The organism is Enterococcus faecalis (genome assembly GCF_029024925.1).
Taxonomy (GTDB): Bacteria; Bacillota; Bacilli; order Lactobacillales; family Enterococcaceae; genus Enterococcus; species Enterococcus faecalis.
In genome coordinates, this window is sequence record NZ_CP118962.1 from 2640117 (window position 1) to 2812500 (window position 172384).

The 172384-nt window shown below is 39.8% G+C and carries 157 protein-coding genes and 1 riboswitch (1 of these 158 running past the window's edge); of the genes, 31 read left to right on the forward strand and 126 right to left on the reverse strand.

Annotated elements, in window-relative coordinates:
• The 18 genes from PYW42_RS13070 to PYW42_RS13155 all read right to left on the reverse strand — a co-directional run.
• Nucleotides 1-716, reverse strand: the 5' portion of a protein-coding gene (locus PYW42_RS13070) for a Cof-type HAD-IIB family hydrolase (RefSeq protein ID WP_002354948.1). Its footprint begins 112 nt before the window's first position; the window shows 716 of its 828 coding nt (coding positions 1-716); the start codon lies at nucleotides 714-716; its stop codon lies off the left edge, out of view.
• 24 nt (nucleotides 717-740) lie between these two features.
• Nucleotides 741-4319 (reverse strand): chromosome segregation protein SMC, encoded by a 3579-nt coding sequence (gene smc, locus PYW42_RS13075; RefSeq protein ID WP_002389495.1) that lies wholly within the window; start codon nucleotides 4317-4319, stop codon nucleotides 741-743.
• A 20-nt stretch (nucleotides 4320-4339) separates the two neighbouring features.
• The gene (gene rnc / locus PYW42_RS13080; RefSeq protein WP_002354946.1) at nucleotides 4340-5032 is read right to left on the reverse strand and encodes a ribonuclease III; all 693 of its coding nucleotides are present in this window, start codon (nucleotides 5030-5032) and stop codon (nucleotides 4340-4342) included.
• 329 nt (nucleotides 5033-5361) lie between these two features.
• Entirely contained in the window at nucleotides 5362-7140 is a 1779-nt protein-coding gene (opp2A, locus tag PYW42_RS13085; protein WP_002389449.1) for an oligopeptide ABC transporter substrate-binding protein Opp2A, read from the reverse strand.
• Between the two features lie 28 nt (nucleotides 7141-7168).
• Entirely contained in the window at nucleotides 7169-8092 is a 924-nt protein-coding gene (gene opp2C, locus PYW42_RS13090) for an oligopeptide ABC transporter permease Opp2C (protein ID WP_002365358.1), read from the reverse strand.
• A gap of 27 nt (nucleotides 8093-8119) precedes the next feature.
• Nucleotides 8120-9082: an oligopeptide ABC transporter permease Opp2B gene (gene opp2B, locus PYW42_RS13095; RefSeq protein WP_002354943.1), complete on the reverse strand. Its 963-nt coding sequence runs from the start codon at nucleotides 9080-9082 to the stop codon at nucleotides 8120-8122.
• Entirely contained in the window at nucleotides 9082-10026 is a 945-nt protein-coding gene (gene opp2F / locus PYW42_RS13100; protein WP_002354942.1) for an oligopeptide ABC transporter ATP-binding protein Opp2F, read from the reverse strand. Before opp2F ends, opp2B begins: the two co-directional genes overlap by 1 nt.
• Nucleotides 10026-11066, reverse strand: coding sequence for an oligopeptide ABC transporter ATP-binding protein Opp2D (gene opp2D / locus PYW42_RS13105; protein WP_002367425.1), 1041 nt, complete (start codon nucleotides 11064-11066; stop codon nucleotides 10026-10028). The genes opp2F and opp2D overlap by 1 nt, the downstream gene beginning before the upstream one ends.
• Before the next feature lie 263 nt (nucleotides 11067-11329).
• Nucleotides 11330-11569: an acyl carrier protein gene (acpP, locus tag PYW42_RS13110; protein ID WP_002354939.1), complete on the reverse strand. Its 240-nt coding sequence runs from the start codon at nucleotides 11567-11569 to the stop codon at nucleotides 11330-11332.
• A gap of 136 nt (nucleotides 11570-11705) precedes the next feature.
• Nucleotides 11706-12707 (reverse strand): phosphate acyltransferase PlsX, encoded by a 1002-nt coding sequence (gene plsX / locus PYW42_RS13115; RefSeq protein ID WP_002389456.1) that lies wholly within the window; start codon nucleotides 12705-12707, stop codon nucleotides 11706-11708.
• 102 nt (nucleotides 12708-12809) lie between these two features.
• Complete coding sequence (recG, locus tag PYW42_RS13120) at nucleotides 12810-14846, reverse strand: ATP-dependent DNA helicase RecG (RefSeq protein WP_002359051.1); 2037 nt, start codon at nucleotides 14844-14846, stop codon at nucleotides 12810-12812.
• Between the two features lie 115 nt (nucleotides 14847-14961).
• Nucleotides 14962-16638 carry a DAK2 domain-containing protein gene (locus tag PYW42_RS13125; RefSeq protein WP_002359050.1) on the reverse strand — a complete coding sequence of 559 codons (1677 nt, stop codon included), beginning with the start codon at nucleotides 16636-16638 and terminating at the stop codon, nucleotides 14962-14964.
• Nucleotides 16639-16720: 82 nt separating this feature from the next.
• Entirely contained in the window at nucleotides 16721-17083 is a 363-nt protein-coding gene (locus PYW42_RS13130) for an Asp23/Gls24 family envelope stress response protein (protein ID WP_002354933.1), read from the reverse strand.
• A gap of 211 nt (nucleotides 17084-17294) precedes the next feature.
• The gene (locus PYW42_RS13135) at nucleotides 17295-18014 is read right to left on the reverse strand and encodes a LytR/AlgR family response regulator transcription factor (RefSeq protein ID WP_002388606.1); all 720 of its coding nucleotides are present in this window, start codon (nucleotides 18012-18014) and stop codon (nucleotides 17295-17297) included.
• Nucleotide 18015: 1 nt separating this feature from the next.
• Nucleotides 18016-19221 (reverse strand): sensor histidine kinase, encoded by a 1206-nt coding sequence (locus PYW42_RS13140; RefSeq protein WP_002389402.1) that lies wholly within the window; start codon nucleotides 19219-19221, stop codon nucleotides 18016-18018.
• Between the two features lie 73 nt (nucleotides 19222-19294).
• Nucleotides 19295-20254 (reverse strand): IS30-like element IS1062 family transposase, encoded by a 960-nt coding sequence (locus PYW42_RS13145; protein ID WP_010709049.1) that lies wholly within the window; start codon nucleotides 20252-20254, stop codon nucleotides 19295-19297.
• 383 nt (nucleotides 20255-20637) lie between these two features.
• Entirely contained in the window at nucleotides 20638-21879 is a 1242-nt protein-coding gene (locus PYW42_RS13150; protein WP_002411269.1) for an ABC transporter permease, read from the reverse strand.
• A complete protein-coding gene (locus PYW42_RS13155) occupies nucleotides 21872-22780 on the reverse strand; it encodes an ABC transporter ATP-binding protein (protein ID WP_002411268.1) in 909 nt (302 codons plus the stop codon). The genes PYW42_RS13150 and PYW42_RS13155 overlap by 8 nt, the downstream gene beginning before the upstream one ends.
• 266 nt (nucleotides 22781-23046) lie before the next feature.
• Between PYW42_RS13155 and rpmB the strand changes: the two genes are divergently transcribed.
• Nucleotides 23047-23235 (forward strand): 50S ribosomal protein L28, encoded by a 189-nt coding sequence (gene rpmB / locus PYW42_RS13160; protein WP_002354928.1) that lies wholly within the window; start codon nucleotides 23047-23049, stop codon nucleotides 23233-23235.
• Between the two features lie 102 nt (nucleotides 23236-23337).
• On the opposite strand, the gene PYW42_RS13165 is transcribed toward rpmB, so the two are convergent.
• From PYW42_RS13165 to gmk, 11 genes are all read right to left on the reverse strand, one after another.
• Nucleotides 23338-23982 (reverse strand): thiamine diphosphokinase, encoded by a 645-nt coding sequence (locus PYW42_RS13165; protein ID WP_002361010.1) that lies wholly within the window; start codon nucleotides 23980-23982, stop codon nucleotides 23338-23340.
• The gene (rpe, locus tag PYW42_RS13170) at nucleotides 23979-24632 is read right to left on the reverse strand and encodes a ribulose-phosphate 3-epimerase (RefSeq protein WP_002354925.1); all 654 of its coding nucleotides are present in this window, start codon (nucleotides 24630-24632) and stop codon (nucleotides 23979-23981) included. The genes PYW42_RS13165 and rpe overlap by 4 nt, the downstream gene beginning before the upstream one ends.
• A gap of 23 nt (nucleotides 24633-24655) precedes the next feature.
• The gene (gene rsgA, locus PYW42_RS13175) at nucleotides 24656-25549 is read right to left on the reverse strand and encodes a ribosome small subunit-dependent GTPase A (protein ID WP_002411267.1); all 894 of its coding nucleotides are present in this window, start codon (nucleotides 25547-25549) and stop codon (nucleotides 24656-24658) included.
• A 248-nt stretch (nucleotides 25550-25797) separates the two neighbouring features.
• Nucleotides 25798-27954 (reverse strand): serine/threonine protein kinase IreK, encoded by a 2157-nt coding sequence (ireK, locus tag PYW42_RS13180; RefSeq protein ID WP_002365367.1) that lies wholly within the window; start codon nucleotides 27952-27954, stop codon nucleotides 25798-25800.
• On the reverse strand, nucleotides 27951-28700 hold the full coding sequence (locus PYW42_RS13185; protein WP_002354922.1) for a Stp1/IreP family PP2C-type Ser/Thr phosphatase: 750 nt from the start codon (nucleotides 28698-28700) through the stop codon (nucleotides 27951-27953). Before PYW42_RS13185 ends, ireK begins: the two co-directional genes overlap by 4 nt.
• A gap of 1 nt (nucleotide 28701) precedes the next feature.
• Complete coding sequence (gene rsmB / locus PYW42_RS13190; protein WP_002389414.1) at nucleotides 28702-30081, reverse strand: 16S rRNA (cytosine(967)-C(5))-methyltransferase RsmB; 1380 nt, start codon at nucleotides 30079-30081, stop codon at nucleotides 28702-28704.
• Between the two features lie 5 nt (nucleotides 30082-30086).
• Nucleotides 30087-31028: a methionyl-tRNA formyltransferase gene (fmt, locus tag PYW42_RS13195; RefSeq protein WP_002365369.1), complete on the reverse strand. Its 942-nt coding sequence runs from the start codon at nucleotides 31026-31028 to the stop codon at nucleotides 30087-30089.
• Entirely contained in the window at nucleotides 31021-31515 is a 495-nt protein-coding gene (gene def / locus PYW42_RS13200) for a peptide deformylase (protein WP_002389420.1), read from the reverse strand. The genes fmt and def overlap by 8 nt, the downstream gene beginning before the upstream one ends.
• 26 nt (nucleotides 31516-31541) lie before the next feature.
• Complete coding sequence (gene priA / locus PYW42_RS13205) at nucleotides 31542-33974, reverse strand: primosomal protein N' (RefSeq protein WP_002389455.1); 2433 nt, start codon at nucleotides 33972-33974, stop codon at nucleotides 31542-31544.
• A gap of 154 nt (nucleotides 33975-34128) precedes the next feature.
• The gene (gene rpoZ / locus PYW42_RS13210) at nucleotides 34129-34431 is read right to left on the reverse strand and encodes a DNA-directed RNA polymerase subunit omega (RefSeq protein ID WP_002354916.1); all 303 of its coding nucleotides are present in this window, start codon (nucleotides 34429-34431) and stop codon (nucleotides 34129-34131) included.
• 4 nt (nucleotides 34432-34435) lie between these two features.
• Entirely contained in the window at nucleotides 34436-35050 is a 615-nt protein-coding gene (gmk, locus tag PYW42_RS13215) for a guanylate kinase (RefSeq protein ID WP_002354915.1), read from the reverse strand.
• A gap of 223 nt (nucleotides 35051-35273) precedes the next feature.
• On the opposite strand from gmk, the gene PYW42_RS13220 reads away from it, so the two are divergent.
• Nucleotides 35274-36755 (forward strand): DUF1958 domain-containing protein, encoded by a 1482-nt coding sequence (locus PYW42_RS13220; protein WP_002389422.1) that lies wholly within the window; start codon nucleotides 35274-35276, stop codon nucleotides 36753-36755.
• Nucleotides 36756-36800: 45 nt separating this feature from the next.
• On the opposite strand, the gene PYW42_RS13225 is transcribed toward PYW42_RS13220, so the two are convergent.
• The 13 genes from PYW42_RS13225 to gnd all read right to left on the reverse strand — a co-directional run bounded on the left by PYW42_RS13225 (nucleotide 36801) and on the right by gnd (nucleotide 46866).
• Nucleotides 36801-37106 (reverse strand): hypothetical protein, encoded by a 306-nt coding sequence (locus PYW42_RS13225; RefSeq protein WP_002383233.1) that lies wholly within the window; start codon nucleotides 37104-37106, stop codon nucleotides 36801-36803.
• Between the two features lie 55 nt (nucleotides 37107-37161).
• Nucleotides 37162-38046: a YicC/YloC family endoribonuclease gene (locus PYW42_RS13230; RefSeq protein WP_002365374.1), complete on the reverse strand. Its 885-nt coding sequence runs from the start codon at nucleotides 38044-38046 to the stop codon at nucleotides 37162-37164.
• Nucleotides 38047-38062: 16 nt separating this feature from the next.
• Nucleotides 38063-38281: a YdbC family protein gene (locus tag PYW42_RS13235; RefSeq protein WP_002381076.1), complete on the reverse strand. Its 219-nt coding sequence runs from the start codon at nucleotides 38279-38281 to the stop codon at nucleotides 38063-38065.
• A gap of 175 nt (nucleotides 38282-38456) precedes the next feature.
• The gene (locus PYW42_RS13240; RefSeq protein ID WP_002354908.1) at nucleotides 38457-38927 is read right to left on the reverse strand and encodes an ASCH domain-containing protein; all 471 of its coding nucleotides are present in this window, start codon (nucleotides 38925-38927) and stop codon (nucleotides 38457-38459) included.
• Between the two features lie 313 nt (nucleotides 38928-39240).
• On the reverse strand, nucleotides 39241-39894 hold the full coding sequence (locus tag PYW42_RS13245) for a bifunctional 4-hydroxy-2-oxoglutarate aldolase/2-dehydro-3-deoxy-phosphogluconate aldolase (RefSeq protein ID WP_002354907.1): 654 nt from the start codon (nucleotides 39892-39894) through the stop codon (nucleotides 39241-39243).
• Nucleotides 39895-39898: 4 nt separating this feature from the next.
• Nucleotides 39899-40972 carry a mannonate dehydratase gene (gene uxuA, locus PYW42_RS13250; protein ID WP_002388613.1) on the reverse strand — a complete coding sequence of 358 codons (1074 nt, stop codon included), beginning with the start codon at nucleotides 40970-40972 and terminating at the stop codon, nucleotides 39899-39901.
• A 23-nt stretch (nucleotides 40973-40995) separates the two neighbouring features.
• The gene (locus PYW42_RS13255; RefSeq protein WP_002354905.1) at nucleotides 40996-41448 is read right to left on the reverse strand and encodes a PTS sugar transporter subunit IIA; all 453 of its coding nucleotides are present in this window, start codon (nucleotides 41446-41448) and stop codon (nucleotides 40996-40998) included.
• A gap of 77 nt (nucleotides 41449-41525) precedes the next feature.
• Nucleotides 41526-42032, reverse strand: coding sequence for a PTS system mannose/fructose/N-acetylgalactosamine-transporter subunit IIB (locus PYW42_RS13260; protein WP_002354904.1), 507 nt, complete (start codon nucleotides 42030-42032; stop codon nucleotides 41526-41528).
• A gap of 21 nt (nucleotides 42033-42053) precedes the next feature.
• Nucleotides 42054-42926, reverse strand: a complete 873-nt coding sequence (locus PYW42_RS13265; RefSeq protein ID WP_002354903.1) for a PTS system mannose/fructose/sorbose family transporter subunit IID — start codon at nucleotides 42924-42926, stop codon at nucleotides 42054-42056.
• Between the two features lie 20 nt (nucleotides 42927-42946).
• On the reverse strand, nucleotides 42947-43783 hold the full coding sequence (locus PYW42_RS13270; protein ID WP_002354902.1) for a PTS mannose/fructose/sorbose/N-acetylgalactosamine transporter subunit IIC: 837 nt from the start codon (nucleotides 43781-43783) through the stop codon (nucleotides 42947-42949).
• 12 nt (nucleotides 43784-43795) lie between these two features.
• Complete coding sequence (locus PYW42_RS13275; RefSeq protein WP_010816200.1) at nucleotides 43796-44902, reverse strand: iron-containing alcohol dehydrogenase family protein; 1107 nt, start codon at nucleotides 44900-44902, stop codon at nucleotides 43796-43798.
• A gap of 14 nt (nucleotides 44903-44916) precedes the next feature.
• Nucleotides 44917-45918, reverse strand: coding sequence for a D-isomer specific 2-hydroxyacid dehydrogenase family protein (locus tag PYW42_RS13280; protein WP_002389426.1), 1002 nt, complete (start codon nucleotides 45916-45918; stop codon nucleotides 44917-44919).
• 12 nt (nucleotides 45919-45930) lie between these two features.
• Nucleotides 45931-46866, reverse strand: coding sequence for a phosphogluconate dehydrogenase (NAD(+)-dependent, decarboxylating) (gene gnd / locus PYW42_RS13285; protein WP_002411265.1), 936 nt, complete (start codon nucleotides 46864-46866; stop codon nucleotides 45931-45933).
• 375 nt (nucleotides 46867-47241) lie between these two features.
• Here gnd and PYW42_RS13290 point away from each other — a divergent pair, with 375 nt between their 5' ends.
• The gene (locus tag PYW42_RS13290) at nucleotides 47242-48129 is read left to right on the forward strand and encodes a MurR/RpiR family transcriptional regulator (protein ID WP_002411264.1); all 888 of its coding nucleotides are present in this window, start codon (nucleotides 47242-47244) and stop codon (nucleotides 48127-48129) included.
• A 257-nt stretch (nucleotides 48130-48386) separates the two neighbouring features.
• Here PYW42_RS13290 and PYW42_RS13295 read toward each other — a convergent pair whose 3' ends face one another.
• The 7 genes from PYW42_RS13295 to yfmF form a co-directional block, all read right to left on the reverse strand.
• Complete coding sequence (locus tag PYW42_RS13295; RefSeq protein WP_010709044.1) at nucleotides 48387-50171, reverse strand: ABC transporter ATP-binding protein; 1785 nt, start codon at nucleotides 50169-50171, stop codon at nucleotides 48387-48389.
• Nucleotides 50171-50770 (reverse strand): MarR family winged helix-turn-helix transcriptional regulator, encoded by a 600-nt coding sequence (locus PYW42_RS13300; protein ID WP_002359022.1) that lies wholly within the window; start codon nucleotides 50768-50770, stop codon nucleotides 50171-50173. The genes PYW42_RS13295 and PYW42_RS13300 overlap by 1 nt, the downstream gene beginning before the upstream one ends.
• Before the next feature lie 246 nt (nucleotides 50771-51016).
• The gene (gene pgsA, locus PYW42_RS13305) at nucleotides 51017-51595 is read right to left on the reverse strand and encodes a CDP-diacylglycerol--glycerol-3-phosphate 3-phosphatidyltransferase (protein ID WP_002365382.1); all 579 of its coding nucleotides are present in this window, start codon (nucleotides 51593-51595) and stop codon (nucleotides 51017-51019) included.
• Between the two features lie 98 nt (nucleotides 51596-51693).
• Nucleotides 51694-51906, reverse strand: coding sequence for a hypothetical protein (locus PYW42_RS13310; protein WP_002359021.1), 213 nt, complete (start codon nucleotides 51904-51906; stop codon nucleotides 51694-51696).
• Nucleotides 51907-52030: 124 nt separating this feature from the next.
• A complete protein-coding gene (locus PYW42_RS13315; protein WP_002359020.1) occupies nucleotides 52031-52897 on the reverse strand; it encodes a RodZ domain-containing protein in 867 nt (288 codons plus the stop codon).
• 167 nt (nucleotides 52898-53064) lie between these two features.
• On the reverse strand, nucleotides 53065-54369 hold the full coding sequence (gene yfmH, locus PYW42_RS13320; protein WP_002411262.1) for an EF-P 5-aminopentanol modification-associated protein YfmH: 1305 nt from the start codon (nucleotides 54367-54369) through the stop codon (nucleotides 53065-53067).
• Nucleotides 54362-55630, reverse strand: a complete 1269-nt coding sequence (gene yfmF / locus PYW42_RS13325; RefSeq protein ID WP_002389502.1) for an EF-P 5-aminopentanol modification-associated protein YfmF — start codon at nucleotides 55628-55630, stop codon at nucleotides 54362-54364. The genes yfmH and yfmF overlap by 8 nt, the downstream gene beginning before the upstream one ends.
• A gap of 208 nt (nucleotides 55631-55838) precedes the next feature.
• Here yfmF and mscL point away from each other — a divergent pair, with 208 nt between their 5' ends.
• Nucleotides 55839-56291, forward strand: coding sequence for a large conductance mechanosensitive channel protein MscL (gene mscL / locus PYW42_RS13330; protein WP_002411261.1), 453 nt, complete (start codon nucleotides 55839-55841; stop codon nucleotides 56289-56291).
• Between the two features lie 40 nt (nucleotides 56292-56331).
• Here the strand turns inward: mscL and PYW42_RS13335 are convergent, their stop codons facing one another.
• The 3 genes from PYW42_RS13335 to treR form a co-directional block, all read right to left on the reverse strand.
• A complete protein-coding gene (locus PYW42_RS13335; RefSeq protein ID WP_002389463.1) occupies nucleotides 56332-57048 on the reverse strand; it encodes a WxL domain-containing protein in 717 nt (238 codons plus the stop codon).
• Between the two features lie 95 nt (nucleotides 57049-57143).
• On the reverse strand, nucleotides 57144-57854 hold the full coding sequence (locus PYW42_RS13340) for a WxL domain-containing protein (protein WP_002389427.1): 711 nt from the start codon (nucleotides 57852-57854) through the stop codon (nucleotides 57144-57146).
• Between the two features lie 395 nt (nucleotides 57855-58249).
• On the reverse strand, nucleotides 58250-58963 hold the full coding sequence (treR, locus tag PYW42_RS13345; protein WP_002354877.1) for a trehalose operon repressor: 714 nt from the start codon (nucleotides 58961-58963) through the stop codon (nucleotides 58250-58252).
• Between the two features lie 261 nt (nucleotides 58964-59224).
• Here treR and PYW42_RS13350 point away from each other — a divergent pair, with 261 nt between their 5' ends.
• The 3 genes from PYW42_RS13350 (at nucleotide 59225) to PYW42_RS13360 (ending at nucleotide 63647) form a co-directional block, all read left to right on the forward strand.
• Nucleotides 59225-61969 (forward strand): glycoside hydrolase family 65 protein, encoded by a 2745-nt coding sequence (locus PYW42_RS13350; RefSeq protein WP_025189146.1) that lies wholly within the window; start codon nucleotides 59225-59227, stop codon nucleotides 61967-61969.
• A gap of 14 nt (nucleotides 61970-61983) precedes the next feature.
• Nucleotides 61984-62634 (forward strand): beta-phosphoglucomutase, encoded by a 651-nt coding sequence (gene pgmB / locus PYW42_RS13355; RefSeq protein WP_002389419.1) that lies wholly within the window; start codon nucleotides 61984-61986, stop codon nucleotides 62632-62634.
• A gap of 419 nt (nucleotides 62635-63053) precedes the next feature.
• The gene (locus tag PYW42_RS13360) at nucleotides 63054-63647 is read left to right on the forward strand and encodes a PBECR4 domain-containing protein (protein ID WP_002389391.1); all 594 of its coding nucleotides are present in this window, start codon (nucleotides 63054-63056) and stop codon (nucleotides 63645-63647) included.
• A 239-nt stretch (nucleotides 63648-63886) separates the two neighbouring features.
• On the opposite strand, the gene pepG1 (PYW42_RS13365) is transcribed toward PYW42_RS13360, so the two are convergent.
• From pepG1 (PYW42_RS13365) to PYW42_RS13415, 11 genes are all read right to left on the reverse strand, one after another.
• The gene (gene pepG1, locus PYW42_RS13365) at nucleotides 63887-64030 is read right to left on the reverse strand and encodes a type I toxin-antitoxin system toxin PepG1 (protein WP_002367458.1); all 144 of its coding nucleotides are present in this window, start codon (nucleotides 64028-64030) and stop codon (nucleotides 63887-63889) included.
• Between the two features lie 231 nt (nucleotides 64031-64261).
• On the reverse strand, nucleotides 64262-65233 hold the full coding sequence (locus PYW42_RS13370; protein ID WP_002381060.1) for a ribose-phosphate diphosphokinase: 972 nt from the start codon (nucleotides 65231-65233) through the stop codon (nucleotides 64262-64264).
• Nucleotides 65234-65407: 174 nt separating this feature from the next.
• On the reverse strand, nucleotides 65408-65845 hold the full coding sequence (msrB, locus tag PYW42_RS13375) for a peptide-methionine (R)-S-oxide reductase MsrB (RefSeq protein ID WP_002389480.1): 438 nt from the start codon (nucleotides 65843-65845) through the stop codon (nucleotides 65408-65410).
• 132 nt (nucleotides 65846-65977) lie between these two features.
• A complete protein-coding gene (locus PYW42_RS13380; RefSeq protein ID WP_002354869.1) occupies nucleotides 65978-66532 on the reverse strand; it encodes a Maf family protein in 555 nt (184 codons plus the stop codon).
• Between the two features lie 24 nt (nucleotides 66533-66556).
• The gene (mutL, locus tag PYW42_RS13385; RefSeq protein WP_002389406.1) at nucleotides 66557-68689 is read right to left on the reverse strand and encodes a DNA mismatch repair endonuclease MutL; all 2133 of its coding nucleotides are present in this window, start codon (nucleotides 68687-68689) and stop codon (nucleotides 66557-66559) included.
• Between the two features lie 31 nt (nucleotides 68690-68720).
• On the reverse strand, nucleotides 68721-71297 hold the full coding sequence (gene mutS, locus PYW42_RS13390) for a DNA mismatch repair protein MutS (RefSeq protein ID WP_010816203.1): 2577 nt from the start codon (nucleotides 71295-71297) through the stop codon (nucleotides 68721-68723).
• Nucleotides 71298-71684 (reverse strand): YlbF/YmcA family competence regulator, encoded by a 387-nt coding sequence (locus PYW42_RS13395; RefSeq protein WP_002359008.1) that lies wholly within the window; start codon nucleotides 71682-71684, stop codon nucleotides 71298-71300. It abuts the gene before it with no gap.
• A gap of 73 nt (nucleotides 71685-71757) precedes the next feature.
• Nucleotides 71758-72555: a TIGR00282 family metallophosphoesterase gene (locus tag PYW42_RS13400; RefSeq protein ID WP_002354864.1), complete on the reverse strand. Its 798-nt coding sequence runs from the start codon at nucleotides 72553-72555 to the stop codon at nucleotides 71758-71760.
• 159 nt (nucleotides 72556-72714) lie between these two features.
• Nucleotides 72715-74271: a ribonuclease Y gene (gene rny, locus PYW42_RS13405; protein WP_002354863.1), complete on the reverse strand. Its 1557-nt coding sequence runs from the start codon at nucleotides 74269-74271 to the stop codon at nucleotides 72715-72717.
• A 396-nt stretch (nucleotides 74272-74667) separates the two neighbouring features.
• On the reverse strand, nucleotides 74668-75714 hold the full coding sequence (gene recA, locus PYW42_RS13410) for a recombinase RecA (protein WP_002354860.1): 1047 nt from the start codon (nucleotides 75712-75714) through the stop codon (nucleotides 74668-74670).
• Between the two features lie 113 nt (nucleotides 75715-75827).
• Nucleotides 75828-77072 carry a competence/damage-inducible protein A gene (locus PYW42_RS13415; protein ID WP_010709042.1) on the reverse strand — a complete coding sequence of 415 codons (1245 nt, stop codon included), beginning with the start codon at nucleotides 77070-77072 and terminating at the stop codon, nucleotides 75828-75830.
• Between the two features lie 191 nt (nucleotides 77073-77263).
• Here PYW42_RS13415 and PYW42_RS13420 point away from each other — a divergent pair, with 191 nt between their 5' ends.
• Entirely contained in the window at nucleotides 77264-78469 is a 1206-nt protein-coding gene (locus PYW42_RS13420; protein WP_002389434.1) for a sunset domain-containing protein, read from the forward strand.
• A gap of 78 nt (nucleotides 78470-78547) precedes the next feature.
• On the opposite strand, the gene PYW42_RS13425 is transcribed toward PYW42_RS13420, so the two are convergent.
• The 3 genes from PYW42_RS13425 to PYW42_RS13435 form a co-directional block, all read right to left on the reverse strand.
• Complete coding sequence (locus tag PYW42_RS13425; protein WP_002411256.1) at nucleotides 78548-79177, reverse strand: NAD(P)-dependent oxidoreductase; 630 nt, start codon at nucleotides 79175-79177, stop codon at nucleotides 78548-78550.
• A 58-nt stretch (nucleotides 79178-79235) separates the two neighbouring features.
• A complete protein-coding gene (locus PYW42_RS13430; RefSeq protein WP_002383201.1) occupies nucleotides 79236-79661 on the reverse strand; it encodes an Rrf2 family transcriptional regulator in 426 nt (141 codons plus the stop codon).
• A gap of 88 nt (nucleotides 79662-79749) precedes the next feature.
• Nucleotides 79750-80133: a YccF domain-containing protein gene (locus PYW42_RS13435; RefSeq protein WP_002389390.1), complete on the reverse strand. Its 384-nt coding sequence runs from the start codon at nucleotides 80131-80133 to the stop codon at nucleotides 79750-79752.
• Between the two features lie 163 nt (nucleotides 80134-80296).
• Here PYW42_RS13435 and PYW42_RS13440 point away from each other — a divergent pair, with 163 nt between their 5' ends.
• Nucleotides 80297-81088, forward strand: a complete 792-nt coding sequence (locus tag PYW42_RS13440) for a hypothetical protein (protein ID WP_002411254.1) — start codon at nucleotides 80297-80299, stop codon at nucleotides 81086-81088.
• 53 nt (nucleotides 81089-81141) lie between these two features.
• On the opposite strand, the gene PYW42_RS13445 is transcribed toward PYW42_RS13440, so the two are convergent.
• The 12 genes from PYW42_RS13445 to PYW42_RS13500 form a co-directional block, all read right to left on the reverse strand.
• Nucleotides 81142-82278, reverse strand: coding sequence for an ArgE/DapE family deacylase (locus PYW42_RS13445; protein WP_002367472.1), 1137 nt, complete (start codon nucleotides 82276-82278; stop codon nucleotides 81142-81144).
• A 129-nt stretch (nucleotides 82279-82407) separates the two neighbouring features.
• Complete coding sequence (gene rsiV / locus PYW42_RS13450) at nucleotides 82408-83292, reverse strand: anti-sigma-V factor RsiV (protein ID WP_002370130.1); 885 nt, start codon at nucleotides 83290-83292, stop codon at nucleotides 82408-82410.
• Nucleotides 83293-83316: 24 nt separating this feature from the next.
• Nucleotides 83317-83814 carry an RNA polymerase sigma factor gene (locus PYW42_RS13455; protein ID WP_002354845.1) on the reverse strand — a complete coding sequence of 166 codons (498 nt, stop codon included), beginning with the start codon at nucleotides 83812-83814 and terminating at the stop codon, nucleotides 83317-83319.
• A gap of 120 nt (nucleotides 83815-83934) precedes the next feature.
• Nucleotides 83935-85395: a helix-turn-helix domain-containing protein gene (locus tag PYW42_RS13460; RefSeq protein WP_172457947.1), complete on the reverse strand. Its 1461-nt coding sequence runs from the start codon at nucleotides 85393-85395 to the stop codon at nucleotides 83935-83937.
• A complete protein-coding gene (locus tag PYW42_RS13465) occupies nucleotides 85370-85855 on the reverse strand; it encodes a hypothetical protein (RefSeq protein WP_002354843.1) in 486 nt (161 codons plus the stop codon). The genes PYW42_RS13460 and PYW42_RS13465 overlap by 26 nt, the downstream gene beginning before the upstream one ends.
• Before the next feature lie 101 nt (nucleotides 85856-85956).
• Nucleotides 85957-87039: a DUF916 and DUF3324 domain-containing protein gene (locus PYW42_RS13470; RefSeq protein ID WP_002358992.1), complete on the reverse strand. Its 1083-nt coding sequence runs from the start codon at nucleotides 87037-87039 to the stop codon at nucleotides 85957-85959.
• A 105-nt stretch (nucleotides 87040-87144) separates the two neighbouring features.
• Nucleotides 87145-87903: a WxL domain-containing protein gene (locus tag PYW42_RS13475; protein ID WP_002383195.1), complete on the reverse strand. Its 759-nt coding sequence runs from the start codon at nucleotides 87901-87903 to the stop codon at nucleotides 87145-87147.
• Nucleotides 87904-88704, reverse strand: coding sequence for a WxL domain-containing protein (locus PYW42_RS13480; RefSeq protein ID WP_002385162.1), 801 nt, complete (start codon nucleotides 88702-88704; stop codon nucleotides 87904-87906).
• A gap of 4 nt (nucleotides 88705-88708) precedes the next feature.
• Nucleotides 88709-89413 carry a WxL domain-containing protein gene (locus PYW42_RS13485; protein ID WP_029676861.1) on the reverse strand — a complete coding sequence of 235 codons (705 nt, stop codon included), beginning with the start codon at nucleotides 89411-89413 and terminating at the stop codon, nucleotides 88709-88711.
• Between the two features lie 11 nt (nucleotides 89414-89424).
• Nucleotides 89425-89799, reverse strand: a complete 375-nt coding sequence (locus tag PYW42_RS13490; protein WP_010816207.1) for an LPXTG cell wall anchor domain-containing protein — start codon at nucleotides 89797-89799, stop codon at nucleotides 89425-89427.
• A gap of 19 nt (nucleotides 89800-89818) precedes the next feature.
• Nucleotides 89819-94678, reverse strand: coding sequence for a WxL domain-containing protein (locus PYW42_RS13495; protein ID WP_002389407.1), 4860 nt, complete (start codon nucleotides 94676-94678; stop codon nucleotides 89819-89821).
• 366 nt (nucleotides 94679-95044) lie between these two features.
• Complete coding sequence (locus PYW42_RS13500; protein WP_002370135.1) at nucleotides 95045-96058, reverse strand: alpha/beta hydrolase; 1014 nt, start codon at nucleotides 96056-96058, stop codon at nucleotides 95045-95047.
• Between the two features lie 165 nt (nucleotides 96059-96223).
• Between PYW42_RS13500 and PYW42_RS13505 the strand changes: the two genes are divergently transcribed.
• Nucleotides 96224-96769 (forward strand): cysteine hydrolase family protein, encoded by a 546-nt coding sequence (locus PYW42_RS13505; RefSeq protein WP_002389413.1) that lies wholly within the window; start codon nucleotides 96224-96226, stop codon nucleotides 96767-96769.
• A gap of 205 nt (nucleotides 96770-96974) precedes the next feature.
• Here PYW42_RS13505 and lrgB read toward each other — a convergent pair whose 3' ends face one another.
• The 8 genes from lrgB to PYW42_RS13545 all read right to left on the reverse strand — a co-directional run bounded on the left by lrgB (nucleotide 96975) and on the right by PYW42_RS13545 (nucleotide 103777).
• Nucleotides 96975-97658 (reverse strand): antiholin-like protein LrgB, encoded by a 684-nt coding sequence (lrgB, locus tag PYW42_RS13510; protein ID WP_002365411.1) that lies wholly within the window; start codon nucleotides 97656-97658, stop codon nucleotides 96975-96977.
• Entirely contained in the window at nucleotides 97655-98074 is a 420-nt protein-coding gene (gene lrgA / locus PYW42_RS13515; RefSeq protein ID WP_002354829.1) for an antiholin-like murein hydrolase modulator LrgA, read from the reverse strand. The genes lrgB and lrgA overlap by 4 nt, the downstream gene beginning before the upstream one ends.
• A gap of 151 nt (nucleotides 98075-98225) precedes the next feature.
• The gene (locus tag PYW42_RS13520) at nucleotides 98226-98954 is read right to left on the reverse strand and encodes a LytR/AlgR family response regulator transcription factor (RefSeq protein ID WP_002354828.1); all 729 of its coding nucleotides are present in this window, start codon (nucleotides 98952-98954) and stop codon (nucleotides 98226-98228) included.
• Nucleotides 98935-100704, reverse strand: coding sequence for a sensor histidine kinase (locus PYW42_RS13525; protein WP_010816209.1), 1770 nt, complete (start codon nucleotides 100702-100704; stop codon nucleotides 98935-98937). Before PYW42_RS13525 ends, PYW42_RS13520 begins: the two co-directional genes overlap by 20 nt.
• Before the next feature lie 91 nt (nucleotides 100705-100795).
• Nucleotides 100796-101614, reverse strand: coding sequence for a MetQ/NlpA family ABC transporter substrate-binding protein (locus tag PYW42_RS13530; protein WP_002354826.1), 819 nt, complete (start codon nucleotides 101612-101614; stop codon nucleotides 100796-100798).
• Between the two features lie 12 nt (nucleotides 101615-101626).
• The gene (locus tag PYW42_RS13535; protein WP_002354825.1) at nucleotides 101627-102298 is read right to left on the reverse strand and encodes a methionine ABC transporter permease; all 672 of its coding nucleotides are present in this window, start codon (nucleotides 102296-102298) and stop codon (nucleotides 101627-101629) included.
• Nucleotides 102295-103017: a methionine ABC transporter ATP-binding protein gene (locus PYW42_RS13540; RefSeq protein ID WP_002354824.1), complete on the reverse strand. Its 723-nt coding sequence runs from the start codon at nucleotides 103015-103017 to the stop codon at nucleotides 102295-102297. The genes PYW42_RS13535 and PYW42_RS13540 overlap by 4 nt, the downstream gene beginning before the upstream one ends.
• Before the next feature lie 361 nt (nucleotides 103018-103378).
• Nucleotides 103379-103777 carry an OsmC family protein gene (locus PYW42_RS13545; RefSeq protein WP_002401676.1) on the reverse strand — a complete coding sequence of 133 codons (399 nt, stop codon included), beginning with the start codon at nucleotides 103775-103777 and terminating at the stop codon, nucleotides 103379-103381.
• Nucleotides 103778-103977: 200 nt separating this feature from the next.
• On the opposite strand from PYW42_RS13545, the gene rpsN reads away from it, so the two are divergent.
• The 5 genes from rpsN to PYW42_RS13570 all read left to right on the forward strand — a co-directional run bounded on the left by rpsN (nucleotide 103978) and on the right by PYW42_RS13570 (nucleotide 107210).
• Entirely contained in the window at nucleotides 103978-104247 is a 270-nt protein-coding gene (rpsN, locus tag PYW42_RS13550) for a 30S ribosomal protein S14 (RefSeq protein WP_002354822.1), read from the forward strand.
• A 110-nt stretch (nucleotides 104248-104357) separates the two neighbouring features.
• Nucleotides 104358-104507: a 50S ribosomal protein L33 gene (gene rpmG / locus PYW42_RS13555; protein WP_002354818.1), complete on the forward strand. Its 150-nt coding sequence runs from the start codon at nucleotides 104358-104360 to the stop codon at nucleotides 104505-104507.
• Between the two features lie 15 nt (nucleotides 104508-104522).
• Entirely contained in the window at nucleotides 104523-105497 is a 975-nt protein-coding gene (locus tag PYW42_RS13560) for a CobW family GTP-binding protein (RefSeq protein ID WP_002387409.1), read from the forward strand.
• Nucleotides 105498-105531: 34 nt separating this feature from the next.
• Nucleotides 105532-105654: a putative metal homeostasis protein gene (locus PYW42_RS13565; protein ID WP_002411249.1), complete on the forward strand. Its 123-nt coding sequence runs from the start codon at nucleotides 105532-105534 to the stop codon at nucleotides 105652-105654.
• Nucleotides 105655-105674: 20 nt separating this feature from the next.
• Complete coding sequence (locus PYW42_RS13570; protein WP_002411248.1) at nucleotides 105675-107210, forward strand: metal ABC transporter solute-binding protein, Zn/Mn family; 1536 nt, start codon at nucleotides 105675-105677, stop codon at nucleotides 107208-107210.
• A 199-nt stretch (nucleotides 107211-107409) separates the two neighbouring features.
• Here the strand turns inward: PYW42_RS13570 and PYW42_RS13575 are convergent, their stop codons facing one another.
• The 3 genes from PYW42_RS13575 to PYW42_RS13585 all read right to left on the reverse strand — a co-directional run bounded on the left by PYW42_RS13575 (nucleotide 107410) and on the right by PYW42_RS13585 (nucleotide 110270).
• On the reverse strand, nucleotides 107410-108384 hold the full coding sequence (locus PYW42_RS13575; RefSeq protein ID WP_002413934.1) for a tRNA dihydrouridine synthase: 975 nt from the start codon (nucleotides 108382-108384) through the stop codon (nucleotides 107410-107412).
• Between the two features lie 187 nt (nucleotides 108385-108571).
• On the reverse strand, nucleotides 108572-109342 hold the full coding sequence (locus tag PYW42_RS13580) for an ABC transporter permease (protein ID WP_002354811.1): 771 nt from the start codon (nucleotides 109340-109342) through the stop codon (nucleotides 108572-108574).
• Nucleotides 109335-110270, reverse strand: a complete 936-nt coding sequence (locus tag PYW42_RS13585) for an ABC transporter ATP-binding protein (protein WP_002354809.1) — start codon at nucleotides 110268-110270, stop codon at nucleotides 109335-109337. The genes PYW42_RS13580 and PYW42_RS13585 overlap by 8 nt, the downstream gene beginning before the upstream one ends.
• 257 nt (nucleotides 110271-110527) lie before the next feature.
• On the opposite strand from PYW42_RS13585, the gene PYW42_RS13590 reads away from it, so the two are divergent.
• The 5 genes from PYW42_RS13590 (at nucleotide 110528) to PYW42_RS13610 (ending at nucleotide 115782) form a co-directional block, all read left to right on the forward strand.
• Nucleotides 110528-110947, forward strand: coding sequence for a PTS sugar transporter subunit IIA (locus tag PYW42_RS13590; RefSeq protein ID WP_002411247.1), 420 nt, complete (start codon nucleotides 110528-110530; stop codon nucleotides 110945-110947).
• 12 nt (nucleotides 110948-110959) lie between these two features.
• On the forward strand, nucleotides 110960-111451 hold the full coding sequence (locus PYW42_RS13595) for a PTS system mannose/fructose/N-acetylgalactosamine-transporter subunit IIB (protein ID WP_002354800.1): 492 nt from the start codon (nucleotides 110960-110962) through the stop codon (nucleotides 111449-111451).
• A 24-nt stretch (nucleotides 111452-111475) separates the two neighbouring features.
• On the forward strand, nucleotides 111476-112291 hold the full coding sequence (locus PYW42_RS13600; RefSeq protein WP_002365419.1) for a PTS mannose/fructose/sorbose/N-acetylgalactosamine transporter subunit IIC: 816 nt from the start codon (nucleotides 111476-111478) through the stop codon (nucleotides 112289-112291).
• Nucleotides 112288-113115: a PTS system mannose/fructose/sorbose family transporter subunit IID gene (locus tag PYW42_RS13605; protein ID WP_002360964.1), complete on the forward strand. Its 828-nt coding sequence runs from the start codon at nucleotides 112288-112290 to the stop codon at nucleotides 113113-113115. The genes PYW42_RS13600 and PYW42_RS13605 overlap by 4 nt, the downstream gene beginning before the upstream one ends.
• A 147-nt stretch (nucleotides 113116-113262) precedes the next feature.
• A complete protein-coding gene (locus PYW42_RS13610; protein ID WP_275063414.1) occupies nucleotides 113263-115782 on the forward strand; it encodes a sigma 54-interacting transcriptional regulator in 2520 nt (839 codons plus the stop codon).
• A gap of 191 nt (nucleotides 115783-115973) precedes the next feature.
• Here PYW42_RS13610 and PYW42_RS13615 read toward each other — a convergent pair whose 3' ends face one another.
• From PYW42_RS13615 to PYW42_RS13640, 6 genes are all read right to left on the reverse strand, one after another.
• A complete protein-coding gene (locus PYW42_RS13615) occupies nucleotides 115974-117143 on the reverse strand; it encodes a hypothetical protein (RefSeq protein WP_010816210.1) in 1170 nt (389 codons plus the stop codon).
• Nucleotides 117144-118136: 993 nt separating this feature from the next.
• Nucleotides 118137-118529 (reverse strand): 30S ribosomal protein S9, encoded by a 393-nt coding sequence (rpsI, locus tag PYW42_RS13620; protein WP_002354786.1) that lies wholly within the window; start codon nucleotides 118527-118529, stop codon nucleotides 118137-118139.
• A gap of 13 nt (nucleotides 118530-118542) precedes the next feature.
• A complete protein-coding gene (gene rplM / locus PYW42_RS13625; protein WP_048670019.1) occupies nucleotides 118543-118971 on the reverse strand; it encodes a 50S ribosomal protein L13 in 429 nt (142 codons plus the stop codon).
• Between the two features lie 236 nt (nucleotides 118972-119207).
• Entirely contained in the window at nucleotides 119208-119675 is a 468-nt protein-coding gene (locus PYW42_RS13630) for a Dps family protein (RefSeq protein ID WP_002354782.1), read from the reverse strand.
• A 127-nt stretch (nucleotides 119676-119802) separates the two neighbouring features.
• A complete protein-coding gene (locus tag PYW42_RS13635) occupies nucleotides 119803-120522 on the reverse strand; it encodes a DUF5105 domain-containing protein (RefSeq protein WP_002389476.1) in 720 nt (239 codons plus the stop codon).
• A gap of 83 nt (nucleotides 120523-120605) precedes the next feature.
• On the reverse strand, nucleotides 120606-122126 hold the full coding sequence (locus PYW42_RS13640) for a gluconokinase (RefSeq protein WP_002368499.1): 1521 nt from the start codon (nucleotides 122124-122126) through the stop codon (nucleotides 120606-120608).
• A 108-nt stretch (nucleotides 122127-122234) separates the two neighbouring features.
• Between PYW42_RS13640 and PYW42_RS13645 the strand changes: the two genes are divergently transcribed.
• Entirely contained in the window at nucleotides 122235-122927 is a 693-nt protein-coding gene (locus PYW42_RS13645) for a prepilin peptidase (RefSeq protein WP_002389394.1), read from the forward strand.
• A gap of 48 nt (nucleotides 122928-122975) precedes the next feature.
• Here the strand turns inward: PYW42_RS13645 and rpoC are convergent, their stop codons facing one another.
• The 6 genes from rpoC to PYW42_RS13675 form a co-directional block, all read right to left on the reverse strand.
• Nucleotides 122976-126629 (reverse strand): DNA-directed RNA polymerase subunit beta', encoded by a 3654-nt coding sequence (gene rpoC / locus PYW42_RS13650; RefSeq protein ID WP_002354777.1) that lies wholly within the window; start codon nucleotides 126627-126629, stop codon nucleotides 122976-122978.
• A gap of 166 nt (nucleotides 126630-126795) precedes the next feature.
• Nucleotides 126796-130410: a DNA-directed RNA polymerase subunit beta gene (gene rpoB, locus PYW42_RS13655; RefSeq protein ID WP_002389470.1), complete on the reverse strand. Its 3615-nt coding sequence runs from the start codon at nucleotides 130408-130410 to the stop codon at nucleotides 126796-126798.
• A 370-nt stretch (nucleotides 130411-130780) separates the two neighbouring features.
• On the reverse strand, nucleotides 130781-131122 hold the full coding sequence (locus PYW42_RS13660) for a type II toxin-antitoxin system PemK/MazF family toxin (RefSeq protein WP_002360937.1): 342 nt from the start codon (nucleotides 131120-131122) through the stop codon (nucleotides 130781-130783).
• Nucleotides 131122-131352, reverse strand: coding sequence for a type II toxin-antitoxin system PemI/MazE family antitoxin (mazE, locus tag PYW42_RS13665; protein WP_002367500.1), 231 nt, complete (start codon nucleotides 131350-131352; stop codon nucleotides 131122-131124). Before mazE ends, PYW42_RS13660 begins: the two co-directional genes overlap by 1 nt.
• A 54-nt stretch (nucleotides 131353-131406) precedes the next feature.
• On the reverse strand, nucleotides 131407-131586 hold the full coding sequence (locus tag PYW42_RS13670) for a hypothetical protein (protein ID WP_111997057.1): 180 nt from the start codon (nucleotides 131584-131586) through the stop codon (nucleotides 131407-131409).
• Between the two features lie 179 nt (nucleotides 131587-131765).
• Nucleotides 131766-131981: a zinc ribbon domain-containing protein gene (locus PYW42_RS13675; protein ID WP_002354768.1), complete on the reverse strand. Its 216-nt coding sequence runs from the start codon at nucleotides 131979-131981 to the stop codon at nucleotides 131766-131768.
• 138 nt (nucleotides 131982-132119) lie between these two features.
• Here PYW42_RS13675 and PYW42_RS13680 point away from each other — a divergent pair, with 138 nt between their 5' ends.
• On the forward strand, nucleotides 132120-133112 hold the full coding sequence (locus tag PYW42_RS13680) for a biotin--[acetyl-CoA-carboxylase] ligase (RefSeq protein ID WP_002389493.1): 993 nt from the start codon (nucleotides 132120-132122) through the stop codon (nucleotides 133110-133112).
• A 263-nt stretch (nucleotides 133113-133375) separates the two neighbouring features.
• On the opposite strand, the gene PYW42_RS13685 is transcribed toward PYW42_RS13680, so the two are convergent.
• Nucleotides 133376-134014 carry a lytic polysaccharide monooxygenase gene (locus PYW42_RS13685; RefSeq protein ID WP_002378863.1) on the reverse strand — a complete coding sequence of 213 codons (639 nt, stop codon included), beginning with the start codon at nucleotides 134012-134014 and terminating at the stop codon, nucleotides 133376-133378.
• Nucleotides 134015-134441: 427 nt separating this feature from the next.
• A riboswitch (M-box (ykoK) riboswitch) is annotated at nucleotides 134442-134608 on the forward strand.
• Nucleotides 134609-134699: 91 nt separating this feature from the next.
• On the opposite strand from PYW42_RS13685, the gene PYW42_RS13690 reads away from it, so the two are divergent.
• The 4 genes from PYW42_RS13690 to PYW42_RS13705 all read left to right on the forward strand — a co-directional run bounded on the left by PYW42_RS13690 (nucleotide 134700) and on the right by PYW42_RS13705 (nucleotide 137427).
• Complete coding sequence (locus PYW42_RS13690) at nucleotides 134700-136316, forward strand: phosphatase PAP2/LCP family protein (RefSeq protein WP_002389442.1); 1617 nt, start codon at nucleotides 134700-134702, stop codon at nucleotides 136314-136316.
• A gap of 334 nt (nucleotides 136317-136650) precedes the next feature.
• Entirely contained in the window at nucleotides 136651-136794 is a 144-nt protein-coding gene (gene pepG1, locus PYW42_RS13695; protein WP_002389461.1) for a type I toxin-antitoxin system toxin PepG1, read from the forward strand.
• 124 nt (nucleotides 136795-136918) lie between these two features.
• Complete coding sequence (locus tag PYW42_RS13700) at nucleotides 136919-137053, forward strand: putative holin-like toxin (RefSeq protein WP_153829595.1); 135 nt, start codon at nucleotides 136919-136921, stop codon at nucleotides 137051-137053.
• 230 nt (nucleotides 137054-137283) lie between these two features.
• Nucleotides 137284-137427: a putative holin-like toxin gene (locus PYW42_RS13705; RefSeq protein ID WP_002381035.1), complete on the forward strand. Its 144-nt coding sequence runs from the start codon at nucleotides 137284-137286 to the stop codon at nucleotides 137425-137427.
• A 194-nt stretch (nucleotides 137428-137621) separates the two neighbouring features.
• Here the strand turns inward: PYW42_RS13705 and PYW42_RS13710 are convergent, their stop codons facing one another.
• The 5 genes from PYW42_RS13710 to pplA all read right to left on the reverse strand — a co-directional run bounded on the left by PYW42_RS13710 (nucleotide 137622) and on the right by pplA (nucleotide 145397).
• Nucleotides 137622-141449, reverse strand: coding sequence for a WxL domain-containing protein (locus PYW42_RS13710; RefSeq protein ID WP_010816211.1), 3828 nt, complete (start codon nucleotides 141447-141449; stop codon nucleotides 137622-137624).
• Nucleotides 141436-141798, reverse strand: coding sequence for an LPXTG cell wall anchor domain-containing protein (locus tag PYW42_RS13715; protein ID WP_002378868.1), 363 nt, complete (start codon nucleotides 141796-141798; stop codon nucleotides 141436-141438). The genes PYW42_RS13710 and PYW42_RS13715 overlap by 14 nt, the downstream gene beginning before the upstream one ends.
• A gap of 386 nt (nucleotides 141799-142184) precedes the next feature.
• Nucleotides 142185-143132: a 1,4-dihydroxy-2-naphthoate polyprenyltransferase gene (menA, locus tag PYW42_RS13720; RefSeq protein WP_002358958.1), complete on the reverse strand. Its 948-nt coding sequence runs from the start codon at nucleotides 143130-143132 to the stop codon at nucleotides 142185-142187.
• A gap of 13 nt (nucleotides 143133-143145) precedes the next feature.
• Complete coding sequence (locus PYW42_RS13725; RefSeq protein ID WP_002354751.1) at nucleotides 143146-144213, reverse strand: FAD:protein FMN transferase; 1068 nt, start codon at nucleotides 144211-144213, stop codon at nucleotides 143146-143148.
• 254 nt (nucleotides 144214-144467) lie between these two features.
• Complete coding sequence (gene pplA / locus PYW42_RS13730; protein WP_002389443.1) at nucleotides 144468-145397, reverse strand: extracellular electron transfer flavoprotein PplA; 930 nt, start codon at nucleotides 145395-145397, stop codon at nucleotides 144468-144470.
• Between the two features lie 277 nt (nucleotides 145398-145674).
• On the opposite strand from pplA, the gene PYW42_RS13735 reads away from it, so the two are divergent.
• From PYW42_RS13735 to PYW42_RS13750, 4 genes are all read left to right on the forward strand, one after another.
• Nucleotides 145675-147621, forward strand: a complete 1947-nt coding sequence (locus PYW42_RS13735) for an NAD(P)/FAD-dependent oxidoreductase (protein WP_002354747.1) — start codon at nucleotides 145675-145677, stop codon at nucleotides 147619-147621.
• Between the two features lie 581 nt (nucleotides 147622-148202).
• Nucleotides 148203-148625 carry a NusG domain II-containing protein gene (locus PYW42_RS13740; protein WP_002354745.1) on the forward strand — a complete coding sequence of 141 codons (423 nt, stop codon included), beginning with the start codon at nucleotides 148203-148205 and terminating at the stop codon, nucleotides 148623-148625.
• Nucleotides 148626-148636: 11 nt separating this feature from the next.
• Nucleotides 148637-149194 (forward strand): Gx transporter family protein, encoded by a 558-nt coding sequence (locus PYW42_RS13745; protein ID WP_002354743.1) that lies wholly within the window; start codon nucleotides 148637-148639, stop codon nucleotides 149192-149194.
• Between the two features lie 37 nt (nucleotides 149195-149231).
• Nucleotides 149232-150218 (forward strand): polyprenyl synthetase family protein, encoded by a 987-nt coding sequence (locus PYW42_RS13750; RefSeq protein WP_002358954.1) that lies wholly within the window; start codon nucleotides 149232-149234, stop codon nucleotides 150216-150218.
• A 914-nt stretch (nucleotides 150219-151132) separates the two neighbouring features.
• Here the strand turns inward: PYW42_RS13750 and folP are convergent.
• From folP to folB, 5 genes are read right to left on the reverse strand one after another with little or no spacing between them, the layout of a single operon-like run.
• Nucleotides 151133-151924, reverse strand: a complete 792-nt coding sequence (folP, locus tag PYW42_RS13755) for a dihydropteroate synthase (RefSeq protein ID WP_002387594.1) — start codon at nucleotides 151922-151924, stop codon at nucleotides 151133-151135.
• Nucleotides 151917-152510 (reverse strand): non-canonical purine NTP pyrophosphatase, encoded by a 594-nt coding sequence (locus tag PYW42_RS13760; RefSeq protein ID WP_002386218.1) that lies wholly within the window; start codon nucleotides 152508-152510, stop codon nucleotides 151917-151919. Before PYW42_RS13760 ends, folP begins: the two co-directional genes overlap by 8 nt.
• Nucleotides 152511-152513: 3 nt before the next feature.
• Nucleotides 152514-153083 (reverse strand): GTP cyclohydrolase I FolE, encoded by a 570-nt coding sequence (folE, locus tag PYW42_RS13765; RefSeq protein WP_002381007.1) that lies wholly within the window; start codon nucleotides 153081-153083, stop codon nucleotides 152514-152516.
• Nucleotides 153077-153562, reverse strand: coding sequence for a 2-amino-4-hydroxy-6-hydroxymethyldihydropteridine diphosphokinase (folK, locus tag PYW42_RS13770; RefSeq protein ID WP_002389504.1), 486 nt, complete (start codon nucleotides 153560-153562; stop codon nucleotides 153077-153079). Before folK ends, folE begins: the two co-directional genes overlap by 7 nt.
• Nucleotides 153563-153925, reverse strand: a complete 363-nt coding sequence (gene folB / locus PYW42_RS13775) for a dihydroneopterin aldolase (RefSeq protein WP_002354733.1) — start codon at nucleotides 153923-153925, stop codon at nucleotides 153563-153565. It lies immediately after the preceding gene.
• A 177-nt stretch (nucleotides 153926-154102) separates the two neighbouring features.
• Between folB and PYW42_RS13780 the strand changes: the two genes are divergently transcribed.
• Nucleotides 154103-154876 carry a helix-turn-helix domain-containing protein gene (locus PYW42_RS13780; protein WP_002389465.1) on the forward strand — a complete coding sequence of 258 codons (774 nt, stop codon included), beginning with the start codon at nucleotides 154103-154105 and terminating at the stop codon, nucleotides 154874-154876.
• A 114-nt stretch (nucleotides 154877-154990) separates the two neighbouring features.
• Here PYW42_RS13780 and gor read toward each other — a convergent pair whose 3' ends face one another.
• The 14 genes from gor to PYW42_RS13850 all read right to left on the reverse strand — a co-directional run bounded on the left by gor (nucleotide 154991) and on the right by PYW42_RS13850 (nucleotide 172278).
• Nucleotides 154991-156340, reverse strand: coding sequence for a glutathione-disulfide reductase (gene gor / locus PYW42_RS13785; RefSeq protein WP_002381009.1), 1350 nt, complete (start codon nucleotides 156338-156340; stop codon nucleotides 154991-154993).
• 86 nt (nucleotides 156341-156426) lie between these two features.
• A complete protein-coding gene (locus PYW42_RS13790) occupies nucleotides 156427-156825 on the reverse strand; it encodes a hypothetical protein (protein ID WP_002411275.1) in 399 nt (132 codons plus the stop codon).
• 68 nt (nucleotides 156826-156893) lie between these two features.
• Nucleotides 156894-158447 carry a hydantoinase/oxoprolinase N-terminal domain-containing protein gene (locus tag PYW42_RS13795; protein WP_002389418.1) on the reverse strand — a complete coding sequence of 518 codons (1554 nt, stop codon included), beginning with the start codon at nucleotides 158445-158447 and terminating at the stop codon, nucleotides 156894-156896.
• Nucleotides 158448-159542, reverse strand: a complete 1095-nt coding sequence (locus tag PYW42_RS13800; RefSeq protein ID WP_002354727.1) for a DUF917 domain-containing protein — start codon at nucleotides 159540-159542, stop codon at nucleotides 158448-158450.
• A 19-nt stretch (nucleotides 159543-159561) separates the two neighbouring features.
• Nucleotides 159562-160836, reverse strand: coding sequence for a cytosine permease (locus tag PYW42_RS13805; protein WP_025187654.1), 1275 nt, complete (start codon nucleotides 160834-160836; stop codon nucleotides 159562-159564).
• Between the two features lie 35 nt (nucleotides 160837-160871).
• Nucleotides 160872-161051 (reverse strand): hypothetical protein, encoded by a 180-nt coding sequence (locus PYW42_RS13810; RefSeq protein ID WP_223302471.1) that lies wholly within the window; start codon nucleotides 161049-161051, stop codon nucleotides 160872-160874.
• A 331-nt stretch (nucleotides 161052-161382) separates the two neighbouring features.
• Nucleotides 161383-162945 carry a PucR family transcriptional regulator gene (locus PYW42_RS13815; RefSeq protein ID WP_002354724.1) on the reverse strand — a complete coding sequence of 521 codons (1563 nt, stop codon included), beginning with the start codon at nucleotides 162943-162945 and terminating at the stop codon, nucleotides 161383-161385.
• Nucleotides 162946-162968: 23 nt separating this feature from the next.
• Entirely contained in the window at nucleotides 162969-164216 is a 1248-nt protein-coding gene (locus tag PYW42_RS13820; protein ID WP_002368523.1) for a peptidase U32 family protein, read from the reverse strand.
• A gap of 27 nt (nucleotides 164217-164243) precedes the next feature.
• On the reverse strand, nucleotides 164244-165164 hold the full coding sequence (locus PYW42_RS13825) for a peptidase U32 family protein (protein ID WP_002354722.1): 921 nt from the start codon (nucleotides 165162-165164) through the stop codon (nucleotides 164244-164246).
• 181 nt (nucleotides 165165-165345) lie between these two features.
• Entirely contained in the window at nucleotides 165346-166380 is a 1035-nt protein-coding gene (locus PYW42_RS13830; protein ID WP_002389464.1) for an FUSC family protein, read from the reverse strand.
• A gap of 214 nt (nucleotides 166381-166594) precedes the next feature.
• Nucleotides 166595-169090 (reverse strand): ATP-dependent Clp protease ATP-binding subunit, encoded by a 2496-nt coding sequence (locus tag PYW42_RS13835; RefSeq protein WP_002389412.1) that lies wholly within the window; start codon nucleotides 169088-169090, stop codon nucleotides 166595-166597.
• A gap of 2 nt (nucleotides 169091-169092) precedes the next feature.
• On the reverse strand, nucleotides 169093-169560 hold the full coding sequence (locus tag PYW42_RS13840; protein ID WP_002354715.1) for a CtsR family transcriptional regulator: 468 nt from the start codon (nucleotides 169558-169560) through the stop codon (nucleotides 169093-169095).
• A 203-nt stretch (nucleotides 169561-169763) separates the two neighbouring features.
• Complete coding sequence (locus tag PYW42_RS13845) at nucleotides 169764-170993, reverse strand: aminotransferase class I/II-fold pyridoxal phosphate-dependent enzyme (RefSeq protein WP_002411310.1); 1230 nt, start codon at nucleotides 170991-170993, stop codon at nucleotides 169764-169766.
• Nucleotides 170971-172278: a PTS sugar transporter subunit IIC gene (locus tag PYW42_RS13850; RefSeq protein ID WP_002389441.1), complete on the reverse strand. Its 1308-nt coding sequence runs from the start codon at nucleotides 172276-172278 to the stop codon at nucleotides 170971-170973. Before PYW42_RS13850 ends, PYW42_RS13845 begins: the two co-directional genes overlap by 23 nt.
• Between the last annotated feature and the right edge of the window lie 106 nt (nucleotides 172279-172384).

The window sequence follows — 172384 nt, forward strand, 5'->3', positions numbered from 1 at the left end:
GCATTTGCCATGGCGACACCTAAGCCAGCGTATTCGATCATCGGTAAATCATTTTCTTCGTCCCCTAGGGTCATGATTTCTTCTGCACGGATTCCTAAATCTTTGGCTAACAAGGAAATACCATAGGCTTTCGTAATCCCTTTTGGCATAAATTCTAATAAGTTATTTCGCGTTTTAATAATTTCAAAACGCTCATAAAAAGAGGCTGGAATTTCCTTGATGCGTTCATTTAAATACGCTTCATCAATCGCAACAACAACTTTATTATAAATTCGATTCGGGGTTAACTCTTCTAATTTGTAGGACTCAAAGGTTAATAATTTGTTTAGAGAACTATAAATTGAAGGATAATTAGGTGCAGAAGGCAATTGCATCACGACCTCATCGGATAAGACATCAAACGGCATGTTGAGTGTGGTTGCTAATTGGTACAGCTCATGAATCGCTTCCAAGGGCATCAATGTTTTCTCAATAATGGCCCCTGTATCATTTTTTTGAACCAATCCGCCGTTAAAAGTAATGCTATAATCGCCTTCCTCTTGTAAACCTAATTCTTCTAAGTAAGGACCAATAGCTGCCAAAGGTCGACCTGTGCAGATAACAACTTTCACGCCTGCTTGTTTCGCAGCCATCAGTGCTTGTTTATTCCGTAAAGAAATCTCTTTTTGGCTATTTAATAATGTTCCATCTAAATCAATAGCAACTAATTTTATCAAACGTTCGCTCCTCCTTGCTTCTGGCTAATTGCTTTTTTCAATTGCGCCACCTTCTTTGACCTCTTCCAAGCGAACTGAAACGATTTTTGAAACCCCAGATTCTTGCATAGTCACGCCATATAAAACATCTGCGGCTTCCATTGTCCCTTTACGATGTGTCACCACGATAAACTGTGTGCCATCTTCAAATTCGCTTAAATAATGACCAAAACGAGCAACGTTGGCTTCATCTAAAGCTGCTTCTACTTCATCTAAAATACAGAACGGAACTGGTCGAACACGAATAATTGAAAAGAGTAATGCAATCGCCGTTAATGCCCGTTCGCCTCCAGACAACAAGCTTAAATGTTGTAATTTTTTCCCTGGTGGTTGCGCCTCAATCTCAATCCCTGTATTCAAGAGATCCTCTGGGTTGGTTAGCACCAGCTCTGCCCGTCCGCCACCAAACATATTAGGAAATACCACTTTGAACTGGCCACGAATTGCTTCAAAGACTTCTTTAAACCGTTCTTTCACTTCTTGGTCCATTTCATCCATGGTTTCAAATAATTGTTCTTTCGCATTTAATAAATCATCTCGTTGACTGACTAAAAATTGATGGCGCTCATCGACTTGTTCAAATTGCTCGATGGCACTTAAGTTAACAGGTCCTAACCGCTCAATTTCTTGTTTTAGGCGTTTCACTGTTTGCTGTGCTTGCGCTAAATCATCGATTGGGAAATACGCTTCATAGGCAGCTTCAAAGGTTAAGCTGTATTCTTCCTGTAAGTAACTTAATGAGCTATCTAATTGCATTTCTGCACGATTTTTTAGGACTTCAATTTGTGTTTTATCTGCTAAATACTGTTGTTGGCGTTTGTTTTCTTCCGCTAATTTTGTATCTAACTCGTCTACTTCTTCTTGCAACGCTTGTCGTTGACTACGTGCCGTTTGTAAAGAGGTTTGCAACGCTGTTTGTTTCTCCGCTAATTGAGCGACTTGTGCCGCTAAGCCTTCTTCGGTTAACTGGTGATCGCTAGAATGGCTACTTAATTGTTGTAGCTGTTGACGGATGGCCGTTTCTCGAATCAACAATTCGTCCAATTGTTCTTGTTTGTCTTGCTTTTGACGAGCAAAATGGGCACATTGTTCCGCCGCTACTGCTTGTTCTGCTTGAACTGTCGTCAAGCGTTCTTGCGCTTGGGCTTTAAAGGTTTCCATTTGGCTAGCTTCTTGTTCCACTTGTTTCATTTCAGCATCTAAACGTTCTTTCGTTGCCGTTAAGTTTGCTTGTTGCTCTGTCAATGTGGCTTTTTTCGTTTGATATTCGGTTAAGAATTGATGCAATTCCCGTGATTCATATTCAAACAGACGTTTTTCTTTTGTTAAACGAGTAATCGTTTCTGTTTGATTGGCTAATTTATTGTCAATTTCTTGTTGTTTTAAGCGATTTTGTTCACCAGCAGAGCGCAACATTTCTGCACGTTCCGTGGCTGTTTTCACTTCTTGCGAGAGTGCTTGGACTTCTTGTTCTACACTTCTTAGTTGTGTTTCTAATTGAGTCATTTGTTCAGTAATTGTTTGAAGTTCTTGCGCTTGTGAAAATAGGCTTCCTTGGTTGCCACGTTTATTGGCTCCCCCAGTCATCGAACCGCCAGGATTCATCACATCGCCTTCCAATGAGACAACGCGATATTGGTAATTGACTAATTTTGCTAACTGGTTGGCACTCGTTAAATCTGCCGCTAAAATCGTGACGCCTAAGAGATTTTGAATAACGGTTTGTACTTGTTCTGGATAACGAACTAATTCACTGGCAATCCCCACGAAGCCCGGTGCACCAGCCAAACGATTCTGAACCATCGCCGATACAGAGCGTGGCTTAATGGTAGTCAATGGTAAAAAGGTTGCTCGGCCACTGTGTTGTTGTTTTAAGAAGGTGATGCCTGCTCGACCATCTTTCTCATTTTCCACAACAATATGTTGCGCCGCACCACCTAAGGCCGTTTCAATCGCCAACGTATATTCTTTAGGCACTTCAATTAACTCAGCCACTGCGCCAACAATCCCAGTTAGTTGGTTTTTGTGACGCAATACAGCTTTCACGCCTTGATAGAAGCCAGCGTAATTTTCTTGAATTTCTTGCAAACTTTTTTGGCGTGCCTTCGCTTGTTGCACTTGATTCATCGCTTGGTACATATCGTTTTGACGCTGTGCTAATCGTTCACGTTTGGCTTCAAGCGTTGCTTTCAACGCAGTGTATTCTTCCAGCTGTTCTTGTAAGCCTTGTTTTGCGACTTTTTGCTCTTTTTCTAGCGTTTCTTTCATTGCAAGAGCTTCAACCATCTGTTCTTCTAGCGCTTCGTGTTTTGCTAGCGATTGTTGATTTTTAGCTGTTTCTTGTTGATATTGTCGTTCTAAATATTTTAAGTCATTGGCTGTATTGGCTTGTTCTTGCATGACTTCCACATACTGACTGCGCAATTCTTCCATTAATTCTTTAGAAGACTTACTATATTTTTCCACATCTTTCGTTGCCAAAGCCAATGCTTCTTTTAACGTCTGACGTTGTGCCGTTTTTTCTGCGATTGCTGTTTCCAGCGTCTGCAATTCTTCTCGATAACGAACAATTTTTTCGGCCGTTTCTGCCAACGTCTCTTCGTATTCGCTTGCCGTTTGGGAGGTGTGTTTGGAACGTTCAATTAAAACATTTTTTTGTCCTTCTGCTTGTTTCAACGCTTCTGTCACTTGTAATAATTGTTGTTGTTCCGTTTCAATTTGTTCATCTAAACGATTGCGCTTGCTTCGTAAACGTACCAATTTGCCTTCTAGGTCATGGACTTGTTTACTTGCGCTAGCTAACTTTTCTTCAATGGCTGTTAATTCTTGCGTTTTCGTTTCCCAAATAGCTTTTGCTTCTTGAATTTCGGTCACAGTTAAATTGACATCAATTTCGGTAAGTTCTTCTTTCAAAGCTAAATACTTTTTGGCCGCATCTGCTTGGGCGGCTAGAGGAACTAATTGGTCTTCCAACTCGTAAATGATATCTTGGACACGGCTTAAGTTGTCCTCGGTTTCGAAAAGCTTTTGTTCAGCTTTTTTCTTTCGTTGTTTGTATTTTAAAACGCCCGCTGCTTCTTCAAAAATCCCTCGACGGTCTTCAGGTTTACTATTAAAAATCGCTTCAACTTTCCCTTGCGAAATAATTGAAAAAGATTCTTTGCCTAACCCTGAATCCATAAATAAATCTTGAATATCTTTTAAACGGCACGCTTGTTTATTAATAAAAAAGTCACTTTCGCCCGTTCGTTTTAAACGACGGGTGACACTAATCTCACTATAATCCAATGCTAAATAATGGTCGCTGTTGTCTAACGTCACGGTAACTTCCGCAATATTTAGCGGCTTACGACCTTCCGAACCGGCAAAGATAATGTCGTTCATTTTGCCACCGCGAAGGTTTTTCGCAGATTGTTCACCTAATACCCAACGAACGGCTTCCGTGATATTACTTTTCCCACTTCCATTCGGACCAACCACTGCTGTCACATCATCTTCAAATTCAATAATGGTTTTATCTGCAAATGATTTAAATCCTGTAATTTCAATTCGTTTTAAATACACGAATATTGCTCCTTCCAGCCTTACTGAGGAATACTTTTCAGTGCCCGCTCAGCGGCATCCTGTTCAGCTAACTTCTTCGATTTTCCTTGGCCTAACCCAATGAGTTCACCATTCATGTAAACTTCAGTGAAAAAGGTGCGGTCATGAGCAGGGCCTTCTTCTTTAATTAAGCGATATTCAATTGAAACATCGCCTTTGCGTTGTAAAACTTCTTGTAATTGTGTTTTGTGATCCATCTCATGTGAAAAAGCACCGGCATCAATTTTCGGAAAAATAACGTCTTCAATAAATTTCTTGGCTGCGCCAACTTTTTGGTCTAAGTAGAGGGCACCTAAAAAGGCTTCAAATAAGTCACATAATAATGATGCACGTGTTCGTCCGCCCGATGCTTCTTCTCCTTTACCTAATAAAATGTAGTTGTCGAAGTGACATTCTTTCGCAAATTTGGCTAAACTATCTTCCCGAACGATGGCTGCGCGCATCTTCGTTAATTTTCCTTCTGGAAGTTCTGGGAATTTTAAATACAAATATTGTGAAACAATTAATTCTAAAACTGCATCTCCTAAAAATTCAAGACGTTCATTATCGGATAATTTTAAATAGCGATGCTCATTCACATAGGATGAATGAGTAAAAGCTTGCTCTAATAGATTGACATCATGGAAAACAATGCCGTAACGTTCTTTTAACTCTGTTGTTAACTGATTGTCCATTCTCCACATTCCTTTACATTTATTTACACCTTGTTTCATTATACTTTTTTTTTCACTTTTTTTAAATGGTTCTATTCAGAAAAAGCCTGTTATTCACTGTGTTCTCATTATTTTTTAGAAAAAAATAAATAAATAGAGCTGCGACTGAGATAAAAGCGTTTGTTTACGTAAGAGATAGAAAGAGCGTGGGACAAAAATCACTTTGGATTTTTGCGCCACGCTCAAAAACTGATAAACGGCGGGAACAGAAGCAACTCCTTCTTATTTCTCGGAGTTAAACACTTCTGTCCCGACCTCGTTCTATCTCTATTAAATCAGCGGAACGTTGTTTAACGTTTTTCCGCAGTGACACCCACCGTTGCCCATGGATTATCTTTCGTATCAACTGCCCAAGTAAAGTCAACTACACGGTCGTTGACAGGCAAGACTTCATTTCTGTAAAGCGTTGGGATTACAAATGCTTCATCAATGGCATACTCTTGCCAATCATAGAAGGCTTTTTTACGTTTTTCTTCATCAAATGATGCTTTTGAATCAATCGCATCAAGTAATTTAGTATTTTCTTCTGACTCAAAACGTGGGTAGTTAAAGGCTGAGTTAGGTCCATATAAACCAGTTGGTGATGGATCTGAACCGGTACTCCATGCCGCTTGATAAATGTCCACTTCTGGATCATCATTTTTCAATTTGTCATAGAAAGCTTGGAAATCAATCAAGCGTCCTGTTGTATACGTAACCTTCAAGCCAATTTCTTTCCATTGTTGGACATAGTAATCAGCAAGTGGTTGTGCAGTTTCGCCGCCTGACATTGAAGCAAACTTGATTTCTAGTGGTTTGCCTTCTTTGTCTTCGCGAATGCCATCGCCGTCTACGTCTTTATAACCAGCATCATCTAATAATTTTTTCGCTTTGTCTAAATCAAGCGTATAGCCTTTCGCTTCGCTATCATGCAAGCTCTTGAAGACTGGTGGAATTAACGTTGTCGCATTTGTCCGTAAACCGTTGTAGAATTTTTGACCAACTGCATCATTGTCAATTGCATAGCCCATGGCTTGACGTAAGCTTTTATCTGCCATTTTAGCTTTTGGATTGTATTTCACTGTATTTGTTTCTTTGTCAAATGTACCCATTTTAAAGCCAATATACGTATAGGCTTGTTCGGGACGTCCTAAGATTTGATAACCTTCTGTATCTTTGTAAGTTGGATACGTATCTGTTGGCATTGAAAATGCCATATCATATTGCTTCGCTTTCATCGCTTCTACAATGCTCGCAGAAGGAACAGATTTGAACACTAATTTATCTAATTTAGGTTTGCCACCATAGTAATACTCATTTGGTAAATATTCAACAGATTCCCCTGTTACAATATTGCTCATATAGTACGGTCCAAAAGTGACTGGATTTTTACGAACACCATCACTAGACTCCATTTCTTTGACACTTACACCTTCAAAGGTATGCTTCGGTAAGGCAGAAGACCAAATACCTCCACCTAATTGTTGCATGCCTGGGTGAACTTCTTTATAAGAAATTTTAACTTCTTTATCATTGATTTTTTCTATGCCAGAAATGGTTGGTGATTTACCAGCATGATAGTCTTCCATACCAACAATATTCGTAAAGTTATCGTCATAACGAATTCCTGTATAGTCTTTATGACCAATGACTTCATAAGAGAAAATCACGTCATCGGCTGTCACATCTTTACCATCAGACCATTTTAAATTATCCCGTAATTTAATAGTAGCTGTGTTGGCATCCTCGTCTAATATCAAATTTGCAGCGCCGCCATCAACGATTTTGAAGTCCGCATCATTGTTAAATAGCGATTGTGCTGCAGGGTCCATATAGGTCGAATCATACGCATCTTGTGAAAATTCTCGTTGGAATAACCCTTGGAATTGTGTATCCATAACTACAGCGACATCTAATGTCCCGCCATCAATTGCTTTTTTATCATTTTTAACAGCGATTGGCATTTTTGAAATGTCTTCTGTTTCCGTTGCTTTATTGCCCCCGCCTTTATTGCCGCCACCACATGCAGCTAACCCGAATACTAACACAGAAGCTAACGTGATTGCACCTAAAATCCGTTTCTTGTTCATCTCTTTTCCTCCCTCATTTTTTGGCTAATTAGCCTAATCGTTGTCGTGCATCTGCTGAGCGCTTAAATGCTTGTCCAACATAGTTTATACTTAACATCAAGACTAAAATTAGAATTGATGCAGGTAACCAAACCCATTGTTTATTGACTAATACATCCCCACTGCTGGCGTAGCCAATTAAGGTTCCTAAACTTGGGACACTTTGTGGTAACCCGAAGCCTAAGAAAGTTAACGTTGTTTCGATCCCGATATTGGCCGCAAAATTAATCGTTAAGTTCGTAATAATTAATGAACTTAAATTCGGCATAATTTCTCGAAACATAATTTTAAAATCGCTTGTTCCCATTGTCTTAGAGGCACTAACGTAATCTCGGCGCCCTTCAGATAACGTTTTACTGCGGAACAACCGCGCTTTTCCAACCCAATAAAACGCACACATAATCCAAATAAAGGACCAGATACTATATTTAGGAATCACGGAAACGAACACAATAATAATTAACATAATTGGCAAAATCATAATAAAATCCACGATACGCATCAAAATATTATCAATCATACCTCCATAATAACCGGAAATAATCCCTAAACCGACCCCGATAATAGACGTAATAATCGTAATGGCAAAACCGATTAAAATCGAGTTCCTAGCCCCGATAATCAATTGTCCTAAAACATCACGCCCCCCTTCATCGGCACCTAAAATGAACTTGGTGCCATTCATTGTAACGGTACCTGGTTCCGCATATTTATCTAAAATACTTACATGCATAACGGCACTTTGGTCTAACACTAACGAACCGATAAAAACGGCTAATAAGATAATGACCAAAAGGATTAAAGAAAACATCGCCATTTTTTCTTTGACGAATTCTCGCGCAATCATCCGAAAGCCCATTGGTGGAATACTTTCTTGTAAGACTTCTTCTCTTTTTTCTTCTGTCAATTCCATTTTTATCACCCTTTCTTCGTGTTTTTTCTACTGAATTCGAATTCTTGGATCAACAATACTCATTACAATATCAGAAATTAAGGTTCCGATAAGGGTTGCCAATCCCAAAATCAACACGAGAGCGGTAATAACGGAATAGTCACGTTGAATGATACTATCAATAAATAATTTTCCAATTCCTGGGAAAGCAAAAATCTTTTCAATAACGACTGATCCGGCAATCAAAGCAGTAATTTCATAACCTAATTGAGAGGCAATTGGTAATGCTGCATTTCTAAAAATGTGTCGATTAAAAATTTTATTCGTTGGCACTCCTTTTGAACGAGCAGTACGAACAAAGTCCATGTTTTTAACATCAATCACTTCACTGCGCAAATATTGAATAGTGACCGCTGTCCCTAGCAACGCTTGAGTGACTCCTGGTAAAATTAAATGCTTCAGTTTATCTAAATAATACGGCCACGTTCCCTCAGCCAAACCAACAGTCACGGTTCCACTCGTTGGGAACCAGTCTAAGCGATACCCAAAAATAAAGAGCATAATCAAGGCAAAGATGAATAATGGCACGGCAAAACTGAAGAAGTTGTAGATAACCACCATTTTGTCAAACCATGAATTTTGGTAACGGCCAGCAATTAAACCGAAAGGAATGGCGATTAAATACGTGATTATGACTGATACAGCAGCCAATGCAATCGTATTCCCTACCCGACCAGCAATGAGCGTGGATACAGGTAATTTAAAGATAAAACTATGCCCAAAATCTCCATGTAAGGCATTGCCAATCCAACGGAAATATTGTTCGTACCAAGGATCATTTAACCCGGCAGCTTCGCGCATGGCTTCAATCACTTTCGGGTCTTGGTTCGGATTAATCAATCCTGTAAACGGATCACCTGGCATCATTTTAGCCAACAGGAAAATCAAGACACTTAAAATAATCACTTGCGGAATCATCAATAACAAACGGCGTAAAATTGTTTTCCACATTATTCAGCACCTCCATTTTTTAACGCTACTTGGTGGGTTGGACTAATCGCATGTAAGTTATAAACCCGCCCATTTTCATCATAATAGTCTTTATGATTTTCCCGATACTCTTGCTCAACTCTTCTTCGTTCTTCTTTGTGAGCTTCTCGGTTCGCTACGTCAATTTTAGGAATTGCTGAAAGTAAGCGTTTGGTATAAATGTGTTGTGGATTAGTGTAAATATCTTGGCGTGTACCGATTTCTACAAAACGGCCTTTGTACATAATGGCAATGTTGTCACACATATGTTTAACTACGCCCAAATCATGGGAAATAAATAAGTAACTTAACCCATATTCCTGTTGAATGTTTTTCATAAAATTCAATACCTGTGCTTGCACAGATAAGTCCAGTGCTGAAACAGGTTCATCTGCAATAATTAATTTGGGGCTGGTAGCCACCGCTCGGGCGACGCCTAAACGTTGGCGTTGTCCACCAGAAAATTCATGAGGATATTTGTACAACGCATCTTCTGGCATCCCCACAATATCCAACAAACTTTTGACTTTTTTCTTTTCTTCTTGGTCACTTAACCGTTCAAAATTTCGAATTGGTTCGGCGATAATATCTAGTACTCGTTTTTTAGGGTTTAAACTTGACATCGAATCTTGGAAAATCATTTGGACATCTTTGTTGTATCCGATCGCTTTTCGACTTCGCGGCTTGGTTACATCTTGTCCTTGATAAATAATTTCACCATTTGTAATTTTTTCTAAACCAATAATTGCTTTTCCTGTCGTTGATTTTCCAGAACCCGATTCACCAACTAACCCATACGTTTTACCTTGTTCAATCATGAAATCCACACCATCAACCGCCAAAACATGATCAGTGATTCGATTGAAGAAGCCGCTGCGAATTGGATAATGAACTTTTAAATCTTTAATTTGAATAATTTCTGTCATTACGCTTCCCCTTCCCCGTCTCTAAAATGAAAATGTTTATAACATGTACAACGAACATAATGATTCGGTGCAACTTCATGTAATGTTGGATTTTCTTCATGTTCCGATGCATCAATCCAAGGAATTCGTGGGGCAAACCGACAACCTTTTCTAGGTAATTTGGTTAACGAAGGAACAATCCCTTCAATCACATGAAGTTCTTCTTCATCGGAATTCTCTTGGGGAATGGACTGAAGTAAGGAACGTGTATATGGATGTTTTGGATGACTAAACAATTCTTCAGCAGTGGCTACTTCTACAAACTGACCCGCATACATAACCGCTACACGATCAGCCATTTCCGCAACTACACCTAAGTCATGGGTAATTAAAATAATGCCACTCCCTGTTTCTTCTTGTAAATCTTTTAACAAATCGAGAATTTGTGCCTGAATGGTAACGTCTAAGGCCGTTGTTGGTTCATCTGCAATTAAAATCGGTGGTTTACACGCGATTGCAATGGCGATAATCACCCGTTGACGCATGCCGCCAGACAATTCATGAGGATACTGTTTCCCGACACGCTCTGGGTTGGGAATCCCCACTTGATCTAACAGTTCAATGGCCCGTGCTTGTTTTTGTTGTGCGGTCATTTTGGTATGATACGTGAGACTTTCTTTAATTTGGTCTTCAATTCGCATGAGCGGATTCAGTGCAGACAACGGATCTTGGAAAATCATCCCAATATCGTTTCCTCTGACTTTGTTGTACAATGTTTCATTAAACGTAGTTAAGTTTAAATTGTTGTATAAAATTTCCCCAGTAATTTTGGTATGATTGGGATCATGTAAGCCCATAATCGTTGTTGCTAAGGTACTTTTTCCACAACCAGATTCTCCGACGATTGCCAGAATCTCATTTTTCTTCAATTCAAATGAAACATCATCGACGGCATTATAATAATCATCTTTGATTCTAAATGCTGTTTCTAATCCTGAAACCTCTAGTAATTGTTCATTTCCTTGCATCCATACGCACCCCTTACGTCCTTTCAAAAACATTATATAAATTAACTAATATTTAATGATAGCACTTTCTAATTTTTATCAATGTTAATTTACAGCTCATTGTTTTTTCATAATTTTATAGAATTATTCCATAAAAAGCAAGATAAAATAACTTTTTTCGCAGTTATTTTTTTACATGTATGATTTTTTTTACAAAAATATGTGTAAAAATAGCCTTATTGCTTAATAAAATAACCATTATGTACGCAAAAAAAGTCGATCAACAGGAATGTTAATCGACTTTGTCTTATTATTTTTTATGAATTACTCACAATATAATCTACAGCGGCACCAACTGTTTCAATTTTTTCTGCATCTTCATCTGAAATCTCTGTTCCAAATTCATCTTCAAGTTCTAAAACAAACTCCATTACGCTAATTGAGTCAGCGTTCAAATCATCTTTAATGTTTAATTGATCTGTTACTTGATCCGCTTCAATATCAAAGTGGTTTGAGATAATCTTCGCTACTTTTTGAAGTACTTCTTCACGAGTCAACTGTATTCACCTCCACTGCTTTTGAAAAAAGGTTCTTTCTTTTACTAAAACGCTAAGATACATTGTACTCACAATTTGGGTATTTGTCCATCTTTTTTTCATTTGAGTAACAAACTGATGTCAAGACAATTGCAAATTACTCTGCTTTGCCTTCATAATATTCCACTAATTGTGGGACAACTTGGGTTTCTAACATTGTATGAATTTGACGAATGGTGTAGCGGACGGCATCAGGACCCGTGGCCCCATGCGTTTTAATGACTGGCGCTTTTAAGCCAAATAAAACCGCTCCCCCATGTTTTGAGTAGTCCATTTCGTCTTTCATGCCACGCAACGCATTCTTTAATAATAAGGCGCCCATTTTTCCTTTGACACCTTCAGAAAGAATCGCTGTTTTCAGCAAGCTCATCATGTTCATAGCTGTGCCTTCGATGGATTTTAAAACGGCATTTCCTGTGAAGCCATCTGTCACCACCACGTCAGCTACGCCATTTAATAATTCTCGTGCTTCAACGTTTCCGACAAAATTAATCGTTTCATCTGCTGCTAACAATTCGAAGGCTTTTTTCGTTAATTCACTGCCCTTTGTTTCCTCAGTTCCATTATTTAATAGACCGACACGAGGATTCTGAACGTTCCGAACTTTTTCAGCATAGAATGAACCTAAAACGGCATACTGAACCAAATGTTCTGGTTTATTGTCTGCATTGGCTCCTAAATCTAACATGTCAAACCCTTTGTCTGGTTCTCCCATGACAGGTAAAGTTGACATCAAACCGGGACGTTCCACATTTTTGATGCGGCCGACAATGAACAGACCCGCTGCTAATAGCGCTCCGGTGTTGCCTGCAGAAAAAATCGCATCGGCTTCCCCATTTTTAACTGCTTGCGCTGCTAAAACCATGGAAGCCGTTTTCTTACGACGGATTGCTTTAACTGGCTCATCGTCACTAGCAATTTTTTCATTGGTATGAATAATCGTAATGTTTTTTTCATCGGTGATGTATTTTTTTATTTCGGCTTCTTTTCCATATAATTGAAATTCAATGTCTGGGAAGTCTTGTTTGGCTAGCATAACCCCTTCAACAATTGCTTGTGGGGCGTTATCTCCACCCATTGCATCTACAGCAATTTTCATGAGTGATTCCCTCCTACTTTTTTGTTTCCTAACAAGTATAACATATTTTTTTCAAAGAAATACGCATTGGCTTTTACTTTCTGGCTTCAAAAATTACCTCTTCTAATCGAAAAATTGGGCCGCCTCATCTTGGGGTTTCACTCGATTGGCTAAGCCTTGATAAGCAGGATATTGCCACCATTCTTTCACTTGCCATAGGGCACTTGCTTCTTGGCGCGCAACTTCTAAAATGTTAAAGTCCGTCACGATATCTCCTACCGCAAATTGAGGCACTCCTGATTGCCGTGCACCGAACACTTCCCCAGGTCCGCGAAGTTCCAAATCACGCTCACTCAAGACAAAACCATTGGTGGTTTCTGTCATGATTTTCATACGCTCAACGCCCATTTCATTTTTCGGATTGGCCACTAAAATACAATAAGATGCACTGGAGCCACGCCCCACACGGCCCCGTAACTGATGTAACTGTGCTAACCCAAACCGGTCCGCATCCATAATTAACATCACTGTGGCATTTGGTACATTCACGCCAACTTCAATAACGGTGGTAGAAACCAATAATTGCAGCTGATTGTCTTTGAACTCCTGCATAATGTCATCTTTTTCTTGGTTTTTCATTTTACCATGTAGTAATCCCACTTGATATCTTGGGGAATAAAAGCTTTGCATATGTTCAAAAATTTCTGTTGCGTTTTTCACATCTAAGGCTTCTGATTCTTCAATCAATGGACAAATAATATAGGCTTGATGTCCTCGAGCCAGTTCTTTTTCCATCCATTCTAAAACAGTATCTAACTGCGGCGGCCGAATCCAACGTGTTTCGATTGGAATCCGTCCAGCTGGCATTTCATCAATGATTGATACATCCATTTCGCCATAGGCTGTAATGGCCAGCGTTCGAGGAATCGGCGTGGCCGTCATAAATAGAACATCTGGTTTTAAGCCTTTTTCTCTTAATATTTTTCTCTGATTCACACCAAAACGATGTTGCTCATCGGTGATTACCAAACCTAATTGATGGAAACTGACATCTTGTTGTATCAAAGCATGGGTCCCTACCACAATGTCAATCTCGCCATTGGCCAGTTCTTCGAGAATTAGACGACGTTCTTTCGTTTTGGTGGAACCTGTTAATAAGGCCGTTCGCACTTCTAATGGATCAAACAACTGCTGTAAGCTTTCCATGTGTTGCTGCGCTAAAATTTCAGTCGGAACCATTAACGCCCCTTGAAAGCCAGCGGTCATGGTGGCGTATAGCGCAATCGCAGCCACTACCGTTTTCCCACTCCCCACGTCACCTTGAAGCAATCGTTGCATATGCTTCGGACTTCGCAAGTCTCGACAAATTTCATTGGTCACTTTTTTTTGGGCGCCTGTCAATTCAAAAGGCAGTCCTTGGGTGAACGTTTTTAAGCGATCCACGTCATATTGAATAGCTAAACCATTTTTTTCCGCTTTTTCTTGTTTCTTCAATCCTTGCATTTTAAGTTGGAAAAGGAAAAACTCTTCAAAGACTACTCGTCGTTTAGCTTGATGGCTTTCTTCTGGATTACTGGGAAAATGCATCGCCCACATTGCTTCTTTTCTAGGCATCAAGCGGTACTTTTCTAATAAATCATTCGGTAAAATCTCTTCAACCAGTGAACCATACTCTTCAAAAGCAGTGCGGATTAACTGAACCAACGTGCTTTGTCGGACTTTTTTATTCACATGATAAATGGGGGCGAAATCTTCATTGTCTCCTTTAGAAGCTAAGATTTTCATGCCATTTAATGATTTTCTCTTGGCATCCCATTTGCCATAAACAGCAATTTCTTCGGAAAGAACTACTTTGTCTTTTAAAAAAGGTTGGTTGAAGAAGGAAACATTAATGACCGCATGTTCCTGCATCATTCGAAACGTTAACCGGCTCTTCTTATAACCGTACCGACTAACGACTGCTTCCGAAACCACTAGCCCTTTTAGCGTAACTTTTTCCTGATCCTGAATCTCGCTTAAATCCTTTTCTTGGATATCATCGTAGCGGAAGGGATAATACGTCAATAAGTCTTCAATTGTAGCAATCCCCAGTTCTTGTAAATTTTCAGCACGTTTTGGGCCAACACCGGGCAATACGCTGACTAAATCTGTGATGTCCATAAAATCCCCTCCTCATTAATATACGCAAAAAAATGGATCATTCATTAAATAGGCTGGTTCATTAGCCCTAACTAATGAACCAGCCTATTCGTTTTTATTTTTTCATCACGAAAACCTATTCTGCTGAGAATAAGTATGGATACACAGGTTGTCCACCTTCATGAAGTTCTGTTTCTAATTCATCGTTTTCAGAAACTAAAATAGCGATTAGCTTTTCAGCTTCTTCAACCGAACCATCTTCGCCGACAATAATTGTCACGATTTCAGTGTCTTCATCAATCATGCGGTTCAACGTGTCTAATGATGCATTAAAACGATCTGCTTCAGAAACGACGATTTTACCATCAATCATTCCTAAGAAGTCATCTTTTTTAATTTCAACGTCATCAATGGTTGTGTCACGAACAGCTGTGGTTACTTGACCACTCACAACGCTGTCTAACATTTCCGTCATACTTGCTTTGTTTTCTTCTAATGATTGTTGATCATTGAAAGCTAACATTGCTGTCATTCCTTGAGAAATGGTTTTAGATGGAACAACCGCTACTGGTACATCGGCAACTTCTGCTGCTTGATCAGCTGCCATAAAGATGTTTTTGTTATTTGGTAAGATAATGACTTGCTCTGCATTCACTTCTTTGACTGCTTTTAAAATATCTTCCGTACTTGGGTTCATTGTTTGGCCACCACTAATAATGTAGCTTGCACCTAAACTTCGGAATAATTTTTGAACGCCTTCACCGGCTGCAATAGCAATCACAGCAAACGGTACGCGAACTTTTTCAGTCAACGCTTCTTGCTGAGCATCGCGTTCAACTAACGTTTCATGTTGTAAACGCATATTGTCTACTTTTATTTTTACTAACGAACCAAATTTTTGGCCGTAGTTCATCACTTCACCTGGATGCTCAGTGTGTACGTGAACTTTGATAATTTCGTCATCGTTAACGACTAATAGAGAATCGCCTAGTTCATTTAAGTAGTTTCTGAATGTTTCATAATCAAAAGCGCTGTCCACGGTTGGGCCTTCGCCGATACGAACCATAATTTCTGTACAATAGCCAAATTTAATGTCTTCTGTCGCAACGTGGCCACTAACACCACGGTGATGTTCAGCATTAACCATTTCGTCCATTTCGGCAGGACTTGGTTCATACGTTTCAGTTGGTAAAAATTCACCACTAAGCGCTTCTAAAAATCCTTCATAGATAAATAGTAGTCCTTGACCCCCACTATCTACAACGCCGACTTCTTTTAGGACAGGTAATAAATCAGGTGTTTTCGCTAAGGCACGTTTAGCACCTGCTACAACAGCTGTCATAACTTCGATACAGTCATCTGTTTCTTTCGCTTTACGTTCGCCAGAACGCGCCGCTTCACGAGAAACAGTTAAGATTGTTCCTTCAACGGGTTTCATCACTGCTTTATACGCTGTTTCTACACCATGTGTAAATGCAGCGGCCAAGTCTTTGGCATTTAATGTTGTAACCTCAGGAATTTGTTTTGAGAAGCCGCGGAATAATTGAGATAAAATAACCCCAGAATTTCCACGAGCACCCATTAATAACCCTTTGGATAACGCACCTGCTAATTCTCCTACTTTTTCAGAGCGAGAATCGGCCACAGCCTTTGCACCACTGGTCATTGATAAGTTCATATTTGTTCCTGTATCACCATCGGGTACAGGGAAAACGTTTAATGAGTTGACATATTCTGCATTTGTGTGCAGACGAGTCGCACCTGCCTGGACCATTTCCTGGAACTGACCTGCGCTGATTTCTGTTACATTCACCTAAAAAATCCTCCTTCAGATTTACCGCTAACGGCAACACACGACTTCCTTGTGCAATTGCATCGTTGACAGTACACTACCTCTAATCCGGTAATACACGAACTCCTTGAACAAAAACGTTAACTGAATTCGCAGTGACACCTAATAATGTTTCAAGATTATATTTTACTTTTTCTTGGACGTTACGAGAAACTTCAGAAATTTTTGTACCATAACTAACAATCGTGTAGACATCCACTGCGATTCCGTTGTCTTCTTGACGAACAACGACACCACGTGAGTAATTCTCACGACGTAAAATATCGTTTAAGTTATCTTTAATTTGATTTTTGCTTGCCATTCCGACAATTCCGTAAATATCTGTCGCAGCTCCGCCAACTACTGTAGCGATCACATCATTGGTAATCTCAATGGTACCTGCGGGTGTTTGAATTTTTACAGCCATTGATGAAAGCCTCCTTATAAGAGCACATTCGCCCTATTTTCTTCCATAACATTTTATCATATCCAGCCTTTAATTAAAAGGAAGTTCGTCAGATATTATAGACCCTTCCTCATAATTACCAACATTTGTACAATTTACAACGTTTGTCGTGCATTGTCAATGCAGAAAAAGACAAGATTCGACTTGGTTCATTGAATCTTGTCTGCTGATTTTAGAGGTTTTTCATGGCTCTCACTGAGACTAAACATCTTTCTCCATTACTCATTTCGACAATCCGTTCGCTTTTTATAACTTTACTTATATGCTTGCGGTTGATTAAATATGATTTGTGACAACGATAAAAGTCATTAGACTGTTCTTCAATCTCCTTTAAGGAACCATAAAATTCAATTTCTCCGTTTTCAAGATGTAAAACAATTTTATGCGATACGGAAGAAGATTCAAAAAAAATGATTGTTGTCATATCTACAGACCGAATGGTATCGCCGTCCTTAAATTTAAATAATTTTTTTGTATCTCCACGTTCACTAGTTATACGTTCATGAGCCAATTGAATATTTTCACAGATTTTCTGCTGTAGATGTTCTTTGTTGTCTTTAATGATATAGTCCAGCGCTTCCACTTTATACGTAAACGTCAGATAGGACAGTTCCCCATGTGTTGTGACAAAAACGATTTTACCTAAATTATCGTAGTCTCTGATTTTAGCTGCTAAGGTTAATCCTGACATTTCATGTTGTAAATCAACATCTAGAAAATATAACCCAATTATTCTAGACTGACTTTTGACAAATTCAAGTACTTCTAACGGATTTCCTGTTGAAAAAACCAGTTCCATATCAAGACTTTCCATCATTATGTAATTTTTAACATAGGTTTCCAACATTTGTCGTTGTCGCCAATCATCTTCGCAAATAATAATAGAAATCACCTTATTCGCACCTCCTATTGTTTTCAATCGTCAATTTTTGAGTAAACCATCCATCACTGATGGATGTAGCTAGTTGAACATTATTTAGGGATTGAAGCAATTCTTGAACATTACTCAATCCCATTCCTCTATCAGTGCCCTTTAATGAAAAACCGCGTTGCTTAAGTAGATGGAATTTTGGTAAATTTTTCCTACATGAATTTTGGATAATAATATGTACAGCAGAGGCATCTTTATATACAGCGATTACAAGCTTACCCTCACCTAAAAATTCGATTTCTTCTATAGAGTTATCTAAAAAAACACCTAGTATTCTAACCAAAGAAATTGAATCAATGGCTAATTCTTCAATTGGTTCAGTCACTTCTAACTGTACATCCATTCCTTTTTCTTGCGTTGAAATCAACTTAGACACAAGGAGACTTTTAACTTCTCTTACTCGAATGTTTCCAATCGCTTCTAACTTGAACCCATTTTGGTCAATGCATTTTGATGCTTTCTTTATTTTACTGAAATAATAGTCATTAAGACTCTCGTAATCTCCACTTACAATAAAATCTTCTAATGAATTTAGGATATTTTTATAATCATGCCGAAACTTCCGAATCTCCTTGAATTGTTTCTCCATTGCCTCCATATATCTCTGATTTTCTAAATATTCTGTTTCCTTCTGTTGAATATCATATTTATTTTTGAGCGAACTAAGATACACAATAAAAGAAATTAATGAAACGACTAAATAGAGCGTGAGAAAGATTGAATTTACTACAATTATTTCCTTGTTATTCCCCAAATATTTTCCTAAAATCAGGCTGGTATAGTAGATAATCATTGTGCCGATTCCTATCAAATTAAAAAGCAGAAGACACTCATTGATAATAGAAAACTTTTTTTCTAGTTTTTTTATCCCCTTTATCATTAATATCGTCAGAATTACTGATAGTGCTAGCCGAAATGTACTATGTAAAAACATGGTTAAATTACTTGAAAAAATTAGTTCTGTGCCAAATATTTTTTCCTTTATAAAGGATACAAACTGACCACTTATAGCTGAAATAATGACGATATAAGAATTTATACCTAAAACTTTAATAAGGCTTTTAGAGATAAAAAAATAACCTAAAATTATTATACTCAAATAAATCCAAGCAAATCCATACATTCCTATAGCAGAAATTATTTTGCCATTCAAAATTGCGATAACCATCAATCCGAAAATACTATGTAAAGTAATTTTTTTATTAAGCTTTACTACTTTTGACTTTAGATAATATTAATTGTCAAATTAAGTTAGACAATTCCTCTTTGCATATGTGACTCAAGAATACTTCTATTGGTGTTTTATAGTTTAATGATTTTCGAGGGATATTATTTCTTTTCGATGCAATAGATTGGATAAAAGATTCATCAACTTCGTTGAAGTCCATTTGCTTTGGTAAACCATCTTTACGTAATAAACCATTAGAGTTTTCATTTAAACCTCTTTGTGATGGTGTACCAGGATCTGCAAAATAGATATCAATATCATTGATATTACTGATTGATTTCCAATTTGAAAATTCCTTTCCACAATCAAAAGTCATTGATTTGAATAGATGCTTAGGTACAGATTGCATCCATTGGTTCAAACGATTTTCAATATCTATAGCTCGTCTGCCTTCTGGCTGAAGAGTGATGATTACTTTAGATAATCGCTCAACGAGGGTAATAACAGCACTTTTGTGCTTTTTACCTACAATAGTATCCCCTTCAAGGTGGCCAAATTCTTGATTGAATTTAGAATAATCATTTCCTCTGTCACGAAGTGATCGACGAAAAGATTGTTTTCCCCGAGTTTCTTTGTGTCCGTTGGCTTTACGTTTTCCTTTCATAGGTAGGTGAGTCACTTCAAATACGCCTTGTTTAAACATACGATAAAGTGTACGCATAGAACAAGAAATAGAAAACTCTGCACGGCCAACAATCACATCAGGTGTCCAACCTTGAACAACCCTCTTTTGAATATATTCTGTTTGTTCATCTGATAAGACAATAGGACGTCTGCCACAGCGAGTTTTATTCTTCTTGTATTGATTGAAATAATCTAGAGCATTGTGCCCTGTTTTGAAAAATTGGTAAACTTTATGAATCGTTTGTCTAGATCTATTCAATAGTACTGCGGTTTTGGCTACAAATTGATGATTATTATAATACGCCTCTATCATTGCAAGTTCATTTGATGTAAGATGGGTATAGGTCATTTGTCTTCACTCCTTATAATTCTTTTGCGGGAACTATCTTGAGTGTAGCACAAATGACTTTTTTATTTGTCTAGCTTAATTTTACAATCGGCGTAATTAAAGAACACTTGAACCACTGCCGTGATATTACTTAGAATAAAAACAAACCTCGCCAAATTAAAACCTCCTTATATTTCAGTTAATAAAAAAAGTATATACTCTAATAAAAGACAATTCAAGCTTTCTTTACAAGTGAAACTGAGAAAAAGTAGATTTCGGTGCCCGACTATTACGCTATAAACAAAAATTGTACACTCGCTATACTGAGTGTACAATTTCAATTACTTTTTTATTTATCAAAATAAATGTTTTATACATGAGAGTTGCGACAAGATTTTTTATACTCATCTAACATAATATTTCCCAGATTTAAACGCTTTTTTGAAAACATTTATAAGTTTATCTCCACTATAAATAAATACGCCCCCTTGATAAACACTTTTGCCTAGAAACGCTAAAATCATAGTAAAGACCAGATTAATTCCCATCGCTACTGCAAAAGTATTTAACGATGCATCCCCCAGCATATAACGTGCGTACATGACTATCGGTGATAGATACGGTATATAAGATGAAATGATAGTCGCTTGGTTACTTCCTAATCCAGTTGCAAGAATCATTACCATAAACATCGCAATAAATAAAGGAATAATCAAAATATACATCAACTGTTGAACTTCCTGAACAGAGGAAACAACAGAACCTAAAATAGCAGCCGTAACAGAATATAGCAAATAACCTAAAACGAAACATATGACAGCTAAGATGATTGCTTGACTATTTTTGCCTTCACTCAAAAAGTCAAATACTCCTGTACTATCTCCAAAAATTCCATAAGATGCATACGCAGCCCCAAAAATTGCTGCTGCTTGCGTTACCCCAACTAGCCCAATGCCAACAATTTTACCAATTAAATGCTGAACTGGTGTAATTGTTGTGAGTAAAATTTCCATAACTCTTGAACTCTTTTCCACCGCAATGTCTTGAGCAACCATTGTAGAAAAGAGCATAACTGCAATGTAGAGAATAAAGCCAACAATATAAACTAGTATTAATGTTTGAACCGAATTATCTTGATTTCCAGCTAAAGATTCTAAGGATAAACGTGTGCTTTCATTCAAAAACTGTTGTTGCGTCGCATCAATATTTAATTGATTTAATTTAATCGATTGATTTACAGTGGTTACAAGACTTTGTAATTGTTCAGACACATTATATTGGAGAGCTCCTTCGTAATAAATTTTTACTTTGTATAGACCAGCGCTATTCTTTTCAATTTTCAAAATGGTTTTACTCGCTCTATCTTTCAGCTCTTTCTCAGCATCTGATAACTTTTGACCGCCGTCAACAAAGTTCAGATTGGTACCTTTACCAACTTCTTTCAGCATAGTAACAGTCTCTTGATTATTTGAAACAACAAGGATGGTTTCTTTACTTGGTTCCTCTTTTTTTAGAATCCCTTCATAATTCATTCCCAAAAATGTCCCTACCATCAAAACCAACAGTATAATAACAAACACTTTTGACACGACTTTTTGTTTGTATGTTTCTAAAGCAATCGTCACTATATTTTTCACTTTACTCACCCACTCTTTCTAGAAAAATATCATTTAACGAAATTGGCTCAATTCTGAATTGCTGAATATTTTCTGATTGAAAAATAAATTTTTGAATTTTCTTCGCAGTACATTCATCTTTTACATAAAAAGAAATAACACCATTTTCTTCTTTATACGATTCTATTTCAAAATCTTGTTTTAATATTTCTCTGTCAAAATCAGCCTGAACAATCACTTTTCTTTTATCCGTTTCATCTTTGATTTCTTTTAAATTTCCTTCTAAAAGAACCTCACCCTTTTTCATCATACAAATGTTTTCACAGATTTCTTCTACGTTTGCCATTTGATGAGAGCTGAAAATTATCGTAGCACTATTTTCCTTCAAAAAAAGAATTGCTTCTTTTAGTTGATTCGCATTAATCGGGTCTAGCCCAGAGAATGGTTCATCCAAAATGACAAGCTTGGGTCCATGAATGATCGATGCAATAAATTGAATCTTTTGTTGATTCCCTTTTGACAATTCACTAATTTTTCGATCTACGTTCTTTTGTATCTTAAAAAAATCCAGCCAAAAGAGGATACTTTTTTCAATTTCTTTCTTTTTCATTTTACGGAGCTTCCCAAAGAAAGTTAATTGTTGTCTCACCGTTCTTTTCGGATATAGGCCACGCTCTTCTGGAAGATAACCGACCTCTTTAGCATCAAAGCGATCAACTTTACGTCCCTGCCATGTTATTTCCCCTTCATCAGGAGAGTAGATGCCTAAAATATGGCGGAAAATAGTAGTTTTACCTGCACCGTTTGCGCCTAAGAAGCCGTAAATTTCGCCTTCTGGAATAGTCAAATTGATTCCTTTAATAATTTCCTGCTCATTCATTTTCTTTTTCAACTTTTTAATTTCTAAGCTCATATTTTCCTCCTTTTTCATTTATCTAAGTACTTTAATTATATTAATCAAACACGGACCACTACATTTTTTTCTTGAACTCTTAAATTTTCATCTTTATCGTCTTACGTTTGTGCATGGATTTCTTAAGTATTTAAAAACAGACAATGAAAAACTATCACCTGACAAGCTACTTTTGTTGTTAGTCACTAAAAATATTCTTGCAAATCAGTGCCTAATATGATAAATTAAGTTAGTATGAGCTGAATATTATCGCTCCAAGATCAAGGCAAAGGAGGAAACTTAAAATGGCAAAAGTATGTTACTTCACTGGTCGTAAGACTTCAAGTGGTAATAACCGTTCACATGCGATGAACTCAACAAAACGCACTGTGAAACCTAACTTACAAAAAGTTCGCGTATTAATCGATGGTAAACCTAAAAAAGTTTGGGTGTCAACTCGTGCTTTGAAATCTGGTAAAATCGAACGTGTTTAATAAACTTAAATAAGCAAAGCTGGACGTTCGTTGTTCGGCTTTTTTTATTGCAAAAAAAAAGAAGTTGGACCTTCATCACTTTGATGAAGGTCCAACTTCTTTTTACTTGTCTTTACTTTGAATAACTGCAATCATCCCTGCATCGAAGGAAAAAGCAGCGGCTTCTTCGATAAATTCATTACTTGCATACGATGTTGGGTAAGGAACATCTTGATTGGTTAATAAATATTTACTGCGTCGTAGCGTCAAGTTTTCTACAGGCGTCAAACAGCAGTATGCCAGATATTCTTTATCTGGCTCTTTTGGTACGATATACGAACCAGGGGCGTAATACTGGATGCTATTTTGACGATCGCATAGACGGATTTGGCGAAGTACGCCTTGAAATCGTGGTTCAAAGGGTAACCAAAGATTGGCTAACAGGTGGTCAATTCTGCCCCCTGTCGCACCGATAATCGTCATCTCTGCTTGTGGAAATCGTTGTAAAGCTTCTTGAAGCGCTAATTGTGTATCTGTATCATCTTTTTCAGCAGGTGCTTGAATGAGTGTTTCGGCAGTTTCTTGGACAAAATGGTATTCTTCTCGTGATAATGAATCAAAATCGCCCACCGCTAATTGTAACGGTAAATCGGCCTCTAATAAATGGAGACAGCCGCGATCAATACCTACGAAATAATCATACGTAGCTGGTTCAATGGTTGGCCAATCACTTGGATTGCCCCCAGCTACCAGTAAGACACGACTCATTTGTCTAGCACTGCTCTCAGTGCATCGATTCGTTCTTGAGGATTTTCAGCATTATAAATGTAGGAGCCTGCAACAAACACTTCCGCACCGGCTTCTTTGCAGCGTGCGGCAGTTTCAGGAACAATCCCGCCATCGACTTCAATTTCATAGGTGTATCCTTTTGTTTCTTTCCATTCTTTTAATTGAGCAATTTTTTCTAGTGAGTTTTCAATAAATGATTGTCCGCCAAAGCCTGGATTGACAGTCATTACCAAGACTTGATCTGCCAAATCTAATACATTTTCGATCATCGAAAGTGGTGTCCCAGGATTGATGGTTACGCCAGCTTTCACACCCGCATTTTTAATCATTTGTAAGGCACGATGAATATGGGGTGTTGCTTCTTGATGGACGGTAATAATATCCGCACCGGCTTCCGCAAAGGCATTGATATAATTTTCAGGTTGTACAATCATCAAATGAACATCCAATGGTAGTTTTGTCACTGGACGAATCGCTGAAACGATATTCGGTCCTAAGGTAATGTTGGGCACAAATTGACCGTCCATGACATCAACATGAATATAATCTGCTCCTAATTCTTCTACTAAACGGATATCTCTTTCTAAATTGGCAAAATCGGCACTTAAAATGGATGGTGCTAGTTTCATTTGGCTCGCTCCCTTTATATTTGCTATGATTTTTTCTTATAAACAGGTCGTCGATTCTTGATTTCCATTAAAAACTGTAAATAATTTTCGTAACGACTCGTCGCAATGGTTCCCGCTTCCACTTGACGTTTCACTTCACAATCAGGTTCTTTGTGGTGCATACATTCACGAAACTTACAGTGAGAGGCCGCGGCAACAAATTCAGGAAATTGCTTTGGTAATTCCACTGCTTCCATCTCCAAGAAATCGATGGCACTAAATCCTGGTGTATCAGCAACCAAACCGTCGTATAACGGAATCAATTCCACGTGACGGGTCGTATGTTTGCCCCGTCCTAAAGATTGGGAAATTTCCGCAGTTGCTAGTTGTAATTCTGGTGAAATTTGATTCAACAATGTTGATTTTCCAGCGCCTGATTGTCCCATAAAAACAGTCAACCGTTCTGGGAAAAAGCGTTCTAATTCTTTGGTGGCTTCTACGTCTTCCGAAGCGATTACCGCATAACCTAACGCTTCATAAATCTGTTTAATTTCAGTGACTTCTTGACGTTGCGGCTCATCTAATAGATCAACTTTCGTTAAATAAATAACTGGTTCTATATCCTTATACTCTAAGCTGACTAAGAAACGATCCAACAAATTAAACGAAAAATTTGGCGAAACCATACTCATGACAACCACACCTAGATCCACATTTGCAACAGGCGGGCGCACTAATTCATTTCGTCTTGGTAAAATTTCCAACACATAACCATCTGTTAAATTATCGCTTTCAAAAAGTACTTCATCTCCCACGAGTGGCGTAATTTTTCGATTACGAAAATTCCCTCGCGCTCTTGTTTGATATGTTTCTCCATCTGCGTATACATAATAAAAACCGCTTAACGCTTTTCTGATTTGACCTTTCAGATAAACCACTCCTAACTACTTTCGAATATACAGGATAGTGGCAGAGAAATCAAGGGAGCCTCTCGATTCTATTAATTAAAAAGAGCCTAGGACATAAGTCGAAATGACTTACCTTCCTAGACTTAAATCTTAAGATAAACGGTGGGACAGGAGCAGCTTCTTCTTATTGCTGAGAAACACTATTTGAAAAGCAAATAGATGTTAAACAGTACCTACTTGGTTCTTGAAGCTAAACACTCCTGTCCCAACCTCTTGTCTTAATTACTCGTACTACTTTCACTAGTGGTGCTTTTTGAATCATTTGCTTTTGAATAATAAACTGTAACAGAGTCGCCTTTTTTGACTTTGCTGCCAGCGGATGGGCTAGTTCGTTCAACGACTTGGCCATCGCCAGAGCCAGATAATCCTTGTTCATTGATTTTAAGGCCAGCGTTATTGATGCTGTCTTCTGCAGCTTTTGGCGAATAACCTGAAATATCGGGAACAGTTACTGAGTCGCTGCCTTTGCTGACATGTAAAGTAATCGTGTCATTTTTCGGATCAACAGCGGTACCAGAAGCTGGTTCTTGACTAATCACAGTATCTTTTTCAACCTTGTCGCTTTCTTCGTCCACTCGTTTAATTTGAGATTCTGGGATACCTAAAGCAATTAAGCGACTTACCGCATTATCGTAAGAAATTCCGCTATAATCAGAAAGTGTCACTTTGTCGCTACCTTTACTTACATATAACGTCACTTGGCCATTTTTAGGTGTCACGGTGCCACCTGGTGCGGGGTCTTGCGTAATGACTAAACCTGGTTCTACCGTATCGCTTGCTTGGTCGACACGCGTAATTTGAGATTCAGAAATGCCTAACTGTGCCAGTGCATTTACTGCATTTGTGTAAGAATAACCGGCGTAACTAGGCAAAGTAACCGCTTCTGGTCCTTCACTGACCGTTAAAGTGACTTTGTCTTTTTTCGGATCAACTTTTTTACCTGCAGCTGGTTTTTGTTTAATAATGTTATCTGTAGACACAGAATCACTGTATTCTTTTTTCGTTGTAATTTGGTCTTCTGAAAACCCTAGTTTTTTCAAGGCTTCGACAGCAGATTCATACGATTCGTTTGTATAATCGGCCATCTCAATTTTTTCTGTTCCAGAGCTGATATATAAAGTAACAGATCGGCCTTTTTTCACAGATGATTTTGCTTCGGGGTCTGTTTTGACCACCTTGCCTTCTTCAATCTTATCATCGGGAATTTTTTTGGTTTCACTATCGACTTTCAGCCCGGCACTTTGTAGCGCTTGTGAAGCGTCCGCTTTCGTTTCATTTGTAACATCAGGAACTTCAACGTCTTTACCACCCGACATTGCAAAGGCTAAGCCACCTATTGCTAAAGCAATTAATGCCGCAATTGCTAAGCCAATCCACAATTTTTTACGGTTTTTCTTCGGTGGTTGTTCAGCTAAAATGTCATCTGCGATATCTTCTGGGACTTCGACAGGCGTTGTCTCTTCCGGTTCAGCGATGTCTTCGGGAATCGGAGTTAATACTTTCGTTTCTCCTAATAAAGCCGTTGGTTCCCACGCAGGTTCGTTTAAACGACTGGCTGACAAGGACGTGTATAAGTCTTCTGCCATCTCATTCGCTGTTTTGTAGCGATCGCTTGGGTCTTTTGCGGTTGCATGACGAACCACATTTTCCAATGATTGAGGAATCCCTGGATCAAACATTTTAACAGAGGGAATTTCTTCTTGAAAATGTTTTAAGGCAATCGTTACGGCTGATTCACCATCAAAAGGTACATTCCCCGTTAGCATTTCATAGAGAATAATTCCCACAGCGTAAATATCTGATTGGTTAGTCGCCATGCTTCCGCGCGCTTGTTCTGGCGATAAGTAATGCACCGAACCTAACATTGTGTTCGTTTGCGTAATTGACGTTTCTGACAAAGCAATCGCAATCCCAAAGTCAGTAATTTTGACTGTGCCGTGTTCGTCAATCAGAATGTTTTGCGGTTTTAAATCCCGGTGAATAATTCTATGTTCATGTGCCATTGCGACAGCAGATAAAATTTGTTGTGTAATGTCCACAACTGTGGAATAAGGGATTGGGAAATGCGTTTGGATGTAACGTTTTAAGTCCATTCCTTTCACATATTCCATGACTAAATATTGTAGTCCATCTTCTTCGCCTACATCGTACACACTGACGATATTCGGGTGAACCAGCTCAGTTGCGGCTAGTGCTTCACGCTGAAAACGTCGGATGGCGGCTTGATCGTTTTGGAAGTCAAAGCGCAAGACTTTTACTGCAACGTCTCGGTCTAAAATTAAATCGTGTGCTAAATAGACGTTGGCCATGCCGCCGCTTCCGATGCTGCCAATAATGTGATATCGACCATTCAGCTTCTTGCCGATTTCTATCATTGGTTTTCCTCCTTCTGTTCGTCAAAGTGTATCACTAACACGGTAATGTTATCTAAACCACCCGCTTCATTTGCTTGGGCAACGAGTTGGCTTAATTTGGATTCTAAGGGATCTGACGTCTCTAAAATTTCTAAAATTTTTGTCTCAGGAACCATATTGGTTAAACCGTCCGAACATAACAGTAAATAGTCATTAGGCAGCCATTCATGATTGGTTACATCGACTTCAACAGTGCCAGGCATTCCCAAAGAACGTGTTAGGACATTTTTTCGTGGATGATTTGCAGCCATCTCACGAGTAATCTCCCCTGATTTTACTAGTTCATTCACTAAAGAATGATCTTCTGTTAATTGTAACATGTGTTGGTCACGAACTAAATAAGCACGACTGTCCCCCACATTTGCTAAGACAAATGAATCCGGTAAAAGGATGGCACCAACCACGGTTGTCCCCATTCCTAAATACTCTGGTTTCGATTGTCCGCGTTCATAAATTTTTTCATTTTCCTTTTGAATTGCTTGAATTAACCACTGTGCAGATTTTTCAGCTGAGTCGACAGACGCATTGGACCAACTCTCACCTAAATTATTGACTGCCATTTGGCTAGCGACATCACCTGCTTGGTGGCCACCCATGCCATCTGCTAAAACAGCAAAGGTTATGTGTTGTTGGTTCTCAAAAACGTTGGCATAATCTTGGTTCGTATTTCTTTTGCGACCGACATCTGATTGAACGTTGATTTCCAAATTATTTCACCTCATTTGAACTAACTTTCCGCATACAGCAAATAAAGAAGCCATCTGTCATGTATTGATGGGGATACAGAACCAGTTCTTGCTCTTTTACTACTGCTTGGACATTTTCATTTGCAACAATTTCAATTTTTTCAAATTCAGGGTGTTTGGCTAAAAAGGCTGCCACCACTTCCTGATTTTCTTCTGGCGTAATAGTACAAGTGCTATAGACCATTATACCCCATTGTTTTAGTGTTGGGGCAACACTTTCTAAGATTTCTAACTGAATTTTAGGTAAATTTTGAAAATCATTGGCCGTTTTATGGTATTTAATGTCTGGTTTACGGCGCATTAGCCCTAAGCCTGAACATGGCGCATCAACTAAAATCCGATCAAAGGTTTCTGCGGGAAATTCTTCGGCCACTTGTCGCGCATCAAGCTTTTCTGCTTGGACGACATCCGCCACATGGAGGCGTTGCGCATTTTCATTAATTAGCTTAATTTTGTGCGCATGAATATCTAAAGAGGTCACACGACCACCTGCTTCAGCCTCTAAAAAAGTTGCGATATGAGTCGTTTTACCACCAGGAGCCGCGCAGGCATCCAAGACACAATGATGCGGTTCAATTTGCATCGCTGGAGCCACGAGCATAGAGCTTTCATCTTGAATAGTTAAACAACCGTTAATAAACAGTTCACTACCAGCTAAGTAGCCTTTTTCAGCGACAACACCATAAGGGGAAAGTTGACTTTCCTTCGCGGCAATCCCTGTTTCTTGTAATTCTTCCAGCGCTTCTTCTCGTGAAATAAACCGTGTGTTTACTCGGCCACTCGCATGGCTTTTTTCAAATAATGACAAACCTAACTGCCGTGTTTCTTCTTCGCCTAATTGGGCAAGCAATTTTTCTGTTAACCAACGTGGCATGCTAATTTCCGTGGCTAAACGATCAACTGGATCGCTAATTGCTGCCAAACTAGGTGCTCCATTTCGTTGGAACGCCCGCAGCACGCCATTCACGAATTTACCAATCCCAGGATTGCCACGACGTTTGCCAATTTCAACCGCTTCATTAATGACTGCATGATCGGGCACTTTATCTAAATAAAGTAATTGATATAACGATAAAATCAATAAATTTTTCACCCAATTATCGACTTTTTGCGGTTTCTTAACAAATGGTGTTAAGTAGTATTCCAACAATAATTTGCGACTAATTGTGCCGTAGACAAGTTCTGTAAACAAGCGGCCATCTTTCTCGCTTAGTTCTGATTTTGTCATCATTTCATTAAGTAAAAGATTGGAGTACGCCCCACCTTTATCCACACGTTCGATGGTTTCTAAAGCAACGTATCGAACAGAACGTTTTAATTTCTTGGGGATTTTTTCAGCCATTTTTGTTAGTCCACCTTATCTTTTTCTGCGACATTTTGACCAACGCCATTTAAAAATTCTTGAATCGTTAATTGACCTTTACCTGCTGGTTGCAGGCGATCAATTTGAAGGACTGTCCCTTCGCCACAAGCAATCCATAGCGCTTTTTTACTACGTTGGATAATCGTTCCTGGGGCGCTAGTTGTTGTTTCAGTCAGTGGTGTCACTGCCCAAATTTTCCAGTTGGTCCCTTGATAGGTTGTGAACGCTGTTGGCCAAGGACGCATACCACGCACTTGGTTATCGATTGCCTCAGCAGTTTTTTGCCAGTCAATTCGTTCTTGTTCCCGGGTAATATTTGGTGAAAAAGTAGCCTCTTCTTCCACTTGTGGAATAGGCGTGATTTCGCCAGCAATTAGCTTAGGTAACGTCTCTAATAAAAGTTCTTTTCCTAGAATGCTTAATTTTTCAAACATGGTGCCTACATCGTCTTGTTTCGTAATCGGAATTGCACGTTGCGATAAAATCGCGCCAGCATCCATTTTTTTCACCATTTCCATAATCGTGACGCCTGTTTCTTTTTCTCCTTCAATAATCGAGTAATGTACAGGTGCGCCGCCACGATATTTTGGTAAAAGTGAGGCATGGACATTAATCGCACCTAGTTTGGGCGCTTTTAAAATTTTCTCTGGTAAAAATTGTCCAAAGGCTGCTGTCACAATTAAATCTGGTGCTAAGTCAATCACTTTTTCCATTTCAGGAGAACCTGAAATTTTCTCTGGTTGTAAGACTAATAAGTTATGTTTTAAAGCTGCTTCTTTGACAGGCGTTGGGGTAATCACTTTTTTTCGGCCAACTGGTCGATCTGGTTGCGTGACAACCGCTTGAACGTCATAGCCTGCCTCGATTAAACTTTCTAAAATCGGAACAGAAAAGGCTGGTGTACCCATAAATACAATTTTAGTCATCAAAATGTTCCTCCATATACGCTTCTAAATCTTCTGGTGCAATTTTCTCAATCATTTTGTCGATAAATAACTCGCCATTCAAATGATCAATTTCGTGTTGAAAAGCTCGAGCTAAATAGCCGTAAGCCGTAACTTCCATTTCTTCACCTTCACGGTCAAAATAACGGACAGTCACTTCATCTGCTCGTTCAACGGTTCCATATGTTTCTGGAATACTTAAACAGCCTTCCACATCAATACTGGTTCCCTTTTTTTCAATAATCACTGGATTAATTAGTTCAAAATGACCAGATTCTTCATCGATTTCAATCACTGCCATTTGCAAATTTTTACCAATTTGCGGGGCTGCTAAGCCAATCCCATCATGGGCCAGCATTGTTTCATACATATCCTCTAGTAACTGCACAATTTCATCGGTAATAATCGTCACAGGTTGAGCCTTCATTTTTAAGTGTTCGTTCGGGTGAATCACAACTGGATAGCGCATAAGTGCTCCTTTCAAAGCTGTATTTTTTAAATAAAATTCATGGGTTCTGCATCAATGGAAAGCTTTAAACCACGAGCCGTTGCTCGTTGTGTATCGGTTAAAATTTCTTTCAATAATGGTTGAAGCATTGGTTCTTGTTTATACTTGATAATCACTTGATAAAAGTATCGATTATTGACACGCATAATTGCGTTAGGCGTTGGTCCCAACAAAATAGCTTGCGGCGATAAGCCTTGTTTTAATTTCGTCGCAATTTGAAACATTTGTTTCGCTGCTTCATTTTCTTCAGGATGGCTAGCCGTAATTTGGACCGTAAAATAGTACGGCGGATAATCCCCACGATGACGGATATACATTTCTTTTGTATAAAAATCTTCATAATCTTGGGCTTTTGCCAATTGTATCGCATAATGCTCGGGGTTAAAAGATTGAATGATGACTTCTCCCGGTTTTTCAGCACGACCAGCTCGGCCACTGACCTGTGTCAATAACTGGAAGGTCCGTTCACTGGAACGAAAATCGGGTAAATTCAAGGCGGTATCAGCATTTAAGACACCGACTAACGTCACATTTGGAAAGTCCAGTCCTTTGGCAATCATTTGTGTGCCTAATAAGATATCCGCTTGTCCTTCACCAAATGTTCGCAAAATTTTTTCATGCGCACCTTTGCGACGGGTCGTATCAACATCCATTCGGAGAATACGACTGTCTGGTAATAACGTTTGTAATTCTTCTTCTACTTTTTGTGTGCCTGTTCCGTAGTAGCGAATTTTATCTTGGCCACAGTTAGGACAGCGATAAGGAATCCGTTCTTCATGCCCACAATAATGACATTTCATTGTTTTACTATCCATATGCAAAGTCAAGGAAATATCACAATTCGGACACGGCAACACATAGCCACAATCGCGACACATCACAAATGACGAATAGCCACGGCGATTAAGTAGGAGAACACTTTGTTCGTTTTTCTCTAAGCGTTCTTGGAGTTTTTCTTGTAACGACATGGAAAAAGAAGAGACATTGCCATTTTCTACTTCTTGCCGCATATCCACTACATCAATCGTAGGCAAGGTTGCCGCTTGATTGGCACGCTGTGTTAATCGTAACCGCTGATAAACATTTTTTTGTGCGCGAGCGCGTGATTCCAAGGACGGCGTGGCACTACCTAAAACAACAGGGCAATGATGGTACTCCGAACGCCAAATCGCTAAATCTCTCGCGTGGTAGCGGGGGGTTTCTTCTTGTTTATAACTTGCCTCGTGTTCTTCATCAATAATGATCACACCGATGTTTTCGATTGGCGCAAAAATGGCTGAACGCGCGCCAACCACCACTTCCGCTTCTCCTCGTTCGATCTTCCGCCACTCATCGTATTTTTCACCTTGCGATAAGCCACTGTGCATTACAGCAACATGTTCGCCAAAGCGACTTTTAAAGCGTTGCACCATTTGCGGAGTTAAAGAAATTTCAGGGACAAGCATAATGGCTGTTTTGCCTTGGTTAAGAACTTCTGCAATGACCTGTAGATAAACTTCTGTTTTCCCGCTTCCTGTAATACCTTCCAATAAGTAGGTTTGGCTTTGCTGTTCTTGGACCGATTGTAAGATTGTTTCCACAGCCACCTGTTGTTCTGCATTCAAAGATAACGCAGTCGTTTTTTCAAACGTCTGATTAGCAAACGGATCACGATACGCCTCTTTTTCAATGAACGTTAACCAGCCGTTTTTGGCCGCTTCATTTAAAAGCGCGGTACTGAAACCTAATTCTTTCATTTCCTTCACAGCGGTGACTTTTTCAGTGCCCAAGCGTTGTAAATAGTAAAGAAGTTGCTCTTTCTTCTTAGCTCCCTTGCGTAAACCCAAACGAATTTCCTCTAATTGTTCAAATTCCTTAGCGGCTTGAATGAAGCGGACCATTTTGACTTTATTTCTCGTCGTAACTTCGTAGCGAATATCGACTTTTTGCTGTTTACGCAACGCCATTAGTTGAGGCAAAAGCCCACGTTCTTGCGCTTGGTCCCACGAAATTTCCTCTAAACCATAAAATAACTGATCTTGTAATTCTTCAGAAAGCTCATCCGTTAAATAAATATATTTTTGGTAATCGGCACGCATTACGCTAGGCAACATGGTTTGCAAACAAGTGATTTTAAAGGCAAACGTTTTTTCCTTCATATAATCAGCTAAAGCCAACATTTCTGTATTTAAAACAGGTTTTAAATCCAACACCGCCACTAGTTCTTTCAACTGAACATTTGTTTCGTCAAGAACCATTGCAGCCATTGGTTCAATGGCTAGAACAAACCCTTGAACATGCCGATTACCGTTACCAAAAGGCACTTCTACACGCATGCCGACAGCCAATTGCTCATTTAAATTTTCAGGAACTAAATAAGTGAATGGTTGATCGGTTTGCATCGTTGGTACATCCACAATAACTTTGGCTACTTTTTGCATGGTGCATCCTCCTTTTTATGTAAATTCTCTTTGCCTATTGTACTAAAGATTGACTGATTTGTCTTGTGTGTCTCGTTGGCACCTTTCAGAATAAACGAAGAGAAAGCCTCTGAAATAGACAGACGGCTTTCTCCATTCGTTGACAATCATTCAATTAATTTTTTTCGTCACGTAAACGGTTTTCTAATTCTTTTTGTTCTTGTTCACGTTGGCGTTTGCGTTCTTCACGTTCAATGCGTAGACGTTCGCGTTTTTCTTCAGGATTTGGATCACTGATCACTGTTCCTGCTTCGATTTCTTCTAACGCACGACCCACACTTTTTACAGAATCAAAGGATTCAACGGTTGGTTGAACGCCTTCATCTAATTCATGCGCACGTTTGCTTGCTAAAATAACCAAAGAATATTTTGAAGGGACTTCTTTTAATAATGAGTCAATTGACGGTTTTAACATCATAAGGCTACATCTCCTCTAACATTTTAATATATTTTCCAATTACACGGTCAACACGGAAGTGCTCACTCGCGATAATGTCTTTAATTCGTTGCACGGCTAAAGGAACTTCATCATTCACTACCGCATAATCATACAGCGCCATCATTTCGATTTCTTCTCTGGCCACAGCCATTCGTTCTTCAATCACAGACATTTCGTCTGTTCCGCGGCCAATAATTCTTGATTTTAATTCCGCTAAATCGGGGGGTGTCAAAAAGATAAATACGCCATCAGGCACTTTGTCTTTGACTTGTTTAGCCCCTTGGACTTCGATTTCTAAAAAGACGTCTTTGCCTTCATCTAGCGTCTGGTTAACATACGTTAATGGTGTCCCATAATAGTTACCAACATATTCCGCATATTCCAACATTTCTCCAGCTTCAATCATCGCTTCAAATTCTTCTCTTGAACGGAAATAGTAATCTACTCCATCCACTTCGCCTTCTCGCTGTTTCCGAGTGGTCATTGAGATTGAATATTGAAAATCATTTTCTTCACTGTCGAAAATAGCCTTTCTTACAGTCCCTTTCCCCACTCCTGAAGGACCTGACAATACGATTAATAACCCGCGCTCTGACATAACGACTTCCTTTCAAAACATAATTTCACAGTATTAGTTCTATTTTGCACTTTTTTTCTGCAATTTTCAAGACTTTCTTGGAGATTCACTGAAAAAATAACATTTCTTCTTTAATTTGGCTTTCATAACTTGTTCTTTTTTTAAACAAATTACCTAGAATTCCTATACAGGCAGCCATTTTTTAAGTAAAATGAAGTGATGACTCCTTTAGGATGAAAAAAACGTGAATAAGAAAGGACTGAGAAACATCGCACGAATTAAACCATTTACATTGTTTCTGCTAGGCTTAGTTGTCAGTTGTGGGGCCTTTTTTGCCCAACCTACTGTGACTCACGCAGAAGAAGATATTACCGCGATTGCTAAAAAAATGGGGACGACCCTGAAAGCGGATGGCATTCCCAAAGCAGCCATCGTTGTTGATGCTGATTCTGGAGAAATTCTCTGGTCGCAGCAACCAGATTTAGCGTGGAATCCTGCCAGTATTGCCAAAGTGATGACCATGTACTTGGCCTTTGAAGCAATGGAGCAAGGAAAATTTACAATGGATACGACTGTGACTGCTACGCAAAAAGATGTCGATATTTCTAAAATATATGCCATTAGTAATAACAAAATTACGTTAGGTGTTGCTTATCCAGTCCGTGAACTGTTAAAAATGATTGCTGTCCCCTCTTCTAATGTGGCGACTCTCATGTTGGCAAACTTAATTTCAGGGAACCAGCCTACTGACTTTGTTCATTTAATGAATCAAAAAGCGGCTGAATTAGGGATGACAAATACTACCTATTACAACTGCAGTGGGGCGCAAGCAAGTGCCTTTAACGGCCTGTATCAAATGCAAGGAATTGACCCAAATGGCGATAACGTCTCTACAGCTAGAGATTTAGCTTCACTAACCTATCATTTTCTGAAAAATTATCCAGAAATTTTAGAAATCACCAATAAACCAGTGGTGAAAACAATGGTCGGCACGCCTTACGAGGAAACGTTTGAAGCGTACAATTATTCTTTACCAGGCGCTAAGTATGGTTATCAAGGCGTGGATGGTTTAAAAACAGGCTCTAGTCCAACAGGCGGCTTTAACTATATTGCGACTGTCAAACAAGGAGATTTCCGTTTAATTGAAGTCATTTTAGGCGTTGGTAATTGGCAAAACCAAGATGGTGAATACGAACGGCATGTTGCTGGGAATGCTTTGCTGGACTATGCCTATACGACATACGAACGCAAAAAACTTTTAGACAAAGGACCACAAACCATTGATCACAAAAAAGTCACTTTGGCTAACGATTTATACGGTGTCGTTCCCAAAGGCAGTCAGCCTACTTTTAAATTAGTAGCAGGGCAGGTGCAAGTCGACACGCCTTTGACATTGTTAAATAGTACTGTTCAAGCGCCTAAAGTGGCTTACCAAGAAGTTAAGCCAAAACAAACAACAGCTGAAGCTGCGGAAGAATCAAACGAACATTCTGGGGATACCACCGTTGCAGAACCGAATCATTTTATTCCCAAATCGATTGCCACAAGTGTTTTAGTCCTTTTCGGGCTGATCTTCTCAGTAATTACCCGTCAGCTTCAAAAACGTTTAGAACGTCAGAAAAAACACGGCAAAGAAAGCAGTAAAACTGCAGCCATGCGGACAATCTTTTTAAGTGCCGCAGTTCTTTCTTTCCTATGCGCCGTTGGCTTGTTTCTTTTATTCTAATTAAAAAAAAAATACCACCAAGCGTGAAATGCTTGGTGGCATTTTTTATAAGCCCATATTAGAAAGCGTATTGACCACGTTCATCAATTCATCGCGACGACGAACTTGTTTGTCGACAGGGCCGTCAACTTCTTTCACGTCAATGCGAACAACAAAGTGACGATTCAAAGTAACAAACGTGTCTTCGTTAATTTGGATATTTAATTCTGTTTCAGAATAGCTTGCACAAGCATCTTGCCAGACGTCAAATGGTTCTCTGTCTGAAGCGACTTCTGTTTTTACCACAGAACGACCACTTAATTCTTGAAAGGTTACATCATAAAATTTAGTCATTGCTTTCACCTCTGTCATTTATTCGTTACTTCTATATTATAGCGTTTTCTGGAAAAACACGAAACCATTTTCTCTATTCGACATTTTGAATTTGTTCACGAATCTTTTCTAAGGTTGTTTTCATTTGAACGACACTATTTTTTATTTCAATTGGACTTGATTTCGAACCAATCGTATTGACTTCACGGTTCATTTCTTGAATTAAGAAATCTAGTTCTCGGCCCACTGGTTCTGTTTCGTCAAGCAACTGATGCAACTTATCAATATGGATATCCAAACGATCCAATTCTTCATGAATATCGCCTTTTTCCAATAAAATGGCCATTTCTGTTAATAAGCGTGTTTCATCCACTTGGCTACCTAACCATTCGTTTAATTTCGCTTCAAAACGTTGACGGTATTCTTGTTCAAAAACGCCCACAAAAGCTTGCAGTTCTTGAATTGATTGGGTCAACACTGCTACATAGTCAAGCAGGACTTGTTTAATTTGCGTTCCTTCTTGCACACGGCTTTGGTCAAGACTAGCGATGGCTGCTTCAAATGCTTGAACAAGAAATGGTTCAAATGTCTGATCAACGATTTCTGCTTCCACTATTTCGACAAAATCATTTTGCTTTAATAAATGGTTGACCGTGTCCCCTGCATCAAACGTTGCTTCCGGATAGTTTTCCTTTAAATGTTGATCTACCGAAGTTAATAATTGATCAATTAAGTCCCACTGCACGCGCACTTCTTTTTGATTGTTGCCGATTTTTTGGAGATTTACATAGACTTCCACACGTCCACGTTTTAACGTGCGTTTGATTACTTGCCGAATCACCAGTTCATAGGCATTCAGTTCCTTTGGCATACGCAATTGAATATCTAAAAACCGCTGGTTGACACTTTTGACTTCGATATCCAATTGATAATTTTCATTTTGAATGGTCTTTTTTCCAAATCCAGTCATACTTTTCATTGACAGGGTGCTCCTTTTACATGGATTTAATTGTTTTGCTTAATTCAGCAAATTCTTCGTTGGTTAAGGTGATGCCTTTACCCATTTTTTCGTGATCAGGGGCCCACTCACGCAAATCAAATTTTGGTGGACGACCATTCCAACTAATTAAATTCAATTCTTTACGCCAGCCACGAGCATTCTCAGATAACACAGCGACTTCTTCTAAAATTTCATATGAAAATTCTTCTTTCATAACATTCACTCCTTGTTAGTATTCCTTAGGTTATTGTACCATCTTTTCCTCGACACTTAAAATACACATCTCTTTTCTATCACCCTGTCTATATAAACATACGCAACTTTTTCAAAAAATCAGTAAAAAAAGCGGCGACTGCTCGTTTCAATCGTGTCAGTCACCGCTTCTCTGTCTATTCTTTTTCTGTATAAAGATCCACCACTTCAAAACTTTGGCAAACTAACAACATGTCGGGATAAAATTGTAGCTGATAGGGGGCCAGTTCTTCTTTAAAGAACCGTGCATGCTCTTCATACCAATAATCCAGCGTCAAATCTCCTTCACCTTCCGCTTGTGCAAAAGATTCTGAGACCTTATTCATGGGCATAATTTCAACTTTGGTTGTTCGAATAATAGCCAGCGGTTGAGACTGACCATCTAAAATTATGTCGTATTGACCAGCTTTAGGGAGTTGTTCTTCTTCCATCTTATAAATATCTAAAGAAGAACATGTCGCTGTCTTACGACCAGAAACAACCAATTGACCCAAACGGTTACCCATCTCAGAAGAGCCATCACCAAACATCCACACATCGGGCATCAACATATCTAATTCATGTTTATCTAAAAAGTTTTGCCAGAACACTTCTACATTTTTTAACATCCTTTGCTCTCCTTTTTATTTTTACTTCACGCAACCTTCTTTCACTAATTATACATAACTGATTGCTTTTCTCCTATACTATTTTTACAAAATGAAAACTAAAATAATGTCAGTAGTATTTGGACAGAAAAAAAAGAGAGCGTGGGACAAAAATCACTTTGGATTTTTGCTCCACGCTCAAAAACTTATAAACGGCGGGAACAGAAGCAACTCCTTCGGAAATAAGCCGAAATTCTCCAAAAATTACAGAACAATTTTCGGAAATTCCTTCTTATTTCTCGGAGTTAAACGCTTCTGTCCCGACCCCATCTTTTTATTTTGCTTGTCGTTCTTTGATTTTCGTGAGTAAAGATTGAACATGCTGGCGTGCCGAAGCTTCATCTTCTTGAAGCATCTTTTCTGATAAAATAAAGGAACCGCCCACTGCTAATACTTCTTTTGCTTCCACATACTCTATAAAGTTTGTTTCATCAATCCCACCAGTTGGTAAAAATTGAACATCATAAAACGGGCCACTTAAACTTTTGATGGCTTTTAACCCGCCGTAAATATCGGCTGGGAAAAATTTAACCACTCGTAAGCCATACGCCAGCGCTCGCTGAATCTCCCCAGGCGTAGCTGTTCCTGGAAAAATAGGCACCTCATTTGCCAGACAAAAATCAATGACTTCTGGAACAATCGCTGGGGAAACAATGAACTGTGCACCGTTCGCTACTGCCTCTTGGGCTTCTTTCAAGGTTCTAACAGTTCCTGCGCCCACAATTAAATTCCCTGAAGCAGCAAGTTGTTTGATGGCAGGCAAGGCCAGCTGACTCCGAAAAGTAACTTCAATAAACGGTAATTCGTTTTCTACTAAGACTGATTCTACTTGTGGCAAATAGCGTAAATCTGTTGCAGTGTATAGTGGTAAAAGTTTACATGTCGCTAATTGTTGATACAGTTGATTTTTTTCAACTTTTGTTTCCATTCTGTCACTTCCTATTTTGTTTGGCTTTGGTTGCTTCGTACAGTCCTTGAATATAGGTCAACCCCATTGCTCGATCATATAAACCATAACCAGGCATCGCTTTTTCATCCCAAATTGCCCGCCCATGGTCAGGACGAATAACGCCTTCATACCCTACGTCTACCAGTGCTTGCATTAATTCCGCCATATCTAACGAACCAGCGACACTCGGATGCGCCGTTTCTTCAAAACGATGCTCACCTAAATACTTCACATTGCGGAAATGAACAAAATTAATTCTGTGACCTATTTCACGAATCATAGTAGGCAAATCATTCGTCGGGTCCGCACCGAGGGAACCTGTACAAAATGTAATCCCATTTGCTGGTGAGTCCACCAAGGAAAGGATCCGTTTTAAATCCGCTAAATTTTTAGTGATTCTTGGCAAACCAAAAATTTCCCAAGGTGGATCATCGGGGTGAATCCCCATTTTGATATTTTCTTCTTCACAGACAGGAATCACACGTTCTAAAAAGTAGCGCAAATTTTCGACCAAATCTTCTTCTGTTACGCCGGCATACATGGCTTTCAATTCTTGAAATTGTTGCAAACGCTCCTCTTCCCAACCTGGTAACCGGAATCCTTTTGACTGACTGTGAATTAATTGATACATGTCTTCTGGCTGCATGTTCTCTACCACAGCTTGATCAAATAACAACGATAAGCTGCCATCTTCATTCTCATACGCCAAGTCTGTTTTAGCCCAACCAAAAATAGGTTTGAAACTGTAGCACACTAAGGAAATTCCGCATTTCCCCAAGTTACGCAACGTCTGGCGATAATTATCAATATAGTGGTCTCGTTGATCCGTCCCCGCTTTAATGGCATCATGAATAGCGACACTTTCAATTCCTAAAAGTGCTAATCCTTCTTGCTCCACCGATTGTTTAAGTGCCTGAATTTCGGCTACTGTCCAAACATCACCTGGTAGTTTATTTAACAAGGTACCGACAACACCAGTAATTCCTGGAATCTGTCGAATATGTTTTAACGGAATGGCATCGCCTGCCGCTCCGTACCATCTAAATCCCCATTTCATTGCTTTCACCCTTTACTACATTCTTAAAAATCATCGTCCTCATCCTCTTCATCCTCAAATGAAGTCATAGAAATATCCCATGCTTGCACACTTTCTTTGCCTTGCGCAACAATCGCTTGCGCCGCTTCAGCAATCGGTGTGCCCAATAATTGATGGTTTATCGCTTCTAAGACCATTGGTAGGTTGGTACCACTCACCACAAAGATTTTCTTTTGTAGTGCTGGTTCGAGTTCGTTAATCACCAAAACTGCCTGATTGTAAGGACTCGCACTTAATAAGTCAACCATGACCAACACGCCATCCCCTTGTTGGACGTTCTCAATCGCTGTTTTAATTTGTCCGCCTAGTGCTTGGACATCGTCGCCACTATTTAGATTAACGGTTTCGATATTTTCGGTTGCGCCCATAATCACGGTAGCTGCGTCTTTCGCACCGTCACTTAGTGCACCGTGTGTAGCAATCACAATCCCTAACATAAAAGTTCCTCCTTCAATTCAGTGGCTTGAGTCATTACTTCAAACAGTCATGCAATGACTCAAGCGACTGTCCTTTTCTATAAATTAAATTTGCCTAAAACCTCTTTTAAACTAGTTTTTGGTGCAGAAGGCGTTGCTTGGAAATAAATATCTTCTACGCCATACACCTCATGTAGTTCTTTTAATTTTTCGGCATCTTCTTTGTTTAAATAAACTGATTTGGTTACTAATAAATCTTTTTCTGGATTCTTCTGTGCAATACCGCCGATGTTTAACTCCTTCATAGGGACTCCGTGTTTTACTAAGTCATAAATTACAGAGACGGTTTTAGCGATTAAAATACAGTTGTACTCTTTGAATTGGTATTCATCCCAATAAAATTTGGCTTTTTCCGGCGTAATGACAATGGTTTTTTGTCCTGTCCGACTGCCTGCACTTTTGTATAAATCACGCATAAATTTATCCTTTGCCACCACTTCATCGACAACGAAAATGGAATTAACGCCACTTTTTTGGGACAAGGTCACCATCACTTGTCCATGAATTAATCGTTCATCTACTCTTGCTAAATTTACTACGCCCATCTGATTCACGTCCTTTTCTTTTTATAAAATACCGACTGTTGCTAAGACAATTAGGATACCTGTTAACCACAATAATGCTTGCGTAACTTTCAAGCCTTTTTTCGTATAGAACCAATACACGCCCATTACGACAGCTAGCGGCAAGAGTCCTGGGACAATCTGATCAAGGATATCTTGGACCACAAACTCACGGCCAGAAAGTTTAAATTGAAGGGTTGAAGAAACTTTGACATAATTACCAGCTAAAATCCCCATCATGAACAACCCTAAAACAGATAACATTTCAATGGCTTTTTGAATCCCCGCACTTTGCATTAAGCCTGTGGCATTCCGCCCCATTTTGAAGGATTGTCTCGCAAAGAACACACCTAACAGTACTTGATAAAGGGCAAACGCCACAAATGGGAAAATCGCACCTAATGCGCTACCTTGTTGCGCCCACGGCACCGCAATCGCAATAAAAATATATTGAACCGTGCCTGAGTCAATCGCATCACCAATCCCAGCTAACGCGCCCATCAAGCCAGCTTTGGTGTTATACATTAAATCATCTTGCATCATGATTTCGCGGCCTTCATGTTCTTCTTTGGCCCGCTCTTGTTCCATGGAAGCCATCAACCCAGTAATGACACCGCCGCCCCAGCTTAATTGCGTATTGAAAAACAGCAGTTGACGCATATAAGCGGCTTTTAATTGTTCATCGTCTTTATATAATTTCTTTAAAAGTGGCATCATTGCGTACAATAACGAAGGCGCCAAGTAACGTTCAAAGGAATGGGGAATTTCATTGGCAAAATGCCAACGGAGATAGGCTTTTGTAACATCTTTATTGGTAATTTCTTCTGGTGCTAAATTCGTTGTTTTCGGCACGACTTTTTCTGTTGTTTCCGTCATTTCAGTTCCTCCTTTTTCTTTTAAAACCCATCATCGTAATCGTCATCATCATCAAAATCAGTGGTGGCACTGGCGGAACCAGCACTTTCTGCTACAGGTTTGCCTTTTTGGACTTGCACAAAAATTAACGCAATAATTACGCCAAAGATGGCATACGTTACCATGGTAATTTCCAATGACTTAAAGACGATACTCATGAAGTATGCAAGGAAAAAGAAAACCAAGAAATCTTTTCGACCAATGACATAGACCGTTGTCGCAATCCCAATTGCGGCTAAACCACCACCGACTACTTCTAACACGTGAATCACAACGGTTCCTTCTAATGCTTTAATAATATCGGCAATGACTGGTGCCCCTAAATAAAGAGCAAAAAAGACTAATGGAACGAATAAAATAAATGAGGCAATCGTTGGATACCAGATAATTGAGCGGGCAATTTTTTTAGAATTTAGTTCAGCCACCGCACGATCGGTATACTTCCCTAAAAACGTGTTAATAAAGAAACGGAATTGATATAAATAACTTCCTAAAAGACCGACAGGAACCGCTACGGCGATAGCCGCTTCCGGCTTCAAATTCCCTAGCAACGCAACTGGCACAGCAATCGCTGCCGCAATTGATGGTTCTGCTGGCATAGAGCCACCTGGTGAAAAAACACCCATGTAAATCATTTGTAATGCTGCGGTGACAATCATCGCTTTCGGGACATCGCCCATCACTAAACCTGCTACTAACCCTGTCATTAAGGGCGAGAAACGCAACGTTAACGTTGCTCCTCCTCCAAGCCATCTGGACATAATTGCTGCCACCCAAAGCGCCATTATCAAACTTTGTAAAACACTTAACGTTTCCATAGTTCCTCCTTCTTATCCTTGGTTTTGGATATACTTTTCTAGCTCTTCAATCCCTTGACGTAAACGTTCTTCCGAAATCTCAATAGGAATTAAATGAACCTTTTCTTTTGAATCAATAAATTGAACCATTGTATCGAGTACTGCTTCTTCTTCTGGGTAAAGGCCCATTTGTCGTAACGACATGGGCAAGTTTAGCTCTTGATAAAAAGGGATTAATGCGTCTATGATGGCCCACCTTTTTTCCAATGCTAATTGATAGAAGATGCCGTAAGCTACTTTTTCGCCATGTAAATAGTCATGACTTTTTGGTAAAAATTTACTCATAGCATCATGCATGGCGTGTGCTGCTGCATTGCGGGCGTATTTGTCGCCGAAGCCGCCGACTAATCCAGAAACAGCGAAAACAATTTCTGAAAGATGGACAAATTCAGGCGTGAGTTTGCCCTCGTCCATCGCTGCTAAGGCTGATTTTGAGTCCCGCATAATCGCTTCTTGCGAAAGCTTGGCGGTCGCTCCCGCTAATTGTAAAAAGGGTTCCCCTTGCAAATGGGCTTGGCGTAAAATGGTCTCTGATTCATACCATTTCGCTAACGTATCAGCTAAACCAGCGACAAAATAATCACGGGGCGCATCAAGAAGCAACTTAGGATCAGTGATTAAAAACGCAGCTTGGCGAAAGAAATGTTCCGTTTTGCCTTCGGCCGCGCCATTTTCTTGATACATCACAGCTAATGGTGTCCACGGCGCACAGTTACTAGCCAAAGTAGGGACCAAGCCAAAATTCAGATTGTTTAAATGGGCGCTGTAGCCCACTAAATCGGCTAGCTTACCGCCGCCGACTCCCAGAAGAAAGTCAATCTGGTGTTCCTTTATTTGCTGTGAAATTTGTTCGGCGCCAAAATAACTACATTCTCCTGTGTAAGTGTGATAGAAGAATTGATACTCTGAATCTGCCAAGAATGGTAAAAATGGCTGAGCTTTTTCAAAGGATACGGTGCCATGCACCACCAAAATTCGTTGGGCGTGATATTCCTTGAAAAGTGACGGCACCGAAGCTAAGGCGCCTTCGTGGTAACGATAAAATTGCGGTCCAACTTTCACTTTTAAATCAGTTAACATGCTCCTCCTCCTTCTTAACTAACGTAACGACTGACTTCTTGCACTGCCCGTTGAGGTAAAATACCTTGCACCACGTCTTCCACATCTTGCACGCATTTTTCTCCCATCGCTTGCAGGCATTCCATGGTATAAGCGGAGGTGTGCGGCGTCATTACTACATTTTCAAACGCAAGATAAGGATGATTTTTCCGACCTGGTTCCTCTTCTAAAACATCTGTCCCAAGCCCAGCAATTTTGCCCGATTCTAAGCCGGCAATCATGGCTTCTTCATCAATCAAGGCGCCTCGTGCGCTATTGGAAAGATAGACGCCGTCTTTCATCTTGGCAATTTCCGCCGAGCCAATCATGTGATAACTTTCTTCAGTTAAATTGGCACATAAACAAATGATGTCAGCTGAAGCTAGCAACGTATCTAAGTCTACTTTTTTGGCTCCATAACTTTGCAGATAAGTGGCGGATTTATAGGGATCATACGCTAACACGTCACAGCGAAATCCGTTTCGTAACGTCTCCACGACACAACTTCCTGTGTTCCCAACACCAATGACACCCACAGTTTTGTTAAATAACGTCCGACCGACAAAATTCGCTCGTTTTTCCCATTGATCTGCTTTAACGCTGGCATCTGCAGCCACGGTTTGCCGTAAAACAGCTAGTAAATTTGTGACATTGTTTTCCGCCACGGCATCTCGTTCTACTAAAGCTGGGATGATGGAAACAATTGTCTCGTGCTGTTTTGCAGCGTCTAAATCGATGTTGTTATACCCAATACCATGGCGAGAAATCAGCAATAATTCATCTTTATGTTCAAAAAATTCTTTCGTGAAAAATGGCGTCACGCTAGCAATAATAATCGTATATCCTTGTAAACATTCCGCTAACTCTTTGCCACCAATTTCACTGTCGACTGTAAAATGCTTCACGGTGCCTATTTTTTCTAAGCGCGTCAAGTGTTCAGGAAAAATTTGACCAAAACTACTGGAATTCACTATGGCAATTTTTTGTTTTTTTAACATGACTAAACTCCTTTACTGACTTTTTACGACTTCATGCCCGCCAAATCCTTGTCGCAAAGAAGCGACCACTTTGTTTGAAAAATGATTTGCTAGCATACTTTCATTTCGAGTAAATAAGGACAACGCCGTAGTTGGGACGGGCATCTCCAAACGCAATGCTTCTTCAATCATCCATTTGGCTTCGCCATTTGCTGCCACTTTCCCTTCTAGATTGGCTAACGTAGGATTTTCCGCAAAAACCTCTTTCGCTAAGCCCATCAAGCGAGCTTCAATAATCGAGCCGTGATTCCACACATCGGCTACTTTCTCCAACGCAAAATCATATTCGGCAGCTTCTAATAAATTGAATCCTTCGCCCATGGCTTGCATCATGACGTACTCAATCCCGTTGTGCACCATTTTCAAATAGTGACCAGCTCCTGATTTCCCAGCATAAAGATACCCTTGTTCACAAGCTAAATCTTCAAAAAATGGGGTTAACACTTTGACAGCTTCAGGCGCACCGCCAACCATTAAACAAGCTCCTTCCCGCGCTCCTTTGATGCCACCAGAAGTACCACAATCAATAAAATAAATTCCTTTTTCCTCAGCAAGTTGAGCATTCGCGACACTATCATGAAAATTTGAATTGCCACTATCCACAATGATATCCTCTGGTGCTAATTGCTCTACCAATTCTGCCACTAATTGATTGGTAATCTGACCAGCGGGGGTACTTAAAAAAATCACCTTCCTTTTATTAAGCGCTTTCAACAATTCCGGTAACGAATCTACAACGGAAAGCCCCTGCTCTCTAGCAGTCGCTCTTGCTTCCTTTGTCACATCAAAGCCAATAATGGGCCAGCCTTGTTCGTGAACATTTAATGCCATGTTCAAACCCATTTTCCCAAGTCCAATAAAGCCAATGCCCATTTTTCTTTCACCTGCCTCTTTTGATACTTCAATCATAAAGGATAAAAAAAATAATGTAAACGATTACACTAATTAAAAAATATTTTTTATTTTTTAGCAAAAATCTTGCCTACTCAAAAGGTAAAACGTTTTTATTTTTAAGGAGCTTTCATACAAAAAACACAAGTAAATCTCTTGGTATCACGTTCTTTTTACTGGCTACTTTCTTTAGTTGAGAGAAGTCTTTTCAAGACCCCTTCATTTTTCAGAAAAAAGATTATTTATTTTTTTTGGCTTTTTTTAAAGAATTTCTTTTTTGTGGAGAAAAAGAGAAATTGTATTTGTCCTCTTTTTCCACTATAATCAGTCTATACCAACAATGAAAAGGCATTCATTTTATTTTTAAAAAAATAAGATTGGAGGAACGTGTTAATGAAAAACCACTATTTGGATCAACGGATTCGGATCAAAAAACCGAATTTGAGCCTCACAGAAAAGAAAATTTCCGATTACTTTGTTCATTCTGAATCATTATTGACACAAATGACGTTAGAAAGTCTTGCCAACGAAATTGGCGTCTCCCAATCTTCCGTGTATCAATTTGTAAAAAAGATTGGCTATTCTGGGTTCCAAGAATTTAAAATTGATATCGCCAGAAATTCTAATTATCAGCCGACTTTTCAAAACGTCAATAGCGTGAATGGCGCCGATGATATTTCACCAGATGATGATAGTATTACCATTGCTAAAAAAGTCTTACAAGCCAATATTTATTCCCTCAGTAACGCCACACAGTTCTTAACAAAGGAGCTGTTAGATAACGTGTTGGCTTTGATGTACTCTGCCAAAACGCTTCACTTTTTCGGGCAAGGCGGCTCCTCGATTGTGGCTTTTGATAGTTTCCATAAATTCATTCGGACCAACTATCGGTGCAACTACATTTTTGATTACCACATGCAGTTAAGTTTTGTCACAAAATTAACCAGTGAAGATTGCGTATTTATTTTTTCCCATTCAGGCAAAACCAAAGAATCAATCAACCTAGCACGACAAGTTAAAAAAACCAACGCAAAAATGATTACGTTAACCGGTAACAGCGGTTCAGAGTTGGCAGGCTTGTCCGACGAAGCAATTATTGTCGTCACCGAAGAAGGCTTGTTTCGTGCGGAATCCTTGGCTTCACGGATTAGTTACTTAACGGTAATGGATATTTTATATACAAATACGATGCATCACAATTTTGATCAAAATGCCGATTCCTTGAAAAAAATCCGCGACAACATTAGCACGACTAAGACCGATCCGCATTATTTGTCGTAAGATCTGAATGGTGCTTATTTTTGTAATATCGGTCCTCGCAAATTGGCTTTATACCGTGACTCTACATTTTATGAAGCAAGTGAACTACTATGGAGGTATTTAAAAAGCGACCAATTTTTTGGTCGCTTTTTATCTTGTGGGTAAAAATAAGTTAGAAAAAAGAACTTGGGGGTTATGTCCAAGTTCTTTCTAAATCTTAAGACAATTAGTTAAATGCATGTGTTGTCTTAGCTTCATTTTAAGTTTGCTTATTTCGTTCATTCCGTTACTTTAAATTGTTCGGACACATATTTAGCGTAAGTTTTATGTTTACTTACTAGCTCATCATGTTTTCCTGAACCAGTTACTTTCCCTTTTTCAACAAAGTAAATGCTATCCGCATCAACAATTGTCGACAATCTATGGGCAATAACCAATGTCGTTCGGCCCTTCATTAAATTAGACAATGCCTCTTGGACCTTCATCTCAGATTCTGAATCTAGGCTAGCAGTAGCTTCATCTAACATTAAAATCTTGGGATTCCGCAAGAATGCACGAGCAATTGCAATACGCTGTCTTTGTCCTCCAGAAATTTTAACGCCACGTTCACCGACTTCCGTATTCAATTTATCCGGCATTTCTTCTACAAATTTTCGCGCATATGCTAGTTCCAAGACATCCCATAGTTGTTCATCTGAGAAGTTTTCTGCTAAGCCATACGTTAGATTATCTCTGATTGTCCCTACCATAATCGCAGAATCCTGTGATACAAAGCCGATTTGACGACGATAATCTGATAATTTGATATCTTTTATGTCAATATCTCCAAATTTAATTTGTCCTTCTGTAGGTTCATAAAACCTTTCAATTAAACTAAAAATCGTCGATTTCCCGCCACCTGATGGGCCTGCAAAAGCAATTACTTGGTTTGGCTGAGCAGTAAAAGAAATGTCTGTTAAGATAGGTTCTTCTGGCGCATCTTCATAAGAAAATTTTACATTTTTAACTGATAAAGTCTTTTCCGATAAATCAATATCTTGTCCACTTTCAAAGTCTTCAGGTTCTCTAGATAACAATTCTTGCACTCGTCGCGTTGATCCTGCTGCTTTAGCTACTTCAGAAAATAACGTCGCAATGATTGGCATGGCACCAATAAGATTAAATAGATACATTAAGAAACTCATCAATGTTCCGATTGTCATCACACCAATGGCAATTCGATGCATCCCATATGCTAATAGCCCAAATACCATGCTCATAAAGACCATCATCATAATTGGTTGCATAGATGCATCAAATATTGCTTCTTTTTTCCCTACATTAAATAACCGATCCACTTCATTTGCAGCACGAACCTGCGCCTGAGATTCAGCATTAGAAGTTTTGACTAAACGAATTTCACTCAACGTTTCAGTAGCAAGTCCATTAAATTGACTCATAGCATCTTGGCGAATGTGACTAACTTTTGAACCAAATGCCATTACTGGAATCATACAAAGGATTACAACAGGAACAGCAATTACCATAGCAAGCGACATATGCCAATCCATTTTAATCATCATATATACCGTACCAATAACTGTAATCACACTGGCAATTGTTTGAGGAAAAGTAACGGCTAACAATTGCTTAACTTGATTAGTATCATTTACGACCCGGCTGGATATTTCACCCGCTTTAACAGAGTCAAAATAAGAAACTTTTAGAATAGTTAATTTATTCCATAAGCGTTTACGCATATTTTGGATGACATTTTCACCAAAAATACCTAAAATTGTCCCTCCTAATGCAGAAACGAGTGCTGAAAATATAAATAATCCAACAACTTTACCTAATAAACTATAATCTACTCCCTTTTGAAAATTATTGACTAAACTTGAAGCAAGTTTTGGAACGTACACTTGGATACTAGAAGAAATCACAAGAAATATCATCCCAATGCCAAGCAGTAAATAGTTAGGCTCTGTCATCTTGATTAAGCCTAAAAATTCTTTAAACGAAAATTTTGTTTTATCTGCTCGGATAGAATCATGACTATTTTTGCCGCCTCCACCTACTGCCATTATCTTCTCCGACCTCTCTTCCATCCTTCAAAGCCACCGTATTCACCGTTGAATTCACCAAATCTACCAAAGCCATCATGTCCCATCATCTGTTCTCTAGCTCTACCATATCTAGCTGATATTTTTCTGAAATGTTCCCAATTTTTATCGTCGCCAAAAATTGTTTCAATTTTATCTAAAAATTCTTCACTAGAAATATTCTTTTCTATACGTTCTAAATAATTATTTAAAGACTCTAGTTCCTCCTCTGAAAAGCCCTTAAACATTTCTTCATTAAATCCATTGGAAATATTTCCTTGAGTACTTAAACTTTCTCGTCCCTTATCGGTCAATACAACGAATGTGACCCGAGCATCTGATTCATTTTTGACTCGTTTAACTGCTTTAACAGACTCTAATTTTTTTATGATTTGTGTCACACTAGAAGGTTTTATATCTAAATATTCAGCGATTCTTCCAGCTGTTACATTTTCTTCAGAAGCAAGCAATTTTAACGTTTCAAAAGTGTTATCTGGTTTCTCCTCTATGCTAGAAGCAAAGATTAAGTAAGGTTGTTGAGCAATTTTTAATAGTTTATTTAAAATATCTGTTTTTTTCATAATTTCCTCCAAAAAATTTATTTAGTTTATATATAAGCTAACGAACTAAATAGTAATCTATTTAGTTTACTTTGTCAACAAAAAACTAATTATTTGTATGTAGATATAACCAAAATGAAAAATAGCATACAGAAACTGCCGATTTGTTTTATCGATTCATCTGTTCCTCTACTTAAAAATCTATTTGCCTATTCATCATGAATACTAAAAAACGCTTGGCACAAGCCAAGCGTTTTGATTCTCTCTTTACATCGAACCTTTAAAAACATCTTTATTCTTAGCAAAATAATCAACACCAGAGTAAATGGTGAAAATCAAGCAGGCATATAACATGATTTGATCTAGTGGTAGATGGAGTGCTGAAAATGGAATGTTGTTAATGAATAGTAAAATAATTGCAACCATTTGGGTAGCTGTTTTTACTTTTCCTGGCCAAGCTGCTGCCATTACTTCGCCATGTTCGACTAATAACAACCGTAAACCAGTTACTGCCAATTCACGACAAACAATAATTGCTACAATCCAAGCAGGTACTTTGCCTTGACCAACTAAGACGATAAAAGCGGTCATCACTAGCATTTTGTCCGCTAATGGGTCCGCAAATTTTCCGAAGTTCGTCACCAAGCCTTGTGCACGGGCAATTTTGCCATCCAACCAGTCTGTAAAACTAGCAACTGCAAAAATAATCGCGCCCACTAATTGGGTAACGGCTAACGTTGTGTCGCCAAAACTAATCGTTCCCCAGTCCATTGGCACCGACACAATAATAATAAAAATCGGAATCATAAATATTCTTAAAACTGTTAATTTATTTGGTAAATTCACTTCAATTGCCCCTTCCTTCTCCTGTTCTATTTTACGTTATCTTGCTGGCAGTGTCACGAAAAAAAGAAAAGAATCTGGAATAATTGCCGTTTGACCGTTTATTCAGAAATATTCTTGCCTTTTTTTAGAAAGAGCTGGTAATAGCCTAAACCTAAATTAATCATTCCAATCAATGTGATACTGTCTAAAAATTTAGAACCATAGATAAAGTAGAAATACAGTTGTAAGCCAACAATCAAGAAGCCCATGACCAACAGAGCGATTGAAAATATGGTGATAAGATTAAATTTTTTATTAACTATTTTAAGCATTGATAACCCCTTCTCTCTTGAATTATTATTGTCGTCTTTTTAACCATTCGCTGTTAATTATAAAAGAAAAGAATCTGGAATAATTGCCGTTTGACAGTTTATCCAGATTCTTCTTACACCATTTCTAACGATACGTAATCCCTAATGTAACATCCTTACGAATTAAAACTGGCGTTTTTTCCAGTGTTAAATCGGCGCCATCGACTTGAATGGCGACGTTATTTGAGGCGCCTAGAATCAGTGTTGCATTGGCGGCATTCGCAGGTAAAGCTGTTGTTTGGGTCTCTCCTGCTTGCAGGGTGTGTTGGTACGTATAGTTGCCATCGACCATCACGCCAATCCAGCAAGAGCCTTCAGTCCCTTTAAAGGTAATGTTGATTGGACTATTCGCATCTTTAACCGTTGCAGTCACTTGATTGTTGGCATCACTCACCACAGCCACAGCTGTTTTCTTCTCTGGTTCGCTTGAAGAAGACGGTGGTGTACTACTTTGTGTGCTACTTTCTGGGGCTTGACTTGATTCTTTGGGTTTTTCCACACTGGCACTAGTTGCAGGTGTTTGAATAATCGGTTCGGCTTTTTGATCTTGCCACATAATGTACAGCACTACGACCGCAATGGCTAAACCAATTAACGAAAAGGCAATGGCTGGTAAGTTCCGCAGTAACCAACTGGATTGCTTTTCTTCGTCATGCAATTGCTTACGTGATCCTTCAAGCTCTTCATACACTGGCTTGGGTTCTTCGACAATTGCTGGTTCTTTGCCATCATAGATATCTACCAATTGATTGCCATCTAAGCCGACCGCACTTGCATATTGGCGGATAAACGCCCGCACATAAAAGGTGCCTGGTAAGGACTCAAAATCGTTTTGTTCAATAATTTCTAAATATCTTTTTTGAATTTTTGTCATTTGTTGCAGTTCATCAATTGAGATGTTCTTCTGCAATCTTGCTTCTTTTAGTGTTTCTCCAATATTTACGCTGGCCACTCGTCCATCTTCTCCAGTCTATTTTGTTAATTTATCGATTGTCTCATCAGTCTTTTTCAATTGCCAAGGAAAACATTCCCGTCCTTTAAGAATACCACAAAAGAAGCCAACTGAGGATAACAAAATTGAAAGATTTCAAAGATTTTTCTTTTTCTTAAACAGTTGGTTTATTGCTCGGTTTCTCCTTTAGGATACATGTAGAAACGGCTCAATCCTTCTTCACGAATCAAGGTCTCTGCTACTTGGCGGACGTCGGCTAATTGAATGCTTTCAATGACTTCAATCTTATCAAACAGCGTGGTTTCCCCAAACAATGATTGTGAAAATTGGTTGGCGATATACTCTAAAGAGTTTAAGGATTGGAAATATTTACCAATCATTTTTTTCTTCAATAAGGACAAATTTTCTTCCGTTAATTCTGGACTTGTTGTGGCAGATAATAAAATAGCTTCAATTCGTTCTGCTAAGACTTCTGGTTGCTCACTATCGCCGCCAATATCCGCAAAATGGAAACTGCGATCTAAATTAAAGTCATAACTAAAACTATCATCTAACAAGCCTTCATCATAAAGAGCCAAATAGTTTTGAGAGGTATTACCAAACAATAATTGTAACAACAAGTTCACGGTGACTTGATATTTCATTAAGTCACGACCCGTTGTTGGCACTTCATCTAAGCCTTTCAAGCCAACAAGCACTTTTGCCCGTGTGACTGCCATTTCAATGGCGCTCTCTTTGACAATGTCAGCAGCTGTTTCTTCAGGAAAATGCCGACGAATAGGTTGGGCGGCAGGAAACTCTTTCGCCGCTTGGTTTTCACGAATGAAGGCCATTAACGCTTCAGGGTCCATTTTCCCTACCACGAATAAGGTCATATTACTTGGATGATAAAACGTATTGTAGCATGTATACAAATCTTCTGCGGTAATCTCCGCAATACTTGCCACTGTGCCGGCAATATCAATATGCAATGGATGTTTCGGATAAAGGTTGCCTAAAATGCCAAAGAACAAGCGCCAGTTAGGATCATCTAAATACATTTGAATTTCTTGTCCGATGATGCCTTTTTCTTTTTCGACCGTTTCCTTCGTGAAATACGGCGATTGCACAAAATCAAGCAACGTTTCTAGATTTTGTGTCACTTGATCCGTCGTTGAAAACAAATAACTCGTTTTCGTAAAACTGGTAAAGGCATTCGCTGAAGCCCCTTGTTGCCCAAATTTTTGGAAGACATCGCCATCTTCTTTTTCAAACATTTTATGTTCTAAAAAGTGGGCGATTCCGTCAGGCACTTCAATCATTTCCTCTTGACCAATTGGCACGAACGTATTGTCGATGGAACCATAATCGGTCGTAAACAAGCCATACGTTTTTTGGAAATCATTTTTCGGTAATAGGTAAACCTTTAAACCATTTTCCAGTGTTTCTGTATACAATGTTTCTTTAATTTGTGCATAGTCTTTTTTAATCATTTTCCGTTTCTCCTTCCAAAAAGAAGATCGCTTGAAGTTCCAAGCGTTTGGCTACTTCTTGGATTTCTGGAATAGTCACGGCATTAATCCGCGCAATCCATTCCTCCGCCGTTAGCATCGTCTGTGGCATTAATTGGTTCAAGTATTCTTTTTCCAGCCACGCGCCTGCATTATCTAACGCTAAGATATACTGATTTTTTAGCATTGCTTTCGTTTGTTCAATTTCTAATTCGCTAATCTTACCTAAGCGAATATTTTCCAATTCTGTCGAAATCAAACGCAAGACCTGATTCCGATTTTTGCCATCGATCCCTGTTTGAACCGTCATGAAGCCACGGAAAGTGTCGATACTACTAGAAGCATAATACGCTAAATGCTCTTTTTCACGGACATTCATAAATAATTTAGAATGCGGGAAACCGCCAAAAATCCCATTAAACACTTGCAACGCAAAATAATAGCTATCGCCATAATAAATATCCGTGTTGTAAGCCAAGTTTAATTTCGATTGGGCTAGCACCTCACGCTCGGTCCGCTCTTCAATCACGTTGCGAATTGGTTGATTGTAGAAAATCGCGGCTTTGCCTTCTTCACGAGGCGTAAACGGTAATTGCTTGAATAACGGCACTAGCTCCGCCTCATTGACATCACCTAAAACAAAAATATCCACTTGATCTTCCGCCAGCATTTTTTGATAATATGCCGCTAATGACGCCGCTGTTTCCTTAGCTAACGCCGCAACAGTCCCAAAACTAGGGATTTTTTGATCCTCTGATTGATTAAAATAGACACTTTGAAGCGCCAAAGAAGCATAGGTTTGCTTATCCTCCACAATACTTTCCAAGTACGCTTTCAAGTTCTCTTTCTCCCGTTGGAAGGTTTCTGCCTCAAATTGGCCCGCTTGAATATTGGGGGCAAAAATAATTTCCTTCAAAAAGTCCACCGCTTCGGCGAGAACCTGACTATCCTGTAAATAATGATCATTGACAATGTTCATAGAAATATTAAACCAATGTTGATTGCCTTTTTTGGAAACGCCAATCCCAAAGCTGGCGCCGTAAAGTTCCGCCAAACGCTCACTTAACTTGACTTGATTCGGGTAATTCAAGCTGTTGGTTTCCATTAAACTGGACAACAGCGTTCTTTTTGTAATGGTTTCATGATTTAATCGTGTATTAAAGCGGACTAAAAGACGCACCGTTTTATATTTTTCTGTAGGAATGACGTGTAAATTCACGCCTTTAACTAATTGAACAGACATTGCCGCATCGCTCCTTCATTTGCTTCATCTTACCTAAAGAATGCTGTGAAATATATGTATCGCGTAAATTCTAAAGCATTTTTTAATGTTTTTTCCAATAGCTCCATTATAACACAGCTTCAGGTGCTTTCTGAATGATAAGAGTTTTTCAGTTCAAATTTTCAAGAAGATTCGGTATACTGTTTTTAAAGTGAGGAGGGAAAAAAGAATGATTAAAGAATTTAAAGAGTTTATCATGCGCGGGAGTGTCTTAGACCTAGCCGTTGGTGTTGTCATTGGTAGTGCGTTTACAGCGATTGTGACACAAGTGGTGGAAGGCTTGATTACCCCGTTAATTAGTCTGATTTTTGTCTTGACGACTGGGAAAAAGAGTGCCGACGATGCATTGGGTGCCCTTGTTTATAAAGTCGAAGGCGTTGAATTCAATATTGGTAGCGTGATTAGTGCACTTATTACATTTTTAATTACGGCCTTCGTCCTCTTCTTGATTGTCAAAGCGGCGAACAAAATGAAAAACCGTGGCAAAAAAGAAGAAGCGGCAGAAGAAGAAGAAGTGGTACCAACGAGCGAAGATTACTTAAAAGAAATTCGCGACTTATTAGCGGCGCAAACACCGCCTGCTGAAACTGTCAAAACAGACAGCACCTTCACAGAGAAATAAGCAAAAAGTCATCCTGAAGGGATGACTTTTTTGTTTGGACTTAGATTGATGGTCCTGCCACGAGGTTCCAGGTGATGTTGCCTGTGTAGGCGCCTTTTTTAAGTTGTTGCATTGGTGTAGTGACATTCAATGTCATATTTCTGAAACGTCCTGCCCAAATTCCTTGTCCTTTGCCCACAGTTGCATTCATTAATGCAGTGGCGCCACCACCAATTTTTATGCTGGTTCCAATAGCACTAGGGGCTGCTGGATCATCAGCGATATTCATGCCATTTAAAACAGGAGACACTGTATAAAAATCTGTTGGAATAGTAACATGTTTTGCATAGTTCATTTCCAACCCAAAATTAATATCACCTGCTAGTTCATCTGCCTCATTATTCATTTTTGTTAGTTGACCAGTTACATGCCAGCCTTCTTTTGTTCCTCGTAAATCACCCACCATAACAGCTCGTGTGGTTTCATAGGAAGGAAAAATTGCTTGAATAGATGTTAAATCTTCACCAATTTTTACTGGAGAAAAATCAAAACTTCTTGGAATGGTTACTAAATCAAAATCTGTATTTGGTTGAGTTGGATCTGGATCTACAGATCCCATACCAACAGTATTATCCCCTTGATCTGGCAATACGCCCGCCTCAAACTCCGCCTGCACCGGCGTATTCCCTGTCGTCACCGCATGTGCTGAAAGTGGTGCCAAACTAGCGCCAACTACGGCGCTACTAACCAATAAACTTGCCATTATTTTCTTTTTCATCTATGCACGCTCCTTTGCTTTCAATTTGTTTATCAAGTACAGAACAGCAAAAGTAACGATTGCTGTTCTGTACTTTATTCTTTCATTTCTTGTATTTAGATTGATGGTCCTGCGACGAGGTTCCAGGTGATGTTGCCTGTGTAGGCGCCTGCTTTGATGTTATAGGCAGAAGTAGTGATGTTTAAAGCGGTATCAAACATGGATAACCCCCATATTCCTTGTCCTTTGCCAGAAGTTGCATTAGCAACAAGAACTGCATCGCCTGCTAAAGGAAGGTTCCATAAATCAGGGTTTACACCTTCTGGTCGAGCCTCCATATCTATTGTAGCACCCTGATTTGTATATTGGTTAGTGCTTTCATCATATCTCAATGCATAAAAGCCATTAACACCAATAGTAATATTTCCTTCTAAACTTTCATCTCCTAGCTTCATACCATCTGACTGAGCAGTAACATGCCAGCCCTCTTTCGTTCCCCGTAAATCACCTATACCAATAGCTTCCGTGTGTCCATTACGACCTGCATCGTTTTTATTAGGAATAGGTTTGGTTAAATCATCTGAAATAGAAAGCTTACCAAAATCATATTCCCTTGGAATAAATATTAAATCAAAATTACTATTTGTAGCACCTGGATCTGGTCTTACTGTATTCGGATCTCCACCAGCATCTGGCAACATACCCCCACCAAACTCCACCTGCACCGGCGTATTCCCTGTCGTCACCGCCTGTGCCGAAAGTGGTGCCAAACTTGCGCCAACTACGGCACTACCAACCAATAAACTTGCCATTATTTTCTTTTTCATATGTACATCTCCTTTAACATCTTGAATTCCCAGTGCGCCCTAGTTGTTTCTTCGGTGCTACTGAAGCTATGGCTTTATTATACAAGATTCCCCCTTGTCTGTGATTTTAAATATTGAACAGTTCTTGCAAAAAAACAACATTTCCTTTAAAAGCAACGTTTCCCCTTAGTTTAAAGGCTTTTTTTCAACACTTATTGATATTTTTGGCTGTTATTTAATGTTTTTTCCGAAAAAATGCTTTAATAAACAACGAGAAAACGTCACAAAGTAGAGGTCAAACTCTAACTTTGTGACGTTTTCTCCTAAAATCTTATACATTTATTCGCAGATGCAGCGAAAAAACCGTAATTTTTTATTTAATGACAGCCGTTTTTATATTTGTTCGTCACTAAGACTTACAATTTACGGCGACGGGCGAATTCCACAAACTTAAATTTGTTTAAGCGGTGACGAGATTCTGTATAGCCAAAACAGCGGGTATCTTCCAAGTTCATGATACTACGGACCACGACGACATGATTGCCTTCCACTTCACCAATCAGCTGCTTGTCCATCTCTGTGAGCGGTTCCACGGTAATTTCTTTCTGGGCATAACTAATCGCCAAGCCAAGGTCGTTTTCCAGATAATCGAAAATCGAATCTTCGGCACGGTGCTTCGGCAGTTCTGGGACAATCTCTTTAATCAAGTAATCAATATCTAAAATATCGACTTCCCCTTCAATCTCCCGTTGCCGAACTAAGCGCCACACAGGGGCCCCTTCCGTCCAACCAGTCAACTGAGCCAAGTTGCGCTCCACAGGAATTTCTTCTAAGGAAACCACATGAGTATGACTTTCAATATGTTGCGTTTGTTGTAACTCCTTGTAACTGGTCACCCCTGAAATAGGAAAATTAAACTTTTTAAAGTTGAGCACAATCGAGCCTTTGCCTTGTTTTTTCTGAATGTAGCCAGCGTTAATCAGTAAATTCAAGGCTTTCCGAATTGTTTCACGGGAAACATTGTAAGTTTCCACTAATTGATTTTCACTAGGTAATAAATCGCCTGGCTGATAGTCGCCTTGGACAATTTGTTGTTCTAATTCTAAAAATATGTCATGAAACTTGTTCATGCCGATCCTCCTCTACCAACAATTTCTTTTCTAAAAGCATAGCATATTCCCTCCGAAAAACCTAGAGCTGGTCAGAAAAATCCCCCGCACTTTCTGCCTTGCTTGCGCCACAAACTCCCCCAGCCAAACCACTGCTTGACCGCCTTTTTTTCGGACCCAGCGCAGTCGGTTGCTGCCCCCTTCTGGAAAAGTTTTCCCAAGAATCTAGGGAAAATCCTTGTAATTCTGATTCGTTCATACTATACTGTAGTCAAACGAAACATGTCTATACAAGTTCACAAGGAGGCGCCAAACATGACCATTTTAGAATTAACATTCGCAACGAACCAACTAACGACGACTTTTTTTAACCATAAATTGGAACCGCTTCATCAAAAAACATTCCCTTTTGAAGCTTTGACTATCGAAGAAACGGTTCCTGAACTGTGCCAATTGATTGTGGCAGAGGCTGCGCCGATTCTGGGGGGGATTGTGGCTGATTTCCCAGCGGATTTCTTTTCGCCAGAGGAAACGTTGGCGCTGGTTCCGCAAGCGGTGATTCAAGCATTCGCGGAACAGTTGAACACGCCACTTTTAACGGCAGCCGAACAAGCGGCGGCACCGAATCTGCTGGCAGCATTTGAAGAAAAACGGCAGTATTTGGCTTGGCATTTGGACTATTATGGCTACGTGCCTGGGAAAAATGAATATGCGGTGGAGTCCCTGTTAACTGTCGGCAATGGTTTTTTAGGTTTGCGCGGCACGACACCTGAGATGACGATTTCTGATGATCATTATCCAGCGACCTACATTGCGGGGCTTTATAATACAGCGGCTTCGGAAGTTGCGGGTCAAGTAGTGGAAAATGAAGATTTCGTCAATGCTCCTGACAACCAACACATCGCTTTAAAAATTGGCGATGCCACTGACTGGTTAACGATTTCTCCAGACACGCTACAACAATTACATCGTCAATTGAACTTGAAAACGGGATTGCTTGTCGCAGAAATGATTTTGAAAGATGCGGACAATCAGCAAATTAAATTAACGACGAAAAAAATCGCCAATATGGCACAGCCGAATGACTATCATCTGCAATATACGTTTGAGCCGTTAAACTTTTCAGCCCCAATTACTTTGAAAACCGTCACTGATGGCAGTGTCTACAACTATAACGTGGCGCGGTATCGTAACTTAACGGCGAAACATTTTCAGGTGACAGCATTAAGCGCGCAGGAAAACAAAACCGTGATTGAGGTTTGTACCAATCAATCCAACTTAAGCGTCCGAGAAACGGCCTTGATAACCGGTGATTTTTTTGAAAAAGAAGCCATTATGATTCAAGAAGAAGCGGAAAAAATCGCCCAAGTGGTGACCGTGATGGCGCACCAAGGAACGCGCTATACGCTAGAAAAGCAAGTCTTTGTGCAAGCCAGCCACGCCGAACAAAGTTGGCAGGTACCGTTTACGCCGAAGGACTCTTTTGCGGCCGCCGCTCAGGAAAGCGCCCGCGCTTGGCAAACCCTTTGGCAACAAGCCAACATTACCGTGACAGGCGATTTGATGTCTCAAAAACTTTTACGGATTCACAGTTATCACTTGCTGGCTTCGGCTTCGCCTTTTAGTAACCAAGCGCAAGCATTGGACGTCTCGATTACCGCCCGAGGCTTGCACGGTGAAGCGTATCGTGGACATATTTTCTGGGATGAAATTTTTATTTTACCTTTTTATATTCAACATTATCCTGACACAGCGAAACAATTGTTGCTGTATCGCTACCATCGATTAGAGAAGGCGAAGGAAAATGCGGCGGCCAGCCAGTATCGTGGCGCAATGTATCCGTGGCAATCAGGTCGTGATGGGCGTGAAACCACGCAAAAACTTCACTTAAATCCGTTGAATGGACATTGGGGCGAGGATCATAGCATTCTGCAACGACATGTGTCCTTAGCGATTGCTTACAATGCTTGGTTGTATTGGCATAGTACACAGGATCATGAATTTATGAAACAATATGGCGGCGAAATGTTGTTAGAAATCGCTCAATTTTGGAACAGCGCTGCGACGTTAGATGACGCAACAGGACGGTTCTTTATTGATAAAGTGATGGGACCTGATGAGTTTCACGAGGGCTATCCAGACCAAGCGGAAAGCGGCTTGAAAAACAACGCCTATACGAATTTGATGGTGGTTTGGCTATTCGAAGAATTAACCAACATTTTGGCACTTTTCTCTGAGGAAGAACAGGCACAACTTTTTGCCAAAACGCAGACCTCTTCGGCTGATTTAGCCCGCATGCAACAAATTCAAAATTCACTGGAAATTGAAGTTAATTCTGACGGTATTATTGCGCAATATGAAGGGTATTTCGGCTTAAAAGAGATTGACTGGGCGGCGATGAAAGAGAAATACGGCAATATTTACCGCATGGATCGAATTTTAAAAGCCGAAGGGGAATCTCCCGATGATTACAAAGTGGCGAAACAAGCCGACACGTTAATGTTGTTCTACAACTTAGACAAAACTCGGGTGGATCAAATTTTAGAAGATTTAGGGTATCAATTGCCTGCGGATTATTTGGAAAAAAATCTTTTGTATTATCTAAAACGGACGTCTCATGGTTCGACTTTGTCACGAATTGTTCATGCCCAATTGGCAGAAATGGCGCAATTCCATGAGCTATCTTGGCAACTTTATCAAGAAGCGTTGTATTCCGATTATCGTGACATTCAAGGTGGCACGACCGCTGAAGGGATTCATACAGGGGTCATGGCTGCGACGATCCACGTTACTTTAGCAACGTATGCAGGCGTTGACACGCGCCAGAACGAGTTATCAATTTGTCCAAACTTACCTGAACATTGGCAAGCGCTGGCGTTCCAGTTTATTCATCAAGGCGTGACGTATCAATTTTCATTAACACAAACCAGTGTCACGATTACAGCAGATAAAGACACACAATTATTGGTTCAGGGCGCGTTGATTCCGTTAACCGCCGAACGACCAAAAGAAGTACATTATCAATAAAGGAGCGAACCACAATGACGATTGGATTTATTTTTGATTTGGATGGTGTCATTACTGACACCGCCAAATTTCATTATCAAGCTTGGAAAGCGTTGGCCGATTCGCTAGGTATCCCCATTGACGAAACCTTCAACGAAACATTAAAAGGCATTAGTCGGATGGATTCCTTGGACCGCATTTTAGCCCATGGCCACCGTGAAAATGCGTTTATTCCAGCAGAAAAAGAAGCCTTAGCTCAGCAAAAAAATGACCACTACGTTCAATTATTAGAACATTTAACGACAGAAGATGTTTTACCTGGTGTCGTGCCATTGCTACAGCAAGCCCAAGCACGTCACATTCCCTGTGCCGTGGCTTCGGCTTCAAAAAACGCGCCCCTGATTTTGGAAAAATTAGGCGTGCGCGCGTACTTCGCCACAATTGTCGATCCCGACTCGTTAAGCAAAGGCAAACCTGATCCTGAAATCTTTTTAGCCGCCGCTGACAGTATTGGCGTGCTACCGCAAAACGCCATTGGCTTTGAAGATGCACAATCAGGCATTGACGGCTTGAAAGCCGCGGGCATCTATGCCGTCGGCTTGTCGGCCAGCCAACCCTTAATCGGAGCCGACATGCAAGTCTCTGAAATGACTGAACTAAGCGTTGATGCACTGCTCAATCGCTAAAGAAGGACAAGAACCTTTAGCAGCAGGCACCTCTTTTCATCTACATTGTATCTATGCTAGAATGTAGATGAAAAGAGTGAGATGCGTCAACACACCTCTTTAGTGTAGAGCCGTTTAAGACGCGGTGACCAATTTTTTATTGTCATTACACTACTTTATTGGATTAAAAAGGATTGAGTTGAACGTGGTTCTGTGGTAGACTTTTATTAGAAACAAGTAGATGTTTCTTGATGATCAGGCATCATAATAACTCAATACTGAAATCGGAAGTAATAGCCGATAGTTGGCGAGCAACAGAAAAACTCGATATAGAATTGGACGTAGAGCCAATAGTTGGTGAGCAACAGAAAAACCTGAATTATATTTGAAGTTTAAAGAAGGCAAGCTAAGCTTGGCTTCTTTATTTATAGGAGAAACTAATGATTGAGAAAAAAGATTTTGACACAATTAGAAAGGCGTTCTTAATTTATGACACCAACTTCAATAATCATATGTTCACTTATACATATCAACATCGGAAAACAAAGAAATTGTTAGAAATGAACGTTCAATTTGAAGCTGGGAATTTTATGCATTTATGCGGAGTTGACTATTATCAAATAGATAAACAAGGGAGCTGTAAATTTCGTTTTAAGGCTACTCAATTTTACAGAGCTTTAAAAAATAATAAAGTTTCACTGCGCGGGATTAAACCTAAAGATGATGGAACCACAGGCCAAAAATTACAAGTAATTCCTCTATTAGAAATGCTTATTTCTCCAGGTGTACGAGTATGCGATGGAGGAAAATTTTATAATTTACAGTATGAAAAAGCAATTCGCTCAGGCAAAATGATTGTGGCGTTAACATGTAAAGAGAATAACAAAAAGTACGTCCCACAATCTTTATTATCGTTAATAAATCAGCCACGAAAGAGCCAATCGAAATCTTTAACTGAATCCCATGAAGTAATTAAAATAAGTAAGTCTGAGCTGAATAGCACCTCAGTAATTGAAGTTTACGATAAATTTTAACAAAAAAGCGGGCTAAACAGACTATAGGCAAAGAGAAAAAGCCCAGAGGTTTTTCTCCTCTTTAACAGCTTTTAGGATTTCACGGATTAACGCTAAATTTATTCGTGCTTTTCGGGAAAATGTGCTAGAATGTAGATGAAAAGAGAGATATGCGTCAACATACCTCTCTAGTGTAGAGCCGTTTGAGACGGTGACCGATTGTATTATTTAAAAATAACCGTACTGGTCAAAGTAGATGGTTATTTTTTCTTGTCATTTTTAAGCAATTTCACAATCAGTGCAATCAAAGCAATGGTAAACATACCAAAACCTAGGATCGTCTGAATTGTCTCATATGCTGACAACAGGCCTCTCCTTTCTGTAAATTTTGGAAGTACGCTCATACGCACCACCTCACCGAAAGAGGAAAGTCTCTGCTCCTACGCTTCTCACTTTGTTGCGATGCTCGTCGCAAAGCGCATGTTCCTTTGCGCTTGCCTCCGCCTTAACTTCTCTACACTTATCGTATATCATGAATGCCTAATAAATATTCAGGTTACAATATTTTTTTAGATAAAATGATTTAGAGAAAAACCCGCCCACATCAGAAAAATGATGTGGGCGGTTTTTTGTAATTATTTATTTTTTGTTTCAAATAACGGACTAACTGGTTTGTTTTCGTGGATACGTTTAATCGCATCTCCGATTAATTCACCAACGCTGACTTCGTCAATTTTTGCAATTTTACGATCATCAGATAGGTAAATAGAGTCTGTTACAACTAAGCGTTCAATTGCTGAATCTTCAATACGTTGTAAGGCTGGTCCTGATAAAACGGGATGTGTACAAGAAGCGTAAACGTCTTTTGCTCCGGCTTCTTTCAATGCGTTTGCAGCAAGAGAAATTGTCCCCGCTGTGTCAATCATGTCATCAATTAAGACACATGTTTTGCCTTCCACATGGCCAATGATATTCATTACTTCTGCTACGTTCGCTTTTGGACGACGTTTGTCAATGATCGCAATTGGTGCTTTTAAGAATTCTGCCAATTTACGCGCACGCGTTACACCACCATGGTCAGGGGAAACAACAACGACGTCATCGCCTTGAATGCCGTGTTCGATGAAGTAATCGGCAATTAATGGTGCACCCATCAAATGATCCACTGGAATATCAAAGAATCCTTGAATTTGGACCGCATGTAAGTCCAATGTCAACATTCTTGTTGCACCAGCTTTTTCAATCATGTTTGCAACAAGTTTAGCAGTGATTGGTTCCCGGGCACGTGCTTTACGGTCTTGACGTGCATACCCATAATAAGGCATAACCACGTTAATTGTTTTAGCACTCGCACGTTTTAACGCATCAATCATGATTAATAGTTCCATTAAGTTATCGTTAACAGGGCTACTTGTTGATTGAATGACGTAAACATGTGCACCGCGAATACTTTCTTCAATATTCACTTGAATTTCGCCATCACTAAATTGTGTTACAGAGCACTTTCCTAGCTCCACACCCACAGCATCCGCAATTTTTTCTGCTAAGGGACGATTAGAGTTCAAAGAAAAGATTTTCAATCTTGGATCAAAATAATGTTTCGACATTAGAACCTCCACTTTCTATTTCAGCCAATTCGTTAAAACTGAACAATACTTTCCTTCTAAAATAATAGTAGTCCTAGCCAAATAAATCAAGAGATTTTCTGTATTTCATACAAGATATTCATCAAAAGTCGCTTTCTTCTAACTATTTTATCGTATTTGTCTAAAAAATGAGGATTATTTGAATAAAGAAAGGTACTCGCCATAGCCTTCTTTTTCTAAATCTGCCACTGGCACAAATCTCAAAGCTGCCGCATTAATGCAATAACGTAAGTCGCCTTCTTGGAGTGGGCCATCAGTGAAAACATGCCCTAAATGTGAATCCGCTTCTTGACTGCGAACTTCTACTCGGTGCATGCCGTGACTAAAATCAGCTTTTTCTTTGACGCCACGTTTTTCAATTGGTTTGGTAAAGGATGGCCAGCCGCAACCAGCATCGTATTTGTCCAGGGAACTAAACAACGGTTCGCCACTAACAATGTCTACATAGATTCCGTCTTGGTAAAAGTCATCATATTCTCCTGAAAAAGGGCGTTCTGTTGCGTTTTCTTGTGTGACGGCATATTGAAGATCCGTCAAGGTTTGTTTTAATTCTTCTTCTGTTGGTTTTGTCATTCTGTCCACTCCTTTTCTTCTGTTCAATTTATTGGGTTCAATGATACCACGTTTGCCAAACAGGCACCTAATAGTTTGCATAGTAAAAGACAGTCCTTTCTCTTTTTGACGAATGAAAAGGACTGTCTTTTATTAGTTGAATTCTTTTAGTAGTCGGGCTACTTTGGCAATTGGTAAACCCATAATGGCGTAATAATCCCCAGCGATTGCTTCAATTAGTAATGCTCCTTGTCCTTGGATACCATAAGCGCCTGCTTTGTCGGCATATTCTGCGGTATCTAAGTAAGCATGGATTTCCGTGTCTGTCAGTGGATAAAACGTCACGGTTGAATGAACTGTCGCGGAGCGCTCTTTTTCCCCTTGTTTCAACGTCACACTTGTATACACGTCATGTGTTTTGCCACTTAGGAGGCGCAACATGCGATAACCGTCTTCCCGAGAAGTGGGTTTGCCGAGGATTTCTCCCGCCAATGCCACAATTGTATCGCAGCCAATGACTAGTGCTTCGGGGGATTGCTCTGCTATAGCCGCTGCTTTTTGGGCAGCCATTTGCGCCACATATTCTGCTGGTAAGCCGTCTTTGCCAACAGTTTCATCGATGTCGGCTGGTGCAATCGTAAAAGTTGGGACCACACGCTTTAATAACTCCTGACGGCGAGGAGATTGGGATGCTAAAATAATTTGCATAAAATGATGACACCTCGTTTCTTTTTAATGGGGGTCTTGAATGCGTTTAAACATTCGTTCCATATCTGAATTCGTAAAATGAATCAGCACCGGACGTCCATGCGGACAATTAAACGGATTTTCGCACAAGGCTAAATCTTTTAATAGCACACGTGCTTGTTGCTCATTGAGGTAATGATTGGCTTTGATGGATCGCTTACAGCTCATCATAATGGCGGTTGCTTCACGGAATTTTTTCACGCTGACCGAGCCAGTTGTTAGCAACATGTCAATCATCTCGCGAACAATGCTTTCCTCTTCGCCTGCAGGATACCAAGTTGGGTGCGCCCGCACAATGAAACTATTTTGTCCAAAGTCTTCCAAATGGATGCCAACTTCCGCAAGGGTTTCTTTCTGCTCTTTAATTTTCAAGGCATCGCTATTTGGATAATCAATAACGATTGGTACCAATAGTTCTTGTAAATCATCACTGACTTCGCCAATTTTTTCACGGAAGTATTCGTATTTAATTCGTTCTTGGGCAGCGTGTTGGTCGATAATAAACAGGCCATCTTTGCTTTGTGCGAATAAATAAGTTCCGTGCATTTGACCGAAGTATTCTAGCTCAGGAAAACGTTCTGTCGGTCGTTCTTCTTCCAACTTGTTCAGGGCTTGTTTCAGTTCTCTTTGACTCGCAGCGCTATTGGCATCGAATTCTGGGTGAAGTTTCATTTCTTCTTGGAAAACCTCGTCAGCAGCCTCTGATGAACGCAGAGAAGGTTCTGAATCAGATACTTCAGTTATTTTCGTTTCTTCGGCTATTACCTGTTGCTCATTACTAGCTGTTTCCCAATGATTTGCGGAATCAACAGCTGCCGAAGAGGTTTCGTAAGCTGACGTTTCTTCCGCTACACTCGTTGATTCTGGCACTGGCGGCGCAAATGGATCGTCCATTGGGTCCACTGCTCTTTCTGTCTGGTTGACAGATTCAGGGGCGCTTGAGGCTGGTGTTTCGTCTGTCGCATGTTCCGCATAGAAGCGGCCTGTTGCGGGATTATAGCTTAAGCTGCCCGGTCGTTGTTTTACCGCAGGTTGTTCAGTCGATAGAGGAATTTCCATTTGTTCGGCTTTAGGTTCTGGCGGTAGTTTCTTTTTAAAACGCAAATTGTCTGCCGCATTGGGAATCAACTGTTCTTGGCTCAACACTTCTTGAATCGCCTGTTCAATTAATGCCATTAAATCTTTTTCTTTACTCAAACGAACTTCTTGCTTAGTAGGATGGACATTGACATCGACTAACAGCGGATCCATTTCAATTTCTAACACAGCAATTGGAAAACGCCCCACCATTAGTTTCGAACCATAGCCGGCTACAATTGCTTTATTTAACGCGAAATTTTTAATATAACGACCATTGATAATCGTTGATAAATAGTTGCGGCTGGCCCGTGTGACTTCTGGCAATGAGACATACCCTGTCAAAGTAAAATCAAGGTCTTTTCCTTCAATTTTCAACATTTTCTTTGCGGTGCTAATGCCATAAATCCCGGCAATCGTTTGTTTTAAATCACCATTGCCTGTTGTACTCATCATTTTGTGGCCGTCATGAACTAAGCGAAAAGCGACTTTAGGGTGACTTAACGCCAGACGATTGACAATGTCACCGATATTAGCCAATTCCGTTTGGATCGTTTTGACGTATTTCAAACGAGCGGGCGTATTATAAAATAAATTAGAAACGGTCATTTTTGTGCCTTTACGGAGGGCTGCTGGTCGGTTTTCTTCGACCTTGCCCCCTTTTAGAATCACATAGCTGCCTTCTTCTTCCTCAGCTGTGGCAGTTTCGACAATCATTTCAGAAACTGAGGCAATACTTGGTAAGGCTTCGCCTCGGAACCCCAAGCTGCGAATTCGGAACAAATCATCTCTTGTATGAATTTTGCTTGTGGCATGGCGTTTGAAGGCATTCAGTACATCTTCTTTGGCAATTCCTTCACCATTATCAATAATTTGAATGGTTTTCAAGCCAGCTTCTTCAATAAAAATATCAATTTGGGTGCTTCCTGCATCCAGTGCATTTTCCACCAATTCTTTGACGACAGAAGCGGGACGTTCAACAACTTCACCAGCAGCAATCTGGTTGGCTAGTTGTTCGGATAGTTCTTGAATTTTCCCCATTTCACGACCTCCTAACCGGTTCGGTTCCTAATTAGATACGTTTTTGCAATTGATGAAGCATGTTTAACGCATCTAGTGGTGTCATTTCTAATAGATTCATTTTCTTCAATGTGTCAATGACACTTAATTCTTCTGTTGAAACTTCTTTAAATAATGAAAGTTGCTCGGTTTCTTCATGGACTTCTGAAACTTCTTCATGATGAACTGAACTTGGAATCGTTGTTTCTTCCGCTTCTAAAGCGGATAAAATGGTGGCTGCTCGTTCTAAAAGCGGGCTTGGTAAACCAGCGATTTTAGCAACATGTATCCCATAGCTCTTATCAGCAGGTCCTTCCATCATTTTATGAAGAAAGACCACTTCGCCATCTTTTTCGACAGCGCCCACGTGAATATTCTTCAAGCCTTTTAAGGTTTCATCTAGAACAGTTAGTTCATGATAATGTGTAGAAAATAGCGTTTTGGCTTGTACTTCACGATGGATATATTCAATGATGGCTTGCGCTAGCGCCATTCCATCATAGGTTGCCGTGCCGCGTCCTAATTCATCAAATAAAATTAGGCTGTTAGGCGTGGCATGCCGCAGTGCTTGGTTGGCTTCCATCATTTCTACCATAAAGGTACTTTGCCCTGCAATTAGATCATCAGAGGCCCCAATCCGTGTAAAAATTTGATCGAAAATTGGCATTTCAGCACTTTCCGCTGGTACAAAACAGCCAATTTGCGCCATGACCACCGTCAAAGCCAATTGACGCATGTAGGTACTTTTCCCTGACATGTTTGGTCCAGTAATCAAGAGAATATCTGTTTCTGGGTTCATGCGGATACTGTTTGGAATGTATTCTTGGTGCCCTAAAACTTTTTCCACGACTGGGTGTCGTCCTTCGACAATCGCCAAATTTTTCGTGTTACTTCTTAACGTTGGTCGAACGTATTGATACCGTTCACTAATTGTTGCAAAAGATTGTAAAACATCAACCGCACTAATGGTTTTAGCCAGTGTTTGCAACCGATCAATGTTCGTTTTCACTTGTTCTCTCACGGCCAAGAACAATTGATATTCTAGTTCAACTGATTTTTCTTCGGCTTCTAAGATTAAACGTTCTAATTCTTTTAGCTCTGGCGTAATAAAGCGCTCCGCATTAGCTAATGTTTGCTTACGCTCGTATTTTCCTTCTTCTAAATTCGCTAAATTTGACTTAGTGATTTCAATGAAATAACCAAAGACCCGATTGTAACCAATCTTCAAGTTTTTAATCCCTGTTTCTTGGCGTTCTTTCGCTTCTAACTCCGCTAACCATTGCTTACCATTGCGCATGGCATCACGGTATTCATCTAATTGGTCGTTATAGCCGTCCTTAATAACGTTTCCTTCAGTAATTTGTAAAGGGGCTTCTTCATTAATCGCCGTCGCAATCAATGCCACTAAATCTTCAACAGGGTTTAAGTCGACTAACAAATCATCCCATTCCCCTTGATTGATCCCGACAATTAACTGTCGAATCGTTGGTACTTGTTCTAAAGAGGTCCGTAATTGAATTAAATCACGCCCATTCACACTGCCGAATGCCACGCGTCCTGCTAACCGCTCTAAATCATAAACGTTCGTCAATGCTGCTTGCAAATCTAAGCGTTCAAAATAGGCATTTAATAAGGATTGCACCATTTCTTGACGCGCCTTAATTTGACGTTCCTGAATCAGCGGACGATCCAACCATTGTTTTAATAAACGGCCGCCCATAGCTGTTTTCGTTTCATCTAATAGCCACAAAAGAGTCCCTTTTTTCTGTCCTGTTCGAATCGACTGACTCAATTCTAAATTGAATTTAGAATAATGATCCATTTTCAAGAAATGATCTGGCTGATATTCCACAACTTTCTGAATATGGGACAAGCTCCGCTTTTGGGTAACGGATAAATAAGATAATAACTTGCCTGTAATTTCAATTTCTAATGGATTAATCAGTTCATTGGTTAAAAAACTAAACTCGGCATTTTCTTCCACCGTTTCTTGTGTCGAAAAGATGATATTTAAACGTAAACTTAAGTTCTCTTTTAACGATTCAGGAATCCCTGAACCTAGGACCATTTCTTTTGTTTGCAACGCAGAAGCTTCGTTCAAAACGCCCTCTTCATCAGCCAAGACTGCTGTTTTTAATTCGCCTGTACTCAAATCTACATAGGCAAAACCGAACTGATTACCATCTGTTAGCACAGCGGTTAAGTAATTATTGTCTTTGGCTTCCAAGCCTTTACTATTCATCACCGTTCCTGGCGTTACCAACTGGACCACTTCTCGTTTGACCATGCCCTTGGTAGTCTTTGGATCTTCCACTTGCTCACAAATCGCTACTTTATAGCCTTGCTCAATCAACGTATCAATATAGCCTTGCGCGGCATGATAAGGAACGCCACACATAGGAATCGGATCATCCGCATTGCGGTTACGACTGGTTAACGTCAATTCTAAGATTTGCGCTGCATTGATAGCATCTTCATAAAATAATTCATAAAAATCACCTAAGCGATAAAATAAAAACGCATCCTTGTATTGGGCCTTAATGGATAAATATTGTTCCATCATGGGTGTATTTTTTGTCTTTTGTGGCATTTAATTCCCTTCCTTCTCTAGCTCTTCGTTCACGCGGTATTGAATGAGCGCCGTGACATGTTGGACTAAGTCATTGGCTTCGATCAGTTGTTCGCGGTAGGCTACAACGAGTGGGTGCTCATCAAACTCTTTTGTTTTCGCATCAGCTCGTTGAATGGCTTCTTTTTCAGCAGTTGGTTTGCCATAGTGAGCAAATTGAACCGCATCTTTTTGCGCAGCTTTAATTTCTTCCACTAATTCTGTCAGCTTTTTGTTTTTCTTTACCTTTTCTTCAATCGCTTGGTAGCGCTGAATGACTTCATCTTGTCCAATTAAATGTAACAATTTTTCTAATTCTTTATTACTTTGTGCATCTAAATTCAACGGCTCCATTTTTTTCACCTTCATCTTTCACCGGCACTTTTTCTATAAGAGCAGAAAAAGTTAACCTCTTAATGATCCGAGATTAACTTTTCTTCTATTATTCTTGAAACGGGCGATCTTCGCTAATCTGAATCGGCTCAATCATCTTCGCTTGGCCCGTTTGGTCATCAATCTCTAAAATACAGGCAGATAAAATCGTCCGCCCTGTTTCGACTACCTCAAAGCGCTTCGGCAATGCTGTCATAAACTTCTCAATAATCGGTTCACGCTTCATTCCTAGAATCCCATCATAAGGTCCGGTCATACCGACATCACTTAAGAAGGCTGTCCCTTTCGGTAAAATCCGAGCGTCATTTGTTTGAACATGCGTATGTGTTCCAACAACGGCTGAAACTTGGCCATCTAAAAACCAGCTCATGGCTTGTTTTTCGCTTGTCGTTTCGCCATGAAAATCCACAAAAATGAGCGGTGTCCGTTTGCGAGCGATAGCCACTAGCTCGGCGGCTTTCTTGAAAGGATCTTCCAATGGCACCATAAATGTGCGGGCCTGTAAATTAATCACCGCTAGTTCCAATTGATTGACTTTCACAAAAACCATTCCTTGACCAGGCACATCTTCTGGAAAGTTCGCTGGACGAACCATTTTCTTCGCATCATCAATGAATTCAAAGATATCCTTGTTGTCCCACGTATGGTTACCCATCGTAACAACATCGACACCATCTTGCAAAAATTTCTTATAAATCTTGCCAGTAATCCCCCGACCAGATGCCGCATTTTCACCATTGGCAATGGTCACTTGTGGACGATATTTTTTCTTTAATTTAGGGACATACGTTGCTAGGGCTTCTCTTCCTAAAGAACCGACAACATCTCCTATAAATAATATACGCAAAAAGGTTCCTCTTCTCTTTTTAACATCTCTTGTTTATTATAGTTGTTTTCGCTTTGAAAAGAAAGTTTTGGTTTTAAAAGATTAAAAAAAGTGTCTCAACGAACAATCCTTGCAATTGTTCGTTGAGACACTACACGCGATACTTATTCGCTTTTTATTTTATTTCGCATAGTCAACGGCACGTGTTTCACGGATAACCGTTACTTTGATATGTCCTGGATAATCCAAGTCATCTTCAATTTTCTTCCGAATGTCTCGAACTAAACGAACAGATTCTAAATCAGAAATTTCTTCTGGTTTCACCATGACACGAACTTCACGTCCTGCTTGAACAGCAAAACTTGAATCCACGCCTTCAAAACTATTAGAAATATTTTCTAAGTTTTCTAAGCGGCGAATGTAGTTTTCTAACGATTCACTACGTGCACCTGGACGGGCTGCAGATAACGCATCTGCGGCTGCCACTAAAACAGAAATAACTGAGGTTGCTTCCACATCACCATGATGCGAGGCAATGGCATTAATAACTACTGAATTTTCTTTATATTTCGCAGCTAATTCTGCGCCAATCTCAACGTGAGAACCTTCAATTTCATGATCCAATGCTTTCCCAATATCATGTAGTAAACCTGCACGTTTGGCTAATTGAACATCTTCGCCTAATTCGGCGGCTAAAACGCCAGCCAGTTTTGCTACTTCGATTGAGTGGTTCAAGACATTTTGACCATAACTTGTTCTGAAACGTAAACGGCCTAAAATTTTAATTAAATCAGGATGTAACGTATGAGCACCTACTTCAAAGGCTGCTTGTTCTCCGTATTCACGAATCCGTTCATCCATTTCTTTACGTGATTTTTCTACCATTTCTTCGATACGAGCGGGATGAATCCGACCATCTTGGATTAATTTTTCCAAGGTCATTCGAGCGATTTCTCGTCTGATTGGATCAAATCCGGATAACACAACCGCTTCTGGCGTATCATCAATGATTAAGTCAATCCCTGTTAATGTTTCCAATGTACGAATATTACGTCCTTCACGACCAATAATGCGACCTTTCATCTCATCATTTGGTAAAGTGACCACGGAAACAGTTGTTTCAGAAACAGAATCGGCGGCGCAACGTTGAATTGCTAGGGAAAGCAAGTTCTTCGCTTTGCGATCAGATTCTTCTTTGGCACGTTGTTCTGACTCCTTGACCATCAAGGTTAGTTCATGATTCAACTCTTCTTCTGTTGACTTCATAATAATCGATTTTGCTTCTTCTTTTGAAAGGGAAGCAATTCGTTCTAATTCTTGATGTTGCTGATTAATTAAGTTTTCTACTTCTTTTTCTCGCTCATCAATTAATTGCTGTCTAGCACCAAGTTTCTCTTCTTTTTCTTCCAGTGAGCCTTCACGTTTTTCAAGAGAGTCATCTTTACGATCCAACGTTTGTTCCCGTTGAATTAAACGATTTTCTTGAGATTTAAGTTCTAATCTGCTTTCTTTCAACTCACTTTCAATTTCTGAACGATACTTCTGGTTCTCTTCCTTAGCTTCTAGCAATGCTTCTTTTTTCAGTGTTTCTGATTCTTTCCGAGCGTTCTCGAGAATACTCGACGCTGAAATTTTTGCACCATTTATTGCTTTATCATGACGTGACTTTGCAATAACAAATCCTAAACCAAGACCGACAATCAAACCGACGATAGCGAGGAGAATATTTAAAACCATATTTCCACCTCCATACTATCTTTTTGTTAATTCATATCTTGTAGTTTTTTGATAAACTAAAATCAATTATCAATATGCCTACTTGCATATTTGTGCATACACACAATTTTATTCTAATGTTTGTCGCGAAAGGTGTCAACTTAAAAAAGCCCTTTCTTTTGGAAAGGGCAGCAAATATTAGACAACGTCACATTTTTAGGTTTCCGCCGTCACGAATTGTTTAAATTTTAGAACAAACGCCGCATAGTCTGCTGTTTGACTAAGCTGCTTGATGTGGATGGGTTCGGACATGGACAACAGTCTATTTAACAATTTAGTTCTAAACAAAGAAAGACAACACCTGTCCTGTTCAGTAAGTGTTGTCTTTCTTCTTAACGAGTCGTATTCACTCGTTATTTATTCATCTAAGGGTAATTCTTCTTGACCTTCTGCTTCTTCTGTAATGGTTGAACCGTCACCGATGCCGTATGCATCACGGACCAATTTAGACACTTCTGCCATCATTTCAGGATGATCCGCCATGTATTGTTTGGCATTTTCACGGCCTTGGCCAATTCGTTCTTCTTTGTAGCCATACCAAGCACCACTTTTGCTGATAAGGTCTTTTTCCACAGCCATATCTAGTAATTCGCCTTCTTGGGAAATCCCTTGGCCATACATGATATCAACTTCTGCCACTTTAAATGGTGGCGCCACTTTGTTTTTAACGACTTTAATTTTTGTGCGGTTACCGACGATGTCTGTTCCTTGTTTTAACTGTTCTGCACGACGGACTTCTAGACGAACCGTTGCGTAGAATTTCAATGCACGTCCACCAGGAGTTGTTTCAGGATTTCCGAACATCACGCCAACTTTTTCACGAATTTGGTTAATGAAAATAGCAATTGTTTTTGTCTTATTAATTGAGCCTGATAATTTACGTAGTGCTTGAGACATTAGTCGAGCTTGTAAGCCGACATGGCTCGCTCCCATCTCACCATCAATCTCTGCACGAGGAACTAACGCAGCAACCGAGTCGATAACAACGATGTCAATCGCACCACTTGAAACTAAGGCATCGGCAATCTCTAAGCCTTGCTCGCCCGTATCTGGTTGAGATAAAAGTAATTCATCGATGTTAACGCCTAGTTTCTCCGCATATTGAGGATCCAATGCATGCTCAGCATCGATAAAAGCGGCTGTTCCACCATTTCGTTGCACTTCTGCAATTGCGTGTAAAGAAACAGTTGTTTTACCTGAACTCTCAGGACCATATACTTCAATAATTCGGCCACGTGGATACCCACCTACGCCCAGTGCAACATCTAACGCTAAAGAACCACTAGGGATAGTTGAAATTTTTTGATCAGCTTTTTCGCCTAATTTCATAATAGAGCCTTTCCCAAAGTTCTTTTCAATTTTTTTCAGTGCGGCATCTAAAGCCACTTTACGATCATCTGCCAATGGATAATCCTCCTTTAATTTATATAAACTTATTTTTCATTTCCTGTTAGTAGGTCTATCATATCTCTTTTGTACCAAAAAAGCAAGAAAAAACCGAACAAACATTCGCATATTTATTTTTTATTAATGATTCGGTGCCGCAAAAGATCTAACCCTCGCATAACCGCACTCTGTCTAATATAATTTCGGTCACGGTTAAAATGGAAACATTCTGCAATGGTTGGTTGGCCTTCTTCCGCCAGCCCAATCCAAACAGTGCCTGTCGGTTGACCTTCGATTGGGTCACCAGCGACCCCAGTAAATGATAAACCATAGTTAGATTTAGCTAACTGACGCGCTTTCTCTGCCATTTCTTTGGCACACGCTTCACTTACCGTGCCATGTTCTTCTAAAAGTTCATGAGAAATTCCTAAAAAGTTCTCTTTTGTTTCTTGCGAATACGTCACGAAGCCTCCCTTAAAAATCTTCGAAGCACCCGCAATTTCCCCCAGTGTACTTTGGAATAGGCCAGCGGTGAGGCTCTCAGCAGCCGTGACGGTTTGTCCGTTTTGTAATAACAAATCCACTGTTACCTTGGCTAAACTATTGTCATCCCCATACCCATAAAAATAGTCTCCCACTTTAGCTAAAACCTTTTCTTCCGTCGCTGTTAATAATTCTTCGCCAGCTACTAAGTCTTTTGTTTTAACTGTTAAACGAAGTGTCACTTCATTAGGCTTAGCATAAGGCGCAATGGTTGGATTCGTTTGGTGCGCAATCAACGATTGAATCTCGGTCACCAGCTGTGATTCACCAATGCCATAAAAACGCAAGACTCTTGAAATCAATTGTTCTTCTTGTGGAAACGCATTAATCAATAAAGGTCGTGCCGCTTGTTGGAACATCGGAATTAATTCATTGGGCGGCCCTGGTAAGAGCAAATAGCTTGTTGTGCCTTCTGTTACGAAAGAACCAACCGCTAATCCTGTCGGGTTTTGAAGAACTTGTCCACCTTCAATGGCTAACACTTGTCGTAGATTATTTTCCGTCATTGGCCGCTTAGACTGTTGGAAAAACTGGTGTAAGCGGTTCAATCCTTCTTGATCTTCTACTAATGATTTATGGAGATGTTGTGCGACAACTTGCTTGGTTAAATCGTCTTCTGTAGGTCCTAGCCCTCCACAAAGGACAATTAAATCACTTCTTTGTTCTGCTTCTGTTAGTAGCGTTTCTAAGCGGCCGCCGTTATCACCAACAACGGTCTGATAGTAAACATCGATGCCTAGCGCAGCTAACTCTTCTGATAAAAAGGTGGCGTTGGTATTCACTACTTGTCCCAGTAATAACTCTGTTCCGACTGCAATGATTTCTGCTTTCATTGATTTCCCCTTCTCTAATAACATACGTAGTTAAACTCACTTTCCATTTTAGCACAACAAAATTTTTACAAAAGAATTTGAGCTTCAGGAAATAATTTTTTTATCAGGAAATTTATTAATTATTACGAAAAAAATGTTCATTTTCTCACAATACATTGTATAATAACATTATATCGAAAGGAGAGAAATGAATGAGTGTAGTATTAGGACTTTTGGGTCTATTAGGGTTACTTGTCAGCGGGGGACTGACTATCAAAGCATTAATTAAGAAACAACCGAAAAAACAATATGGCTATGCCGCATTAGCAAGTGCCGCTCTATTTATTGGTGGGGTTGCCACGACAGATTCTTCCCCAACGCTTTCACTTGATGCAGAGAGTGTTGAAACCGATGCCAATGGCTCAGCCACCATCAAAGGCGAATACGACGGCAACAGCAAACTAACGGCCAATGGCAAGGAAGTAAAAACGAAAGACAAAACGTTTGCTTACAAAGTAAAACTGTCCGATGAAAACACGCAAAAAATCACCTTTGTTGCTGAGAAGAAAGATACCAAAGTTGAAAAATCAGTCGAAGTCACACCGTCAAAAGAATTTATTGCGAGCATCACAGATTCTGAGCAAGAATTGGCCAAAACAGAAAAAGCCTTAGCTTACGCTGAAAAACAACCTTCTCAGAAAAACTATGATGAAGCCGCAACCTTAGTATCTTCATTAAGTCAAGAATACGAGGAATACAATGATCGCCTTGAAAAAATAAAAGAAGCAGTACCTGTTGATGAAGCAGTTACAACTGCTGAAAAATCTAAAAGTAAAAGCGATTATCAAGCAGCTGAAAAATTAGTAGCTGCTGCCCCAGTTGGCAAAGAAGGATTTCAACAACGATTAACGACTGTTCAAACCGCTATCGCTGAAAAAGAAAAAAATGAACAATTAGTCGCCAGTGCAACTGCCGCTGTTGAAAAAGCTGAACAAGAACCAACTAATGAAGCTTACTATAATGAAGCGATCAAACAAATTGACGCTTTAAACTCCCCAAATCAAGCTTTAACAAAACGGGTAGCCGTTGTTAAAACTCAATTAGATGCCCACAAAGAAAAACAACGAAAAGAAGCAGAAGCTCAGAAACTAGCCGCTGAAAAAGCGCAAAAAGAACAAGCCGAAGCGGCAGCAAAAGCGCAAGCTGAAGCAGAGGCGCAACAAGCCGCACAGGCGCCGGCGGAAGTCGAGACTGCTGCTGCGGAAGCACCAAGCGGTAACGCCTTAATTAAAGGGTCACGTAATGGAATTTATCATGTACCTGGAAGTAGATATTATAATAGAACTACGAATCCAGTAGCTTGGTTCTCTACTGTTGAAGAAGCAGAAGCAGCAGGATACCGAGCACCCAAACAGTAAATACATTAGCAATAATTAATCAAACAAGAAAATGGGGCCTCCGTTGTTTTAACGGAGGCCCCATTTTTCTTGTTTCTTTTATTGATACACACTAATTCGTTGATTTGGGTGTGCATTACTTTCCACTTCATCTAACATGGCAACGGCGTAGTCTGCGTAACTAATGTAGCTGTCACCTTGACTATTGGTTGTTAATTCTTCGCCAGCGACTTCATAATGGCCTGTCGCAGGACCTTCAGCATCAAACATGGCTGCAGGACTAATATAGGTCCAGTAGATGTTTTGAGCTTCTTTCAATAAGTTTAAAGCTTCGCCCATCGCCGAAGCTAATGGCTGAATTTCTGCTGGGAATGATGGTGTATCTTTTAATTGAGTTGTGTGTTCTGGGTCCACATACAAGGTTCCAGCGCCCCCAACGACAAACAAGCGCGTTTTTTGATTGGTTAAAATCTCAATCAAATGTTTGGTAGATTTGGGGAAATCTTGCACATCAGGGAATCCTAAGGCACTAATTAATACATCAAACGCTTGAATATCTTCTGTTGTTAATTGATAAACATCTTTTTCAATGGTCGGTGTGCCATCTGTTATTTTTGAGGCATTACGAACGATGGCTGTCACGTCCATCCCGCGACGTTTAGCTTCTGCTAAAAGTAATTGTCCTTCTTTTCCTGTTGCTCCTAATACTGCTACTTTCATGTAAATCATCCTTTCATTTTTAAATAGAACTAAAATAGTTACATTTAATACTTTAAAAGTAGAGAGATTACTTATCTCTCTTAACTTCTATTTCATGAATCACATCTGCTAAGGTGATGCTTTTCAATTCTTCTTCCATTTTTTGTTGCACTTTAGTAAATTCAGTTTCTAGTACCGATTGGATATTTGCCCCAACGGAACAGTTTGGATTAGGATTTTGATGGATATTGAAAATCTCTCGTTCCAATTCAACCGCTGTATAAATTTCATACAGTGAGATCTCTTCTGGTTTCTTTAATAAGGTATTTTTATTGGCTCCACGCATGGAATGAATCAAGCCGGCTTTTTTTAACTGACTCATTAGTCGTCGAACAACGACTGGATTCGTATTCACGCTCGAAGCAATGTATTCAGAAGTCACTTGTTCTTGAGGACCTGTTTCAATCAAACTTAAAATATGAATCGCAACACTTAATTTCGTTGACATGGCCATGTCTAATCACTCCAAACTAAATGTAACGTTATTTGTTACATTTACAGAATACGCTGTTTCGTTTTATTTGTCAATGAGAAACCTCTGACTATTCAAAATAAAAATCATTTGTTGAAACAACACGGGCCCCAAACGGCATTAACGCTAATTTCGCCAATTTAAGGGATTGTTGCCCAAACGGAATACCGATGATTGTCAGACAAAGCAACAAGCCACTAATACAATGCCCAATTGCTAATGGTAGTCCACTGATAATCAGCCAAATAATATTTACCACCAAAGATACGCCGCTATCACTATACACGACTCGCTTTTTAAACGGCCAAAAGCTCAACCCCGCTAATTTAAAACATTGTAAACCAATCGGAATACCGATAATTGTAATACACCAAATCACGCCTGCGAATAGCCAAGATAAGCCACCAAAAAAGCCGCCAAAGATGAACCATAAAATATTGCCCAGTGTTTTCATTCTTGTTCCTCTACTTTCCTCATTAAAAATTATGTATGTGAGTAAGTATACCACGAAAGCTTCTTTTTGTTTCAAACAATATTGTAAGGTCGCTGACTCGTTAAAAGACGAAGACGCTGTTTCATGATACAATGAAGAAACTAACGATAAAGGAGCAGACTTCATGGACTTACATTTAACCGTTGATCTAAAAAAAACAAAGACACTCATTGATTTAGCCGATCAGGCCCACTTAATCATTGAACAAACAACTAAATTACCGAAAAAAGAGGCAGCGATTCTTTTCTTGCTAAGAGATAACCAACTAGTTGCTTTAGGACTTGCTGAAGAAAAAGCTACATATAAAGAAGTTTCTTTTGATCACTCGATTTTATTGAAACCGACTTGGGACACAGAACTTGCCTATTTAGCGCAAGCTTTCCTAGATGATGCGAAAGAAAGTGGTTTAACATTGGAAGCAACCCCAACGACAGTCAAAATTCCGAAAAGTGCGGTAGCGACAGTGACTAACTATAAAGAAACAGTCACCTTTATCTTGGAACGTTTTGGCTACTCTCTGTTTAAAAAACCGGCGCCGAAGAAAGCCAGACCAGCCAAAGCACGCCACAAATGGACAAAAGAAGTCAGCCAAATTCCTTTTTATATTGATACTCGACAAAGCAAAGCAACTGTTTTTTGGCAAAAGCGCAATGAAATGCTTATTAAAGCTGGCGCAACAATGATGCCAGAAGCCCCTTTAAATAAAGACGGGTCTGTCGGTTTCTCCGCTAGATTTGGTGAAAAACTTCGTGATGAACGCAAGGGCCAATTTAAAGACTTTGTCACAATGGAAGATATCGTCTTAAAAAGCGTTAATGAAGTCGGCTTGTTTCTCTATTTTGCTGGAACAAACAGCTGGTTAGAGCTAGTTGATGAGAACGGCAAAACCTTAAATGAATGGACTGTGGTGGAATAAACCTTATAAAAAAATGTCACGCCTGATTTTTATGATTCAGGCGCGACATTTTTTTAATTTAAATAACTTTTTGCTATCGCTTGATACTTATCAATCATATCTAAATAATTATCAATTTCGACATATTCGTCGACTTGGTGTGCAGTAGTGGTCACACCTGGTCCAAAGACAACGCAATCAAATGTATTGTCTGATTTAGTAAATTCAGCTAAGTCTGTGGTCCCAGCGCTTGTCACTAATGGTAATGGTTGATCAAATTGGGCTTGAATGGCTTGAATTAACGCAGAATCTTTCTCAGCTTTTACAGGAATTTTATTGTAATCAATCGTTAATTCTAACTGATGTTTTTCTTTTTTGTTCAATTCATCGACAATTTTTTGTAATAATGCAATGACTTGGTCGTTGCTGAATTCTGGAATTGAACGGATATTCCCTTGCAAGGCTGCTTGACCTGGAATACTGTTCACTTGTGTGCCACCTTTAATGACGGTTACATTGTGAATCGTTCGACCTAATTCAGGATTTTCATAGTTTGCTGTGACTTCCGCCATTTGTTGGTTTGCTTCTGTAATAAATTCGTTCAAATTATTAATCGCGTTAATGCCTTCTTCTGGCATCGAACTGTGGGCTTCTTTTCCGTGTGACACAACAGAATAGTTAATTGAACCCATGTGCGCATACATCAAGTTATAATTGGTTGGTTCTCCAATGACTAAGGCACTTAAATCATCCGCATAGCCTTTTTCAGTTAATTGGCCAGCGCCTAGCTCGCCGACTTCTTCACCAACTGTACCTAAAAATTTAACCGCTCCATTTAATGGAACTTCCTTTTCTTTTAATTCAATCATTGCTAAAACCATTGCGACTAAGCCGCTTTTCATGTCCGTTGCGCCACGGCCATACAATTTATTTCCTTCAATATGGGCCGCAAATGGCGGGAAAGTCCATTGACTTTCGTCCCCTTCAGAAACCACGTCCATGTGGCCACTAAACCCTAAGACTTTTTCTCGGTTTTCACCTAAATAAGCAACCAAACTACTACGATTTGGTGCATAAGAAACAAGTTCAGAAGGGATCTCATATTTCTTCAAAAGATTTTGTAAATAGATTGCCACTTCTTCTTCGTTTCCATTTACAGATTTAATTTTAACCACATCTTGTAAAATACTAATTTTTTCTGATTTTTCCATTGCCATTCGCCCTTTCTTGTTATGCTTAATTCTAGTGTACGCTTCTCTCAGTAAAACCGCAACTGACTTGGTTAGGTCAGTAAAAAACACGCGACATTTCTTAAAACTGTCGCGTGTTTTTTGCTGAGTTTATTTTAAATAATTAGGCGCTGCCAATTCATTCTCAATGACTTGATTAGGAATCACAAATTCAGGGGTGCCCATATAGTAAGGCGCAATCTCTCCTTGAGGAAACACAATCACTAATTGGTGTTTTTCATTGATATAGAAAGGTTGGTCCTTTTTAATTTTTTTGAAGGGTTGAACATCACTGGGGGCATCCTCTTTTTCGGACCAGTATATTTTATTGCTATCGTTCTTCATTTGGTCTGCTATTTGTTGTTTAATTTCACTACTAATGACATCAATGTAAAAATCATTTTTAAAAATTAAGGGGAGTGAAACGACAACATTGGCTCGTTTATCGATGGTGTCATATTTTGTTGTCGTCGCAGAACTGCCTTTAATTTCTGTGAAGGTTCGTTTGACCACTAGGAAGCGACGGTCGTCCACGACTTTTTCATAATCTCCAGTGACTGAAACACGAGAACCATCAAACAATTGCCCTTTGACTTGTTGAAATTCTGTTTGGGCTTCTTTCAAGTATTTTTTGTTGAGCGTGTCGGCTACTGAAGATTCTTGGGATGTTTGGATTTTAGGGACATCGATGTTTACTTCACTTTCCTGTTTTTTCGCTGTCAACGTTTTGATGGTGACTAATTGAACAATTTTATCTAACACAGGAATGTTGCGGGCTGCTTCACTAAAACCTGGAAACAAATTGACTGATAAGACAAAGCCACAAGCCACCACTACACTACTTTGCAGTGAGCGGTTTCTAAAACGAAGCCAGGTGTACCGCTTTTTCTCTTTATGAAAACGCGCTTTGACTTCCGCTTGTAGATCCGTTGGCAACGGTTGTTGGCGGTATTCTTTTGAAAAGTTTTTAACAACACTTTTTACAAAATCTTCCATTATTTTTTCGCTTCCTTTCTTTTACTAATTCAATAGACTTCGGAGTTCATTCAAACTGCGGTACATCTTCGTTTTAATCGTGTTTTCGTTAATATCCAGGATCAAGGCGATTTCTTTTAGCGTAAATCCTTCAAAAAATTTTAATAGAATAATTTCACGATTGGGACTATCTAATTGATTAATAATTTCTTCAATTTCTAAAAAACTGCGTTGGGGATTATTTAAAAGGGCTAACACATGTTCATCTTTTTCAATATGAACAGCTTCTCGTTTCTTTTTACGCCAATAATCTGTCGCTACAGAAAGCAGAATTCGAAAGAACCACGCTTCAAAATCCTTAATATCGGGTCCTTTTTGGATGGCCTTCAGTGCCTTTTCAAAGCTTTCTTGAATCACATCCAAGGCATCTTCTTTCGAATGTGTATAGTTAAAGGCAATGCGATACATTTTTTCATATTTGGTATCCACAAGCGTTTCTAACGCGCGAATTTGTTTTTTTCTTTTCCAACCATCGAAAACCATCGATTTCTGGAACCTCCTTTCCTGTACACTTATATAGACGAATCACAAGCATAAAAAGTTTCAACTTTTTTATTATTTTTAATTTTTATATTCTAAAAGAAAAAGAAATCACCGTCTAGTCTACGATGATTTCTTTTTCTCTTCTCCCGAATGCGGTCTTAGTGCACTCAGCGTTTTAATAAAATGCGACCAATCAACAGGACGTGGTGGCGCTAGCCAAATAATTTGGGTAATCTCAGGCCAATCGACAAAATGAATATCCGATAAAATTAATTGTACACTTTCATCTACATGTGCTTTGAAAATGATATTCCATTTCGTAATTTTTTCAATATTTTTTTGTATCATACGATTATAGGCTTCACCAAAGGAAAAGTCGACACACAATGTAATCGGAGCCAAAACTTTTTTCAATGGTAACGCATCCACCATTAACAACAGATACCGATAAAATAAAAACTGTCTGGCATCCCAAACAGCGGGATTCGCTTTTTGTTCTTGAATAAATTGTCGACTAGCAGAAAAATACTCTGTATATGTTTCTGCAAAGTAGGTTACATCCATTTTGCGATAACTATAGTTTGCTTCTATTGGAAAATGGAACAATTTAAAATGAACGATTGTTACTTTTTGTTCAAAGCCTTGCAGGACTTCCTCGGAAAGCTGAAATTGTATTTTTAAATAGCTTAACAAGTCACGATTCAATTGTTGAATTTCTGCAAATCTTTGGCAAAGTGCTGCTGAAGCTACTTGAAGCCACTCTTCAGCAATTAAAAATAAGAGTAAATAATTGCCTTCGTTTGTTCGTTGTGGTTCTGGGATTTGAAGACTCTCTAACCAATTGAAAACATTCTGCTGATTGTCACCGGCTAATTGTTTTAACACTTGCGAATCTACTTTTTTCTCTACATAAAACTGTTGCTGCGTTCGTACTAAAGAAACCGCCAAAAAATGAAAACATTTAGCTTGTGCATAGCCTGCACGCTGATTAAGATGAACCTTCTCAGAAAAAAATAGCTCAAAGTTCCGAATCTGCTCTAAAACTTTTTTACCGTACAATGAAAAATCACGTTGGTATAATTGTAAAAAAACCAGTGTTGTTACTTCGCGTAAATTGGTTTCATTTCCCACTAAGTGAAATTCTTTATTAATTGTAATTTGATAATTTTCCAGCATTTTCTTTAATTCCTTGAACTCCTTATAAGCCAATGTGTGACTAACAAAGTGTTCTAAAGCAAACTCATTTACAGAATCAAAACGCTGAAAAAAGAAATCTTGAAACATAGCAAAACGTAACGACTCTTTAATATAGCAATCAATCAAAGTAGCGGAAGTTTCCGTTCCTGATTCATTAAGCGTTAAGAAAATACCATCGCTCACAATTTGAAAATCCTCTGATAAACCAAATTCAATAAAATCGGCATTTAATTCAGCGACCGTTTTGTTCACGATAAATTCAGATAATTCTAACTCCTGCATTACGGTTTCTTTTGACTCTGTTAACATCGGTGCATTTTCCAGTAACTGAAATAAGGCGATTTTTCTTTTATCCACTTTATTTAAAAACATCATCAATATCATAGACTTCTCTCACATCCATTTTTTTCCCATACAATCCATTTCCTGAAAGAAAGTACCCAACCGCTGCTAAATAGCTTTCAGATTCTTCATCGCCGCCTGCACCAAGTCCGTTAGGAAAGACAAAATCTTTATTCACTTGTAAGGGATGAGCCGTTGTTTCTTTTGTTTGTTTCTTTTTTTCTTTTGACATTGCCGGTTTCTCCACAGGTTTGTCTTTTTTCTTGGGTGAAGGCTTTTTTTCTTCAGAAGGAACCGTAGTTTTTTGATCTTCCGGAGGGGTCGGCGCAGGTTGTTCCGGTTCTGACTTTTCCTGAGGGGTGATTGATTCTGGTTTTGGTTGAATTTCTTCCGTTGGTTCTAAGGGATTATAAATAGGTGTCGCCAATGTTTGAATTGGTTCTATTTCGACAGCCGTAAAAATTAGCAAAGAACTAAATAAAAAAAGATACTTTTTTCTCATGGCTTCTCACTCTCTCTACCTCTACTTTATGGGAAGCAATTCCTTGTAAAAGTACCTTTACTTTTACAAGGAAAACCCTTTTTGTCAATAGATAGCCCTTTTTATTGCTCAGATTGTTGTTCTTCCTCTTTTTTCTTTTTACGATACAAGAAGAAAATCAATAAGAGCAGCGCTAGAATGATTAATGCAATCAGTAGATACAACCACCAATTGGTTCCTTTAATGGTTACGTCTTTTTCATTTAATTCTTTAGCAACGTCCCCAGAAATAGTAAATTCTTTTGTAAATTCCCATTTGTACAGGTACCGTTCTTCACCATTGGCGCCTTTGACTTGATAGGTGCCCTTTTCATCTTTTACACCATAGGCCGTTGATTTCAAGACATATTTCCCTGGCGTTAATCGTTCCCCTTTTAAAGAAATTGGGTAACTAAAGTTAGAGTTTGGCGCCACCTGCATATCCTCAGTATCGGATTGGTAAAGCGTTTCGCCTCCTTTTGAAACAGTATTGATTAAATGTAATTGGTTTAAGTAGGCCGCTTGTGGGTTTTGTAAAGAAACATTGATGACGTTTCGCGCGTTGACTTGGCCTGGTTTAACCCCCAGTAATTTTAAATCTGGTTGAACCTTTGTCTCATTTTGCTGAAGAATAATAGCCACAACATAGGAGTATTCATTATTAATAGCTAACCCTTTTGATTGATCCGCAGAAGTCGTGGTTTCTTTCTTTTTCTCTTTGAGTGTTATACCGCCAGCCATCACGCCATCAAAAGAATCTTTAGGCATCGTGATGGTTAAAGGTAAGGTCTTTTGGGAATGCTTCGGCAAGATGATTTCTTTCGGTGCTTCCACATAATCTTTTAAGTTAAAGCGTAAAGTTTTGTCAGGTTTGATCCCGTTTTGGCCATATTCTACTACGCCATTTAAATTTGTTGTCGCTGAGTTCACCGTATTTTCAATGGTAATGTCTTCATCTGTATCATTGCGTAACTGAATTTCTACGGTTTGTTTGGCACCAGGCGCCATTTTTAAGTCAAAGTAGGTTTTTGATTTGTCCACTTGATTTTCGGGAATTGTTGGTGTGACCGCAAAATTAAATTCAGAAGCGTGCGCCTCCACGCCAATCCAGCCAAATAACATACAAGCGATTACCGTTGCATATACTTTCCATCTGTTCATATTCATTCTCCTATGTCTTTCATTCTTTGTTGTATTATAAGCACCAAAAGACCGAAAGATAAGCCAAAAATTTTTGACTTATATCCCGATCTTGCGTGTATGCTGTCGTTCTTAGTTTCCTGTGTTAGCAGGTGTATCTGTCAAAGTCCAAGTAAAAGTTGTCGTGTATTTTTTCGCATATTTTGTGGTTGAACCAGGTACTTCTAATGAAATACTTGTTTTAGCGGCATCTACACTATCGCCCCAGCTCATTAAGTACGTACCCGCACCTTCTTTATCGCCAGCAGCCATGACCACTGATTCAGCCCCAGTTGGGTTTAATTCAATCGTAGCTGGCGCTGTCGTTGGTTTTGCAGATTGTGAAGCTGAAACCACGCGTCCGTTGCTTAAAGTTACTTTGGCCGCTGTTAGTTCTTGATTGGCTTCAGTTTTGAATTGACCATTTTGTTTTACTTTTAGCGTCCAACCTGTTTCAGTCCCACGATTATCTGAGACTTGAACAAAGTTCGGGCCTTCTTGGTCGGCACCAGCATTATCTTTGTATTTTTGTGTTTCTGCATAGTAGGTCATATTTTTTGAGGTAATCGTTTGTTCCCCAAAAGATAAGCTAGATGCATAGTCAATGGATAACGGACCTGCTGTCCCTGGCTTAGGCCCTGTCGGATCAGTTGGATCAACTGGCGTAATTGGTTTATCCGGATCTGGATTCGTCGGATCAACTGGATTCGTTGGGTTCGTATTTGGTGCAAATTGAATCGCTCCGTTTGTTTGGTATTCACCACCGTCGACTGCTAATGCACTCATTGGTACAAGTGCCAATGCGCCTAAAGTTGTGGTTGCCATCAATGTCATTACTTTTGTCTTTTTCATTTATTTCCCTCCATTATTTACTGGTACATCTGAAAGTAGCCAAGTCAAAGTTGTTTTATATTGTACTGCATCCTTAGGGGTTTTCCCGGGAACAGTTAGTGAGATTGCCCGTGTGATTGTGGCATTTACTTGCTGTCCTTGTTGATTTTTTTCGGTCACTTTTTCTGCTTGCCCCCACAGCGTGATCCACGTTCCGGCGCCGGTCTTTTCTGGGGCTTGCATGACAACAGTTTCTGCGCCCGCAGCATCTAATTGAATGTTTGCGGTAGCAGTTGGCGGCAATACGTCCGTCGCATTTGAGCGCACACTGGGCTCAGTAAAGGCGACGGTGGCGCCTGTTAATTCTTTGTGTAATGTTTCTGCATTACGAAATTGACCATTTTGTTTCACTTTTAAAACCCAGCCAGCATTGGTTCCCCGTAAATCACTTACTTGTACATAATTAGCAGTTGCCAATTCACTTGCTGAACCATCTGGATTTTTATAGGTTTGCGCTCTGGCAAAATACGTTTGATCCTTATTCGATATCTCATTACTCCCAAAATCCAAACTTGAGGCATAATCGATGGAAAGTGGCCCAGGTGTGCCTGGATTAGGTCCATCAGGATTCGTTGGATCGACTGGTCGAACTGGTTTTTCTGGATCGGGATTTTCTGGATTTACTGGATCCGTCCCATCTGTGCTTGGGGTAAAAACAATCGACTGTTCGCTATCAAAAACGACCGTCGCCGCTTCAGCAGGAACAGTGGCGCCAAGCAACATTGTTCCGAATAACAAGGAGTAGACGACTGTTTTTTTCATTTACTTAGCCTCCAACATTCGTTGGTACAGATTTCAATGTCCATGTTAAGGTCGTACGATATTCTTTTGCTAATTTAATCGCTTTACCTGGGACATTTAATTTCACGGCAGTAGCACCTTCTGTCGCATCTTTCCCAAAACGATAGACCCAAGTCCCCATTCCTTTGCCATCTTCTGCTTTGACTAATTCTACTTCTGTTCCAGGAACAAAGGTATGTGCTGCTGTTGGTGTTGGCGCGTATGCGGCATCAACAATCGATGTCACACCTGCATTGGCAATCGATAAAGCGGCCCCCACTAATTCTTCATTTTGGGCTGTTTTGAATTGCCCATTTTGTACAGCGCTTAACGTCCAGCCTTCTTGTGTCCCACGTTTATCCGTTACCTGAACATAGTTGGGACCTGTTGTTCCATCTTTAAATGTTTGAATTTGTGCGTAATAATCTTTCGTATCGGAAGTGATTTTTTGGGCGCCAAATTGAAAGCTTGAAGCATAGTCAATTGATAAGGGGCCTGCAGTCCCTGGTTTTGGTCCAGTTGGGTCAGTTGGATCTTCTGGTTCAACTTTTTCATCTGGATTGGTTGGATTAACTGGCTTCGTTGGATCTGTATCTGGTTCAAATGTAATGGCGCCATTACTTGTATAGTTCACGTTAATGTCTTCCGCAAATGCTTGTTGTGTCGCTAGGACACCGCTAAATCCTACAATCCCTACTACTGCTAATACTTGCTAATACTGTTTTTTTCATCTTCTCTTCTCCTTTTAATAAATAATATGCCTATAGTGATAAGGCTGATTCCCAAATAAATAAATGGTGCTTGATTGGTGGTACCTGTCGCTGGTAATCTTCCTTGTCGCGATCCATATACGCCAGAAGAAAGGACGGATGAAGCGCCTCCGTCAGCTGGCTTGGTGGGTTCGGTCGTTGTGGAAGAATTACTAGTCGCTGTTGTCGACTCTTCTGTGGGATATTCATACGTTCCATAAAAGGAGACAACACCACTATTTTCATAAGCTGCTTCCCCAAACGCAGTGTCTGAATGACAGAAGCTGAAAAGACCTAAAAAACAACTAAGCAAAAGGTATTTTTTCATCTCACTTCTCTCCTCCTTGTTATGGTGCCATGACTAATGACCATGACAATGTCCCTTTGAATTCGCCAACTTTTTGTTTCTCGACTGGCACAGATAGTTTAAGTCCCCGTTGGTTTGCCGCACCCCAACCTTGGTTAATTGTATAACTACCTGAACCGGAGCCTTCATTTTCTGTAACAACCGTATCTCCTTTATTGAGTAAAAATTCTCCTTTGTCTGTAACCAATGACAAATCTTCCAATTGATCTGTGCCGTTCGTTAAGGGATTCGTTACCTGAACATTCAGTTTCCAAGGCGTACTTTCTGTCCCGCGTGTGTCTTGAACGACTAAATCATCTGAAAGAGTTGGCCAGTAAACTTCTGGCTTGGCAGAAATTTTTTGTTTGCCAAAATCAATTGTTTTAGGTACTTTTTCTAACGTTAATTCACCTGAAATAGACACATTGACTTTTTTATTTAACGTTTCACCAGCTTCTGTAAATTGATAATTGGCTGGTACCGTTTTGGCTAATTCTTCTGGTTTCGCTTGCTGAATGGCTTGGAAGGTTGCGGCATCAAGACTTGGTGTTTGATTGGCCCGACCATCTGCAAAAATCACCGTTGCTTGTGTCCATTGTGCCAACTCGTCTGAATTCGTTAAGCCATTTGCTTCTTTTAATTTCAAATGCGCACTTGTCGCATACAAGGCAAACGAACGATCTTTGGCAAGGACACTTTCATTTTTCACAACAACTAAATGAACCGTTTTGTTTTGCAAATTATCTCCTGACGTCCCTGCTTCTAATTGAATATCATGTGTCCGCGATACAGTTTTTTCTGCTAACGGTGCTTGAATTTGTGGTAAATCCGTCTCTTTTAATGAGGTCTTGAAAAACGGCCGACCTTTTGCGCCAAGCATTTCTATTACTTTATCGACAGTCGTTAGTTGCGCTGCCTCATCTTCTGTGACAATCACCGATTGCCCCGAAAGTTCCACTTTATTTGAAAATTGAACTTTCACCTGATAACTGTAGTTCATATTCGTCGCTTTCCATGAAAGCGGGGTGGTATCTTTTTGCTCTGGAATTTGCTCTATCGCGCTCCCAACTTCACTAGACTTAACCGTTCCTTGGTGCAACCAAGAACCTGTTACTTCGTCAGGAAGGAAGCTTAGGGTTGGTGTTAAAGCACTTGAGGTCGGAATCATCAAACGTCCTTTTTGAACTTTTTGTCCAGCTACTTCGGTGCCCCACGCTTGTAAGGTTAATGGCGCATTGCCGGCTTTGACCTCTTTTACATCATGAGAAATAGTACCTGCACCTGCCACAATTCCAGGCATTTCCACTTCGTAATCGATGATGGAGCCAGGAATTGCTATTCCATAGCCATTGGCGCCCTTGGTCACATCGTTATCGCCAATAAATGTTTTTCCAGTCGCTTTTTCAATCCCATGAAACGTTGTTGGCGTAAGTTTTGTAGCATTATTGACCGTTGGATTAATCGTCAAGACCTGATAGGCTTTGACATTTCCAAACCAAGTCCCTGTGCTATCCACCAAAGCAGTTGTATCTGTCGTTGGTTTAATCCATAAAAGTTCATCTTTTGTTGGATCGACAGCTTCAAAATCCGCAATGTTTACTTTACCTGTACCAGGAATTGTTTCTAATGTTGCATGATCCTGAACCGTTAGTTTGCTAGCTGAAATTAAATTGGCTGTGTTGGTGATCCCAATTCCAGCGTTTTTAGATAGATGAATTGATCCGAATTCATTGTAAGTCGTACTATGGTTCGCGGCAGTAGCAGAAACGCCATTTTTGATGTTCCCACCATTAGCCATTAATTTAATGCCATTGGTGACATTTAATTCCGTAAAGTTGACAACGCCTAAGCCTGTCGCATTTAGTGGTTCTGTTTGATAGTTATTGGTGCCGTCAACGTTAGTCCCAAAGTTAAAGGCCACTTTATTTGAACTAGCATTCACAATTGCATTAGTGAAATTATCTGTTGATGAACCACCGGATAAACCGTTAATACTAACTGCACCTTGAACATTTGCGGTAACATCACGTAAGATTTTTCCGCCACTGATATTGGAATACTGTGTCGCATATAAATTTCCAATACTAGAACCCGCTGCTTGAATATTCATTGTAATCTTGCCGTTCTTGGTATACGCAGCATTGGTTCCACCATCACCGTAAATGCTGGCCCCATTTAGAGATTCCACACCTGTTTTAGTGAAAATATTTAAAGTAATTGTGTTTGATTCATCCGTTCCTAGTGTCGTATTTTGACCATAGGGCCGACCACCAGTAATGTAGGTATTACCAGGCAACTTAAACTCTCCGTTGTAATTTCTTAAATCAATTAAGAGTTTGGCATTTCCAAGAAGTGAGCCCGCATTGGTAATCCCACCTGAAAAACCGTTCGCGCCTGTCCGAGGAGTTCCTGAGAAATTTCCTCCGTAGATGCGATTGTCTGAATTACCAGTAATTGTATGGCCACCGCTTGCTCCATAAGAAGCACCCATCGAAGCATTAATTACTCCTTCATAAACCGTTACACCGACATTCCCAACATTTTTGGCATCATTCCAGCCACCGCCTGAAAGAAACCAATCGACTTGACCATTATTAACGATTGTTTGACCGTTTCCATAAACTCGAGCTGCTTGATAGCCTGTTCCTTCTAATGTGTCAGCAATCCCGCCATTCAATGTGTTAGAAGTATTGCCTTCAACGACACCTGAAAAAGAGCCACCATATGTCCAGCGAGCAATGGTATTATTTAAAACAGTCTTAGTATCTCCTTTTATATAGATATCCCAAGTATCATTACTAGCAGGATAGCCGCCGCCACCAACAATATCCCAACCTGAACTATACCCACGACTTTTATCGGTCGTTGAATAATCTAAGCTTGTCGGTTTTGCGCCTGAATAAGCCATACCATCGCCACCTAAGGACCCATCACCATTCGCTGTTCCCACTTCAATTGTTGTATTTCCTTCGATATAACCGCCGCGGCCAGCTGCAGTTGAGTAAATTGCACCATTATTAAACGAACCGCTGACTAATTTAGAAGAAATATTTCCAAAAACTTTAAAAGCTGCTGCTGATTTGGCTAATTCTGCTCTTTGTTGTGGTGTATAAGCATCATACGTTGCTTCATTTGAGGCCCCAATTTGACTCTTGTTAAATTTCGAAACATTGTTACCAGCACCGCCGTTAAAATCATTAATACCACCAGCGGAATTCGTTCCTGCTGTAACCACATTCGTAATATCTCCGATGATCGTTCCAGAATATTGGTTGCCTCCTTCAAAATCTGCACGACCCGCACTATACAACTGTGTATTTAAATTTGTAGTAATTCCATCAGTCGCACGATTCGTTCCTATATCGCCGCGGGAAGAGCCACCAATAAAACGTTGACCCGCTGTATACCAACGGCCATATCCAGAAATATCGTTTGTTACTTTTCCACCAATATTTCCGTATTGAACACCGCCATAATACGTACTTAATTGGAAACCTGTAGCAGCATTCGTAATCGCAACCTTTGTTGAGACGTTACCAGTAACATTCGCTGTGTTGGTTGCGTTGGTCCCATAACCGCCCCCATAAATTGAAGCAATTCTGCCACCAGAATCATTGACAACCAATGAAGTATTCCCAGTCACTGTCCCAATATTGGCGCCCCCACTTAATGTATTTAGTCCGCTCCGTGTATTGTTAATAACAATCGTAGGATTTCCAGCTAAATTACCACCATTTTGGTTTCCGCCATAGAAATTCCATGTCCCTGTACCTGTACTATTTACTGTTAAAGTTGGGTTTCCTGAAACATCTCCTGTATCCGTTCCACCGTATACGGTCAGACCGTTTCCACTAGAGCCGCCATTCAAGTTCAAACTGTAACCATTTAAATACATATTCGTACCTGTATAGTTTAGATTTCTCAAAGTGATGTTTGAGCCAAAATGGATATTTTGATTAAATCCTAACGTCTTAGAACCCGTTGGCGCCGTTTGATCCATACTAATCGGATCCGCGCTGTTTCCAGTAATCACTAAATGATTGACCTTACCTTGCAAGGCGTAAAAGGTCATATTACTTGCCGTAACGGTGTCAGGAATCACTTTAGCGGTGGTCGCCGCACTCGTCGTAATATTGTTTCCTATATAAAGAGTGAAATCGCCATTGTTCCCCTGTTGATACAAATCAAACAAGGCTTCTTTCAAGCCAGCCTCTGTCGATGCATATTCTTTGTACGCTGCTCCATCTCCTGCAGGACTTGGCACAACAATCACTTTTGTTTTATCTGCAGGAGCAATTGTGTCCGCAATGGACTGATCAATTGAAACAGCTCTGGCCATGCGTGTCAGTTTCTGTTTAAAGACAGCCGTAAGTTGTGTATCTTCTGAAAACTCTAATTGAAGAAGTTCTTCATTTGTATATGTTTTTCCTTGGTAAGACCAGCCAACGAAAGTCGCATTTTCCTCACTATTCGCCCATTTTGGTAATTCTTCTGTCCGAAGTGGCTGATTTTTTTCTTTTACCACTTGATAACTTTTGGCATCATTTAGAAACAAAGCTTGATCCGTTGTTTCAAAGGTCAACGTGATTTGCTTCTGCTCTTCGCTTGGTTTTGTTTCTGTGGAAGAGGTGGTTACTTTTTCTGTGATAGCACTAGATTCCGTCATTGATGACTGTTCTATAGAATGTGCGCTGCTTTCTTTTGTTGCTTCACTTGTACTGGTTTCTGCTGTTTTTGGCTGTGTCTGCGTACGTTCTGCTTGTTGCTCCCCTTCAATCGCCCACGCTGAAACAGATAAAAATGGTTGTACAAGTAAACAAGTTGCCAATAAAACAGCGATTTTCTTTTTCATTAACTTCATCACTCCTCCCTCGAAGTAAACTTTCCACAACCAACCTATGGCTCAAGTATACGAAGTTTTCTTCTGATTTTTTTAAAGATATTTTCTTAATTTCAAAAAAAAAATTTATTTTTTAATTTTCTTTTTGTTAACTAAACGAATTTTTTGCTGTTTTTGTAAGATAAAAATGTTAATTTGTTCACAAAAATAACAAAAACGTTGTTTTTAACATTAAAATTAACAAACGAGTTCGTAGTATAGCACGGATTTTTTCTCATGTAAACATCATTAAATAAACATTTTTGTTTAATTTATACATATTTCTCAGCTGAAAAAATGACAAAAATAAATAAACAGAGGCCTTAGAAATATTTCTAAGGCCTCTGTTTATTTATACGTATTCACAAACTGGACTGTTTCTTGGTAACATTGTTTAGCTTCTTTTGTTTGATAGTCGAATTGATATTCGTGGGTGATCGTTGCTTTCTTATCTTTGAAAAAGAGAGCTGAAACTGGAACATTTAAAGTTTTTAACCGCTGAACCAAGGCTAGTCCTTGCTCTTGGAATGAAAAGCTATTGCCATCTGTTAGATACGTCGGGGGAAATTCTTTGGTGACTTTATCCACTAAACTCACTTCTTGCAGTTCTGCACTCGTCTGCCAGTCTTTAGTGCCGAGCAAGGACCAAGCCACTGTTTTAACGAAAAATTTCATAAAACGATTATCACTTTGTTGGTTGGCCATTTGTTTCAAATCCACCGGACCACAATACGAGAGCGTGCCTTTTAAATGGCTAGCCGGCAATGCTGCAGTCATCCCTAGTTCTTTGGCATAGTTGGCATTGGTTTGAACTGTTGCATATTGTAGAGCAATCTGTGCACCCGCACTGTCCCCGCCAATAAAAAGCTTAGATAAATCTAACATGGGATACGCTTGTTTCTTTTCTAATAAAAATTGAACAAGTTCATTGACCTGCTGGAGCTGGCTTGGATAAGGTGCGTCTGGTGCTAATTCATAATTCATTGAAATAAAGGCAACTGAGGAATCAGCCACTAAACGTGTCGCAAACTCTTTCATCCCAGACTTATCTCCTCCCACATAGCCACCACCATGGACCCATAAAACGACTGGTACCGCTTGTTTTGACGTTTGGGGATAATACAAATCAAAGGTATTCTTTTTTCTTGAAGAAGGGTATGTTTGATTTTCTTGCAATTGGACATTGGGCAATGCTTTATCATAGGAAGCTGAATCTTTTATTTCAACTTCACCTGCGAATAACTGGTTGATGACCCAAGCGCCTGGCTTAGGAGATAATTGAAAGGCGAGAAACACGCCTAAGCAAATAACCACAAGGATTCCTAACAACCAAAGGATAAAACGTACGATTTTTCTTTTCACTCTATTCACCTGCTTTAATTTGTAGCAAAATTATAGCATGTTTTTTAGCCAAAGCGTTTATTTTGAAACAGCTTTTTTAGAATTTGATGTACTTTTATCATTTGAAATGCCCTCTTAAAAGCTGTAAAATGAACAAAATGACTTTAACCTTTAGGAGGTTGCCAAATGAAAGCTCTGATTTCCATTGATTATACGAATGATTTTGTCGCCACAGACGGAAAACTAACCACTGGTGCCGCTGGGCAAGCCATTGAAACGGCCCTTGTTCAACAAACAAAGCACTATTTTGACAATGGCGATTTTGTGGTTTTTGCCATTGATGGGCATGACCCCCTAGATCGCTATCATCCTGAAAATAAACTTTTCCCGCCCCACAATGTCTTAGGAACTGACGGGCGTAATCTGTTTGGCTCGCTAGCTGATTTTTATCAAGCTCACAAAAATGAGGCAACCGTTTATTGGATGGACAAACGGCACTATTCTGCTTTTAGTGGTACAGATTTGGACATTCGATTACGAGAACGAGGAATTACAGAGCTTTGTTTAACTGGTGTTTGTACAGATATTTGCGTGTTGCATACGGCTGTCGATGCCTATAATTTAGGCTATCAATTAATGATTCCTGAACGCGCCGTTGCTAGTTTTGATGAACAAGGACACGAATGGGCGTTACGCCACTTTAAACAAACTTTAGGAGCAACCATTCTATAAAAAGACTGGTCAATCCGACCTATCTATATTCAAAAAATCCTGTAAACAACGCAAAAGCCAACCTTACTATGGATAAGGTTGGCTTTTTTACACTCATTTTAACTCCGAGCCTACGGATTAGTGATAACTAGCATTCACAGAATAAGCAGAGACTGTTAGCTGATAGAAATTAGCTACTCATAAAAGAGTGGGGAAGCCCACTTTTTTATAGACCAATGACCGTTGCAAAGAAAGGAACCACTAAAACAGTAACTACACCAACCACTACGACAGAAATACTAGCCATAGCAGCCTCTGTTTCGCCCATTTCAATGCCTACTGCCACACCTAGGGCATGTCCGGCCGCACCTAAAGCTAAACCTTTGGCGATTGGATTGTTAATTTTAAACCATTTCAATGCAATTCGGCCCAAGGCATAGGTTAGTACACCATTGAAGATTACAGTAAACGCCGTAATGGAAGCAATGCCGCCAACAGTTTGAGAAATAGGTACGGCAATCGCTGTTGTAGCTGCTTGTGGTAAGATTGAGGCCACTAAATGATTATCCATGCCAATCACTTTTCCTGCAAAATAAACAGCCACTAGCGAACCAAAAGAACCAATTGTTAACGCCGTTAAAATTTCTAACCAATATTTTTTCAACACGTCTCTCTTTTTATATAAAGGAATCGCAAACGCTACTGTCGCAGGCTCTAGAAAGAAGCTGATATATTTGCCACCTTCATTGTATTGCTCGTAACTAATTCCTGTTACTTTTAAAACGACAACGCCTAAAATCATCGCAACGAATAATGGCGTAAATAAGAAGAAACCTTTGCTTTTTTTAAACAACCAAGTACCTATGCCAAATACAGCTAATGAAATAATAATACCAACATACGGATTCATGCGCGAACCTCTCCTTTCGCTTTCTTCGTTGCTGCGGGTTCTTTTTCTTTTCGAGCATCTTTCATATGCAATAAAAAGGCGCCCGTCCAACCAGTTGTTGCTAGTAACGCTAGTGTCGCTACTAAAATAACAAAAACAATTTGAACGCCAAATTGTTGCATAATCCCTAAAGAATTAACTAAGGAAATCCCTGAAGGAACAAATAAAAATGTAATAACCGTTGATAAGCTATTACCTAGCCCTTCCACTTGCTCCAATTTAACAACTTTTGTACATAAACCAATGAACAATAACACCATGCCAATTACTGAAGCAGGCATTGGTATTGGGGAAATGAACGCCAAGCCGTTGGCGATTAACATAATAATGGCAAAAACTGCTGCTTGTTGTAAAAATGAATATACTTTCTTTTCCATTCTTCTTCGCTCCCTTTTGTCTGTTTTCTATGGGTTAAGTATATAAAGAAAACGTTTTTTTAAGGGCTTTTTTTCATGAAATGCCAGAATTTCTTCACCAAATGCAAAAATCACCACTTGAAATGCATTCGACATTTCAAGTGGTGATTTTTTAACTTAAGCCAAGTTTTTCTTTAAATTCTTTGACGTATGAACGGCTAACAGGTACTTTTGAGCCGTTGGTTAAAATTACTTGCAACGTGTTATTAAACCACGGCTGAATTTCTTGAATTTTTGTTCGATTCAAGATGAAACTTCGATGCGTTTTAATAAAGAGCGTGGCAGGTAATTTTTGTTCGATACTGTTGAGGGTCCCTGTCATCTTGTAGACCTGTTGATCCACAAAAATGCTCAGTTGCCGTTCTTCGACAGAAACGAGGTAAATATCTTCTGGCGCCACAAGATAAATGCGGTCTTCCCCTTGAATAGGTATTGCTTCAGATTTTGGTCCTTTTTCAGCAGTGTTTTCTGGGACAGCTTGAGCCATTTCTTTCGATGCTTTTTCAATGACTTGTGTTATTTTTTCTTCTTCAAAAGGTTTCAAAATATAATCTTTTGCATTCACTTGAAAGGCCTTTAACGCATATTGATCATAGGCGGTTGCAAAGACCAAGTAGGGCGCTTTTTTAAGATGGGTTAATTTTTCCGCTAAATCAAACCCGCTTTCATCGGTCAAATGAATATCTAAAAATAACAAATCTGGCTTTTGATCCATCATCTCTTCCATTGCCTCCGCCACAGAATCCGCTTCTGCAACGCTCGTCACTTGCGGATGTTGGGAAACAAGATAGCTCAATTCTTCTCGTGCTAAGGGCTCATCATCAACGATTAATACGTGCATCTAATTCCTCCTGTTCCATCGGGATTTCTAAATGAACATGGCTCCCGCCTGTCTCTAAATTTTCAATTAAAAAACAACCTTCTGATCCATAAAGGTTCGCCATTCTGCGGGACAAGTTTTCCAGTGCCGTGCCGGAGCCTTTTTCCGAAGTCACTGTTGTCTTTCCTAATAGCAAGCGGCGTTCTTCAGGAATCCCTTGCCCATTGTCATACACATCCACATGTAATTTATGTTGTTTTGCTTTGACCACTACCCGAACTTGATTGTTCTCCTTCCGGCTGCCAAATGCATGCTTGATGGTATTTTCCACTAACACCTGAATCGCATACGGCGGTACTTTTTCTGAAGCAACCGCTTCTTCCACGTCAAATGTTACTTGATAACGATTCGGAAACCGTGCTTGTTCTAATGACAAATAGGCTTTTACTTGTTCTAGTTCTTGTGAAACTGGGATCGTAGTTTGCACGGCTCCCTGCAAGTTACCTCGAAAGTATTTACTTAATTGGAGCAATAGTTTCCGCGCTTTTTCACTGTCTTTCCGCATTAATGCGGAAATAGTATTGATGGCATTAAAGAAGAAATGCGGGTTCACTTGCGCTTGCAAGGATTTAATTTCAGCTTCTTTAAGTAATTTTGATTGTACTTCCGCTTCACCTAATTCAATTTGTGAAGAAAAAATTGTCCCAAGACCTTCTGCTAACTGTTCCTCGACATGTGTTAATTGCGCTGGATCCGTAAAGTACATTTTTAAGGTGCCAACAATTTGCTGATGGGAAAATAATGGAATCACAATCGCCGCTTGCAACGGACAATTAGGGTCCGAACAACCAACTTCTTCTTTGGCATGTGCGATGGTCATTCGGCCCGTCCGTAACACTTCCCGAGAAAGCTCCGTAATGACTTCTAGCTCTGGAATATGATGATCGCTTCCTGCGCCAACATGAGCTAAAATTTGATGACTGTTTGTCATGCTAATCGCACTGACTTTTGTATAATGCTTAATAATCTCCGCAACTTTTTTGCTGGAATTTTTATTGAGGCCTTCTCGAAAATATGGCAGTGTTTCCGCTGCTAATTCCAAAACATCGTGCGTCTGAACCGCTTTGGCCTGCTCTTCTTGTTTCAATGTCGTCGTTAGAATCGACATAAAAATGAACGTTCCTACGCTATTTAACAAAATCATCGGCAGCGCAATAAAACGAACCAACGTGGCCCCATCCGATAGATCACCGCTGAAAAAGAAAATAAAAATCATCTGAATCATTTCCATGCACGCTCCGACAATGGCAGAAAAGCCGGCAGACGGAAAAACGGTTTGCTTTGCCATGCGGCTCCCTAAAAAACCGGCAATTAAGCCAACAATTAAAGAAGCAGGCACATAAAAGAAACTATGCCCCCCGCCTTGAATAACCCGATGAAAGCCAGCAATTAAACCAACCGTACTGCCGACAATCGGACCACCCACTAATCCAGAAACGCCAATTACTAACGTACGCGTATTTGCAATGGAAGCATTGCTGCTTAAATAGGTTAGTAAATTATTGGGGACAATCTGATTCTTAGCGATTTCGATACCTGTAAAATTAGAAATAATAGCAAATAAACCAAAAATCAAAATCAACTGAACTTTTGAAGACATTTTTTCACGACTTAATAAAACACGCTTAAAATAAGGCACATTCACTAAAAGAAAGGCCAGTAAAATAATTAAGCCCACCCGTTCCATCATTAAAATAAATAATTCGACCACACCGGCACCTCCTTCCTATTAACTATACTATAAATCAAGGAAAAGAAAAAAATGAAGCTTCTCAAAAAAGAGGCTTCATTTTTTCTATTCATTAAAACGCAGGAATATTAGCGCCTTTAGAATTTTTCTTGATGTATTCAGCAACTTCTTTTGTTGTCATCGCTTCTTTTAAAACCTTGATCTTTTCGCTATCTTTTTCGCCTTTACGTGTCACAACTTGCAATGCGTAATGTTTACTTGCTTCTTCATCTTCTAACAAAATCGCATCTTTCGTTGTTAAACCAGCAGGTTCTAAGTAGGCTGGGTAGCAGAACACCATAGCGATGTCTTTTTCATCATAGGCTTTAGCTAAATTCAGTAAATCAATGCTTTCAAAAGTGATGTTTTTAGGATTTTCCACGACATCTGCCACCGTGCCGTTAAAGCCGACACCTTCTTTTAATTTAATCACGCCGTTTGCATTTAAAATTGCTAAAGCACGACCTTCATTGGTTGGATCGCTAGGAATCCCCACTTTGGCATTTTCAGGTAAATCTTTCGCATCTTGATATTCTTTTGAATAGAAACCACCAGCAAAATAATAAATCGGTTGAACAGCCACTAAATCAGCTTTTTTCTCTTTGTTAAACATTTCCATGAAGGGTTGATGTTGCGCAAAATTAGCATCCGCTTCGTCATGTTGCACGGCATCGTTGTAGGCAACATTGTCGCTCACTTCCATAATGTTAATTTTGTACCCTTTTTTCTCAGCTTCTTTCTTGGCAATCTCCAAGATATCTTTTGAAGATTCCAATTGCACGGCCACGGTAATCTCCTTGTCTTCTTTCTGATCTGCTTGTTTATTTCCCCCACAGGCAGCTAAAATGACTGTTGCAATAACAGCGAATGTTGCTAAATAAAACTTCTTCATTCTTTTGTCCTCCTACTTTCTTTTGTCTAGTTTTTGGGCAATGAAGTTCCCAAGCATTTGTAAAATGAAGACCAGTGCAATCATAATCACAATGGCAACATACATAATACCGTATTCATACCGTTGATACCCGACACGAACTGCAAAATCGCCAATCCCGCCGCCACCAACAACACCCATCACCGTGGAATATGAAACCATACTCACTGTCGTGGTTGTGTAAGCAAGGACCAATCCGCTACGTGCTTCCACCAATAAAAAGTGCCAAATGTATTGGACTTTCGAGGTACCTAACGAATTAGCTAAAAAATAAATTTCTTCTGGAACATCCAACAGCACTTGTTCAACCAAGCGAGCAAAAATCGCGATCGCAACAATACTCAATGGCACAGATGAAGGAATTGGGCCAAACGCCTTTCCTAAAACAGAACGAGTGACTGGAATCAACGCAATCACAAATAATAAATAAGGAAACGAGCGAATAACAGTTACAATGAAATTTAAAACCCAGTATAGCCAAGGTTGATGTCCTTTGACTTTCGGATTAGCCAAAAATAGTCCTAAGCCTAAAGGCAAGCCAACAAGCAAACAGATAGCCATCGAAATCGACATCATAATCCCTGTTTCTTTTAAACCAATCAGCATAGATGGCCAATATTCGGCAAAGGTTTCTGAAAAAGTCATGGACGCAAACTCCTTTCCACTTTTTCTAAATAGGAAAGCGGTTCTTCCTCATATTGCTGAGGATTATTCAGAAATTCGCCAATTAACTGACCTTTTTCCATCACTAAGATACGATTACATAAGCGCTTCACGGTTTCTAATTCGTGACTAACAAAGAAAATAGTCGGTCGGAATTCCTGATGCGTCTTATGTAATAGTCGAACGACACTTTCTGTATTTTCTTCATCTAATGAACTCGTTGCCTCGTCACATAATAACCATTTTGGATTACGGCTCAACGCTCGAGCAATAGAGACACGCTGTTTTTCCCCACCAGAAAGCTGAGCAGGATACGCTTCTGCCTTATGGGCCATATCAACAAACGTTAATAAACGCTCAATTTTTTCAGGCTGTTTCTCTTTTAAAAGTTTCAAAGGCAACGCAACATTATCATAAATTTTCAAATTTTCTAACAAATTGTAATGCTGAAACACCATCCCCATTTGTTGTTGCTGCTGGCGAACTTCTTTTTTAGAGAAGGTTTGAACATTTCTGCCATCAATACGAATCTCCCCTTCACTCGGTTGTTCCATTAAATTCAACAAACGTAACAACGTGGACTTGCCAGAGCCACTTTTCCCAACAATCCCAACGATTTCTCCTGGTTGGACAGAAAAGTGAATATTTTTTAACGCGTGTGTCTCTTGATAGACTTTCGACACATTCACTAACTCAATCATGATTACCTCCTAAAGGCCGACAAACAAACTATAACAACTAAAAAAACTGTATAACAATTAAAGTAATTCTGTGAAACGATTTAAAAAAACTATTACGAATTAAAAAATAACATACGTTTCGAAAAACAGCGTTATATCAGAGATGTAACTACTTACATCATCTACTAAAACAGAAAAAAAAGCAACCTTTTTATTTGTGAAAAAAACACTATCTGTTTTTTGCCTGTATTATTTTGTACAAATGAATTAAAAATTTCCTGTTTCTACAGCTATTTCCCCACGCTCCTCTAAAAAAAGACATTCTCAGAAACGAGGCATCCAAAAAAGGAAAAGCGCTCGTAACGATAATGTCTCTAATAGTTTACTTTTTAAATACAACTGTTTCTTCGACAGTAATTCTTTCAGCCAATGATTGAATCACTGGACAGTTTGGGGAGACAAGCTTCAAACACCGTGTCGCCCGTGCTTGAAAGTCTTCTGGAACAGACACATAAAAGAGAATCGTCACCTGTTTTAATGGTTGTGCGCGTCTCTCTACTTCTCTTGAATACGTGACTTCTATTTTTTCAAACTCAAAGGGAATGTGCGAATTTTCCAAAACGGATTGATACACGTATCCCCCACAAGCGCCAATTGCCGAAACGAGCATTTGAACTGGCGAATATCCCTCTTCTTTTGCTAACACCCAGTGCGCTGTTTTCGTTTGTAATTCAAATTTTTCCACACCACGAATAATCGTCAAACGTTCTACCATTGCCATCTTCACTCCTTTTTACTCTTTCTTAAAAGATACTACAAAACAGCGCTAAAACAAACATTTCTAACTTCTCAACTTAGCAAGTCCTAAAAAAAACAAAATTCTCACTTGACAAACAACGTAACACCTGATAATATACTTCCGTTCAAATCGTAACCATTACGATTTAGATTTTATAAATCCAAAAAGAAAGGAAGTGCCTTATGGCTAAAAAATCAAAAATTGCTAAAGCAAAAAAACAACAAGCAATGATTGCAAAATATGCGCCTATTCGCCAAGCCTTAAAAGAAGCTGGCGATTATGAAGGTCTTAGCAAATTGCCAAAAGATGCTCATCCAAGTCGCTTAAAACTCCGCGATCAAACAGATGGGCGCCCACGTGGCTACATGCGTAAATTTGGCATGTCTCGGATTCGTTTCCGTGAATTGGCTCACCAAGGCTTGATTCCTGGCGTCAAAAAAGCAAGCTGGTAACTCATTATTTCGATAAAGACAACTAGCGAGGACAGTCGCCTTTGGGCTGACCTCGCAGCCCCCTTTATCTTTTATACGCAATTAAAAAAATCAAATTGGAGGACGGCACTATGCGCCAAACCATTACGTTAGCTTGCGCTGAAACTGGCGAGCGCCTTTACTTAACAAGTAAAAACAAACGAAATACACCAGAAAAATTACAGCTGAAAAAATATTCACCAAAACTACGGCGCCGCGCACTTTTCACTGAAGTCAAATAACAGGAGGAAAACTTGATGGGCATTCCAATCACCATTGTTTCTGGCTTTTTAGGCGCAGGAAAAACAACCTTAATTAACCATGCGCTTGCGCAATCACCGTTTCCTAAAGAAGAAATTATTATTATTGAAAATGAATTTGGTCAAACAGGCGTTGACCACGCATTACTTTTACAAACCACGGAACGAATTATTCAATTAAATAACGGTTGCATGTGCTGCAGCTTACGAGGAGATCTTCTTGCCTCTTTATCAGCAATCTTAGAAGTGTATCAAGAAGAACAACAACCCATTGCCCAAGTCATTTTAGAAACAACGGGCATTGCTGATCCGCAACCAATCATTCAAACAATTTTAACGACCCCGCACATCAAAAATCATTTCTATATAGACAGTCTCTTAACGGTCGTTGATGGGCATCATTGGCAACAACAGCTTCAAGAAGCCGAAGCCATCAAACAACTGGCCTTAGCAGATCGCCTCTTTTTTTCTGTCAAGGAACCAGCAGACAGCACTCAGCTACCAACGTTCCAAGAAACCCTTCGTACCATTAATCCTTTTGCTGATATTTTATCCTTTCAAGCCAACGAGCCTCTTTTGGCTAGTGACTTTTTTCAATTAAATAAGTTTACGGCAACACTTACAGAACACGAAATGACTCATTCCCCGCATGAGCACGCCCACGAGCATCATCACCATACCTTTCACTCCCTCACGCTAACGGCGTCCTCAGCCATCAACGAACCTCTTTTCACTCGTTGGCTTGATTGGTTAATGTATACGCATCAGGAAAAGTTATACCGTTTCAAAGGGATTCTCGCCTTACAGGAGCATGACTTGGCCATTGCCATGCAAGGCGTCAACCAGCAAGTGGCCTTTCAAATGACGAATCAACCCCCTCAAGAAACGACAATTGTTCTGATTGGCAAAGAATTAGAGACAAAAAAAATTCAAGAAACCTTTCAAACCCTCAACAAAATAGCTACTCCGTAAATTAATTTTTTACGAAATGGAGGTCCTATATATAATGGAAAAAACTGACTTATCTAGCGCTTATCGTCGACTGAAAAGTCCCAACATCAAAACACGAAAACGCGCACTTAAAATCATTAACGAACATAAGCGCAATAAACAAAAGAAAATTGCGTAATTCACTAAAGGAGCACACCTATGAAAAAATTTACTCTTCCCCTGTTAGCCGCCTTATCGCTAATCCTTTTCGGCGCTTGCGGCAAAACAAACACCTCTGATAAAACCGCTGACGGCAAAGAAAAACTATCCATTGTCACGACTTTTTATCCTATGTACGATTTCACTAAAAATATTGTAGGCGATGAAGGAGACGTCAAATTGTTAATCCCTGCTGGTTCTGAACCACACGATTATGAACCATCCGCCAAAGATATGGCTACCATCCATGATGCGGATGTTTTCATTTACCACAATGAAAATATGGAATCTTGGGTACCAAAAGCTGCTAAAGGCTGGAAAAAAGGAGCCCCGAACGTCATTAAAGGTACCGAAAACATGGTCTTACTTCCTGGCAGTGACGAAGACGGACACGACCATGACCACGAACACGGCGAAGAAGGCCACCACCATGAATTAGATCCGCATACTTGGGTTTCGCCCCATCGTGCCATCCAAGAAGTCACAAACATCAAAGAACAATTAGTCAAACTTTACCCTAAAAAAGCCAAAACATTTGAAACAAACGCAGAAAAATACTTAACAAAATTAACAGCCTTAGACAAAGAGTTCCAAACAGCTTTGAAAGACGCTAAGCAAAAAAGTTTTGTTACCCAACATGCTGCATTTGGTTATCTTGCCTTAGATTACGGCTTAAAACAAGTGCCAATAGCTGGTTTAACACCTGAACAAGAGCCCACTGCAGGGCGCTTGGCAGAGTTGAAAAAATATGTCACAGACAATCAAATTCGCTATATTTATTTTGAAAAAAATGCCAACGATAAAATTGCTAAAACGTTAGCTGACGAAGCAAATGTTCAATTGGAAGTCCTAAACCCGCTAGAAAGTTTGACACAAAAACAAATGGACAATGGCGAAGATTATCTTTCTGTAATGAAAGAAAACTTAACTGCTTTGAAAAAAACAACAGATACAGCTGGGAAAGAGGTTCAGCCAGAAACCTCTGAAAAAACAGAAAAAACCGTGGCTAACGGCTATTTCAAAGACAGTGAGGTGGCTGAGAGAACACTGACAGATTACGCTGGAAATTGGCAATCCGTCTATCCTTTATTAAAAGATGGTACATTAGACCAAGTCTTCGATTACAAAGCGAAACTGAAAAAAGATAAAACACCAGCCGAATACAAAACCTACTATGATGCCGGCTATCAAACCGATGTCGACCACATCAACATCACTGATTCCACCATTGAATTTCTGGTCAATGGCAAACCACAAAAATTCACCTATAAAGCAGCCGGTTATAAAATTTTAAACTATGCAAAAGGCAACCGTGGCGTCCGTTTCCTTTTTGAAACAGACGATGCCAATGCTGGGCGGTTTAAATACGTCCAATTTAGCGACCACAACATCGCACCAACGAAAGCCGCTCATTTCCACATCTTCTTCGGCGGCGATAGCCAAGAAAGTCTGTTCAATGAAATGGACAACTGGCCAACGTATTATCCAAACGACTTAAGCAAACAAGAAATTGCCCAAGAAATGATTGCGCATTAAGCATTCAAAAGAGAGGAGGTCGGGACAGAAGTGTTTAACTCCGAGAAATAAGAAGAAATTTCCGAAAATTGTTCTTTAATTTTTGGAGAATTTCGGCTTATTTCCGAAGGAGTTGCTTCTGTTCCCGCCGTTTATCAGTTTTTGAGCGTGGAGCAAAAATCCAAAGTGATTTTTGTCCCACGCTCCTCTCTTTTTTTATTTAGTCAAGCACACCATGTTCTGCTTCAAACGTCGCTAACAACTGGCGCACTTCATCCGTTGATTTTGTATTCATTAATTGTGCTCTTAAATCACTGGCACCTGGAAAGCCTTTGACATAAATTTTAAAGAAGCGATGCAGCCCAACGATGGAACGAGGCACCAATTCTGCATATTTGTCTTGCAAATCCAATTGTAAACGTAGCAAGCCCAGCAATTCTTGTGGCGTATGTGTTTTGGGTTCTTTTTCAAAGGCATAAGGATTTTTAAAAATCCCCCGACCAATCATGATGCCATCTACACCATATTGTTCTGCTAATTCTAGGCCCTTTTGACGATCGGGAATATCCCCATTAATCGTAATTGTCGTTTGCGGTGCGACACGGTCCCGAATAGCCATAATTTGCGGAATGACCTCCCAATGGGCATCCACTTTACTCATCTCTTTTCGTGTTCGCAAATGAATGGATAGATTCGCAATGTCTTGCTCTAATAAATGCGTGATCCACGCCTCCATTTCCGCCATTTCAGTAAACCCAATGCGTGTTTTGACACTAACAGGTAAGCCACCTGCTTTGGCGGCGTCAATCAATTCAGCCGCGACTTCTGGGCGCAAAATCAGCCCGCTGCCTTTTCCACGCTCAGCCACGTTAGGCACAGGACAGCCCATATTTATATCTAATCCTTGAAAGCCCATCTCCGCTACGCCGATACTCATTTCACGGAAAAATTCCGGTTTATCCCCCCAAATATGTGCCACCATCGGCTGTTCATCTTCTGTAAAAACGAGGCGCCCGCGTACACTATCTTTTCCTTCAGGATGACAATAACTATCTGAATTAGTAAACTCTGTAAAAAACACATCTGGTGCCCCAGCTTCTTTCACGACATGACGAAAGACCACATCAGTGACGTCTTCCATCGGTGCTAAAACAAAAAAGGGCTTTGGCAATGTTGCCCAAAAATTCTTGCTCATCTTCATATACTCCGTTTCTGATTTTTTCTTTATTTTCAACGACAACTTGTCGACATATTCTGGTGCGAAACATTGCTATTATACAGGGAAATGCACGAAGAATCAAAAAAGCATACTTAGAAACAAGAAAACTGTCTGAATCTGCTCGCTAGAATGAGTGATTCAGACAGTTTAATCTTTTTACGGCTTAACTACGTAAGCCACGCCCTGTTTCTACAAGGTACCAACAAATGCCATATAAAACGACAATAAATAAGATTAAAATGGTCATAGAAATACCAATTGGCACATCTTGAACCCCTAGGAAACCGTAGCGGAACCCAGAAATCATGTAAACAATCGGATTAACTTTTGAGACAGCTTGCCAAAATGGCGGCAACATGGAAATGGCATAGAAAACCCCACCCAAATAGGTTAAAGGCTGTAACACAAAGGTCGGCACAATCGATACATCATCATAGGATTGCGCAAAAATACCATTTAACAAACCAGCTAAAGAAAAAAGAATCGCTGTCATCAATAAAGTCATGATGACCATCAGCCAAGAAACAACGTGCAATGGCACAAAAAATAGAGAAATGATGGTGACTAACGCACCGACCAAAATACTACGACCAACGCCACCAATCACAAATCCCCAAATAATCACATGAGTTGGAACTGGCGCCACAAGAATTTCTTCGATATTTTTCTGGAATTTTTGTGAGAAAAAGGAAGATGAAACATTGGCGTACGAGCTTGTAATGGCTGACATCATAATTAAACCTGGCACGATAAATTCCATATAAGAAAAACCGCCCATGTCGCCAATTCTCCCGCCAATCATTTTCCCAAAAATCACAAAATATAAGGACGTCGTAATTACTGGCGGTACCAGTGTTTGGACCCAAATCCGTAAATAACGGTTGGTTTCCTTCACAGCTAAACTTTTTAAAGCAGTAAAATACAGACTAAACATGTTGATCCTCCCTTTGGTACGTATCCTCGGTAATCTTCAAGAAGAGCTCTTCCAAACGGTTGGACTTATTCCGCATTGACAAAACTTTGATTCCTTGTTGACTTAGCTGTTCAAACAAGTGATTGACACCTTGGTTTCGTTCCACTTCCACCGCTAACGTTAACTCGTCCTCAAATACGCTTTGATAGCCTTCAATAACAGGCGCCTGCGTATAAGGTGCTAAATCAAAAATAAACGTTTCAAATTGTAATTTTGCTAACAAGTGCTTCATGCTGGTGTTTTCAATCAATTCACCAGACTGAATAATCCCAATGTTGCGACACAACATCTCAGCTTCTTCTAAGTAATGGGTCGTCAAAATAATCGTGGTTCCCTGCGCATTTAACTCTTGTAAAAAGGCCCACATTTCACGGCGCAATTCAATATCGACACCTGCAGTTGGTTCATCTAAAATCAATAACTTCGGCTCATGCATCAGCGCGCGAGCAATCATCAAGCGACGTTTCATTCCGCCAGAAAGCATTCGCGCCCGTTCGTTCCGTTTTTCCCATAAATTGGATTGTTTTAAATACTTTTCACTCCGTTTCATGGCTTCTTTACGAGACACCCCATAATAGCCCGCTTGATTGACCACAATCTGCTGGACCGTTTCAAACGGATTGAAGTTAAACTCCTGCGGCACTAACCCAATCTGTTGCTTCGCCCGCACCATCTCCGTATCTAAATCATACCCAAAAATTTTGACTTTCCCCGAAGTCTTATTAACTAACGAGGTCACAATCCCAATCGTCGTTGATTTTCCTGCGCCATTCGGTCCCAAAAGAGCATAAAAATCGCCTTCTTCGACTGTTAAATCAATCCCCCGCAACGCTTCAACACCTGAAGCGTACACTTTGCGTAAATCTTGTATCACAAGAGCATCAGTCATTCGTAACTCTCCTTAATGTATAAATATTCATGAGTATTATTGTAACACTTCTCGATAAAAACGGGGGTTATTTTGATTAAATTTCACAGTTTTGCTTAGCTATTTTTCAGCAACAAACTAGCCAACGATTAACGTGTTTATTTTGACTTGAAACTGTTTAAACAGTTTCAAGAGCGTTAAAACCTTTTCAAATCAAGGATTTAGAGTTCTTTTTTTTTGGCACAGAACTTGCTTTATATAAAAGTGAGGTGAAAAGAATGAAAAGAAAATTTTTAATTGCTAGTCACGGAAACTTAGCGAAAGGCTTCCAAAGTTCCTTGGATATTCTCGCAGACAAAGGAAAAGAGCTGGCGGTCATCAATGCCTATGTGACTCCTGAGGACTACACGCCAATTATTCAAACGTTTCTTCAGTCCCTTGGCGCAGAAGAACAAGCTATTATTTTAACAGATTTATATGGTGGTAGTGTCAATCAAAAAATTGTTCAAGAAGTCATGACGACAAAACTAGACAATGTTTTTATCATTTCCAATGCCAACTTAGCCATTGCCTTGTCGCTGATTTTCTTAAAAGAAGGCGAAAAGCTAACCAAAGAAGATATTCAAGCAGCAATTGCTGAAGCACAAATTCAATTCGTTGAATTAAACCCATCAAATGAAGAAGAAAACTTTTTTTAGGAGGAAATTAAAATGATTACACAAGTACGAGTAGACGACAGATTAATTCACGGCCAAGTAGCCGTAGTTTGGACCAAAGAATTGAATGCCCCCTTATTAGTTGTAGCGAATGATGAAGCAGCCAAAAACGAAGTAATGCAAATGACGTTAAAAATGGCTGTCCCTAATGGCATGAAACTATTAATTCGCTCAGTCGATGATGCGATTGATGTCTTTAATGATCCTCGTGGCAAAGACAAACGAATTTTTGTAATTGTGAACAGTGTAGCGGATGCTACTAAAATTGCGAAAAACGTGACAGATATTGAAAGTGTGAATGTTGCCAACGCTGGCCGCTTTGATAAATCAGATCCAGCCACCAAAACAATGGTTTTCCCGAGTGTCCAATTAAACCCTGAAGAGTTAGAAGCTGCCAAAGAATTAGCCAGTTTGACTCACGTGGAAAGCTATAACCAAGTACTGCCAACCAACTCAAAATTAAGTCTAAAACAAGCCGTCAATTAAAAGGAAGAAAGGAAGAAATGAACAATGCTTATGCATGCAACAATGGCAGCCTTAGCTGTATTTATCTGTTTTGCTGGGAATTATTTAACTGGTCAAAGTATGATGGAACGTCCCTTAGTCGTTGGATTAGTCACAGGAATTTTAATGGGCGACATGAAAACAGGGGTCTTAATGGGGGCCTCTTTAGAAGCAATTTTCTTAGGAAATGTTAATATCGGTGGTGTTATCGCAGCGGAACCTGTAACTGCGACTACTTTAGCCACAACGTTTGCAATTATTTCAAATGTCGAACAAAAAGCCGCCATGACGTTAGCCGTACCAATTGGGATGTTAGCCGCTTTCGTGGTGATGTTTTTAAAAAATGTCTTTATGAATATCTTTGCTCCTTCTCTTGACAAAGCAGCACGTGAAGGCAACCAAAAAATGGTTGTGACACTGCATTACGGAACGTGGATTATTTATTATTTAATCATCGCTTCGATTTCATTTATCGGAATTTTAGCAGGAAGCGGGCCAGTAAATCTGTTTGTTGAAAGCATTCCACAAAATTTGATGAACGGCTTAAGCGCAGCTGGCGGGCTTTTACCTGCCGTTGGGTTTGCTATGTTAATGAAACTGTTATGGGATAATAAATTAGCCGTCTTTTACATTTTAGGCTTTGTTTTAACCGCGTACCTACAATTACCAGCCGTTGCGGTAGCGGTCATCGGGACAGTAATTTGTGTCGTGAGTGCCCAACGGGATGTAGAATTTCGCGACATTCTAAAAAGAAAACCTGCGGCGTCTTCTGCGGTTGAAGGCAGCGCGAAAGAAATCGAAGAGGAGGACTTTTTCGCATGAAGTTAAAAGAGAATTTATCTAAAGAAGAGAAAAAAATGATGCGCTCTGTTTTCTGGCGTTCTTGGACGATGAATGCTAGCCGGACAGGAGCTACACAATACCACGCAGTGGGTGTCATGTACACTTTACTCCCAGTTATCAATCGTTTTTATAAAACCAAGGAAGAACGGGCCGAGGCATTGGTGCGTCACACCACTTGGTTCAATGCAACCATGCATATCAATAACTTCATCATGGGGCTCGTTGCTTCGATGGAAAAACAAAACAGTGAAGACGAAAACTTTGATGCTAGCTCTATTACAGCGGTTAAAGCCTCACTAATGGGGCCACTTTCAGGCATCGGTGATTCCTTCTTCTGGGGCATCTTACGTGTTATTGCTGCAGGTATTGGGATTTCATTAGCCAGCACTGGTTCGCCATTAGGGGCGATTGTCTTCTTACTTTTATACAACGTTCCTGCGTTCCTGATTCACTATTATGCGTTGTATAGCGGCTACTCAATCGGTGAAAGTTTTATCCAAAAAATGTACGAATCAGGCGGAATGAAGATACTCACAAAAGTATCGAGTATGCTAGGCTTAATGATGATGGGCAGTATGACTGCTTCGAATGTAAAATTCAAAACGATTCTTGAAGTTTCCGTTAAAGGAAGCGAAGACGTAGTTAAAATCCAAGACTATTTGGATCAACTATTCGTCGGTATCGTACCATTAGCCGTGACATTACTTGCTTTCTGGCTATTACGCAAAAAAGTCAATGTTAACGTAGTGATGTTTGGCATCATGTTCTTAGGCATCTTGCTAGGATTACTAGGCATCTGTTAAAATTGAAACAATAAACATTTAATTATTAAACACTTAGAGCCTGAGACAAAAATCCAAAGTGATTTTTATCTCAGGCTTAAAAGCTGATAAACGGCGGGAACAGAAGCAACCCCTTTCCCGACCTCTCTTTTGGAAGGACGATGAATCATGCGCTTGGAGACCTACCAACACTTAGTTGATATTTTAGAAACCAGCAACACCCCGATGAGCACACAAGAAATTGCCACAAAAATTCAATTAAGCCGCTCGGTAACCAGCTTATACTTAAATAAATTATTGGAAAAAGGTGAAGTCCAACAAACGGGAAAAAAACCCGTTTATTGGCAATTAACCCGTGCAACAACCCCCACGACCGATGTGTTTCGACAATACATCGGTAGCCAAGGCAGCGCCAAAAAAGCCATCGAACAATGCAAAGCCGCTATGTTGTATCCCCCATTGGGTATGCCTTTATTAATCCATGGAGCCAGTGGCGTCGGCAAAAGCTTTTTTGCAAAACTGATTTATGAGTATCTAAAAAACGAACAAATCATTGGCCTGGAAAAATTCTACACCTTTAACTGTGCCGATTATGCCAACAATCCCGAATTGCTATCATCCATTCTCTTCGGCCATACCAAAGGCGCATTCACTGGGGCTGAATCAGAAAAACAAGGACTCTTGGCCCAAGCTAATAATTCCGTACTCTTTTTAGATGAAGTACATCGATTATCCAACGAAAACCAAGAAAAACTCTTTCAGTTTATGGATACAGGGACCTTCCGCCCTATTGGTGAAGAAGGAAAAATGGTGCATTCCAAGGTCCGGCTACTATTTGCGACCACCGAAAACCCGAAAAAAGTCTTATTACCAACCTTTTATCGCCGAATTTCCGTAATCGTCTCACTTCCGAACTTCAAAGAGCGCCCCATTCGAGAACGGATTGCGATTTTGAAAAACTTATTCCACCGAGAAGCGAAACGAATGACCAAAGACATCAACGTGGACGAAGAAATCTTTACGGCATTATTAGAAAATGACGAACCTGGCAACGTGGGAAGTTTATCCAACAAAGTGCAGCTCCTTTGCGCGTCGCAATTACGAAAAACTTTGCCCAATCAACCCGTCGTCATTGGCGATGCGACTCAACCAATGATTACGATTCCTTTAGACAAAGAAGTGTTAGAAGAAGACACACTTTCTTCCGATATTTTCGCAACATTTGAAGCTTTATTTACAAAAGAAAAAACACTGGCCCACTTAAAAACTGAACTGACACAATTCATTAAATATTGTTTAGACGATGAAATAACCTTAGAAAATGATTATTTTTTACAAAACCTAGTCACGGAAGTCCAAACCAAAAACAAACTAATTATTAACCAACCTGAACAAACTGAAAAACCGATGAAAGATGTTGCCAAATTGCTGAAAATTTTACCGCCAACATTTAACGAAACAATGCTCCTTCCAGTCCAAGCACAGTTAAAAGAACACTATCCGCGAACGGTTTCCCTCGTGAAAAACTTAGTCAGTCCGCTGCCAGAAGAATACCGTTTCTTGACAGAGGTACTCTTATCTGTATTACTTAGCGGAGAAATTTCTGAAACGATTCCTTACCAAGCGCTCCTCGTGGCGCATGGTGAATCGACTGCCACAAGTATTCAAGCCGTTGCCAACAAATTATGTGGTATCTATATTTTCGATGCGATTAACATGCCCTTAACCTCCTCCGTCCGAGATATCGTCGCCGAAGTTAAAGACTGGCTTTCTCAGCGGGACACATCACAAGGCGTCATTATGCTCGTCGATATGGGTTCCCTGACACAACTTTATAAAAGTTTGAAACCGCAAATTCTTGGAGAACTTTTGGTGATCAACAACCTGACCACTGCCTATGCGTTGGAAATTGGTCATCAATTAATGAACGAACAACTTTTCTATGGTATTGCTAAAACCGCTGAAAAAAAATTTAAAACCGATGTACAGTACTTTGAAGGCTTTTCAGTGGAAAAAAATATCATTGTCTCTAGTATTTCAGGTCTGGATATTGCCAAGCAAATCAAACAAATCTGTCAAAAATACCTGTATACTGATATTAAAGTCATTACTCTAAAATACAAAGATTTGGTAAACACGTTAGACATTGCCAACGCCGAAGAAAATTATTTAAAAGAAACCTCGCTCATTTTGACGACGTCCTACTTAGACAATCATACGAATGTTGCTAGCGTGAATCTCTTAGACATGTTAGACGAAGATGCAGGAACCCAGTTGATGGAACCTTTCCAAAACTTGATGCATCCCAATAACATTGATAGCATGATTAACGAATTTGTTCACTTCTTCTCGAAAGAAGGCTTGTCAGAAAAACTAGAATTTCTAAATCCTGACGTCATTATTAAACAAGTCGAAAACGTTACAAAAAACATTGAAAAACGCTTCGACCTCACACACAGCGGCAAAATGAAATTTAACTTAATGATGCACAACGCGCTCATGGTAGAGCGGACAATGCTCGGCGTTGAAGACTATGAAATCCCTGCTAACCTAGAGGAACTAACCATTAACCAAAAACCATTTTTCCAAAATGCTAAAAACATTTTCTATACTCTAGAACAGTTTTATCGAATAGAGATTTCCAACTGGGAACTCTATGTGATTTATGAAATTTTGTCTTCTCGGTGAGAGTTATAGGAAGAGTCTCTTTTGTTCAGATGATTACCTTAAAATATAGCTAGTGGGCCATAAGTCATTTCGACTTATGGCCCACTTTTTCAATACATACAAAAAAGACACTTTCTCACAACGAGAAAGTGTCTTGAAATCGTATAATCACATATCTAAAAAGTAACAGTAAATCTTAAACTAATTATTCATTAATAAAAATTAAATTTTCTTGAAGCATTTTCTTCAATTTGTTCAATATAATAATTAACCTCATCTGAATCTTTAAAAATAGTATACATTTTTTCATACACCTCTACAGACACTCTTGACTGCTTTGACATTTCTTCAATTAACTCTTTTAAATTACTAGGTGTTTTCAAAATGATGGTGAAATACTGTATTAAAAATATATACTTTAAATTCCACATTAGTTCTTTTCGAGCTATTCTTTTTTTCTTTTTTCCATATACTCTTGATTTTCTATTACAAATTGCTTTACAGAATAGTGGAGTGTATACCCAATCATTGAATAATTTTCTTCTGATAGTATATCTATAAGAATAAGGTGCCATTGAAAACTGTCTTATCAATTGTTGCTCAATTGTTGAATAACCTCTAAAATATTTTCTTTTTTTCGATTCAATATCAAGAGTGATCTTATCCTTAAATATTGAGGGCTTTTCCCATTTCATTTTTAAGTCAACAAAACTAATGGTATTACTCTTACTTTCAAAAAAATTTTTATCTTCACAATATAGCACAAAGGACAAAAGTTTTTTTTGATTATTTTTGAGAATGTTTAAATTGCTATTATCAGGTTTTGGATGTTCCATATTCAAGGTGACTTCTCTATTCTTATTTAATTCTTTTAATACCACACTAAAACTTTTCAAATCGAAATAATCTTTAATTACCGAAAAATATTGTATAAAGCATGCTATCAACGAAAAAACACTAAGTATTACTTTAGTCATAAATGAATTGAAATTAAAAGCTCTTACTATTGGTATTAAGATAAAAAGAACTATTGTTTCAATTAATATTACATAATTTTGAACTAGTAAAAACCATGCACTTGAATTGTATATAAAAAATTGAAGTAAATTCAATTCTTTTTCTAAATCTTGATCCATATTTGCACTATATATCAATCCACCAAATAAAAAAAGGCTGACATTCAAAAGAAACATAAAAAACGTTACATTTTCTCCTGCACTAAGAACTAACATAAATATAATTGTATAGCTTAATAAAATTATTCTCAATTTTTTCTTTCTTACGTCTTCATCGCTAAACCCTAGCAAATTTAGCAATAGCGCACTAAGAACTGTAAATATCGTAATGAATTGCTCAGGATCTTTCCTTATATAATCAAACATTTTTTCAACTCCTTTTAAAGATAAAGCGTCATATCTGTTGTGTCCGTAATATCTAAGTATCTTTTGCACATGAAGAATAACCTCTGCCTTCTCAACAGATCCCTACCAGTTTCATGATTCTTTCCAAACGAGTTCATAATATTCTTAATTTATCTCTTAGGCCAAAGTGTTTAGCAAATTCTCAAAGACAGTCATACACTCTTTGTATTTTGACTTTATAATTTGCAATTATCGAACAAAATTTTTCTACATTCTTGACCAGTCACTCTAAATTCTATAGATTGGTAATTGTTAGACCATATTTACACTTTAAATCATACTAATCCTTATCTAAAAGGCAAACAATTCAAAAAAAAGCTTCTTGTATCATTTTTCTGTCTAAACGAAGTTATTAGATTTCTATCTGTGGTTCATTTGAATATATCATCTATTTGTTCACTTCCAGTTCTCAATACTTTATAATACCACTTCTCGTCTAAGTAAGTCTATAAAACTAGGTAAAACAACAAAACTAGAAAGAACTGAATCATCCTTCCTATTTAAAACTCTTTTCTACTTAGGTACAAAAAAATTTAACATACTAGTTATGATTTACTAAATGCTACACAAATTATTTGAGTTTTCGAATATGAAGGAAACAACATTAAACCTTACAAAAACTTTATGAAACTAGTTATCTATACCAATCAATTCACGAAATATACAATTCTTAAAAAACATCCGAAAAAAACCTATAGCTTTCCTACTAAGTTGATCAATGAAAAACTCAAATAAAAAAAGTTGTATGAAAAGTAGTCAAACAAGCAAGTTGAAATCATATAATTATCTTGAATAAACAAAAAATATAAAAGCTAAGTCTTAGTCTGCATCGAAGCAAAAATGGTAAAGAACTACTCCTAATTATTCCCTCAAAATTAAAATACTCGTAAATAAATCAAAAAAACACCTTCAAAAAAATAGAAGGTGTCTTGGAACATTTACATATAAGATATATTAACGTTTTGAGAACTGTGAAGCTTTACGGGCTTTCTTAAGACCTGGTTTTTTACGTTCAACCATACGTGCGTCACGAGTAAGTAACCCAGCGCGTTTTAAAGCAGAACGGAAGTCAGGATCTACTTGTAACAATGCACGAGCGATTCCGTGACGGATAGCTCCTGATTGTCCAGCATAGCCACCACCGTTTACGTTTACGATTACATCGTAAGCGCCTTTTGTTTCAGTTACGCCAAATGGTTGGTTGATAACTTCACGCAAGTCAGCATGTGGAATATATTCTTCTACGTCTTTTTTGTTTACAGTAATTTTACCAGTACCTGGTACTAAGCGTACGCGGGCAACTGCATTTTTACGACGGCCTGTGCCGCTATATTGTACTTGTGCCAATGAATTTCCCTCCTTAAATTAAGTTCGTGATATCTAATACTTCTGGTTGTTGTGCAGCATGTGGATGCTCAGCTCCACCGTATACGTTCAATTTAGTAAATTGTTTACGTCCTAAAGTGTTTTTAGGTAGCATACCTTTTACAGAAGTTTCGATAAGACGGCGAGAGTTTTTGTCGCGTAATTCACCAGCAGTCACTGATTTTAATCCTCCAGGATACATTGAGTGACGGTAGTAAATTTTGTCTGTAGCTTTTTTACCTGTTAATTTTACTTTATCAGCGTTAATTACGATTACGAAATCTCCAGTATCCACATGTGGTGTGAATGTTGGTTTATTTTTACCACGTAGTACAGAAGCAACAACTGCTGATAGACGTCCTAAAGGAACATCTGTTGCATCTACTACGTACCATTTACGTTCTACTTCGCCAGCTTTGGCCATATATGTTGTACGCACGTTTCTTTCCTCCAATTTTGTTTTCGATGTTTGACATACACTTGAGTTTCCGGGGCTCATTGTGGGGCAAACAATACCATTTAATATTTTACCTTCAATCACTGATAAAGTCAATGTTTTTCTGCGCTTTCAGAAAATAGATTTTCACTTATTTTTTTGTGCCTTTTAAACAGAAAAAAACCGCCAACGTCAACGTCAGCGGCTTTGGGAGTTGTTTTAAATTATGCGTCAATACCAGGCGCTTTGCCAAGTTTGGCTTGTAACATCCAAATATTTTTTTCGATGTCTGTTTTGTTTGCGATGAAAATGTCTTGTGTGCAGTCGTCGCCTTCTTCACCAGAAACTTCGATTCCTTTTGCGTAAAGGTCTGCTAAGTAACGGTAGCCTGCTACTAATTTTTCCATACGTTCTGGAATGGTGCGGTCCCAGTTACCAATTTCATCTTCAATTTTTGTATTTTCTGCGAATTCACGCAATGTTGAGAATGGAGAGCCGTCCAATGTGATTAAACGTTCTGAAACAACATCTAATTGCTCATTGATTTGATCCATGTATTCATCCATTTGTGGGTGAAGTGTTAAAAATTCAGGTCCACGCATATACCAATGTGTTTGATGAATTACCACGGAAAATTGGCTTAAATCTGCAACGAGTTGGTTCAAAATTTCTTTTGTTTTTTCAAATTTCATTCTTTGTCATCCTCCTAAATATTATTTCTACACTCTTAGTGTAATATGAATTGTGAAAAAAGTACACTGAAAACCTTTCTTTTTTAAAATTATTATCAAATTATAATAATTACAATTAAGAATCTAATTAATTTCCTGAAATCGCTGTTCTTTCATCCGCAGTGACGACTTTTTGTTCCGCTTGAGTGAGGATTGTGTCGAGTGCCTCTGTCAACTGGTCAGTATCTTCTTTTCCTGTGACGAAAGCTAAAAAAAACTGATTAAGTCTCAGTTGCTCCACTGCCGGTAAATACCATTGCCCTTCTACTTGCTTAACCGTTAATGGCAGTTCAACTGGCTCATGGCTGACATTGATTTGTCGGATTTCTTTTTTTAAAACGGCTAACGTGTGCTGCATGTCTAGCGCTTGTGTCGCCTGTTGCGTTTGCTGAAGAAGAGCAGTGGTTGTATCTTCAATCGCCGTCACAAAATCTAAGCCCTTAATCTGAAAAGTGATTGTCGCTTGTCCATTCAATTCTTTCGTGGCTACTAGTTGATATGACGCTTTTTTCTTCACTTGAGCCAGTAATTCTGCGCTAAGCTTCTGGGCTTCAGTTTCGGTGACTTCAGCGTTCATTTCTTTTAAGCTATTGAAAAATTGCTTCTGGAACTGTTGACGGCTCGTCTGCAAATGCTCCGCCAAGACTTTCGGTTCACGAAAAGTTTGAGAGAATGTCGCTGTCTTTTCTTGATAAATAAAGTAATCTACCAACTGTTGCGCTGCTTTTTCGCCGGAACGAGACGGTGCACTGCAGCTTGCTAACGCCCCAATGAATAACAGAAATAGTGGTAGTAGCTGCTTCTTCATTCCTCATCCTCATTTCCTCAAGTCTTTGTCTCTCTTCTAGTTAAGCAACTTCTCAGCCATTTGTCAAAGCTATTTACTATCAATTATTTGCGGAATTCTGCTAATTTTTGATAACTTTGTGCTAAAACTTGTTGGGTTTCTTGAAAAACAGGATACAGTTCTTGATAAACTAGCAATTGATCCGCTCGTGGCGTGACCGTTTCATGAATCAGCACCTGTTGCGCCGCTGCTTGTAAATTTGGTAACTGCCCTAAGCCTTGCCAACCTAGCAAAACAGCGCCTAATGCCGAAGCTTCGGTACTATCAGTGAACGATAACGTTTCTCCCAGAACATCAGCCATGATTTGACGGAACACAGGGGAATCAGCAAAGCCGCCTGTCGCCCGAATCTCCTGAACGGGTCCACCGAGTTGTTTCAAATCTTCTAAAATGGTTTTTAAATTGAAACAGATTCCTTCCACCACCGCTCGAGCTAAATGTCCGGCATGGTGATTTTTGCGCAAGCCAATAAAACTTGCGCTCGCCTCTGCATTCCACAGCGGTGCTCGTTCACCTAGCAAATAAGGATGAAACAGTAAGCCATTTGCCCCAGCTGGCACGGTTGCAATTTTGGCCATAATTGGGTCATAGAGATTGGTCCCGTTTTGGATAGCTTGCTGACGTTCTTCTGCAAAAATCGTTTGGCTCGCCCAATCTAACGCAACTGCACCATTACTACTTGCGCCACCAATCACCCAGTGCTGTTCATCTAGAGCAAAACAAAATGTTTCACCTTGCGGATGCAAAAAAGGTTCTTCGACAATATACCGAAGTGCACCGCTCGTACCAACGGTCAAAGTCGCTACACCCATTCCTAGCGCTCCCAAACCTAAATTAGACAACGGGCCATCCGCACCACCAAGAACTAAAACCGTTTCCTCCTCAACACCAAGCATCTCTTGCCAAGAAGGCGCTAACGCTGGAAAAATGAACGTTGATGGGGCAACTTTTGGCAACTGTTCCTCCTCAATAGATAAATACGCTAAAATCGACGATTCCCATTGTCGCGTGTGAATATTAAATAAACCCATTCCTGAAGCACTACTATAATCTGTCCAGTATTCGCCAAAGAAACGGTAAAAAATGTAGTCCTTAATCCCAATAAACTTGGCCGCGCTCTGCGCAACGGCTGGCTGATTTTCCTGCAGCCAGCGAATCTTGTACAAAGGCGCCATTGGATGAACTGGCATGCCTGTCAATTGATAAAACAATTGGGCCGCTGGCGTTTCTTTTAACGCTTCCGCATAATCAGATGCTCGTGTGTCAGCCCAAGTAATCACTTGGGTCAATGGGCGTCCTTGCGCATCCATGGCAATTAAGCCATGCATCGCTGAAGCAAAAGAAATGAGCCCAATTGGTTGATTCTTCACTTGTTGTGTGACGGTTCGAATACAGTTCACCACAGCTTGGAACAGCGTTTCTGGGTCTTGCTCCGCCATTCCTTCAGTCTCTTGAATTAATGGATAACGCACATAGCTAGAAGCTACGACTGTGCCATTGGGTTGAAAAGCCACTGCTTTGGCTTGCGTAGTGCCAACGTCGACACCAATCGCTAATTTTTCCATTTGATTCCCTCATTTCTTGTTTCTTTTATTATTCCTAACAAAAAAAGATTTGTCTAGTCAAACGAAAAAGTTTAAAAAAAGCGTAGTTTATTTTTAAGGAGGTAACCTATGTTTTTCTTGAATCTCTTTTTGATTGGTGCCTGTTTCGGTTCTTTTTTATGCTTAGTGGCGGAGCGCTTACCAGTAGGGCGTTCTTTGTGGTGGCCCCCTTCCCACTGTCAAGGTTGCCACCAGCCTCTACAACTCTATGAATTAATTCCAGTTGTTTCGATTTTGCTGCAGCGCTTTCGTTGTCGAAAGTGTCAACAGCCAGTAGCTAAGAGTTATCTTTTAGCAGAACTTGTCATGGGCGGGTTAACCGCAAGCTGTTTTTCAGCTGGCCTGACGATTGATGCTTTGATTCTCTGGTGGTGGCTGACGAGTGCTTTCACATTATCCTTGATTGATTACTGGTATTTAGTGGTTGAACCGAAGATTCTTTATCCTAGTTTTCTTGTGCTTTGTTTGCTGAAAATGGCGGGTCAGCATTCGTTTTACTTACTGACTGGTCTTTTTTGTTTTTGTTTTTTCCAAGCCGTCTTACATTATTTTCCGGAAGCCATGGGGCGAGGGGATCTTTTGTTACTGGGTTTGTGGGGCTGTTTTTTACAGGTACCTCAGTTGCTGATGCTACTATTTTTTGCCAGTAGTTATGGCCTAATCTATGGCTACAGCTGTAAATTTTTGGGGTATCCAGTTGAACAGACACTTCCCTTTGTCCCCTTTTTAAGTTTGGGCTTACTCACAATCAGTTGCTTATAGCAAATAAAAAAAGCCGTAAGGAGCATGCTCCTTACGGCTTTTTAGGGTTTATTTATTGATGTTTTTCATCGCATCTTCAGCAGCCATTTGTGCTTCAATGTCTGAAATACTATAAACGTTTTCGCTAGCTACGCCAACTTCTTTTGGTTCCATGTTACGGTAACGAGCCATACCAGTACCAGCTGGGATGATTTTACCAATGATAACATTTTCTTTCAATCCAAGTAATGGATCTTTTTTGCCACGGATAGCAGCATCTGTTAACACGCGTGTTGTTTCTTGGAAGGATGCAGCAGATAAGAAGCTGTTTGTTTCCAATGACGCTTTGGTAATACCAAGTAAGACTGGACGACTAGTAGCAGGGACGCCACCAGCAACTAATGTGTCGTAGTTACGGTCTTTAAATTCTGCGATGTCCATTAATGTTCCTGGAAGGATTTCAGTGTCACCTGGATCCATTACGCGGATTTTACGTAACATTTGACGAACCATTACTTCGATATGTTTGTCGCCGATTTCTACCCCTTGCATACGGTAAACACGTTGTACTTCACGTAATAGGTAGTTTTCAACAGATAAAACATCACGAACTTGTAATAATTGTTTTGGATCAATTGAACCTTCTGTCAACGGTGCACCACGGTGGATGATGTCGCCTTCAGCAACTTTCATACGTGCAGTGTAAGGGACAGTATAGGTACGTGTATCTGTTTTTCCTTTGATGGTTACTTCTTTTTGACGTGTGGCAGGATCTTCAGAAATATCGATAACTTCACCGGTTACTTCTGTAATCACTGCTTGTCCTTTCGGATTACGTGCTTCAAAGATTTCTTGGATACGAGGTAAACCTTGAGTGATATCGTCACCGGCAACCCCACCGGTATGGAACGTACGCATGGTTAACTGTGTACCAGGTTCCCCGATAGATTGAGCGGCGATTGTACCAACTGCTTCTCCGACTTCAACGTCAGAACCAGTTGCCAAGTTACGTCCGTAACAGTGCTTACATACACCATGTTTTGTGTTACATGTAAAGACAGAACGGATGGTTACTTTTTCAATACCAGCGTCCACGATTTCTCTTGCAAGATCTTCAGTGATTAATTGATCCGCACCAATGATGATTGCACCAGTTTCTGGATGAACAACTGATTTACGTGTATAACGACCTAATAGACGTTCGTCTAATGGTTCGATAATTTCGTTACCTTCACGAATGGCTTCGATTTCAAGACCACGGTCAGTGCCACAGTCGTCTTCACGAATGATTACGTCTTGGGCAACGTCAACTAAACGACGTGTTAAGTAACCTGAATCGGCTGTCTTCAAGGCCGTATCGGTCATCCCTTTACGAGCCCCGTGAGTTGAGATAAACATTTCTAAGACAGAAAGTCCTTCACGGAAGTTTGAGATGATTGGTAATTCCATGATTCGTCCATTCGGAGCGGCCATCAAACCACGCATACCAGCTAACTGTGTAAAGTTGGAGATGTTACCACGGGCTCCAGAGTCAGACATCATGAAGATTGGGTTACGAGCTTCCATACTTTCGATCAGTTTTTGTTGGATTTCATCTTTGGCACCGTTCCAAACGCCGATTACACGTTCATAACGTTCGTCATCAGTAATTAAACCACGACGGAATTGTTTAGTAATTGTTTCAACTTGTTTGTGGGCAGCGTCAATGATTGCTTGTTTTTCATGAAGAACCATGATATCGGCAATCCCTACCGTCATCCCAGCATACGTTGAGTGTTTGTAACCTAAGTCTTTCATGCGGTCAAGCATTTTAGAGGTTTCCGTAATGTGGAATCTCTTGAAGACTTCAGCAATGATATTTCCAAGATTTTTCTTCTTGAATGGTAAAACTAATTCTTGCTCTTTAATGTGTGCAGGAATGTCTGTACCAGCTTCTACAAAGTATTTATCTGGTGTTTGAACAGTTAAGTTATAGTCTGTTGGTTCGTTCAAGTAAGGGAACTCAACAGGCATGATTTCGTTAAAGATGATCTTACCAACTGTGGTGATTAAGATTCGTTCTTTTTGCCAATCAGTAAATGGTTTGTCACCTAAAAGTGTTGTTTGAACCCCAATACGTGAGTGTAAATGCACGTAGCCATTTTGCCATGCTAAAACAGCTTCGTTCATGTCGCGGAAGATCATGCCTTCCCCTTCACGGCCTTCTTCTTCCATTGTTAGGTAGTAGTTACCTAAGACCATATCTTGAGATGGTGTAACAACTGGTTTACCATCTTTCGGGTTCAAGATATTTTGGGCAGCAAGCATTAACATACGAGCTTCTGCTTGTGCTTCTTCATTTAGAGGCACGTGAACCGCCATTTGGTCTCCATCGAAATCGGCATTGTAGGCTTCACAAACTAATGGGTGAAGACGGATCGCACGACCTTCAACAAGAACAGGTTCGAAAGCTTGGATCCCTAATCTATGCAACGTAGGTGCCCGGTTAAGTAAAACTGGGTGTTCTTGGATAACTTCTTCTAAGATATCCCAAACTTCATCTTCGCCACGTTCGATTTTACGTTTCGCATTTTTAATGTTTGTCGCAATTTCACGTTGTACTAATTCACGCATTACAAATGGTTTGAATAATTCAATCGCCATTTCTTTTGGTAAACCACATTGGTACATTTTTAAGAACGGACCAACGACGATTACGGAACGACCAGAATAGTCAACACGTTTACCTAGTAAGTTTTGACGGAAACGACCTTGTTTCCCTTTCAACATGTGAGAAAGAGATTTCAATGGACGGTTACCTGGCCCAGTAACTGGACGGCCACGACGACCATTATCGATTAAAGCATCGACCGCTTCTTGTAACATCCGTTTTTCGTTTTGAACGATGATGCTTGGCGCATTTAAGTCTAATAAACGTTTTAGACGGTTGTTACGGTTGATAACACGGCGGTATAAGTCGTTTAAGTCACTTGTTGCAAAACGACCACCTTCCAATTGAACCATCGGACGTAAATCTGGTGGAATAACTGGGATAACATCCATTACCATCCAGCTTGGTTGGTTACCAGAAGCACGGAAGGCTTCTAAGATGTCTAAACGACGGATGGCACGTGTCCGTTTTTGACCAGAAGCTGTTTTTAATTCTTCTTTTAATTGCGCAACTTCGCCATCTAAATCGACGTTATCTAATAATTGTTTCACGGCTTCGGCACCCATAGCAGCTTTGAAGGCTTGGCCATATTGTTCACGTTTTTCACGATATTCGCGTTCCGTTAACAATTGTTTTTTCTCTAATGTTGTGTCACCTGGTTCGATGACAACGTATGAAGCAAAATAAATGACTTCTTCCAATGCACGAGGGCTCATGTCTAAAACAAGACCCATCCGAGATGGAATTCCTTTAAAGTACCAGATATGTGAAACTGGTGCGGCTAATTCAATATGTCCCATACGTTCACGACGTACTTTTGAACGAGTGACTTCAACGCCACAACGGTCACAGACAATACCTTTATAACGGATACGTTTATATTTACCACAAGCACATTCCCAGTCTTTGGTTGGACCAAAAATGCGTTCACAGAATAACCCTTCACGTTCGGGTTTTAATGTACGGTAGTTAATTGTTTCGGGTTTTTTAACTTCCCCATAAGACCAGCTTCTGATCTTTTCTGGTGAAGCAAGCCCTATTTGCATACTTTCGAATTTATTTACATCGATCAAAAGGAATTCCCTCCATTTCCTTATTTAGAGAAGCTGAGTCAGCAACTTGTTAGCAAATGGCAAGCATCACTTGAAAGAAGGTCTGACGACACTTGGAACAAGTAATGGCTTGCGCAGTTGCAACAAAGTCGCAGTTGAATCAACTCATCAGAGTGGTAGCGACAAATTAGTCTCTGTCTTCGGCTGTTTCAATTTCTTGAACAACGTCTTGTGCTTCTTCTTTCACGACTGATTCTGCTTCTTTTTCCAGCTGTTTCGCTGATTGTTGTTCCGCAAATTTGGTTAGTGCGTCAACGGTGATTAAATCATCATCGTCATCGTCCATATCGCGTAACTCAATCTCAGCTTCCTCAATGTCCAAGACACGCATGTCTAAACCAAGTGATTGTAATTCTTTCACTAATACTCGGAATGATTCAGGCACACCTGGTTTTGGAATTGGTTCACCTTTAACGATGGCTTCGTATGTTTTCACACGTCCGACAACGTCATCAGATTTGTAAGTTAAGATTTCTTGTAATGTGTAAGCAGCACCGTAAGCTTCCAGTGCCCAAACTTCCATTTCCCCGAAACGTTGTCCACCGAATTGAGCTTTACCACCCAACGGTTGTTGCGTAACAAGAGAGTAAGGTCCGATTGAACGAGCATGCAATTTGTCATCAACCATGTGGGCTAATTTAATCATATACATGACACCAACGGAAATACGGTTATCAAATGGTTCACCTGTACGTCCATCGTAAAGAACTGTTTTAGCATCGCTAGCCATACCAGCTTCACGAACAGTTTCCCAAACGTCTTCATCGGTTGCCCCATCGAAAACAGGTGTTGCGACGTGAATACCTAATTGGCGAGCAGCCATACCTAAGTGTAATTCAAGTACTTGTCCGATATTCATACGAGAAGGTACCCCTAATGGGTTCAACATGATATCAACAGGTGTTCCGTCAGGTAAGAATGGCATATCTTCTTCCGGCATAATACGGGAAACAACCCCTTTATTTCCGTGACGTCCCGCCATTTTATCTCCTTCGTGAATTTTACGTTTTTGAACGATATAGACACGAACTAACATGTTGACACCTGGTGATAATTCATCGCCAGCTTCACGAGTAAAGATTTTCACATCATGAACGATACCGCCGCCACCGTGAGGTACACGGAGAGACGTATCACGAACTTCGCGGGCTTTTTCCCCGAAGATTGCGTGTAATAAACGTTCTTCTGCAGATAATTCTGTGACCCCTTTAGGTGTGACTTTCCCAACTAGTAAGTCGCCATCTTGAACTTCAGCACCAATGCGGATAATCCCCATTTCGTCTAAGTCTTTCAACGCGTCTTCCCCAACGTTTGGAATTTCACGGGTAATTTCTTCAGGTCCTAATTTTGTATCACGTGCTTCTGATTCATATTCTTCAATATGCACAGAAGTGTAGACATCGTCTTTAACTAAACGACGGCTCATGATAATGGCATCCTCGTAGTTGTAACCTTCCCATGTCATGAAGGCAACTAAGACGTTTTGCCCTAAAGCCATTTCGCCTTCTTCCATAGAAGGTCCATCCGCTAAAGTATCGCCTTTTTCAACTTTTTCACCTAAGTGAACAATTGGGCGTTGGTTGTAGCTTGTTCCTGAGTTAGAACGACGGAATTTTGTAACCATATATTTGTCTAATGCGCCATTGTCGCGACGAACGCGAATTTCTTTTGCATCGACGAATTCTACGACACCGTCATGTTTACATAGTAAAGCAGCACCTGAGTCATGGGCTGATTTATATTCCATACCTGTACCTACCCACGGAGAGCGTGGTTGAATTAACGGCACCGCTTGACGCTGCATGTTGGCACCCATCAAGGCACGGTTGGAGTCATCGTTTTCTAAGAAAGGAATACATGCTGTTGCGACTGCGACTACTTGTTTTGGTGAAACGTCCATGTAGTCAACTTTGTCTACGGCAACTTCTAAGTTTTCACTTTGTAGACGCGCCATAACAACATCATTGGCAAATGTGCCATCTTCATTTAAAAGTGAGTTCGCTTGCGCTACGATATAATGGTCTTCGATGTCTGCTGTTAAGTAATCTACTTGATCAGTAACACGGCCTGTCGCACGATCAACACGGCGATAAGGCGTTTCGATGAAACCAAATTTATTCACTTTCGCATAACTAGATAAGCTATTGATCAACCCGATATTTGGTCCCTCAGGCGTTTCAATTGGACACATACGACCATAGTGAGAGTAGTGAACGTCACGAACTTCATAACCGGCACGATCACGAGTCAAACCACCAGGCCCTAAGGCTGATAGACGACGTTTATGGGTTAACTCACCTAATGGGTTTGTTTGGTCCATGAACTGTGATAACTGTGAAGAACCAAAGAATTCTTTGATACTTGCTACCACTGGACGGATGTTAATTAATTGTTGTGGTGTCAATGTTTCTGTGTCTTGAATAGACATTCTTTCACGAACCACACGTTCCATACGGGCTAAACCAATACGGAATTGGTTTTGTAATAATTCGCCTACTGAACGGATACGACGATTACCTAAGTGGTCGATGTCATCGACATTACCGATATCTTCCATTAAGTTGAAGAAGTAGCTCATTGAAGCAACGATATCTGCTGGACGAACTGTTTTTACGCTGTCGTCTGGATAGCCGTTACCAATCACATTTACGATACGTTCAGGATCTTTTGGTGAAAGAACTTGAATCACTTGGATCGTCATTGGTTCAGTTACTACCGCATCTTCACTTGGATAGTAAGTTACGCTGTTTAAGCCGTTGTCAATGTATTCGCCTAATGTTTCCATGATTTGGTGTGTTAAAACTGTGCCTTTTTCGACAATGATTTCACCAGTTTCTGGATCAACTAGCGTTTCAGCTAAGGTTAAGTTTAATAGACGTGTTTTTAAGTCTAATTTTTTGTTAACTTTGTAGCGACCAACGTTTGCCAAATCATAACGTTTTGGATCAAAGAAACGTGCAGTTAACAAGCTACGTGAGCTATCTGCTGTTTTTGGTTCGCCTGGGCGAAGACGTTCATAAATGTCTTTCAAGCCTTCTTCTGTACGAGAATCACTTGCGTTTTTGTGTAAATCTTTTTCAATTGTGTTGCGTAAGCTTTCGCTGTCGCCGAAAATTTCGAAGATGGTATCATCTGAACCGAAACCTAAAGCACGAACTAACACAGTTAAAGGAATTTTACGTGTGCGGTCAATCCGAACATAAGAAATGTCTTTCGCATCTGTTTCCATTTCTAACCATGCACCACGGTTAGGAATGACTGTTGAGCCAAAACCTTCTTTGCCGTTTTTGTCCACTTTTCCATGGAAGTAAACACCTGGAGAACGAACTAATTGGGAAACGATAACACGTTCTGCCCCGTTGATGATGAAGGTACCCATTTCTGTCATTAATGGGAAATCGCCGAAGAAGACTTCTTGGGATTTAATTTCACCTGTTTCACGGTTGGTTAAACGTAATGTTACATGTAATGGCGCAGAATAGTTGGCATCATGTGCGCGGGCTTCTTCTACTGTGTACTTTGGTTCTTTTAATTCATAGTCAACAAATTCTAAGGATAAGTTTCCTTGGAAATCATCAATTGGTAAAATGTCTTCAAACATTTCACGAAGTCCCTCATCTAAAAACCATTGATAAGAGTCTGTTTGGATTTCAATTAAATTTGGTAATTCCAATACTTCACTGATACGTGCGAAACTTCTACGTTCGCGATGCTTTCCGTATTTTACTACGTGTCCAGCCAAGCTCTTCACCCCTCTAGTTATAAGTCTATCAAAACACCGATCCGAAAAATTACATTTACGTTACATATATTAAATATATGTAACAAAAAGCATTTTTTGCAGTTTTTAAGCAAAAAAAAACCAAAAATAGAACATGCTTCCGAAAAATTTTCTGGCGTTTCTACTTTTGTTTTCCTATAAAAAACCGGAACGGACAATATTTCGCTCCTGCTTCGTCACTTTCAGATAGTTTTTGCTCTATAGATTCTACTACCTTTGTCTAGAAAAGTCAAGGGTTTCTTTAAGGTTTTCTTTTTCATAAAAAGGAGTTTTTTTGTAAAGGGTTTTAATGAAAAAAGGCGTAATAAATAATTACGCCTTTTTTCAACAACTAGAAAATATATTCAATTATTTGGTCAATTTTCGCCATATCTTTTAATGGCAAATGCTCAATTTGACTTAATTTTCTTTCAGTGAAGTCCAAAGATTTCAGTTGTGAGATCACTACTTGCCCATGGGTTTCTATGTCATCGGGCAACGTATATCGAGTGGGAATATTTTTAATGGTGGAAGTAATCGGGCAAATCACAGCAAACATGGTTTTCCGATTAAATTCATATCTTGACACGACTAAACCAGGCCGTCTCTTCTGAATCTCTTTGCCTGCAGCAGGATCAAAATCAATCCATACAATATCTCCTTTTTTGGGAATGTACTTCTTTTCAACATTCATTAAAAAAGTTCTCTCCCCTCAGGTGCAAGATCATGCCACTCATCTTTTTCATAATACTCACCTTCTGGACCTTCACTAAATGGATCCTGAATTTTAGGGACTAATGTAATTGTACCGTCGTCAGAATACATCACAATATATTCTTGGTCGACTTTTGGTTTTTTACCATTATCAGTGGGTAAAGTTAAAACGACCGAGTTTCCTTGTCTTCTTGATTTAGTTGTTAGCATGAAATCACTCCCTTCGCTTCATTATACTATGTCTTTGCAATGATAGAAAGAATTTTAAATCACACTTAATGTGACTGAGTTTACTACATAATTCGATAATGCGCGTGGGACAAAAATCACTTTGGATTTTTGCTCCACGCTCAAAAACTGATAAACGGCGGGAACAGAAGCAACACTACGCGTTGCTCCGATCTCAACAACTTCTAAGGTGTTTCTCGACATGCGTCTCGTCACAGTACAGCCTTCAAAAGAGCTACAGCTCTAAGAGTTGCGATGTTTCACTGTGAAGCATGAACAGATGAAATCATCGTACCTACTTGGTTCTCGGAGTTAAACGCTTCTGGCCCGACCTCCTTTTCCCCTATCTTCCTCTTCACACAAAAAAACGAATGCAAAGATGCATTCGTTTTTGACTAACCGCCACCTAATAAAAAGTCTAGGACATTCATGCCGCCGCTTGTTTGGCTGCGGTAAAGTTCGGTGTAGCCGCATTGGGTACAGCTAATTGTAATAAATTTTTTATTTTGAACATCAAAAATTTTCGCAAAGTTCCCACCTGTTGCTTGAAATTGGTCCGACACATAGTGCATGTTGCCACATTTCTCACAAACATATTGTTGCTTTTCCATTCCCCTCACTCCTTCTCAATAAAACAAGTATAGCAAACGCCTGCTTCATTTTCCTCCATCCTAAGATGGATTTTTTCACTAGTTGACCAAGCCTTTTCCTTTCCGCTACAATAAGTATAACGAATCGGAGGAAAAAATATGTCGACAAAAAGCCAAGTCCTAACTTTATTGATGAAACAAACGCCCGCATTCCTTTCGGGCGAAGAGATGGCACAACGTCTGTCCTTATCTCGCACAGCTATTTGGAAAGCAATTAATGAATTGAAAAAAGATGGCTATCAAATTACTAGCGTGCAAAATAAGGGGTATCGCCTTGAAAAATCAGATGTCCTTTCTGCAGAAGGCATTCAGTTGGCATTATGGCCACAAACGCCGCCTTTAACAATTACCGTCCTAGAAACATCTGAATCTACCATGACCGATGCTAAGCGGGCGATTTTAGACCAGACGCCCGACAATACATTGATTGTTGCTGACATGCAAGAAATGCCGCGGGGCAGGTTCGGCCGACCATTTTTCGCTACGCCAGGTAAAGGGATTTACATGAGCATGGTGCTTCAACCGAACCAAAATTTTGAAGAAATCGCCCAATATACTGTGATTATGGCCGTAGCGGTCGCTCGAGCAATGGATGCTCTGGCAGGCGTTCACACAGAAATTAAATGGGTCAATGATCTTTATTTAAATGGCAAAAAAGTTTGCGGGATTTTGTCGGAAGCCATGAGCAATGTGGAAACAGGGCAGATTTCTAATGTTATCATCGGCATGGGGATTAATTTTTCAATTACAGAAACCGAATTTCCTGAGGACATTCGGCAGAAAGTGACTTCTCTTTTCCCAGATGGTGAACCGACGGCGACGCGAAATGAATTAGTCGCCAACATTTGGAATCATTTTTATCAAATTTTAGACAAACGTTCAACGAAAGACTTTTTAGAAGAATACCGACAACGCTCCTTTGTGATTGGCAAAGACGTCGCTTTTACCCAAAACGGGCAAGACTTCCGCGGCGTTGCGACAACCATTAGTGGAAATGGAGAATTGATTGTTCAGTTGCCTGATGGCACGGCCAAAACGTTGTCTTCTGGGGAAATTAGTTTGGACCAGATTGGTGAATGGCGTCGAGGATAAGTGGGGAAGTTTAGAAAAAAGCAAGTGGGACATCAGTCGTTTTGACTGATGTCCCACTTTCTACTTCTGAAGATAATCAGCTGAACAAAAGCAGCCCCTTCGGAAATAAGCCGAAATTGACTTTCTCACACAAGTGTTCGGCATATCTTAATCCTTCCAAGTGTTAAGAATCACGAAGAACGTAGTGATTCGATGATGAACAGAACCTACTTAGTTCTTGGCGCTAAGCACTTTTGTCTCAGCCGCATTATCTTGATACCTGATTATTGAACATTAACATCTATCGCTTGATAAAATGAATTAATCGTGTCATTGATATCCCAAACGGCATAAATAACATGGTATCCTTTCCTATCAGCGGGAATCTTTATTCTGTGTGTTTCTGTATCATTGACCATAAATCCTTGACCAGGAGGTAAATCTTGACCGATTGGTTGCCCTACTATGCCAATCAGTTCCATTTCGTCCATCGTTAATGGTGCATTAGGATTCCATCCAGGTTTCGTCATATAGTATCTAAAACGATTGGTCTTATGTTTTGCCGTCATCACCCATTTAAAATTATTCTCTCCTGTTGTTATATTACTTTTTACCCAACGAGTGGCTGTTTGTTCATCTAGTTTGGAATAGCTTGCTAATCCAGCTGAAGGCAACCTTCCATTTAATTGACCCGTGTCTAATAATTTAGTTGGCGCTTCAATTCCTTGGGGTGTCGTGATAATTTCTGGCTGTGAGCTGTCTTGACCAGGTCCCCATCCAAATCCGTTTGCTTCCGCATTTTTGACTCGACTGACTGGGCTATCAACATAGCCATGTGCATAACTCTGCTGTGCATCTCCTAAAGCAAAAACACTGATCATCGTTGCGCCCACTGCAATTATGAATAACATCATTTTTTTCATGTATATCGCTCCCTTATAAGCAAAACCCTTCAAAAAACATGTAATCTTAATCAACTGAAACGTAAAATCTCCACAACATCATTTTTACTTTTTCGATAGCGACCATCAACTTTGTGCACAATTATTGTCGACATATTTATTTTAAATGAAGTAGCAATTCAATAGCAACTGTCCGCCTTTTTTACTGAGAAAAACTTATAGCACTCTTATAAAAAATGTTTGTTTTTTAATTTATCATTATTGAACACCAACTATTTATAGCGGTTAACCGAGAACAGCCTTGTACACTTTTTTTTAGAATGCTCAAGTACTGTTTTTTTAACTGCTTCACTTCCCCACACCTTTAAATTTATTTAAAAAACAATAAATTTTCTTAAACTTCATTGTGAGAACCGCTACATAAATTCTATACTTCTAGCGTTAGATAAAATAACCTTGTTAGGTGAGGCTCCTATCCAAACATAGGCTATTGCGCAGAAATGTCGAAAGACACCAATGTGTAAAACAGGAATGGTCGAATTAAGGCTCTTCTAAAAATAGCTAAGAGAAATCTTTACGTTGGATAGTGCTAAAGCTCAGACGATGAGAACCGATTGGCTTGCTGTGTCCTGTTTAGTCGCAAGCGCTTATTTACGATCGATGCTGGCTTAGTCTACTCTTTCAAGGGAAAAAGAAAGGGATTCTCATGCAAACATCGAATAAAAAATTTCCACTTTATGCCCTAACAACGCTTGTTTTTACTTTCCTCACTTTGTTAGTGGCGGCTAGTCCAAATTGGTTTCAACAAATGGACGAAGCTATCTATCACATCAAATGGCAATTAAATGCCCCACTTTTAACAGCGGTCAATCTGTTAGCAAAAACAGCCACAATTGGACCAATGCTGCTATTCTTCTTATTATTGATGGTATACCTTTTACGCAAAAAAGAAAAAATCCTAGCCTTTTGGGCTGTCAGTAACCTATTAGCTGTCGGCTTCTTAGGGAGCGTTTTTAAACATGTGGTGGGTCGGGCTCGACCAAACCTAGGCGCTTTAGCTGACCGGAGCTCTGCTAGCTTTCCCAGCGGACATTCATTATTAGCAATGGCGCTAGTCTGTACGATTTTGATCATTTTGGCCTATCTTCATGTTGAAAAAACCAAAGGCATCAAAATTTTCTTACTCACTTATTTAGTTTTGATTGTGTTAGGTCGTTTAATCTTACGCGTTCATTATCCTAGTGATGTCATCGCTGGGATGCTCCTAAGTTATAGCTGGATCAACTTTTCATTTCAAATTGTTCAACGTTATTTGCCGGCACCTGAACCAGAGGAAGCAGAAGTACCGACACAACGCCGGCGCCGCCATTCTCGTAAAAGAAAAAGCTTATTCGTGGTCTTCAGTTTAACCCTTTTATTTTTAGGCACACTTTCTGTTTCGGCTTACGGCGTCAGCATGTATCGCAATTTGCAAAAAACGGCGAACACCATGTATAAACCAAGAAAATCTTCCACGAAGAGTCCCGATTTAGCCAAAGGTGAGCCGGTTAGTTTCTTAATTATGGGAATTGCGAATGACTCAAAACGCAAAACCGATTACCGCTCCAACGCCTTGATGGTGGTTACAGTGAATAATCAATTACAAAAAACTACCATCACCAGCATCCCACGTGACTACTATGTGGAAATGGCTGGCACCAATGGCGAATACAATAAAATCAATGCGGCCCACGTTTTCGGTGGTGCCGATATGCAAATTAAAACGGTTGAAAATGTCTTGCACATCCCAATCAATCATTACTTTTCAATTGATATGGATGCTATGAAGGACCTTGGCGATGCGGTGGGCGGCGTCACTGTTGACAATGCCTTTGCTTTTGACGCTGAAGGGATTCATTATCCGAAAGGCAAACAGCATTTAGGGGGCTGGGAAGCTTTACAATACGCGCGCATGCGTTACGAAGACCCTGAAGGCGACTATGGTCGTCAACGCCGCCAACGAGAAGTTTTAATCGAATTAACCAACAAGCTACTTTCTTTTAACAGCTTGCTAAAATATCAAGAAATTCTGGACGTAATCGGCGAGCATGGCGAAACCGACTTGTCCTTTGACCAAATGATGGCGATGCTAAAAAAATACACCCCCGCACTAAAAACGATTGAAACCGATCAATTAAAAGGCTACGATTACACTGGCGATGGCGTGACAGGGATTGAAGGTATTTCTTATCAACTTGTGGAAGAGAGTGAACGCCAACGTGTCGAAAATGCTATTAAAGAACAAATGAACCTCTCTACGAAAGACACTGAACAATCGCAATAACGACTAAAAAGCAGCGCCCCTTAATGAAAGGGGTGCTGCTTACTTTGGCTAGTTAGACGGTCATTTCAAAAATATTAATTTTTGTCACCGTTAGTAACGGCTCTACATCAGAGAGGTATGTTAGCGCATAGCTCTCTTTTCATTACCATTATAGCACAATTACCTAAAAAAATATATTGGAAACTAATTATTTTTTTGTTTCACATGGTATAATCTAAGTGTAGAGAAGTTATGGCGGAGGCAAGCGCACAGGAACATGCGCTTTGCGACGAGAATCGCAACAAAGTGAGAAGCGTAGGAGCAGAGACTTTCCTCTTTCGGTGAGGTGATGCGTATGCACGTATTTCCGAAATTTAGAGAAAGGAGAGGCCTTTTGTCAGCATATGAAACAATTCAGACAATTCTTGGGTTTGGTATGTTTACCATTGCTTTGATTGCGCTGATTGTGAAATTGCTTAAAAATGACAAGAAAAAATAACCGTCTACTTTGACTGAGTACGGTTATTTTTTGTAACTAAAAAGGTCACCGTCTTAAACGGCTCTACACTAGAGAGGTATGTTAGAGCATACCTCTCTTTTCGTCTCTATTGTAGCATATTTCTCTGAAAAATACGAATAAAAATATCGTTTACTGTACAACATATGAAACAATTCAGACGATCCTAGGGTTTGGTATGTTTACCATTGCTTTGATTGCACTGATTGTGAAATTGCTTAAAAATGACAAGAAAAAATAACCGTCTACTTTGACCAGTACGGTTATTTTTAAATAATCAAAAAGGTCACCGTCTTAAACGGCTCTACATCAGAGAGGTATGTTGGCGCATATCTCTCTTTTCATTGCTATTATAGCACAATTACCTAAAAAAACATATTGGAAACTAATTATTTTTTAGCCCTACATGGTATAATAAAATTGTAGAGAAGTTATGGCGGCGGCTATCCAATCTGAAAGGTGGTGGTGCTTATGAATGTAAGTACTAAAATCTATGAAAGGAGAGGCCTTTTGTCTATCGCAGAAGCTTTAGCTCTGATGATTAGTTTCGGTTCTTTTATCGCAACGTTAATCTTCGGAATCCTAGAGGCTGTAAAAGAAAACAATAAAAAATAACCGTCAACTTTAGCGAGCACGGTTATTTTTTATAAATCACTAAAAATCGCTACCGTCTGAAACGGCTCTACACTAGAGAGATATGTTGGCGCATACCTCTCTTTTCATTACCATTGTAGCACAACGACCCTCAAAAGACCATCAATAAAAATGCCCGAGCCTTAGAAAAATAAGAGGCTCGGGCATTTTTATTTTTATGGGCCAGCCACTAAATTCCAAGTGACGGCGGCTTGGTATTGTTGGCCAGACATGCCTTGATTGGCGGGCACTTCTAGTTTGATGTTAGCAAACGTGAAGTCCAACTGATAAACGTCACTACCTATGAACTGTTGGTTCGCGACCACCGCTGTTGCGGTATTGTCGGCGGTTAAATTCACGATGCCAGTCTTGCCAAGTGGTGTCTTGGTTTCTGTTGGTTGGTTGTAATCGGTAAAGCTGGCAGCAGCGGCCGTTCCTAGCAACAAGCGGGTCGTTGTCGGCAAGCTGTCTGTCGCTGATTTCGGTTGTGACAGCTGCGCCGTTAAACTCCAATTCGGTTGGGTTTTCTTGATCCGCAGATAGGGATTGCGTGTGCCGTTGCCATAATAATCAGCGGCTTTTTTCAAGCTGTGCTGTTGCGTACTTCCCGCTACCCCAACCTGACCAAAATTGAACGTTGGAACACTGATGAAGCCTTCCCCAGTCGGTTCCTTTGTTTCTTGATCTAAATCTTTAATCCGGACCGTATCTGAGGCAGTCAGTTTGTTGAAATTCCCTGTGAATTCCACAGCGGCTTTTAGCACTTGGTTTGGTTGTCCAGTAACTTTTGTTCCTAGGAGATTAATCGTTAGTTGACCGCCAACAGGAATACTACTATCTAAAGGAATCTCAAAACCTGCTTCCCACTGTTCTTTCGTGATTGGTCGAACTTTCGTATTTTGACCAGTACCTAAAATAAACAGTTCCGTGGGCGTACTAATTCCAGCCGCCCAGTCAGTGGTTGGTTTAATCTTAACTGAAGTTAAAGGTGCTTCTCCAGTATTTTTTAAGAGCACTTCCCAATATTCCATGGTTGCGCCATTGTCAATGACATCGACTGCACCACGCATCGTTAAGTTAGCGCTGATGTTTGCTTCTTTGTAGACTGCTGTCATATCATCATTGTCATCAAAGGTTGTGTTATACGCTGGCGTGGTGCTGGTTGTCAACGTATTCGGTTTTGTTTTGCCTTTGTACCAGCCTTGAAAGACGTAGGTTTTGCCACCTGCTGAATAACTAGCTGGTAAAGCTTTTGCGCTCGTATACTTGAAGGTATTGCTAGTCATGGGAATCTGGTTCCCTTGCGTGAACCCTGCTGGCGGCGTGATTTTAGCGCCACTTGTGTTCACAAAGTTTTCGGTGACTTTGCGGTTGGTTAAATGATAATAGACAGGTCCACTGATTGTTTGATATAGGGCAGTGATACTTCCAGAACTAGAATAAGAAACTGTTCTACGTAAGAAAGGTGGATACCTAACACTAGAATCAATACCTGAATATGTTTCTCTTGGTGTAAAACTCCCATCTGCTCGTTGTGTCAAGGTTAACTCAGCAATTACATTTGCTTCAGGTTGCACCGTATCATTGGATACCGAAGAAACAGTTGTCTTTACTGGTAGAGGATACTTAGGATCAATTTTTCCAGTTTTATCATAAAGATTCAACGATTTATAGTATTTAGGCAGGTTAATTGAGAAATTTGCGAATGCCTCACCATTCCAACCTACTACGGTAGGTTGTGCAATATTCTTTGCAGGTAACGTCACTTGCCGTAAATTACCAACTTTTACGCCACTCTGATTATTAGCAATTGTGCCAAATGATACCGTAGAGCCTGCTGCCCCAGTTCCTCTATACACAATACTCTTATAGTCATACGTGAGATTGATATCGTCAGGATTCACCAACTGTCCCGCTTCATTGACAAAACCGAATTGGTATGTAGTTTCTGGGAAATTGACTTCCTCATACACCACATTCAAATCATCATTATCATCATAAGTCACCGCATAGCTTGGCGCTTTGGTGGTGGTCAAGGTATTTGGCTTGGTTTTGCCTTTGTACCAGCCTTTGAACTTGTAGGTCTTACCACCTGTTGTGTAAGTGTCTGGCAAGGTGCCACTTTGTTTAAAGGTGTATGGGTCACTGTTAATTACTGTTTGTTTTCCTTGCGTAAAGCCTGTTGGTGGCGTGATTTTAGTGCCGTTGGCGTCCACGAAGTTTTCGGTGACACGGCGGTTGGTTAGATAGTAATAGATTGGACCTTGAATCGTATAGTACATTGCTTTCCCCGTAAGAAAACTCGATACATATCTTAAATAAAATGGAAGCTGAACATTTTCGGGAGCGGCGGCTGTTGTTCTATTGAACACAAACTCCTGTCCTCCATTATTCTTTAATTCAAAATATTGAGGAGTATTATTTATTTCCGCACCTGATGGGTTTAGTATACTTGGATAAGGATATGCGGCATCAAAACCACCTTGTTGATTTTGTATACTGATGGATTTATAAATTCTTGGAAGCTGATATCTTAAGTTTACTGCACTAAATTGAAATGAATCATTACTATTCGTTTCAAGATATTGAACTGGGTATATGATTTCTTTAAGATTATTTTTTGTATTTGCCTTAATCCCTGTTTCTATTTTAGTAGTTGCCCATGCTGATGGGATATTGTTGGGTGGTTCAGTACCAATACCGTACCAACTATCATATGTCAAATCAATCGTGGAGGCATCTACTCGCTTACCTGATTCATCAACAAAACCAAATTGATATGTACGACTAGGAAATTCCAAAACCTTAATCTCCTCATACACCACATTCAAATCATCATTATCATCATAAGTCACCGCATAGCTTGGTGCTTTGGTGGTGGTCAAGGTGTTTGGCTTGGTTTTACCTTTGTACCAGCCTTTGAACTTATAGGTTTTGCCGTTACTTGCTTTGTAAGTCTCTGGCAAGGTGCCAGCTTGTTTGAAGGTATAGTTATTGCTGGTAATACTGGTCTGCTTTCCTTGGGTGAATCCTGTTGGAGCAGGAATGGTTGCGCCTGCTGTGTCTTTGAAGGATTCGGTGACACGTCTATTAGTTAGATAATAATAAATTGGGGTTGTAGTACCAAAAATTAAATTAGTTACTCCTGAAGCATCACCGAGGTAATACCCAAAAGAAACCGGAGATTTATCTACTCCATAGGATGTTCGATTATCATAATTTTCTCTGAAAGTATTTGGTTCAGCTGCTTTAGTTAGTTCATACAGGCTTCCTGACGAATCTGATGACTGCACAGTACCAGATAGTAAAGAAGTAGTTGTGTATACAGGTAGTGGATAGCTTTTTGAACTACTATAGTAATTCGTTGGCTTAACAGTTAAATCGCTATATTTTTTTGGAACCGTAATTTTTATATCTGATACTCCACGAAAATTTCTTGGAAAGACAGAGTTAGTTGAATACGTGTAACTTTCTGCCGCAACATCAAATTTTTTATGGTCTACTGCATCAATAATAGATATGGGTTGTCTAATAGAAGGTGAATATACACTAGGGTCTGTACCTAACGCTGTTTGGTTAAAAGTCATTATGTTAGCACTCATATTTATTAATGATGGGTCTATAAATGAGCCATCTTCGCTAACGAAGTATATCGTAAATGCTCTGTATGGCATCTGAGCTAAAGCTCTGGTCCCAGACGATCTAAGACTATTATTATCTTTGATTTGCGACTTGTTTCTTAGTTCATCTTCTCTCAATTCTTCTGGTTTCTCTGTTTCCTGTGTCACTTCTTCCCGACTCGTTTCAGTCGTTTCTTGACTGCTTTCCGTACTTGCTGGCGTTGCGCTACTTGCTGATGTTGCTTCCTTAGCGCTACTTGCTACTGTCGGACTACTTTCAATCGTGATTGTTTCCGCAACTGCGGTCACGCCAGAAAAGGCGTTAATCACTAAAGAACTACACAAGCCAATGGTTGCTAATCGTTGCCACTTAGTTTGCTTCATGTCGTCCCTTCTTTCTATGTACCATTCCCGCCAAGCCGATTAAGGCTAAGCCGAGAATGCTAAGATTTGCCTGACTCTTGCTCCCTGTACGAGGGAGCTGCGAGCCAGTTGTGGTGGTCTGTGTCGAACCACCACTTCGTTGATCTCCTTTCGGAGGACCAGCTGGTTCCTTGGGATCAGCAGCTGGCGCATCTGTTTTCGGTGGGGCATCTTTAGGAGCGGGTGTTCTCGGATTTTGGTAAAATTCAATCCCCACCGAACTAGAACCACCATCAGACGCTTCAACATTTATAAAAAAACTAGGAGAAGATAGTAGACACACAATCATTAAATAACGCTTTTTTTTCATTTAAAAACCTCCTTTAGATTCACTTGTATTCGTTGATCTTTTATACAAGGAATGTGTAACAACCTTTTTTCATACCTCTATAATAACAAAGAACCCCCCTTTAGGAATTGACGTTTTTTTCGCACCTCTTGCGAAAATTTTGAAAGTTCTTGTTATACCAGGGTTTACAACGCCCGTTATTTAATAATCATTACTAAAAAAAGGCGATTTTAGTCAATTTTTATCAAAAATCCCCGACAAAAGTTTAAGGTTTCTAGCCATTTAACGAGAAAAGCTCAAAAAGTTAGTAATTGATACTAACTTTTTGAGCTTTGTGTAACACTTTTGAAGAAGTCGCTTGAAAAAAAACAGTATTTTTTTCGTATTTTCTCTACTTTTTTAAGAATCTAGCCAAGCAACGCACTAATTAATAGCCCTAAGGCATAGGTGCCATTGAAAACCATTAAGTTTTTAATGGAATGACGGAAACTTTTCGGCTGCGGCAATTCTTGTTTAAACGTTTGAATATTTTTCCAAATGACAGGCAAAGTAGCAAATGTAATTAACACTGGCCATTGATAAATACCACTAATGAAGCCGAATAAAATCACCAGATAACCAGCTAGCGCTAACACTTGAAACAGCACAATCCCTGCTGGGCGCCCGATATAATAGACTAATGTATAACGGTGGTTCTCAATATCCGTGTCTAAGTCCCGTAAATTGTTGGCGAGCATGATGTTAGCAATCGAACAGACCAAGGGCAAGGACGCCACGACAATCGCAAGCACCGCCCAGAGATTGCCGTCTAAGCGAAAGGCGCCGCTAGCAAAATCGACCGTTAAGTAAAACGGCGGATTGGTGACGACGTTCAAGTAAACGGTTAAGACGAAGATGCCTAAGCCCATCGTGAAACCACTGAAAATTTCCCCCAAGGGCATGCGGGATAACGGAATCGGTCCATACGTGTAGAAAATACCGATGAAGCAGCAAATCCCCCCTAATACGAGGAAGAGCCAGCCGGTTTGAACCGTTAAGTACGCACCCACAACGGCAGTGAAGGCAATCATGGCGAAAATCATGTTGCGGACCAGTTGTGGTGAAACGCCTGATTGTCCGATAATATTTTCTTCATATTTATAGACGTCAGATTTGGCTTTTTTAAAATCCATGTAATTGTTAATGGCGGTGGTGGCCATATCAAAGACCACCATGCCAATGAAGAAAACCAGCGTGTTGCCCCACTGGACTTCCCCGAAATAGGTCATTGAAAACAAGACCCCGATAATGAAGGGAAAGAGACTGGCTAGCTTCGTCTGAATTTCCACTACTTTTAAAAACACATTTAAAGACATTTTTAGTCGCTCCTTATTTCAAATCGGCCCGATTCCCCATCGTATAGCCAGAGTCTTTGCCGATTTCAAAGTTGCCTTCGATATCTTTGCTGATGTAGACTTTGTCGTCTTTTGTGACGAAAATGGCATCGGTTCCTTTCAGACTTTCGACATATTCTAGTCCTTTTTTGACGCCCATTGAGAAGACGGCTGTTGAGAGACCATCACCATCGATGGATTTGTCGGTGATAATGGTGACACCCGCGATGTCGTTATCAAACGGATAGCCAGTTTCACGATCGAAGAGATGGTGGTACGTTTTGCCATCGACTTTTAAGTAGCGTTCATAAATTCCTGATGTGACTAAGGTTTTGTTGCTTTCTTTGACTTGACCTAAGACTGTGTTGCGGGCTTTATTCGGATCTTGAATGCCGACTGTCCAATCCATATCTTTGCCACGTGGGCTGTGCCCTAAGACGTAAACATTTCCGCCTAAATCGACGATAGCGGTGGTGACGCCGTTGTCTTTGAGGACTTTCACGACTTCGTCGGTGATGAAGCCTTTGGCAATTGCGCCTAAATCCAATTGCATGCCTTTTTCTTCAAGGTAAACGGTTTGCTCTTTGTCGTTGAATTTGACTTTCGTGTAATCAACGAGTTTCAAGGCTTGATCAATTTCGGCTTGGCTTGGTTTGCGGGCATCATCGAAGCCAATGTGCCACATAGAGGTGATTGGGCCAATTGCCATGTCGAAGCCGCCGCGGGAGTCTTTGCTGTATTCATAGGCTTTTTTCAACAAAGGATACAGGTCATCTGAGACTTTGACTGGTTTTACGCCTGCTTCTTGGTTGATTTCATCAATTTCTGAACCTGGTTGGTTGACGGTGATTTTATCGCCTAGTTCTTTGACACGGGCAAAGGCTTTCGGTAAGACGTCTTCTTTGCCATCATCGTAGATGCGAATTTGAACGTAGGTACCAAGCATTGTTTGACGGTCAGAGTATGGTTCTGTATTAATTTTCGCTTCTGGTTTTGAGGAACAAGCAGCTGCCACAAACAGCACTGCTAGAACACTCACCATGAGCAGAAGTTTCTTTTTCATAGGATTCCCTCTTCTTTCCTTCTTTAATTAAAAAATAAGTTCTCTTGCATAGTAGCCTTTTTTGGAAAAAATGAAAAGTCTTTCTCTTGGAAATTCACAAATTTCTGTGAAAAAATTTGTGAAATGATGGACAGAACTAGCGAAGAAAAAGGGGCGGGAAAGTCAGCCAACCGACTTTTTCCCAACCCCTCAATGGTGTCAAGTAATTGCTGAAAAGCATTTCAGGAACTACTTCACGATTCATTTATTATTACTTATTTTGTTACGATGTTGTCAACAACGATTTCAGTTGTGTCGCCTTTTTCAGCAGCGTTCACTAATTGTTGTGCGTAGTTGATGAATGAATGTGTGCTGTGTGTTGCACCAGTTACCACTTCAACACCTGCAGGTGAGCCGTCTTCTTCGCCCATTGCTTTAACAAATTCTTTGTTTAATGTTTCGATATATTCTTTTGGTCCAACGCCAGCAACGTCTTTCATTTTGCTTTCGTATTCAGTGTCATCTTTTTTAGATTTGCCGTCAGCGTTCACGTTATCGTAGTTAGATTCAGTCACTTTACCATCTTTCACAGTCATTGAGAATGTTGTGTGGTAGCCGTTTGAGTCATTTTTTTCTTTCAATGAGTACGTACCATCTTTCAATGCTGCGCCATTGTCGATTTCGATTGTGTCTGTGTTACCAGCTTGTGCTGCTTGGATTAATTGTTGTGCGTAGTTTTGGAATGATTCAGATGAATGAGTCGCACCAGTTACTACTTCCACACCGCTTGCGCTTTGTTCTTTAACAAAAGAATCGTTTAATTGTTTGATGTATTCTTTTGGTCCAACACCAGATTTTGCTTTCATGCTTTCTTCATACTTAGTGTCTTCTGTTTTAGATTTGCCGTCAGCATTGATGTTGTCATATTTAGATTCAGTGATTTTGCCGTCTTTTACAGTCATTTCAAAGACTGCACGGTAACCATTTTTTTCATTTTTTTCTTCTAATTTATACGTACCATCTTTTAAATCGCCACCGGCAACTTTTTTCGCTGGTGCTGATGATTCAGTTGATTTTTTCGTTTCTGAAGATGCTGCGCTAGAAGAGTTCGTTGTGTTGTCTTTCTTGTCTGCGCCACAGCCTGCTAATACTAAACTAAATAATGCAATTGCCGCAAAACCTTTAACAAATTTATTCACTTTCATTGATAGTCACCTTTTCTTTCATGATTTTCACAAACATTAAAAGTTTGTGATACATTACACATTATAATGGTTTTAAAAACGTTGTCAAGACCATCCCCTAAAAATATTTACATTTCGGTCTTTTTTTCATCAAAAACTCATCGTTGGAGTAAATTTGTTGACAATTAAAATTTATATTAGACAAATTCGTGAAATACTTATATAATGTTAGTCGATTGTGTACTTATTAATCATTATCACTATTTTACTACTTACAATATTAAGGAGCGGATTGTCAATGACAAAGCAAAATATTGTCGTTGTAGGTGCTGGGTATGCTGGCGTTTCAGCTACTAAATTTCTAGCAAAGAAATTTAAAAAAGATACGGACGTAACAATCACATTGATTGATCGCCATTCTTACCACACTATGATGACCGAATTGCATGAAGTAGCAGGCGGACGTGTTGAACCAGAAGCAATTCAATACGACTTACAACGTTTGTTCTCACGCAAGAAAAACGTAAAATTGGTAACAGATACTGTTACTGGGATCGACAAAGAAAACAAAGTTGTGAAAACTTTAGCAGGTTCTTATCCATTTGACCAGTTAATTCTGGGTATGGGTGGCGAACCAAACGACTTTGGAACACCAGGCGTGAAAGAAAATGGTTTCACCTTATGGTCATTTGATGATGCAGTGAAAATTCGTCATCACATTGAAGCAACCGTTGCTAAAGCAGCCATCGAACCAGATGCTGAAGTACGCAAAGCAATGTTAACATTCGTTGTCTGTGGTTCTGGTTTTACTGGGATCGAAATGGTCGGCGAATTAATCGACTGGAAAGATCGTTTAGCGAAAGATGCCAAAATTGATCCAGACGAAATTACATTAATGGTTGTTGAAGCAATGCCAACCATCTTAAACATGTTATCTCGTAACGATGCTGCCAAAGCAGAACGTTATCTAGAAAAGAAAAATGTTCAATTATTATTGAACTCACCAATCGTTGAAGTTGCAGCAGATCACATTAAATTAAAAGATGGTTCTGAAGTACCAACGCATACGTTAATCTGGACAGCTGGTGTGAAAGCAACTTCTGATGCCGCTGACTTTGGTTTAGAAGCAGCCCGTGGTAGTCGTTTAGTTGCGAATGAATACATGCAAGCAAAAGGTTACGAAGACAAAAACATTTATATCATTGGTGACTTGGTTTATTACGAAGAAACACCAAATACACCAACTCCTCAAATCGTTCAAGCAGCTGAACAAACAGGTCATACTGCGGCTGCCAACATCGTTGCAGATATTAAAGGCGGCGAAAAACACGCCTTTAAAGGAAACTACCAAGGATTCATGGTTTCCATCGGCGCGAAATGGGGCGTTGCCAACTTATTCGATAAAATTCATTTGAGTGGTTTCTTAGCCATCATTATGAAACATATCGTTAACTTGAAATACTTCTTTGATATTCGTTCTGGTTACTACATGTTCCAATACATTATGCACGAAATCTTCCATATTAAAGATGATCGTTCTGTTGCTCGCGGACATACGTCTCGTTACGGCAATGTCTTGTGGAGTGTTCCGCTACGTGTCTTCTATGGTATGGTTTGGTTAGTCGAATCAATGAAGAAAATTGTCGGCAACGGCGATTACTTGAAACCAAGCACTTGGTTTGGTGATGGTTCTTGGTTCACAGATAAAGTCGTTTTCCCATTCCCTTGGTTACAAGAACAAGTAACAACAGGTGCTTCTCAAGCAACTGAAACAGCAACAACTGCTGCAAGTGGTGCGGCGGATGCGGCGGCAAGCGGTGGTGCCGATGCGGCAACACAAGCAGCGCACTTTGGTTTAAGCTACGCTTACGGCGAAACACCAATGCAAGTGTTTGATCACATGCCTAAATGGTTCGAAAGCGTAATGAAATTTATGATGCCAAACCAAGAAGTTGCTTTGTTCATGCAAAAATTCATGACAATCGTTGAAGTATGTATTGCTTTAGCATTGATTGCTGGTTTATTCACTTGGTTATCAAGTGCTGCTACAATTGGTTTAACAATTGCCTTCTGTTTATCTGGCATGTTCTATTGGGTAAATATCTGGTTTATCTTTGTCGCTTTTGCTTTGATGAACGGTTCAGGCCGTGCTGTCGGTTTAGACCGCTGGGTAATTCCATGGATTCAACGCAAACTTGGTAAAGCGTGGTATGGTACCCCGAAAGCTAGATACGGCGGTAAGTAAGCAATCGATAATCGATTGACAACTACGAGCAAAAGCTGAGACACATGTCTCCAGCTGACTATCATAGGATTTAGTATGTGGGACAGCAGTCAAGCATGACTTTTGTCCCACATATTTTCTTTTATATAATATGGTGGCTCAACTGAGGTCGGGACAGAATCGTTTAGCTCCGAGAACCAAGTAGGTACTGTTCAACATCTATTTGCTTTGCAAATAGTGTTTCTCAGCAATAAGAAGAAATTTCCGAAAATTGTCATAAAATACAACGAGGAACGAGTTGATGTTGCATGATACCTACCCGGTGCTCTTTAATTTTTGGAGACCAAGTAGGTATTGTTCATCATCGAATCACTACGTTCTTCGTGATTCTCAACAATTTCGGCTTATTTCCGAAGGACCTTCAACTCTTAGAGCTTTAGCTCTTAGAAGTTGTTGAGGTCGGAGCAACGCGTAGTGTTGGTTCTGTTCCCGCCGTTTATCAGTTTTTGAGCTTGGAACAAAAATTCAAAATAATTTTTGTTCCAAGCTCGTTCACTGTGTTATGATAGACAAGAAAAAAACACCAAAGGAGAGAGAAGAAAATGACGATCAAAGAATTCATTAAGAAAAGTCGCTTGAAAACATGGGACGTTATTATTATTGCTATTTTAGTTCTTGGTTCTTTTCTGCCCCTTGTTGTTTTTGCCATGCAAAACCGTGGTCAAGAAGCGGCTACGTATCAAGCAGTCTTGAAAGTAGACAACAAAGTAATCAAAGTCTTTGACTTAAAAAAGGACGGCCCGCATTATACATATAAATACGAAGCAAAAGACGGTGATTACAACCTGATTGAAGTAGATGGTGATCGTATCCGCGTGAAGGAAGCCAACTGTGCTGACTTAGTGGATGTTCGACGAGGCTGGATTTCCAAACCTGGTGAAACCCCGATTGCCTGTCTACCCCACAATTTGTTTATCACCGTGGAAGCTTCTGATGGGAGTGAAGACGGTAGCTTAATTTATTAAGCACGACAACTATGAGCAAATTACACAAGAATATTTATATTGCTATGCTCGTTGCCCAAGGGGTCATTATTGGTTTAATCGAAAATATGATTCCTTACCCTTTCGCATTTGCTCCTGGGGCAAAGCTCGGTCTAGCAAATTTAATTACCATTATTGCGATTTTCACCATGCGTAAGCGTGATAGTTTTTTCCTGGTCTGTTTACGTTTGATTTTAACGACATTACTGGGCGGCACACTTTCGACCTTTTTCTATAGTGCCAGTGGTGCCTTATTAAGTTATTTCGGCATGTTGCTTGTCAAGCAGCTGGGGCCAAAACGGGTCAGCATTATTGGGATTAGTGCCGTTGGTGGTTTCTTACACAACGTTGGTCAGTTGCTAACGACCTCTTTCTTTGCTCATTCGTGGGCGCCGATGCTGTACTTACCATTTTTATCTCTGTTTGGGTTACTCTCAGGGATTGCCATTGGGATTGCCGCTAATTATTTACTACAACATGTCCAGACGTTACGAAAATTCCAACTGAATTATGAACAAACAACGAAACATAAGTGGAGTCAATTTTTCTAATTGAAAACCTGTCCGCCACAATTAAAGGAGTCATCTTATGAATATACATCCTATGTGGAATACCTATCCTACGTTATCAAAAGAATTAACAACTACTCTTCGCTTGATGGAACAAGCGGTTCAAATCGATAATCAAGAGATTCAAGCTGCTGTCCATGACATGATTCATTCTGGCGGCAAATTGCTACGTCCAGCCTACCAACTGTTGTTCTCTTATTTTGGTGAACAGCGGGACCCTAAAAAGGCGACAGCGTTAGCGGCTTCCATTGAATTACTGCATACCGCCACGTTAGTTCACGACGATATTGTCGACGAAGCCGATACGCGTCGTGGCTTGCCAACATTGCGTTCGCGCTTTGGAAATAGCACAGCCGTGTATACAGGCGATTATCTTTTTGTTTGCTGTTTCAAGCTCTTATCTGATTATTCTTCTTCATTAAAAAGCATTCAATTAAATTCGCGCAGTATGGAAAAAGTCCTGACTGGTGAGCTTGGTCAAATGGACAATCGCTATAATTTCGAGGTAACGATTGACCAATATTTAAAAAATATTTCCGGGAAAACAGCGGAATTGTTTGCGCTAAGTTGTTTTGTCGGTGCCTATGAAAGTGGCACCTCCCAACGTTTTGCCAAACGTTGTGGTGAAATCGGCGAAAATATCGGACTGGCTTTTCAAATTATTGATGATATTTTGGACTATACGCAAACTGCCGATGCTATCGGCAAACCCGTCTTAGAAGACGTACGTCAAGGCGTGTATTCTTTGCCCTTGATTTATGCACTTGAAGCCAATCGTGAAGTCTTGTTGCCACTTTTAATGAAAAAAGAAGCCTTGACCGATGAAGAAACACAGGAAATTTATCGTCTTGTCCATGAACTAGGTGGCGTAGAAAAGGCCCAACAATTAGCCACTCATTACACAGAAAAAGCGCTGAAAGAAATCAGCAAACTTCCTGAAACAAAGGCCCAAGCGAAAGAACAATTGTATGAAATTACACAAACGATTTTGACAAGAGAAAATTAAAAAAGCCGCTGGATCCTATTGAGGATTTAGCGGCTAGCTTTTTAGGTGATACCTTGGTATAATAAACACGAAGAGAGCGTACTAGACATACGCTCTCGGGTAGACCGTTTAAGACGGTAGCTTGATTTTAATACGGAAATAAACCCGTCAATCTTCGCTAAAGGTTATGACGGGTTTATTTTTTGTCGTTTTTATTACTGATTTTGACAATTAATGTTGCGAAAGCAATCGCAAGCATCAATGCTTCAAAGACAGTCACTACTATTCCTTTCTAGGGAAAGAGCAAACAAGCAAAAACATTGGCAGTCCCCCTTTTTTGAGAAATTGCCACCGTCATAAACTTCCTACTTGTGTAGTATAACACATTTATACCTTCCTAGAATACGCTTACTTTTTTTATTTACTATTCGACTTTTCCGTTTCAACTTGCTATAATAAACACGAAGAGAGCGTACTAGACATACGCTCTCGGGTAGACCGTTTAAGACGGTAGCTTTAATTTATTGGTTAATAAACCCGTCAATCTTCGCTAAAAGTTATGACGGGTTTATTTTTTGTCGTTTTTATTACTGATTTTGACAATTAATGTTGCGAAAGCAATCGCAAGCATCAATGCTTCAAAGACAGTCACTGCTATTCCTTTCTAGGGAAAGAGCAAACAAGCAAAAACATTGGCAGTCCCCCTTTTTTTGAGAAATTGCCACCGTCATAAACTTCCTACTTGTGTAGTATAACACATTTGCACCTTCCTAGAATACGCTTTCTTTCCTGATTATTCAACAGCCGCTTTCTTTTGTAATAAAAATCGCGCACTGTTTACTGGGATAAAACGATTCAGCCAACTAAAATTTTTTAGACTAAACAGACCGACCATCTTTTTTGATGGTCGGTCTGTTTAGTCTATTGCTCCGCCCTTACTCCTTCTCCGACAATGCTCGCCAGACATCAAATGTTTGTTTTAAGCCTTGGACATTATGAACACGTAAAATTTCTACGCCTTGTTGTGCTGCATACAAGGAAGCAGCGGCTGAGCCAAAATCACGGTTGGCTGGTTCTGGTTCGTTCGTTAAAGCGCCAATAGTTCGTTTGCGAGAAACGCCGTACAGTAACGGATAATCTTGGTAGCGAAAGGCGTTAGGATCTTTTAACAGTTGAAGGTTTTCTGCGACAGTTTTATGAAAGCCAATCCCTGGATCGAAACAAATTTTTTCTAAGGAAAGCCCATATTTTTGGCATTGTTCAATTTTTTCTGTATAAAATTGGTGCAACTCTTCTTTTAAAGAAAGCGATTGGCGTTTTCTAGAATGCATAATCACAACTTGGACTTCAGGATATTGTGCGAGGACTTCTGCCATCCCCGGAGTGTCTAATCCTTTGATGTCATTAATCATTGTGGCGCCAGCTTGAATCGCGGCTTCTGCTACTTCGGGATAGTAGGTATCCACAGAAATCGGCGCTAGAGAAGTCTCACGTATTTTTTTAATTAACGGTAATACTCGGTCTGCCTCAACTTGTGGAGAAACTTCTTCGTAGCCAGGACGTGTGGATTGGCCGCCAATGTCTAAAATATCGGCCCCCGCTTCTAGTAGATGAAGCGCATGTTGATAGGCCACGTCGACCGTTGTGTAGCTACCGCCATCAGAAAAAGAGTCGGGGGTCGTGTTGACAATCCCCATAATTTGGTAATTCTTTTTTAAATCAATCATTGTCACATTGCTCCTTTATCTGCTGAATCATCTTTCGTAAAGCCCGCATTCTAGGACTTATCTTCATTCGTTCACTCGTGGACAACTCCGCTAAGGTTTTGCCTCGGTCTGGTAAATAAATAATCGGATCAAAGCCATAACCGCCTGTACCGCGCGGTTCAACTAATTCACCAGTCAAAGTGGCTTCCGTTTGCAACAGTTTGTCGTCATCGAGTACATAGACCAACGTGGCTGATAAGGTTAACTCGCGAATCGACTGTTGCCCTTCAAATAAGTGCAACAGTTCGCGGTTCTGTTCTTCCGGATTGGCTGAATGGAAAAAGCGGCTTGTATGAATACCTAATAAATCAGGAAAAGCAGTTAACGTTAAGCCGCCATCATCACCTAACACTGGGCGGCCAATTAATTGTTGGAAAAAGCGAGCTTTTAGATAAGCATTTTCAGCATACGTAGTGCCAGTTTCTGCAGGTTGTTCTTGACTGGTTGTATACTTTCGATAAGAGACAAGTTGAATAGCAGGGTCCTTAAGTCCTGATTGCATTTCTTTTAACTTACCTTGGTTATTCGTGCCAACAATGATTTCCATTTTCTAACGTATCTCCATTAAAAATTGATTTTTCCACTCTTGTTCTTTAAATAGTCCGGTAAATTGAAATGTTTTGGTGCTACTTTGTGGTGTTTTCACGCCGCGCATCGTCATACACATATGTTCCGCTTCAATGGCTACTGCAATGCCTTTGACGGGAATATTTTCTTGGAGTTTGCGGGCAATTGTCACTGTTAAATCTTCTTGAACTGTGGGACGTTTGGCACAATGTTCTACTAATCTTGGTAACTTGCTTAGTCCCAATACTTTGCCACCTTCTGGCAGATAAGCGACATGTACTTTTCCATAAAATGGCAATAAATGGTGTTCACACATTGAATAAAAGGCAATATCTTTTACTAGAACCATTTCGCCTTCATTTAAGCTATCAAATAATTTATAATCATCAAATTCAGGTTCGGTTAATCCACTAAAAACTTCTGCATACATTTTAGCTACACGTTTGGGGGTATCAATGAGTCCTGATCGTTGAGTATCTTCCCCCACTGCTTCTAAGATTGTGGTAACTGCCTGCTCAATTTGCGCTTGTTTTTCCTGCTCCATCTCTACCATTCCTTTTCGCTTACTCGCACTTCTTCTTGATTGCCACTGCGCTGAATCCACGTAGCTATTGGCGTGCCCAATAATTGTTCCTCTGCGTAAACATCACTTAAGGGAATCAAAACAAATGACCGTTTTGTTAATTCTTGATGAGGAACTTGTAAGTGGGGGAACGCGACTGACTGTTCCCCTAATAATAAAATATCAATATCAATAATCCGCGGACCCCAGTGAATTAATTTTTTACGTTTCATTACTTGCTCAATCCCTTGGGTAACAGCCAATAACTCTTCAGCGGTATAGCTAGTATCAATTTTCAATACGGCGTTCAAAAAATCATCTTGGTCTGTATAGCCGTAAGGATCCGTTTCATAAAGTTTTGAAGAAGCCACAACCTGAATCTGCGGGTCTTCGTTTAAATAATTGCGGGCTTTCACTAAATTTGCGTACGGATCGCCGACGTTACTACCTAATGCTACATAGCCAATCATCTATACTTCTCGCTCCATTTCAATTTCAATATTGTCAAAAAGGCCGGGCATCGGCACACTATATTTTCTAATTTTAATGATAATTTTGTTCAATTGTTCTTGATAATCTGCGGAAATATCATCTAAAATAGCACTCGCTAAACCTTCGATTAAATCGTACGAGTGATTGTTTACTCGTTGGGCAATCAATTCATTCACTTCGGCATAATTGACAGTTTGAGTGACATCATCTGTTCGCCCTGCCTCAGCTAACGACAACTGCATTTCAAGGTCGATTTCTACTTGCTGTCCTAGACGTTTTTCTTCTGCCAAAACACCATTTTTTGTGAAAAATTTCAAGTTGTTAATTCTAATTTTATCCATCCTCTAACTCCCTACCCTCTGTTTTGCTGATTTTTTTAATCATAGCATATTTCTTGGAAAAGTCAGTAGTTAAAAGATGTTATTGTTTATTTAATAGCAATTATTTGCTTATCAACCACTAGTTGATTGAAACATATAGCGGAATAGACTACTCTAAAATCAAGGAGGTAACGAATAATGTTAATCCAAACTATTTTAAAAACACGGAGAATAAATAATCACTATACGCAAGAACAAATTGCCCAAAAATTACATGTCACTACACAAGCTATTTCCAAATGGGAAACTGGACAATCCATCCCTTCAATTGATAATTTACTGATGCTTTCTGATTTGTACAATGTTTCTATTGATGAGCTAATCCAAGGTAGTCCTTATTTTAAAAAGCCTCAAGTTGTTGGAAAAATTTATAATCTAAAAAAAGGAATTTTATTTTGTATTGTTTGGACTTGTTTCTCTTTGCTACTTACTGGTTTTGGTTATCAACCTTTTTGGTTGTTTAGTGCAATCATATTTATCAGTCTACTTTTAGTTTTTCCAATCATCTTTTCAGATTATTGGATAATTAACCAACAAGATATTATGGTCCATCAATTCTCCAGAAACCCGATTCTGAAAATCATTGAATGCATAAAAAACAGTTCTACACAAATAAAAATTCCTTATTCTGAAATTGAATCCATAGAAATCATTTATACCAAAAAGATAAGAGCGTCCGCTTTTGATAGTAGTCCCGACTATTTTTACTTACTAGTCACCTATAATAATCAAACCACAAAGTTATATTTAGATATCTATGCCAAAAGATTTTTACCACAATTTATTGCGTTTTTATCTCGACAAAGAATTACTATTATAGATAAATCTGAAATCATTGAATTACTCGTTTCTGATACTTCCTTATATCAACATTTTAATGAAAAAAATGTTGCAACTGATAATAGAAAATAGCTAATTTCATCACGTTTGCCAGCACCCAATTGGTTATAAATTGAATGAAATAACTCGTGTATTCAAAAAAGAGCGTTGCTGATGCAACGCTCTTTTTTGGGGTTTATTCGCCTTTTATCGCATTGTTACAAATTCTTCTGAGCCTGTTGGATGAATCGCAACAGTATTATCAAAATCTGCTTTGGTCGCGCCCATTTTAATAGCGACTGCAAAGCCTTGTAGCATTTCGTCAACACCGATGCCGATGCCATGCAAACCGACAATTTTTTCTTCTTTGCCGACACAGATTAATTTCATGTCGCATTTTTGACGGTATTCTCCTAAAGCGAAATACATTGGCGTAAAGCTAGAGCGATAGATTTTCACTTGGTCTTTACCATATTCTTCAAGCGCTGCTTTTTCCGTCAAGCCAATTGTCGCAACTGGTGGATGGGTAAAGACCACCGTTGGTACTAAGTTATAATCCAAATATAAATCGGTTTGTCCGTTAAATAAGCGTTCAGACAGGCGCCGACCAGCGGCAATCGCGACTGGCGTTAAGTCGATTTTCCCAATGACATCGCCGACTGCGTAGATGCCATTTTGCGTGGTATTTTGGAATTTATCTACTTTGACGTAGCCTTTCTCATCAAGGGCTACTTTCGTATTTTCTAAGCCTAATTGATCCGTGTTCGGCTGACGGCCTGTCCCGAAAATCACGGCATCTGTCGTGATTGATTCACCATTTTCAAATGTAATAACGTACTCATTCTGCGCCGTTTTTTCAATTTTAGCTGGTGTTGCATTCGGATGAATTTGCATGCCCATTTCTTGATAGCGTTCTACGACTTTTTCAGAAAGCATGTCATCAAAGCTTCGTAATGGTCGTTCATGACGGAAGGCCCAATGTGTTTCCGCGCCTAAGCCATGTAAGGTTCCTGCTAATTCGGCTGCGATGTAACCCGCACCGACAAAGACCACACGTTTTGGCATTTCTTCTAACGCAAAGAAGCCGTTTGAATCTAAGGCATATTCTTCTCCTGGAATACCTAGTTTTTTTGGACGACCACCTGTCGCAATTAGAATGTGCGGCGCCGTATATTCTGTCCCATTGACTTCAATTGTTTGCTCCCCAGTAAACGTAGCGTAACCATGGATACGTTCAATGTTGTTACTGTCTAAACCACGATTATACGCACCATGTAAGAAGTCAATATATTTTTCACGATTTTCAACTAATTGTTTAAAGCTAAAATTTTTGATTTCAACATCAAACCCGTAGCCTGCTGTATCTCTTTCCATCATTTCCATCATGCTGCTGGCTTGCCACATGACTTTTTTAGGCACACAACCAACGTTGACACAGGTCCCACCAATTTCGTTGCCCTCAATTAAAAGGACGTTAGCTCCGTGCATTCCTGCGCGGTTAGCAGAAGCAATCCCGCCACTACCGCCACCAATAACAATATAATCATAGGTTTTCATTTATTCTGGCTCCCTTTCAATTTGAACTTTCTCCTTTATTATCGCAAAAAATAGCAAAAAAAGACAGTCGTATTACTTACTTTTGTTTAGTTTTCTGCTGCTTCTGTTTTATGGATTCGTTCCATAAAAGCACTGGGGGAAAGGAATTCAATCGTAGCATTGTCGAAGGGAATTCCTAAATCTTCTTTCGTTACGTTTGGGTTCATTGTAATGACGTAAAGTGTTTTGCCTAAGGAAAGTGCAATCCCAATTTCTAAATAACTTAGTCGGTCAAAGTCACCATTAATAAAAACGTAGGTTGCTTCGTGAAGATACCGTTTTATCACTTCAATATCTGTAAACATTCCGGTTTGAACACAATCTGCTAACCCGAAGCCCACTGCACCCATACAGCCATGCTCATCTTCAAACAGCTGAGGATCTACCAAAAGGTCCGTTTGAATACGAGGGTTTTGACCAATTTGGTAGGCGAATAATTTAGCCATAGTTATTCCTCCTTCTTTTACTATAGCACAAAAAGGAAACCCTCATATGCCAGAGGATTTCCTTTCTTTTAATACATGTTCCCAACCACTTTTACTCGTAAGCGGGTTGCATTTTCTGGATGATAGGCGAGTGGTGTTTCTTCCACCTCGACTAACTCGATTGTGCCAGGGACTGCACCCGCAAGTTCAGCTTGTTGGACGGCTTTTTCTTGGGCATCAGTCAACGCCGCGTCTCGTTGGATTTTTGAATAGACATAAATTTGTTCGTATTGTCCGCTAATCTGAGCGATAGAGGCACCGATGGCATTCGCCACTGCCCCGTTTTCGTTGCGAATTAGCGCTTTAACACCTGTCAATTCTTCGGGGATGATAATACTCCCACCACCAACTAAAACGACCGTCACGTCTGCGGAACTGGTCTTCATGCGATCAATCGCTTCACTGACCAATTCGCCAATTTTTAGGTACACTTTTTCCGCAAACGCTTGGTCTAAATGAGCCACTTTGCTAGGATCACCGACTTGGGCATGGCCTAAGCGAACCGCAATATCAGTGGTCGTTAATTGTGTGCCGCCAAAAACAAGGGCCTCTTGTGTAATACGGTAGCCGACACTGTCGGGGCCAACTGTCACAGAACCATCTGGTTGTTCACGCACTAGACTGCCACCGCCGACACCAATTGACACGATATCTGGCATTCTAAAATTGGTCCGTACCCCGCCAACATCAACGGCCAGTGAAGATTCTCTTGGAAAGCCATCCACTAACACGCCAATGTCGGACGTTGTGCCACCAACATCTAAAACAACCGCATCTTTCAAGCCAGCTAAGTATGAAGCGCCACGAATACTATTGGTTGGTCCACAAGCAATGGTTAAAATAGGAAACTGTTTGGCATAAGTTAACGACATTAACGTACCATCATTTTGACATAAGTACACTTGGGCATGATGAATTTTTTCTTGTTCTAAGGCTTGTTCAAAGCCTTCGCTGGTCACTTTAATTACTTTGTGCAACGCAGCATTCAAAATTGTCGCATTTTCCCGTTCAATTAAACCGACAGACCCAATCATTGAGGAGCAAGATACAGGAACATCTGCCCCTAACACTTCCTTCGCAAGTGCTTGAACAAACAATTCTTGGTCATTTTTTAAAGAAGAAAAAACGCCAATTACTGCGATTGCCTCTACTTCTCCTCGCCAAGAGGCCAAAATCCCACGTAATTCTTCTTCGTCCAGTGCAGTCAATGGTTGTCCATCATATTCGTAGCCGCCATGTGCTAAAGCATACGTTTCTGAAAGAGTGGCCACTAAATCCTTGGGCCAAGCTGTGTAAGGCAAGACCGAAGCGGTTGCTGGATAGCCCAAACGAAGGACCCCAACTTTTGCTAATTTTTTTCGCTCAACAATGGCATTCGTACATTGGGTCGTGCCCAACATTGCATGTGTGACTTTGGTTGGGTCCACTGCTGATTCTGCCAAGACTTTATTTAAGGCGCCGGCAATCCCTGTTTGAATATCATCGGTTGTTGGAACTTTCACTGAATGAATCAAGTTTAATTGATGATCTAAAATAACAGCATCTGTATTTGTGCCGCCGACATCGATACCGATTTTATACATTTATTTGTCCTCCTTCGCTACTAAGTTTTCTAGTGGTTGATAATCCATTTCGTAGCCGAAATACCGAGGACCCACTGTTTCGATACCTTTTTTCGTTCGCCAAGCGGCATTCGCTTTCAAGCCCATTACTTGGACACGTTTGCCGTATTTCAAGCTTTCTGTTGTCACAGGCGTTAAAGTTTCTAAATCTACCATACAAATCAAATCAGGCGTCATCGCAATCACCTGACCATCTTTCTCGGCAATTAAATTTTCATTTTGAAAATGGACGACTGCTTCTGAACCAGCATCACTGTTTAAGCCACTCAATTTGACACGTCCCAAATTGAAGCCACCTTTTACTTCTCGTTCCACATCTAGAATTTTTCCTTGGAACAATTCAAAGCCATCCGTAACTTCTACTAATGCTTGGCGTTTTTCTTGTTCATCTGCATAGGTACCTCGAATCACTTTGCCAATTTCTTCTGATAATGTCACGATGTTGTGAATACCATAGTCTTGTAATTGTTTGCCTGTCGCGGGATAAATACTCACTAAAGCACTGGCGCCCATTTCAACCGTTTGAACACGAGCAAGACGTTCTGTCCAAGTATTATCAATCGTTTCCATAATGCCAATATTTCCTTTTTCATCGGTAATTGCCATAGGGGTCGCTGACATCCCATTCAAATGGAACGTTACCATAGGCAATTCTGGAAAGGCCCGACCCATACCATCGCAATCCACCAAGGGAATGCCTAGCTTCGCTGCAACAACAATTGGAATCATTGAATTGACGCCCCCAGCTTCCATTGGAAAGGTTCCCGCAATCGTTTCTTGGTCTAAATATTTTCCTAACTTCTCAAAGACACGGACGAATTCGTCGCCTTTGGGAAATTTTTCAATTGCGACAGATGGGGCACCCATCATTGCGGCGGGTAGGAAAAAATCCTCCGCGGCAATTTCTTCTGGAGAAACCAGTTTGACAGGTCCGTTTTCTTCGATGGCGGACAAAGCCATCATTTTACCAATGTAGGGATCACCGCCACCTCCTGTCCCTAAAAAAGCTGCTCCTGTAGCTATATTCTCAATTGCTTCTGCATCTAAATAACGCATTCTCCGACACTCCTCTTCTTCATTCCATTTCTAATGATTCGGTGTTCGTCTGTTGACGTTTTGCACCGAAATAATAAATAACAAACGATAAAACAATGCCAATTAGCGGTTGGTTAGGCAATTGAGGGGCATTGGGAAAGAAACTCATAATCACCGGAATGCCCCCCACTGCAGCACCAATTAGCCATGAAAAAACACCTAATTTATTCACGCCAGGCGTTGGCTGCCATTTGGTTCGATCGCCTTTGTTAATCAACCAATAGGCAGCAATCATTACACCAGCCACTGGTGGAACCATCGCAGAAAGGACAGACATAATCGGCGTAAAGTAATTTAAGATCCCCACAACTGCTAATAAGGTCCCAATGGCGCCGGCCGCACCGACAGCGACTTTTTCTTTTTCTTTTGGAATATCAAAGACATTAATCAAGGCCAGTCCGCCAGAAAAAGCATTCACGGCATTCGTGGTCCAAGTTGCTAAAATTAGCGCAATAATTCCTAAAACTGGAAAACCGAGATTCATAAAAACTTCCGTGATATCTGCGGTGTTCGAAGCAATGGTCAAGACCGCACCAACGCCAATCATCAACAAGCCTGTCGGTAAAATCCCTAATGTGGCCGCTTTAACCACATCTTTACGAGAAGAAACATATTGAGAGTAGTCTCCAGCAATTACTGCGCCTAATGCAAAAGAACCGACAGTCATTGAAAGACCTGACATAAAGCTTCCTGCTGTTTGAGGGGTATATTGACTAACAGCCGCCCAACCGTTGTTTCTTAACGAAGCCACCAAGCCATAAAGACAAACCAGAACTAACACAGGAACCGCAAAATAATTCAGAATTTTCAATATTTTTATGCCATAAAGAGCCGAAATAAGCATGATAATTCCCCAGATTAAGGAAGAAAGCGACACAGGTAAATCAATGCCGTAAATTTTTAAAAAGTTTGTGAAGGCGCTGCCGCTGACATTGGCTTGCAAACCAAACCAACCTAAGCAAGCAATCGCTAGAATAATGGAAATAATCTTTTGCGAACCTTGAATGCCAAACACTTGAGAAGCGACTTTGACAGAAGGTTCTTGTAAGTCGGAACTTTGAATTCCTTGTAAAATCATTAAAATAACAATAATACCGTAACCAATAAATCCTGTTAACAAAGCTTCCCATAAAGGCATGCCTGCAACTAACGTTCCTCCAATAATTAATCCTGGCACGCTAATCATTGCGCCCGCCCAAACAAATGCTAAGCTAAGCCACGATTGTTGTTGCTCGTTTTTTAATTTCATTCTCATTCCTCCTTAATTATTTTTTCAATTATAACGAAAAATCAGTCATAGGTCTTTTTCAAATTGAAAAAAATATCGAGGAAGTTTTGGCTTAAAATAAAAAATAGACAAGAACCTGGGACAAAAATCACTTTGGATTTTTGTCCCAGGCTTAAAAATTGATAAACGGCGGAAACAGAGGCAACACTACGCGTTGCTTCGATCTCAACAACTTCTAAGATGTTTTCTCGACATGCGTCTCGTCACAGTACAGCCTTCAAAAGAGCTACAGCTCTAAGAGTTGAAGGGCCTTCGGAAATAAGCCGAAATTGTTGAGAATCACGAAGAACGTAGTGATTCGATGATGAACAATACCTACTTGGTCTCCAAAAATTAAAGAACACCGGGTAGGTATCATGCAACATCAACTCGTACCTCGTTGTGTTTTATGACAATTTTCGGAAATTCCTTCTTATTGCTGAGAAACACTATTTGCAAAGCAAATAGATGTTGAACAGTACCTACTTGGTTCTCGGAGTTAAACACTTCTGTCCCGACCTCTGTCTGCTTTTTTCATTCATTCGTGACCAAGCGATATAAGATCATCGCCAAATAGACTTCATAGGCTTCGGCGGCGTTGGTCATATCATAGCCGAGCGCTTCATTAATTTTACTGATACGATATTTGACCGTATTTTTATGAACAAATAGGCGTTCGCCGCATTCTTTAAAATCACTACTTGCATCTAGTAAAAACGTTCCTAATGTCATTAACTGCTCTGATTCTTTTAAGAGAGGTTGGATAACTGCTAAGCGTTGTTGGATTGCTTCTTCTCCTGCTTGGAGACACGTCATCATTTGTTGAACTGTACGAATTTCCGCGATTGATAACACTTTTCTTTGTGGATAGACGCGCTTTAAAAACGGCGCGACTTGATTAGCGGTTTGGTAGCTGACACGCACTTCAGTCGTGTTACGAACTTTCGGACAAAGGATGATTTCACCTAAATAGTCCTGATAGTCTGTGGCTTGCAAGTATTCTTTACTAATCGTGGCTTCAGGCTGTTTGTGTAAATAATTACCTAAGAGAACAATCAGGTAATTTTCTGTTTGCTGGACAATCGTTGTTTGGTAATAGTAACGTAGGAAATCTTTCAAATCTTGCTGAATAGCGTGGATTTCTTGTCCTTGTTGCCAAATAGGCAAAAGCCACATCGTTTCGACAGAAGAAATATCAATCATTAATTTTTTGGCTAATTGGTACATCTTATCACTTTCATCGTTAATGATTGCTTGGACTAAGGCATACTCACTGACTTCGTCATAGTTTTTCCCCCATAAATTCAGAGCCATCTGAACGACTTCCACCGCTTGATTCATCTCAAAAGAGGTTAACTGCTCTTCTTCTCGAATGAAGTAAAGCTTCAATGTTTGTCCATCTTTCTGAGGAAGTTTTTGCGAGGTAATGAAGTAGGTCGTTTCTCCCAGCGCTACTTTCTCTTGTGATTGATAAAGTAACTTGGTTAAGGGTAATTTCGTGCTTCGCGGCCAATTGATGGTGCTGATGATTTCATTGGTATATGTGGTTAACGCAATGTTGACTTTTAAAAAATCGGATAGGATTTTCAAGGTCATTTCCACACTGCGGTTTTGTTCAGGCAAAAGGGAAACTTTTTCCAAGAGGTCCGTTGCAAAAGAAGCCATTTTATTTTTATTGACTAACAATTTCATGACTTCATAAATGACTTCGTTGTAGCGTAATGTGGGATCATTTTTAGGCATTTGGATTAAAATAAAACCTAAAGAATCCGCTAATTGAATCACTTCCTCTGCAACTTTCGGTACGATAATCCCAACGTAGTACAAGATTAGGCCTACTTCGCCTAATTCATGGAGATGCCGAATCGTTTCACATTGCTTCACCACATCATGACGAATGGCACAAAATGAACCAATCAAAATTTCGCCAGCATGGTATTCATTTGTTTTGTGAAGTTTTTCCGAAAACAAAGACATATCAGAGACTTCTAAAAAAGAAAGAGAAGCAACAGATGTGTCCAATTGGTTTTTACCAGAAAGTACCGTCGCTTCTCGCAAAGACGGTAATTTTAATAAATCATTCACGCGGACACTCATATTTACTCCTCCTTTTGGCTGGTTTATTTTTTCTTACGAATCATATCGCCGACTGCAACAGGTTGCGTCACTTCCATTGTTAATAACATCATGGGATTAGGTGCCCGATCGATCGCTTCACCGTCTTCATTATACATCTCTTTAACGGTTTGGTGGAAATGGGTAAACCCGGGACCATAAAATTCAATTTCATCGCCGACACTGAAAAGGTTCCGTTGACGAATCGTTGCGACTTGCGTCTTTTCGTTGTACGCAATCACTTCACCAACAAATTTATATTGTGGAATTTTACGACGTTCGCCGAATAATTGTTCATTTTCACTTGGTGTATTGTAATAAAAACCAGTTGCTAATTCACGTTGTGCTACTTTCCATAATTCATCAATCCACTCTTGTTGGCAGACATAGTTTTCAGGGTCTTCCATGTAAGAATCGACGGCTTTTTTATACACATTAGCGACTGTCGAAACATAGTGAATGGATTTCATGCGGCCTTCAATTTTAAAACTATCGACACCATTTTCAATTAATTCTGGAATATGTTCAATCATAGACATATCTACGGCGCTCATTGAAAACTCTTCTTCAACTTCCCCTTCGCTGGTTTTGCTCCGACGTTCTGTCCCAAAAGGCATATCAAATAACTCGTATTTCCAACGACAAGATTGAGAGCAACCGCCACGATTGGCATCCCGCATCGACATATGGTTGGATAAAGTACAACGTCCTGAATATGAAATACACATTGCTCCATGAATAAAGGCTTCAATCTCAATGTCCGTATTTTCACGAATAGCTGCAACTTCCTCCATTGAAACTTCGCGCGCTAATACCACACGTTCTAAGCCTTCATTTTTCCAAAATTCTAATGTTTCATAGTTGGTTGCTGAAGCTTGTGTCGATAAATGGATAGGTAAACCTGGTGCTTCTGTCGCACAAATTTCGATTAAAGCTGGATCGGAAACAATCACAGCTGAAATTCCGATGTCTCGCAATTCTCTGAAAAACGCTCCTGCCCCTTCCTGGTTTCCTTCATGAGTGACCATATTGGCAGCGACATAAACTTTCGCATTATGTTCGCGGGCAAAGGCTACGCCTTCCGCCATTTCTTCTGGCGTGAAATTTCCTGCGCGGCTACGCAGACCGTAGGCATTCCCTCCGATATAAACGGCATCGGCACCGTAACGAATTGCGACTTTTAGTTTTTCTAGCGTCCCGGCTGGAGCCAACACCTCGGGACGCTTCAATGTTCGTTCTGTCATTACTTTCATGTTCTTCTTCCCCTTAAATGAATCAATTTATTTTATTGCGTCGGCACTTAAATCAAAGAAACCATTATCTAAGCCACGACCTGTTGGATGTAATTTTTCAATTTCAGCTGTTGCATGAGCTGCTTGATCTTCTGACCAAGTTCCCGCTTCAAGTGCTGCTTTCGCTTCAGCAAATAAGCGAGCAATCGCGACAAAATTTTCACCTGGTGTGTAAAGGCCATCGAGCTTCCATGTGCGATAGTGATGGTCATACAAGTTTGTTAACTCATTCATCAAGTTCACATCGTTATTGGCAAAAATATGCGTACCATGACTATCTTCATAAATGGAATAGTGGGTTTCTGGTTTTTTGGGTTCAGAAATAAACAGCCCTTCGTCTTTCGTAACCCCTTTGTCGTTCTTTGTGTAATTGTAGTAATTTTGAATTAATGGGCGTTTCGATTGATGAATACACGTCGCCCCATAGACAAGAATTTCAGCTGGAACTGCTAAGTTTTCTTCCATTGCTACCATTTCTTCAAAAGGCACTTCCCGAGCTAGGACAGCTCCGATGGCTCCTCGTTTACTCCAAAAATTGATTTGACGTGAACTCGTTACCAAGGTTTCGCCATCATAAACGTAAGGAATTTCTAATCCATCTCGTTGCATAATAAACACAATCCCTGGATCACCCAAAGTAATTTTATCGACGTTGATTTCTTTTAAAAATGTCAGATACTCTGGGACTAATTTCATTTTTTCAGGGTGCATAATGCCATTTACTGCAACTAGCACTTGTTTGCCCATTTCATGTGCACGTTTCACAATCTCGCGTTGTTCATCTCGTGTAAAAGATACGGGCAAACGCAACCCGAATGTTTCTTCTCCAATATATAATGTATCCACACCTGTTGCGAGTAATTCTACAGCCTGCTCAACAGATTCTGCAGTTGCAATCAGTTCAATCATAAATATAGCCTCCTTCTTTATGACCGTTTAATAGTATCATACGTTCACAAACTTTAAAAGAGCCTATCTGTATTAAACGTACATTTTTCACAATGTTTCCGAAAAAAATTTTGGTAGAGAAGCGCCATCCGCTTACCTACCAAATGCTCTTTTTTTTAATTACTGGTCATCTGTTCTTTGGTCACTCGTTCAAGTGGTATTTTCGTTCATAAAACGTTACTACAATGGTGAATAGCCACGCTGCTGCTAAGCCTAGCAAGCTACCCAAAACAATCCCCAAAAAGCGGAATTGAATCAACGTTATCACGTACTGCTGACGAACGAGCAATGAAAGCATCAGAGCCATAGGCGTTGTGAAAAATTGCGCCAATCCATAATTACGACGAATAAAATACTCAACGGTCACAAATAAGATCGTAATCACGACAATCGATTCAAAAGTTGTCAAAGCTAAATTAAGCAGAAAAGCGGAAATAACCAATCCAATCGTTGTGCCAAAAATTCGCTGAATATTTCGCTGCTTAATCGCACGTAAATTGTCTCCTTGTAAAATGGATGCACAGGAAACGACTAACCAATACGGATTCTGTAAATGTAAACTTTCGCTGATATATACAGCAAAAAATAAGACAAAGCTATAATATATGCTATCTAATGGCGCTTCTGGATGCCGATAAATTCGTTCCCGTAATGATCGCTTAGCTAGCGGGGCACTGATTTCCTTCTCTGTAAAATGCAACACTAGTGCAAACAAAATGGAAAAGCCAATGCCTAATAACATACAGCCACTCATGAACGGAATTTTTGCTAACGGAATGCTCGTACTGGCACCCATCGCTGTCACCATCACACCAAAGAAGGCCCCTGGTTTTGAAATATCGTAGACTTCAAAGAAAAAGCGGCCACCAAAACCGACCAGTGCAACAACAATGGGAATAAGCCATGCAATATGGGTCGATAACATGCCTAACAAATTTCCTAAAAAAAGGTAACTACCGACCACAGATAAACGAGTCATTAACTGTTTTAATGGTAACGGCTGATAATATAAAAAAGTAAAAATACCTAACGAGCCAAAGCTTGAAATCAATAATTGATGATTGATATAGCCCAAAAAAAGAATGCTGAACATAACCAAGCCAGCAAACACTAGTCGAAAAGGATTATCCTTTGGACGCTGATAATGTAGTAATTCTCGAAAAAAAGATTGTTCCATTCCATCACCCCTCCTTATTAACGTAGCACAGAAAAATCAATCTGGCAATTCTCAAAAAGAAATCGCCACTGGAAAATAGAAAAAGGAGCGTGGGACAGAAGCAACCCCTTCGGAAATAAGCCGAAATTCTCCAAAAATTAAAGAACAATTTTCGGAAATTCCTTCTTATTTCTCGGAGTTAAACACTTCTGTCCCGACCTCCTTTGCATCTCATCTATACAGTTTGTAATTCTTTCGCTTCTGTCTTTGGTGCTTTTGGTGCCCGCACATTTAACGTAATTTTGCCTTTGCTAGCGCCTAAAGTTACTTTATCCCCTAACTGAATTTGACCAGAAAGAAGGGCTTCACTTAAACGATCTTCCACTTCTTTTTGCAAGGCCCGACGAATTGGACGTGCGCCATATTCTGGATCAAACCCGACTTTACCAATAACTTCAATTGCAGCTGGTGTGATTTTCACTTTAACCTCTTGTTCGGCCATCCGTTTCACGACAGATTGACTCATAATTTTTACGATTTCATGAATTTCCTCTTGTTTCAAGGAATGGAATACAACCGTTTCATCAATTCGGTTTAAGAATTCTGGACGGAAGGCTTTTTTCAATTCTTCCATGATTCGTTTTTGCATTAATTCATGATTTTTAGAAATGTCTTTCACATTGAAGCCGACATGTTTTTCTTCACGAATCGCTGTTGCTCCTAAGTTGGAGGTCATGATTAAAATCGTGTTACGGAAATCGACTTTTCGTCCTTTGGCATCCGTTAAATGGCCATCATCTAAGACTTGTAATAAAATATTAAAGACATCTGGATGGGCTTTTTCTACTTCATCTAGCAAAATAACGGAATAAGGACGTTGACGAATTTTTTCAGTTAGTTGGCCGCCTTCTTCGTAGCCGACATAACCTGGAGGAGAACCGATTAAACGGCTAGTACTGTATTTTTCCATAAACTCAGACATGTCCACGCGAATCAAAGCTTCTTCGCTGCCAAACATCGCTTCGGCTAAGGCTTTGGCAAGTTCCGTTTTCCCAACCCCTGTTGGCCCTAAGAACATGAAGGAACCAATCGGTCTTGCTGGGTCTTTCAAGCCACTACGCGCACGACGGATAGCGCGTGAAACAGCTTCAACTGCTTCATTTTGGCCAACGACCCGTTGATGTAAAATGGTTTCTAATTCCATCAATCGTTCGCTTTCTTTCTTCTCTAGCTGCTGCAAAGGAACGCCTGTCCATTGTGAAACGACCCCAGCCACGTCTTCTTCTGTTACTTGTGTACTGTAACCAGACAGACTTTTTTCTTTCACTGCAATCAATTCTTCTAGTTTTTCCATCACTTGTTTTTCTTTTTGACGAATCCGAGCGGCACTTTCAAATGATTGGTTTTGAATGGCCTCTTCTTTTTCCGTAATTAATTGAGAAATTTCGGTACGCAATTCATTAATTTCTGAAGGTTGATCTGCCTTATCTAAACGAACTTTTGCTGCAGATTCGTCCATTAAATCAATTGCTTTATCTGGTAATTGGCGGTCATTTAAATAGCGAATCGATAATTGAACCGCCGCATGTAGAGCTTCATCTGTAATTTCTACGCCATGATGGTTTTCATAGCGGGAACGCAAGCCTTTTAGAATTTCTTCTGCTTCTTCTGGGGTTGGTTCTGCTACTTGAATACGGGCAAAACGACGTTCCAAAGCGGCATCTTTTTCAATATATTTTTGGTATTCATCCAGAGTTGTCGCACCAATTGTTTGCAACTCGCCACGTGCTAAAGCAGGTTTTAAAATATTTGAAGCATCAATCGCCCCTTCTGCACCGCCAGCACCGATCAAGGTATGCAATTCGTCGATAAATAAAATGACTTGTCCATCTTGATAGATTTCATCGACAACTTTTTTCAAGCGATCTTCGAACTCACCTCGATATTTGGTTCCAGCAACCAAGGCACCCATGTCTAGCATCATTAAACGTTTGCCTTGCATATCTTCAGGGACTTCCCGGTTGACAATTTTCTGGGCTAAGCCTTCTGCTATCGCTGTTTTCCCAACACCTGGTTCACCGACTAAGACAGGATTGTTTTTGGTACGGCGACTCAAAATTTGGATCAAACGACGGACTTCGGTCCCGCGACCAACTACTGGATCCAAGCTTTGTTCTCGTGCTAACTTGGTTAAATCTCTTGCTAAAGAATCCAATGTTGGCGTCCCTTGTGGCGCATTTTTACTTTGACCATTCCGACGACGTTGTGCGCCATTGGGTTCGGAAACGCCCATTTTTTTCAATAATAATTGACGCATTTTGGATAAGCTTAATCCTAAATTCACTAAAATTCTAGACGCTAAAATTTCTTCGTCTCTTAACAAGCCTAATAATAAATGCTCGGTACCAATCTTTTGAGCCCCTAAGCGCTTCGCTTCATCTCCAGCATAGGCAAAGATTTGTTTGGCTCTTGGTGAATAAGGTAAGTATAAGTTGTTATTTCCCATTGGACTTTGCATGGTGCCATAGCCACTTAAATGCTCAATTTCTTCACGGATGTCTTCTGTGTCAGTATTCAATTGTCGTAATGTTTTTCCGGCAATCCCATTTGGTTCTAAAACGAGTGCTAATAATAAATGCTCAGAACCGACGGATTGGTGACGAAAATACTTCGCTTCTTCTTGGGCAATCGCCAGTACGGCTTTCGCACTTTCTGTAAATAGTTCATCCATAGTTATTCCTCCTCATAGCTCAAGCGCTCTAAAAATGAACGCATTATTTGAGCTCTTAGAAAATCTTCGTGATTCCCCAGACCATTCAATGTGCTTTTACTTAAAGCAGCTAGCATTAAATTGCCTTCCTTTTTCGTAATCACTTCTTCTTCATACAATGTTTGAATAAATGTTAGCGCATCTTTTTCTGTTAAGGTTGCGCCAATCAATTGATCCATTTGTTTTAGTAATTGATCGTTATCTGAAATTTGTACTTTGACAATGCGAATATAGCCGCCTCCACCACGTTTACTTTCAACTGCGTAGCCTCGTTGGATGGTAAAACGTGTATTAATTACATAGTTAATTTGTGAAGGAACGCAATTAAATAAATTAGCCATTTCCGCCCGACGGATTTCAATTTTATTACTTTCTTCTAAAATCTTTTTTAAATAAGCCTCGATTAAATCTGACGTATTTTGATTACTCATAGTCTTCCATCCTTCTTCTCTCTTGACTAATATTGACCATTATTATATCGAACTTTGCCTATTAAATAAAGAGGAACGCTTTGACTTTAATAAAAAAATGCAAAACAGGAGGAGCAACCTCAGTCAAACTGATTTAAGTTCCCCTCCTAAAATTGAAAATATGTTATTGAATCACAGGCAGACAATGGCTCCGCCTTAATGTCTCACAAAAGCGATTCTTCGCCATAGGCTTGATCCAAGGCTTGTTGAATATCTTCGATAATAGATGTTGGCTCTTCCAAACCAACGTACATGCGAATGTGCGCTGGCGACAAGCCTCTTTTCTGAACAGCCGCCAAGTTATTGCCTTTGAATACAGGCAAGGCCAAACTTTCAAAGCCACCCCAACTGACCCCAATTGTGACCAGCGTCAATGCGTTCACAAATGTTTTCAAACGTTCAAAATCGGTATCTTTTAAATCAATCGCAAACAATGAGCCATAACCTGTTAAATATTTTTCTGCTAACGCTTGTTGTTGTTGATTTCCTACAAAAGGATGATATAAGCGGCTGATTCGCGGATCCTTTTGCAAAGCCAACAGCACCGTTTGGATGGCTTGAGACTGATGCGCCAACCGAACGGGCATGGTACGAATACCTCGTAACGCTAACCAAGAATTGAAGGGACTATTGACTGCGCCTAAAGCTTGATGACCATGTTCAAAAATTTGATCTACAAGCGCTGCTTTGCCAATGACAGCCCCTGCTACAATATCCGAATGACCACCAATATATTTGGAACAAGAATGAATCACCAGGTCCACATTATGGCATAAAGGATGCTGAAATAACGGTGACGCCCACGTGTTATCAATGACAGTGTATGCGCCGATTTTTTGTGCTAACGCAGTTATTTTTTCTAAATCTAGCAGTTCAAACTTTTGTGAGGACGGACTTTCAAAGTAAATGACTTTGGTGTTTTCCTGAACAAATTGAAAAAGTTCTTCTGTTTCTGCAACGTCTACTTTGGTCAAGGATACGCCAAATTTCTCTAAATATTGCACAAACGAAACAGATTCTCCATAAATTGTGTTGACCATTAAAACATGATCACCTTGTTGGAGCAACGTAAACAGCGTTGCCGAAATAGCGCCCATTCCTGAGGCAAAAACTTTACATTTTTCTCCACGTTCCAAACGAGCAATTTTTTTCTCTAAAATTTCTGTTGTGGGGTTGGTGCCACGTGTGTAAACATAATTATTTTTTTCATCTATACTCGCTGCCATAAATTCTTCGTAAGTTGGAAAATAAAAGGAAGAGGTTTGAACCAACTCGGGCACCATCGGATGATACATTTTTTCCATTCCTTTTTCCACTTCACAGCAAATATTTTTATCATTCTCAACATGCATTTCCTTCACTCCTCTTTCTCTACAATGTTTCTGGTACTTCATGGGCTTCTTCTTTTTGATATTGTCGATCTAAGGCTTTTACAAATGGATAATAAATAACGACACTAGCGGCAACAGCTAAAACTTGCGTCACTGCACCTTGCCATTTTCCCACTAAAAAGCCCGAAAACAGAAAGGGCGTAGCCCATGGTGCTTGAATGTTTGTAAACATTGGCATGAACCCAATTTTCATTGACAGAAAGGCAATCAAGACCGATACAATCGGCGCGACCGCAATCGGAATCAATAATAAAGGGTTAAAAATAACTGGGAGTCCAAAAATCAAGGGTTCATTAATGTTGAAAAATGCTGGAACAAACGAAATTTTCGACATGGCTTTCATTCTAGATGAATGTCCGACGATGGCCATTGCAATAGCCAAGCCAATCGTGCAACCAGCGCCTCCAATTGTGGCAAATTGATCGAGCATTTGGACCGTGCCAAAGTTGCCACTTTGAGCAGTTAATTGCCCTAATTCCGCTAAGCTTTGGTTTTTGTCTGCATTCGCATATAAAATAGGATATAGCATGGAATTGATGACAGTTGGATGAATCCCAAACCACCAGAACAGTCCATTTAAGCCAGCCACAATAATAATTGCAAAAGGGGTTCCGATTAAACCTTGCAGTGGCGCTTGAATCACCGCATAAATTAATTGCGGGAAGGAATCCGCAAACGAAAGCCCAATCCCATTAATCAATAAAGCCACCGCTACCACAAAAATCCCAGGAATCAATGCACTAAAAGCTTGGCTCACCATAGAAGGCACGCTTTCAGGCATTTTGATGACTAATTTTTTCTTAATACAGAAACGAGTCAACTCAACCGAAAGAATTGACATAATAATGGCCGTAATCACCCCTTGCGTTCCTAACCAATCAAACGATAAAACTTTCGTCACAACTTCGCCTGATTCAGTGGTCACCGTTTTCGGTAAAACGACTACGTAAGCGACAATTCCTAAAATTAATGAAGTTAAACGATCCATTTCGTAACTTTCCGCCAATTTATAGGACATCGTCCCGGCAAAAATAATTCCCATCATGTTGAAAGTCGCTCGATAAGCTGGTGAAATCATATCCGCCCAACCTGCACCGAAAATTCCATCCATAAAATCGCCATACCCTGCTACTGGAAAATCTGTAATCAACATAAAAATCGATCCAATAATTGTTAACGGCATAATTGCAAAAAAACCATTTCTTAAGGCTTGAAAATAACGTAAACTTGTAATCCTTGAAACTTTAGGCACTACGGCTTGCTCCACCCAGTTTGTTAACTTATCCATTTCACTTCTCTCCTTAATCCTTTGTGATATCCTCATCATAAAGAAACCGCTTTCTGATGTAAATACAACTAACTGATTCTGTAACTATGTTTCATAATTCATACGC

Coding starts and splice junctions, on each gene's coding strand:
- mazE (WP_002367500.1), bottom strand. CDS start 131,352: ATGCTAACAACTAAATCAAGAAGACAAGGAAACTCGGTCGTTTTAACT.
- PYW42_RS13460 (WP_172457947.1), bottom strand. CDS start 85,395: ATGATATTGATGATGTTTTTAAATAAAGTGGATAAAAGAAAAATCGCC.
- PYW42_RS13275 (WP_010816200.1), bottom strand. CDS start 44,902: ATGTTAACTGATTTAAAAGTGAAAGTTGGACCGCAATTTTATCGTTAC.
- ireK (WP_002365367.1), bottom strand. CDS start 27,954: ATGATAGAAATCGGCAAGAAGCTGAATGGTCGATATCACATTATTGGC.
- PYW42_RS13640 (WP_002368499.1), bottom strand. CDS start 122,126: ATGGAAAAATTAGCGATTGGTGTCGACGTTGGCACTACGCAAGCCAAA.
- PYW42_RS13350 (WP_025189146.1), top strand. CDS start 59,225: ATGTCTATACAAGTTCACAAGGAGGCGCCAAACATGACCATTTTAGAA.
- PYW42_RS13735 (WP_002354747.1), top strand. CDS start 145,675: ATGACAAAGCAAAATATTGTCGTTGTAGGTGCTGGGTATGCTGGCGTT.
- lrgB (WP_002365411.1), bottom strand. CDS start 97,658: ATGAATCCGTATGTTGGTATTATTATTTCATTAGCTGTATTTGGCATA.
- PYW42_RS13165 (WP_002361010.1), bottom strand. CDS start 23,982: ATGAGTCGTGTCTTACTGGTAGCTGGGGGCAATCCAAGTGATTGGCCA.
- PYW42_RS13145 (WP_010709049.1), bottom strand. CDS start 20,254: ATGACCTATACCCATCTTACATCAAATGAACTTGCAATGATAGAGGCG.
- mscL (WP_002411261.1), top strand. CDS start 55,839: ATGATTAAAGAATTTAAAGAGTTTATCATGCGCGGGAGTGTCTTAGAC.
- pplA (WP_002389443.1), bottom strand. CDS start 145,397: ATGAAAGTGAATAAATTTGTTAAAGGTTTTGCGGCAATTGCATTATTT.
- PYW42_RS13310 (WP_002359021.1), bottom strand. CDS start 51,906: ATGCTTAAAATAGTTAATAAAAAATTTAATCTTATCACCATATTTTCA.
- PYW42_RS13790 (WP_002411275.1), bottom strand. CDS start 156,825: ATGGCTAAATTATTCGCCTACCAAATTGGTCAAAACCCTCGTATTCAA.
- pepG1 (WP_002389461.1), top strand. CDS start 136,651: ATGCACGTATTTCCGAAATTTAGAGAAAGGAGAGGCCTTTTGTCAGCA.
- PYW42_RS13130 (WP_002354933.1), bottom strand. CDS start 17,083: ATGGCTGTAAAAATTCAAACACCCGCAGGTACCATTGAGATTACCAAT.
- PYW42_RS13300 (WP_002359022.1), bottom strand. CDS start 50,770: ATGAAAAAAACAGATATTTTAAATAAACTATTAAAAATTGCTCAACAA.
- PYW42_RS13740 (WP_002354745.1), top strand. CDS start 148,203: ATGACGATCAAAGAATTCATTAAGAAAAGTCGCTTGAAAACATGGGAC.
- PYW42_RS13520 (WP_002354828.1), bottom strand. CDS start 98,954: ATGCACGTATTAATCGTTGATGATGAGCCCTTAGCACGAGAAGAATTG.
- PYW42_RS13745 (WP_002354743.1), top strand. CDS start 148,637: ATGAGCAAATTACACAAGAATATTTATATTGCTATGCTCGTTGCCCAA.
- PYW42_RS13295 (WP_010709044.1), bottom strand. CDS start 50,171: ATGGCAGTAGGTGGAGGCGGCAAAAATAGTCATGATTCTATCCGAGCA.
- PYW42_RS13565 (WP_002411249.1), top strand. CDS start 105,532: ATGGAAAAAACTGACTTATCTAGCGCTTATCGTCGACTGAAAAGTCCC.
- PYW42_RS13780 (WP_002389465.1), top strand. CDS start 154,103: ATGTTAATCCAAACTATTTTAAAAACACGGAGAATAAATAATCACTAT.
- gnd (WP_002411265.1), bottom strand. CDS start 46,866: ATGATTGAAGTATCAAAAGAGGCAGGTGAAAGAAAAATGGGCATTGGC.
- PYW42_RS13850 (WP_002389441.1), bottom strand. CDS start 172,278: ATGGATAAGTTAACAAACTGGGTGGAGCAAGCCGTAGTGCCTAAAGTT.
- PYW42_RS13530 (WP_002354826.1), bottom strand. CDS start 101,614: ATGAAGAAGTTTTATTTAGCAACATTCGCTGTTATTGCAACAGTCATT.
- PYW42_RS13140 (WP_002389402.1), bottom strand. CDS start 19,221: ATGGTTATCGCAATTTTGAATGGCAAAATAATTTCTGCTATAGGAATG.
- PYW42_RS13715 (WP_002378868.1), bottom strand. CDS start 141,798: ATGAAAAAAAAGCGTTATTTAATGATTGTGTGTCTACTATCTTCTCCT.
- PYW42_RS13440 (WP_002411254.1), top strand. CDS start 80,297: ATGGACTTACATTTAACCGTTGATCTAAAAAAAACAAAGACACTCATT.
- PYW42_RS13560 (WP_002387409.1), top strand. CDS start 104,523: ATGGGCATTCCAATCACCATTGTTTCTGGCTTTTTAGGCGCAGGAAAA.
- treR (WP_002354877.1), bottom strand. CDS start 58,963: ATGAACAAGTTTCATGACATATTTTTAGAATTAGAACAACAAATTGTC.
- PYW42_RS13575 (WP_002413934.1), bottom strand. CDS start 108,384: ATGAGCAAGAATTTTTGGGCAACATTGCCAAAGCCCTTTTTTGTTTTA.
- PYW42_RS13225 (WP_002383233.1), bottom strand. CDS start 37,106: ATGACAGAGGTGAAAGCAATGACTAAATTTTATGATGTAACCTTTCAA.
- PYW42_RS13630 (WP_002354782.1), bottom strand. CDS start 119,675: ATGAAATTTGAAAAAACAAAAGAAATTTTGAACCAACTCGTTGCAGAT.
- PYW42_RS13495 (WP_002389407.1), bottom strand. CDS start 94,678: ATGAAGTTAATGAAAAAGAAAATCGCTGTTTTATTGGCAACTTGTTTA.
- PYW42_RS13725 (WP_002354751.1), bottom strand. CDS start 144,213: ATGAAAAAGAAACTTCTGCTCATGGTGAGTGTTCTAGCAGTGCTGTTT.
- PYW42_RS13425 (WP_002411256.1), bottom strand. CDS start 79,177: ATGATTTACATGAAAGTAGCAGTATTAGGAGCAACAGGAAAAGAAGGA.
- PYW42_RS13795 (WP_002389418.1), bottom strand. CDS start 158,447: ATGTATAAAATCGGTATCGATGTCGGCGGCACAAATACAGATGCTGTT.
- folE (WP_002381007.1), bottom strand. CDS start 153,083: ATGGTAGAGATGGAGCAGGAAAAACAAGCGCAAATTGAGCAGGCAGTT.
- mutS (WP_010816203.1), bottom strand. CDS start 71,297: ATGCCACAAAAGACAAAAAATACACCCATGATGGAACAATATTTATCC.
- yfmH (WP_002411262.1), bottom strand. CDS start 54,369: ATGATTAAAAAAGACTATGCACAAATTAAAGAAACATTGTATACAGAA.
- mutL (WP_002389406.1), bottom strand. CDS start 68,689: ATGGGGAAAATTCAAGAACTATCCGAACAACTAGCCAACCAGATTGCT.
- plsX (WP_002389456.1), bottom strand. CDS start 12,707: ATGAAAATTGCTGTAGATGCAATGGGTGGAGATAACGCCCCACAAGCA.
- PYW42_RS13835 (WP_002389412.1), bottom strand. CDS start 169,090: ATGGATGAACTATTTACAGAAAGTGCGAAAGCCGTACTGGCGATTGCC.
- PYW42_RS13240 (WP_002354908.1), bottom strand. CDS start 38,927: ATGTTAAAAAATGTAGAAGTGTTCTGGCAAAACTTTTTAGATAAACAT.
- PYW42_RS13420 (WP_002389434.1), top strand. CDS start 77,264: ATGAGTGTAGTATTAGGACTTTTGGGTCTATTAGGGTTACTTGTCAGC.
- priA (WP_002389455.1), bottom strand. CDS start 33,974: ATGCAAAAAGTAGCCAAAGTTATTGTGGATGTACCAACGATGCAAACC.
- PYW42_RS13690 (WP_002389442.1), top strand. CDS start 134,700: ATGCAAACATCGAATAAAAAATTTCCACTTTATGCCCTAACAACGCTT.
- PYW42_RS13815 (WP_002354724.1), bottom strand. CDS start 162,945: ATGAGTGTCCGCGTGAATGATTTATTAAAATTACCGTCTTTGCGAGAA.
- PYW42_RS13675 (WP_002354768.1), bottom strand. CDS start 131,981: ATGGAAAAGCAACAATATGTTTGTGAGAAATGTGGCAACATGCACTAT.
- PYW42_RS13290 (WP_002411264.1), top strand. CDS start 47,242: ATGAAAAACCACTATTTGGATCAACGGATTCGGATCAAAAAACCGAAT.
- gor (WP_002381009.1), bottom strand. CDS start 156,340: ATGAAAACCTATGATTATATTGTTATTGGTGGCGGTAGTGGCGGGATT.
- rplM (WP_048670019.1), bottom strand. CDS start 118,971: ATGGCCAAAGCTGGCGAAGTAGAACGTAAATGGTACGTAGTAGATGCA.
- PYW42_RS13585 (WP_002354809.1), bottom strand. CDS start 110,270: ATGACTGATGCTCTTGTGATACAAGATTTACGCAAAGTGTACGCTTCA.
- PYW42_RS13645 (WP_002389394.1), top strand. CDS start 122,235: ATGTTTTTCTTGAATCTCTTTTTGATTGGTGCCTGTTTCGGTTCTTTT.
- PYW42_RS13455 (WP_002354845.1), bottom strand. CDS start 83,814: ATGGTTTTCGATGGTTGGAAAAGAAAAAAACAAATTCGCGCGTTAGAA.
- folB (WP_002354733.1), bottom strand. CDS start 153,925: ATGGATAAAATTAGAATTAACAACTTGAAATTTTTCACAAAAAATGGT.
- PYW42_RS13840 (WP_002354715.1), bottom strand. CDS start 169,560: ATGAGTAATCAAAATACGTCAGATTTAATCGAGGCTTATTTAAAAAAG.
- PYW42_RS13335 (WP_002389463.1), bottom strand. CDS start 57,048: ATGAAAAAGAAAATAATGGCAAGTTTATTGGTTAGTAGCGCCGTAGTT.
- PYW42_RS13370 (WP_002381060.1), bottom strand. CDS start 65,233: ATGTCGAAACATTATTTTGATCCAAGATTGAAAATCTTTTCTTTGAAC.
- PYW42_RS13475 (WP_002383195.1), bottom strand. CDS start 87,903: ATGAAAAAGACAAAAGTAATGACATTGATGGCAACCACAACTTTAGGC.
- opp2D (WP_002367425.1), bottom strand. CDS start 11,066: ATGTTTTTGAAAGGACGTAAGGGGTGCGTATGGATGCAAGGAAATGAA.
- PYW42_RS13490 (WP_010816207.1), bottom strand. CDS start 89,799: ATGAAAAAATACCTTTTGCTTAGTTGTTTTTTAGGTCTTTTCAGCTTC.
- folK (WP_002389504.1), bottom strand. CDS start 153,562: ATGATTGGCTATGTAGCATTAGGTAGTAACGTCGGCGATCCGTACGCA.
- yfmF (WP_002389502.1), bottom strand. CDS start 55,630: ATGTCTGTTCAATTAGTTAAAGGCGTGAATTTACACGTCATTCCTACA.
- PYW42_RS13800 (WP_002354727.1), bottom strand. CDS start 159,542: ATGCGTTATTTAGATGCAGAAGCAATTGAGAATATAGCTACAGGAGCA.
- PYW42_RS13360 (WP_002389391.1), top strand. CDS start 63,054: ATGATTGAGAAAAAAGATTTTGACACAATTAGAAAGGCGTTCTTAATT.
- gmk (WP_002354915.1), bottom strand. CDS start 35,050: ATGTCAGAGCGCGGGTTATTAATCGTATTGTCAGGTCCTTCAGGAGTG.
- PYW42_RS13820 (WP_002368523.1), bottom strand. CDS start 164,216: ATGAAAGTAATGACAGAACGAACATTGAAGCGTCCCGAGGTGTTGGCT.
- PYW42_RS13280 (WP_002389426.1), bottom strand. CDS start 45,918: ATGTTAAAAAAACAAAAAATTGCCATAGTGAATTCCAGTAGTTTTGGT.
- PYW42_RS13605 (WP_002360964.1), top strand. CDS start 112,288: ATGAAGTTAAAAGAGAATTTATCTAAAGAAGAGAAAAAAATGATGCGC.
- PYW42_RS13680 (WP_002389493.1), top strand. CDS start 132,120: ATGTCGACAAAAAGCCAAGTCCTAACTTTATTGATGAAACAAACGCCC.
- PYW42_RS13535 (WP_002354825.1), bottom strand. CDS start 102,298: ATGACTTTTTCAGAAACCTTTGCCGAATATTGGCCATCTATGCTGATT.
- PYW42_RS13660 (WP_002360937.1), bottom strand. CDS start 131,122: ATGAATGTTGAAAAGAAGTACATTCCCAAAAAAGGAGATATTGTATGG.
- PYW42_RS13445 (WP_002367472.1), bottom strand. CDS start 82,278: ATGGAAAAATCAGAAAAAATTAGTATTTTACAAGATGTGGTTAAAATT.
- PYW42_RS13750 (WP_002358954.1), top strand. CDS start 149,232: ATGAATATACATCCTATGTGGAATACCTATCCTACGTTATCAAAAGAA.
- PYW42_RS13230 (WP_002365374.1), bottom strand. CDS start 38,046: ATGAAAAGTATGACTGGATTTGGAAAAAAGACCATTCAAAATGAAAAT.
- PYW42_RS13265 (WP_002354903.1), bottom strand. CDS start 42,926: ATGACGGAAACAACAGAAAAAGTCGTGCCGAAAACAACGAATTTAGCA.
- PYW42_RS13590 (WP_002411247.1), top strand. CDS start 110,528: ATGAAAAGAAAATTTTTAATTGCTAGTCACGGAAACTTAGCGAAAGGC.
- rsiV (WP_002370130.1), bottom strand. CDS start 83,292: ATGGAAGATTTTGTAAAAAGTGTTGTTAAAAACTTTTCAAAAGAATAC.
- uxuA (WP_002388613.1), bottom strand. CDS start 40,972: ATGAAATGGGGATTTAGATGGTACGGAGCGGCAGGCGATGCCATTCCG.
- PYW42_RS13235 (WP_002381076.1), bottom strand. CDS start 38,281: ATGAAAGAAGAATTTTCATATGAAATTTTAGAAGAAGTCGCTGTGTTA.
- msrB (WP_002389480.1), bottom strand. CDS start 65,845: ATGACAAAACCAACAGAAGAAGAATTAAAACAAACCTTGACGGATCTT.
- pepG1 (WP_002367458.1), bottom strand. CDS start 64,030: ATGAGCGTACTTCCAAAATTTACAGAAAGGAGAGGCCTGTTGTCAGCA.
- PYW42_RS13395 (WP_002359008.1), bottom strand. CDS start 71,684: ATGAAGGTGAAAAAAATGGAGCCGTTGAATTTAGATGCACAAAGTAAT.
- pgmB (WP_002389419.1), top strand. CDS start 61,984: ATGACGATTGGATTTATTTTTGATTTGGATGGTGTCATTACTGACACC.
- opp2A (WP_002389449.1), bottom strand. CDS start 7,140: ATGAACAAGAAACGGATTTTAGGTGCAATCACGTTAGCTTCTGTGTTA.
- PYW42_RS13830 (WP_002389464.1), bottom strand. CDS start 166,380: ATGGAACAATCTTTTTTTCGAGAATTACTACATTATCAGCGTCCAAAG.
- PYW42_RS13600 (WP_002365419.1), top strand. CDS start 111,476: ATGCTTATGCATGCAACAATGGCAGCCTTAGCTGTATTTATCTGTTTT.
- rpoZ (WP_002354916.1), bottom strand. CDS start 34,431: ATGATGTTAAAACCGTCAATTGACTCATTATTAAAAGAAGTCCCTTCA.
- PYW42_RS13270 (WP_002354902.1), bottom strand. CDS start 43,783: ATGGAAACGTTAAGTGTTTTACAAAGTTTGATAATGGCGCTTTGGGTG.
- PYW42_RS13580 (WP_002354811.1), bottom strand. CDS start 109,342: ATGTTTAGTCTGTATTTTACTGCTTTAAAAAGTTTAGCTGTGAAGGAA.
- PYW42_RS13540 (WP_002354824.1), bottom strand. CDS start 103,017: ATGATTGAGTTAGTGAATGTGTCGAAAGTCTATCAAGAGACACACGCG.
- PYW42_RS13435 (WP_002389390.1), bottom strand. CDS start 80,133: ATGAAAACACTGGGCAATATTTTATGGTTCATCTTTGGCGGCTTTTTT.
- menA (WP_002358958.1), bottom strand. CDS start 143,132: ATGTCTTTAAATGTGTTTTTAAAAGTAGTGGAAATTCAGACGAAGCTA.
- PYW42_RS13155 (WP_002411268.1), bottom strand. CDS start 22,780: ATGAAAAAGGAGGAAAATATGAGCTTAGAAATTAAAAAGTTGAAAAAG.
- recG (WP_002359051.1), bottom strand. CDS start 14,846: ATGGACATCACAGATTTAGTCAGCGTATTGCCCGGTGTTGGCCCAAAA.
- PYW42_RS13470 (WP_002358992.1), bottom strand. CDS start 87,039: ATGAATATGAACAGATGGAAAGTATATGCAACGGTAATCGCTTGTATG.
- rsmB (WP_002389414.1), bottom strand. CDS start 30,081: ATGGCTGAAAAAATCCCCAAGAAATTAAAACGTTCTGTTCGATACGTT.
- PYW42_RS13380 (WP_002354869.1), bottom strand. CDS start 66,532: ATGCAAATTATTTTAGCATCCCAATCTCCTCGCCGTCAGGAGTTATTA.
- opp2C (WP_002365358.1), bottom strand. CDS start 8,092: ATGGAATTGACAGAAGAAAAAAGAGAAGAAGTCTTACAAGAAAGTATT.
- PYW42_RS13570 (WP_002411248.1), top strand. CDS start 105,675: ATGAAAAAATTTACTCTTCCCCTGTTAGCCGCCTTATCGCTAATCCTT.
- PYW42_RS13430 (WP_002383201.1), bottom strand. CDS start 79,661: ATGGCCATGTCAACGAAATTAAGTGTTGCGATTCATATTTTAAGTTTG.
- PYW42_RS13845 (WP_002411310.1), bottom strand. CDS start 170,993: ATGAAGTACCAGAAACATTGTAGAGAAAGAGGAGTGAAGGAAATGCAT.
- PYW42_RS13260 (WP_002354904.1), bottom strand. CDS start 42,032: ATGGGCGTAGTAAATTTAGCAAGAGTAGATGAACGATTAATTCATGGA.
- folP (WP_002387594.1), bottom strand. CDS start 151,924: ATGATTGATTTAAAAAAGAATTACCAAATTATGGGGATTGTCAACACG.
- rnc (WP_002354946.1), bottom strand. CDS start 5,032: ATGGACAATCAGTTAACAACAGAGTTAAAAGAACGTTACGGCATTGTT.
- fmt (WP_002365369.1), bottom strand. CDS start 31,028: ATGACTAAAATTGTATTTATGGGTACACCAGCCTTTTCTGTTCCGATT.
- PYW42_RS13415 (WP_010709042.1), bottom strand. CDS start 77,072: ATGAAAGCAGAAATCATTGCAGTCGGAACAGAGTTATTACTGGGACAA.
- rpsN (WP_002354822.1), top strand. CDS start 103,978: ATGGCTAAAAAATCAAAAATTGCTAAAGCAAAAAAACAACAAGCAATG.
- PYW42_RS13705 (WP_002381035.1), top strand. CDS start 137,284: ATGAATGTAAGTACTAAAATCTATGAAAGGAGAGGCCTTTTGTCTATC.
- rpmG (WP_002354818.1), top strand. CDS start 104,358: ATGCGCCAAACCATTACGTTAGCTTGCGCTGAAACTGGCGAGCGCCTT.
- PYW42_RS13615 (WP_010816210.1), bottom strand. CDS start 117,143: ATGTTTGATTATATAAGGAAAGATCCTGAGCAATTCATTACGATATTT.
- PYW42_RS13760 (WP_002386218.1), bottom strand. CDS start 152,510: ATGGAAATCATTGTTGGCACGAATAACCAAGGTAAGTTAAAAGAAATG.
- PYW42_RS13480 (WP_002385162.1), bottom strand. CDS start 88,704: ATGAAAAAAACAGTCGTCTACTCCTTGTTATTCGGAACAATGTTGCTT.
- opp2B (WP_002354943.1), bottom strand. CDS start 9,082: ATGTGGAAAACAATTTTACGCCGTTTGTTATTGATGATTCCGCAAGTG.
- PYW42_RS13710 (WP_010816211.1), bottom strand. CDS start 141,449: ATGAAGCAAACTAAGTGGCAACGATTAGCAACCATTGGCTTGTGTAGT.
- PYW42_RS13805 (WP_025187654.1), bottom strand. CDS start 160,836: ATGAGAATGAAATTAAAAAACGAGCAACAACAATCGTGGCTTAGCTTA.
- PYW42_RS13340 (WP_002389427.1), bottom strand. CDS start 57,854: ATGAAAAAGAAAATAATGGCAAGTTTATTGGTTGGTAGTGCCGTAGTT.
- def (WP_002389420.1), bottom strand. CDS start 31,515: ATGCGCTATCCAGTTGTGATTCACCCGAACGAACACTTAAAAATGAAG.
- PYW42_RS13245 (WP_002354907.1), bottom strand. CDS start 39,894: ATGGAAACAAAAGTTGAAAAAAATCAACTGTATCAACAATTAGCGACA.
- rpe (WP_002354925.1), bottom strand. CDS start 24,632: ATGAAACTAGCACCATCCATTTTAAGTGCCGATTTTGCCAATTTAGAA.
- PYW42_RS13610 (WP_275063414.1), top strand. CDS start 113,263: ATGCGCTTGGAGACCTACCAACACTTAGTTGATATTTTAGAAACCAGC.
- PYW42_RS13685 (WP_002378863.1), bottom strand. CDS start 134,014: ATGAAAAAAATGATGTTATTCATAATTGCAGTGGGCGCAACGATGATC.
- PYW42_RS13635 (WP_002389476.1), bottom strand. CDS start 120,522: ATGAAGAAGCAGCTACTACCACTATTTCTGTTATTCATTGGGGCGTTA.
- PYW42_RS13465 (WP_002354843.1), bottom strand. CDS start 85,855: ATGAGAAAAAAGTATCTTTTTTTATTTAGTTCTTTGCTAATTTTTACG.
- rny (WP_002354863.1), bottom strand. CDS start 74,271: ATGGTTTTAAATATTCTCCTCGCTATCGTCGGTTTGATTGTCGGTCTT.
- PYW42_RS13505 (WP_002389413.1), top strand. CDS start 96,224: ATGAAAGCTCTGATTTCCATTGATTATACGAATGATTTTGTCGCCACA.
- PYW42_RS13255 (WP_002354905.1), bottom strand. CDS start 41,448: ATGTTAGGGATTGTGATTGCTACACACGGTGCACTAAGTGACGGTGCG.
- PYW42_RS13825 (WP_002354722.1), bottom strand. CDS start 165,164: ATGATTGAACTGATTGCAACTGCAGAATCTGTTGAGCAGGCTGTAGAA.
- lrgA (WP_002354829.1), bottom strand. CDS start 98,074: ATGGAAAAGAAAGTATATTCATTTTTACAACAAGCAGCAGTTTTTGCC.
- opp2F (WP_002354942.1), bottom strand. CDS start 10,026: ATGACAGAAATTATTCAAATTAAAGATTTAAAAGTTCATTATCCAATT.
- PYW42_RS13595 (WP_002354800.1), top strand. CDS start 110,960: ATGATTACACAAGTACGAGTAGACGACAGATTAATTCACGGCCAAGTA.
- rpmB (WP_002354928.1), top strand. CDS start 23,047: ATGGCAAAAGTATGTTACTTCACTGGTCGTAAGACTTCAAGTGGTAAT.
- PYW42_RS13545 (WP_002401676.1), bottom strand. CDS start 103,777: ATGGCAATGGTAGAACGTTTGACGATTATTCGTGGTGTGGAAAAATTT.